Here is a 230,686-nt window from a genome sequence, read left to right on the forward strand (position 1 = left end):
TGCAATAGAAAATATGGATTTTCATTATATAAGCTTACACATAGTGCCATTTTGCAGGTCAATTACAAAATGTATTATCCTCATTCACAAGCTGATTGAGTCTGGAATAAGTCTATTGAATAATGGTTCAGCATTTTGTCGTTTGCAAGATTGCCTATATAAACACCCCTGAATTCTTTCCACACACAGTATGGAAAACACAAAAAAGCCGCCCCAAATACGCATGTAGCGAAAAAATGTAAGATTGAGAATCTTTAAACTTCTAATGTTGCGTAAACGGTAAGTGCTTCCAGTCAACGCCAGCCGGACCTTTGGGGGTACTTGTCTCTATACTGGGCAGCCCGTTATGGCCGGGATTAGATTCGGGCATTTCGGCCAAAGTTTTCTTCGAGAAGGCTAACAGATTTACACTAGCCCACGAGTGGTCTAAAACATTGCTATCTAAGACTCCGCTAAACTGTAGCTTTCGGTCAGCATTCGTCTGTCGCACTAGGTGTTTATCCAGGGTTTGTTGCCAGGGACGAGCCATAGTAGCCGATACAACATCCCCTGCACCCATGATACTGCTATGCTCTTCATACGTGGTTCCATAAGCCCACTCCTCCCCGCCAGGGCCACGAGGATGGTTTAACATGAGCACATGCCCAATTTCGTGCACCGCCGTGATCTGCTGAAAACGAACCATATGAAAGTGGTCTTTGAAGCTAATGCTTCGCCAGGAAGGCTGTTGATTCAAATCTACCTGACTAAGCATGCCACTGCGCCATTCCGGGCTTGCATAAGAGCGAAACGAGTCTGACGTCTTGACGCAGCCGAATCGAAAATGAACCGGGTTTCCAGCGGGCGTGTCAACCACTTGAATGGACAAGCTGCAACCAATGCGGGATGGGTCGATGCGGTTTACTGACCAAGGATCGCTGTAGGCATACCAGGGCTGAGTAGGCATAAGCACTAATTTGTGATTCCAGAATCGCTCAATCGTCGAAGCGAAGCGTTGCCGAAAACTAGTCCATTCCCCATCACTCCACGTTTGTAGGTTGACCGTACCGAACTGGTTACGCAGAATCCCGTTGTGGATATAGCTGAAGGCATCAAACGAATGGCTATCTGGTTCTATTCTAACCAGTTCCAGGCGTATCTGCAAGGTGAGTCGTAATAGGGAGCCATAGGGCATAACGGGCTCTAAAATTGAATCCCAACGCTTTCCTTTCGCCGACGTAATAATGTCCATATACGTGATTCCTAGCCGATAGATCGATTGAGGTACTATCTGGTGAGGAAGGAATATAGAAAGCATCTTTCCTCATACAGTTGTAAAGAAGCAGAAAATCAGTCCGTATCGATGGTTGGATTTATTGATCGGCAACAAAAAAGTAATATGAGTTATCTACCCCAAGGTCCAGCAATAAATTGTTTGTTTTGTTAGAGGTTAGCACGAAGTTTATCTGTATTTTAAAGGTGCTTATCCTACCCACACGCCATAAGCAGCCGGTGCTTTTTTTATCCTGCCCGGTTCGTATGTCGACGTAACCGCTTCACAGATGCTCATCCGGATCTCCCTGATGAGAGCCATGTCTTTGGCGACGTGGGCTTACGGATTACAACCGGGGCGCCAGAGCGACAAGAGAACCTCTGTGCTGATTGTGAGCAGATGTACCTGCAAATTCAGCGAAAAAGCATAGTCAATGCCCAGACAAGGCATGAGATACCACTTATAAGAAAATGTTTTGCCAACGGATTGAGCGAGCATTTTCGGGGCCGCCCGGCGGTCATATTACGATGCGGTTTCCTAAGCAAATTCATGTCCTTACCGAAGCGGGTTTTCTTATTAAAATTGTATTGTTTTTACTGGCTTATACTCTCTAAACAGACTTGTCTCATACAATTCAGATTATATAACAAATTCAGAACAGATCAAATTGCTTTCCCTTTATCCCATAACTACCTTACCAAAAACTTATTATTTATGACAATAAATTTACATCACCAGCCAAATGGCCGCTTTTTCCTGTTACATCCCTTCCGCTGGCTCATCTATAGACTTCTTTCATTTATTGTTGTCAGTTTACTACTATCTACCTTAACTACCGCTCAGATTAATGGACCGATCTGCGATACCTATACGAACAAGACTACGGCTAATGGCTTAGGGGATGATCTGGTTCGTTGCGTGTTTGTCGTAGGCAACACGGTATATGCGGGTACAAACGGCGGGTTGGGTATTTCCATTGACGGTGGTAACACCTTCACAAATAGAACGACTACCAATGGGCTAGGCAGTAATGGCGTGATTAATGTGTATGTAACTGGCAACACAATCTATGCGGCTACATTTGAGGGATTGAGCATTTCCACTGACGGAGGTAATACGTTCATCAACAAAACTATCGCCAACGGCTTAGGAGATAATCCAGTACTTGGTGTCTATGCGCTAGGTAACACCGTTTATGCCGCGGCATACGGTGGATTGAGCATTTCCACTGATGGGGGTAACACGTTTATTAACTACACTACCGCTAACGGTTTAGGAGACGATTATGTGACTAATGTGTATGCAACTAGTAGTACGGTCTACGCTGCTACAGCTAAAGGGTTATCATTCTGCACAGTAAACCCTCTGCCTGTCACGCTTACCTATTTCACTGGTCATATGACCGGTGCAGGTGCATTACTGAAATGGGAAACTAGCCACGAAGCGAATAGTGCTTTTTTTCGTATTGAACGAAGCCGTAACGCCATCAATTTTGACACTATCGGTAAGGTGCCTTCCCAAGCAGCCGATGGGAGTTCCTTTAGTCCTCACAGCTATTCGTTCATCGACGCTACTCCTTTATCTGGCACTAATTACTATCGTTTAGTACAAATTGATCAGGACAGTACCCAAAACCCTAGCCGAATTATTGCTTTGTCGGAGGGAGAGGTTATACCAACGCTGTATCCAAACCCGGTTCCCATATCAGGCGAAGTTTTATTCAACCCAGCTGTTGCCTGCGAGCAATATCAACTTACAGATGTTCAAGGTAGAGTCGTCAAGCAAGACCTCAAACCAAGTATATTGAGTAGCTTATCAATGATTGGTTTACCCGCGGGGGTTTATAGATTGACATCTAAGTCAACGGTTAAGCTCTTCAATTACCAAATCGTAGTTCAACCATAAAAAAATTCAACTAATTAAACGTACGAACGATCGCCACATCCTAAATTAGGCCGCGTTGCCTACTACGTAAATCCTCACAGCAGCATAGAACGACCCATTCTCCGAACTCTATGAGGATTTGTTGAGTATTTTGGTCTAGACTGGTTCAGCGTCAAAGGTGATACGATTCGCGAATTCAGATAACGGCGGCTTTTTTAGCCATTAAGCGGGCAAAACTTGACCGGCTCGTTTTAGCCATTGGTTGTTCATTAAGCCAACCATCGAGTCGACACAAATTGATCGTCGTTGCCGTCTAAACGTGCTGAAGGTGGGTTTTAGATAAACCAATATAGTGGGAGTGACGTAAACCAAATACACGAATGCCCTGCGATATAACCCGCCCGTCGCTGATACGCTAACTGGTAGGCTGACGATCCCGGCTGCGGGCGGCTACCAAAGTCTGATGCTGATGAGAAGTCCGAAGATTGACGACTCGTAGCTTACCGCGCGTACACTTAGCCTAAAGGGTACAGGCTAAACAAGTTTTCCGGGAAAATTTGATAACGACCCGTTGGTGCCCTTTCTCAATGGTCTTTGACCAAGATTTACTAGGTAGACCTTATGGACAGATGGCTTCGTTAGTCGGCCAGTTCAACTTGAAATCAGTAGCGGCAAAACCCTCACCAGTTTGAGCCTGCCGCTTGCCACTGGATATCAAGCCGCGCCGGACCCAGAAAATCAATCTTGTATTGCTCTTGGCTATCCAGCAGGGTGGTTGCATCTATGTAGCCTATATCGACCAAGTGAGTAGTCGGCAAAAGTGCTTTATTGCGCAGGCCTTGATGGATAGTTGGCAAAGCTAATAAATTAGAACAGGTTCCGCTGATGGTCACTACTTGTGTAATCAACCGGGTCGCCGGAGCGTTGAGGCTGATCGTCTTCGCAGGTTTCAGTCAGGTGTACTTTATAGCCTACCTAGGAGTTCGTATTTTTACGACTATAATGGGCTTTTAAATCATAAGGTGAACTAATGAAGCGAGCAGATGGGGGTAATTCACCTTCTTTTTCGGTTTGCCAGTGTACCCGATCCTTAGTAATTCCGTTGCTTCTTGTTCCTCACTTGTATCCCAATCGAAGCAAATACTTGCCTCATTAATCTAACAACCTGATTGTCAATATACAAAAAAGCCGTCCCTCAATACGGGGACGGCTTTCGCGTTTTCTTAACCTAAACTAAAGTCCATTTTTATCTATGATGCATGTTACGGGCTTGATTACATACACCCTATATTACTTTTAATTGCCTCCTTTCACCCTATTTTGCTCGGCTGATGTAGCTGAATTACGCTGGCGTTCATTCTTAACATTTTGGTTACCAAAGCGATAGGTAAAGGTTAACGCAACCCGGCGGCTCTCCCAACGTGACCCTACGCGGAAGTCAATATCCTGAACCACAGCCCGGCCATTGAAATGATTCAGCCAGAAGGGGTCATTTACATTCAGTTTCAGGCTACCCTTCCCATCCATAACTTTCTTCTGCACCCCTATACTGAAGGCACCCATTGGCTTAGCGCGGTAGAAACCATATTGCGAGGCCGAATTATACCAGGCCGATACCTCGGCAGACATGGTTTTGCTCAGGGTGAAATTGTTGGACGAATACAGATTGTAAGCCACTAATTTTACTTGGTAGGGAGTTCCAGAGTAAAACGTTTGGTAATTTTGGTAATAGGTGCTTATGTTATTCTGCATCCGCCACCACTTTGTAATAGGTACTGGGAAGCTAAGATTCAGGCTTATGTTATCTAAATGTCCCTGGTTTTCGGGCGTTATATACGTGATGTTTTCAGCAGCAATCTGGCGGGGCGTTTCCTGATTAATAAAATCCGTTGTGCGGCTATAACCGAGTGTTGTTGTAAAGGCATTCTTATAAACGTGCGTCAGTTCAACTGAATTGGTGTATTGAGGCCGTAGAAATGGGTTCCCTTTTTGATAGGTATAAGGGTCTAAGTAGAATACGAACGGATTAAGATTCTGGTAATCAGGGCGATCTATCCGGCGACTATACGACAGGTTCAATACATTGTTTGTATCTAGCTGACGCGACAGGAACAAGGTCGGGAACAGGTTCAGGTAATTGCGGTCAACTGTTTGATTGAGCGTGACCGATGTACCCGTCGAATGCGTGTGCTCGGCTCGTAACCCTGCCTGTATTTTTAGATTCTTGCCCAGTTTGCCTGCGTAGTTAATGTAAGCCGCGTTGATATTTTCGTTGTATTTGAACTGGTTGGAGCGACTAGCGTCGGGCAGCCACAACCGGGTCTCTTGTAGGAGGGTATCATAAATGGTGTTGTTGTCGGCGTTCACGAAACTGCTTTTTAGTCCTGTTTCCAGCTTGCTACCATTTTTCAGTGGGTGTACATAATCGGTCTTGAAAGCCAGAATATTAATGACAGATGGCATGTTATTACGCACATCCTGGTTCGGGCGATTCAGGGTGTTATTGGGGTTGTAGTAGGTAGTGCTCAGGTTATTGTTATTATGCCCACCGTAGTGAACATAGTCAGCATCAACGGTCCACTCGTGGCCTTTTCCATCAAAATCATACTTGTAATTGACATTACCTGTCACGTTCGACATGAACTCACGAGCGTCGGTTTTAGTCGTTGGCCTGCTGGTAAGCTGGTGGTTTTCATCGCTAATGAACGTATTATTCTGACCTGCTGACTGCCAGTTGTTAGAGAAACCATTGAACAGGACACCAATTGTACTTTTTTGATTGATAAAATAATCCAGACCGGCTTTGTACGAGTGATTTTCAGCCTGATTCGGACGAAACGAGTATTGGTCAAAGTAAGTCGTGTGTCCGTTATAAGGGATGGCCCGGTTAATTTCGTTGCTTTGTGCACTCTGCCGGTTCACATAGCTATAGTTACCAAACAAGTTGAGTTTGCCTTCGCGGTGGTTCAGATTCAGCGATGTATTGAACTTCGGCAAGTCCTTGCGGGACCCGGCTAAGTTGTTCACCCAGCCGTAGCCAGAACCGATAATGAAGGTTCCGTTGGTACCGAAATTCTTGTTTTTCTTCATCTTGATGTTGATAATCCCCGAATTACCAGCCGCATCGTATTTAGAGCCGGGATTGGTGATAATCTCGATTGACGCAATGTTGTCACTGGGGGTATTTTTAAGCAAATTCGATACTTCCTGTTGCGAGAGGTAGGTTTGTTTGCCGTCGATGTAAACGATTACGCCCGATTTTCCCTTCAACTGAATCTGATCGTTTTGGCGGTCGATGGTCACACCAGGCGCTTTCTCCAGCACTTCGAGGGCAGTACTACCACTGGCTACAATGCTGTTTTCAACGTTCATAACTGTCCGATCTACCTGTTGCTCGATGAATGGCTTCTGCGCAACTACTTTCACTTCGGTCAGATTTTTGGTTTCATCGCTCATCGTTAGTGCAGGTAATTCAACCGCAGGATGGGCTTCATCTACCGCGAACGGTGCACTATACGTTTTGCGATATCCTATCTGTTGAGCCGCTATTAGGTAGTTGCCTGCACCAACATTTTCGAAAGCATATTTTCCATCAGTATCGCTGATAGCGCCCTTCACCAGAGTAGAGTCTTTTGCTTTCAGGAGCATCATCGTCGTGAACTCGAGCGGTTTTCCTGTTACAGATCCCACTTGCCCGTGTACGGTACCTCGTGTCAGGACCTGCCCAAACGCCGTTGATAGCGTAAGCAGAGTAAAAATGGATAAGGGTAAAATCGTTTTCATACTATTGGACTTTTCAGGAGGTTGCTCTTTGTTATTCTAAAGTACATGGCAAAGGTAGGTAGTGGGCATCACAAAGTACCTGTTCTTACACAAGCGGTCTGAATGGCAGGATAAGCGGATTTTAACGTGGGAGGATTATATTGAAGAATAATTTTGTAGAAAGACACAGGCGAAAAACAGAACGTTGCATGGAGTTGCTGTTTTTAATCGTATTTTTCAGCCCCTCTCAGTAAACTTATTTATGGCTGTACTACATGTGCTTTGGGCATTACTGAACATAAGCTTAGGGGGCGTCTTATGTGTTGTCTTTTTTCAAAACTTCCGACAGTTTGCCAAGCGGTTCGGCTTTTTGCCCAGTGCGCTACTATTTTTAGTCATGCTGTCTATGTGTCAGTAACCTTCTAAAAAAGGCCAGCAGAAAACAGACTTGGGTGTTTATAAAAGTATAATTTGTTTACCTATTTCTAAACTCGACGGGTTCCATACCCAGACTATTCAACTATTGGATCTGCCCACCTTTCACCTTACCCAGTATATATCGATTAGTTCAGAAAGCACTACTGACTCTGCCCAACTTACCAGCTTTGTCGATATGAGTGGCTTCACTGGTGGTGTTAGCTGGTCACCCCGGCGTACATCGGTTGATATTCTTTCTGACCAGCGTATTCATTATTCGGCGGTTGACTTAGTGGAGTGGCGACTACTCAATTTTCTTATTTACAGCCAGCTGCAGAATTTTAAGGGTGATTCGTCACTAGATAGCCTGAAGAATTCCTGACAGTTTTCCAGCGATAGTATTACCCTGGTCTGACTTATAATTTTACCCCCACGGCCCATACGCTGGCATCGGGTCCCTTCCCTGTCCGGAATGGGCTGTTAGGTTCGTAGCGGAAAAACAGTTTAGATGTGCCCCGGAAGCCCAGTTCGGTCGTTAGTCCCCAGCGCACCTGATTCAGATTGTAGGAACCGTGCGTGCGGACAGCCGAGCCACTTTCGGGTTTAACTTTGGTATAACTATCCAATCGAATCCCGGCATAAGCTCCCACACTCAGCGTCAGGCCCGACCGAAAGGCCATGTTCAGCATAACGGGCAGGTTGAGCTGCGCAGTTACGAGTTTAGATTTACGCAAATCAGCGTCAGCCTGTTCAATCTCAAGTTGGCCGTTGTGGTTAACCAATGTATTCCGATCCGTAAACATAAAATTGTTCCAGGCGACTTCGGGGCCAGTTACCAACCGAAATTTAGTAGGCCCGTTCACCGAAAGTGGAATGCGTTTTTGCCAGCCTAAAGCTATAAAGCGCGATCCAATAGGTCGAAAATCGTAGCCCGTCGGCAGTGAGCCACTGAGATTATTGACACCCACGTAGATACTGAAATCGGAGGTGATGTGTTCGATGGTTTTGGTTGGCCGGGTCATCGAATCGGTAGTGATGGTAACGGTGGTTGTTTGTGCGAACGAAGCAATCGAAGCAGCAAGTAGGGTTGACGTTAGGAGGTGTTTGACCGTTTTCATGGCTGTAATCAAAAGTAGGGTTTAGGAAAATTCACGTTGTCTTTTCTTACGATTGTATTCCTTGTGTTAGTTGATAGGAAGATGTAAGAGTAGTGGGGTCAGGTTGCATGATGATAAAAAGAAAATGCTGCTCATCCTCTTTTTATTGGATGAACAGCATTTAATGTATTGAAAATCAATGATTTATACTTATCATTAATTTTATGGTTTACACTCGTTTAGCGTATAAACCATTACGCTGGACGTAGCTTTCAATAAGTTCACCATCAATTCGCAATGTGAAGCACCTACGCCAACAACAATACGCTTCGATATTGTACCTACCAGTTTATTTTCATAAGGCAATAAAAATGCCCGACCGTTGGGCCGAGCACTTTTTGGTTGGATAAAGCGAATTTTCTTTTAGGGCATTAGCACTGTGTCAATTACATGAATCACCCCATTTGACTGATTTACGTCGGGAATCGTAACCATGGCGGTACCGCCTTTGGCATCAGTCAATTGAATTTTATTGCCTTTCTGCATGGCCGTCAGCGTACCACCCGATGCGGTTTTTAGCATGGCTTTACCACCACCATCTGAAATAGCTTTCATCAGGTCGGCAGCACTCATTTTACCCGGCACAACGTGGTAGGTCAAAATACCCGTCAGCGTTTCTTTATTTTCTGGTTTTACCAGCGTTTCAACAGTGCCTTTAGGCAGTTTGTCGAAAGCTTTGTTTGTAGGAGCAAACACCGTAAATGGGCCAGGGCTCGAAAGTGTTTCAACCAATCCAGCCGCTTTAACAGCAGCGACAAGTGTAGTATGATCTTTAGAATTCACCGCGTTCTCAACGATATTTTTCGACGGATACATTGGTGCACCACCTACCATTACAGTTTTTTCCTGAGCGAACGAAACTTGGCTAAGAGCCGATAAAGCAATTAGTGAAAAAATAAATTTTAACGTCTTCATGTTGTTCTTTCTTATTAGTTGAATTTTGTACTGAACGAGTTAACTACCTGTGTCGATCAACGTGAAGACTTACGGCAGGTCTGTAGCGTTTGGATTTAATTAATTTAAAAATATTTATAGATATTTATAAATATCTGGTAACCAGATATTTATAAATATCTATAAGCGTCTCACAAAAGTGTTTATAAAAAGACAGACCGCTGGGTAGCTACCCAGCGGTCTGTCTTTCAGGAAGGTGATATGGAGGAAGATGTAGATAGAATCAACTCAACAAAGTTGATCAATACGTCAGTAAGATAACAGGGGAGAACAACCCCATATAAAGCGGGGAAAATACGGTACCAAATACGGTATTTTCCCCGTATTTAATGATAAAAACACTATTATCTATAGGATAATCACCTAAAAATCAACACATTGACTGCGATAGATTTCAAAAAAAGGTAGTAGTATTTTTAATTTATATAGTTACCAATTACTTTACCAAAAACTAAACTTTCACTCTTTAAGACCTACCAGAATGTTAGACTATGTATTTAAAAAAGCGGATTTGAAAAAAATAATTGATGAGTCAAGCGACTCGCAAGACGAGGTTCTCGTACGATTGCAATTTGGACCGGGTAAAGACGGTATCTTTCCGGCACGAGTTATAGCTCGCTGCCAAGATGCAAAAGAAACGTCCGAACTGCTTGGGCAGGAAATCAGCGGTTGCCCTCGTCCTCCAGGCTGTGGTTGACCGGCATATTCTGCCAACTTACTCATTATCTGACTTATCACCCAATGTGGCCAGTTATAAACAAAGCCATTGATTATTTCGACACAGTCCCTCCTTTGTTGCTGCTCATTATGGCGTTGGCCACAATGCGTCGGCCAGGGAGGGACTATATTGTTCTTTATTTAAGCGGCCAGTTTCTTTTTAACGGATACGCCAACTTGTTAAACGAATTAGTACGAGACAATTTGTTCGCTTATTCACTAAACTTCTCCTGGGCTTATTTTATCCTGTCACTGTATTTTGCTGAACTATACTCGTCGCGGTTATTAAAGCGAATAATTCTGAGTATTGTCATACTCTACCAAATAAATTCAGTTATTACCCTACAATTGTCCAACACAGTAGCTACTTTTAATAGCTTGTCGTTTGGATCAATAAGTTTATTGATTACTATTGCCTGCTTATTTTATTATACCCAACAGCTATCAATACAGCCAAAGGAAAATATTTTGAAGGTCAGGGATTTCTGGTATGTAAATGGTATTTTCACCTATTATACCAGTAATTTCTTTATTTTCCTGACTTACAATACGTTGGTCAGCCGTAACTACGCCAATATTGGTATACTCTGGAAAATTCATAATGCAGTTTTCCTGTTGATGTGCATTTATTTCTTTATCGGTATGCGATGCAAAATTTTACCGACGAAATAGAGATTGTTAGTATTGGTACGGTATTTTTATTGCTCATAACGGTGACGCCTATTCTCTTCGTTTTGATGCATCAACGCCAGTATATCCGTTATTTACGAGATAAGGAAGATATTAAAACGCTATACCAGCAAGAACTGCTTCAGTCCCAACTCGAAATACAGAACCAGACACTTCAACAAATCGCCAACGACCTGCACGATAACATCGGTCAACTACTTACGGTAGTTATTATGCGTCTGAACGCTCTCGAAGAAGAGGTGATCAATCTTGACCACCAGCAGTCCGTTCAGGAAACCCGAGACCTGGTCCGAACTATTATTACCGACGTTCGTACGCTATCCAAAACCCTCGACCATGATACAGTCAGTCGGTTTGGGCTGCTGTCCAGCCTTACACTCGAATTGGAGCGAATTCAGCGAACAGGCCACATAAACACCCAATTGACTACGTTGGGCGAGCAATATATATTGGGCGAACAAATAGAAATAGTACTTCTGCGGATGACGCAGGAATCACTCAATAATGCCCTCAAACACGCTAAGGCAACTAATTTACACGTCATGGCCGATTTTAAAGCCGATAGTTTTACGCTGACTATCGCCGATAATGGTCGGGGCTTCAGTGTACACGAAGCCACAAACCGGCAACTCGACGAATCAGGAGCGGGCCTGAGTAATCTTCACCGGCGGGCGGGTCTACTCGGTGGCACCTGCACCATTATCAGCCAACCTGATGCCGGTGGTACACGTGTTGAGATTCGGATGCCCCGTAGTCAACTTGTTTAATGTTGTGCCAAGCCGTTTTACGCTTAGCGGGATTGTTCATAGTGAACTAGTACGGCTACTGATAGCCGTAATCATGATATCAATAAACCCTACTAACTACTCTATTTTTATCATAAGTACATATTTTTATCAATAAGGAACATTTAGTATACTAAACATTACGAATTACTACTCATAAAATCAAAAATAACTGCATTTGGGTATTGCATAGGTTAGTTCAGATTTCTACTTTTCAGGTAGTAATAATACCTACGTCAACAAACCCATGTCTGCATTCATCGCCATCGTCGACGATCATCACTTAGTAGCCATCGCTTTGTCTGATATGGTCCGCAAGTTTGACAACTACGACGTGCTGCTCGTAGCCGAAAATGGCCGCGATTTGCTTGATCAACTGGCTCGCAGTACCCAATTGCCCGAAATCGTGTTGCTAGATATAAACATGCCGGAAATGGATGGCTTTGAAACAGCCACGCAGCTTCGACAATTACACCCCTCGATTCGGGTACTTGCTCTGTCGATGAATGACCGCGAAGATCAAATTGTCAGGATGGTACGTAATGGAGCGCGGGGGTACTTACTTAAAGGTTGCCGTCCGGCTGAGTTTCTTCAGGCGTTAGATGATATCAGAACCAAGGGTTTTTATTACTCCGAATTCCTGACGACGCAGCTTATCCGTAACCTAAATACGCCTACCGAGAACGGACACACATCTTCTTTCAACCTGAATAATCGCGAATTTGATTTTTTAAAATATGCCTGTAGTGAGCTGACATATACCGAGATCGCGGATAAAATGTGCGTTAGTCCGCGTACCGTGGATGGGTACCGTGAGGTTGTCTTCCAGAAGATGAGCGTGAAGACTCGGGTAGGCATGGTTATTGAAGCGGTGCGGCATGGTTTGGTAGAATTATAGCCCTTCAAGGCTTGTTACAGAAGCCTGAAGTCTCATTATCGCAGAACCGAAATCCCGAACGCATAGAACGACTGCTATCTTTGTCGAAATTTTAGACAGATGCAGTTGCTCTTTCACCGGATAGATCTCCGCCTGAACCATACGTTTACCATCGCCCATGATAGCCGCGATGTGCAGCCGACGCTGATTGTTGAACTACGCGATGGCGAGTATAGTGGGTTTGGTGAGGCTACCGCCACCCGTTATTACGGCATTACCATTGATGGGATGGTGGCCGCTCTCGACGCCCTGCGCAATTCTATCGAAGCTCATTCTCTGACTGATCCTGAAGTTTTCTGGGCAGATATGCAGCCACATCTCGCAAAAGATCCGTTCGCCTTATGTGCTCTCGATCAGGCAGCCTGGGATTTGTGGGCCAAACGCCGGAAACAGCCCCTTTATAAACTCTGGAACCTGAACCCGGCCAATAGTCCGCTAACCGACTATACGATTGGGCTCGATACGCCCGAACGGATGGTCGAGAAAATGCAGGAACGTCCCTGGCCGCTTTACAAAATCAAATTAGGTCGCCCAGAAATGGATTTAATTCTTGTCGATGCTTTGCGCCAACATACCGATGCGGTGTTTCGGGTAGATGCTAACTGTGGCTGGTCGGCAGTTGATACCGTTGCGAAATCGGAAAAATTGCAAGCATTAGGTGTTGAATTTATTGAGCAGCCACTACCCGCCGATGACTGGGCTGGTGCCAAACTTGTGTATGAGCAGAGCGTGTTGCCCATTATTGCCGACGAAAGCTGCATTGTTGAGAGCGATGTTGACCAATGCGCGGGTTATTTTCACGGCGTTAACATTAAACTTACCAAGTGCGGTGGACTAACACCCGCCCGGCGCATGATTGCCCGCGCCCGCGAATTGGGTTTACACGTCATGGTTGGCTGCATGACCGAATCCAGTGTCGGCATCTCCGCTATAGCTCAATTACTTCCCCTACTCGACTATGCCGATTTAGATGGAGCGATGCTAATTGCCAATGACCCGGCTACGGGGGTCACATTCGAGTATGGCAAAGTCGTGTATGCCACTGAAAACGGGACAGGTGTGAATTTATTAACAAGCGAATGAGCGAAATTTTTCACATAAACAAACTACCTAATCGAACCATAACACACAACGGTCAGGAGTATCTTTTCTTTAGTGGAACAGCGTATCTGGGATTGCCCCAACATCCCAATTTTCAGCAATTGATGGTGGAAAGTATACATCAATACGGCACCGTTTTTGGGAGTTCACGTAACGGTAATGTGCGGATTGAGGTGTATGAAGAGGCCGAAGCGAAACTAGCCGGTAGGACTGGTGCCGAAACTGCCCTAACGCTCTCGTCGGGAATGATGGCCGGTCAGGTTGTTATAAACTGGCTGCGGGGTCAACATACCGCGTTTGTTTATGCACCCAGTGCCCACCCGGCCCTCTGGAACGAGCCAACGGTTGCCCTACCCCAACTGTCATTTGCCGAATGGACCGCGCAATTGCCCGAACAACTACGAACAGTAGCTCCCGGCCCGGTCGCTATTTTGACTAACGCACTCGATGCAGTTTGCTCAGACTATTACGATTTTGATTGGCTGAACGACTTGCCCGACCACCGACCCATTACGCTTATTGTGGATGATTCGCATGGGTTAGGCGTACTCAATGACGGGCGGGGCATTTGGCCGCAGATTCCGCGTAAGCCAAACCGCCTTAGCGAGATACGGCTGGTGGTTACGGCTTCGTTGGCAAAAGCGATGGGATTGCCGGGAGGGGTGGTTTTCGGCGACATTAATACAATAGCAACCCTGCGCCAAACGGCATTTTTTGGGGCTTGCTCACCTATGCCTCCTGCGTACCTGGATGCCTATTTACGGGCTGATGCGTTGTATGCCGAAGGATATGAGCGACTTCAAAAGAATCTGCTGTTAGCCGAAGAGTTGTTACTCCCCACAGGTTTGTTTCGCCATGCGAAAGGTTACCCTGTTTTCTTCACAGAAGACGATGAGCTGTACGCGTACCTGCTCAAAAACAACATATTAATTTACTCATTCGCCTACCCAACAATTGCCGACCGCGCCAATACCCGTATCGTGATAAGTGCATTTCATACGCTGGACGATATTCAGACATTGGCCAGGGCTGTTAATGACTATATCTCGACTAAGGCTGTCGGCTGAACCACGATTGAGAGAAGGGCCATTACCTCAGTATTTATAATTTGTTGCCACAAAAGCTACTTAGGCGACGTACTAGTGATGAAAAACTCTTCTTTTTATGAAAAAACAGTATGCACTTTTTATCGTAGCGTCGTTGGCTTTTGCAGCATGTAGTAAAAGCAATGACCCTGCTCCCGATGCGTCGACAGTGGTGGCGGGAACCTATCAGCTTACCTATCTCCGTGAGGACTCAGCCAGTGTTGTCGACTCAATTAACCTGCCTTACAAAATAAACGGAACGACGGTGGCTTCTGGTACCATTATAGCAACGCGTATAGCGAGCGCAACACTAACGGATAGCATTTCTTTTACTTTTTTGGTTAATGGAACACCTTCAGATTACCCTTTAGGCCGGGTTACTGTCCAGACGAATGGGACTAGCTACGACTTATATGATGGTGCAGATAAGATTGGCACTGCCGATGGCACGAACATAAGCATTGACACAGACCCGCAGGATACGCAAACGTATAGGATAGTCCTCAAGGGTAAAAAATAAGCTTTTTACTAAACGCAAAGGCCAGTGTTACCTCAATACATAATTATGAGGTAACGCTGGCCTTACAATTTGGACTGAGTACTACTTTAACCCTTCCAGGAAAACCAGACTTTTGGGCATTTGCTCCACTGAACGCGACGATTCATCCTCAATGAAATAATGCTTCACACCCGATTTTTTCGCTTGCTTCATAATGGCGGCAACACCAACGTCGCCCTGCCCAAGTACCACATTCGACTCGACATCCGAGTGGCCATTATTGCTGTCGGGCGTGCCGGGTTTACGGTCTTTGAGGTGCATTAGCAGAAACCGCTTATGGTACTTCTGTAAGAGCGCGACGGGGTCGTAGCCAGGTGATTTTACCCAAAATACGTCCATCTCAAAATTAACCGATTTAGGATCGAGGTTTTCGACTAAGTAGTCGAAAAAAGTGCCGTCTTTATAAGTTTGAAATTCGTAGCCGTGATTGTGGTAGCAGAATGTAATGTCGTTTTCGGCCAGCAGTTTTCCAGCGGTGTTGAACACATCGATAGCTCGATCGGCGTCGTAAATCGTAAATTTATCCCCTCCATGAGGAATCCAGGTGCAGACAACATATTTAGCCCCTAATGCTTTAGCCTCGGCTAAAACCTTAGGTACATTGTTGTCCAAATCCTCGAAACTCGCTCCAGTACTAATGGCTTTAATACCATTCTGATCCAGCAATTTGCGAAAATCGGGTAGACTTAGTCCGTAGGTTCCGGCAATTTCAGCTTCCCGAAATCCCAGTTCTTTTATTTTAGCCATCGTTCCCGGAACATCTTTGGCAAACTCATTTCGAAAACTATAGAGTTGCAGACCCACGGGGGCGGGTTTCTGGGCCAGTGAAACGAAGCCACATACCAGTAGCCCAGCGAGTAGGAAAGAGAATTTAATGTTCATAATTACGTATTCAGCGGTCCATCACTACGGTTTACGGTGCGTTGGCTACCAGACTAGTATAAACTGTAAACTACGAACTATTTACCCGTTTGGGTAGTAAACGTACTTTCAAAAATCTTGTCAGCGTTACCCGTTTCGAATCCTTCGCGCCTGTGCTGCCGGGTAATCTGATCAGCGGGTAGGTCGTGGAATTGGGGAAGTATGCGCCGTTCGGCAAATTCGACGTACGAACCCGCAATACGGAAAATATCGCCACCGGCAAATTCGGCATCAATCATCTGGGCAATGGTGGATGCCTGTCTCAAACCACCGTCTGGACTTACCTTGATGGTACCTCCCGCCGAATTAAATCGCAGACCACGGTTTTCCAGAAAAGCCACAAACTCATCGATGGTGTTGTACCCCGGCTTGAGATTGTGAACGCTGATAGTAAAGTGATTTAAATAATAACGGTTATAAATCACCCAAGCCGCATATTCACTCTCTTTCAACAACGTTTTATAGTCGGCCAGAGTGGGTGTGGTCCAAAGTGGTTGATGCAAAAAATGATCAACGGCTTCGGCATCAGCCAAATCCAGTGAATCAACAGGGTCACTCGCCATGTTCGTGTAACGATGTATAATGCGCTGCGCTTCTTCCGACAACTCATTTACGCGTAGTTCACTGGCAAAAATACGGGGCAACTTTGGTGTAGGCGGACTGTACCAATAGGCGGATAATTTTTTCTCGATGAAGTTGTATTCATCACGTCGTTCGTATCCATAGTGCATGAAAATTTTCTCGAACGAAGCCAGTCCCAGGTTTGGAACACCCATCGTTCGAAAGGCAATATGGTCATTCTCAATCTCATCCGGCGACTGAATAACGCCCGCGTCGAGCATGGCATCGAATACCTTCTGCACATCAGGAACGCGCTCACTGTATCGGCGCATCAAGCCACCCAGCACAGCATTGAGGGTTTGTGCCGGATTAACAAGTTGAATAGTAGGTGAAGAAATCATCGTTGGTGTTCGATTTATACTAGTCAGGATACCTTATTGATTAATTCGCCACCGGCTTCGCGCCAGCAGCATATCTTTCCCCGATTCGCGATGAATGATCCGATGCAGTATTGACTCCCGGGTTTCGGTCATTGATTGAACCTGTAGCCAGTCCTGCCAATGGCTTTCGGTTCGGTAAACTAAATCAATTTCAGCTAATTCCCACGTTTGCAACCGCTCCGTATCGATAGATTCGAGTAACCACTGTACATAGGCTACATTATTGACATGCTGATTCTGGTCGATACTTAACCAACCTACCTCTACACTTTTGGTATCAGTTGGCTCAATAATAGTCGTCTGAAAGTCTGGTTTGAGCGGTAATTTAGGCAACGGGTCAACATTGACTGGCGGGCTTAAACTGCGGATAAAACCGGGTAGTGGCACCATAGAGCGTTTTTCCATGTCGAAAACAAGCCACGTACTAGTAGCGTCGGCTAAGAGAGTCCCATCTTCGGCCAGTACCCGAAAATCGCGGTAAATGAAATATTTCTCAACAATGGTGGGATAAGTCGTCAACTGAATAGTCTGACCGTAACGCGGGTACTGGTGGATCCGCAGGCAAAAACGCATCAGCATCCACCCATACCCCTGCCGGGCCAAATCAGCAATACCGATGCCATAATGGATGGCGTTTCTATTGGCCGACTCCTGCATTAGATTCATTAGAGCCGGAATACTCATCCGACCAAAGGCATCACACTCGTAGCCCCGTAGGGTGAATGTATCTGTCTGGATAAAAGCCATGTTGTAAAGGTAAGCGGATAGCACAAAAAACTCCCCCGCTACGGTAGTCGTAACAGGGGAGTTTTAATTTGTTTGAAAAGAGAAACGTCGGAAAAACTACGACTGTGAGGTCGTGGTTGACGTTGGCGTTGCGTTCTCTTTTGTGCCGTAGCGTTTGCGGAACTTGTCCACACGACCAGCCGTATCGAGCAGTACATTTTTACCTGTGTAGAACGGGTGCGACTGCGAGCTAACTTCAATCTTAACGAGCGGATAGGTCTGGCCTTCAAACTCGATCGTGTCTTTAGTCTGAACTGTTGAGCGGGTTAGAAATTTGTAGTCGCTCGACAGGTCGTGGAATACCACTTCGCGGTAATCCGGGTGAATGCCCTTTTTCATGATTAATCTCAGTTTCTTGTCATCTTCTCGGTTTCCGACCGAAAAGGATTGCAAAGGTACAGCGTTTGGCTGGTATAGCCAAGCCTTTTTAGGCTTCTTTTATTGGTTGATTATGAATGAACCAAATTAGTACCATTGCCTAATAATGCCGTAATAACGATTGCCACTGGCCTATTTTTCTTTTTATATTTAGGGGTAGCTCACGTCCGCTCCAGTTCGCCAGGATGATGTATAAACGGTGAGCCGATCAATAAATTCGCTTTTTTTTATTTTTAGAATAGCTCTCTGGTGGAATAATTGGTAAGTCGCTAAGTGTTACGGCTTAACAATTTCTTAACCTACCTGGTAGAGTTGCACCTTTCAATGATTCACTAAAACGCCCGAACCTTCCGGGTTGCTTTTCCGTCTATTTCAAAAGAACTTTATAACGCCATCCTGTTCCAACAGCAGCTCAAGGTTGTCGTTGGGTCCGTCCGGTTAGTTATCTGATAGCTATCGTCGGAAGATGAAAAGTCTACCATCGTTTTCTGTTAAACCGGGTTCATTATCGCCCTAATTTTATCGTATTCATCATTTTTTCATATATTAAAACTAACCCAAACGCTCATGTTTGTAATCAAACGCGATGGACGCCGGGAGTCGGTTAAGTTCGACAAAATCACGGCTCGAATCGAGAAACTGTGCTATGGTCTCGACCCCGCTTACGTGCATCCGGTAGAGGTGGCTGTGAAAGTCGTTAGTGGTCTCTACGACGGTGTTAAAACCACCGAACTCGACAATTTAGCGGCTGAAACGGCTGCGTCGATGACCACCAAACACCCAGACTACGCTATTCTGGCCGCCCGCATCGCTATCTCAAACCTGCATAAAGAGACGAACAAATCGTTCTCTGGCACCATCAAGAAACTGTATCAGTACGAAGACCCGAAAACTGGAGAAAACGCGTCGCTGATTGCTAAAGAAGTGTATGAGGTGGTGCGTCAACATGCGGCACTTTTGGATTCCACAATTATCTATGACCGGGATTACGGCTATGATTATTTCGGTTACAAAACACTCGAAAAATCATATCTGCTGAAACTTGATGGCCGTATTGCCGAGCGCCCTCAGCATATGCTGATGCGCGTAGCCGTTGGTATCCATCAGGAAGATATCGACGCGGCCATCGAGACCTATAATCTGCTCTCGGAGAAGTGGTTCACGCATGCCACACCAACGCTGTTCAACGCTGGAACACCAAAACCACAGATGTCGAGCTGTTTCCTGCTGACGATGAAAGACGACTCCATCGACGGTATTTACGACACGCTGAAACAAACCGCCAAGATTTCGCAATCGGCGGGGGGTATCGGGTTGAGCATCCATAATGTTCGGGCCACGGGCACATACATTAAAGGCACAAACGGTACATCCAACGGGATTGTACCCATGCTGCGCGTGTTCAACGATACGGCTCGCTACGTCGATCAGGGCGGTGGCAAGCGTAAAGGTTCCTTTGCTATTTATCTAGAACCCTGGCACGCCGACGTTTTTGATTTTCTGGACCTCAAAAAGAACTCCGGTAAAGAGGAAGGCCGCGCCCGCGACTTGTTCTACGCGCTCTGGACACCCGATCTTTTCATGAAGCGTGTAGAGGATGACGATGTTTGGTCGTTGTTCTGCCCACATGAGTGCCCCGGTCTGGCTGATTGCTACGGTGATGAGTTTGAGGCTTTGTATACACGTTATGAACGCGAAGGTCGCGCCCGCCGAACCATCAAAGCGCAGGAATTATGGTTTAAAATTCTGGAGTCGCAGACCGAAACAGGTACACCTTACATGCTTTATAAGGATGCGGCCAACAAAAAGTCGAACCAGAAGAACCTCGGTACTATTAAATCGTCGAACCTCTGTACTGAAATTATTGAGTACACGGCTCCCGACGAAATAGCGGTTTGTAACCTCGCATCCCTTGCCCTGCCGAAATTTATTACACGCGGCATCGACGGCATCATGCGGTTCGATCACCAGAAGTTGTATGAAGTGACAAAAACGGCCACCCGCAACCTCAACAAGATTATCGACGTTAACTACTACCCAGTTGAGGAAGCTCGTCGGAGCAACATGCGCCACCGGCCAATTGGCATAGGTGTGCAGGGGTTAGCCGATGCGTTTATTATGTTGCGGATGCCGTTTGAATCGGATGAAGCGCGTCGCCTGAACGAAGACATTTTCGAGACAATTTACTTCGGCGCCATGACTTCTTCGATGGAGCAGGCCAAAGAATCCGGACCCTACGAAACCTGGAAAGGCTCACCGATTTCGGAAGGTATTTTCCAATTCGATATGTGGGAACGCGACGGCGTACCGGTAAAACCAAAATCGGGCCGTTGGGATTGGGAAAGTCTGCGAAAGGATGTTATTGAACATGGCGTTCGGAACTCGTTGCTGCTGGCTCCTATGCCAACCGCTTCGACCTCACAGATTCTGGGTAACAACGAATGTTTTGAACCGTACACGAGCAACATCTATACCCGTCGCGTATTGTCGGGCGAGTTTGTAGTGGTGAACAAACACCTGCTCAAAGACCTCGTGAAACTGGGCCTCTGGAACGACGCGATGAAGAACAATCTGATTCTGGCGAATGGCTCGGTTCAGGCAATTCCGAACATTCCGCAGAATATCAAAGACCTATACAAGACGGTTTGGGAGATTAAGCAGAAGCACATCATAGACATGGCTGCCGACCGGGGCGCTTTCATTTGCCAGTCGCAGTCGTTAAATATCCACATTCAGGACTCCAATTTCGGCAAACTGACCTCTATGCACTTCTACGCGTGGAAAGCAGGCTTGAAAACGGGCATGTACTATCTCCGCACGAAAGCCGCTTCCGACGCGGTGAAGTTCACGGTGGTACAACCACAAGCCGAGCCACAACTGGAGCCGGTAATGGCCGAAACGGTAGCTGTCGAGAGACCACTCGACTACGTACAGTATGCCAAAGACCACGCGCAGAACGTTGCCCCTGCACCTGTGCCCATGGTAACAGACCTCGAACAACAGTATGCCGCCATGACATGCTCGCTCGACGACCCGGAAGGTTGCGAAATGTGCGGATCGTAGTAAATTGATAAATTGAAATTTTTACGCTCCCGGCTGTGCTTGACATGGCCGGGAGTTTTGTTTTAGGCTTTACTTTCCAAATTGGTACAACCGGGGAGCCGGAGCGATGTAGTTAAAGGGCGTACTCAATAGATACTCCATGTATTCATGTTTTGCAATCTGTGCCTAAAGCCTCAAATTCGAACCACAAGTGCAAATCCCGGATAATTCAACGGAGAAAATTTGTAAATAAGCTCACGAACATCTCCCGCTACTACATCTTTTTCAAGGGTTATTCCGGGTACTTATAAATCATGCAAACAATTCCTTCTTTCATTTACAAAACCGCAAAAATACTTTCCATACTAGGTCACCCCCTTCTAACAATTCCCTTGTTTTCACTTTACGTAGCTTTCCAGCAGTTACCACTCAAAAATGCCGCTATAGTTTCCGGACTATTATTTGGTGGTGTGGTCGTACCCATTGCATGGCATAATTATCAACAAGTTAAGAAGGGTCAGTATACCAATTTCGATGTATCGAATCAGAAACAACGAGCGCAATTTTATCCCATCTTGATTGGATTAGTCTCTTTAATGACCGGGCTTTTGTTGGCGACCGATCAACCCAGACCTTTCTGCTACGGAACGGGTTGTGTGCTCCTGCTTCTTGTCAGTTCGTATGGAGTGAATCGATATATTAAAGCCTCTTTACACACGGCTCTCGCCTTTTTTCTGACTTGGGCTATCGCTATTAGCAATCAACCGTTGGGCTTAGCAATGGGCATTTTCTCTATTCTGATTGCAGCCTCCCGACTTGTGCTAGCAAGACACACCTTAACGGAGATTTTGGTGGGAGCACTAATTGGCTTACTCACTGGGGCTGGTTTGTATGCGTTTATCGCCTAACTTATACAATTGTGCTTACCGTAGCCTAAATAGCTTGGCGACCGTGCTGTAAATTTTAGTTTTTTCGCACTCGTTGACCCAATATTGATTGTTAAGCCATAACTCTATATGAAAAGAAAGATTTTTCTGAAAGCCTGTTTGACCACCGGCGCTTTTCTAGCTTCGCCTTTTGTACTGGTCGCAAAAACAGTAAAGAGTTACCGAGTTGATAAGGGCTTCAAAGTCAATGCAGGTTAGGACCGCTTCAATCGAGCCATTTCTCTTTTTGATGGCGACACCTTTTCGACAAAAGTATGTACTAAAGACACCGATGGGGATATGTACGTCTACGAATCAAGTCGTGTCAAAGAAGGTGGTCCGGCTCATCATTATCACTTTGATCAAGATGAGTGGTGGTACGTGCTGGAAGGAGAATTTTTGATTAAAGTCGGTGAGGTAATCCACCAAGTTAAGGTGGGTGACAGTGTTTTTGGCCCTCGAAAAGTACCACATAGTTTTGCTAAGGTAGGCTCAGGTGCAGGTAGGCTATTAATGACCTTCCAACCAGCAGGTAAGATGGAAGAGTGCTTCCAAAAAATCAGTGAAGGAGTGATGAAAACGATGACTGAAGCCAAACAGGATAAGTTTAGGGAAGACCATGGCTTCAAACGGGTAGGACCGCCCATCAACCAGTTAAAAAAGTAGGAAAGACCAGCAGGTGATTATGGAATACGGAAAACGCGATGTAGCCGTAAAGAGACAAATGCTATTTCTACACTTTCCCTGTAAAAGTTCTTGTTGGCTATTTGAACCTACAAATAAAACCGCGTCTTATTTGTAGGTAATAAGACCTGCCACGCTTCTGCTTTGCACACGCACCCCGGCAGGTTTTCCTTGTTTATACCCGGTATGCAATTTTCAGTCCCTTCAGAGACAATTGATAACAGAGCGGCTATATCCAGCTTTGTATTTGAATAACGTTGCGGTTTATTCCGATAGTGACACAGTTTACTCATCGGTAGGCTTTCCCGCAGTTCTCGCATCTTTTGTGAAAACATAACTTCCTGGGCAAACACTGCGGCCTCCTAACTCACTGGTAAGTAAATAACAAATATATCCCCTCTCCTAGTTGACGGATGGCTGTGATAGCTCCGCCATGATTGGCCACTACTTTCTCACAGATAGCCAGACCAATTCCCGTACCAGCATACTCATTGCGACCGTGTAGCCATTGGAACACCTGAAAAATGCGGTCAGTATACTTCTCATCAAAGCCGATTCCATTATCGACCACGCTAATGCAGTGGTAAGCCGCAGGAGGTAAACGGTAGTAACGGTTCCATCGGCGCGACGGAACTGTTACTCATCTGACCAATTTGTGCCACCCTGATTAATTATATTGTGAATACCGCTCAAGATTCGGTCTTTATCGTCGTATGAACATCGTCATACGACGACTCTGGCCCGCTCTCATTTGCTTGTCGTTCTTGGCCAAACAGAGTAGTAAAGCCATCATTCCACCAAACGGTATTATAGCGCCCAGATCCCAACACCAAACGGCATCATGAGTGGCTTTGGCAAGAAGTCCGAATAACTCGCCGGTCGTTACTAAATCTACATTGAATGGTTTATCTATGTAAGATTAATGAAACACTTTACAAGCATAAAGTCAGGAAAAGCAAATAACGTAAACAGCCAATTATCGGGACGTTGGATAAGTTATAGTTTACTCCAACTGCTCTCTAATTGGCGCAAATCATAAATCACTCGCTAAAAACCATATTACTTACTCAAGAATCACTTGTACAATCACTCTTTTCACTGAAAAATCAGAGGCACTTTTTGCACTATACCAGTATTAACAAACTATTTGGCTACTACATTTAGTTATGTAGATGAAAAAGCGAAGCCTACCTCTTTTCTTCTTCTATATTGACTATAAATAGATTAGCTAACTCATGAAATTCACATATATAGTAAAATACGCAAATAAGGCTAAGAGAACATCGATAAGCATTTGCACTTTTACGCGTTTATTTATCTCCGGCTTTATTCACCGAAATGCCCTTATTTTTGAGAGCCTAACACGAGTTGCTATGCCGTTTGGTGGCAATTGGCTAGTCAGAAATAGCTAAATCATCACGCCTTCAGTTGGGCTAAATGTACCCAATTCCTATTTTTCCTGTCATAAGTAAATCAGATAGTGCTGATATAGATATATCGGCCTACTCATACCTAATTGCCCTATTTCTGTAGTTCTTCTGGTTCGATAACCAGCCTCACTAGGGATATAGGTTGCATTCTTACTTCATCTTACACGCTAAGATCATGAATCGTTTTTCAGTCATATATCTGCTCAAGCAGCAGTATCAGCATATTTATTGTGCTACTCATGCAGAAGCAGAATCTATTATGGAACGCATGCTTACCCAAAAAGGACACACGCCTATTGGCATCTACGATGCAAAAACAGAGCTTTTCTATTGGGAACCAAAGCGACAGGACCAGTACAATCACGCCCGTATTGAAGAGCAGGGACAGCTGGGCGACCAGATTACTACAATTGCTCAGACCTTACGGAATCAGGATGAGGCTTGGCAGCATCCAGCAAACTCCATATCACAATTGTTAAGTATAAACCCATAAAATGGAAGCTGGCCATTTGGGCCAGCTTATTAATGAGCAGATTTTAATTATCAGAATGAACTGTTTTAAAAGGTAGTGATGTCGCCTTTTAAAACAGTTCGTTGTTAAAAATCAAATCAGTAATGACACGTTCGCTGAGCGAGATAGCTATGCGTATAAGTATCTTTTGCAGCGCTAACGATATGCATTAATTCGAGGTAAGGTAAATACAGGGGCAACTTGATCTCCCGAATCGCTTAAATCACTTCGGCCCGTAAGACCTTACTTACAATTGTTTCTTCTGTGAATGCCGGTGTAGCGCCCCGTTGAGTAGCTACATAAGCACCCGTGGCGCAGGCAAACTCCAGCGTCTTTCGTGCCGACTCACCCTGCAACGTTTTGTAGAGAAAAGCCGCCAGAAACGCATCTCCACTGCCGATGGTATCCTCTACCTCAACGGAAAAAGCCGCCTGCTGCACAAAACCCGTTTCGTCCAGAAACGCGGCTCCTTTCTCCCCCAGGGTTACGCACAGTTGTTCCAGTTGGTATCGGTCGCGCAATTGCTGCATAGCTCGATATAAGTCGGTTTCTTCGCCGTACCAACCAGACAGTTCAATTAATTCGTGCTCGTTCAGTTTGGCAATATCGGCTTGGTGCAGAAGTTCTTCGACCGTAGTTCGTTCATAATGTGGAGCCCGAAGATTCACATCGAACACTTTTCGGGAAGCAACGGCCAGCAGTGCCAGCAACGTTTCGTGGGTTTGGGGACTGCGGGCGGCCAAACTGCCATAGACGAACAAATCGCTTTGCCGTACAGCTTCGAGCAGATTCGGTTCCAGCTGAATGTAATCCCAGGCCACAGGCTGGACAATTTTATACGTCACCTCGTTCGAATCGGAAATGTTGGCTTTTGCTACGCCCGTCAGGTGAGTTTGCCCCGTCTGGATCAGATCGAGAGGGAGGTCCTTCTGGTCAAGGAAATCCAGGAGTTCACGGCCCAAATCGTCGCTTCCGACGCGGCTAATCAGTTGAGCATTTAGGCCGAAATTGCGCAGATCGGCGGCTACGTTCATTGGGGCTCCGCCGGGTTGTTTGCTGGTGGGCAGGACGTCCCAGAGAATTTCACCGAAACAAGTTATTGTTGGGTTCATGGTTAGAAAGAGTTAACGGGTTACAACTGTTTTTTCAATCTACTAATGCCTTTGGTTGCGGGCGTGGCCACATCGCAAACAGCCATTAAAAAATAAAACCTATTCTGTAATACGTTGGTTTTATCAGCAATGACGCCATGCCAAATGACATATGATGCCGATGTACTTATTGTTGGTGGCGGACTGGCAGGATTAACAGCAAGCATTCATCTTGCCAAAGCTAGTTTACGTGTAATACTCCTCGAGAAACACGCCTATCCCCAGCACAAAGTATGTGGTGAGTATGTATCTAATGAAGTGTTGCCCTACCTGTCTTATCTTGGGGTTACCATCGATGAATTGAAGCCTGCCCGAATTCATCGTTTTTTGCTAAGTACGGCTTCTGGAAAAACGATTGAAAGCGAATTGCCTTTAGGTGGATTTGGTGTAAGTCGGTATACATTCGACCATTTTCTAGCAAATAATGCCCGCTCAGCAGGCGTAGAGCTTAGGCAAGCCGACGTAACGAATATTCATTTTGAGCATGATGCTTTTACCGTTACGACGTCGGACGAAAAAAAGTACACCTCGAAAATAGTGATCGGGGCTTACGGTAAGCGCTCTCAACTGGATAAGCATTTACACCGAAAGTTTGTCCTACAGGAGTCACCCTGGTTGGGCGTAAAGGCTCATTATCGAGCAGACTTTCCTGCCGATTTAGTTGCACTACATAATTTTGAGGGTGGTTATTGTGGGTTATCTCAGGTAGAGAATGGTACTGTCAATGCCTGTTATCTGACTAATTACCGTAGCTTCAGGCCATTTAAACGTATAGATACTTTTCAAAAACAGGTTTTAGGAAAAAACCCCTTGTTAAGCAAGTTTTTTTCTGAGGCTACTCCAATGTTCGATAAGCCATTAACCATTAGCCAGGTTTCCTTTTCCAGAAAAGAGTCGGTCGAAAATCACATATTGATGTGTGGTGATACAGCCGGGCTTATTCATCCGCTTTGCGGAAATGGCATGGCAATGGCTATCCACAGCGCTAAACTGGTCTCAGAATTGCTCATTCAATACTTTACGGGCACAATAGCAACCCGTCTGACCTTAGAAAAGCAATATGCCGCTGCATGGTCTACCGAATTTAAAAATCGATTACTGACCGGACGAGTTGTTCAATCGTTGTTGTTGTCTCCTGGCATAACCTCCGCATTACTTAAAGGTCTACACTTAACGCCCGGTATATTACCACTAATTATTAGGCAAACTCATGGTAAACCGTTGGCAGTCAGCATCTGAATTTTCATCTAGATAATAGCTTGCTCAGTTAAAAACTTTACAACGTGACAACCGAATGTTTTTAAGCACGACACAGCGTACTTCCAAGGAAGAATTCCTGGATGATTTTTCGTTAGAGGGCGAAGAGTTACGCGATGCGTTGGACAAAATCGCGACAATAAATCAGTGGTTAGGCGGCAATCGGGTTACGCTCGACGGGATAAAGAATTTGCTTAAAGATTATCCCAAAGAACATGTTATTTCTATTATCGATATTGGGTGTGGTAATGGCGATATGTGTCGGGCGGTGGCCGACTTTGCCAAAAAGAAAGGGATTAATGTTAAAATTTTAGGCATTGATGCCAATGCCTATACTGTCAATCATGCGCAAGCCAGTTCTATCAACTATCCCGACATAACGTATGCAACGGTAAACATCTTTGACCACGGGTTTTCTGCAATTGACTATGACATTGCACTATGCACGTTGACACTACACCATTTCACCGATCAAGAAATTCAGTATTTGATGGGGTTACTTGGTAAAAAAGCCAAACTTGGTGTCGTTATTAATGACTTACAACGCTCGGCTTTGGCCTACCGACTATTCCAACTCATTTGTTTCGTCTTTCAACTCAACAAGCTGTCCAGAGAAGATGGCTTAACGTCTATTTTACGTGGGTTTAAAAAGCAGGATTTAGTTTATTTTTCTAAACAACTACGGTTAAAAGACTATCGTATCAGCTGGCGATGGGCGTTCCGTTATCAATGGATTATCAAAAACGTATGAGTGTAAAAATAGCGGCCGTTGCAAAATCGTTACCACAGAATTGGCGGGATACGAGCGACATTTTACCTTTTCTTGATGCTTGGCTGGAGGGTCAGGAAAGCCGATTTCAACGAAAAGTAAAGAAAATATTTGAAAATGCGGCAGTCGATAGGCGGTATTCCATTATGGGGCCGACGGAGGTATTTGCCAATACATCGTTCGAAGAAAAAAATGCTATTTATAGCCGCGAATGCATCAAATTAGGCGAAGATGTTTTAACGAAGGCATTAGCCAAAGTAAGCTGGAAGCCAACCGATATTGACTACCTGATTACAGTTAGCTGCACAGGGATTATGATTCCCTCCCTGGATGCTTATTTGATCAACAGTTTGCAAATGAAGCAGGATATAGTTCGGTTGCCAGTTACAGAAATGGGTTGTGTAGCTGGCGTTTCTGGCATTATTTACGCGAAGAATTTTCTAAAAGCAAATCCAGGAAAACGAGCTGCTCTACTCGCCGTAGAATCGCCGACAGCTACCTTTCAATTAGATGATTTTTCGATGGCTAATATCGTTAGCGCGGCCATTTTTGGTGATGGAGCCGCTTGCGTTTTACTATCTTCACACGAAGACGATACCGGTCCAGAAGTGCTTGCAGAAGAAATGTATCATTTTTACGACGCTACTCACATGATGGGCTTTAACCTGACAAACAGCGGTTTACAAATGATTTTAGATAAGGAAGTCACAGAAAATATTGCCACTCATTTTCCGGCCATAGTTCACCCTTTTCTAGAAAAAAACGGGCTGGTTATCAATGATATTGACCATTTAATTTTTCATCCCGGCGGGCGAAAAATAGTAGAAGTGGTGCAGGAATTATTCGGGAAACTGGGCAAGAATATTGATGATACGAAAGAAGTACTACGGCTGTATGGAAATATGTCGAGTGCTACGGTACTTTATGTATTAGAGCGATTTATGGACAAAGAACCTCAAAAGGGAGACTATGGTCTCATGCTAAGTTTCGGTCCTGGTTTTTCAGCGCAACGCGTTTTATTACGGTGGTAAACGAATTTAGCCATACTAATTATTGGGCAATTATTCTGGGCGGCAGTACAGGATTAGGCTTGGCAACGGCGAAAAAATTAGCGAAACAGGGCATGAATCTGTGCATTGTTCACCGCACTCGAAAAGCTGATATTGCCGACGTTGAGCAAGCCTTTAGGACTATCGAAAATGAAGGTGTATCACTAAAACAATTCAATATAGATGCGACAAATTCAGAAAAACGAACCGTTGTTATTTCGGCTCTGAAAGAAACATTTAAGGAGGGCGAAAAAGTTAGAGCGTTGATTCATAGTATTGCTAAAGGAAATTTAAAACCGATGGTAGCTAACGGAAATCAGCGGCAACTTCGGCATGACGATTTTCAGCTAACCATCGACGCGATGGCAATTAGTTTATATGACTGGACAAACGATTTGCTTTCAGCAGGGTTGTTTGCCGCCGATGCCCGCGTTATCAGTTTTACCAGTGAAGGCAGTCTGAAAGCCTGGAAGAACTACGCGGCTGTTTCGGCGGCTAAAGCAGCGTTGGAGGCTATTTCCAGAAGTATTGCCTTAGAAATGGCCCCGTTCGGCATTCGGTCTAATTGCATTATGGCCGGCGTTACCGACACGGCTTCTTTACGGCTGATTCCTGATGCTGATAGTTTAATGAGCCATAGTAAACAGCGGAATCCATTTTCGAGGTTAACAACACCCGAAAACGTGGCCGATGTTGCCTATTTATTATGCAAAGACGAAGCCGCCTGGATTAACGGTGCTGTCATTCCGGTCAATGGCGGAGAACATCTTCAATAAACGTATACGCTTGCAGAACTTTACTCACATTTACGAAAAGCTACCGTACAGCAAACCCTTTTTGTTTGTCGATGCCCTGCATCACATCGACGAAAATGGTGTTGAAGGCAGTTATACGTTTCCCGAAGACTCGTTTTTTTACGCAGGTCATTTCAAACAAAGACCTGTCACACCCGGCGTCATTTTAACTGAAGTGATGGCCCAGATTGGTGTGGTTTGCCTAGGTATTTTTTTGCTGGATGCGACTCTTACAAATGATATTGGCATAGCCATGACCGCTACGCAGATTGACTTTTTTAAACCCGTTTTCCCCACCGAAACCGTTACAGTTCGCTCAACAAAAGAGTACTTTCGATTTTATAAGCTAAAATGCAAAATTGACATGTTGAACAGTCGTGGAGAATTGGTGTGCCGGGGCACCATTTCGGGGATGATGAAACCGAACAATCATGCGTAATCGAGTGGTAATCACTGGTCTTGGCGTGGCAGCTCCCAACGCAGTGGGGGTGCCTTCCTTTTCAGACGCGATTCAGGCTGGACGAAGCGGCATTTCCTTTCAGCCGGAACTAGCCGAATTGAAATTTTCGTGCCAGATTGGTGGAATCCCACCTGTTACCGAAACAATTAAACAACAGTATTTTACCGAATTACAACTTCGCCAGCTTACCAGCAGTGGGGTAATTTATGGCGTCATTGCGGGTTTGGAAGCCTGGCAAAACGCTGGTCTTTCCATAGCTACCGATGAGCCCGATTGGGAAAGCGGTATTGTGTTTGGAACAGGTCTTTTGGGCATCGACAAAATCCGGGAATCAATTTATAAAGTCGATGCGGGACAGGTAAGGCGATTAGGCAGTACTGCTGTTGTTCAAACAATGGCCAGTGGTGTAAGTGCTTATTTGGGTGGCATAATAGGCTGCGGCAATCAGTTAACGGCTAATTCATCCGCTTGCGCAACGGGCACCGAGGCCTTGTTGCTGGCCTATGAACGTATTGCTAACGGCTACGCAAAACGCATGCTGGCAGGTAGTTGCAGCGACCACGGCCCTTACATGTGGGGCGGCTTCGATGCTATGCGCGTGATGCCCTACCAATTTAATAATTCACCAGAAAAAGCATCAAGGCCACTGAGTGCCACAGCAAGCGGCTTTGTACCCGGCAGCGGTGCCGGTGCGCTAGTAGTGGAATCGTTAGAAACGGCATTGGAACGTAACGCACCCATTTATGCAGAAGTGTTGGGAGGTCATCTAAATTCGGGTGGACAACGGAGAGGTGGCTCTATGACCGCACCCAATGCCTTCGCCGTAAAACGCTGCATCCAAAAAGCAATGGAAGAAGCCGCTATTCAACCCAGCGACATTGATGTTATTGATGGTCATTTGACGGCTACCATAAAGGACTCAGCCGAAGTGACTGCCTGGTGCGAAGCCTTAGGCCGTCGTGGCGCTGATTTTCCGTATATTAATTCGTTGAAATCAATGGTGGGACATTGCCTAAGCGCGGCTGGCAGCATCGAATGTGTGGCTGCCGTACTTGAATTACACGATGGGTTTATTTATCCATCCGTCAACTGCGAAGATCTTCATCCGGAGATTTCAGCGATGATAGCCCCGGATAGAATTCCACAACAGCTTATCAGAAAAAATATTAACGTAATTGCAAAAGCTAATTTCGGTTTCGGCGATGTGAATGCGTGTGTTATTTTTAAAAAGTTTCAATCGTAGATTAGGGGTATGCAAACGAAAGACGAGTTGACGGCAGCGCTTAAAAAAATTGTAAAACCTTATGTGCAGGATGAACAGGCATTTGAAAATGTCACGGAGAATACAGATTTCATAAATGACTTAAAAGTAAACTCAGCTAATCTGGTTGATATTGCGTTAGATGTCGAAGAAGAATTTGAGATTGAAATTGACAATGAGTCTATGGAACGCATGCTTACCGTTGGATCCGCGATAGACATTATTACGAAAAAACTGGCCGAAAAATGATTGGCAATGACATTGTCGATTTAGCTCAGGCAAAGCAGGAAAGTAATTGGCGTCGGAGGGGGTTTTTAGATAAAATCTTTACACAACATGAGCAGCAGCTCATTCTCGAAGCGAACGATTCTGACCGCATGGTCTGGCTATTATGGAGCATGAAAGAAAGTGCGTATAAACTGTCCGTGCGAAGCACCGGATTACGTCTTTTTGCTCCAAAAAAAATAGCTTGCTTTGTCAACGGACCAACTACAGATACTACAGAAGGTACTGTTTTTTATACCAGAGAATACCATACTAAGTCGTCAATTACAGCCCAATACATTGCTACCGTTGCGTATGAGGCCACTATCATTCCGGCCTATACACACGTAATTGTTCCGTTCGATAATACAATCTACCAGACCCATCAGCGCGTTATTCGGGAACAAATAAAGCATCGATGCGCGGCCAGGCTAGCCATTCCAGAGCAGGCAATTCACATTCATAAAGACAGCGCTGGCACTCCCCTCTTAACCGTTGATAATGTAGTAAAGATACCCCTCACCATCAGCCATCATGGCTATTATGGCGCCTACGCTCTTGGCTTGATATAGTAAGTCAAGACATAAGATTTCCGTAAGAATCGCTTGTACAATTTGACTTTTCGATGAAAAATCAGAAGCACTTTTTGTACTAAACTAATAAAACTAAACTATTTAGGTGTGTATTTCTGTTAAGTAATAGAGAAGAAGAATCAACAGATTTCGTTCCTCTACGTTGATTATAAATAAATTACATAAAACATGACACTATCACACGCGCTAAAACATAAAAATGAAGCTAAGGAAACATGGGTCAGTATTTGTACTTTTTCGCGTTTATTCATTACTGGCTTTATCCAGCAAAATATCTTGGTATTCGAGGGCTTAAACCGAATTTCGACACCATTTGGCGGTAACGTACTAGCCAAAAATCAATAATCTACGCAGCTATTGCTGTAGAAAATACATTTTAGCCATTTCTCAACACGATGAATAGTAACAACATGACTGCCTTAGAAAAGCACATTTTCTCTCTACAACAGAAAGTAGAACAACTTAATAATGAAGTTCTAACACTAATTGCTCTTGCTTCGCCAGAGAAGCATGAAACCCATAGAACTGCTGTTTTCAAAGCCAGTAGCCAACTGACAGATAACACGTCTGCTTTAACTAAAAAGTCGCAGGTAGGAATCAATCGGTATCGGCAATTACGGGCAAGTGAATAAAACCAAAAACTGATGAGTCAACTCATCGATATAGACATTTCTTTCGGCAATGTCGGTCTATCTCCTGAAAAGTAGATTGATAGAAATATTAGTACCACAGACTCTCTCTTGGCAATCTATCGGATGGAGGAGTAACTAATCAAGTTTACAAGTTGCTGCGGGGAGCCACCGGACTGCGTTCGGTGACTCCCCGCAGTAGGTAGTACTCTACTCGGTATGAATGAGCCAGTTATGTTGTAAACTGGCTCATTCATACAATGAAATTGTAGACTAGTTGCTGGTTCTATAATTGAAACGTAGAGGTAAACTAAGCCTTTCTTTTCAGACTTGGTTACTTAAAATTATGCCTATCTTCACTCGTAGAATTCCTCTGAGAATAACCTACTTCATGAAGCAGTCCAGTTCGAAACCCTCCGCAAAAAAAACTATTCTCATCATAGTCTGGGATGGTTTTGTGGCTGGCACACTGGATGCCATTGCGGCTATTGGCCTATTTTTGAGCGCAGGTGGTAAGCACCCTGTTCGCGTTTTTCAGTATATCGCCAGTGGCATTTTTGGGAAAGATGCCTTTTTGGATGGGTCGGCGATGATCATTTGGGGCATAGTTTTTCACTTTTCCATTGCCTTACTATTTGCAGCATTTTTCTTCCTGATACATCCACAAATACGGCAGGTTATTGGCAATCTAATGGCCATTGGGTTGTTATATGGGTTATTGATTTGGCTAGTAATGAATCGAATTGTTCTTCCACTTAGCAATGTGTCTGCTCAACCAGTCGATCCAGCTCAATCCCTCATAGGAATGGTTATTTTGATGGTTTTGGTTAGTTTGCCTATCGCCCTTATTGTGCATAAGCATTATTCAAAAACCTGATCGGCTAACCGTGGGCTTATCTTCTCATTAAGGCTGTCCGGCGAGAATCGAGTTTGAGGAAAATGAATAGCAGGATAGAAAAAGACCAGAGCGAGGAACCGCCATAACTGAAAAATGGCAACGGAATGCCAATAACAGGCATCAGCCCTATAGTCATGCCAATATTAATCATGACGTGAAAAAAGATAATTCCGGCCACGCAGTAGCCATATACACGGGCAAACTTCGTGCGCTGCTTTTCAGCAAGGATCACGATACGCGAAATTAACCCGATAAAGAGGGCCACAACAACGAATGCACCGACAAATCCGTGCTCTTCGCCGATAGTGCAAAAAATAAAGTCGGTGCTTTGCTCAGGTACAAAATCAAACTTAGTCTGTGTTCCCTCTAAGAAACCTTTACCCTGAAGCCGTCCAGAGCCGATAGCTATTTTGGCCTGCGTTACATTCCAGCCCACACCCAGCGGATCAATTTTGGGGTCAACTAGTACTTTAATCCGGTTACGCTGGTGTTTTTGAAGAACATTATTGACAAAAAAATCGACGCCTGTTACGTATCCCATCATCAGAATACCAATCAAGCCCATTGCCATCAGGGTGCTTACTATGCGGTTGTATCGTGGCATAATTAGAATAATCAGTCCTAACAGAGCAACGATACCGATGAAGATATAGAGCTTTGGAAAGATTAAAGCCAGTACAAACAAAGCGGCTGCCGTAATGCCAAGCGCCGGAATCCAGCCCGGCAACCCTTCACGGTAAAGCATAATAACGAACGATGCGAACACGAGTGTTGAACCGGTTTCATTAGATGCCAAAATAAGAATACAGGGCAGTATAATAATGCCACCAATGTACATTAGATCTTTTTGCTTGGACAGGTTAATACCCGGCACATCCAGATACTTAGCCAGCGCCAGCGCTGTTGCCACCTTTGCAAACTCTGCGGGCTGAATAGATAATGCCGACCCAAATTTGAACCACGACCTCGACCCGTTAATATTCGTTCCGGCAAAGAGAACCAAGATCAACATCAGAATCATGACGCCGTAGAAAACAAAGGCAAACGTGTCGAAAAACGTATGGTTAACCACTAGAATACAGATGATCAGGATCACCGTCGTACCGATCCACATCATTTGTTTTCCGGCATTGGTTGTCATATCAAAAAGACTGGTATGGTCTTCGGGGCTATAAACTGCGGCATAGACATTCAGCCAGCCCATCGTTACACAGCCGAAATACAGCAGGAGCGTGAGCCAGTCAATGTTTTGTGAAAATGGGTCGTTATTACGGGCCATTGAACTCAGTTTTCCTTTTCTCCTGCGTTCGATCCGGGGAGCCCGCTTCGTCAGCATGATAAATAAGATTAGTTAATTTCCGCTTATAGTGACTTCCGCGCTCCACTTTGGCTTAGTAGCGGTCATCATGGGTTTGGGAACGGTTCCTTTTTGAGAGGTGTCTTTTTTCGGAGCAATAGGTTTCTTCACTATAGGAAGTCCCCCAACGGGCGGCAGATAGTTTGCTGCTTTTACCTGCTCATCCAGCTTTTTCGCTTCTGTTTTACGTTTCAGGTAGCGTTCGGCCACCAATGCAGCTACTGAAGCGGCTGCTTTACCGCCCCACCCCGCATTTTCAACAAATACAGCTACCGCAATTTTGGGGTTGTTCATCGGCGCAAAACCGACAAAAATGGAGTGGTCGAATTTGTGGCCAAATTTATTGTTTTGCGACGTGCCGGTTTTACCGCACAGATCAATACCGGCAATATTAGCTAAAGGTGTCACCGTACCATGTGCTACTGCCCCGCGCATTCCATCGATCACCGGCAAGTAATATTTATAATCAATGCCCGTCTCATGTCGCTCGTTATATTCAGCCGGAAGGCCAACGCCTACTTTGCCAAAGCCTTTGATATAGTGGGGAGTAATATACCAACCCCGGTTAGCAATAGTTGCCGCCAGATTAACCAGTTTAAGGGGGCTAATGAGTAATTCCCCTTCGCCAATACTAAGCGAATAGACGTTCGAAAATTTCCAGCGTAACGCACCCCGATAGGCTTTGTCATAATACTCAGGCGTGGGCAGATTTCCCTTTAATTCGCTTGGCAAATCGACGCCAAGCCGATCACCAATCCCGAATTTTTCAGCCATATCGTGCCACTGCTTTAGTCCTATTGCTGATGCTTTGAATGTATTATGTTCTCCGTTGAAATAGAGAAATTTACGGAACACATAATAAAAATAGGGATTGCACGAATTTTGAACGGCTCCACGCAGGTCATTGCCCCCATGGCAGTGACAGCGCATAGGAGAGCCAGCGTGGCCATAAACTGTGTTTGGGAAAAGGGATCCCTGTTGTTGTGCCACCAGCGCCTGAATCAATTTGAAGGTTGAGCCGGGCCGATAACTAGCCATGATGGGCCTATTGATAAGTGGCTTGTAGGGGTTCTTGATTAATGCCCGATAGTTTTTAGAGAAGAATCGACTCGATAGCAAATTAGGGTCATAGGTTGGCGCCGAGACTGAAACCAGAATTTCGCCCGTTGCTGGTTCTATGGCCAGCACGGCTCCTACTTTGTTCTGCATCAGACTATCGGCGTACTTCTGAACTTCGACATCAATGCCCGTTATAAGGTTTTGCCCAGCAATGGCTAACGTATCAAAGGCACCATTTTTCCAGGAGCCTTTATTAACACCCCGAACATTCTGCATCATGAACTTAACGCCCCGCTTACCACGCAGCTGCTCTTCATACTGCTCCTCAAGCCCGTTATGACCAATATAATCACCCTGCCGATAATAGAGAATATCCTGATTTTCCAGCTGCTTTCTGCTAATTTCACTAACGTAGCCAAGGGCATTCGACAGCGTATGGGCCGGGTAAGTCCGCATAGAACTAATTACCGGCTCAAAGCCCCGATAATCGACCAGTGCATCCTGAATTCGGGCAAAATCTTCTTTGGAAAGCTGACGCAGAAATAGCGACGGTTTTACGGGGGAATAGTTTTTAGCCAGCCCCATAATACTATCGAATTCGGGGAGACTTAATTCCATCATCCGGCAAAAAGCCGCCGTGTCGGGAATCCTGACCTGCTTGGGTGTGACGTATAGATCGTATACAGGAGTATTGTAAACGATAAGTTGATTATTCCGGTCGTAAACCTGCCCCCGATAAGGTACTTCTACAACTCGCTTTATAGAATTCTTCGATGCGCCCAGCGAGTAGGTATCATCCAGCACTTGCAGATAAAATAATCGAATCAGATACGTCAATCCAACCAGGCAGAAGACGCCAATAATAACCCACTTACGATTCTCTAACATGAGAATAAATTCCTTTCAATCAAGCTACGTACTCTCTACAAAGTTAGTCCATTAACGACGAATTAAGTTCTTAATGATGGATTATGACTAATAAATGATGAAGGAAAATTGACCCTGATAGTTGAGGTCTTTTTCCATCATTACTAATTCATAATCCATCCTCAAATATTACCATCCTTTTGCCATTGTTCGTATCCGGCAGAGATACATATCGGACGTGATATAGAGAGTTGAGCCATCATCACCCCAGGCACAGTTTGCCGTAGCAACACCAACTTTAATATGTCCCAAAAAGTCACCCGCTGCCGATAGGACCAGCACACCATTACCACCCGTTACCCATAAATTACCAGCTCGGTCCACTTTCATCCCGTCAAAACCACCCTCAAGACCCTGTTTTTTCATCCCCTCGGCACCGAAAATAGTGCGTCCCTTACCAACTGAACCATCTGCTTGTAGCGGGTAGGCCATAACGACTGGGTTAAGTGGGTCTGACTGAGCCACGTAAAGAGTTTTCTCGTCGGGGGACAGAGCAATCCCATTCGGGCGGGTTAGATCACTTACGACAATAGACACTGTACCGGGTACACCAGCCCGTTCGGGTGCAATGCGATAAACGCCCCAGCCAGCCGTTTCCCGACCAGGATCTTTTTCTTTCTTCGGCATTCCGTAGGGTGGGTCGGTGAAATAATAACTGCCGCTGGAGTGGGCTACGACATCGTTTGGACTACTGAACCGTTTTCCGTTAAAATTGTCGGCCAAGGTGCGTTTGCCTCCGCTTCCGTTCATGGGCATGGCCGTTATGCGCCGATCACCATGTTCGCAGGCAATGAGCCTTCCCTGCGGGTCAATAGTGAGGCCGTTGGAACCGGGCTCTTCACTGTACGGACCCAAACCTGTGTAACCGGATGGCTTCAAAAAAGGTGTAACGCCTTCTTTTTCAGTCCATTTGAAAATGGTGTTCTGCGGTACGTCGGAAAAAAGCAGAAAAGCCTGGTCTTTCACCCAAATTGGCCCTTCTGTCCAGACGAAGCCGCTAGCCAGCACCTCGACCTTAGCTTCTGCTGAAATAAGTTTGTCCAGCCGAGGGTCGAGCCTAACAATCTGACCAATGGTTGGGAAAGGGGTCGTTTGGGCGAAAGCGAGATTTACGGCGGCTACCAGCCAGCCAGCCAATACAATAGAGTTTAGTTTCATGGATACCTGTTAGGAATAAGTATAATGCTACGCCGAATTTAGACGGGTCACAAGATGAGAAAGTGATTTAAGCACACTTTTTAATTATACTGACAACTTTGCTTATTTTTAAGCGGGTTTTCTACTCCCCAATCTGATTTTGCTATGAACGATAAAAAACGAGCGGCTACGTCGGCTAACCAGGAAAGCAAATCCCGACGGTCGTTTCTAAAGACCCTTGGGTTGGCTGGCACAGCTGCCGCTACCGCCCCAGCCGCGCTGGCTAACACGCCCTCAATGGGCATTCCGCAATACCTGAATCTGATTAAAAGCCATAGCAGCACGTCGGCTAATGATAAGGTTCGCATCGCTCTTATCGGTACGGGTGGTATGGGTATCGGCGATACGCAAACGGCTCTGATGGTCGATGGTATTGAAATGGTTGCGGCCTGCGACCTGTATGATGGCCGTTTGCGCCGGGCTAAAGAACTGTGGGGCGATCAGCTTCCGGTTACGAAAGATTATCGTGAACTACTGGAGCGGAAGGATATCGATGCTGTCATTAATGCGACAACCGATCACTGGCACGAAAAAATATCATCTGATGCCATGCATAAAGGCAAGCACGTGTACTGCGAAAAGCCTATGGTTCAGAAGGTTGATGACGGGCATACACTTATTAAAGTAGCGAAAGAGACGGGCAAAGTTTTTCAGGTTGGCAGTCAGTTTGCCAGTTCGTTGCTTATTGCAAAAGCGCGGGATATACTGAAAGCTGGTGATATTGGTGAGCTTGTCTTTGCCGAAGCTATCTACGACCGGCATAGTGCAATGGGAGCCTGGCAGTATTCAATTCCACCCGATGCGTCTCCACAAACCGTTGATTGGGATACATACCTGGGTAGCGCCCCGAAACGCCCTTGGGATCCGCTCCGTTTTTTCCGGTGGCGCAACTATCAGGATTATGGAACGGGTATTGCCGGTGATTTGTATGTCCACTTGCTAACCTCACTGCACTGCATTACGGGGTCAAAAGGCCCAACCAGAGTATATTCGAGCGGAGGAACGCGCTATTGGAAAGATGGTCGCGACGTGCCAGATATTCAACTCAGCATTTACGACTACCCAAAAACGGCTGAGCACCCAGAATTTAACCTAACAACCCGGTCCAATTTTGTCGATGGTGGTGGCGGTAATTATTTGGTACGGATTGTGGGCACAGAGGGTGATTTATCGCTCGGTTTCGACTCGCTAACGGTTCACCGGAATAAGTTTCCGAAGGCTCCGGGTATGTCAATTGACAATTTCCCAAAAGACCAAAAGGAACTGTACGTGCAGGAATATAATAAACTGTATCCACCACATCCCGAACTGGATGGCCCTAAAGAGTTTAAATACGCATTCCCAAAAGACTACAAAGGCGATCGGTACGAGCACTTCGTAAACTTCTTCAAGTCGGTCCGAACAAATTCGCCGAACATAGAGGATGCTACATTTGGGCTTCGCGCTTGTGGACCAACGCAGTGTGGCAATATGAGTTTCGCCCAAAAAAGAGCTGTTAGCTGGGACCCGATAAATATGAAAATTTTAGGAGCCGTTTAAGGACTGAGTACAGCAAGTCGGGTAATTAGTAAGGCATTTGATTCTTTCTCTGAAAACAGGAGAGAGAGTCAAATGTCTTTTCTTTTTCTGGCAAATTAAGTCAGATCACAAAAGCAAGGGCAAATAGTTTTTTCATCATAAATAACACATTTATTGCGAATATGATCATTATTACCATACATTTATAGTGAATACTCCCATTCATCAAAATAAAATTTCAATCCCCTATGAAGGAGTTCACGAAAGTACTCGCAGCTCTCTGGCTTATCCCAACGCTATTATTAGCGCAGGGTAAAGACCCAAAGGCGTCTAACAAGCGGGTAGATGCACAAATTGAGCAATTAAAAAAGGAAGCAATTACGGCAATTGATCAACGTAAAGATCAGGCTCAGCAAATCAACGATATGCTGTTCAGCTTTGCAGAGCTGGGTTTCCAGGAAGAAGAGTCCTTCAAATACCTGACCACGCTGCTCGAAAAAGAAGGATTCACGATTCAGAGAGGTATTGCCGGTATGCCCACTGCCTGGATTGCCACCTGGGGTTCGGGCAAACCTGTAATTGCTATTGGCTCTGATGTAGACTGCATTCCCAAAGCCAGCCAGAAACCGGGTGTGGCCTATAAAGATCCTATCGTAGAAGGTGCACCAGGTCACGGCGAAGGTCATAACTCCGGGCAGGCGCTCAATATCGTGGCAGCACTGACAGTAAAACAGCTTATGGAAAAGAATAAGCTGTCGGGTACGTTGATGCTTTGGCCGGGTGTGGCCGAGGAATTACTCGGTTCCAAGGCTTTTTACGTCCGTGATGGTTATTTCAAAGATGTTGATGCGTGTATCTTTACCCACGTTGCCGATAATCTGAGCGTTTCCTACGGCGATGCGGGCTACAATGGTATGATCTCGGTCAAGTTCTCGTTTGAGGGTCAGGCCGCTCATGCTGCGGCTGCCCCCTGGCGCGGACGTTCTGCACTCGATGCGGTCGAATTAATGAATATCGGGTGGAATTTTCGTCGCGAACACCTCGAACTAACACAACGCTCTCACTATGTGATCTCGGATGGTGGTGACCAACCGAACGTCGTTCCATCAAAGGCCTCCGTTTGGTATTATTTCCGGGAACGATCGTATCCTAAAATAGTAAAACTCTTCGAAACAGGCGTAAAAGTAGCCGAAGGGGCCGCGCTAATGACCGATACGAAATTCACCTACGAAATTCTGGGGTCAGCCTGGCCGGGACATTTTAACAAGCCCATAGCCTCCGTGATGTATGACAATATCAAACGAATTGGCTTACCCACCTGGTCTACCGACGACCAAATGCTTGCCAAGGCTACTCAAAAAGAATTGCAGTCGCCTAAACGAGAGGGGCTAGCTGTAAAATTAGATACAATTGGGACACCCGTTGGGTCTGGTCCAACGGTTATGATGGGCGGGCAATCAATGGTACCACTTAGTGGAGGTTCTGACGATATATCAGATATATCGTGGGTCGTTCCAACCGTGGTTCTTCTTTATCCGTCAAATATTCCCGGCTTGCCGGGTCACCATTGGTCCGACGCTATTTCGATGGCGACACCCATTGCCCATAAAGGAGTTGTAGCTGGCGCAAAAGTTGAGGCCATGACCTTGCTGGACATGTTGCTGAAACCCGAAATTATTGAGCAGGCCAAAGCTTATTTTACAGATGAGCAAACCAAAGAAACGAAATACAAAGCGTTGATTTCGTCGAAAGAGATTCCGGCAGTTTATCTGAACAAAAAAATAATGGCCGAATTCAAGCCTAAGCTGGAGAAATTCTACTACGACCCAACAAAATATAAAACCTATCTGGAACAGCTCGGTATTAAATACCCAACACTGCGCGACGATCAGCGGGCAGATCTAGAGAAGAAACCAGTATCTAACGGGAAGTAAGACTTAAAAATCCAACATGGACAACGGCTAACCAAGTCAATTGGTTAGCCGTTGTCCATGTTGGATTTTTCAAATTCTAGTCAACCTGAATGAAACCCCGCCCCACCCCCAGTATGCCCATTATAGTTGCTCCCTCGGCCCTAATACGCAAGTCTGTTTTTGCGTCAGATGTGAAGAAAGAAACGGTTGCTCTTCCTTCAGTATCGGTTTGAATCATGGGTGCCCAGAATAATGTGGTACGATAATCTGGTCTTCGGCCTGGATTGGCCCGGTCTGGACTAACATCATAACGGGGTGCATAAAACTCGCGCACTGGCGCATAGCCTGGTAATTTAGCGATCAATGTACCGGGTGCTACATCCTTAGAGAAATCATAGGTAGGCCCGCCCCGTTTGGTCAGAATTGAAATCACACCACCCGATGCCCGAGAGCCGTAGATAGCAGCCGATGCGCCCTTCAACACATCAACCCGATCAACGTCCTGTACCGAAATAGTGGTTGCTGTTTGCAGGTCAACCGGCATACCATCCAACACAAATAACGGCTCAACGGGGCCGCTAAAATTAACAGCCCCCCGAATCTGTACCCGCGCCGTCAAACCCGAACCCGTGACTTGTACACCCGCTACCCGCCCCTGAATTACGTCTAGTATTGTCAGCCGACCAGCCGTATTTGTCTGATCAAATTTGACACTCGCATCGGGGGAGCCATAGATAGTTCGTGAATCTCGTTCCTGATATTTTTTGGCTTTAACGGTCACAGATTGCAGTAACACTTCGCCATTACGTCGGATTTGGCGTTCAATTTCCTGATATTCTTTTGTTCGTTTTACAAAGTCATCCAACTCGTCGCGCCGGAATTCCAATGGATTATAAGGCACTTGCGTAATCGTTACGGTTGGTGTCAGAAGCTGGTCGAGCGAGATAGCCAGGTTCCGATTAGCATTCCCTTTCAGCCCCTGAATCATTACGGTCGTAGTGTCGGTAAAATCAAGATCATACGCGCCATAATAACCTGACTCATTGGTTTCTCCAATCAGAATGTCACGTTGGTTACCACCAGCCGTACTATCCTTCTTTGCCAGCATGAAAGTTAGCTTAACTTTACCACCAGTGTCTTTCTGATTTGGGCGCACCACCCGGCCCGTTAGTGACAAGCCTCTTTCCACAGGATACTTGGTCGGCGGCACGGTACCCGCCAGCACCTCACTCCAGGAGAAACGTCGCCAGCCCTGAGTCATCAGTAGCAAATCCAGCTGCAACCACCGCTCTTTATTAGTTGGTTTAAAGTAATAGTCAGGTTGTTCGATAGTGCCAGCCAAATCAGATGACAGCAGCAAATGCGACCGAATAGTGGCGCTGTTAGAATCAGCTTCGGGCGCGAGTCGGTTATCAACAACTGCTACCGACAGATTAGCCGAGACAGGTTTTCCATCTGCATTGGCTGTGTTAATCGTTAGGTCAACCTTCTCACGATTTTTATATCTGGCTTTGTTGGCAACCAGCAAAATATTGAGTTGCTCGCTCTTATTGATAAAAACAAGCCGCTCACAAACCGGTTTGTGAGTTTCGTCGAAGAGGGTCAGTTGAGCAATGCCTTCGGGGAAATTGGCACGAGGTAGCCGCACCACCGCCATTTTTTTAGTCAATGGTATTTTTGCGGCCTGAATAACTTGTCCTCTTGTCTGAGCGCTTAAGGTTAGCCTAGCCGTGGTATCTGTGCGCGTTTTATTGTGCATCAAATACACCAATACATTGTCTTTATTAGTCAGGTTTTCAACTTGCATAACCACTCCTTGCTCTTGCACGGTCGGCATTGGATAGGCTACCAATGTGCCATCAGCAAGCGGTACAAAAGCGGTGTATGTGTGTGCCAGCTCAGGCTTAAACATAAAATAACCCATTCCTAAATGCGTGCTGGCAAAACCGCTGACAGTGTCCTTCTTCGCATCGAGCACAAACCCTTTCACAGATATACCTTGCCCCGATGGATTAACGGCTTTAAACGCGACACGACTACTTAACCCGGCAACTAACTGGCCGCCTTCGGGCAAAAACTGTATATCTGGCCGAGCGGCCAATTTCGCGATTTCTGTGTTCGTACTGACATCATCCGCGTGCAAAATAGTTACTGTCTTGGTGAAGAAATACGCGTCGGGGTAATTCCGCATAAAGTTGGTATACGCGCGGAGTTGGTAAGTACCAGACGGCAGCGAATCAGCTACTAGAAGTTGGCCTGGGGCATAGCTGTTTGTGGCTCGAAATTGCGCCCGCAACCGAACACGTCTGGCAAGTGGGTCCACTAAATCAACATATAATACCCGACTGAGCGTGTCAGCCTCATGTGTAGTTCCGTTAAAAATATAGCCCTTCAACCAAATAGTTTCGCCACTGAGGTAAGCGTCGCGGTCAGTATGAATATATACTTTCTCGGTAGGTCGCTGTTGGTTATAAACACGAAACAGTTCGAGTAATCGTTTAATGAATTCGTCGTCGGTAGAGCGAAAGGAAAAAAATAAAGTCACTGTGAGAACGGAGAACAGGCTAACTAAGCGAAAAACGACTGGACGCATAGAATAGATTTTAGGATTTAGTTCCTTCCTATAGTATTGAAGTGACTAATTTAGCAAAAATACCCTCTTTTAACCATGACTATACCTACTCACAAAACGGCGTTAGTCCTCGGTGCCACGGGCCTCATCGGCAATTTACTGACCCACCGGCTCGTTGATTCGCCAGTTTACTCCAATGTAAAAGTGTTAGTCCGTAAATCTTTAAGTTGGCAACATCCTCGTTTACAAGAAGTTCAATTTGATTTTGATCATCCAAATGGCTTATTAACGCAAGTCGACGATATTTTTTGCTGCCTTGGTACGACAATGAAAAAGGCAAGGTCGAAGGAGGCTTTCCAAAAAGTGGATTATAAATACCCACTTGATATTGCCCGATTAGGATTGGCCAATGGTGCCCAGCAATTTGCTATCGTTACAGCGATGGGCGCTGATACAGAATCATCTTTTTTTTATAACCGCGTCAAAGGCGAAATTGAGCGTGACTTAACTGCCTTAAACTATCCAAGTTTACTTATTTTCCAACCTTCCCTCCTACTCGGTGATCGAGCCAGTTCGGGCCGAGGTGAATCCCGTTTTGGCGAACGTATAGCCGAAGGTGCTATGCGGTTGTTTAGCTCACTGATCCCGGCAAAATACAAAGGTATTGAGGCTGCCAAAGTGGCAAACGCTATGCTGACAACGGCGCAACAGGGTTTAACGGGCAAACACGTTTTCAAATCTGATGCGTTGCAGGCATATTAGTGAGTCTATTGTCTTTGCAACACGCCCACATCACCGGTCTGAAATTCAATTGTTAATTCATTCACTGAACTCAGTGTATAGTGCCATACAGACTGATCACAATTAGGGACAATACAATCAACGCAGATATTAGAAATCAACAGTTCGTTTGCCTTACCAAAGTGAAATGAATAACAACTCGACCAGTTGGAATCAATACTGCCGGATGACAAAAAAGTAAAATAAATGGGTTGGTTTTTGACGACTGCTTGCTTTCTTAGTAAAGCAGATCCGCCGGTCAATACCCATTTGCCATATAATTGATCAGTACGGTCTATTACTTTCTGACAACCAAAACTGACCCAAAAAATAAATAATAGTAGAAGAGGACGCATAGCTTTTCAGTTGCCTGCAAGACCCAATTCATACCTTATTAGTTGTAAACCCGTTGAATCAATTTCTAAAAACGCGGCTGATTTAGATACATATATATAGTTACAAGTGCGATAAGTCAGTGAATAATAATTGTCGGGAAACCTGATTCAGTTGTTGTTCTGAACCCTGCAAATGAAAGGTTGTATGCCGATGTTTTTGTTTCGCACCGGGTACTAAACTAGCGGCTGGTGATGAGGATTCTAATTCATAGAATTTACCCATCTGCGTCTGACCGGATTTCATTGGACCATCATTATAGGCATTAATAACATCGCCCGAATAAGGGTTTTTTTGATGCTCCCAGGCTGAATTGACGTATTGTCGGTCTTTCTGGTCGAAGTCGTAAGTAATAAGCGTTAAGGTTTGGGTTTTGGAGTCGTAGCTGCCAAGCCAGTTAGTGGCTCGTGCAGGCGAAACCCCAATCTTGCTTCGATAATGAGCATCAGCCGTAAATAGGGCGGCTGTTTTTCCAATACGCAATCGTTCGGCTGGCACTTTGCCGAAATACGAATCACTTATTGGTTGGCCTACCCCCTGCCGATAGGGAACAATAATAGTTGTTTTAGGCGACGCATTCATCATACCTAAAATCCAGATTGACGGCGTTCCTGTTTGCAAATTCCAGGCTTTTTTTCCTTTATTCGTGATTACATTTTCCGATTCAATACCAACAATTTTAAGTGAATCGGCATGGATAGACAACTTTTCTTTTATTTCAGCTTTGGTTAACAACCGGACTGTTCGCTCAATACCGAGGTCAAACCGAGTTCCGGTATAGTTAGTTAGCGATACGTTACGGGTGAAGGTGGCGGACGTTTGCGTACTATCCGTAAGTGTAAACGACTCTGAGTCAATAGCTGCTGGCGTTTGCCAATGATCAGCATTAAAGGGGTCACCTTTTTTGAAAAACAGTGCGTACTGCCCACCTTCCGGACCAAGCCAGAATCGGTCTTCGCCCCCAAAAGCATTCATATGCGGAAGAAGTTTCTTCGAGCGAATCAAGTCGTAATTTATCCAGCCGTAACTAGATTTCCCGTCGGCACTGCTAGTCATCACGCGGCCCTGATAGGCTGGACAAATCAAGGCGTGGGCATCTCCGCTTTGTAATTCGATCAAATTGGGCTGGTACTTCCGTAAGAAATCCCGGTCTTTGTCGTACGAATTTGAGTTAGACGATTGAATTTCAGCAGTTGAGCTACTGGCTTGCGAATCGCCGGTTTCTGATTTCCGACCCGAACAGGCTGCTACTAAACTCACAAAAATGAAGGCGACGATTTTTACCATGGCAATGTATATAGCGAGACGAAAATGACGAACTTGAAGCGTCAATAGTCTGTCAGTGTATACTCCTACAAATCACCGTGCCTACCCAATCTACTTTCCCGAGTGACATACATATCCGGACCGCCACTAAAAATGACGCCCCAATTATTTATGACTTTTTATGCACGCTAGAAGGAACTACGCTAGATCAAGCTGCCTTTAATACTGTTTTCGATCATAATTTAGCCAACCGGCTTATCTATTATTTGGTGGCTGAACGGTTTAGCGAAATCGTTGGATTTGTAAGTTGTCACGTTCAATATATACTACACCACTGTGGCAAAGTGGGGGAAATACAGGAGTTATTTGTTCGGCCTGATGTTCGAAATCAGCACATTGGGAAGCAACTTATGACGGCACTTGACGTATTGGCAGGACAGGAAAATTTCATAAATCTGGAGGTTACGACTAATCAAAAACGCACTGACACCATCCGGTTTTATGAACGGGAATCATTCAGCCTAACTCATTTTAAATTAGTTAAACCTATCCATCCTTGATTCGCTACTCTTTCTGATCGCTCTTTATCACCTACAACAAAAAACGTTAGTAAGGGAAAACAGAAGAGCCGGTTTCTCGAATGAGAAACCGGCTCTTCTAGTAAAACCTATAGAAATTTTAATTCAAAAACTTCAGTCGCAAGTCGTTTAATTGGCTACGAATAGAGTCGTCAACCTGCCGGTCGCCAAGACGCAATACATAACCACCAATAAGGTTTGAATCAAGTTTTTCTTCTAACTCGACCAACTTACATCCTGTAGTTTTCATAACCATTGCCTCGAACTTCTCACGCTGTGTAGCCGTTAGCGGCACAGTCGTAATAACGGTTGCTCGTTCAATACTTTTCAGTTTATTATATTGACTAATAAACTGATCAGCGATGGCATCCATGATACCTTCCCGGTTCTTTCTGGCAATAATTTGAAAAAAAGCCATCGTTACCGGATCGACCCGATTCGTAAAAGCCGCAGTCAGAACAGCACTTTTCTTTTCAGCACGAATAATGGGATTCTTCAGCATAAGCATCAGCGCCCGGCTTTGTTCCACTGTGTTCTTAAAGAACTGCATGTCCTTATACATCGTCTCGGTCATGCCTTGTTCCTGCGCCAGATTTAACAGCGATTTGGCATAGCGGGCGGCAACTGTTGCAACGGCCATAATCGATTAGTTTAAGCGTGAATTAGAGACAAGATCCGTTACCAATTTTTCCTGCGTTGACTTATCACTAAGTTCTTTACGAAGAACTTTTTCTGCAATGTCGAGCGACAGGATAACGACTTCTTTTTTCATTTGTGCTACTAAAGCCTGCCGTTCATTTTGCATCGACTCGCGCGCTTGCTCAAGAATGCGTTGTCCTTCGGCAGCAGCTTTGTCACGCGAATCAGCCACCATTTTGTCGGCGGCTTCTTTTGCACCACGCAAAATAGCTTCACGCTCTATACGCGCCTGCACCAGCAATTTTTCGTTATCAGCTTTGAGCGCGGTCATATCCAGCCGTGTTTTTTCGGCCAGATCAAGGGCACTCTGAATATTATTTTCGCGTTCACTAAGGCTTTCTGTAATGGGTTTCCAGGCAAATGCGCGAAGAATCAAAAAGAGGCCGAGGAACACTACTACCTGCCAAAATAACAGACCGAGATCGGGAGTCAGTAAGTCCATGAGTGTGAATTATGGATAAATCAGTAAATAAAATGTGAAGTCAATCTTTTGGTAGAGAACGCTCGCCCGTCGGCAACCCCAAACGGGCGAACGTTTTCTAAAAATGGGCGAGTAGTGATGCCAGTGCCTAGTGCAACCAGCCTACTCAAACTTGAGTGCCTGCTTAAGCCGTAGCGACCAGCAGACAAATAACAGCGGCAAACAAAGCCACGGCTTCAATCAGAGCCGCAATAATCAGCATGGCAGTTTGGATACGACCAGCCGCTTCTGGCTGACGGGCAATACCTTCCATAGCACTACCACCAATTTTACCAATACCCAGACCAGCACCAATAGCGGCCAAACCAGCACCGATAGCGGCACCCATAATCGCCACACTACCAGTAGCTTCTAACAGCAAGGAAAACAACATTGCAAACATAAAATTCAAACGTATTTATTAGTGAAACAAAAGATTGCTTTTCAATTCTATCAACTGGCAATAGCCACCTGATAGTTAATCATTAACCTAACTCTGAGGTTGTTCCCTCATAACCGATGCCGTGGTCAGCTTCGTGATGGTCTTCCACCGCGCTACCGATATACATAGCCGTCAATAGCGTAAAAATAAACGCTTGCAGAAACGCCACCAGTAATTCGATCAAATTTAGAAACAACGTAAAAAACAGCACGACCGGGCTTATTGCAATACTCGTACCCATGCCGCCCATATGATTAGCCATGAAAATAAGGCCCAACAGACTCAGGATAATAATGTGTCCTGCAGTGATATTGGCGAATAACCGTATCATGAGCGATAAAGGCTTCATGAATACGCCTACAATTTCGACCGGAATCATAATTGGCAGTAACGCAATGGGAACACCCGTTGGCTTAAGGATGTGAAGCCAGTAGTGTTTATTTCCGCTAAACGTAACGATTAGAAACGTAATGACAGCCAGCACCAGCGTAACAGTAATATTACCCGTCAGGTTAGCCGCACCCGGTAACAAACCCAGCAGGTTATTAACCAGAATAAAGAAGAACAACGTCAGCAGATAGGGCAGAAATTTCGTGTATTTAGGCCCAATACTCGGCTTGGCAATTTCGTCGCGAACGAATAAAATAATCGGTTCCAGCAATGACTGAATACCTGTAGGAGCTTTGCCTTTATTTTTGGTATACCCCCGACTGACAGCCGGAAACAACAAGAGCATTATCACGGCGCTTAATAACAGCGACGCAACATTTTTAGTAATAGAGAAATTGTAAAGCTTAGCTTCGTGATCCACAGTTCCGGCTTCTGTAAAACGGTGAATTTTACCATGTTCGTTTTTATAACCGTTATAAACCTGCTCATGAGCGAGTCGCGATGAGGAGAATACTTCCAGTCCCCGATCCTTCGAATATAAGATCACGGGAAGTGGAATGGTGAAACCATGTGCTAACTCCCAGCCGTGATCATCTTTAATATGGTGCATAATCATAGCACCCACATTAAATTTTCCTTTTTCGGCGTGTGCTTCGCCTTCTTGTTTGGCAGGCGTTTCACCTTCGTGGCCATGCTCTTGTGCCTGTGCACCCACTAACGAACTCAGAATGAGAGCCGTTGCTAAAAAAAGTTTATAAATAACCGAACGCATAAGATGATGTGACAGATCGTTTTTACGAATCGCGTCGCAAGTTACGAGTAAGAGCCCAAATCTCAAAGCCCGTGTAACATATATATAGTACAAGAAAGTCCATAACGAAGGCCCGGCGTTGCTCGATATGGCGGAATAGAAAAAAACTAATAAAGGCCAGCCCCAGCACAAGACGGGCAACGGTAGCAGCTAGGTACAGTGGTATAAATCGTTCCTGATTGTCCTGTAAACCAGTCTCTACCAATCGATGTGTCAAAAATGAAACACTTAAAAAAAAGAGTAACAGAATCTTCCAACTGGGGTGCAGCCAGGGCGAAACAGAATATCGTTCGGCTATGAAAAATGCAATTGCCAATAAAAGTGTAAATAGGACTGTACGGAGCATAATGGGCATTGATTCCGAGGTCTGAAGTGTCGACACTTCAGACCTCGGAATTCTATTTTTTTGTTAGTTGACGGATAAATAGATAGAGCGATGCTCCAATAGCCGTCAGAGATAGTACAATTGTCCAGATAGGCCGATGATTATTCTGCCAGACATCCAGCTTCATACCTGCCCATACGCCCAGCCCGATGGTACCCAGCATTTGAAAGGCAATACCACTAAATTGTACAAACGATGTTGTCTTTTCAGTTACCTTCTTGATTGGCTCCTCTCCCTGTCCCGGCTTATCTGGATAAGTCTGATTGGGTTGGTCGGGGTTGTTTTCCATAGAATTAGGGGCTGTCATGTTATATGCCGTGCAAAATTCGTTAATTTGGGCTAACGTTCCATATTACAAAACCGCCCAGAGACGTTTTAATAAGAGTGACCACGTGTTATTTCCGAATGTCCCGCTATTTAGGTAAATCTCTCTTTTTGTTACTAACGGTCCTTGCTTCACTGACCGGCGGGCTATTATCGTGTTCGCAGTACAGCACTAAGCCAGTCAGCAAGGGGTATCATAATCTAACGGCTCATTATAATGCTTATGTAATTGCTCGCGACCAGATTAATCAGGCCGAACAGATATTATTTCAGGCTAGACAGGAAAACTACAACCAGTTGCTTCCCATTCTGTTGCCGGTCGATTCAATGCTCATTCAGTCGGTGAAACCTCAGTTAGATGACGCTATCAAAAAAGCATCGCTTATTCCCGAACGCCATCAGAATAGCCAATGGCTCGATGATGCATATATTCTTATCGGGCGAGCGCGACTGATTAAACAGGATTTACCCAATGCTATTGAGGTATTTAAATATGTAAATACGAAGGGAACAAACGATGATGACAAACATACGGCCTTAGTTGGTCTGATGCGGGCTTATATTGAAGCAACCGATTATACCAATGCACTGAACGTAGCGGAATACCTTCGCAATCAACCGCTTAATAAGGTCAATACCCGTGATTTTTACTTGACAAAAGCTTATTTGCACGAACGGCAGGGTGAATATGCCACTGCTGCGGGAATTTTGGATGCTACATTCCCGGCGCTAAAGAAGGGGGAATCAACTGCCCGGCTTCATCTCATTGCAGGGCAATTGTACGACTTAATTGGTCAACCAGCTAAAGCCGTTGACCATTATCGTCAGGTGCTAAAGTCGCGCCCATCGTATGACCAGTCTTTCTACGCGAATCTCTATGCCATTCAGAGCAGTGGGTTGACAGGCGATAAAAAGCGGATGGCGCAGTCGGAGGAGATGTTTGATAAGTTGCTCAACGACCGAAAAAATGTCGATTTGAAAGATAAAGTATATTTCACAATGGGCCTGCTCGAAGCACGTAGTGGTCGAATTGACAAGGCTATTAAATTTTATAGCCAGTCAATTCAGGCAGCAGGTGCTAATACGAATCAGGTACCCTATACCTATCTGGAAATTGGGAAGCTGTATTTCGAAAAGAAAGCTGACTATGACCACGCCAAGGTGTATTATGATAGTGCGTTGGCTCTCCTTCCTAAACAATCGCCCGACTATGCAGCCTTAGTGACCCGGAAAAAGACACTTGACGAGTTTGTTCAGTATAAAACTACTATCCGTACCGACGATAGTTTGTTGACGCTATCAAAAATGGATCCACCGGCACTTGACAAACTGCTCGACAAGGCCATTGCCCAACGCGAACGAGACGATAAAGCCCAGGTTGCACTGGCACAACAAATTGTAGATCGGGCAACTGGGGGTACCAGTAATTCAGTACCTGGTGCTACTAACTCAAATTTGCAACCTGCTGAACGTTGGGCACTTTATAACCCTATTGCGCTGAGTCAGGGGAAACAAGAGTTTTTAGTGCGCTGGGGTAACCGGCTGCTTGAAGACAATTGGCGACGAAGTAATAAAGAAGCATCTGTTGCTATAGCCGCCGTAAATAGTCCTGTAAGTGGCGCATCACCCGCTAATTCGGTGAACCCAAATAGTCCATTGCAACAGTTAGATGTAAGCGGAGCACCGGCACCTTCTAATGCCCCTGTCGACAGTCGGAAAACGCAAAGAGATGCCATGATGGCTAAGATTCCGTTTACGAAAGAAGCCCAAGCCGGGGCTAACCAACGCATTGAAAACGCATTATATAAGCTAGGTAAGCTCTACAAATTTGACCTTAATCAGCCTGCCGACGCCATTCCAACGTTTGAGCAGTTGTTAACACGATATCCTAATACTCTTCAGAAACCAGAGATATATTATTTACTCTATCTCTCGAATGAGCAAGTAGGCAAATCATCTTCGTGGAAGGATAAATTGATAGCTGAATATCCAAACACGTCATACGCTCGTTTAACCGGGCAGACGGTGACACATACAAGTAATTCGGAAGTACAGGCCAATAAGACGTATACAGACATTTATGAACTTTACAAAGCGAATAATACCACTGAGGCTCTCACTCGTGCCGACAATGCGTTAAGTAGTCTCGCCGGTACCCAGTTGGAAGACAAATTAGCCCTGTTGCGTGTTATGCTGGTTGGTAAAGTGAAAGGTGTAGATGCATACCGTCAGGCATTAACTGAGTTTGTGCGCGATTACCCAGCCAGTCAGTTACTACCTCATGTAAAGGAAATGCAGGCTGCTGCCGACCAAACAACGGCGAAGAGGAAATGAATACTTGTCCGTTATTGTGTTTAATAAGTAGTTTGTGTTAGTAGGCTACCAACGATCGACACCACCATTAAAATATTAATAACTAATACATGTTTGACTTTGCTCCTGGTCCCTACCGGAAGATAATCCGAAACCTCTGGCGATACTCGCTCATTGGTATAGCCCTTTTGATCTTGTATGTCGTTGCTGTCAGCTACAATTTTCTGTGGCTCTTCGGAGGTATGCCGAGTTTAAAAGCACTCGAAAATCCAAAAAGCGAGGAAGCCTCCGAAGTTTATACGGCAGACAATCAGCTACTGGGCAAATATTACGTTGAAAACCGTACACCTATCGAAATTTCGCAGGTTTCGCCCAACGTGACGTCAGCTTTACTGGCAACGGAAGATGCTCGTTTTATTAAGCACTCCGGTATCGACCCCCGTTCGCTTTTTCGGGCAGTTGGGGGCTTTCTCACATTCAAGGATGCATCGAGTTCAGGGGGGGGCAGTACGCTCACGCAGCAAACAGCCAAGAATTTGTTCGATACCCGGCAGGAAGAACTACGCGGGGTACTGGGTCACATTCCAATCATTAGTTTGGTTATTGCCAAAACCAAAGAATGGATTCTGGCTGTGCGTTTAGAGCGAAATTATACCAAACAGGAGGTCATGATGATGTACCTCAACACGGTTTCGTTTGGCAACAACACCTACGGCATTAAAACTGCCGCCAAAACTTACTTTAGCAAAGAACCGTGGAATTTGAATGTTGAAGAAGCTGCCTTACTGGTAGGTATGCTCAAAAACCCGACATTTTATAATCCGCGTTTATTCGAAGATCGAACAAGAGATCGGCGGAATGTGGTATTGGGTCAGATGAGAAAGTACAAATTCTTGACTCAGGAACAGTTCTTCACGTATAAGAACAAACCCCTGAAACTTGATTTCAGCATCGAGAATCAGAATACGGGAATGGCTTCTTACTTCAGATCCGTCATTCGCGATGACATCAAACGCTGGATTAAACAGTATAATGATGAAAATCCTGGTGCTGATCTTGATCTCTACACCAGTGGTCTAAAAATTTATACCACTATCGACTCGCGTATGCAGGCTTACGCTGAAGAGGCTGTTATGACCAATATGCGTGATCAACAAAAGAAGTTTTACGAGCATTGGCGTGGCCGAAACCCCTGGGTAAAAAAGGACCCCAGAACCAAGAAGTATATCGAAATTCCGGGCTTTATTGAATCGGTGGCACGCCGGACTACCCGTTTCAAGCAATTGAAAGCCGCTTACGGGGTCGATGAAAAGGCTATCTGGCAGGAAATGCGTAAGCCTATTAAAATGAAGGTGTTTGTATATGGCGGTCGACGAAATGATAAAGATACGACCATGAGTCCATTAGATTCGATTAAGTACTACAAACGACTGCTTAATACAGGTTTCATGTCGATGGACCCGCGTTATGGGTATGTAAAGGCGTGGGTTGGTGGTATAAATTTCAAATACATGAAGTTCGACCACGTTCGCCAGAGCCGACGCCAGCCGGGTTCTACCTTTAAGCCCTTCGTGTACTTAACCGCTATGGATCAAGGGTTTGTGACCCCATGCAGCCATATCACTGACCGGCCAACCGTATTTGCTCATGGTGAGGATAACAACAATGGTCCGCCCTGGATGCCTAAAAATTCAACGGGGCGGTATAGTGGTCAAAGCCTATCGTTGCGCGAAGCGTTAGGGCAGTCGATCAATACAGTTAGTGCTCAATTGATAAAGAAAACTCGTGCAGCGGCTGTTATTAAATACGCCCACGATATGGGTATAGAAAGTAAAGATCTACCCGATAATCCTACTTTGTGCCTGGGAACTGGCGATGTATCCGTTTATGAGATGGTATCTGCTTACTGTGCCTTTGCCAATGGTGGTACGCGCGTCCGTCCAATGATGCTTATCCGCATCACCGATAAGAATGGAAACGTTCTGAAAAACTTTACCCCTGATGCTAAACAGGTTATAAGCGCAACGCGGGCTTACGAAATGCTCCATCTTATGCGTGGGGCTGTGGAAGACCCCAATGGAACGGCTCAACGGTTACGGACACAATATAAACTGCTCGACGGTGGCAACGAGATTGCGGCTAAAACAGGAACAACGTCCAACTATTCGGACGCGTGGTTTATGGGTATGACTCAGCACCTTGTGTCAGGGCTTTGGGTTGGGGGCGACGACCGGCCCATTCACTTTCGTACAATCGAACTTGGGCAGGGTGGCCGACAGGCTATGCCCGCCTGGGCGATGTACATGCAGAAAATTTATAAAGACCCTACGCTTACACAGTACCGCCCCGAACCCTTCCGGAAGCCCAATAATTTTAAGATTGACTGTGGCGGTTATCACATTGACTCTTCCCAACGGTATATTCCACCGAAAGTAGTACCAGAAGATGAAGATGAAATATTACAGTAAAGAGTTTAGGCCAGCAATATGCTGGCCTTTTTAGCATACAAATAATAAGCAACCTTTACCTCATATAGGTTGTTTTATAAGACCAACCATCGGTTAAGATCGCATAACAACCAGCCTATAGTATGTCCGAATTCGACTATAAAAAGGAGTTAACTAAAGTGCCGCACGAACCCGGTGTCTATCGGTATTTCGACGCCACAGGCGAAGTGATTTACGTTGGTAAGGCTAAAGACTTAAAAAACCGTGTCAGCAGCTACTTTACCAACTCAAAAGGGCATGACCGTAAAACAGTGCGCCTGGTAAGTCAGATCAGGAAAATTGAGTTTACCATCGTCCACACCGAATTTGATGCATTGCTGCTTGAGAATCAGCTTATCAAACGCTACCAGCCAAAATTTAATATTTTACTCCGCGACGATAAAACGTATCCTTTCGTATGTGTTACAGATGAGCACTTTCCACGCGTTATAACGACCCGTCGTATCGACCGCAAACAGGGTACGTTTTATGGGCCTTTTGCCAATCTGAAACCTATGTATACGGTGCTGGATATGTTTAGCCAACTGTTCACCATCCGTACCTGTAATTATAATCTTGCCCCCGAAAATATTGCAGCGGGTAAATATAAAGTCTGTTTGGAGTATCATATCGGCAACTGCAAAGGTCCCTGCGAAGGCAAACAGGCGGAGAGCGATTATGACAATGATGTGGAACAGATTCATCATATTTTGAAAGGCCATCTTAAACCCGCTCAGGAATATTTCAAAACCCAAATGGTCGAAGCTGCTGGCGAACTGGCATTTGAACAGGCCCAGAAGTACAAGGAAAAACTAGATGTATTACAGCGATTTCAGAGTAAATCGACCGTTGTTAATCCGAAAATTGCCGACGCCGATGTCTTTTCAATTGCCTCTGATGAAACAGCCGCTTACATAAACTTTATGAAAGTGGTCAATGGAACCATCGTTCAGGCGCATACTGTAGAGATTAAGAAGAAACTTGATGAAGCGGACCCGGATTTATTAGCTATGATGATCGTTGAATTCCGGGATCAGTATGGTAGTCAGGCGAAAGAAATCATCTCCAACATACCCCTTGATGTAGATTTAAAGGCCGAGGTAACCGTTCCGCAGATTGGCGATAAGAAGAAGCTGCTGGACATGTCGCTCAAAAATGTGCTTTATTTCCGGCGCGAGCGGCAAGAGCGTGCAACCGCCGAAGCAACGGCTAATGCTAGCAAAAAAGATCGCGTACTTATCCGACTAAAGCAGGATTTGCAGTTAAAAGCAATTCCCAACCGTATCGAATGTTTCGATAACTCTAATATTCAGGGTACAAACCCCGTCTCGGCAATGGTGTGTTTTGTGGGTGGAAAACCAGCAAACAAAGAATATCGGCATTTCTCAATTCAAACCGTTATCGGGCCTAATGACTTTGCCAGTATGTATGAGGTTGTTACCCGTCGATATACCCGAGTCTTGACCGAAGATACCGGCCTTCCTGATCTGATTGTGATTGATGGTGGCAAAGGACAACTTAGCGCGGCTTGCGATGCCCTGAAGGCCCTTGATTTGTATGGCAAAGTACCTATAATTGGTATTGCAAAACGGCTGGAAGAGATCTATTTCCCTGAGGACAGTTTACCACTTTATATTGACAAGAAGTCAGAGTCATTAAAACTCATTCAGCGTATTCGTGATGAAGCTCACCGCTTTGCCATTACCTACCACCGAGACAAGCGTAGTCGCAATAGCCTGATAAGTGAGTTAGAAAACGTGGAAGGTGTTGGCAAAAAGACAGCGGCTAAGCTTCTGAAACACTTTAAAGGCGTCACAAAAATTCGCGAAGCCACCTTTGATGAAGTCGCAGAAGTCGTTGGTAAAGATCGTGCGATCAAGCTGAAACATTATTTTGACACTATTGAGCAGTAATACCAAGTCTGTAACTTTGAATACGAAGATTAAATAGTAAAAGGGCACTCGATTCTATCGAGTGCCCTTTTACTATTTAATTACTAAGGTCAGAAACCCGGCAGGGCTAGTATTCCCAGAGGCTATGCTCCGTTTCCATCAGTTCGTATTCTGTTTGATACGACTTCAGTAAACCTTCCCGATCACCGTACATACCCACTAAGTCGGTATCACTTGGGTTAGCTACTTTCGTTATCCGACCGTAAAACAAACGCAGATCAAATGCATCAGCCAGATTTTTATGCTGAGCCTGATTTTGCGGGTTATACCAAATAAATTTTTTCGGATCGCTGCGAAATAACTTATCTAAATCTTTGTATTTGAACGTAGCCAAAGCAGTTTCTACACCCGCAGAGTTTTTATCTGAAGGTAAATAAATAGTTACCGTTTGAATATCGTAATACAGACGTGACCGTTTTTTATCGAATATCCAATCTTCTTTGATTTCCATTATGTTGAAATCCTTGGCAAAATATTCATCACCAATCGGAGCTGCCGCAACCTTAGCAACCGTATCAACTACTGGGGCGGCAACGATGGGTTGAGCCAACTTACCTTTTTTACCCTTTGTGTTCTTAGCTACAGCTTTCTTTTTAGGCGTTCCCCAACCGTCGTCAGCGGGCTGAACGGCAGCTTTCTTGGGCGTTCCCCAACCGTCGTCAGCTGGTTTTGTTGCCCCTTTTTTGGGATCTGTTTTTTTGGCATCATCCCAGCCATCTCCTTTACCTGTTGCTTCGGTACCAAAGCCAGCCGCAATCTCTTCTGCCGATAGACCACCACCTGTATTTGGCATGATCATACGCTGCTGAAATTTAGCCGGTGTCAGTTTGGTAGCTACCGAATCATTTTCATAGCCATCAATTAAGCCAGCTTTCATGGCATCAATCAGGTATTTGGATATTTCGTTGTTCTTCGAGAATAGCGACTGATTCTGTTTTTCCCTCAGGTCAATTCGACGCCAAAGGGTCTTCTTCATCATGATGTCATTCTCGTTGATTGATCGAACCGACAGCGCGTTGGTGCCGGTGTTTGCTTTCTCCTGCGCTATAGCTCCTCCACCAGCTACCGCCAGTAATGCAGCGGCTACGGCTATCGTTCTAACTTGTTTCATTGTCAAGCGTTGTTTGTGTCCTCTGTTCCTTTTTATAACGAAGGACTGCTTTGTTTAGTACGATTAATAAAGCGGTACTGTTTGCTGCGGACTTCCCATGGAGACATCACTTATTTCGCCACGGAAGTTTCGACGTTGAACACCGTCAACCTGAATGGATAAACGATCTCCTGGCTGGGCATCAGCGGCTAAATTACCAATTGAACCACCGCCAGGTCCTAAATTGACCTGACCAACTTTGCGCGTACCACGTGCCAGAATAACCGTAATTCCCGTAACTCGGAAGTTGGCATCGTCTGGTGAGTAATTTCGGAAACTTTCATCAGCCACGGCAACAACACGAACACTCCGCGCTGAACCAACCGGCACACCACGAGGATCGCCAGATTTGGTACCACCAACATAATACTCGATGCTTGGCTTTGGAACACGATTTACGCGGAAGTCGTTTTTGCCGAGTAAACTACCAGCATTGCTGACGTTCAACGTTACATGGGCCGCACTAGGTACAATTGTAATCTTTCCTTTCTCACCCGAGGCAATAACAGAACCACCATCAGCAGAAAAACTTGGATTCCAAAGCGCACCTAGTTGTGGACTTTGTACGCTCAGTTTGTTAGCGCACCCTAAGTATAAGGGTGGGAACGAACCCGACTCAATCTCATAAGAAGGCTTCGCTACGAAATACTCAGCAGACAAGGGAACCGTTTTTAAACCGGCTGGTGTCTGATAAGCAATAGAACCTGTGAGCGTCCGTTTCGACAAGCCGTTTTTGTCATAGGCACCACCCTGAGCGGTAAAATCAATGAGACCTTGTCCATCCTGCACGCGTACCGGACCACCGTTTAGACTCATTCGTGGCTGAATACCAGTAGACGATGCTGCCAAAAACATCTGACCCTTAAACTTGGTACCCGCTACAACTACTTTTGATTCCATGCTCAACATGGCAATAATCTTATCAAACTTAACATCCTGTGCACCAACTTTGCTAGCTAATACATCGAGCACTTCGCCTTCAAGGCGACGCACATCAGCTTGCTTCTGACTTAAAACGGCTAAGGCAGCTGGTACAGGCGTTTGAGCAAAATTCAACTCAGCAAAATCTTTCTTCTTCTGATCTGGCGAGTGACTGGCAATTGGGTCATCTTTACCATCAAGGGCCATCGGAGCATACTTATTACCCGAATACTTCGAAAGGCTTTCAACATACCCGTTAAGTTGACTTTTCAACTTAACGGCGGCCCCATTGCGCTCGGTCCCAATCATAAGCTGTGCGACTTTCTCTTCTTCGCTCAGGTTCTTGATATTACCCGCTTCGTCACGACCACCACCTGCTTCTACAAGTTGCTCTTTAAGTTTATCAATTTCACCACTAACATCAGCTGTTAATTTCCGAACTTCATCGGCTTGCTTAACGATGGCTAAATCAGTAGCCCGATTACCCGATTTTTCAACTGTTGCCCTAATATTATCAAACGTGGACTGGTTAACTTTACTAACGGCTCCAGTAGACTGCTCTAAACTGTTGTTAATTAAAACGAATTTCTCCAGAATGGCCGACGTGACTTGCAGAGCCAGTAATGCGGTCAAAACCAGATACATCATCCCGATCATTTTCTGACGGGGTGTCTCTTTTGTGCCTGCCATAAACTATGGTAGTGAGAATAAAAATTTGTGGAACGGACCGCCGTAGCGGTTATATTATTATGTAGTAGTATTAGTAGTATAGTAAAACCGCAGGCCACAAAACGGATATTCTGAAGCCTGACAGTTACACAACTACGTCTACTGTTGGTTACCGCGCATGGCTGTTAGCATACTACCATACACCCCATTAAGAGAGGCTAAATTACCTGTCAACTTAGCTAATTCGTTTTTGAACTGTTGCGTATCACGGCTAGCATCGCTCATATTTTCCATCGCAGATGTTAGGCTGCCATAAAAAGCATTCATAGCTTTCAGGTGCTTGTTTGTATCCTGCAATTCCAGTTCATAAACAGCGTTCAGTGCACCCATGTTTTTGGTCACTTTCTGAAACTGATCGCGGTAATCTTTTGCTTCGGTAGTAGCATCAGCCATTGAATTCATGGCTGTAATTGCCGTACCGTACGATTTATTCATTTCACTGATTGAACTTGACGCCGATTTTACATTACGCGCATAATCATTAGTTGCAACGGTTGCGTCAGTTAAATCAGTAAGCTTAGAAACGGTGTCGTTCAAATTGCGAAAACCAGACCCTAAACGTTCAAATACATCAGGCGTTACTTTTGCCTGCGCCAGCATCTGATCCATATTACCGGTTAGACCATTAGCTTGTGGAGCTGGTTTCCGGGCTTCGCCTTTGAAATCGTCAGCCAGTTCAGGATAAACTTTTTCCCAGGCATATCCATCACCTGATGCAATTGGCAATGTGAAACTCTGAACGGCATACAAAGCAAAAATAACGACCTCGGTTAGAAGACCAGCCGTCAACAGCCAGCCAAATTGCTCATTGTGTGTAATTTTGGCCCATGCTCCGGCAATAACGACGGCGGCACCGGCACTATAAATGGTTGGTACTAAACGATCCCAAAAGAAATTAGTGGACTTTTCTGCTGCCATGGTAAGCGATTGTTGGTTGGACTAAGTAATTTGCTTTGTGTAATCTTTATCATAACGTCGTAGCCCTCAGGTGTAGACGTTGAAGATAAGGTCTTTATGCTTTTTTAGCAGATACTTTCTTAGGGCTTTTGCTTTTGCTGCTACCGCCAACACGACCTGATGCAGTGCGCCCTTCGAGGTTATCCATTATACAACGGAAACCGATGTAAGATCGCTTCTGATCTTCATACTCATAGGAGCGAGTACCTGTTTCGAGATAGTAAGCAATGTCTTTCCACGAGCCACCCCGAACCACTTTACGAGGTTCGTCGGCGTTCTGGTTATCCGGGTTCATGTCCCATACAATGGCATTCGTATTATCAGCATAGGCATCACGGCACCATTCAGCTACATTACCAGCCATGTTGTACAATCCATAATCGTTTGGATTGTAGGCAGTTGCCGGAGCCGTATACGGGTATCCATCGGCATCGAAGTTACCACGCTGTGGTTTAAAATTAGCCAGGTAACAACCTTTCCCATTGGCTACATAAGGATTACCCCATGGGTATTTTGCCCCACTTCTGCCGCCCCGTGCCGCCCACTCCCACTCAGCCTCCGATGGTAACCGGAAACCAAAGGATTTGTAGCCACCGTCTTTTGTACGAAAATCATCGAGTGTATTTGTGCGCCACTTACAGAAATGATTGGCTGCTATCCAACTTACGCCCACTACAGGATAGGTATCAAAAGCGGGATGACCGTAATAATGCTCAAGCATAGGGTCACCGTTATGATAGGTAAAATCATTTTTCCAAACTGTTGTATCAGGATAATATTTGGACATGATTTCCTCTTCGCCTAATGTCGAAACAGAGTCAGCCATTAGCGCATTTACATACTGACGATACTCATGATTAGAAATCTCGGCATCGTCCATATAAAATGAACTTATAGTCACCTGCCGGTTCATATTGATCTGAGTAGCAGCCACATCTTCATCGGCCTGACCCATAATAAATGAACCTGACGGAACAAGCACCATACCAAAAGGCGTAGGTTGTTTCCAGCCTTTACGCCCGGTAGCCGTAATTTCTCCGTTTGTAACGCCTACTTCGCCACCACCCTTACCGCTTTTACCGCCAAATTTTGACTTCAGAAAGCCACAACCTTGCAATAGCAGTAATACTGCCGCGCCCATCACCACCCGGGTTGCGTTGACTGTTAACCAGTTATAATTCATCATTGTCGAACTTTTACCTTCTTCTTGTGCGAGACCAGACTAAAAACGAAAATCTGTTTGGTTATTGTATGTTAAATTCGGCACCAACGTATTTTCTCTGCGACTCATTTACAGAATTACTCAATTTACGTCAATGCAACTGCTTCAAACTAAGCCTATCCTCTCAAAAATAAGACACCCTTTGCAAACTGCCTAACAAAAATATTGCCAAAAAATATTTTCATCTAGATAAGATCAAGAATACAAATACCCTCTGAACCTGTCAATACCTAAATCGTGGAGTTCTGACAATTGGTTTTTTGCGCACATCGGGTGTAGGCAAAGCATAGCCAAGTATAATCTCGTACGATGCCGGGCTTTTTATTTGTGTACCTCCCACAGTAATATCCACTGCACCGCCAAGTCTCAACGCATTGTTTCGCATCAAATTAATACCAGCCGTTGCCATAATGGCATCTTTAAGTCGATATCCAACCCCGCCCCATATACGGTTATCATAGGTAGCCACCAGATTTAACGTGGCTACTGAACCGCGAATACCCTCTGCTGTACTATACTGTACGAGCAGCGACGGCTGTATATCAATATTATAACCAATGCCAAGCCGATAACCAGCAGTTAAATAAGCTTTACTATTAGCCGGATCTGTTGAACGATCAGTGATATAACTGTATGTAGCCCGGTTCAGGTGTGTCATACTCACACCCAGCCAGTAATCGGTTGTATTATAGTATACCCCAACACCAACATCAGGTTTAAACTGGTTGATACGCCCACTTGGAAGTAAAGGGTCACCGGGGTCACTCGGACGAAACTGGCCAAAATCGAACCCTCGGTTAAACATACCTCCCTGTACGCCTAAAGCCAGTGTGCCATTCTTCAACGCCAATCGATAGGCGTACGATATCTGCACTGCCTGATTGATTGACGGTCCATATTTGTCATTAAGCGCATAAACACCAATGCCACTTTTGATTTTAGCCAACGGCATATTAAATGACACAATCTGGGTACTCTGCGCTGCACTTTCGTCGCCGGTACCGCTGGTCTGATAACCCACATACTGCGTCCTCTGCGTGATTTGCAGACGCGTTACTCCCTCCGACCCAGCGGCTGCCGGATTGTAGTAGAGTGGATTATACATATACAAGCTCAATTGCGGATCCTGCTGAGCAAAAGCGGTTGGAGCAACAATCGTCAGCAGCAGTAGTAAAGCAAAAACGTAGAGTGTGCGAATCATACGACTTAACCGAAATTCAAAACAGCTGTTGACGAATTAAAACAACGTTCCTGTAAACAATATCACAGTTTACAACTAAACGCCTATAGAGTCAAATTATTGGCCCGAAAAGAAAGGCTAAATGCCGGAAGTGAGGGTATAAACTCGGTTCCGGCATTTAGTTTTTGTCTAACAGCGCTCGTTTATAAACTGTTAGCCTTTTTTAGGTATAAATCCAAGGCTCCCGTCATTGATGGTGCATTCGGTAATGGAGCTTCAATATCGAGCGTCAAGCCAGCTTCAATGATGGCTTTGGCTGTCGTAGGGCCAAAGGCGGCCATACGGGTGCCGTTTTGATTAAACTCCGGAAAGTTGCTCATCAGCGAACCTACCCCCGATGGACTAAAAAAAGCGATGATATCATAACTTTGAATATCCAGGTCCGACAAGTCGGTAGGAACAGTGTCATACATGACAGCTTCCGTAAAGTGAAGACTGCTCGTATCCATAAATTCAGGAATATCATTGCGCCGGATATTCGAGCATGGAAACAAGAACTTCTCGTTTTTATGCTTCTTAATCAGATCAAACAGTTCGGTAGCGGTTTTGGTCCCGTTAAAGATTTTACGCTTTCTGATGACGATGTATTTCTGTAAGTAATTAGCGGTCTGCTCTGAAATACAGAAGTATTTCATATCGGCAGGTACCTCAAGACGGCCTTCCTGGCAAATCCGAAAAAAATGATCTATGGCATTCCGGCTGGTGAAAATAATAGCCGTATGTGCCAAGATATTGATTTTCTGACGCCGAAAGTCCTTAAATGACTCACCCTGAATCTGAATGAAGGGGCGGAAGTCGACTTGAAGATTGTACTTGCTACCTAAATCAAAATAGGGAGATTTTTCGTCAACGGGTCGGGATTGGGTCACTAACAGCCGGTTTACTTTCGTAAGCCGGTTTTCCGTGGATTGCATGCTAGTCTCGTTCATTGAATCTCTACTCGGTTCAACAGCTAATGTTCAATTTTTGGTGCCCATACCGAGACCTGTCGATTGAGAAGGGCCAACTTATTATTGCCCATTCATCATCTACAGTGCAAAACGCAATCCAATGATGAGTGGAATCAATTCAACGATGCAAAGGTACGAAAATAAATAAAGATTCTTGATAGGCTCCAAACTACGTATGACAAGATACAACAGCATTAATCGTGCTATATAAAAACCAATTAACGGTAACAAAAGTAAATTTGGCGCCCACGTTATTGTAGGCGCATTGTAAGCGATAATAGCCAGAAAGAGAGCCAAAACAGTAAAAAACAGCAATGAAGACTGTACTATTTTGAAATAGTGAACATGAATAATATCCTGTAATTTGTAAAGTCCTCCCATAACTTCCAGTAGAGCATACTTACCTATCAGACTCAGGAAGGCAACACCACTTACCAGGAAGAACTCCCCTATTAACCAGCCAAAGTGCTGTTCACCAAGTAGTAGTGTCCGCGAAGCAAATACGTCGAGGTTACGGCTTTGTACGAATATGATCAGGTAGGCAATGACAAAGCTTAGATTCAGCACAAATAGATTATTGGTACTACTCAACGGTCTATTTATAAGAAATGACTCTTCCTGGGCCCGCAATGACACTAAATCGCGCAGGTTATAGAATCGCTGAAAAGCCCGGTGATAGAAAGTAAACAGGTAAGCATGAGTTGCCAGCAGAAACAAAAGACCCAAGCTTAGGAAGTTATCATAGATCGTTCGCGGGCGGGGCCGCACGCTCAGATTATCGTCACCCAAAATAACTTGCTTCTGAGTTGCTGACTTAGGATAACCAATGAATAGTCGTTTATCGTCGAGGCCAGGCGCACCATAAATGGTAAGAAAGATTTCTGGCTGGCGATAAACGCGAAACAAACTATCAATGCTCAATACCTGCCAGTGATCGGCGCGTAGTTTTCGTTTGAGGGCAGCATTGATAAACAAGTAACCATCCCGCCGGGTCGAAACCAATAAACTATAATGCCGATTACTCTCAAGGTCAATGTAGGCACTTAGAGCTGTTTGGTTGCCGTGCTGTTCAATAATGTACGGAATGTAGGCTTTGGCACCTTCGTCGTACACCTGAAAATCATCACGAAAATCGTGAATGGCATAGTAGCGGCCTTCGGGGCCGATGCCGGTGGTACGTGACTGAGCAGTAGAGATACCTGTACCAAGAAACAAAAAAAGCGATGCACTGAATGCTGAATAAGTGAATGAGCGAATAAGTGACTGGTAAAGCACACAATACAGTTTCATGCGACTACCAATATTCATTCGTTCATTCACTAAATCGCTCATTCACTCATCGAAATTTACTTTTTCGGTAAATTTATTTACCCAGCGCTTTAAGCATGGTGTCGCCAATTAGCGCAGGGGATTCAACTACGTAGATACCACATTCACGCATAATTGCCATTTTAGCAGCAGCCGTGTCGTCAGCTCCACCAACAATAGCGCCAGCATGACCCATTCGACGTCCTTTTGGGGCAGTCTGACCCGCAATGAAGCCCACAACAGGCTTACGATTACCGTCGGCTTTAATCCAATAGGCAGCTTCGGCTTCCATACCACCGCCAATTTCGCCAATCATAACAATTGCTTCTGTCTCGGGGTCATTCATCAGCAACTCAACGGCTTCCTTGGTTGTCGTGCCAATAATGGGGTCGCCCCCGATGCCTATAGCAGTTGATTGGCCCAAACCTGCTTTGGTCAATTGGTCAACGGCTTCGTAGGTCAGCGTTCCTGATTTGGACACGATACCAACGGTTCCTTTTTTGAAAATAAACCCAGGCATGATACCTACTTTACACACCTCGGCAGTCATAACGCCGGGACAGTTAGGACCGATCAGTCGTACATCTTTATCAGAAATGTAGTTTTTTACAGCTACCATGTCTTCCGTCGGAATACCTTCGGTGATACAAATGATAACCTTAATTCCAGCTTCAGCCGCTTCCATAATAGCATCAGCGGCAAACGCCGGTGGCACAAAAATAATGGAAACATTGGCCCCGGCCTGGTCAACAGCCTGCTGTACGGTGTTGAATACGGGCCGGTCGAGGTGACTCTGACCACCTTTTCCTGGCGTTACGCCCCCAACGACGTTGGTGCCGTACTCGATCATCTGTTGGGCATGAAAACTGCCTTCCGTGCCAGTAAAGCCCTGGACGATAACTTTGGAGTCTTTGTTAACTAAAACACTCATGACGGTTTGTAAATCGTTGGCGATACGGTTAGTAATAGACAAAACTACCTGACAACAGAAGAAAGTTTCTCTAAACAGTCACCTTCTTTTTCTGTTTCCTTATTAGTCTTGCATCTTTTAAAAAGTTGGGCAAAAGTAGCCGAAACTTCGTAAATTACGTGATGATTTTTTCGCACATCCTTTCCGGCTCTATTCTGGCCGGGGCGGGCGTCGGAGTGTTCTGGCACTTTTTTGGGCGCATTTCCGTCTTCAACCGGCTTTTGTGGGGGTTCTTTCTTCTAACCACCTCGGTGGCCGCTCTCATTGGCGTTATTCATTTTGCAGGAAATGAATCGCTCGAACCGTTGCACCGCTCCATGATTGTGCTGGCTGATACTCTGGGTGTTGTGTGTGTTGTTACGGCGGTCTATGCGCTTCTGAATCAGAAAACACTCTCGCTAATTTCCTTTATCTCAACAATACTTTTTGGTCTTTTTCTGTTTATTGCCCTGTTACTGCCTACTGTGCGCGTTTTTACGCCTGTAGTCCCATCTTTGGGTATTTTGGTTCTGATGTTGCTGGCCGTTTTTTCGCTTCTTCAGCGCAATAAACGAGGCCTGTGGGTAGTAATGGCAGCTATGATGATGGGGCTGGCTACTAAAGCCGAAGCGTTTAACAGCCTAATTCACCCTACTGATTTCTATCATTACGCCACCACACTGTCCTTGTGGTTTTTTGGTAAAGCCTCAGATTGGCGCGTCGGGGTTCGGTAAATTGAAAATAAGTAAACTGTCTGAGTAAGTATAAAAAAGAAAATTGGTACGCTTCTTAACCAATGCCTTAATCAACCAGTTACTCTGTCACTTATTTTTTTACTTACCAACAGTCAACAAACGTGAATTTACTGGAATTAACCCATGATCCAGTCGAAGCGGCCCGGGCAGCCCGCCTAGTCTACGTGAGCGATACCATGCCGGGCATTAGCCGTCATCGTACCCATAGTCAATTTAAATACTTCGATCAGCAAGGCAATGAAGTAGACGACCCCCAAACGCTAACTCGCATTCGCAGTATGATTCTGCCGCCCGCTTGGGAGAACGTCTGGATCAGCCCCAAAATGAACAGCCACTTGCAGGCAACGGGCATCGACACAAAAAACAGGAAACAATATCGCTATCATCCTAAGTGGAATGCAATTCGGAGCCAGACGAAATTCTTTCGGATGGTTGCTTTCGGGGAAGCCTTACCTCTGCTTCGGACGCGGTTGGACAAAGATCTTAAAGCCCGTGAACTATCCCGTGAAAAAGTGATAGCCATTGCGCTGAGTGTGATGGAACAAACGCTGATTCGGGTTGGTAATGCGGCTTATGAGAAAGAATATGGTTCCTACGGCCTGACGACCTTAAAAGACCGACACGTAAAACTGGAAGGCCCCGAGGTTCGATTCAGCTTTAAAGGTAAAAAGGGTATTTATCACGATATTACCCTTCACGATCGTCGGTTATCCCGCTTGGTGAAGGCCTGTCGCGATATTCCCGGTAAAGAATTATTCCAGTATATTAACGCAAACGACGACCGACACCCTATAGATTCCGGCATGGTTAATACCTATTTGCGCGAAACAATGGGTGAGGATTTCTCAGCGAAGGACTTTCGCACGTGGGCCGGGACCGTAAACGCCCTTAGACTTCTGGCCGAACTAGCCCCCTGTGATGCTGAAAAGGAGTTGAAAAAGAATGTGAATACAGTTTTAGACGAGGTATCTCATCAGTTAGGTAATACCCGGACAGTTTGCCGAAAGCACTACGTGCATCCGCAGATTCTGGAAGCCTACGAGTGTCAGGACTTGAACCCATACATTAAGCAAAAAGTCCGCTTTCAGCAAACAAGTCCGCATGGACTCGATGGTATCGAGAAACTATTGCTGAAATTTCTGAAAGATCAGGTGAAGAAGACGGTTAAGTCAGCGAAGTGAGTTGCTTTTCTTGGTCTCCTGTGAATTATCCTTACGAATTTTAATACCTCGCTTTGAGGCCCATTCTTCGGCTTTGGCCGTTGCAATAGCAATGGCTCGTTGCTCCTCTGTTCCGTCGGCGAGTAGGGCGTTGGCAATATCGATAGCTTTATTCCGAACCGGAGCCATGAAATTCTTCAACGAGGCTGGGTAATCCTTCTTATTCCAAGGCATATGAGTTGAGCAGTAAACAGTTATCAACAAATTATCAGCTAAATAACCTTGTTTGTTGATAACTGTTTATTACCAATTACTTACGGGCCAAGTTCACGGGTAATTGTACTACTTAACCGTAACAGTTCAATTTCGGCAGCCTTAGCATTGTATTCAGCTTCAATCAGGCGATTTTGCGCATCGATAGCATTACTCTGCACATCCCGAAACTCAACGAAGGTAGAGTTCCCAATCCGGTAGCGGTCATAGGCAATATCGACGTTCTGATTAGCTAGCTGATTATTCAGAACTTCGAGATTTAGCAAATTAAGATTGTTCAGGTACTGCGAATACGTTTGTTCCAAAGCGGTCTGTAACACAATACGTTGATTAGCTTCCTGATATTCGGCAATCACGGAGTTGGCTCGAGCGACTTGGTTAAGACGTCTTTGATTAAACCCATTAAAGATTGGAACCGCAGCCTGAAGGTTATATAAAAGGGTTGTATTCTTAGCCGATCTAACACCAAACCCATTCTGATTATCAATGGATGTATAGTTGTAACCACTCTGAAAACTTACGGTTGGCAACTGCTGCGATTTGGCTAGTTTAATATTCAAATCAGCTATATGCCGGTTCAGAACAGCCGATATTAGCAAGGGGTTGTTACTAGATAATGATTGCCTGAGTTGATCAAGGACTAGATCAGTACGGGCAACCATCGTATCACGCACCGCGAATTCGGTATTTGAGTCCCGTACCAGTAATTGATTCAGGCCAATTTTAGCAGCTTGTAAACTTTGGGTCTGGCTCAGCAAAGCCGAACTGTCCGTGTTATAGTCTACTTGGGCACTTAAGAAATCGACTTTCGAGCGTGTGCCTACTTCATAAGAATCCCGGGCCAGTTCTAGTCTGTCGCGCGAAATATCTAATGCCTGGCGTAACGTTAGCAAATGCTGTACCTGCCGAACTACATTATAATAAGCGGTGGCTACGTTAGCTAATGTCTGCTCGACATTGGCACGGGTAGTAACCTCGGCAATACGGGTTTGTTCGTTAAGCTGGTCGTACAGGATGAACATACCAAGCCCGTTGAAGAGTGTCCAGTTAAAATTGACACCAGCTACGGTATTAATGTTCAGTACGCCAGATGCATTGGTTGGCGCCTGTGTCGAAAAATAATCCTGCTGTAAATTTTGTCTACTATTATTTTTACTAAGATTGCCTGTCACTACAGGTAAGAAACCGGCATTGCCATAGGTGGCATTATAGTGAGAAATCTGTTCCTGAGTGCGGGCAATCCGAATCTGGTAGTTTTTCTCTAGCGCCATGGCAACGACCTGTGGTAGGGTTACTATTTCGCCTTGTTGCACGACATATGCATTTCGTTGGGCACGTTGTAATGGGTTTTTATAGGCTTGGGCAAAGACCGTAAAAGGAAAAAGAATAAAGAGAATCCAACTGCTGAGCTTCATTGAATTAAGGTTAACAAGGACGATTAGGACAAAAATACGAGAATCTGCGATTAGCTGGTTGGCTTATTAACTTTCTTCTAAATTGCAGCTTTTCCAATAATCCATTATGAAACGTCTTTTACTGCTATTTCCGGCTTTACTGACTCTACTATCAGGCTGTTCATCCAAAAAGAAAGCCGATTTATTTGTCAAAAATGCCCATGTCTATACCGCCGATTCCAGCTTCTCTGTCGCCGATGCGTTTGTTATTAAAGATGGAAAATTTCTGGCCGTCGGGTCGGCAAAAACACTGGCTAATGAATACGAAGCCGATAGTACAGTCGATTTAGGCGGTCAACCCGTTTATCCTGGCTTTTATGATCCTCATTCCCACTTTCTGGGTTTAGGGCAAGTGCTTAGTCAAGCCGATCTGGTGGGAGCAACCTCGTATAATGAAGTTATCGAACGCCTAAAAGCCTTTTATCAGAAACACCCGGACGTATTGTGGCTCACTGGCCGGGGATGGGATCAAAACGACTGGGACGAAAAGACATTTCCAACAAAAGAGAAACTCGACGCGGCTTTTCCAAATATTCCTGTCGCCCTAATGCGGGTTGATGGCCATGCGCTGTTTGTTAATTCTAAGGCTCTACGGCTGGCCCAGGTTACGGCTGGCTCAAAATTGCCGGGTGGCGAAGTGATCTTAAAAAATGGTCAGCCGACTGGGGTCTTGGTGGATAATGCCATGCAACTAATCAAGCGAGTATTGCCCCAACCCGACCTGAACGACAAAGCCAACATGTTGCTGGCCGCTCAGAAAGTTTGCCTATCGCTGGGCCTAACGACTATATCAGACGCGGGGATTAGCCCCGATGAGATTAACCTGATCGACAGTCTACAAAAGGCGAACAAATTAAAAATTCGCGATTATGCCATGATCAGTCTTGGTGAGCCAAACCTGAATTATTTCCTAAAACGCGGCCCTTTCCAAACCGACCGGCTTACGGTGAAAGCCTTTAAACTCTATGCTGATGGTGCGTTGGGCTCTCGCGGAGCTTGCCTAAGACGGCCCTACAGCGACCGCCCCGAAACCGGTGGATTCCTGCTACTCGGTCCAGCCGAACTGGAACGGGTAACGAAGTTGCTGTATGCATCAAACTTTCAGGCCAATACACACTGCATCGGCGATTCAGCGAATCATCTCATGCTCGACCTCTACGGAAAATTATTGAAGGGTCACAACGACCGGCGCTGGCGCATCGAACATGCGCAAGTTGTATCGCCAGATGATTTCTGGAAGTTTGGCAAATATTCAATTATTCCGTCGGTTCAGCCAACGCATGCCACGTCAGATATGTACTGGGCCACCGACCGACTGGGACCAATTCGGGTTAAAGGCGCGTATGCGTTTAAGGATCTAATGAAGCAAAATGGACTGATCGCGTTTGGCAGCGATTTTCCGGTCGAAGCGGTTAATCCACTTTTCGGTTTCCACTCAGCCGTAGCCCGTCAAGACGCAAAAAATTTCCCATCGGGTGGTTATCAGATGGAAAACGCCGTTGATCGAAAGTCAGCTCTGCTAGCTATGACTCGTTGGGCAGCCTATGCCTGTTTTGAGGATCATCTTCGCGGCAGTATTGCTCCTGGCAAACAAGCCGATTTCGTCATATTAGACCGCGATATTATGACGGTACCCAACCCAAAAATACGCCAGACAAAGGTGAACCAGACCTGGATTGGTGGAGAGCGTGTATACTAGTTAAGCCACTTCCAACACCTGATACGTTACTTTATTAAACGTAACAGAATTGCCTGCTCTATGGCCTCCTAACAACGTTCCTATAGGCGAAGCAGCTGAAATTGCGAAATAATCGCTACCATCGAGTGCAAGTTTACCAGCACTGATGCTGATAAAAAAAGAACCTCGGTTTGTAGTGACTAAACTTCCCGGCTGAATGATTTCGTACGTCTTGTCGATGTTCAGCCGGGTTAATTCCTGCTCCAGTTTCTTGGCTTCTGCCAATAGTTGAGCGTGTCGATCACGTTCAAGTTGGGCCATTGCCCGACCAGTTTCGTATTTATCACCCGCGCTACTTTTTGACTCTTCATTAGCTGACTCCTGTGCGGCTTCCATAGCCTGTCGGGCAGTAGTGATTCGCTGCTGGACATACGTCTCGCAGAGGGTAAAAAGCGCTGATTTAATTTCCTTGTGTAGATTTATCACGTTATAAATTTCTTTTCCTATCTCTCCTGCCGCAATCTTTACTTAGTACCCCAGGGGTTGTAGACGACTTTTTTGTTCCAATCAACGTCATTGACTCCTTACCGCGAACACACTGTTTAGGGTTATATAAACCATTATTAGTGTCCATAAATTCTTTTCCGAACTACTATAGTACAGATTCCCTCTGTCTGTACAAAATCCACCATTTCAATAGATTTCTCTAAACAACCGCCGTTGCTTTTGGCTTATCCAAAAAGTACAAACTAAAGCGACGTTATGGAAGCAAAAATCCCTCCTCAGCATCAGGATGTCCAGCCGGGCATTGAGGCTGAATTGGACCCACAGCCGAAGGTAATCCGGTATCTTTACAAAGGAGCAAATAAATTAAAAGACAAAGTCGCCCTGATTACGGGTGGAGACAGTGGTATAGGTCGAGCCGTAGCCGTTCATTTTGCACGAGAAGGGGCCGATGTCGCCATTTCCTACACGCCCCGCGAGGAAGTCGATGCGCAGAAAACAAAATCACTTGTTGAAGCGGAAGGCCGTCTGTGTATACTTTTACCGGGTGACCTTCGTCAGGAAGCGTACTGCAGGTACATTGTAGAAACCACAGTTCAGCAACTCGGCAAACTCAATATTCTGGTCAATAACGCGGGTTTACAATTACAACATAAAACCCTTGAAGAGGCCAGTGATGATGATCTGCTGGCAACATACGAAACCAATATCTATTCGTTTTTCCGAGTAACGAAAGCAGCAACTCCGCATTTGCAAAAAGGCGACTGCATTATCAATACTACGTCGATTACGGCGTATCAGGGGCGGGCTGACCTGCTCGAATACTCATCCACGAAAGGAGCGATTATGAGCTTTACGCGGGCATTGTCCAGCAATTTAATTAGCAAAGGAATTCGTGTAAACGCGGTAGCCCCCGGCCCCATCTGGACACCCCTCAACCCTGCTTCAGTTAGTGCAAAAGAAGTGGCAGAGTTTGGCAAAGACGTACCCATGAAACGCCCCGGTCAGCCCAGCGAAGTGGCACCCGCCTACGTGTTTCTGGCCTCCGAAGACGCGTCATACATTACTGGACAAGTACTACATCCCAACGGTGGCACAATAGTAAATGCGTAAAAAATTAGTTCTAAGCGTGGTATCGGGTTTGAGTACCCGATGCTGACATACATGAACCTAGTTAATGTCGGGTTTGAGCACCCAACACCACATTACCACAAACGTTATGGAACAGATGGAAATTGAAACCAAGCCCCAGCATCAAAATGCACAGCCGGGTTTGGAATATGAAATGGATCCTCAACCGATTTATATTCGGGACAACTATCAGGGGGCCGATAAATTAAAAGATAAAGTTGCTGTCATTACGGGTGGTGACAGTGGGATTGGCCGCGCAGTAGCGATTCATTTCGCTCGTGAAGGCGCTGACTTGGCCATTTTGTATCACCCCCGCGAAGAAGAAGATGCGCAGAAAACAAAATCACTTATTGAAGCGGAAGGCCGTCTGTGCCTGCTTATTCCGGGTGATTTAAAGCAGGTTCCCTTTATTCAGGAAGCTGTTGATAAAATCATCAGTACATATAAACGGGTGAATATCCTGGTTAACAACGCGGCCAATCATGTTGAGCAAAAGGAGTTTACCGACATTTCGGATCAGCAAATGCGCGAAACGTTTGAACTGAATATCCTGGCTATATTTCGATTGACCAAGAAAATATTACCCTACATGAATGCGTATGACTGCATCATCAATACAACTTCGGTTGTGTCGTACCGAGGTAGCGAATCGCTGATTGACTATGCATCAACCAAAGGGGCTATCACAGCCTTCACGCGTTCACTATCGCAAAATTTGGTAGAACGCAATATTCGGGTTAACGGTGTTGCACCAGGTCCTATTTGGACACCGCTGATTGTAGCGACTAAATCACTGGAGGAGGTTGAAAAGTTTGGTAAAGACACACCTATGGAACGCCCCGGTCAACCCGCCGAATTAGCACCTGCCTACGTATTTTTGGCCTCCGAAGATGCGTCGTACTTCACGGGTCAGGTTATTCACGTTAACGGTGGAGAGGTAGTGAATTCGTAATGCTTTTGTTTACTCATTAAGTATATTTATAGCCGCTCCGATTTATTGCCGGAGCGGCTTTTTGAATGGAAACAACTGACGCACCTATCCACCAGGCCCCGCTTCATCCAGGCTTGCCTTTCTTTGGCAATACGCTTGCCTTTCTTCGCGACCCGCTGGGCACATTATGTACGCTGCAACGCAATCACGACCGTATTGTGCACCTTCGTATTGGCGGACGACATCAGTATTTGGTCTTTCGTCCTGAAGATACCAAGCATATTTTGCAGGAAAACCACCGTAATTATGGTCGTTCACCCGCCTTTGACGTGCTCAAGATTTTTTTGGGAAATGGCTTACTCACCAGCGATGGCGATTTCTGGCGTCGGCAACGGCGGCTGGCTCAACCCGCCTTTCATCGGCAAAAACTTGCCGCACTGGCACAGACAATGGTGTCTGAAACAGCCGACTGGCTAGACGAACTGAATAGGCAAGACTTAAAAAAGTCAGTCAACGTATCGCAGGCGTTTATGGATGTAACGATGCGTATCGTCTGCAAAACCTTATTCGGATCCGACACAATTGGAAAACTTGATGGTCTTTCAGGTGCCCTGGATAGCCTTAATTATTTGGCGAACAAGCGGATGCTGTCACCGATCCGATTTCCTTATACGTGGCCAACGCCTAATAATTTGCGGTCGAAACGAGCCCGCATGCAGGTCGATTCATTTATTTACGGGCTTATTGACCAACGGCGACAACATCACGAAGCTAAAGATGACTTATTGGGAATGCTGCTGAGTGCCGAAGATGAAGAAACGGGGGAACGGATGTCGAACCAGCAACTACGTGATGAATGTGTAACAATTTTTTCGGCAGGTCACGAAACTACGGCGGTCTCAATGGCCTGGACAATCCATCTGCTCACTAAGCACCCCGACGTACTTGCCCGGTTACAGGCCGAAAGCCAATCTGTATTAGGCGATGCCAGGATTCCAGCACCCGACGCGTTCCGCTCTCTAACTTACACGCTGCAAGTTGTACAGGAATCCTTACGGCTGTACCCGCCCGCCTGGATTCTGAGCCGACGGGCGCACAACGACGACCACATTGGCTCTTATACGATTCCCACTGGAGATACGGCCTTACTTTGTCCCTATCTCCTTCATCGTGACCCGCTAAACTGGCCTGATCCTGAACGCTTCGATCCCGACAGGTTTGCTCCGGGAGGCCCAAAAGAGAATTTGCACTCGTATGCCTACCTCCCTTTTGGCGGGGGGCCACGTTTATGTATCGGCAATCAGTTTGCCCTAATGGAATTGCAGATTTTATTGTCAATGTTCGTACGCAGTTTCAACTTTAAAGCCTTAGCTAATCAGCGTATTATTCCCAAACCACTAATCACATTACGACCCAATCAGCCTATCCGGGTGATTCTATCCTGATCGTGTAATTATACTTTTCGAAGAACTTTTGCATTAGTCCGTTCCACAGTTTTTCGTAAAGTACACCCCATACAGGCGGTTAACCTTTATGAGTTGTAGTCTACGTGAAACATGCTTGCATCTTTCGTAGATGGTATTGACTTTCTGGTCTATATAACCAAACTTAGTCTAACCATTGATGTTCTGATCAATTCACCTTAAAAGCGACACAATGAGACTACAAATGCATGCCGTTAAGTTCACGGCCGATCAAAGCCTGTTAGATTTCATCCAGGCGAAACTTGATAAGTTAGACACCTTCCATGACCGGATTATTAGTGGGGAAGTGTTTTTAAGATTAGAGGGAGCAGACTCTAACAAGGTTAAGGAGAAGATAGTCGAAGTACGACTGATGCTGCCCGGTAAGGAATTATTCGTAAAAGAACATGACAAGAGTTTCGAGAGCGCAACCGATCGTGTGCTGGATGTACTGAAAGATAAGCTTGTTCGGTTCAAGCAAAAACGTAATGACATTTCGAGTCCAGCTATTATGGAAGCGCAATCGCAGGTAGAAGCAGAAGATGAGGTCTATGAGACCGATGAGTTATAACTAATGTGACGCTGTAAAAGCATTGAAGGCCACTCCATCAGGAGTGGCCTTCAATGCTTTTATATCTCTGAAAATGAATTACAGCCCAAATGCAGCTTTTACTTTATCAACAAAATCCAGTTTTTCCCACGTAAACAATTCTACTTCAAGCTCGATAGTATTTCCGTTCGAGCCAAAGGTCTTCTTTACAATCTCGTTCTTGCGGCCCATGTGTCCATAAGCGGCTGTTTCGGAATAGATTGGATTACGTAGTTTGAGCCGTTGCTCAATTGCATAGGGGCGCATATCGAAAAGTTCAGCAACTTTTTCTGCGATGACTCCATCATGCATGTCTACTTTAGATGTACCGTACGTATTTACATACAAGCCACAAGGCTTAGCAACACCAATGGCATAGGAAACCTGCACCAGCACCTGGTCGCAGAGACCGGCAGCTACTAAATTTTTAGCAATATGGCGAGTGGCATACGCGCCAGACCGATCCACTTTCGACGGGTCTTTACCCGAGAAAGCACCACCACCGTGAGCACCCTTGCCACCGTAGGTATCAACAATAATTTTGCGTCCTGTCAAACCGGTATCGCCATGAGGACCACCAATTACGAACTTACCCGTTGGGTTGATATAGTACGTGATATTGTCGGTGAATAAACCACGAAGCTCAGCTTTCTGTCCGGCTTTTACGCGGGGAAGCACGATGTTGATAATGTCTTCTTTGATTTTTTTCAACATCGTTTCGTCATCGGCGAAATCATCGTGCTGAGTCGAAACCACAATGGTATCAATACGAATAGGCTGATCATCGTCAGAATATTCAATCGTCACCTGCGATTTGGCATCAGGCCGTAGATACGGCATCAGCTCGATTTCGTTATTACGAATTTGCGACATCTCGCGGAGAATGGCATGGGCCAAATCCAGCGGCAACGGCATATAATTGTCCGTTTCGTTGGTAGCATACCCAAACATCATGCCCTGATCGCCCGCACCCTGAGCATTCGCTCTTGTTTCAAAATCCTGGTTTTCAACCTTGCGGTCAACACCTTGATTAATATCTGCTGATTGATCATGAAGAGCCGAGAAAATGCCACACGAATTGGCCTCAAACATGTACTCGCTCTTCGTGTAACCGATTCTACGGATCACCTCGCGCGTAATTTTCTGAACGTCAAGATAGGTATCGGTCTTGATTTCACCAGCCAACACTACCTGACCTGTCGTAACGAGTGTTTCGCAGGCGACTTTACTTTCTGGGTCAAATGCCAGAAAATTATCAATTAAAGCATCGGAAATTTGGTCGGCAACTTTATCGGGGTGTCCCTCGGAAACAGACTCGGAAGTGAAGAGATAAGGCATTACTCTATCTATATAACATAGTTTGAAACCGCAAAGCTACAAGTTTCTGAACAGGGGGCAAGTTATAAGCAGAATCAGGCGCGTATCAACCAGCTATCTTTTTGCGTAGGACATCCAAAAAAGCCCGTAGAAAGGGCGCAAATGGCATAGTGGCAAACAACCGTAATTCATCGACAAAGCGCGTGTCTTCGTCCAAAAATTTAAAGACGCGCCGGGGGTTTTTGGTATAAACTCTCGTGAAAATATCGTCTGCCGGATGACGATGCTTTTCCAGAACGTTCAGAAAGATGCTATCGTAAAGCTTGAATCGCTTTTTGAACCACGGCGTAGAGCGTAAAGGTTTGCCCGTTTGAATCAGATTTTGGACAATACTCTGTAAATATCGCTGCGTCCGTTGAAAAGTGTAACCCGTTGAGGCTTTGGTATAGCCGCCTGATGTGCCAATTCTGACGATGTGTTCAGACGGATTCTCCTGAGTCGATTCATCGGACATCGGGATAACTCCATATTCAGTTTCGCTGACTTTGTAGCCGCCTGTTTCTAAAAAACAACTGATGTATTGATGAAGTTCAGAGTCGTATTCGGCGTCGGACAGGAGTTTTCCGTTAAAAAGGGTAAATTCAACTAAAGCCGTTTTTTCATCAAACGGCAGTACATACACAAATCGGCAATCGCCACATTGATTTACCCGGAAATCCATGATTTCGGGCTGTTCGGGGTTAAAACAGGCCTTCTCAGTCGTAATAACCCAACCCTTGAAATGTTGAAGTAAATTATGGTTTTCGGGCTGATCCAGTTTAAGTAAAAATGTACTATCAAACACATAATCAGCGATGTACGGTTCATCGTCGGCAATTACGAATCCCCCTTGTGGTGTATCTTTAATTCGGTTAATAGTTGCCTGCTTTCGTTCTATAGTTGGGTGTTTCGCCAGTTCACAATGCACGAAATCATAAAAATCAATTCCCCGCAACATCTTGTACTGATAATGCCCCATATCGAGCGAATCAGCATACGTAGTTCCGTGGAAACTGACTCTGCTCCAGGAACGAAAAAGGATAGACTCAAATGGTTTTGCATCATTCAGCCCACGGCCGGATGATTCTTTGTTCCGTTCCCAGAAACACCACGTTCGATCATTAGTAGTTTTGGGATCACGGTCTAAAATTAGAATGCTTCGGTCGCGCAGTGGAGATTGGGTAAAGTAATACGCCAGACTCAACCCTGCCATGCCTCCTCCAGCAATGATGAAGTCATATTTTTTCATGCGGCAAAGAAAAAGTCCGAACCCTCGGCCCGGACTCTCTCCTTTAAGTATCGAATACGCTTAATTGTTTACAAAAGCGTAGTAAAATTAAACATTCACGTGTTTCTCAGCATGATAACTTGACCGGACTAGCGGACCGGACTCGACATACTTCAGCCCTCGTTTCAGACCTTCTTCACGGTATTTGGCAAACGTTTCGGGATGAATCCACTCAATCACTTCGTGGTGCATTTTGGTCGGTTGGAGGTACTGACCCAGCGTTAATATGTCTAGTCCATTTACCACTAAATCATCCATTGCTTTAACGATTTCATCGTAGGTTTCGCCCAAGCCGAGCATAATACCTGACTTCGTCCGCTGACCATAATCCTTCGTCCGACGAATCTGTTCCAGACTTCGGGCATAACGAGCCTGTGGCCGAACGCGCCGGTAGAGACGTTCGACAGTTTCCACATTATGCGAAACAACCTCCTGACCAGCCGAAATCATGCGCTCAAGGGCTTCCCAGTTTCCTTTCGTATCAGGAATCAGCGTTTCAATGGTTGTTGTAGGAGAAGCTTCTTTAATAAGCCGCACAGTTTGGTACCATATTTCGGCTCCCCGGTCTTTCAATTCATCGCGATTTACAGATGTAAGGACCGCGTGTTTAACCTTCATTAGCACAATAGCTTCGGCTACACGCCGGGGCTCGTCGGTGTCATATTCATTAGGGCGGCCCGTTGCAACCGCACAAAACGAGCAACTTCGTGTACAGATATTTCCCAGAATCATAAACGTAGCCGTACCCGCTCCCCAGCACTCACCCATATTTGGGCAGTTTCCACTCTCGCAAATAGTGTGGAGCTTATGCTCATCCACCAACTTACGAACTTTGGCATACTCGGGACCGATGGGTAATTTCACACGCAGCCAATCGGGACGTTTCGGGACGCCTGCCCGGTTACGTTGTTGTTCGGAGGGTATTACAGGTAGTTCAATCATATCACCTCAATCCTTTCCAGCAAAATTCGTTTTTCGGCTGTAAAGTTCACGGTACGGGCATACTGCATGGCAAAGCGTTACGAGTAGCCTATGCTATAGGTTTTTACACTTTACTTAATGCTGGCTGATTTTTATTTCTTGCTCCCAAAAAACAGGGTGATGTAGCCTGATGTGAAGAAACTACGATTACCATCTTCGCGTTTGCCAGCAGGATCTGTATTGGGGATAATAACGATTTTGTTGGGGAAGGCTTCGGCCAGAAAACCAATTTCAACGCCTGTTGTATTGTTTCTGAAAGCACTTAGTTCAAAACTCAGCGCAGCTTTTACGTTCAACCCCACTGTCAGCTTCGACTCACCAATACCCTGAAAAAACCCACCAGCCCCGGTAACTGTCTCTCCAGACGATGTAGCGAACCCATTTACCTGCGAGGCCGGTACGGTACGGGTTTGGTTTCCATAAGCAACTTCAAGATAATAAGGCTTAATAATCCCCAGCGACGGGCCAGCCGCCAGAATAGCACTGATGGCAATACCTTCATCGGCGCTACGCTGAAACAACTTCACCTCACGGCCATATTGGGGGCGCAAAACAAACAAATAGTTTTCTTTACCATCAAGGTAGCCTGAGCCAACATTATTGATGGATGACCGAAGTTCTTTAGGGTGTTTTACATTGACTACCTCAATACTCAGATAGCGGTATTGAGGTAAGCCAAAGAATGAAGTAGACAATTGTTTAGACTGTCGAAATGAGAAACCGCCAACGATACCAGAATTTGTGTTTGTCGTAAGGCCAAACGTAGTTATGGTCGAATAGTTATTATCGTCTTCGGCATCAGATTTTTGAGCCGTAGCGATCTGACTCGATAAAAGCCAGGTGCTTAGCACAAGCCCAAGTAATCCGTATATTGTTCTCATTGTCGTAGAATCCTGAAATAAAAATACTATTTTTTGCTCGTGTTCACAAAATAAGACTTAACTATTAGCGTAACTACTCCATTATTTATATGTTTAACCTCAACAGCAAGAAGTAAACAAGAAGCAATATCTAACGTTTCCCGGTAGTATATCGTATACGAACCGGAAGACTTATTGACTACCAACTAACTTTCAATTTCCCTATGGCAACGATTCACATTGACTACCTTGGCGAGTTACGTACCGATTGCGCCCATTTGCAGTCTGGCACCCATATCAATACAGATGCCCCTACCGATAACCAGGGCCGGGGTGAGGCATTTTCACCAACTGATCTGGTTGCCAATGCTCTTGGTACATGCATTATTACAACAATTGCTATTTTTGCTAAGCGTGATGGTATCGAACTGAAAGGCAGCAAGTTAGATGTTACAAAGATCATGACAACTCAACCACCCCGGCGCATCGCCCGTATTGACATTGATCTAACACTCCACGCAGAAAATATGCCTGATGATGAAACTCGTGCCCGACTGGAAAAAATTGCCCACACCTGTCCGGTAGCCATTAGCCTGCATCCCGATATTGAGCAGGTTGTAAGCATTCGGTGGGAAGAAAGCGTCCTTATTCCCTAATAATCTAGGTGTTGAGCAGTGGTAAATAGTGTAGTCAGACACGCTATTGTCGCTTCTTTTTCCGCTTTTGGCGCCAATACTTTATATCAGCGGTCAGGTTTTCCAGGAAAAATGATGGCCCAACCGACAGGTATAAACCGGTATAGTTGATTCCACTTTCGGCAATATCTTTTTTAAGAATAAATCGGTAGCCTGTCAGTATGTTTAGACCGAACCAGTGTAACGGTCTAAACCAGCGTAAAGTTGGAAACTGATAGGCTGCCGATACACCCACACCCAAGGGCAGAAAAACCCCTCGGGCTACCTCATGGCTGCCAACCTGATCATTATTAATTTCGTAGCGAGAATGACCATAGCCAAACTCAATTGGCATACTCACTTCAAACGATTTTCGACGCAGTAAAAAACGCTCATAATAGACGGTAGCCATACGCAAACGGCGAGTAACAGACTCCGACGTGTTGGGTAATATCCCAGGACGATCGAGATGTTGATTCAAGAAATAAAATCCCGCTCCTGCTTTAAAACTGGCTGATCGCCCACCTTGAAGAGCCGGTCTATCATGACGGGCGGGGAATAAAAAGCCAGCTCTTAAACCATACACACTCACCGCGTACCGACGATTATCAGGGGTGCGAGTGTCATTAAAAAAGAAAAATCGCTGATCGGTTGACGCCGTAAATGTTAATGATTTAGGTTGGGTTTCTTGAGTCTGCGTTGTGTCGACTAGTTTAAACGACGTCTGCTGTGTTGTTTTTGCAAACCCTGACCAACACAATTGTGTCAGTAGAAGTACTATTCCTATTAGCCGTAAGAAGCACGGTTGATACATTCGCCGAATTTGATTTATGTTTTTTTTTATCATACAGATGATAATATAACCGGTAAAGGCAACAATAGTTAAAGCAGGCACCTCAGACACCGGTTTGTGAAACACACAACTCAGTACAAACTGGAAACTTGTTCGGCAGAAATGCCCTTTGAACCATCAGTTATCAGTAAAAAAGCAACCCATCCTCACGTTGACATATAACCTAAAAATGATCATCTATGAGTTGCGTTAATATAAGTTAAATACAAATTCAGTTAATTAATTTTTTTAATTACTACTACTTTTACTACTATATACTGTATTAACTTGACTATATTTTTTTACAAAAAAATCTTCTAGTACTTCTATTAAAGAATAGATTTAAGTAATTTTTTTTCACAAAAAAGGTTGCACCCCCTCATCTACCTAATATTTTCTAAAATCGGCTATTGATTTTCTGGCATTATCAGCCATGTATAAATTTGTTCCATCATTAAATAGTCCATAATTATACCTTATTAGACTACGAAGTTTATCTCTCGATAGCAATCACTACTTAAGAATAAGTAGAAACCCCTATTCCTGACGCTTTGGATTAAACGAAACAGTCATATACCGTGTCTCAAAAGTCATATTCTGTCTACAGCGCTGAGGAGCTTGCCCTTGACGACCTGTTTGTGCGTTGGGTGAAATACCCCAATGACGAAGAGGTAGCATCGTATTGGCAGATATGGCTAGTTAACCACCCGCATCAGGAAGAAACTGTTGAGATAGCCTGTGAGCTTGTCCGTACCGGGAGTCACCCTGCTCTACCCAACTTATCATCCGATGAGATTTCGACTGTATGGGGGCGTATTCGTGAATCCCTCCAGACTATGGAAGACGTGCGGCCTCTTCAAGCTGATGTTCGGGCGGTTGTTGGCTGGTGGTATTTTATCAGGACTGTATTGGCAACCCTTGGCGTGGTTCTACTAATTGGCTGGGCGCTGTGGATGCAATATGGACCAAATCAATCGGTTTGGAGTATCAGTACCTACGCCGACCAAACCCGCCAGATTCGGTTACCCGACAACTCAAGTATGACGCTTTATCCCAACAGCACGGTTCGGTATGCACGTCGGTGGAACGACGAAACTCCGCGGGCGGTGTGGTTAAAAGGAGGAGCCGATTTTTCTATTACCCACCGGAATGATACCTCGTCAGCGCGTCTGTTCAGGGTACATACGGCTGGTCTCACCATCGAAGCAGTGGGCACCACGTTTCAGGTGCGGCAGCGGCTTAAAGGTACGTGTGTGGCCTTAACGTCCGGGCAGGTGAATTTACTCTTGAAACATCAAAATCCTATACACCTTAAGCCTGGTGACTCCATTGAGGTGGCAACCGGTTCGGCGAAGTCTTTACCTTAATTATTGCCCCAATCTAATCTAATTTATTATGCAGAAGACAATTACCCAACCACCACGATACTCGTGGTTGCCTCTGCTTGGCCTAACAGCACTCGTGCTAGTTGGTCAACCAGCATTCAGTGCGCCACTACTACACCCCGCAACGGCCAGCGTAAAGCTAAATCAGGATCGCACCATTACGGGTCGTGTACTCTCATCCGATGATAATAGTGCTTTGCCCGGTGTAAACGTAGCAGTTAAAGGGTCTACGCGAGGCACAACTACCGATGCTTCGGGGCGGTATCAGATCGCCATTCCAGATGGTCAGGCTATTCTGGTATTTTCATCAGTTGGATTCATCTCGCAGGAGATTACCGCAGGAAACCGCTCTTCGATCGACGTAACGATTTTAGCTGATACCCGCGCCCTGAATGAAGTCGTCGTTGTCGGATACGGAACGCAGAGAAAGAGCCAGTTAACAGGGGCTATTTCATCAGTTACACCAAGGCAGATTACTGAGCAACCTATTGCTAATATTGGTCAGGCGATGCAGGGCAGGGTAGCTGGGGTCGACGTAGCTCAATCGGGCAGCAAGCCCGGCTCTACACCAACCATAAGGATCCGGGGTCGGCGCTCCTTCAATGCGGGCAATAATCCATTATACGTTGTGGATGGAATTCCACTCACCGGCGATCGGAACGAACTGAGCAATAACCGGCCATTCGATTTTGTAACGGGGGGATATGAAGATCTCAACCCTAATGATGTAGCCTCACTGGAAATTCTAAAAGACGCTACAGCAACGGCAATTTATGGTGCCAGAGGTGCAAATGGCGTGGTACTGGTAACAACCAAACGGGGCAACAACAACGGAAAAACGACTGTTAGCTATGATGCCTACGCGGGCGTAACGAATCCGCTGGATAAAGTTCACCTGTTTAGTGGTCCAGAATTTGCTGAATATGTACGGGAAGCCTACCGGTCTACCAATGAATATAAGGACGCAAATGGAAACCCTGTTCCTACAGGTGTAGCGGATGCTTACGCAGACGCCCACGTTTCGCCTTTAGGGGGAGACCCTGCTGTAGCCGCCGGTATTGCCGCCAATAGAAACACCGATTATCAATCATTAATCCTTAGACAGGGGTTTCAGCAAAATCACTCACTTGGTATTCAGGGCGGTAATGAAAAAACGCAGTTCTACATTTCCGTAGGCTATTTTCAGGACAAAGGCATTAATCCTGGCCTGGATTACTCGCGTTATTCAGTCCGGGCCAACATTGACCATCAAATCAATAAGGTAATTAAGGTAGGCATTTCTTCCTATATGATGCATAGCGTCCGGAACGGAGCTGGTCTTAATCCATACGGCTTCACGCTTCAGCAAAACCCGCTTGGCAGGCCCTACGACGATAATGGTAACATCATCTTCTCTCCTACCAACGACGCCCTGCTGACGAATCCATTGGCAGAAATTGTACCCGGTGCTCAGGTAGACAATATTAAAAAGTACCGCATCTTCAACAGTATTTACGCAGAAGCCAACATTTTAGACGGCTTAAAATACCGCGCTGTTTTTGGTCCGGATTTCTCTATATCACAGTCGGGACGCTTTACTGGCTCCCAAACGAACGACCGCAAGGGGGGTGACCCAACAGCGTCTAACAATAATCAAGTTGGATTCAATTACACCCTGGAAAACATCCTGACATATAATAAGACGTTCGGCAACCACAATTTGGGCGTAACGGCTTTACAATCCATTCAGCGGGATAATTTTCAATACAGTAATCTTTCTGTACAAGGTGTTCCCGCCGAAACACAACAGTATAATAATGTGGGCAATGCCAGCTTGGTGTTGGGCGTAGGTAGTAATCTGATTCAATGGACGATTAATTCGTTTATGGGTCGGATCAATTATGATTACAAGGATAAATACCTGATAACCGCAACACTTCGACGAGATGGATCAAGCCGTTTCGGTGAAAATTTCAAGTATGGTAACTTCCCAGGTATTGCTCTGGCCTGGAACATAAACAATGAAGAATTCTTGAAAAGCGTTTCCTGGCTTGATCAGTTGAAACTGCGCGTAAGCCGGGGTTCTGTGGGTAATCAGGGGGTTGTTCCTTATCAAACGCAAGGGCTGCTAAGCCGGACTGTTTATGCCTGGAATAATACGGCAGCTTATGGGTATCGCCCTGGTACCATTGGCAATCCTGATTTGAAATGGGAAACGTCAACGTCATCAAATATCGGGGTAGATTTTAGTCTGTGGCGAGGTCGGGTAGCCGGTTCGATCGAACTCTATCAAACAAACACAACTAACCTGCTGCTGTCCGACCAATTGCCAACATCTATTGGCTTTAACGCCGTAACCAAGAACGTTGGTGAAACCCGTAACCGGGGTATTGAAATAAGCTTATCGACCGTTAACATAAATTCAAAAGGTGGCTTTAAATGGACAACTGATTTTGCCTTTACCAAAAACAATGAAGCCATTGTTTCGCTGTATAATGGTGCCGTTGATGACCTCGGCAACAAGTGGTTTATCGGAAAACCGTTGACCGCTTATTTTGATTATAAGAAAGCAGGTATCTGGCAGACAAGTGAAGCCGATGCAGCTAAATCATACCAAAGTGGTGTCGGGCAAATTAAAATTCAGGATACGGATAATGACGGCAAAATTACGGCTAATGACCGGGTCTTCTTGGGCTCGGATATCCCAACGTTCAGCGCTGGCATTACAAACCGATTCTCCTACAAAGGGTTCGATCTATCGTTCTTCGTATATGGTCGCTTTGGTCAAACAATTCTGAGCGGCTTTCACCGGGACAATAACCAATTGGCAGGTCGGTATCAGCAAATCAAAGTGGATTACTGGACACCCAATAATCCAACCAACGAATTCCCACGGCCCAACCACAATCAGGAATTCCCTGTCAATAACTCAGCCTTGTTTTACTTCGATGGTACGTTCGTGAAAGTTCGTAATATCAATTTTGGGTACACATTCTCATCCAAAATAACCCAGAAGATAGGCATGCAATCGTTGCGTTTGTTCACCAGTATTCAGCAGCCGTTCATCTTCTCGACGTACCGGTCGAAGTATAACGGGGTCGATCCGGAAACAGCCGATGGCACGATCAATAATAATGTTACACCCGCTACCCGGATAACGACCTTTGGTTTAAATGTTAAATTCTAGGCACATAAATAATTGGCGTTTTGTGCGGAAAAGCAAATCAAAACCGCGACTCACCATTACGTCCCGTGTTTATACAAACCCTTAGATTCCAAAAACATGAAATTTATAGTTACAGCAAAATCATTCCGTGTTCTGGGCCTTATAACGCTTTTGCTTAGCGGCCAGGCTTGCAAAAATATACTGGAGGAAAAAGTAATCTCCGCCATTGGAAACGATTACATCAATACGCCAAAGGGCTTCGAAGATGCTACAAGAGCATCTTATGCTCCTTTGCGAAGCTTCTACGCAACGCAACAGGGACTGACTATGACGGAGTTCGGTACAGATTTGTACGCAACCGGGTCTGACGGCAGTTACAAGGGCTTCCATTTCTACGATACCCAACTAAATAGTTTCGTAGATATCCTACAAGGTGTGTGGGAAGAACTTTACCGAGGCATCAATACATGCAACGCAGTTATCGGACGAGCCCCGGCAGCAACCGGCATTACTGACGTTCTTAAAAAACAGCGGGTAGCTGAAGTTAAGTTTCTGCGCGCGCACTACTACTTTATCCTGGTACAGCAGTGGGGTGGTGTAGATTTACGATTGACAGAAACGCTGGGACCTACAAAGAAAACCAGCCGGGCAACTGAAGCCGATATTTATAAAGCTATTCTGGCTGATCTCGAATCGGCATTGCCCGATCTAGAGAACAAAGCCAGATCGTCGGACTATGGCCGTGCTACTAAAGCGGCTGCGGAACATCTTCTGGCTCGTGTATACCTGACAAAAGCAACGTCATCGGCGAAAGCAGCCGACGATTATGCCAAAGCAGCTACTTATGCTCAGAATGTGATTGCCAACTACGGGTTTAAATTGCTGCCTGATTTTGCGAGTGTGTTTTCGCAGGGAGCAGGCGAAATTAATGATGAAGTAGTTTTCTCGGTTCAGTATACATCTGATCCACTGACCAATGCCGCATCAGCTCCATTGGCCAGTTCTGGGGGTAATACCGGGGGTAACAACCTTCACCTGCTCTTCGGTATGCAGTATGATACGCAAGCTGGTATGGTTCGGGATATTGCCTATGACCGGCCTTTCAGACGTTTACGCCCGACAACCTTTGCTTTGGAAACTGTTTTTAAGGATCGTGTGAATGATTCGCGGTATAAAAAGTCGTTTCGGGATACTTGGTTAAGCAACAATCCAGGTACATTTAATACGGCCTTTGATAAATCAAAATTAACCGTTACGTTCAAAGCTGGCGACACCGCCATTTTTATTCCTGGCTACGAAATGACGCTAGCTGAACGGGCAAAAAAACCGTATCAGGTTCTGGTACCGAGTGCCTACTCGGAAACTTTATTCCTGCCACTTCTAAAATTCTTCGACCCTCTCCGGCCAGACAAAACGTATGAGCCTGGTAGCCGAGATTTTCTGGCCTTCCGATTAGCCGAGACCTATCTGATCCTGGCCGAGGCACAATTGAAGCTTGGAAAAACGACAGAAGCGACTGCGGCCATCAACACAGTACGTCGTCGGGCCGCTTGGCCTGGCAAAGAGACAGCCATGGAAATAACACCAGCAGCAATGGATATGGAAATGATTTATCAGGAACGAGGCCGTGAACTGATGGGGGAACAAATCCGGTGGATGGATTTAAAACGGTGGGGTAATCTGGTGGAGCGTACTAAACTATATAATCCTCAGGCGGCTGTGAACGTAAAAGAGACACACAACCTTCGACCCATTCCGCAAACACAAATTGACCGTACCGAAAAAGCTGCCGATGGTAGTCCAGGCTTCGCACAGAATCCGGGTTATTAAGGTTAAAGAGCGAAAGAGTAGGCTACTCTTTCGCTCTTTGTTTTCAGTAGAATAAGACCAATCTCTCCTTATCCGATCAGTTCTCTACCTGTAACCAATTCATTTCATCATCAGTAACTGTACTCATATCGTCAGTTCGCACTGATCATTTTCTCCACTACGCTTATGAACGAGACTGTAAACAGACGACAGTTTCTCACTACGGCTGGTTTGTCAGCTTTGGCCCTTACCGCTGGTATCGACCAACTATCGGCCCGTCCTACTATGCCTAAAAAATCAGGGCTTAACATCGCGTACTCGTCAATCACTTGGGGGGGTAACGATGTTCAGGCAATTGCCGATCTGGCAAATCTGGGTTATCATGGCATTCAAATTCGGGCCAACACCTTTGGACCATACCGGGCAAAACCATCAGAATTGAAAGCATTACTTGAAAAGCATCACCTGACACTGGCTATGTTTTCGAGTGGTAATGTGGAGATTGACCCGGCTAAAGAGCAGAGTACCATTGATATGCACGTAGCGCATGCCAGTTTTGTGAAGGCCCTTGGAGGTTCGGCAATTCAATTGACCAACTCTGCCCGACCCAAAGATCGACTTCCCACCACCGACGAGTTGAAGCGTTTAGCAACGGTGATGAACGAAATTGGCAAGCAAACTGCCGATATGGGCATTCAGGCCACTTACCATAACCACATGAGTCAACTCGGCGAAACACCCGAAGAAGTGGATGTGATTGTGCAGGCCATGAATCCTAAATACGTGAAGCTACTGCTCGATATTGCTCACTACAAGCAAGGTGGAGGTCAGCCCGAGAAAGCGGTAAAACAATACAAAGACATTTTGTATGCGCTACACCTGAAAGATACGATGTCTCCCCTACCCGATAAGCCAGATGATCCTAAAGCCTATAAGTTCGTCGAACTGGGCCGGGGAAATGTAGACGTTCCAGCAGTGATCAAAGCGCTGGACGATATCAAGTTCCAGGGCTGGGGCATTGTTGAATTAGACGGCGTACCTGAGAAAGATAAAACCGCTGCTCAGTGCGCTCAAATCAATAAAGAGTACATTACAAAAACTCTTCACATTAACTTATAAAAGAGTTCCGGCTGTTAGCGCAGTGCCTGGCCGACGCGTGTTTTACCCGATTATTAGGATATGAAGCAACTACTTATTTCTGGATTATTATTGGTAAGCCTGATGGCTGCCGAAAAACAATCAACGCCAAATACGCTTACAGCACAGGAAAAAAAAGACGGATGGAAATTACTGTTCGATGGCAAAACGACCAACGGCTGGCGGGGCGCTTACAAAGACAAGTTTCCAGACAAAGGCTGGACTGTTGCGGATGGGCTACTGACAATCCAAAAATCTGACGGTTCGGAATCGCAAAGTTTTGGTGATATTGTTACGGACAAAGAATATAGTGATTTCGATTTGATGTTCGATTTCCGGCTAACTGATGGAGCAAATAGTGGCGTGAAATATTTTGTCGCTGAGCAGAGTCCTAAGCCAAAAGGGTCGGCCTTTGGGCTTGAGTTTCAAGTACTGGACGATGACAAACATCCCGATGCCAAACTAGGTCGCGATGGCAACCGTACCGTTGGGTCATTATATGATTTGATTCCGGCAAGCAGTAAGAAAGCTAACCCCATAGGCGAGTGGAATACGGGTCGTGTCGTTTCAAAAGGTAAGCATGTTGAGCACTGGTTGAACGGCAAAAAAGTAGTTGAGTACGAACGGGGCAGCGAGAAATTCAGGGAGCTGGTCGCCATGAGCAAGTACAAAGCCGCCGACTATAATGCCAATGGTCGTTTTGGTGAAGCGCCAAAAGGCCATATTCTACTTCAGGACCATGGCGAACGCGTATCGTACCGAAACATTAAAATCAAAACTCTTTAAAACAAGCTGACTACCAGTCAGTAAACTTTCAAGTCAAGCGTCTTTATCTCTTGTCTATCATCTCCTATTTAACGACTTGTCGTACATGGAAAATCGTCGTGAGTTTATAAAAAAATCTACCCTTGCTGGTCTCGGCCTGAGTATCTCGGCGGGTAGTTACGCCCGTATTCTCGGCTCAAACGACCGCGTTCGGGTGGGTATCATTGGTTTCTCCGATCGGTTTCGGGCGTCATTGGCCCCTGCGTTCATGGAACACGCCAAAACGCAAAACTTTGCCTTCGTAGGCGTATCTGACATCTGGAGCCGTCGTCGCGATGAAGCCGAACAATTTTTGAAAGGAAAAGGCTGGAACGACGATTCGTTCTTCAAAGCCCGCAACAACGACGAACTCCTCGACCGGAAGGATGTAGATGCCGTAATCATCAGCACCGCCGATTTCCAGCATGCGCTCCACTGCGTAGCCGCTGTTGAGTCGGGCCGCGATGCCTACTGCGAAAAGCCTTTCGCCGAATCGCTGGAAGACGCCCGCAAGGCGGTTAAAGCGGTTGAAAGCACCAAAAAAATTGTGCAGGTCGGATCACAACGCCGGTCAGCCCCTAACTATCACTCCGCCAACGACTTCATCAAGTCGGGTAAGTTCGGTGATATTACCATGGTCGAAATGACCTGGAATGTCAACCAGCCCGGTCGCTGGCGTCGGCCTAAATTAGTATCTGAAATCCGTAAGGAAGATACCGACTGGGATCGTTATCAACTGAACCGGCCGAAAACGGCCTGGGATCCGCGAAAATACCTTGAGTTCCGGTTATTCTACCCCTACTCGTCAGGCATTCCCGGCCAATGGATGTCGCACCAGATTGATACGGTACACTGGTTCAGCGGTTTAGATCACCCCCGTTCGGTAGTTGCCAACGGTGGTGTGTATAGCTGGAAAGATGGTCGCGTTAATGCAGATACTTTTACAGCGGTATTTGATTACGGCCCGGATAATGATAAAACGAAAGGCTTCCAGGTGCTGTATTCCTCCCGGATGAACAACGAAGCGGGTGGTGTAAAAGAATATTATTATTCGAATGGCGGCATGATTAACCTCGACACGAACAAAATTTCGCCCGATGGTGGTCTGGAAGCTAAATACGCTAAAGAGATGAACATGCAGGCGAATCTCCTGCCCGCAATGTCACTTGGCGAAGTTGCCAAAATGGAAACCTCTGCCAATACGGGTGGTGATCCCATGACATCGCTGCACATGCTGAACTGGATGGGCTGTGTTCGTAGCCGCAAAGAGCCAAATGCACCGGCTAGGGTTGGTTTCAACCACTCCGTTGCCAACATTATGGCCACAACGGCCTTACATACTGGCAAGCGTGTGACATGGGATTCCACGAAACAGGATATGGTGATAAGCTGATACTATTTCAATAGTGCTGCGCCAATTTGGCAACTAAGACATTTTTTAACGGAGCAGAACTCATTGTAGAGTTCAATAGCCGCCTGCGAATCGAAGGCTGTGCGGATACCCAGTCCAAGGGTATCCCAGCCATCGGTCAGGCGGTTTTTTTCGGGGGGTAGTTGTTCTAGCAAAGCAATCGCCCGATCAATATAAGCGGGTTGCCCGCTATGATGCGCGTAAGCCGCCAGTAAGGGTACTACCGTATTGATCACAATGTTTTCGGCCGAGTTCTGGCCCAACGTTGGCACTGATTTTTCTGTCTGTTTGTCAAACCGGTAGTGCGACTGCCAATAGTCTGAGGGGGATAGTTGCAACGACTTCAATAGTCTTTCAACATCTGTCGTACCCACGAAAAGAGAAAACAAGCTGGCATGGTGCGTTAATAAACGAGCCAGTTGAGCCAACCGAAGCGTTGGAAAATTAGCCGGACGCAAACGTCCCCATTTCCAGGCATGAGCCATCACCTGTTTTTCGGCGAGTATGTATTTAGCTGACAAGAACCGGTACTCACGCTGGAGAGCCATTACATACTCATCGGGCTCATCGATGGCCAATAAGCCAGCTGTCCCGAACAGCATGGCTTCAGCTTGCAGTAACCTATCGCGGTGTTTCAAAATCGCTTTTAGCGGTACAGCCCGACTAAGTTGAGCCATTGGATCGGCATTGATTTTAAATCCCATATTTACCGCCAATACCCGATAAGCAGTCTCCTCCCAATCGCCACCCGTTTGCCTAAACATTTCCTGAACGCCCGCAGCCTTGCGCTCTAACCGTTGCAGCATTGCTCTGTCGAGCATTGACGTTATTCGTAGGGGTGACACAGACCTAAATTGCCCCGCACACGGAATGCTATCCGGCGATTCAGCAAGGACTCGATACCGATCCAGTAAGGCAAAATCGGTAAGTGGACTTAGTTCGAGCGTGGGCAACGGTGTCCCATTGGCCCGATCCACACGCCGGCCATTTTCAGCGCGATCGTCTTCCCAAACAACGTGTAAGATAACATTGTCGTAAGCACGATCATGCTGATGGCGGTGAGCCAGCCAATGCGATGTACGGGTATGCATCTCAACCGTACCTACCCACTCTACATCATTAATGACTAAGCGGGCATTCGAAAAATCTGGCCCGGCATCATGATTTTGAAAGCCAGGATGCAGCACCCGAATGGCCTCACCATCAGTAGTTTTTACGCTATTCTTCGAGAAATACTGATACTGCCAGATGAAATACAGGAAGGCTTCAGACACAGGAGACAGATTGCAGCAATGAGTAACACTCTATGTGATCATTTAGTAGGAAAACAATCAATTAAAATGAGACTTGTTTACCGCTTACTGGTAACAATTATCCGATAATTACTAGCTAATAGTTGCCAAGTGATGCGCCATTTCTAGCTGCAAAGCCTTCGCTTCGGCCCGTGCCCGGTCAGCAAAATCTGTTCCATCGGATGCATATAAAATACTCCTTGATGCATTGACTAATAAGCCACCCGTTTTTGTTAACCCCAAACGGGATACATCGGCTAGGCTACCTCCCTGCGTTCCAACACCCGGCACGAGCAGAAAGTTATCAGGTGCCAGTTCCCGAATTCGTTTCAACTCATTCGCCTGTGTCGCACCTACAACAAACATCAATTGATCGGGGCCGGCCCACGTTTTAGCGGTTTCGATAACCATTTCGAATAACTCCTGATCACCAATAATCTGACGTTGAAAATCGGCACTGCCTACGTTTGATGTCAATGCCAGCAGGATAACCCATTTGCCTTTGTAGGCCAGAAAAGGCATCACCGAATCATGGCCCATGTAGGGTGCCACCGTAACAGAATCGAAGGCTAATCCGGCAGCCGTGGGGTCGAAAAACGTGCGGGCGTATAGATCCGAAGTATTACCAATATCGCCCCGTTTAGCATCCGCAATCGTGAAGCAATCTTTGGGGATATAGTCCAGTGTTTTTTGCAAACTTTCCCAACCACGTGGTCCCTGAGCTTCATAAAAAGCAATATTGGGTTTATACGCGACGGCAAAATCTATAGTTGCATCAATTATTGCTTTATTGAACGTAAAAACTGGATCAGCTTCAGTTAATAAATGCGGGGGAAGTTTACGAGAGTCTGTATCTAATCCAACACACAAATATGATTGTTTCTGAAAAATCTGTTCGCTTAATTCTGAGTATGTCATGCTAAAACATAGAATCACAGGCTAAAAATGATTCTGCCCAAAAGTACGACTTACGGTGTCAGTTTCATAAATTTGCCCGTAAGAGCAATTTTGTTTACGTAACAACCACCATTATGCAAGTTAGGAAAACAGCCATTGAGGGCCTGATCGAATTAATTCCACGCGTATTTGAAGATGAGCGAGGCCACTTCTTCGAGTCCTATAACAAGCCGCTTTTCGTATCGTTAGGCTTGCCGATGGAGTTCGTTCAGGACAATCAGTCGTTTTCGGTAAAGGGTGTTCTACGAGGATTGCATATGCAACATGAACCGTTTGCACAAGGTAAACTGGTGCGTGTTATGAGTGGTCAGGTACTGGACGTTGCGGTTGATTTACGGCCCGACTCTCCCACGTTCGGACAGTATGAAACATTTTTGCTGGACGCTAAGCTAGCCAACATGGCTTATATACCAGAAGGATTTGCTCATGGATTTGTAGCCTTGGAAGACAGTGTGTTTAGCTATAAATGTACCAATATCTACCATAAAGCGTCAGAATCAGGCATTATCTGGAACGACCCCGACCTGAATATTAATTGGGGTATCGCTAACCCTATTGTTTCCGAGAAAGATCAGGAATTGAAACCCCTGCGTGAAGTATTTCCGCAGGCAGTGGTTTAGTAAAGTAGTGAACAAGTGTAGTTTAAGGACAATACTCGTTCATTACTTCTCATACATTTCTTCTAACACCTTTCGGCCAACCTTCCTGGCCGAAAGTGGGTTTTGGCCCGTTACTAGCCGTTCATCGACTTCGATATAGGGCAGAAAGGGAATTAAACTCTTGCTATAGAGTGCGTTTTTTTGCCGCAACGCATCTTCGAGTAGAAACGGTACTTCCTCATCAAGGCGAACAAGTTTTTCTTCCATATTTGAAAAACCAGTTACCTGACGGTTGTCAATAAGCAGAGAGCCATCGGATAAGGTTACGTTGAGTAGAGCACTGACACCGTGGCAAACAGCGGCTACCATCCCTCCTTTTTCATAAATCTGCCGCGTTAACATCTGCAGTACCAGATTATTCGGGAAGTCCCACATCGTACCATGCCCACCGGTAAAATAAATAATCTGGTAATTGGCCGGGTTTACATCATCTACCAGTAGCGAATTTTCGAGCTTAGTACGAAATGTAGGATCATGGTACCATTTTTCGTTAATGGTATCACGCCGATCAATACTTTTTTCATCAATAGGCACCGTCCCGCCGGTTGGACTGGCAATATCGTAAGGTAAATTCCGACCCGACAACTCATCGTAGAAGTGCGTGGCTTCACTCAACCACAATCCCGTTTTATGGGACTTTGTCGGATAATCAGTGTGGTTGGTGCAAACGATGAGCGCGCGGTATATGGGGTCCATAAGCAGGAGTGACGTTCGGGGTTTGAAGTTCGAGGTTTAACGCCAAACTTCAAACTCCGAACGTCAAACTATATAGCCCAACCTGTTAGTGAGTTGATGAATATCTACATTTTCCCTTTTTTATTCGTTAAAGTAATCTACACTATACTTATAAAATAATTGGTAAACCTAGGAATATTCAGAAAAAAATTTGCTAAAATAAGTTTTTTAGTAGTTGAATAAGTTGCCATATTAGTATATTTGTTTATAAACCGTATTTGTACTGATAGCTATGAGAAATGTAACATATAATTTTCTCCAGGCTGAACATGCCTGGATGATTGTATCCGATCAACTTCAGCAACGCAACAACATGTTGGCGAAAAGTATCTCGCACATGGAACGTAGTCAAAGTGAACTGCCAATGGCTAGCCGGCTGATAATACTTCGCTACCATCTCAAAATGAGTCTACGTCAGCTAGCACTGGAAGCTCGTCAGCAACGACAAAATCTTCAGAATGATAGCCAGCTGGCAGATCAGTGGATGCATGTCCACCAACTGTTTTTCTTACTTCGGCAGATTGATAACGAGCTTGGCCGGGCTACCACTGAAAACAATATTCTACGTTTATGGGTGGAATCGCTCGAAGGGCGCGTCTATCGGTCAGCACTGGTGCATTTAAATTAGCCTGTAAACGCACAAATACCGACTAAAAAACAAAAGCTGGTGACGATATCTATCGTCACCAGCTTTTGTTTTTTAACTGGGAGTAGCTCACCGTTTTCGATTCGAGCGAACGTAATATAGTTTCTTCACGATAACAGGCGCACAACCGGGTTCGCAGGGAGCTGCGACAGGAGCCTGTACGGCGACCGGCAAATTGACAATCGGTGTACTAATACTAGGCAAAGCAGCAACAGGTGCAGTAACTGTCTGCTCAACGGGTCCGTTTTCTGAAGAGGAAATCCATTCTACCTTAGCCCAGCCATTAATCGTTGGCCCCTCTGGAACCGTGCCGAACTGAATCTGCCCAATGTTGTGATTCAACCAGTTATCGTTGTGGCTCAGGTCTATTTCGTAGGTATGAAACTTTCCATCGTTGATAATTGGAAAATCCACATATCGATCATCCATATCATACAATGTCTGGTCTTCGCTCCGGCGCCACTTTAGTCGAAATTTATCATGTTGGGTTTGAAAGGCTGCACGCAAATAAATTTTCGGGTTACTGCTCCCTTTCCAAAAGACGTAAGGTGAAGTGATTCGGTTGTTGTTACTTGATTCATTCAGGCTAACATGAAGTTTCCCCAGAATAGGCCAGCCGGTGTCAGTCGCTTTTTGATAATACCATCCCTTACGTGATGTATCAAACCGATAATTAGGCCCAGCCGATGAGCGGGGCTTAGAATACATGTAGGAACGAATTTTATTTAAATTACCCAAAACCAATTCGTAGTCCCATTCATAAACCAGATTATAGTCTAATATAACACGGTTTGTAGCCGCAATATAGGACGCTACGGTGCTGAACTCACCCCCACTCAAATCACTGCCAAAATAACCTCTTTTCCATTCGTAATTATCCTGAACGAATAAACCCACCCCATAGCCTTTTTCATTGGTAGTGGCCATCCAGGATTCCGTTGGAAAAACATCCCCAAACATCATTGTGCTGGGAGGTTGTATGCGCGCAAGTTCCAGTGAGCCATTTGTGTAGGGTGAACCACCTTTATAATACCACATATTGTGATAATCACCGTTCAGATATACGCAAGGAAACTCCTGTTGTCGGGCTTCATACTGCGTTTTATCCGAACGAGCCATAACCACTTTAGCATGTACTTTTACTACATTGCCCTCTAAGCGAATCCAGTGTTCAATAGTGGCCTCGCCCGGTTCATTATTAATACCAAACTGTTTTGGGATCGTCTTCGCATATAACAGGTTTTGCTGCTTTTCTACAGCAATTACCTGCGATGGATTTAAGTAAGCATCGCCAGCCTGAATTGGATTCCAGCCGAGGCCGGGGTAGCCTGGATAACTAATTGGGCCACTATAGAGGGCAATCTGTATCTGACGGCCGAGGTCTGGGTTATTAACCATATTCGTGGTGCCAACACTGTCACCGTGGCTGTCCAGGAAGGCGAGGTAAGTTATGGCACCGCCATAATTCGTATTGATTCCCACCTTAATTTGCCCATTTTCAATAGTTTCCAGCCCATCTGCTCCTTGACGGAGTGATGAATGCGCTTGTGAAATCCGGGGTTGAGCACATAGAAAGCCTGAAGCCAGAATGAAAGCAACAAAGCAGATACCTGTCAACTGTAAATAGTTACAATAGGTAGTATTTAGCATAAATCCAGTACAGTTTAGTGTACTGGATTACCATGTTACAAATAATATGCCAACTATTCAGATAGTTTACGTTGCACCCAATTGGCTGATAAAGTTATTTGATTAACTGTTTAAGAGCCACATCCGTCAAGTTCCCCGATTGAATCAGCAACCGATAACGAAACGTAACCGATTGGCCAACAGGCAAAGTGTAGTTCAGGGCGGGAGACTTCCCGTTACTGAATATAGACGGAGCCAGCGGATTTGCGGCAAACAAACCATATCCTCTTGCATGCCAGTAAGTTGGATAACCAATGTTTTTGGGGTGATCGGTTAAAACCACCGACACCGCTTCATTACCAAGAGTTCCGGTGAGTTTTACCCACTGGGCACGAGTACCCCAAACAGCATCGCCTTCTACGCCTTCACTGGTATGATAGAGACCCGTTACACCAGCATTGTCCAACACCGGCACCTTTGTAGCTACCCCCTGCGCATCAGTGAACATCTCTGGCTTGGTTGACGGCTGTTCGAGTTGGCGGGCAACACGTAGGGCAATCAACCCTTCTTTGTTATCAGTGAACACGACCTCTTTACCAACTGCTTTAAGGGTTGTAATGCGGTCAATGATCCGATTGTCTGCCCCCGCCCGAAACTGGTATGTCGTTGTTTCCTGAAGCATAGCTTTACCATCCTTACCAAGCCAATCGGCGGTAACAACTAGATCAGCCTGATCTTTGCCACTTTTCATGGATTTTACACCCGTGTGGACTATAGTACCGAATGGTCCTTTATGTTCCGGGCCGATTTCGATAGAGTTATTCCAGAAATCATGACCATTCACATCGCCATAATTGAACCACATTCCAACGTGGTGCGGGTGGTCAATTCGCTCGCCCGGACGTGGGTCAAGCGGCCATCCACGCGTTATGAAATTGCCGCCCGCCGAGAGGATGGGATACAAGACAGGCTTCTTCAGAACCGTTGGACCGGGATAGATATAAGCTGTGAAGGGTTTTCCATCTACTGTAACTGTGACACGTTTTTGATCTTCATTATGGGTAAGCTGAATTCGGTTCGACTGAGCCTGAATCGCCAGAGTTGAGCCTAAAAAAAGACAGGAAAAGAGGAAATAGCGCATTGGATAGTTAGTTAACGTATAAACTGCTTCTTCAAAATAAATAGCCCCAGCCTAAAAAGCCGGGGCTAACAGAATGCTACTGAATAAAGACGTATAAATGCTAAAGCGTCTTAGTTACCTAACAAAATTTTATTCGTCACGTCCTGATCAATAGTGATATAACCAGGATAGTTAACTTGTTTACCCAGCAAATCAAGCATCGGTTTAATTTTAATAGTCAGTTTAGAAGGCTGGGTGCCAGCCGCACCAGAAAGGTTCTGCACCAACTGAGTAAATGCATCGCGGGTTTTACTATCTGTAAGCAGTTGGTAGGCATTGGTATTCAAACGAATCGGAACGCGCGTTTTCCCGCCACCGGGCTGCACCTCAATACGCTGGTTCAGGAAACCATTAAACAACTCCTGTCCAGCCAGCAAAATCCGGTATTCCAACTGGTTGATGCCAGCCAGTTTGTTGGTTGGATTGCTAATGTCAATATTTATACGGGCATCCAGCGGCACATTACGCATTAGCAAACCAGCCGCCAGTCGGGGGTATCGGGCTGGGTTAATATCTTCCATTTTGCGCATCTGTCGAACATCCACTCCCGCCAGATAAATACTATCGGCTGAAGCAATTGTATACCGGCAATCGCCAAGAGTTTTTGCCTGAGAAATCTGCTTATTGACGCTACACTGGCTAAATAGCAACGGCAGAGCTATCAATAATAGAATAAGTCTTTTTTTCATATTTGCTTATAAATCGTTTCAGTTTAAACGTTTGACAAAGGGCAAAGAGTTTAGTTTAGTTATTCTTAATAAACACCATCTGTGTTCGATCAGCTTTAGCAATTTTTTTACGAAAATCTACCCATTGGGTGTAAACTGCTGCCGGGAACCGTCCTCCATGCATTGTTATATGACGAATATACGTAATCTGGTCACCGTCAATAGCCAATTGTGCCGTATATCGACCAAATTTCGATTCTATCATTAATGGGTCTATCCGATACTCTGGTGTATATCCTTTCGGAAGTTGATACATAATTGTATCACTGTCTTCAAAATCATAGTTTGTCGTTAGGTCAACATCTGCCCTGCGCGGTTGTGTCAGTGGTGTTATTGATGACAGCGCCGACATCAGATTGAGTGGTAAAAATAGTCGTGTACCACTAGCCGTAGCCCACTGACGAACAGCTAAGGTAAGGGTTTCCGTAATAGCAGGAATGGACCCTGATAGCTCATTGTAAACAAATGTATTCAGTTCAAAAGCAGGAATGTGGATACGTTTGAGCAACCAGCTACGTTGTTCATCGTGGTTCATACTATGAATTACATTCGCATAATCATCTTGTTGAAGTCCAGTATAACGCGTTTGAACCTCAACCGTAGCGTCGCCTTTCTCGGTAACGTTGACGGCAATACGTCGCCATTGGCGATTGTCCGATGGCTGATAGGCGGGTGTTTTTATTAATCGACTTCCATCAGGTAAAATAAGAAGTGCATGCCGGTTTCCCGTAAAATCACCAACATAGCCAGCCGGACCATGCCCATTTGTACATTCTAAAAAGAGTGTATCTCGCCCATCGGGTACACCCAGAATGATGTGATTAAACTGAAAACTGGGGAAGTCAGCCAAAATATCGGCCTCATTATCACCAGCCCGCACCAACGCCGGGTATGCGTTCACACCAGCCGCTCTCAGCAATGCCTTCATATAGTTAGTCAGGGCTTTACAATCACCATACTTACTGGCAGCCACCTTTTCGGCTTCTATTGTCTGCCAACCCCCAATACCTAGCTGGACACTCACATAACGGGTATGGTCCTGTAAAAAACGGTAGAGTTTCCGAACCTTCCCGGCGGTAGTCGTTTCATCTTTTATCAAGTTGATTACCCGCTGACGCAGATCGTCGGGAATATGATCACGATTGTTGTTCAGGCTATCATAAAACCGGCCTACATCATTCCAGCTCGTAAGCTTTCCTTTATATTCCTGCACTTCAAAATCTGTCGGGGCTGTATATACGACGGGTAGCTGCTCCCGTGCCGGGGGCGACATAGGTTCAAATTCTATAGCCGAACAGTTGGCGAGTTTCCAGACGTATGTTTTCGTCCCATTAGTAGCCGTTTTCTCTACTCCGGGGGTCGGAATGTTCATTTCCTTGTACCGTAAGGCAAGACTTAGGGGCATGATTACCGTAAATGCTGCCTGTTCAACAGACAGATGCTCCTCATTCTGAGGCATCCATGTTGGATAAAACATCAGGTTACGCTCGGTCGTCTCAATAAGAAATTCAACTGTGTATGGATAGGTAGGCTGTTTCGGGAACGAAGCAGATTTATACCGATTGTCATCGAAGAGATTATAGTCGCTGTAGGTGCTATAGTCTTCAATGTCTGCCTTCTTCAGTTTTTTAATCAGTTTACCGGAGGCATCATACAACGCTCCTTCTAGATTGGTCACTTTCGACAGCTTATCATACCCTACAACCATTTTGGCATGATCGTCGCCCTGCTCATCCAACACAGTTATCACACTGCGTACACGCTGAGTGGCCTCCCCTACCGACTTTACAGTAAATGTAGTTTCGTGCCGACGAACGACAGCATGCGCATTTTCTTTTAGAATAGGCGATAGTACTTCGGACTGGTATTCAACCTGAGCCAGCACTGTTTGACTCATTAACAGGGCCATAAAGAGAAGTTTTTCCATATTATATTTATTTCTTCTCTGACACTTCTCGTTTTAAAACAACCTGCTCGGCATGTTTGGCCACAATTCGGCTGAACAATTCACGTAAAGGCCCGTACTCGCTAGCAAAATACATGGGTCGGCGCAGCAAAATCCGACTGACAACGCGAAGCTGATTCGTAGCATTGACAGACACATCATACAAAAATCGACCACCATTTTCGGGTAGCTGTATGGATGTAGGTTTGGGCATTTCCTCTACCCGAAATCCAGTGGGCAAGGTATAGGTAGCCGTGAAGGTTTCATCAATCAGCACACCAAAATCCACGGGATAGAGTCGTTCTGATTCTTTGAACGGATTGTCCGTGTGTGCTTCAGTCAACATGGGCTTGAAATAAAGTCGGTCTCCCGCTTTAGAACAGGCTTCAGGAATAGCAATAGTGTAGTTTATGTTGAATGAGGTGGCCTTCAGATCAGTTCCTAAAAAATCTGCTTTTTCAATCTGCCAGACCGGATGTTTCTGCTGTAGACTCTCAAGGTATTTTACCTTTCCATCAATGGTAAATTGTTTTCGGGTACTCCACGCACTATAGCCCCCATGTGAATGAACGAGTGTACCAGCTACTTCGCCATCGTCGGCAAGCGTAAATGTACCGGTATGTACCTCAACATCACGCTCTGCCGGAAGTAGTGATATAAACCGAGGGGTGGTTGGATGCACCAGTCGACCCGTTCCATTTAGGCAATGAACAGGCAACATGCCAGGTGCTAAATACGGATCGGTGGCATCCAGAAGTAAATCTTTGCCGCCAACGGAAACCTGTGCGATAACGTAGTTGAATTTTCTCAGTAAGGCGTAGTCTTCGTTGATACGTCCATGCGCACGAGTGCTAAGAATTACAGGATTCGCATCGATGGCCATTTCACGCAACAGCGCAATCAGCATCAGGTTGATATCAGCCGCATTCCCTTTTTTGTTGTCGAATACTTTTTTAATTCCATCCAATGACCACAGCCCATCCTCATCGTTCCATTTAATAGTTCGACGAATAAAGTCATACGCAGCAGTAACCCGACCAAGTGTGTCTGTTTGTTGAGTCAACAATGATTTCGCCGTTTCGCGTAGGAAACCTGCTCGTTTAATTTGTCCACCAAAATCGATATCATCAAGTAAGGTTTTATCCATAGCCTCCCAACCGACCGAAAAGTTTTTGCTTATCAAACCCGTCGCACCAGGCACCTGATAACTAGCCAGTTCAAAGTCAATCTTGGCGAGATAGTCGTCGGCAGTGGTCATATAAGCCTCTTCACGAAAAGCCGGAACACCTTTCATCGCAAACCGATACCCTGTTGCATGCACAGATGCCTGACCGGGCAGTAGATCTACTGTAGTCGATGTACGATCATTTACAGTCATCGTTAAATAACCGCTTAACATCATTTTATAAAAGAAATAATCGGGAATCGTAATGCGGTATTCACTCCAGTTAACCGGTATATTCTGCTGAAATCGCCACGTTCGGGGATTAGAGCTAACACCGAAAGGAGTCCGAACCGTGTACTGATAATCAATGATAGAACCTTCTCGGACGTTGGGCAATGTGTATTTTTCAAACCAAGCTTCATCCGATGCTTTTTCGGTAAAATGGCCTGTCTTAGCCAGCCGATTAATAGCAATATTTCCATTGACCAGATTGTACGTGTAGCCGTCAAAATCAGTAACATACTCGTGCTGCCCCATCTTACCGCGACGAGTCATTAGTTGAATAGTTGCCCGGTCGTAGGCTGATTTTTTACGAATCTGTATCCTGACACGGTACTGACACACCAACCATAAGTCGTTGGGATCATTATCGAACGTAACCTCGCCATAGTCGTAGAGTACTACAGCCTCGGCAGTCGAATCAGTCGTAGAATTCGTAAACTGGTCGGGCGTTATTTTACCAAACTTGATAACTGGTGCTAGATCAACTAGTTTCTGTGCGAATGAGGTTGGTACTCTGATTAAAAAACAAACAATAATCAGCGCGGCTACGCGCTGACAAAACTGAACAAGATGCATAAACGGTGGGTATTAATATACTCTTTTTGACCTAGCAATATACTAGTTTTACTACATATATCTTTCAGATATGTTACCTAATAAATATATTTATAAACTAAATTTTTACTATTAATTAATAAAAATGAATCCGCTATCATCCTTAATGATACAAACAGACTCATAAATAGACAACAAATCGTATCTTACTTTCTTCAGCCCAAAGTTTTTGGAATCAATGGTTACATTTCCATAAACCAACAGCGTATTATTTTGTGCCTGTACGCCAATTATACCTGTCAGCGAAAATAACAGACTACTAATCACTTTTTTTGTAAGTTGTACTGATTGATAACACCTACGGCAGACATCGTACCTAGTCGATTTACCGTTGGTTAGTGTCAACAGATCAGGTGTCATAAGTCACGATTATGAACAAACAATTACGTTAATTATGCTGGATTTTGGCTAAATATGCCCTGTCTACCCTTTAGATTCCTGTAAAGTTGTCGTCTGTTTTTTATCTTTGTCTTTCTACGCGTTCACCCTTTTCATGGACAAGCTAACCGCCGACGACTTAATTTACGGCTACATCAATGGTATTTTCCCAATGGCCGATGCCGATGGTATGCTCTACTGGTACGCGCCTGACCCCCGTGCTGTTATACCGCTTGCTACTTACAAACCAGCTAAATCGCTTCGTCCGGTTATCAATCGCCACCAATTTGAAATTCGCATTAATACAGCCTTTAATGAGGTAATGCACTGTTGCTCAATACCTCGCTCGGAGGATGACAGCATCTGGATTTCGGAAGAAATAATAAACGCCTATACCGAACTACACCTCATGGGGCTCGCTCATAGCGTGGAAACGTATATAGACAATCGGTTAGTAGGGGGTCTATATGGTGTAGCCTTGGGAGCTGCTTTTTTTGGAGAATCCATGTTCAACCGGGTCAGTAATGCGTCAAAAGTGGCGTTTCATCACTTAATCCTGATTCTCCGCCAACAAAACTACACATTGCTCGACACGCAGTTCATTAATGACAATGTTCGCCGATATGGGGCAATTGAGATTCCTAAAGCTGACTACCTGAAACAACTCAAATCTGCCCTTCGCCAAAAAGCCCGCTTTGTCGAATCCGGGGCTTTAATTAAGAACCAGTCAGACCAGTGAATAGTATAGTGATGCGGCATTGGTGCGTATCTTTGCCCGTATGACAAAGCCCGTTCTTGTACTTAAATTCGGCACGGCTTCCATCACGAAACCCAATGGCGAGCCGAACGAGCCAGTTATGGTTGACATTGCCCGACAGGTAGCCGCCTTGCATCCGCACTATCGAATTGTACTGGTATCATCGGGAGCCGTGGGGGCAGGCAAATCCCTGATTCGGGAATATAGGGGTGATATCACCCAGCGAAAAGCCGCTGCCGCTGTCGGTAACCTACTGTTACTCAACCAATATTCCCGCTTTTTTTCAATCTACGGTATTTCAATTGCGCAAAGTCTATGCGAACGCCATCACTTTGCCAATCGTGACCAGTTTCTGCAACTAAAGCAGACCTACGAGGAATTATGGGCTAATGACTTAATCCCGATTGCCAACGAAAACGATGTTGTCAGCAACCGCGAACTTAAGTTTTCGGACAACGATGAACTTGCCACCCTCATTGCTGTTGGTTTCGGGGCCGCAGCGCTGATGCTTTGCACATCTGTGGGTGGATTGCTAGACGCCAACGGACAGATAATCAGACAGGTGACAGATTTTGACGAGCGCGTTTTCGGGGTGGTTCGAACTGATAAATCATCGTTGGGCTTAGGCGGCATGGCCTCCAAACTAACGTTTGCCAAACTAGCCACGCGGCTGGGAATTCGAGTCGTTATTTTTGGGCTCAGCGAACCGGATAGTCTTAGCCGGGCGTTACGCAGTGAAATCGGGACCGAATTCATTCCGCAGGCAACCGCCCTCTCCGCCCGAAATCGGTGGCTTGGTAGCGGTAGTCTGGCCGTTGGACGGATACAAATCGATGCGGGTGCTGTCCGGGCATTACAGCAACGACGAAGTTTGCTGGCGGTGGGCGTCAAGGCCATCATAGGCGAGTTTGCTACTGGCGAAATGATCGAAATTTTAGCTGAAGATCAAACAACGGTGGCCGTAGCCCGCGCACGTATTTCGTCCGAAATTTTATCGCAACAGCTTAATCAGCAAAACGTTGAGGTGGCGAACGCAAACGATATTGTACTTTTGTAATCATGACACCCATTACGCCCCTCCTCCAGGCTACACAACAGGCATCCGCAACCGTTCGGCGGCTTAGCCCTGCTAAGAAAACCGATCTACTAAACAGGCTAGCTGATGTGTTGGCTACTCATACCGCCGAAATTGTGGCTGAAAACCAAAAAGATCTCGCCCGAATGCCGGATACTGACCCGAAATACGACCGACTAAAGCTTACTGAAGCTCGCGTGGCCGATCTCTCTAAAAGTTTACGTGAGGTGGCGGTACTACCCGATCCGGCGGGCGAAGTTATTCTGGAACGCACCATTGAGCAGGGGCTGAAACTCAAAAAAATTGCGGTGCCATTGGGTGTAGTAGGCGTTATTTATGAAGCTCGGCCAAACGTGACGGTCGATGTAGCGTCGCTCTGTTTGCGGTCGGGGAATGCCTGCGTACTGAAAGGAGGTAAAGAAGCTGATTTCTCAAATCGCTATCTGGTTGGGCTAATTCAACAGGTATTAACCGAATTTGACGTACCCAAAGCCGCTGTAACGCTACTCCCAACCGATGGGCCGACTTCCCGAGGGGCTGTGGTGAATGAATTGCTGACAGCAACCCGCTACGTGGACATTATTATCCCGCGCGGTTCGGAATCGTTGATTCAGTTTGTCCGTAAAAACTCGTTGGTGCCAACCATCGAAACGGGTGCGGGTGTTTGCCACACGTACGTTGAAGAAAGTGCTGATTTAGAAAAAGCCGTTGCCATTGTCGTCAATGCCCGCGTCTCCCGCCCGTCGGTTTGCAACTCACTCGATTGTGTGCTGGTTGATGAAAGTATCGCCGATCAATTCCTGCCTATGCTAACCACCGACTTCAACAAATGGAATGTCGAAGTCTTTGCTGATGAAACCGCTTACGCTGTTTTTGAAAAAGCTGGTTACACAAACTTGCAACACGCCCAGCCAGAAGATTTCGGGCGTGAATTTCTGGATTACAAATGTGCAGTAAAAGTTGTAGCGGATCTGGACGAAACATTATCACATCTTCAGACTTACTCATCACGACATTCGGAAGCGATTTTATCGCAGAATCAGGCACTCATTGACCGTTTTCTATTTGAGGTCGATGCGGCTGCCGTGTATGCCAATGCTTCCACGCGCTTTACAGATGGAGGTGTGTTTGGTTTAGGTGCCGAAATTGGTATTTCGACCCAAAAACTTCACGCCCGCGGACCATTCGCACTCGAGAAACTGGTCACAGAAAAATGGATTGTCGTGGGCGACGGCCAGGTTCGGTGGTGATTTCTACCAGATAAGAAGTAGTTTTGTCTGGCAAAACGATATACTTCATATACAGGTAATTAGATAAAAAGGTTAATCAGCTACTGGTAGGCGGCAACCACCGATTTTGATTAATTATCTGTAAATCTCATTTCTAGCTGATCCTAACAGGCGCTTCCTGCGTACTGCACTCTTATGCAAACTCAACCACTACTTCCACTACAGATTTTAGTCGGTGAGGGAGAAATGGGTGATCTAACTCGCGCCTTCGATTGGGCAAATTCACCTGTTGGCCCTATCGAAAGTTGGCCCCAGAGTCTACGCACAATTGTCTCAATGATACTTTCGTCTAAGTTTCCCATGTTTTTATGGTGGGGAGACGATCTAATCCAATTCTACAACGATGCTTACCGGCCCAGTTTGGGTAATCATGGCAAGCATCCGAACGCTTTAGGACAACGGGGTGAAGAGTGCTGGCCCGAAATATGGCCTACTATTAAACCACTCATCGATCAGGTGTTGGCTGGTGGGGAAGCTACCTGGAGCGAAAATCAATTGATCCCCATTTACCGCAATGGTCGCTTGGAAGATGTCTACTGGACTTTCAGCTATACACCTGTTCTGAACGAATTGAATCAAGTGAGTGGGGTACTGGTCGTCTGTCAGGAAACAACAGGCATGGTAACCAGAGAAGAGAGCCGGCAACAATTGCTGGCTTCTTTCGAACAATCGCCGGTTGCCATCGCCATTATTAGTGAAGCCAACTTAACTATCCGCATGGCCAATCCTTTCTACGGTCAGTTGGTTGGTCGGCCATTCAACGACTTGATCGGCAAACCCTTACTGGATGTATTACCTGAACTTCGAGGACAGGGTTTCGACCAGTTACTGAAGGAAGTTATTGCTACTGGCGTCCCTTACATCGCTCCTGAGGTGGCGGTACAAATACTCCGTGAGAACAAATTAGAGACCATTTATATTGACCTAACCTATCAGCCTCAACGTGAAGCAGATGGGAGCATTTCGGGAGTATTGGTCGTGGCCACCGACGTAACTAAACAGGTAACAGCCAGACAAAAAGTAGAAGAAAGTGAAGCCCGATACAGAGCTCTATCGGCTGATTTGGATGAAAAAGTTCAGGAACGTACTCAACAACTGCAAGCCTCAATTCAGGATTTACAGCGTTCCAACCAGAACTTACAACAGTTTGCTTACATCGCCAGTCACGACTTGCAAGAGCCTTTACGCAAGATTCAACAATTTGGGGATTTACTAAAAGATCGCTTTATTACAGAGTTAGGTGAAGGAATTGATTATCTGGATCGGATGCAATTGGCGGCTGTTCGGATGTCCACACTTATTCGTGACCTCTTAGCTTTCTCACGTGTTTCTATTAGCCAGAATAAAGCGGTATCTGTCTCACTGACTGGGGTAGTTAATGTGGTACTTTCTGATTTAGATATACGTATTGAAGAAACCGGAGCCCTGCTAACAGTTGACCCCTTACCAACAATAATAGGCGATCCCTCGCAATTAGAACAACTATTTCAAAATCTGCTGAGTAATGCACTTAAGTTTCGCCAGATGAATCAGGCTGGCGCTTTGGCAAATCCAGTAATTCTGGTAAGTAACCAACGCGTAGCCGCTGTCGATCTCCCTACTTCGATCATACCTAGCCGTATCGTTAAAGCCTATCACCGCATTGATGTGACTGACAACGGCATAGGCTTCGATGATAAGTATGTAGATCGCATTTTTCAAGTCTTTCAACGCCTACATGGTAAAAACGAATTTGCTGGGACAGGCATCGGCTTGGCCATTTGTGAGAAAATAGTGGCTAATCATGGTGGAGCTATTACGGCAAGGAGTCAACCGAATAAAGGTGCTACATTCAGTATATACTTTCCCGCTACTAATAGATAAGGAACAATAAGAAGTTTGGGTCAGGTGAGGTATAAATGTAGACAGGCCATCTGCTAATAATCGCTCAATACCCGTACCAGTCTCCCCACCACTTCTGTAAACTCCGCCTAATTTCGGCCTCACGGGCATTATGACCGGGTTCATAGAGTTTCTGTCCTTTCAAATCGTCGGGCAGAAAATTTTGCTGGGCGAAGTTGCCTTCGTGAGCATGGGCATACTGGTACTCTTTTCCATAACCAATCTGCTTCATTAGTTTTGTAGGGGCATTGCGTAAGTGTAACGGTACTGGCAGGTGAGCCGTTTGTTCGGCCAACGCAATGGCAGCGTCAATGGCAACGTAACTCGCATTGCTTTTGGGCGAGGTTGCCAGGTATACCGCCACCTGCGACAGAATAATCCGGCCTTCGGGCATGCCAATAGCCCGTATTGCCTGAACGGCTTCCGACGCCATAATCATAGCCGTGGGGTTGGCGTTCCCAATGTCTTCTGAGGCCATAATCAGCATCCGACGGGCAATGAAAATTGGGTCTTCGCCCGCCACAATCATACGGGCCATCCAGTATAAAGCCGCGTTGGGATCAGAGCCACGCAGGGACTTAATAAACGCCGAAATTATATCGTAATGCTGCTCGCCGGACTTATCATAACGGGCAATATTTTGCTGGGCTACCGTCGTTACGCCCTCATCTGTAATAACCAGCGGGTCAGCAGAAATATGAGCCGAAGCAACCAGTTCTAAGAGATTAAGCAATTTGCGTCCATCGCCACCAGATAGACGCAGGAGCGCGTCATACGATTCGACCGTGATTTTTTTTGATTGCAAAAAGGCATCCTGGGCGATGGCCCGGTCAACGAGCTGAATCAATTCATCCCGGCTGAGAACTTCGAGAATATAAACCTGACAGCGCGATAGTAAGGCACTATTTACTTCAAATGACGGGTTCTCGGTCGTAGCACCAATAAGTGTAATCTGACCTTTTTCCACAGCACCAAGCAATGCGTCCTGCTGGCCTTTGTTGAAGCGATGAATTTCATCAATAAATACAACCGGAGGAAACATTCCACTTGGACGACTTAGCACATCCCGAATTTCTTTTACGCCCGAGTTAATGGCACTTAGCGCGACGAATGGCCGTTTGACAGCTTCGGCCAACAACAATGCCAGTGTTGTTTTACCAACACCCGGCGGTCCCCATAAAATCATAGACGGCAAACGCCCGGCGTCTACAGCCCGGCGCAGGGCACCCGGAGCGCCGGATTGAGAAGAACCAATAAGTTTACGCTGCCCAATTACATCATCGAGGACGCGGGGGCGAACCCGTTCAGGCAGGGGCGTTGAGTCTGTATTCATTCAGCGAAGTTACCCGAACGATGGAGTCTTCGCAACCCTCAGATTCAAAAACAAAACCCCGGTAACTATAGTCAAGTTACCGGGGTTTAAAGTAAGATTTAGGAATAGTCAGCGTCAGAGTGACACATTTTCGAGCGTGACATAACGTTTGAGGTTGCTCATGGCCCCAAATATCAGGTTATAAACAGATTGAATGTTAATTTCCATGAGGGCAGAAATTTCTTCATTGCTCATGTTCTGAAAGTACCGCAGGTGAACGGCTTCGCGCTGCCGACGGGGAAGCTTGTCAAGAGCCTGATGCAGGCAGTCATTCATGAACGTATCCTCTTCATGCGCAATCAGCAAGTTTTCGTGCGAAGGATCAGCACCGGGGAGCGTATCACCCACACGACGCCCGTTGATCATGTCGTCCTGACTAACTAGCTTTTGCTCAGCCGTTAAATGACGCACCAACTTGCGTTTGATAGATGCCATCAAATAAAATCGCACAGAAGTTGTTGTGCCGATGGTGGTGCGGTGCCGCCATAGTTCGACAAACAGGTCGTGAATGCAATCTTTAATCAGTGCACGATCCGTTGCAAAATGGGCGCAGTAATGGTAGAGAGTTTGAACATAGTTTTGATACAATCGGGCAAACGCATTTTCATCGCCACCGCGAAACTGATTCCAAAGTGTTTCGTCGTCGGGGCCGGTTTGTGAGCGTGAGCGAGCCATGATAAAAAAGGAAGTTAAGGTTAGGAATAGCCTTGGGAAGTGTAAACGTACCCATAAAAAATAGAATTTAAAACAGTTCCTAAATAAAATTTTTTTTGGTTGCTATTTCACTATTTGAAGAGGGGTAAATATGAACGTTTTCCCGTCGAATAGACCTTTGTCGCTCAACTTCAGAGCAGGAATAACCAGCAGTGCCATAAAGGACAGCGTCATAAAGGGAGCCGTCAGTGTGCTGCCCAAGTCTTGTTTGGCAAACTGATCGAGGGCCGCATATTGAGCAGCGATGACGTAGCCATCGTCATCGCTCATCAGGCCCGCCACCGGCAGTGGAAGCAGTTGCGTATCGCTTGTTGTAGTCAGATGGAGAAATTCACGTCGGCTCATCACCTCGCTATCCTGTTCTCTGGGGTTGGTTCCGGCTACTGCTGATAAACCTCCTCTTGCGTTAATAACTAGGTTAACTGCCCGGCAAATACTCTCATCATCACAACCAACTGCCGTAATATTGTGCGAATCATGACCAACAGACGACGCAATAGCCCCATGTTTCAGCCCAAAGTTTTTAATAAAGGCTACAGCTGGGGGCGTATCCTGATACCGGTTAACGACCACTAATTTTAGTATGTCGCGCTCAACATCTGGCACAAGCTGATTATTTGTAATCTTGGGTTCAAGATGCAGTTCATTCGTGATGAGTTGACCGTCGAGGGCTTCGATCACCCGAATCTGGCTTGTTCCTGAATCGGCTACTACTACAAAATCGGCTACCTTTTTTGGCGAACAGCTAAACTGATTGACATGTTCGCTGCGCATATCGGGTATAATCGATTGGCCATTTTGGGCCACAACAGCCCCATTTATAACAGTTTGCTGCACACGAAACTCCGTCAAATCATTAACCACGATATAATCGGCAGGGTCACCCTCGCGTAGTAACCCAACCGGTAAGCGGTAGTGAAGCACGGGATTCAGGCAGGCCGCCCGTAACACATTCCAAAGCGAATGACCCTTGCCCAATGCCCTCACCACTAACTGATTAATATGTCCTTCTGCCAGTGTATCAGGATGCTTGTCATCGGAGCAGAACATAATCTGTGTCGGAAATTCCGCTAATAGTGGAATCAGCGACTCGAAGTTGCGGGCCGCACTGCCCTCCCGAATTAAGATACGCATACCACGCCGGGCTTTGTCCAGTCCCTCCTCATAGGTAAAACATTCGTGGTCGGTACTGATACCCGCATCAATATAACGTTGCGCATCATCACCGATTAAGCCGGGGGCATGACCATCTACGGGTTTATTGAACGCCTTAGCCAGACTGATTTTAGCCATCATGTCGGGATCATGATTCAGCACACCCGGGAAGTTCATCACTTCGGCTAAGTAGCCAATCTCTTTCATGGACAATAATTCCTGGACATCCTGCACGCTGATCGTGGCTCCGGCGGTCTCGAACGTGGTAGCCGGAACGCAGGAGGGCGCGCCGAACAAGAATTTAAATGGTACCCGACGAGCTTCCTCAATCATGTAATTGACACCAGAAATGCCCAAAACATTTCCAATTTCGTGCGGGTCCGATACGGTTGCGACAGTGCCGTGAACCACCGCCAGACGCGCAAACTGCGGGGGTGTCAATAGCGAACTTTCAATATGGACGTGGGCATCCACAAAACCCGGCAACGCATAAGGCTCACCCAGACGCTCAGAATCGAGTCGGTTAATTTGAATAATACGTCCGTCTTCGACGACGATGGTACCGTAAAAAATTGTTTGGTCGAACAGGTTCAGGATATTGGCCGTGAGCATAAAATTCAGATACGTATAAAGAGTTTTCGGTAGTACATCCACCGAAGAATAAGGTAAAAAATGCCTAATGTAGCACTACCAATCAGCAAGGATTCGTAGGCGGCCCCAAATAGTTGAAAAAGGCCGTGTTCCAGATGGGTATAGAGTGATGTAACAATGAAACGATCAATTAGATGCACCAGACAGTAAATGGCGATGGAATTCATTCCAACAACGATCAACGGAAATGCCCAGTTACGACGGCCAGTTACATCAATGATGTAGTAAAAAAACGCTAATAGCCAAAAGCACCAACCGCCACTGAACAGTACCCAGGCTGGGGTCCAGATGCGTTTTACGACGGGGCAAATGCCCGTAATATGCAAGAAAACGCCAGCCGCTAACCCAATTATTCCTGCCAGCAGAAAGCGTTTCAAAATTTCTCGCTGTGTCAGTTCTGAACGCAACCACCGGCCAGCCTGTAAGCCCAGCAACATGGTGCCAAGAGTTGGAATGAAACTAAGCGTAGCGTAGCCGCCACCATTGAACAAAAACGGATTTTCGCGCGGAAACAGATTCAAAAACCACGTATCAAATGCCCAGGCGAGATTACTATTTTTATCGAAATGAGCCATCAGGCCGCTGTAATGCTCTGGCCAATCTGCGGGAACGCCAACGGCACTATACGGAAAGCTTGCGTTTGGGGCCGGGTAAAGTACAAAGGCCAGCCAGTATCCAACCAGGACTACAGCTAGCGCAATCCAGACGGTTCGGGCATTTTTGTTACCTAGTAAAAATAAAAAAGGGTACCCAAGGCCAATCTGCGTTAGTGTATCCTCAAAGGTGAAATTCGTTTGGGTGGCATGGATTGACCGCAGAAAAATACCAAGTAGGATAAGAATTAATGACCGGCGTAGCGCACGACCAAATTGTGTTCCGAACGAATGCCCCAGTCCTGCCCGGCTAGCCATCGAATAGGGTAGCGCGACACCCACCAGAAACGAAAACGACGGCTGAATCAGATCGTGTAGTGAGCAACCCGCCCAGGCAACGTGGCTCTGATGATGAGCCAGAAATGCCCAGAAAGCACTAGTTGGGAAGGCTTCGTGCAGGTGGTCAAATTGCAGAATTTCAGCCGCCATTAAGAACATAACAAATCCCCGATAGACATCCATGGACATCAGGCGACCGGGCCACGAATGGCCTGTTTGGGTAGTAGATACTGGTTGAGGCATGATTTGGGGAGGGGTTCAGTTGTCAAAACTTAGCATTGGCGGTCACATTCGCAATAGAGTTGGCTAAAGTTTTTGCCAGAGGTGGTATATTTCGGGTTGACGAGTCTCTTTACTATAAAATAATCCGTTTTCTCAGATGCCTGCCCGTGTATTAAAAGTTCATCCCGCCGATAACGTTATCGTTGCGTTGCGCAACCTGTCGGCTGGTGAGCGAATCGAGTTTGATACGATCATTTACGATTTACCGTATGCCGTTGAGGCTAAGCATAAATTTGTGACCGAAGACCGGCAACCCGGCGACCCAATTATAATGTATGGTGTATTGGTTGGTAAAGCAACCAGACCGATTCGGCGGGGGGAACCTATCACGACGTTTAACCTCAAACACGATGCCGACCGCTACGGTCTCGATAGAAAACAACCTTATTTGTGGCAGCCACCCGACGTTTCGGCTTGGCAAGAACGTACATTCATGGGCTATCACCGGGCCGACGGCAGCGTTGGAACGCGTAACTATTGGCTTGTGGTGCCGTTGGTATTTTGCGAAAATCGCAATATTCTGGTCTTGAAACATGCTTTTGAACGCGAACTTGGCTATGCACAACCCGAAACCTACCGCGATCAGGTTCATGAGTTAGTGAGTTTATTTAAGGCTGGTGATATGAACCATATCAAAAAGATGCAGCCGTTCGTAGACGAATCGCAGAACCAAACCCTTGACCACACAAATCACCAGTCGAACCGGCCATTTAAGCACATCGACGGAATCAAATTTCTAACTCACGAAATGGGTTGTGGGGGTACTCGGCAAGATTCGCAGTATTTAGGTTCGTTGCTGGCCGGGTTCATCAACAATCCTAATGTGGCCGGGGCAACGGTGCTGAGTTTAGGTTGCCAGCACTTACAAGCCGATATGATTGGAAAGGAAATCAAGCGGCAGAACCCAAAATTCAATAAACCGTTGTTGTTGTTCGAGCAGCAGGCCGGAACAGAATATGCACTGATGTCGCAGGCGGTTAAAGAGACATTTTTAGGTTTGGTCGAAGTAAATAAGCTAGAACGGCAACCAGCGCCACTCAGTGCCCTGACTATTGGTTTAAAATGTGGTGGTTCCGACGGTTTTTCGGGCATTTCGGCAAATCCAACCTTAGGCCATCTGTCAGATATTATTGTGACATTGGGCGGAAAAACGGTACTGGCGGAGTTTCCCGAATTAAATGGCGTAGAACAGGAATTGATTAACCGCACCGACGATACGGCCAAAGCGCAGAAATTCATCGACTTGATGGGTGGGTACTCCGCATCGGCAGAAGCGGTTGGTTCAGGTTTCGACATGAATCCATCGCCCGGCAACATTAAAGATGGGCTGATTACCGATGCAATCAAGTCGGCGGGGGCAGCAAAAAAAGGTGGAACGGCTCCCGTGGCAGACGTTTTAGATTATGCTGAACCAGCCATAACGCCCGGCCTTAGTCTACTTTGCACCCCTGGCAACGACGTTGAAGCAACAACCGGAATGGCTGGTTCGGGTACCAATGTCATTTTGTTCACGACCGGCCTTGGCACACCTACCGGCAATCCAGTTTGTCCCGTCGTCAAGATTTCGACCAACACAACGCTTAAAAACCGGATGCCCGATGTCATCGACTTCGACAGCGGCCCCATCATTGACGGTGAACAAAGTATTGCACAAAACGCCGATGCATTGCTGGAATACATTATCCGGCTAGCGTCGGGCAACGAAATTACCCAGGCTGAACGGCTCGGTCAAGATGATTTCATTCCCTGGAAGCGGGGTGTTTCCCTATAGAAACCAATCCTCCGATGGTCAGCTACGCTTTGGGGTATATCCTGCGACTATACATATAATACATAAACTGGTTATGTTCTCACTTAAAAACAAAACCGCTCTTGTTACTGGCGGGGCCAGCGGCATCGGACTGGCTATTTCTCAGGCGTTTGCTCAGGCAGGGGCCACCGTTCATATTCTGGAAATCAACGCTGAACTGGCTCAGCAAGTAGCCGACGATATTAACGCTACAGGTGGACAGGCCGAAGCGCATCCTATTGACGTGTCGGATCAGGCGCAGGTTGTTGCTCTCATTGGTCAGATTGCGGCACAGTCGCCGATTCACATTCTGGTCAACAACGCTGGTGTGGCACACGTTGGCAAAGCTGATACAACCGAAGAAGCTGACTTTGACCGGATATTCCGCATTAACATCAAAGGCGTTTACAATTGTCTATATGCCACCATTCCGCACTTTAAAGCTAACGGCGGAGGTGTCATTCTGAACATGGCATCGGTGGCAGCATCAGTGGGTATTCCTGATCGGTTTGCATATTCGATGAGCAAAGGTGCAGTACTAACCATGACGCTATCGGTAGCCAAAGATTACTTAAAAGAAAATATTCGGTGCAATTGTATTTCGCCAGCGCGGGTACATACGCCTTTCGTAGATGGATTTCTGGCGAAAAGTTATCCGGGTCAGGAAGCCGAAATGTTTGAGAAATTGTCGAAAACGCAACCCATTGGTCGTATGGCTGAACCGAAGGAAGTTGGGGCCTTAGCACTGTATCTCTGCTCCGACGAAGCAGGCTTCACTACCGGCTGCGACTACCCGTTAGATGGCGGCTTTATTCGGCTGAATAACTGAGAAATCGATAGTGTCTTAATTGCGTTGAAATGGTATCTTTGTAAATGGTATTAGAAGCGGTTTCCTGTAAACATTGTGGGCGAACTCAACAAGTTAAACTGCACTAACGGACTAGCTATAGTATCAAGCATGCGGGCAGCCAGCACTACCGGTGCCACGAATAGTACCATAATAGGCCTGTTCATCGACCAATTTTTCTTTGCTAAAAAATGTAATTAAGCCATGACCCCTTTGTTCAGCATTACACTGATATTTAGTACTGTACGTTTGTGAATCAGGCGTTTATGATTGGCATGATTGATTTTTAATTAATGTTTTTTTTATATATTTTAGTAACAAGTTTTATGACTAGTATCAAAAACTCCATACACGCCTTTAAAATCTTTTTTTGGGGACTTGCAGGAATATTCATTACAAGTATTTCGCTAGCACAAACGACAGGCACGGCCATTACGCTAGGTGGTAAAACAATTCATACCGTTGGTAAACTACCAGCGGTGGGAACACCGGTCAAAGATTTCACGTTGACCGGTGTTGATCTCAAGGATAACACATTAGCCGATTATAAGGGCAAATATGTGATCATGAATATTTTTCCCAGTGTAAACACGGGTGTTTGTTCCAAATCGGTACGGAAATTTAATGAGGATGCGGCTGGACTAAAAAACACAACCGTGCTCTGTATTTCCAAAGATCTGCCTTTTGCACAGAAAGCTTTTTGTGGCGCGGAAGGCATTAAAAATGTGGTGATGCTTTCTGATTTCAGAACTGATTTTGGACATTCTTACGGCGTGCAAATTGCCGACGGACCCATGAAAGGTCTGTTAAGTCGTGCTGTAATCGTAGTGAATCCCGAAGGAAAAATCGTCTACGAACAGCAAGTGCCGGAAATAGGGCAAGAGCCTGATTACGCTGCCGCTATTGCTGTCATCAAGTAGGGCCCGGACTGAATTAACTTTTCAGTAAAAAAGGATCATGGCTCAAGAATGTTTGGGCTCTCTCCTACTTTGGTCGATCATTGAAAAATTCCACTTTGATAACAATTCCGTCAGCATCGCTGGCTGATGCTGTCAGTGCAACTGTGGCCTGAGCCGTGAATGTAGCAGTGTTCGTTGGCGAGGTCAGGCTCACTGTGGGAGCCTGATTAGTTGATGTTGGTGGTGGCGCACCCGGACAGACAGTTATACTTTTGCAGTACTGCGTATACCAGGGCGCAGCTGAGTAGTTGATGCCTACACAAACCTGACCACCAGTGAAGCCAGGTCCAAAATCTATACTTGCCTTGCCGGGTTGCATTGCCGTGATGTTTTTGGTCGACCCAGTACACCACCACGAGAAAGCAGTTGTATTGGCTAACTTATTCGAATCAACTTCGAGAATCTGTACGGCATTCTGGTAAACACAAAGTGGCCCAATAATGTCAGCCATTGGGTCTGAACTACCCTGATTATAAACAATTATAGTGATTGCTCCAGAAGTAGTTGTGGCACCTTGATTATCATCAGCTTTGGCTGTAAGCACATACGTTCCAACCGCCATACCTGTCCAGCAAAACGCATATGGTGCCGAAATATCTTCACCCAATTTTGGGCTTCCACTATAGAATTCCACTTTCGAGATACTACCATCATTATCAGCTGCATTGGCGGTTATGGCTATTGTTGCTGGCATCAGGAAGGACGCATTGTTAGCTGGCGCTGTCAGGCTCACCGTTGGAACCTGATTTAGAACAGGTGCCGCAGTAACCTGAACGATTGACGATGTTAGATTGTCGCTACTCACTAACGCCTTTGCGACGAGAGAATACGTGCCCTGCTGAATACCGTAAATCGTCCAGGAATACGGCGCCGTGGCATCCACACCTAATTTGATAGCACCGTTGTAGAACTCAACCGTTGTTGCCGCTGGCATTAATAACCAGATTACTACCAATGTTGACGGTTGTATTATTCGCCGGACTTGTAATCGTAATGGATGGGGTTGGCGGTCCAAAATCGTCGGTGGGGTTTAGAATATGGTCTTTTACCCACGTGCCTGATGTACTGGTATTGTTCCATTGCTGGTTATCGCAGGCACCCGTATTGAGTGCCGCTGAACTTTCAGAGGCTTGACTAAACGTCCAGTTACACCAGCTTATTTTCTGACCGGATGGATTCTGACCCGCCATCAGATCGAGTCAGGACTGACCATTGCTAAAATCCAGTCCGCCACCGCCCGAATACGTTGAAGTTCCCCATTCATTGCAAAATAGCGGCAATGAATTCACCACTGATTTAATATCATTCTGAAAAAAGTGAGACGCGGCATAGAAGTGAAACGTGTACATAATGTTGTACGCATTGGCTCCGCTGAGAGGATCGCTCAATACATCTTGCGGGCGTTGGCCCCATCGCGGAGTACCCACCAAAATAATAGCCTCGGGGTCATGTTGACGGATAACGGGAGTTATTTGTTCGGCATAATTTTTTATTTGAGCCCAGCTAACGCCGTTTGGTTCATTACAGATTTCATATATGACGTTTTTCTTCCCTGCATTGCGTTGCGCCATGATCTGAAAAACTCTTTAGCATCGGCCGTGTGAACGTTTGGATCGCCGGGGTTCAGAATATGCCAGTCGACAACGCAATACATACCAGCTTGCTCTTAATGGCTTTACCCGCTTCACTATTCACGACCTTAAGCCGCTAAAGACGTCTTCGATTGTGCGACGGCAAACATACTTGACAGCAGAAGGCAGAAAGTCAGTAATGTAAAATATTTCATAGCTGGGAATAGTTACATACATAGAAGAGAGAAGCAATATAACATTATCGCGGGTGCTCCAAGTAACTTAATATTAGTTTTATTAACCTAATTCGTTTTGTAACAACGGGGGTGTTTACACCATAATGGTTAAACTTGTGCCCTAGTCTGCTTTTCGTTTAAAGATCTCTGTTCTGCATGAAATTATTCCGCTTCGGCTCGCCCGACCACGAACATCCCGGTGTTGTTTTATCCACCGGCCAACATATTGACGTAACTCACTTCGGTGAAGATTACGACGAATCATTTTTTGCCAGTAACGGCCCCGAACGGCTAACCCACTGGCTCTCGGCCCATGCGCCCAACTGTCCGCAAGTTTCGGCTGATGAGCGTTTCGGACCTTGCATTAAACGCCCATCGAAAATCGTTTGTGTCGGGTTAAACTATGCCAAGCACGCAGCTGAAACCGGAGCTGCATCACCTGCCGAGCCGATTCTGTTTTTCAAGTCCACGACGGCGATCTGCGGACCCAACGATAATGTAGTCATTCCAAAACGTTCCGAGAAAACAGATTGGGAAGTTGAACTCGCTATCATCATTGGTAAGCGCGCCAGCTACGTCGAGTTAGACGATGCGATGGACTATGTTGCGGGCTATGCGTTGCACAATGATTACAGCGAACGGGTTTGGCAATTGGAACGTGGCGGCCAGTGGGTGAAAGGTAAAAGTGCCGACACCTTCGCTCCATTGGGACCTTATTTGGTCACTAAAGACGAGGTGCCAGAACCAAATAGTCTTCATTTGTGGCTCAGTATCAATGGCAAGCGGCTACAAGACTCCAATACCGACGACATGATTTTTAACGTCCCAACATTGGTTAGCTACATCAGCCAGTTTATGACGCTGTTGCCTGGTGACGTTATCTCAACCGGAACACCCGCCGGTGTCGGCTTAGGCATGAATCCGCCGTGGTATCTCAAACCCGGCGATGTCGTTGAATTAGGTATCGAAGGTCTCGGTAAGCAAAAACAAACAGCAGTAGCATTCACGTAGTTTTTTTTTGCAAGCTGACAAGAAGCTTATGACTATCGACGCTCATCAACATTTTTGGCACTTCGATCCTGTCCGGGATAGTTGGATTACAGACGATATGGCCACCATTCAGCGTGATTTTCTGCCCGCTGATCTGGAACCTATTCTATCAGCAAACGGTATCGACGGATGTGTAGCTGTTCAAGCATCGCAGTCGGAAGATGAGACGCTATTTTTGGTAAACATGGCCCAAACGTACGACATCGTCAAGGGTGTGGTTGGCTGGGTCGATTTGCAATCAGAGCGATTGCCAGAACGCCTACAGGCTCTGTCTCAACATAAAGAAATCAAGGGGTATCGACACGTCGCACAGGCCGAACCAGACGGTTTTTTGGCGCGACCAACGGTTGTAGAAGGCATTCGCCAGCTGGCTGAGTTCAACCTGACGTACGACATTTTAATCTACCCAACTCAGCTAAAGGCTGCGTTGCAACTGGTACGCGCTGCACCTGAAGTGAACTTCGTTATCGATCATCTGGCAAAGCCTTATATCCAGAAAAAGGAGATTAGCCGCTGGTCTAATTTTATGGCGGAGATTGCTAAAAGTAAGCATGTTTCTTGTAAACTCTCGGGTATGGTCACCGAAGCTAATTGGCATAACTGGAGCAAAAAAGATTTCTTTCCTTATCTGGACGTAGTCTTTGAACATTTTGGCCCTGACCGGCTTATGTTCGGGTCTGACTGGCCAGTGTGTCTGGTAGCCGCCGATTATACGCAAGTAAAAACGTTAGTTGATGACTATGTTAATGCCTGGGGAGACGACGTTCGGGCGAAAATATTCGGCGCTAATGCTACCGGGTTTTACGGCTTAACAGTCTGATACATCCTATTTTCACCGGGTTAAATCCCGACGCAAGGTATCAATTTGGCTTGCATCTGGTTTTAGCCTGGTGAGAAAACTTTACAGAGCAATGCTAAATTTGTGTTGCTTTGGCGGATAAATTATACCCTTACCTATGAATTGTTTCGTTGGCGTTGACGTCGGCACTACGAATATAAAAGCACTGGCCATGCCATCGGATTTGAGTCAGATTGTGGCTCATGCATCAGCCCCTGTTACCACACTCCACCCCGAATCTGGTTATGCGGAACAAGATCCAACCGAAATCTGGACGGCATTTGTACAGGTCATTAATGAAGTGAGTCGCGAGGTTACCGATGCGGGGCACGTGATCACACACGTAGCCTTTTGCACTGCTATGCACAGCCTTCTGCCGATGGCTGCCGATGGTTCCTCTCTCGGGAATGCTATCCTCTGGTCCGACAATCGCGCCGAAGAGCAGGCAGATGCGTTACGCACGACGAAAGCTGACTTGGGAAAGGCTATTTATGCACAAACCGGAACGCCCCTTCACCCCATGATTCCGCTTTGTAAGTTAGCCTGGTTTCGTGAGCACGACCCGCGTTTACTACGCCGAACGGCTCATTTTGGCTCTATCAAAGAGTTTTTGTGGCATAAATTGACTGGCGAATTCGAGATTGATTACTCTATTGCCACTGCGACAGGGCTATTCAACGAAAGTAAGCGCGTATGGAGCGAACTGGCAATGGACTATGCCGGTGTTCGAGTCAATCAATTATCGACGCCTGTTCCGACGACATATCAGCGGCCTTACCAACCCCGACCGGAAACCGCCGGAGTTGGTTTACCGTCAGGCATCTCACTGGTGATTGGCGCGTCAGACGGGTGTTTAGCGAATCTTGGTGCGGGGGCAATCAAACCAGGCACGGCTACGCTTACGATTGGTACTAGCGGAGCCATTCGTCAGACGGTCCAAAAACCTCTCCGCGACGCGCAGGTGCGTTTGTTCTGCTACTTTCTGGATGAGGGATACTACGTTGTTGGGGGCCCAACCAACAATGGCGGCAACGTGCTGGAGTGGGTATCCGAAAAGCTAACTCAACAAGATACCGCAACTGTACTGACCGAAGCAGCAACCGTCTCCCCCGGCTCCGATGGATTATTGTTCCTCCCCTACCTTCAGGGCGAACGGGCACCGTTGTGGGATGCCTCTGTCCGGGGCGCTTACCTGCACGTAGACTGGCAACATACGCGCGCTCATTTTGTACGGGCGGCATTGGAAGGTGTGTTATTTAATCTGCTTAGCATTAATGAATTGCTGACGCATCATACGGGTCCGGCCCGCGTTATTCATGCAAACGGCGGCTTCGCACAGTCAACATTTTGGGTACAAATGTTAGCCGATATAGCCGGAATTCCAGTGCGACTCAACGCCAGCAATGAGAGTGGATCAATGGGGGCTATTCTGCTAACGATGAAAGCGGTCGGGGTTGTAAAAACACTGGATGAAGCCGCCGAACGAGTTGCTTTTGGCAATACGTTTCAGCCGGATTTAGAGCGGCATACAATATACCGGGCCGCCTTTAAAAAGTGGCAGGAAGCGCAGAAAAAGCTATAATTCTTTCAATGTTTAATTTGCACCTCTTCCAGAAATGCTGAATAACAAACTTTATTTACACGACTAGTGTAACTCAAAAGCATTACGGTCATGGTATACAAACCCTTTTACATAAGGTTTGTATAGACCTCATGTAACCTTAAGGAGCCCAACTATATAGGCGGTGGGCTCCTCAAGGTTACACTAGGCTTTGAGTATCTCTTTCGGCAACTGCCTCTCTTTTATCTCACCGGCCTCTTCAGATACATAATAGGCGTTGCTCGTTTCATCCAGAGCTACTACCTCTTTCACTTCGTTATCTTCAAAATAGATACCGGCCCGGTCGTCACAGGCATAACCCGGCTTATATTCTTTGCTCTTAACTTTAGCCCAGTACAGCGGCTTTCGTTGAGGCTCGGCGTGATAATGGGGACAATGACTACCTTTTAAAAAGCCAAGCCCTTCTACTTTTGTCAATTCTGTCGGACGTGAATCAGTTGTACCATGTTCAAACCAGCACAGCGAGCCCGCACTACCACCGGCCAATACGATGCCTTTCTCCCAGGCGTTTTTTAGTATCTGATCGATACCCTGGACTTTCCAGATGGCCATCATGTTCAGGGTATTTCCTCCACCAACAATAATAGCATCCATATTCGTAAGCACATTCTCGAAAGACTCTTTCTGATTATAAGATGAGATAAAAGAGCGCTGCACATAGGGCCTGAGAGGTAAGTTGGCACAAGCCTCAAACCAACTCACAATCGTACTCAGAGAGTCACCTGAGGCCGTTGGCATAAAACATACTTTAGGATTTTCTTTTCCGGTAAGCAAGGCTACATACCGATTAAAGCGGGGCGTAAAATTTCCTCCATAAATGAATATTTTCCGCTTACTATCTTGGCTGGACAGTGGCGGGCGAACAAGTGAAGCGCTGGTTAACAAAGCAGAAGATCCTGCAGATTGAACAAATTCGCGTCTATTCATACTATACGGTTTAGTAGTAGTAGTGTAGCTTGATAAAATATATAATGACGAGTGAACAGGGTGAAAATCTATGATTTATCCAGTGTTACGCCATACAGAAAACTCTCCTCCCCATCAGTTCTGAGAATAATTTTCTTCTCAAAGCGTAAGCCTAACTTTTCGAGAAGACGGATGGAATTTTGGTTGGTTGGACTGGTAATCCCAACAATACGTGTCGCTCCCAGAACATCACGCGCGTAGGTCATTACTGCCGTTGCCGATTCATACCCGTATCCCTTCCCGATATAATCGGGCAGAAAGGCAAAGCCGATATCAATGTCATCCAGCGTATCGCGCTTCAATAAACCACACAGGCCTATGGATACTCCACTGCTTTTTAGTTTTACCAGATAAGAGCCAAAACCCAGCTGCTCGTAACTTCTTAGTGGGCCGTCCAGAATGTATTGACGCGCATCACTGAGGGTTTTTACGCCCCGGTCGCCAATAAATTCCAGCCACGAAGGTGTATTCAGAAGATCAAGAATAAAGCCTGCATCCCCAACAGAAAGTTCATCGATTAGCAAACGGTCGGTTTCGAGCATGGTGCATGAATCTGGCTAAAACGCCACTGACTTTAGGCGCAAGCCAGTATCTTCCGGTAAACCAAACACCAGGTTCAAATTCTGAACGGCTTGACCTGATGCCCCTTTGGTTAGGTTATCAATGACACTTGTTATTAACAATTGGCCGTCGTGAACTTCCAGATGTAACAGGCATTTGTTTGTATTCACCACCTGCTTCACATCCACGGGTGCATCGCTGATGTGCGTGAAGGGGTGAACTTCGTAATAAGTCCGGTACATCTCCTTCGCTTCGTCCAGCGTTCCGGCAAATGGCGTGTAAACGTTAGCCATAATACCACGCGTGAAATCTCCCCGGTACGGTACGAAGTTAATGGCGTACTTAAAATCGGGATCGAGTTGGGTTAAGCTCTGACGAATTTCGGCTAAGTGCTGATGCCCAAAGGCTTTGTAAATCGAAACGTTATTATTCCGCCAGGTAAATCCTGTTGTTGGCACAAGCGCCTGGCCCGCTCCCGTACTGCCCGTAATGGCGCTCACTTGTACGTCGTCGGTTAGTAAACCAGCTTTTGCCAAGGGTAACAACGCTAATTGAATACTGCTGGCAAAACAACCAGGATTGGCAATGCGCATTGCTTCCTGAATACGTTCTCGATTAAGTTCGGGGAGCCCATACACAAAGTCGTTGTGCTCATCACGAAAATCGGCGCTAAGATCAATAACGGCAATATCGTCGGAGACTTCGTGCTCGGCCATAAACGTTACCGATGCTCCATGACCTGAGCAGAGAAAAATAGCGTCTAACCCTTCCTGAGCTAGCAATTCTGTGGTCTCTTCGCCTGAAAATGTTAGATCTGTATCGCCCAGCAAATCAGTATGTATAGACCAGACGGGTTTCCCGGCCTGACTTTTACTGTGTATAAACGCCACATTCACAAACGGGTGATTAATCAGAATACGCAGCAGTTCGCCACCCGTGTAGCCTGCTCCGCCAATAATGCCAACGTTTATTTTTTCCATGCTTACCTAACGACCGTGTTGTTTTATTGATTCAATGTGTCGGGGAATGTGGCGTCGGACAGTCGGCCATGTCCGTTCTTACCCCGACGCCACTTACTCGAATAAGACCTTATTAAACAGATGTCCGACTGTATTCATTAATTGTCCGAAACCACTGCATAGCCCGGTCCAACACAGTTTCGTCGAACGCTGGCACGTATTCGCTTTCAAAACCCGGACGGTCAATCGTCAGCGAGCGACTGAGCAAATGATTGTGCAGCACCATTGTTGGTTTGCTGGCAATCGGAAAAAATTGAATACCCAGGCCGTTCTTTTGAAACGACAATGTTGGGCAACCCAAACAGCATAAGTGCATGGGTAACGAATCCAGCGTAAACGCCATCTGAGCTTGTTCGCTCAAACTGGCAATATCCTGGAGAGTCGACTTACCAACAGCCGGTATAAGCCGGTCGGCAGCGGTTGGATTAGCCGCCAGTACACGCTCATATAATTCGGTCGTAAACGCTGTCTGCCCGCTAAATAGCAATGGATACGAACTTTCCTGTAGTAGTTGGGTGGCCAATTGACACCAATAGTCAACCGACATCATCCGAATGGGTGCACCCGATTCGGGGCAAATTAAAATGGCTTTTTCAGTTGGAACAGGCCGATCTAATTTAGCCCACAGTTGAGCCGATGATTCCGATGGATGAAAAAAGTAAGGGGCAACCGTTCGCAAGTCGGCCTCGATTCCCATTGGGTTTAGCAGCGTAAGAATCAGGTCGAAGTTATGAATCTCCCCAGCGGGTAGAAAAAATTCGTCATCAAGTAACCCACCGAAGCCGCGTGTTCCGTAGCCAATTTTACGTTTGACTTTCAGATACGGCAACACAAAATGCATGGGCGAATCCGAGAATCGAATATCGACAGAATAATCGTACACCGTATCGCGGAGCGCCTTTATGGCTGATTTAGTTGTCCGCCAAAACTCCTGCCATTTCTGTACGGTAGAAAGCGGGCGACGGTTTGTTCCAACGTGGTTGAGGTGAATAACGCGTCGGATATACGGATTGTCCTTCCAAATTGGGTCGCACCAGCTACCGGCCAGTATGTCAATTTGAGAATCAGGATACTGATGTCGGATTAGGGGAAACGTGTAGGATAAAATCAACGCATCGCCCAAATGACCCGACGTCATCATCAATATTGACGGCTTATCCTTATCAAGTACTCCATAATTCTTTTGCGCATACTGTCCCTGTGCGTACCGATCAACAACTACATCAAGCAGTTGTAATGGATACGCAATACGCCGGGGTGCGCAGTATTTTCTCGGCTTACCGATCACTGATTATTAATTTTCTCGTAGATCATTACCTGATTAGAGGCTATCTTCGAGAAGCCTCGCACATCGTCACCAGTCCAAGCGTTATTCATTTCGCCATACGAACCAAACACCGCCGACATTAGATCATGCTCCGATTCAATACCCAATACCTGGAATCGATAAGGAGCCAGCAGCACATGTACTTTACCCGAAACATGGGCTTGCGTATCCGCCAAAAACGTTTCGATGTTTCGCATCACGGGATCCATGAATTGCCCTTCATGAAGCATGGTGCCATACCAGTTGGCTAATTGCTCTTTCCAATACAGCTGCCATTTACCCAGCACATGTTTTTCCAGCGTGTGGTGTGCTTTAATCAGAATTAGCGGAGCGGGCGCTTCAAACCCAACCCGACCCTTAATACCGATAATTGTGTCGCCAACGTGAATATCGCGACCTATACCGAATGGACCGGCTAGCTCGGTGATTTTCCGGATAGCATCTACCGAATTCGCAAATGTCTCCCCGGCAACCCCCTTAATTTCGCCGTGTTGAAACGTGAGCGTAATGGTTTCGGGTTCTGTTTTCGTTACTTGAGTTGGCCAGGCTGATTCGGGTAAAAATTGGTCAGATGTCAGCGTTTCTTTACCACCAACCGACGTTCCCCACAGCCCTTTATTGATCGAATAGGCCGATTTGTGCCATTCCTGTTCTACGCCTTTTGATTTCAGATATTCGATTTCGGCCTCGCGTGATAGCCGCAGGTCACGGATGGGCGTGATAACTTCGGCATCGGGAGCAATAATCCGGAACGCCATATCGAAACGTACCTGATCGTTACCAGCTCCGGTGCTACCGTGTGCAATGGCCGATGCACCAATCTCGCGGGCATATTCAGCTGCGGCAATAGCCTGAAAAATCCGTTCGGCACTCACACTAAGCGGATACGTGTTGTTTTTCAACACATTACCGAACACCAGAAATTTCAGGCATTGCTGATAGTAATCGTCCGTCTTTGAAATCGTCACGTGGGATTTAACTCCTAAGGAGTACGCACGTTCCTCTATTGCTTTGAGATCGGCATCCGAAAAGCCGCCCGTATCGACCAGCACCGAGTACACATCCATGCCCCGGTCTTCGGACAAATATTTAACACAGAAGGAGGTATCAAGACCTCCGCTAAAGGCAAGAACTACTTTTTGAGACATCAGAGAGAAGAGACGCCGGACGATTACTCGCCTGTTGTCAAAATGGTTTTGGCAGGACAAATATCGGGCTTATGGCGTTATGTTGTGCAGATGAATTTAGTAGAGTTGCTATGGATAGTAGCAGATACCCGGTCAAAACTCAGTGCAGTACCTCTATTTTCGATCATTTGTGCTGAGTTTTTGTCCGGTGTAGTAGTACGTAAACTACAATATTACCAGCAAACTCCCCGGCAGCACCCGTACCTCGGCCCGGCCCGTAGGTATCGTTATGGGTTCGCCATCGGCATGAATCAGCAAAGGGCCCTTAACTTCCGCAACAGCTTTCGTAATGGAATGACCCCGCCAGTAGGTTGAGTGATCAAGCGTTTTGTTGAACAGACGCCATGTCAGCATTCCCGCTGCCTGCATTGGGAAAGGACTAATTTCACACTGTTCCAGCCGTCCATCGGCAATGTTGGCGGTTGGAGCCATCCAGGCATTATTACCAAACTGCCCCGCGTTGGCAAACGTCAATGAAAATAATTTCCGCTCCTGATCATCGAGTACAAATGGTTGTGCTTTGTACTCCCAGAAGGATCGAAATGCAGTGCGTATGTAGGTCGGCAAACCACGTACGGGCTGCTGCGCAAACGCATGAGCGACATATGCTTCAAACCCCAACCCAGCTGTGCAAAAGAATGGGTGTTCATTAATTTCACCACTATCAATCACCACAGGCCGACCAGTCAACGCTCGTTCGATGGCTTTCATAGGATTTAGCGGAACACCCAAATGCCGCGCCAAGCCATTACCGGAGCCAATTGGTACAATACCTAAGGCTGTAGCCGACCGCCGGAGTGCCTGAGCAGTTTCGTTAATAGTACCGTCGCCACCGATAGCCAGTACACGATTGACACCCCGACCAACAGCCTCCGCAGCTAGTTCGGTAGCATGACCGGGATGGGTCGTTAACACAACTTCGGGAGCGTAGTCAAGCGCATCAGCCCGGCGCATCAATGCGTCCTGAAGTAAGGCTTTCTGCTCAACAGATGTTGTACCAGACAGCGGGTTTATAATGGCCAGAACGGCCGAACGATTAGCCACTCAGGAAAAGAAAATAAATAAGATTAAAATAAAGACAACGATAAAAATATAGTACCAGCCATCGGAAAAGATATAGGGCTTGTACTCGTTGTAGAATTCTCGGATTTTTTTCATGAACGGCTGCTTCCTGTAAATGCGTTTGTAAATATAGCCGGTTTGAGGTTTGGAGTGGTGGTGTCAGGTTTGAGAACCTGACACCACCACTCCAAACCTCAAACTGTAAACTTGGTTTACAACGCCTGCCCACCATTTACGGCTAACACATGACCATTTACGAATGACGCTTCATCGGAGGCCAAAAATAAATACGCGTTTGCAATATCTTCGGGTTTGCCGATACGTCGCGCTGGAATGGTAGCCACTGCCTGGTTACGAACCTCTTCTGGCATGGCATCCGTCATGGCAGTTTGAATAAATCCCGGCGCAACGGCATTTGCCGTAATACCTTTAGGGCCTAATTCCTTCGACCACGACCGCACCATACCAATGATACCCGCTTTGGCTGCGGCATAATTTGTCTGCCCGAACGATCCGTGGACTCCATTTATCGATGAGGTGCAGATAATGCGCCCGTATTTCTGTTCTACCATATACGGAGCAACAATTTTAGTGCAGTTAAATACGCCCGTCAGGTTTACATCAATGACTTGTTGCCAATCGGCAAACGACATTTTCAGAAGGGTTTTATCGCGCGTAATACCGGCATTGTTGATAAGAATATCAATTCGGCCATAGCTATCATACACCTCGCGGGCTGCCGCTTCAATACCAGGTACATCTGTAGTGCTGACATGTTTAAATTCGCACCGATACCCCTGATCACGAAGCAGTTGAGCCGTCTTCTCTCCTTCGTCCAGCAAATCCCAAATAATAACGGTGGCTCCTTCCCGACAAAATACCCGAGCAGCTGCCTGGCCAATACCCCGAGCAGCCCCAGTAATAATGGCGACTTTATTCTGTAACCTCATAACTCAACAAGTAAGAATATTCATTCGTATTGACGAATGAATAACGCAAAAATCCAGCCGAATCGCCAACTTTGTTTGGCCCCTCGACTGTGTACCTTAGCTTTGCCCGAAACTCGTTAATCATGAAACAACTTTTAGTTGTCGTATCGCTCAGTTTATTCGCTTTGCCTGCCCTAAGCCAGCAAGTGGCCCAAAAGATAGCCGCTAACCATGATCGCCGAACTATTTTAGAAATACTAAAGCGCCAAACCGACGACTGGAATGCCGGACGCGTTGATAAGTTTATGGTTGGTTACTGGAATTCCGATTCGCTGACGTTTGTGGGTAAAGTGGGTATTACCTATGGGTATCAGGCTACGCTTGCAAATTACCAAAAGCGCTATCCCGACCGTGCATCAATGGGAACGCTCAAATTCGATATTCTGCAACTAGATTTACTTACACCAAATATTGCTTATGTAATTGGGCGATTTCATCTTACCCGCCCTGAAATCGGTAATGCAGAAGGTCATTTCACGTTGCTCTGGCGCAAGATTAAAAACCGATGGGTTATCGTTAGCGACCATTCGAGTTAGTTTACCTGGTGAAGGCTGAAAAGAATTCACCGACTTACCGATTTACTAATTCACTAATTGAGTCGGTTCTTTGGCTGACAGCTGTTCGCGGAGTTGAGTAACAGGCCTTTCGAAGAATTTGAACAGTAATGTTGATAATACGAGAACCAACCCCCAGAACAAGCCAACTTTAAACCAACCGACAGACAGGGATGTGGTTGGTATGCGCTCAACAAATGTCATCATGATAGGCGTTAGGTTGAGCAGATACATCGAATAGGAGATCAGGCTAATGTGGGTAATGAAACGGGAAATGCCAAACTTCGCCCAAGCGCCCGTAGCTGTCCGCCAGCCATCCATGTACGGCATCAGAAGAGCCATACTTATTCCAATAACCGGAAAATAAAGTGTACGCTTATAAAAAGTGTAGGCCGGAAAAAGGCCCGCATCTCCGTAAAACTTTAAGATAACGATAGACGAGGTAAAAGCGGCTAGCAACGTCAGTGATAAACCCACAACCAACAGCCGGCGACGTAGCGAATCATTTTTCCAGGTAGCTGGAAAATAATGTTTTATATAAGCTGCCAGTACGCCATACGAAATGGCATCCAGGCGCGTCACAACGATGCCCCGATAGCCCAACTCACCTTCCGAAATTGGGATCTGAAACGCCATCAGGAACCGGTATATATTCGTACCAACGATCACAAATAGAATAGTCGCTAACACAATACGCTGACGGGGCCAACGAGCCGAAAATAAACTATGGATGACCCAAAGCACCAGGGGCAACGTAATATATGACCACTCTTCAATAGCTAAACTCCAGGTTTCGGGAAAGAAATCGGGGACATAGCTGGCAAAATTCTGAACGAAAAGGTAATACTTCAGCAATGTTCCCTGATCAGGCAATGTGTGTTGCAAACCACTTCTCCAGGCCCGCAACAGAGCAAATACAATCAAACCCGTTAATACAAGATAGTAGTTGGGCAATGTGCGAAACCACCGACGTGTCCAGAAATTCAGTAGTAAGCTCCGGTCAAATTTTTCATTTTTTTCATACGATCTAATCAGGATACCGCCAATCAGAAAACCACTAAGTACGAAAAATAACTCAACCCCGTCGGGCAGAAGATGATGCCAGAATGCGCCACTGTAGTATTCTTTCAGGGCAATGGTGGCGTGGGCATCCACCACAATCAAGATAGCAGCCGCCCGCATAATGTCTAATCCAAATACGCGCTTCGCTGTCTCCGTATGGAGCGAAAATAGTTTTCTCAGCATAATTTATGACGAAGGTACGGGGCAATGTGTGATGAATAAATAATGTAAAATGTAAAATGATGAGAATGGTGCGTCTGTGACGAACTTTGTCCGGACTGTTGGTATTCATTATCCACCATTATTTATTCATTTACATACTATGGAATTTGGCCTAAACGCCGTTCATCGCTACCCGTTTCGGTTCTCGCAAGCCGATGTAGCTGACTTTGCCCGCGTCACGGGCGATAATAACCCACTTCACCTCGACGCCGATTTTGCGGCTCAAACGCTATTCAAGCGCCCCATTCTTCACGGCATGTTGGGGGCCAGTGTATTTACGAAAGTGTTGGGTACAGAGTTTCCGGGTTACGGCTCGGTCTATCTGGCCCAAACACTGGAGTTTCTAAGACCGATGTTTGTCGATACTGACTACGAAGCCACATTTACCGTGCAGTCGATTGATTCAGCGAAGCACACCGCTCAGATTCTGGGAGAAATTCGGGATGTCCAGACGGGCAAGGTGACAACTAAAGGCATGGCTACGCTGATGCATCGGGAAAAGATTTTGTAAAATCCATACCGATAGACTGGTAAGTATGCCTCTCTAAAAACAAAATTCCCTCGCTGGTACATTTGCCAGACGAGGGAATTTTTGTTTGTGGCCAAAGAGACCGATTACTTACGCGGCACCATCACTGTTCTTAGCATTCTGAACTTCCGAGCGAATTTCTTGTGCCAGCGTCTTCAAGTCCTGCATCCCTTTACGAACGCGAGTTCCGGCAGCCTGGTTATTTTTTTCGTAGAATTTCTCAAAATCACCTTCCAGCGACATAACCAAATTCTTTACTTCATCGAAGCGTGCCATAGCAGTATGTATGGGTTAAATTGTGTGAAAAATGCCCAAATTCCGCTAAAAACGCGGTTTTCTGCTGAAATTTAGTCATTCTCTCATACAGCGCAATAGGGAAGACAAAAAAATAGGCAAAAAATGCAACTTTTTAGCAAAAACCCTACTCAGCGGCTGCTTCAGCCGATACTTCAATCGTTTCCGAGCTAATTTCGGTCGTATTTTGGCGATATAAGCCTTTTTTCAAATTTTCGGCTACTGTCGAAAAAGCTTCGAGTGTAACTTGTACATCTTCGAGTGTATGGGCAGCCGTTGGAATGATACGAAGCATAACAATTTCCTTTGGAACAACCGGATAGACAACAATCGAGCAAAAGATTCCTAAGTTTTCGCGCAGATCACGAATCAGTCCTGTTATTTCTGGAATACCACCCTGCATATTCTGCAATAACACTGGTGTTACAGGCGATTGCGTATCGCCAATGTTGAAGCCCCGTTCGCGCAGACCGTTCTGGAGTGCATGGACGTTTTCCCAAAGTTTATCGCGGAACTCCGACGAATTTCGAATCATATCTAGCCGCTTCATCCCACCGACTACATAAGGCATCGGTAAGGCTTTAGCGTAAGTCTGCGACCGCATGTTGTACTTGAGGTACATAATAATGTCATGGTCGCCGGCAATAAATGCACCAATAGCCGCCATCGACTTGGCAAAGGTCGAGAAGTAAAGGTCTATTCCATCCTGACAGTCGAGCAGTTCGCCAACACCCGCACCCGTGGCACCCATTGTGCCGAAACCGTGTGCGTCATCGACTAATAACCGGAATTCATATTTTTCTTTGAAAGCAACGATCTTATCTAAACTCCCCACTTTGCCCGACATACCAAATACGCCTTCGGTAATAACCAGGATACTTCCACCCTTTTCGGCGGCTTTTTTGGTTGCCCGCTGGAGGTTTTTCTCCAAGCTGGCCATATCGTTGTGGTTGAATTTATAGTATTCGCCCATTTTGGCTTTGTGCAGTCGGATACCGTCGATCAAACAGGCATGGCACTCAGCATCATAAACGATTACGTCACGGTGATCGACGACGGCTTCAATGGCCGACATAACCCCCTGATACCCGTAATTAAGCAGGAATGAGTCTTCTTTACTAACAAACTCAGCCAGTTCTTTTTCAAACTGCTCATGGAGTTCGGTGTTGCCCGACATCATCCGGGCACCCATTGGATAAGCCAGTCCCCACTGGGCCGACGCTTCGGCATCTACCTTCCGAACCTCAGGATGGTTAGCTAGACCAAGATAATTATTCAGGCTCCAATTCAGGACATTTTGGCCCCGAAAACGCATGTGTGGGCCAAGTTCGCCTTCAAGTTTAGGAAACGCGAAATAATGGTGGCCATTGAACTCCCGTGCTGGCGAACCAATGGGACCTAGGTTGTTACGTAGTTTCTCAAATAAATCCACTTATTGCTATTGTTTATCAGGGCAAACCCTTCCATTTTACAGAGTAAGTGCAAAAATACGGTTAACTTTCGGTAGCACAAATTCGAGCCCGGAAAATTCAATTCGATAATTGTTTTGTAACAAATGCCTTACTTTAGCTACTAGTAAGATAAAATGGCGTCCTACTGAGCTGTAAAGCTGATTTAGACACATTTATACTTAGCTGTAACAGTGATTCATCGGACTCCGGTCCGGCATATAATAACATGCCAACAATCAACAAAATCCTCATTGCCAACCGGGGCGAAATCGCTTTGCGGATTATGCGGACCGCCCGAGAAATGGGTATCCAGACCGTAGCCATTTACTCCGAAGCCGATCGTAATGCCCTGCATGTTCGCTATGCCGACGAGGCCGTGTGCGTTGGCCCGGCTCCAGCAGCTGAATCATATTTACGAGCCGATGCAATCATTGATGTCTGCAAACGGCTCAATGCCGATGCTATCCACCCTGGCTACGGCTTCCTGTCTGAGAATGCCAATTTTGCCCGTCTAGTGCGCGAAGCAGGATTAATTTTCATCGGGCCTTCGCCCGAAAGTATCGAGGTCATGGGTAGCAAACTAGCCGCGAAAGCCGCCGTTGCCAACTATGCTATTCCAATGGTGCCGGGCACTCCCTCCGCTATTAATGACCGGAGCGAAGCCAAAATCGTTTCCGCTCAGATCGGCTACCCGATTCTGATTAAAGCCAGCGCGGGCGGGGGCGGTAAAGGGATGCGCGTGGTGGAGAGCGAAGCCGATTTTGATGAGCAGATGGACCGCGCCGTGAGCGAAGCCCAGTCGGCGTTTGGCGATGGATCGGTGTTTATTGAGAAATATGTTACCTCGCCCCGGCACGTTGAAATTCAAGTGTTGGGCGACCAGCACGGCAACATTATTCATTTGTTTGAGCGTGAATGTTCGGTGCAGCGAAGACACCAGAAAGTAGTCGAAGAAGCTCCTTCGGCTATTCTGACGCCCGGACTTCGCGACGCAATGGGTCGCGCAGCCGTTGATGTGGCTCGTGCCTGTGGTTACTACGGTGCAGGTACGGTTGAATTCATCGTGAACGACGCGCTCGATTTCTATTTTCTGGAAATGAATACACGGCTTCAGGTCGAACATCCTGTTACAGAGTTAATTACGGGAATAGACCTGGTGAAGCAGATGATCTACATTGCCGAAGGTAAACCGTTAACCATTCGGCAGGAAGATTTGCAAATTAACGGGCACGCGGTAGAAGTGCGGGTGTATGCCGAAGATCCGGCCAATAATTTTCTTCCCGACGTAGGCACACTGGACACCTACATTCGGCCGCAGGGCAATGGCGTTCGGGTGGATGACGGTTTCGAGCAGGGCATGACCATCCCGATTTATTATGATCCGATGATTGCCAAACTCATTACGTACGGCGACTCACGAGAAGAAGCCATTCAGAAAATGATTCGTGCCATCGACGAATACCAGATTTCAGGTGTGCAAACAACACTGCCTTTCTGCCGCTTTGTGATGGAACACGATGCTTTTCGATCAGGCCAGTTCGACACAGGTTTTGTAAGCAAGTACTTTTCGCCGGATAAATTAACGCCCCCAACCGATGCAATAGAAACTGAGTTAGCTGCCGTTCTGGCTGCTTATTTGCTGGAGTTTAACAAGCCAAAAAGCAATGGAGTGACTGTTGCAACAGGGTCAAAAAGTAAGTGGAAAACGAATCGGATTAGATAATAGTCTGCCAGCAAAAACCTAGTTTACCACCACTTTTCTGCTAGCAGTAACACCACCTTTCGTCATTGTTTGTAGTACATATATGCCAGCAGGAAGCCCCGATAAGGGCAAGTCAATTCGACTAGTATCAAGCTTCGACTGGGAGATTACCGTTTCCCCCGACGAGCTAATCAACCAAAACGATGCGATGGATTCGGCACTCGTAAAGGTTAAAGTTGACTGGGCAGGATTCGGGAATAGTCTCATGTTTCCTTCCAGACTCTGCCGGTCAGATACAACTTTCGAATACGCATAACTACCATCCAGATCAACCATTTTCAGTCGATAATAATAATAGAGGTTGGGCTGTATAGCCGCATCCTGATAGGTATATTCGCTTCCTGTTGCATCAGCTTTAGGTAGTATTGTTGACAAATAGTCAAAATGGTCTCTGGGGTCAAGCGTGCGTTCCAATTCGAAGTAATTAAAATTAGTCTCTACAGTAGTCTTCCAAGTCAGAATGATAGCCTGTTCGTTTCCTTTGGCAGTAAAATCTGACAGTGTAACCGGTAGAGCGCATAGAATTACCGATATGGTCGCCTGTCCAGACACTCCCCCTTGTGAATCTTTAATTGTATAGTTAATGGATGATCTTGTAAATCCAGATACCGGACTAAACGTAACTACGCCCGTTGTCGTGTTTACCGTATAAGTACCCTGCCCTGCAATAGTTACCGACGTTACTGCTGAAGCACTTACTGGATCAATGAGACGTACCGAGGCTGGATTTAGGGGAAGACTACCCGCACCATCATTAGCCGCTACAGACAAAGAAAGTGGGGTCGTTGCCGACAAACCACACGCCTGATCATTGTTGGCCGATGGTAGAATTATCTGATTAGGACAACGTGCCCCATCACCAGGACTTTTGCCAGCCAGACTAGTTGAAAATAAAGTAGCAACGATTGGTGAAGAAGGTGAATTAGGCGTAGCAATTTTGTAAATATTACCACTGGCGTTATTACCCATGTACATATTTCCAAAGCTATCCATAAACGCTGTTCCAAATGCTCCCGTCTGGCCTGTTAATCCTGTTACTGCCCCTATTGATGAAGCGGTGTTAGTAACTGGATCATACTTAACCAGATTGCCTGCGGTAGTAACTCCATATATTTTCCCATCTACCGGACTAAATGTCCAGTCATTTAACCCATTTAAAACAGTGGCAGCCGTACTGGTAAGGCGCGTTTGGGCGACTAAATAAGTAGCAGATGCAGGATTGAGATCAACGGCCACGACACTCCCCGAACCATATAAATATAAAATTCCGCTTGGACTTACATCGCCGGTAGCATAACTACCAGATGTACTTAGACCAGAAACAGTAAGTAGCTCCACTACCCCGTTGCTGCCCAACCGTGCTATCTGATTGGTATTGTAGCGGTAACCATACATGAAGTTATCAACTACATTGTAGCCGAAGCCATTGAGAAAGCGATTGGGATCAGGTAAAACCCCGGCCTTAATTAAAGTAGACGTGCCATCAGACAAATTAAACGAGTAGAAACTGGTTACATTACCGGCTGCATTTGTTGTCGGGTTGGTCAAGATATAACCGAGCCCATTTGAACAGTCGAAGGCAGTAGGCGCTTGGGAAAACGAAACACTGTATGACAACGTTAACAGAAACGTTATACAAATACGAAGTGAAATAGAGGTAGGCATACGATAAAAGTAACAATTTATTTCTATAAGGTTACTTTTATATAATCAAAGCTATCATTACGGTTTATTAACTTTCGTCAACAAATCGTAATGATAGCTTTAACTTGTTTAATCAGTTAAAGGTAGTGTCAGCAGTCTTCCAGCGACAGCACATTTTCTAGAGTGGATGGAATCTATTAAGATCGGTTAGTGCTGGTCAAAACCCTACTCTAACTTCGTGACGTTCACCCGAAACCGTTTGATCATCCATATTAAAAATATCGGCGAGGGTCATCGGTTGATCCGTGCGGTAGTCTATACCAATATGAGCGAGCAGATTATTTGCTTTGGTGGGTGTCAGTTTTCCAAAGGCATAGTCAACCATCAGGCGCCCTTTTCGCAGCAATGCCTTATCTAGCAGATGTTTACTGGCATTGAATGTGGCAATGACCTGAATGTGCATACAATCGGCCAGGAGGCCATCTGTAAGGTTCAGAATATTCGAGACGCTGTTAGTATCGCCCCCAGCCTCGCGGGATTGCAGAATTCGTTCGGCATCTTCGATGATAAGAACCGATTCTTTATTGTCCAGCAAAAACGGAACGATTTCGGGCGAGGTCAAATAATTAGTCATGTAGGGCGGCAGAATGAGCATGTCCTTTTTGACCAGCGAACTCAGGTGTTTGATGTAGGTTGTTTTTCCCGTTCCAGGTTCGCCATGCAGCAGTATCAGCCCTTTACTCTTGGGCTGTGCCAGTAGGCCAACTAACCGTTCATGAACAGGAAGAAAATCGTTGTTGTAGTGAAGGTCAAGGTCAATATCGGGCGGCAGAATCTCAACACGCTCCGTATGTAATCCGCCTAAACTACTCTGAATCAAATAAATATGCGTCTGGTTTTCTTCATGAACGTATTTGTGCTCTTGAAAACCATCCATCAATACTTTAGCTGATGCCTCGTCGCGGTAATATCCGTAGAGCCGAAAAAATCGTTCGCCCACAAATTCGGCTTTCAGAATCATCCCATCATCGTGCTGATAAATTCGCTCGATGGTGTGCCAACCCTCATCATTTACGCGGGTCGAATGATTAACGAGCACAAAGCCTCGACTGTCCAGCAGTTGCTGAGCAGAAGGCTTAAAATCATCATTAAAATGAAGGTAATTCGGATAGCTACCGAATGTTTGGACAAAATACGGTGCCAGCGGAAACTCGCGGTCGAGGTCGCTGGGAATGTACAAATTCTGAATAATAGCTTGGGCTGGGCTGGGCATACGACTGTTGGCCGACATATAGCGCAACATATCAGCTTCGGAAACCTCGTCGTAAGATTTCAAATGGGCATTGAGTTACGTTTCTATGGGACTAAGTTACCTAAAAAATTTATTGTAAATTCAGGAAGTACTCGCTATCGGGTTAATATGTAAACTTTAGCCCGTTTGGTGCAAAACGAAGCATGATTTCATGAACACTTTTTTGATCATATTGTATAGCATTTGGGCTTTCCGGCGTCTGCGAATTGAAGATGTATCCCAAGCGGATTGCTTTCGTTAGCTGATATTCGGCAAATACCTGCAAATAGTTAGTCTGAATGAATCCAGGGCTGTTTTGCCGATAAGACAAGCCCAATCCCACCTCTTCGTTGAACCAAGCCCGCAGGTTTACGTCAACACCAAGTGAACGGTCAGCGATTTTCGAGACAAGTATAGATGGAATCAATACGGTGTTTTCGCCAACCTCAACTGGCACACCAACCTGAAACATTAATGGACGAACACTTTTATATACGTATCGGCCCGTTAAATCTGTAACCTGCCCGCCTAGTTCAGGCGCAGAAACGCCAGCGAAAAAACGATCTGATTGATAATAAACGCCTACACCAAAGCTGCCGATTGCCCGATTTATGCTTGCCGCCGTCGTGACATCATAAATTGGCAGAACGTTGACACCCCCCTGAACACCGATGGATAACTTGGCTAAAGCAGGCAAATTGAACCGGTAGGCCACGCTACCATAAACACCCGTAGTAGCAAACAGGCCCATTCGGTCATTTAAGGCCTGAAATCCTAACCCAATACGACCATTGGCAATAGCTCCATCAGCTGAGACACTCTGTGTTATTGGTGCATACCGAACGCTGATCCATTTGCGCCGAAGAAAAGCCGATAAATGAAATGACTCCCGGCTACCTGCATAAGCTGGATTGATGCTCAACGGATTCTGCAAGTACTGCGAATAAAGCACTTCTTTTTGAGCCTGAGCACGTCGGCCCGTTAGTACGATTAAACTGCCAATGAGCAGGAAAATAAATGAGTTGTAGGAAACAAAACGCATATGAACGTTGAAATGATAAACCAAGTTGCAAGGGTTTTGGCAAAAAACCTAGAACGTCAAACATACCGAATTTAGTGATAAGATAGTTACCCTTTTTAGCTCGCAGGTTCCATCATGTGAAATACAACGTCTCCCAAACCAGCAGCATATCACCAACCCAAAGGTGAAGTCTTCGGCCAGCCGAAATACAGCCTGTATTTTTAACCAATTTAGTGGTTTATCCTCTTGACAAATTAGTAAAACGGTTCGGAATAGTACCTGTTTCTCTAAAAATCCCACTGTCAATCGGGGACGGATAGAAACAATAATGCTAATTCAATTTCAGAATTTTGATTTCCGTCCGGCGGTTTTGCTGATGTTCTTCTTCAGGGCAATTCACGCCATCTTTACACTTGTTTAACAACGCACTTTCTCCATAGCCTGTAGCGACCATTCGTTTCGAGGCAATTCCTTTTGATTTCAGGTAAGCTATCGCCGATTTAGCTCGGTTACTCGACAAGATTTTGTTATACTTGTCTGTTGCCCGACTGTCGGTATGCGACCGCATTTCAATTGTCATGGTTGGATACTTGGTTAGTAGCGTCACCACTTTGTTCAACTCAATAGCCGCATCAGAACGAATAGTGGCCTTGTTGAGATCGTAATAGATATTGTCAATTTTAATCACGTCACCTTTTTTAAACATGGTTAGGTCGCCAGAACCAGAGCCGTCTTTTGTAATGTGACTGCCCATAGTGCCCATGTTGTTTTTTATGGCTTCGAGCAAATAATCACAATCAGGGTTAATGGCAAATGTATAACTACCATCGGGTCCAGTTGTAGTTTCCTGTGAAATTCCATCGCACTCGTTCACTATCACCACTTTCACCCCTGCAATTGGCAGTTTATTTGTCTGGTTCGTTACATATCCGTCGAGCGTAGTTCTAGCAGATTTCCCATCCGACTTATCCAGTAAAATCTCTAAACGTGATGGTTGATCGTCAGAAAGGTCTTTGGTCGAGAATCCGATTTATTATCAATGTAGCCTTCCCGACTAGCTAAGAGCTTAAAATCACTGTCGACATTCAGGCAAATCCGCACCATACCCTCATCATCGGTTTTCAGGTCCTTCTGCTTATCCTTGGCGGAGTTATCCATAGCTATGGATGTATTGGCTAAGGGTTCTTTTGAGTTGGCATCGATAACAATCACTGTCAGCTCCCGGCACGGATAGAGAGAGCCTTCGCGGGTAAATCGATAAACATCGTCATCAGCGCCACCGCGTTTACGGTTACTGCTGAAATAACCACTGTTACGATCTCCATCCGTTACAATACCGAAATCGTCTTTGGCCGAATTGATTGGCTCGCCCAAATTACGCACGACTCTCCCTTGTTGGCCATCGGGTGTAAGCTGCGCGTAAAAAATATCCAGATCACCTAATCCGGCACGTCCATCCGACGAAAAATACATGTTCCCTTTTTCATCTACGAACGGAAAGAGCTCGTTTCCCTTTGAGTTTACTTCCTTGCCGAGATTCGTGGGCGCACCCCATTTACCGTTTATCCACCTGGACACATAAATATCTGTGCCACCCAAGCCGCCCGGTCGGTCAGACGAGAAATAAAGTAGCTGATCATCTTTAGATAAAGCCGGATGACCGGTCGAAAACTCGTCGCTGTTCAACGGCAATTCTTCTGCTTTACTCCAAATCCCGTTTATTTGCGTAGCTGTGTAAAGTTTAAGTTTGTTCACCCCATCGGCGCTTTCGCGATACCGACCCTCATTAAAATTATTACGTGTGAAAATTGCCCGAGATCCATCTTTGCTGAATGTAGCAGGCCCTTCATGGTATTTTGTGTTTAATGTTCGGCTGAACCGGTCCGACTCGCTAATGGGTTGGTCTTCATAGCCCATGCTGATGTTAGTTCCTCCGTAGAAACCAACCGTACGCGTATCGTTGGCCGTTGGAGCGGTATAATCATCACTTCCAAGCGGACGCATCAACTGTGTCCGCACTCGTTTGGCTGATGATGGACTACCCCCAATACTTGAGGTCTTAGAGGTACGTATTGTTTTTAAATCCGGCAGATAATATAAGTCCAGAAATGGCGTATTATTCCATTTAAATATCCGTTTGATTCCATTACCACCGTTGCTCGCCGATACAAATACCAGCCCGCCTTTATAAAATATAGGACTAAATTCGGCCCGGCGGGTATTCATGCTTAAAAACTCAACCTTATAACTACCAGCATTACTGGTGAGTGCACTGACATCGTGATAGAGTTTCGAGAATGCAGGGCTACGCTTATCGCTCGTCTGTACACTACCATATTTATCATAAGCCTCCTGAGCCTCACGGTATTTACCATTACTAGCCAGGGTTTGGGCATAAAATAAGTAGCATTTGGTATAATCGACGGAGAGATTCCCACTACTAATTAAGTCATGGTAAACACGCTCAGCATTTGGCATATCGCGCGTCTGCTGATAGCTGTAGCCTAACTTAGCTCGTGCATCACGACGCTCAACGTCCGACAGGGCGGCTGGATTGGCAAGCGCCTGCTCATACAACTCAATAGCCCTAGCATAAGCTAACTGGTCAAATTGATGATCGGCCTTTTTAGTAGGTGACTGCGCCAGCAATGGACCTACCAGTAGCCAGGTGAGTACGAGAATGGGTAAAATACGTGTCATACACTATAGGAATGGGTAAGAGGCAGAACAAGAAAAGGTATATCCTCGCAAATGGAGCAGAAGAATATACCTTATCAATAAGCAAATAGTGAGCCGAAAATCAGAAGTAGCGGGGCGTCAGGATCCGATTCTTGCCAAAGCCAAACTCGTATCGAATCATCACCTCGTGCGAACTCGGCGCCACACTCTGCAACTGACTCAGCGTCCGATCATACGAATAACCGAACCGGAACTGATCCGTCAACTGAATCTCCAACAACCCCACCACCGCATCCGTACTATATTTAGTCCACGAGGAAAACTGGTTCCGACGGATCGACGCCCCCAACGCCAGCCGGTCGGCAAACCAGATGTTCAGGTTGGCATCAAAGCCCAACGGGGCCCCCTCCGCGTACTTCACCAGCACCGACGGCTTCAGCTTCACCACCCCACTCAGACCCACCACAAACCCAGCCGCCACATACGCCTGGCGAGCCTGCACCGACCGCAGATCCCCTACGTTGTACTCGCTCAGCTTGTTCTTGATTAGCCGAGGGGCCGACACACTCAGGTACGCCCGGTCATTGCTCAGGTAAATACCCGTGCCGAAGTTGGGCAACAGCTTGGAGATGTTGCTGGCGAAGGCCGGGTCGAGCTGCCCGTCGGGCGAGGTGGTGACCTGGGTCAGGTTGGCCTGGTAGCTCGACGCCCCCCCCTGCAAGCCCAGGGCCAGCGTCGTTTTAGGCCCCACCTTGATGCGGAAGGCATAACTCAGGAACCCGCCCGCTTCGGCCATCACCCCCGCCTTGTCGCTGTAGAGCTGGATGCCCAGGCCCACCCGCTCACTGTTGAGGGGCATGTCGGCGGTGAAGGTGGCCGTTTGGGGCGCCCCCGGCAAGCCCGCCCACTGGTTGCGGTAGAGGGCCGACATGCTCAGCACATCCCGGCTGCCGGCGTAGGCGGGGTTGAGGGCCAGCATGTTGAACATGTACTGGGAGAACATCTTGTCCTGCTGAGCCTGCAGGGGGCGGCTGCCCAGCCATAGGAGCAGCAGCAGCCCGAGGGCCCAGGGGGTGGGAAGTGAGAAGGGCTTTGACATGGGGGTTAGCGGTTAATGGTCAGGTAGCGAACAAACTGACGCCCGTCGCTGGTATGAATCACGTAATAATAGGTACCATCGGGCACGCCCGCTCCATCTGAGCTCAGGGACAAGCCCGTGTTGGGCCGACTGTCCCAATCATTGTGGTAATCGTCATTTTTATAAACCAGGCTCCCCCACCGGTTGTAGATCTCCACGCTGATGGTTAGGCCGGCGGTTCCCCGAATGACGAACTGATCGTTGACCCCGTCGCCGTTGGGCGAGAAGCCTTCGGGAATGAACAGCGTCTGATAGATGGCGGGCAGATTCAGCACCGTCGCTTCCCCCTCGTTCGAATCGGTGGGGTTGCCGTTGCCATTCAGGTCGGGATTCAGCCCGCTGGTGGACACATCGCTGACGGGGCCTGACGGGGCCAGGGCCTGGCCGTAGGCCGAGTTGAGGAAGGTGGTCGTGTGCCCATCGGTGGCCACATTGATCACCAGCCGCAGCGTATCGGTCTTACCCGCAGCCAGGGAGCTACTCGTCTCGCCCAGAACCAGCACGGGATCCGTTCCCCCGTTGAAGGCGGGGTTGAGTTTCAGGGCACTGCCACTGGAGCTGGTAAAGGGGGCTCGCACGATGGAGTAGGTGGCGCCCGTCTGGCGGCTAAAGACTCGGGCCAGGGTGTCGCTCAGGCTGACTCGGGTGAGGGCCTGAGGTCCGTAGTTAGTCAGCACGATCTGGTAAGTGACGTTAAAGCTGCCATCGGTCTGGCGGGCCGTATCGGCCACGCTCATGGCCAGTCCCAGGAAGGAGGAGGTGGCCAGTCCATTGAGGGCGACGGGGGTAGGCTGGCTGTTGTTACGAGGATCCAAGTCATTGTCCGGATCATTATTGATCCCCGCCATTGATATATCTTCCACAATTTCACCTTTAGGCGACAGGGCCGTGGCCTGGGCGGTGTTGAAGAACGTCAGCGAGTCGGCATGGCTTACATCCACCCGAACCGTGAAGTGAAGCTGACTGGTGGCCCCTACCGCCAGACTGCTCAAGGAGTCCACCAGCAGATGAGTCAATAGTCCCTGACCCGTATAAAGCGAATCGACGCGCACACTGCCCGTGCTGGTCACCCGAATGCGGTTACTCACAATGAGCGCCCCGTGGCCAAAGGTCTCGGCCAGGTTATCCACCACCTGCACCCGCTTGAGGGGTAGTATCCCCATGTTGCGCAGGGTGATGGTGTAGGGGATGTCATAGACACCCAGGCTCACCAGCGTCGGCGTGCCCACCGATTTGGCCACTCCCATCAAGCCGCTGGGCAGATCGAAGCGAACTGTCGTAGCTACCGATCCAGCTGGTGCTGGGTCAAATCCGTTATTCGAGATATCTTCAACAGTCTGACTTAAATCGGGGGTAAAGCCGACCACGGTGGCGCTTGAGTAGAAGGGTCCGGGGTTGCCGTTGGGCTTGATGTTAATCGTGATCAGCACCGTATCCTGCGCCCCAACGGCCAGTTGGCTGGCGTTGGTCAACAGATTCGGTTGGGTAGCCCCATCAAAACCGGCGTTGACCACTAAACTGCTCCCAATACCCACCACAGGTTTACCTACTACACTATAGGAAGCAGGTGAACTGAAAACCTGAAGTAAGTTATTAGTCAGGACTACACCTTTCAAAGCAACATCTCCAAAGTTTCCAATCGTCGCTTTGTAAGTAACATTATACGAACTGTCCGGCTGTTGTTTGACCTTGACTACCGCCAGAGCCAGCCCCAGGCTGGGACCCGTTGGCGAACCGACGCCCAGGGTAAAGCGGGTGAAGCCCATATTGTTAGTCGGATTTCCATCATTGTCCGGATCGGGATCTCCCCCGCTGGTAGATAGATCAGAGACTGTTGTCAGACTGGTCTGGGCCGAGGCAGTAGCGATGTTGTTAAACGATTTGGTCGTATCTCCCACTGTCCGGTTGACCGTCACGGCCAAAGTAAATGTCTGGGACACCCCCGGCAGCAGATAACTCGTCGTATCCAGTAACTGAGTAGAGCCATTTATACCCGTGAACGCTGGGTTAATTTTCAGCGAACTATTATTGGCAGTGACAACGGCAGATTGTACACGGTTTGGTACGAACGCATAAGCCAGATCATCCCCCACCTGCACATGGCGCAGCGTGTCGTCGCCGAAATTAGTCACCACAAAGCGGTACGAAACCTTGATCAGGGAATCGCTCACCGCCTGCGGCTGCCCCAGCACCGATTTAGCCAGACCAATCCGGCTGGCATGCCGCGTCGTTGTGTCGGCACACACCGTCACTTTTGCTCCTGTGGTATCAAGATCAGCGCATTTGGTACCGATCAGTAGCTGTATGTCAGTAGCCGTTGTACTATTCAGTTTCACCGCTGCCAGATTCAGGTAGTTCTTATCAGACGGGTTAGCCGCGTAGACCAGCGTATGAATGGTGTAATCCCCTCCCTTAGATGATACGTTGAATTGGGGCTTTGTGTTGGTTTGCTGAACAACCTTTTCAACACCTTTTGTTAACACATACAAGATAGAATAGCCAGTTGGTTGTACCAATCCACCATTCAGCGTAGCCGCGACCGTCACTGTAGTGCTTGAGCTACCGCACACCGTGCCGTTGATGGCCGCCAATGTGCCCGCTTTGGCCGAGCAATCGCCGGGGTTAATGGTGATCGTCAGGGAAGGATCGCTTAGACATTCCCGGAAACGGCACTGGGCGTAGTAAGTCTGGGTGCCCACGGGCCGCATAACCAGGGAAGCGCCCTGGTTATTGCCGTTGATATCATTGGCCGACCAGCTCACTGTGCCGTTGCAGCCCGAAGCCGTCAGCGTCACCGTGCCGCCGGGGGCCACGCTAGTGGCTGATGCAATCAGAGTAGGTATGCCTACCGGAATCACTGTGATGGTGTATGGCTCAGTGCTTACGCTCTTGCAGACACCATTTTGGCAGTAGACACTGTAGCCTGTTGTTACGGTGGGCGATACGATAATACTGGTGGTACTCTCGCCGGTACTCCAGTAGGGCGTACCTGAGCAGTCCTTGACCGTAAACCTGACTGGCTCACCGGGGCAAACCGTATCGGCACTACACAGGCAGCGTACAATAGTTGGTGTTGGTGTTTTTGTTACATCGATAGTGATAACATTTGACTGAGCCGTACCGCATTGGGTACTGCCAGCTGATTGACACAATGCATAGAATGAGTGGTTGGTGGGTGTCGGGCTGACCGAAACCAAGGCTCCTGACTGGCCATCCGACCATTTGACCGTTCCGCCCTCACAGCCCGTAGCTGTCAACGAGACCAAGCCACTATTACAGATAGCTAGTGAAGATGCAATAACGACTGGAGCCTTACCGGTAGACGTACTCACCACTACACGAATCTTGTTCGAAGGCTCACTTTGACAGGAGCCCTGCTGGCAGGTGGCGTAGAATTCAGTGGTGGCGGTCGGGTAGATGTCTATACTGGCCCCTACTCGATCAATACCATGCCATTGAACCGTACCCGCACAGCCACTGGCCGTCAGGGTAACTTTCTGACCGCTACAGATACTAGTACTGCTGACGGAGATAATCGGAGCCGCCGAACTGACGACTGTAATAACGACCGTATTCGATGGCGCACTCAGACAGGTTCGGTATTTACACTGAGCGAAGTAGCTGATGCTTGCCGTCGGATATACGGTGATACTCGGCCCGGTTTGTCCGGCTACGTTCCAGACAACAGTTCCGTTACAGTCCGCTGCGGTTAAGACAACACTACCTTTCACGCAAACCGTATCGGCACTGACCGTTATAGTCGGAATAACCGGTGCCACAATGTTGATGGTATAGACAGTCGATGACTTGCTTACACAGGCATCACTCTTACAGTAGACCGTGTAGCTATTGTTGCCCAAGGTTGGCGTGACAATTATACTGGTGGTCGTGGCCGTGGTGCTATTCCAGACCGGCGTACCTACACAGCCTACTACCGTCAGCTTCACGGTTTCCCCTGGACAAACCGTAGTCGTGCTACATACAATCGTTGGTGCGGGAATGTCCGTTGTGATGTTGATCGTTTTCTGGGCCGGGCTGCTTAGACAGTTACCCATTCGGCACTGAGCCGTGTAAGTAGTTTTATCGTAAGGGGTCACTACAATCGACGTGCCCGTCTGGGCCTTTTCCGACCATTCAATTACGCCACCTGAACAGCCCGAGGCTGTTAGGGTAAGGGGCGTACCGGGACACACGTTGTCTGCACTGGCTGTAATGGTTGGCGCTTTCGGATCAAGGACAGTAACGGTGATCGAGTTGGATGAGCCACTGGTACATTGCCCAACTACGCAACTTGCAGTATACGTTGTGGTTATACTTGGCGTGGCAAAAATTATTAGCCCGGATTTACCATTCGACCAGATCACCGTACCACTTTCACAACCCGTCGCACTTAAGGTAGTTGTTCCGCCTTTGCATATCTCGGTGATGGTACAGAGAATTGTTGGTGGTTGACTACCGCAGCCATTAATTGGGATGATAACCGAGGAGGTATCGTTTTGTGAATAAGTCGGGTCGTTATCTGGGCTATTTACAATCGCGGTATTCTTAATTGAACCAGCAACCTTGATAACGGTTTCAACCAGCAAGTTGCGGGACGAGCCAACATTCAGCAGTCCGATTGCCCAGACACTTGTTGTTGGGCTATACTGATCTGCCGGTGTCGAACTTACATACGTCAGTGTTGCTGGCAGTACCTCGCTTACGTTCACATTAGAGGCCGTTACCGGACCCTTGTTCGTTACCGTGATGGCATAGGTAATTGTCTGCCCTACACTATAGGGTCCTGGTGTTAATAGTTGCTTCACCACAGCTAGATCAGCCAGATTATTCAGGCACTTACCAACGGTAAGGGTTAGTGACGAGCGAGTACTTACGCAACCGGCATCGGTAAAGGATTCAGCCGTGTAAATAATGGCACCTACCTTCGAAGGCGTTACAACTAATTTATCTCCGCTTAGAGTCGTACCAACCAAGTTGCCATCCTGATCATACCAGTTAATTTTGGTATCTGCTGTGGGTGAAAAGCCAACCAGCTTTGTACTGCGACCCTGGCAAACCAGCGTATCGTCACCGGCTAAATTTGTCGGTGCATCCGGCTGTTTGTTAATTTTAGCAAGTAGCGCGTAGGTTGCGGCCGGGCAGAGTCCATCCGGATCGTTCGTTGTTACAGTAAGCAGCACGCTACCAGCAGCAATATCGGCGGTTGATGGTGTATAGGTCGTTGTTAGACTACCGGGTGCACTAAATATACCATCTGTCCCGGTCGACCAGTGTACGCTCGTTGCTGAGCCGGAGATTACCGCTTCCAGGGGAATTGCATCACCAACGCAAATAGTCAAACCGGGGTTAGCCGTTACGCTAGCCGGATTCTGACAGTTGCAATCAACAATTTCAGAGGTCAGTACTGCCGGGCTACTATAACAATTTCCCGATCTAGCGAACAAATAGAATTTACCGGCACCCACCGCCGTCAGATTGGTTACCCGCGTCACATCTGAACGATCTATACTTGTGTACCATTCGTAAGTCAAACCAGTAACGGCATTCTCAATCTCAAGCTTGGTCAGATCGACTGTTGTTGCAGGACAGGCATTTTTCGTACTAGCTATAATAACGGGTGCCGACACGGTCACAACCGTTATAACAACAGGCTTGCGAACACTCTTACAGCCATCCGTTGTTGTAACTTCAACATAATAAGTTGTCGTCGTAGCTGGCTTAACAACAACCTTTGCATCGCTATCAAGTGTAGCAAAGGGAGTCCCCTCATATTGAGTCAGATACCAGCGAACCTTAGCCCCCGCAATAGGTGTCGAAGCTGTTAGCTTAATTGAGTCATTGGTACAAATCGTTTGATCACTCGACACGACCAAACTAAAATCGGTTGGACATGTGAGGTAGAAGCCCGCGTCAACAGTAAGATTCGTACGAGCGGTACTCGTTTCGAGCTGGCTCGTATCAATTGTATACGCACTGGTAAATCCTTTCACCCCAGCATCGCTATCTGCATTGTCTGCTACACCTGCTGCATTCGCGGTGGTAGATTGATAACCCGTCGGCGAAATAAACTGGACAACATAGCTACCATCTGTAAGGCTATCAAAGAGGTATTTGCCGCCACCTGCGGTAACGGCTGAGTCCAATTTTGTGGCACCAGTCTGATTATATAAATATACGTTTACACCATCTATTCCTGCTTCTCCCGTGTCCTGAGCGCCATTTTTGTTAATATCAATAAATACGTAGTCGCCTAAACTACCATAAGGACCCTGCTTGACCTCGATATTACAGCAGTTTGTGGCTGGACATCCAGTGCGGTAACTTACAAATCGATACACGCCTGGACTTTTGATGGTTAACGAGAAATCACTGTTGACTTCGGCTAGTGAGGTCGATACAGCCGATGAACTGATTGGCGTATCTCCCCGATACCAAACGACCTGATCATAGCCTGATGGAATTGTTACGGTATACTCGTCGCCAACGTACCAAAGAATAGGAACGGAAAAACAGACGGTCGTATAATCGTCCTCGACCAGACTCTGATTATTTGGTATCGAATTAGAATCTGTCTGGTCAGCCGATACAACCTCAGCCGTATTAAACCAAACACCTCGTTGATTTACGGTTGCACTTAACACTAATACAGCCGAGTCGCCGGGAGCAATAGAGGTTATGTTCCATACACCTGTAATAGCAGAAGTCGAAATAGCGGATGTGTACGTACCGTTTCCCCGCACTATACTGGCAGATCCAGGTATGTAAATCACGCCCCCAGCCGGCAGTTCGTCTTTTATGGATATAGTAGTAGCTGTAGTAGAGCCAGGAGAATTTGCTACGACAATCGTGTACGAGACAACATCGCCAATAGCTGGTACCTGACTGCTGATTGCCTCATGAAGACTTAAATTTATGGTTGATGGTGTCTGAGCCTGAACGGGAGAACTGACCAACCATAGCAGCAACAAGGTCAACGCGACCCAAACTTGCTTTCGAATAGGCGTAGTCAGTCTACCCGTATCTGATACTGTTTGGCAGGAATATTCGTGAAGAGACTTTTCTAGTATAAGTTGTTCATTCATTAGATGTTGTGCAAAACAATTAGAAGCTTTTTATGAACTATGGGTTCAAAACTGACTAAACTCGAATCCTTTATACTGGTGGTTTTCTGAGGAAATTCTTAGCAGTCCTTCAGGTGTCTACAGAGCAACCTGTTAAAGAGATCAACGACGAACAGCTTTTCTGCAGAAAGAGCGTATTCTGATTTGGCAGAACCTTCTTGTGAAGCGGTTTTGATATGTATCTTACTAATCGTCCAGTGAAGCTAGTTATCTGTTTTCGTTGACCGGCTAATGCGTGGTGTTCTGCAATAGGTGTGCAGCTAGCCACAAGTTCAGTACGATAGGTAAAGAGTGTAGATACTGCTTCCATCCGCAACGTAATTTGGAACGATTCACTATTTGCAAAATGAGCGCTATAAGTTATTCAGACCAGCCAATTAATGATAAGTCACCTTTTGCCAGTCTAAAATCGAATTAATCTAGCTGCCTTTTTAAAAACTAACTAAAACTATGCCAAACTATACTGTTAGTTACAACCTTTCTTGTTATCAGTTCTAATATCCTGTTTTCAAGTCGCCGTGAGCACACCACCGTTTTATTACACATTGGCATTTATTCTATTTTTAATGTTACTCGAATACAGCTAACATCTAATCAAGGCAGCAATAAGTGATTAGCTAAAACTATGCCAACTATTTTGCATTCATATGCCTGATAGTTACTTATAGTTAATATAATTTTAAATTTAGCAATAATTAATTTATTACTGTTGTGAAGAAATAATCAGTATTCTATCCACAGGGTGTTTTTATAAAATATGGGCAAGGCAGGGTATAAAGGGCTATTATTTCGTTAGTGTATGGGCAAAAAAATAGCCACCCCTTTCAGAGTGGCTAGTAGAAAATTTGCTTCAGTTTAAAAATCGTAGCCAAGCGTCAGGTAGGGAATTGGCTTGCTGACAGTGCGATCTTCAATACCCCATCCGTAGTCGAACTTAACAAAGTAGCCAAAAATCATCGTTCTTATACCAGCTCCATAACCAATCAGGAATGGGTTTTTAAAGTTGGTCACTGTAGCCCGGAAGGGTATACTCCCTCCACCAACGATTTCCGTATTCAAGCTATTTTGCTTGCTAAATGGTCCGCTCCCCGTCCAGGCGGTTCCAATATCCGTGAAAGCAACTAATTGTAAGTTACGCAAAAAGTTAGAGGTTATGTTACCTCGATATAAATACCGAACCAGGGGCAAACGGAGTTCGGCGTTGAACAGCATATAGCTGTTGCCCGTTAATTTTCCCTGATTGAAGCCCCGTAGAGGAGAGGCAAAATCAAGGAAGAAGACATTGCGGTAATCATACGGGACTTCATTTCGCGTAGTATTCGGAACCAGCAATGGATTAGATGGGATAGGCTCTTTCTGACCGCCAATCCAGTTTTCCATACCACCTAACGTACTTTGCTTGGGTGAAGCACCACCAGATTGACTGAACGAAAAGCGGGTAGCCAGAATTAAATCGCGATGGATACGCTGATAGTGACGTAAATCGAGCGACAAGCGCCGGAACCCATCCGATGAACTCCGCAAGCCAGCGTATTCCTCAAACCGAAGTTTTAGTTTTGTGCCGACTATCATATTCATCCCGTTCACTTTTGTGTTATCGAATACAAATTCACCCCGTAACCCGGCATAGTCAGAAACATGATCTGGTTCAGCAAACGAAGACAAATCAATCAGCCGGGTAATAGCATAAAAGGGTGACACTGTAAAGCGGCTATTGACCGAAATTGGGTATGACGCCGATACAGCAACCCGGTTGTACCGATACTTTTGAAGTATGCCCGCCCCATCAACGAAAAGAGTTTGCCGATCAACACGGGCACCGTAATCAATCCGATGGGTGAGGTTTGTGTATTCTGCAAACAAATCACTGTTTCTCAACGTATTCGTCAGACTTACGAATCCACCAGCACGAAGCACATGATTCTCCAGTAAATCGGTTAGTGTAACTTCCTGAGCATACCCAAATCCCTTAATCGGGTCAACGCGAAAGCTAGACGGTGCTTCATTAATCCCAAATGTACCTTTATAATCAAATGGGCCACGAATCGTGATATTTTCCCGGCGTCGATTGCGTGGCAGAGGGGTTGTCAGACCAGGCGAAACACCCGCTATCGAACGACGCTGACGATTTTCAGCAGCCTTTATTGCTTCCGGGTCGAACTGGTAATTATCGGTATCAACTTCACCCGGCTCTAAAGCCAACTTGTTTGTCAGCGGAGGTTGTGCACCAGCGGTGCGGGCCGCCGTGCTTGAGTCGGCAGTAGCTCGACTTGGCTGTACGGTCGTATCATTTTTAGCCTGTCCAACACGAGTCGTACTCGACACGTTTGACCGATTCACCGCACTGCTTCGCTGAGTGGGTGGTGCCTGAACCGTTTGGTTTAGAGGTAGTTGCGAACGGAAACCAATATATTCATCACCATTTTTCAGGCTGCTGTAAACGAACCCGCCATTTGCAGGTTTGAGGTCATACAGCCGAATACTTTCAGGGAAAGCAGTCACTTGACTGACTGCCTTCGTTTCGGTTTCAAGTCGATATAAGTTACGAATACCACCTGCATCATTCAGAAAATAAACGGTTGCTTCGCTGGCAGGAATAGGCTGCGTTGCCTGAGAAAGTGAATCGGTCAGGCGAACGAGCGATAAATCGCGGGCACTGCCCTCATGCGAAAACAGACTTAAGCGATCGTTAATTGTTCTGTACGAACCTTTGTCAACACCCAGTGTATCATCTTTCCGGTTGGAGCTAAACACTATTTGCTGAGCCGTACGGCCAACAAACGCCGGGTATAAGTCATCGTACAGGTCGTTGGTCAATTGCTGATAAGAACCCCGGTTGATACTATACAAAAACAAATCGTTCTGCCCTTTACGGTCGGCACTCATGATCAGGCTTCCGCCATCCTCGGAAGCATCCATCCAGACAACCTGCGATAATCCGTTTACCTGCCGCTTAAATTGTCGTTTAGGTCGTTTGTCAAAGTTGCCGAATTGGTACAGATTTGTTTTACCCAGTTCGTCGGTAATAACAAGCAGATTATTGTCACGCTGCCAGGCCAGCAAGGGAGTACTCGTCTGCGTTGTTTGCCCGTCAAGTCGATACCCCCCGGACAGAATAGTGTTCTTTTTTCGATTTGTGGTGTTTACTACTTCAACGCTAAATTTACCATCGCGCTGAATTGAATAGGCAATAAATTGTTTATCAGGGCTTAATTTCAAGTTAATCAGTAGAGTCTTGTCGTCGGCTGAGCCTACTTTAATTTTAAAATCGTCCGTACTAGCACGGTACGACTGCACCACGCTGTTTGCCATACCGGCGTAATACTCCCGCCATTCGCGCAAGAACCGATTATAGGGCACTCCCAATGTACTGGAAATGCTGCTCTGCTCATTACGAATAATGCGCGTCAGGTTTAGAATATTTGACACGTTATCGCGTCCATACCGTTGAACGATGTAGTTCCAGATTGAATGTCCAACCCGCTCGGCATCGGCACCAACTAACAAAGAAGGTTTTTTGACGGGACGATTTAGCGAAATATCACGCATATAATCGTCCAGTTCCAAGCTGTTTCCCTGAGCAATATAGGCTGCAATACCGGGCATAAACCAATCGGGCAGGGTCAATAAAAGGGAGCTTTGAAGTGCATCTTTAAGACTCCCTCCATACAGCATATCGTACACGAACAGCATAGCTATGTCGCGGACAATCTGCTGCCGAAAGCTAATTTGATCGCCCGTAAAAGCCAGTTCGACGCGGGATTTGGATAGGTTTTGTTCCCGACTGGTCAAGCCGCCCTGAGCCGTAAGTCCAATGTTGCTCTGAGCCAGTTCTTCCGGTGAGTTAAACAGGAAAATTTTGACACGATTGTAGGGTGTATATCCCAGCAGTTCCGTAATTCGGTCAAACTCCGATTCGGCATACTGCGCTGTCAGGTTAGCGATCTGGCTGCCATCCTGATAATAATATATCTCAAAATTAGATGTTCGGATAATTTTCCACTCAAAGCTGCGGTACTGAATGCGATTTTTTCCAAATCGCTCCAACGACGGATAGTTTTGTGCTGTAGCCACGCTCAATCCGCTCAGCCACAAGCCCAACATCAGTATGTATTGATTTCGCATAACGGGTATAAGAAGCGCTGACTGAGGATTTTTCAGGTCAACGTTTACGGTAAAAGACATTCATGTAGGCTGGCCTTGCTGATCTAACAAAGAACCACTATCGGAAAACTAATCAACTGCCATGATATAACGAAGCGCACCGGCTAATATTCGCTTCTGACTCCAAATCTTCACCGTCCAAAAGATGGCGGGCAAACTGTTCTGCAAGATATGGCGCCAGCGATACGCCCTTGGTCCCCATTCCACCAAAGATGCCCATCATTGGTTGAGTAGGATGCAACCCGATAAACGGTCGTCGGTCTTTGGTTGATGGCCGAATTCCTGCCTGTTGTGCAACAACCTCATAGGGAACTTTCAGAATACCAGCCAATTTAGTTTCCAGATACGCTCGGCCATCGTCGGTCGTTTGCCAATCTAAATCATGCCAGCTATAGGTTGCACCAATTCGGATCAAGCCTTTTCGAACGGGCAAAATGAAAAGTCCCTGATTAACAATCGTTGAGACAGGATAATTCTCGACAGTGGCGGTCAGAATCTGTCCTTTTACAGGGTTGTAAGGAAGCCAGTTGAATAGTGGATTTTCACGCGCCAGAACGCCATCACAAAATATAACTTTATGAATTTTAATGTCTTTCCACTCGACAGTATAATCAGTAACTTTCAGATCATTTAATTCTACCCGCCCTTCAAAATATTGATTTTTCCTGACAAAATAGCCTTTGATAATCCGAACAAACTCAGTTAGATCCACCCACCCAGATTGGGTTACCTCTAAGCCACCGAATGCATTATTTATATAGGGACTATACGCCTGATTGTCAACAGAGTTTGATACATATTGTTGAACATCAGGATCAGTTGTCAGCGCCAGATAGTCTGCTTGCTCGCCGGTAGACCTGAATGGGCGGTAGATATTTTTAGGATGGAAAAACTGAACTCTCAGTTGTTGCTCAATGTCGCTATAAAATTGGTGCAGGAATGGGAATAATTCATCGGCTTTCCAGGTGCGAACAAGTTTACGACCTGTTAAGGGATTAACGATGCCAGCCGCCACTGCTGAGGCCGAAGGGAGCGCAGGATCGTCGGCCAATAGCACTGAGCAGCCCCGCTGGTCGAGTGTCCAGGCCAGCACTGACCCCGCTATACCTTGGCCTATAATCAGAAAATCAACGGTCATACGATTTGGTGAAGTCGATGAAACAAGGCAAGTGAGTGCTGTCTTTTGCTAACATCAGTACACGTCTGCAACTCATTACTTCATCAATTATTTCTTACCATGAGAACGATTCTCACGGTGCAACTCCGACAGTCGACGGTCTGACTGCTCGATTACCCAATCCACCTGCTCCTCAATAGTCATGTGCGATGTATCCAGCAGGGTAGCGTCGGGTGCCCGCACAAGTGGGCTTTCGGCGCGGGTGGTATCGATAAAGTCGCGCTTTTCGAGGTTCTTAATAATGTCCTCCAGATTAACCAATTCACCCTTTGCAAGCAACTCCTGCTGTCGGCGACGGGCACGGGTATAGGTATCAGCCGTCATAAATACCTTTACTTCAGCGTCGGGAAATACTTTCGTGCCTATATCGCGGCCATCCATTACAACACCCCGTCGGCGACCCATTTTCTGCTGCTGTGCTACCAGTGACCAGCGTACTTCAGGAATAGCACTTACTTCGCTGACGATATTAGAAATGTACATTTTACGAATCTCTTCCTCCACGTTTAGACCGTTTAGGTAAGTTTCGTTCCTGTCTGTGCGGTTATTGTGGTTGAATGTAATATGGATTTCGTCGAGCGCAGCGGTAATTTCTTTATTGTTGAAAAGTGAAACCCGTTCCCGAACAAAAAAAAGGCTGACAGCTCGGTACATCGCGCCCGTATCAATATATCCATAGCCCATCCGGGCAGCTACAGCCTTGGCAGTTGTGCTTTTTCCGCAACTGGAATACCCGTCAATGGCGATAACTATCTTCGGCATGAAAAATTGGTCCGCCGAAGCGGTGATGATTTGAACAAAATAAACACAAAAATTATGTATAGTCACGTACTTTTCCTGCCGACAAGCCTCAGTCGGTTAACGATATCGCCAAATCTGGCAACTAATAGCCATTGACTGACTGCTTTAGCTCTTGGTGCTCTGACCGGAGTATGGCAAAAATATGCTCGTCTAAATACTGGTTATTTTTAACCGCAGCTTTTCGGTGAATAGCCTCATGTTGGTATCCGGCTGATTTAAGCACCTGCATCGAACCAATGTTACCTTCAAGAACGCAGGCAAAAATGCGATTAACCTGAAAATTACGAAAAACGTAGTTCGTCATAATTGGTAAGGACTCGGTCATGATGCCACGTCCCCAATAACCTTCACTAAGCCAGTAGCCAATTTCGGCATTATACCGGTAAATATCGTCTTTAATCGTGAAGCCAATGTTACCCACGGCTTGTCCATCTATCTCAACAGCGAGGTTGTTAGGCTGCTGATACGATTTATTGGAGCGCACCCACGAATGGGCATCACGTGGCGTGTAGGGATATGGAAAAAAGTCGCGGACGTTGTTCCAGATATGCCGGTTGCTGGCATGGCGAACCAACGACTCCTCATCGCCCTCACGCCAGGGACGCAGTTGGCCGACAGAAAGCGGAAACGTAATCAACGTAGTAGTCAAAACGTGATAGTCAAAGTCAAAGGAAGCATAAGGGCAATTACATCACTAACAACGTATGAATCCAAATGTTACCCCAAATTTATCCCTCTCCTTCTCTATTTCATACCATACTTACCGGTATTCGTCGGAAAAAATAGGCAGTTGGTCATTGAGCGCAGTAGTTTTGGCTAATCCCATCAGAGCAGTTTGATAACGGGCCAGCACACCTTGCTCAGCATTGAAGCAGGCCGTTGAAAAATTTGCTACTTTTAAAGCAGTCAGCGACTATGGCTTATTTGGGGTCAGAAGCAACTTGAACCACTAGTAGCGAAATCGCCGAGATGAGTTTTTGTCATACTGACAAAGTAATGCACTATTTCTTATGACCCGCGAACAACTCATCGGAACGATTGGCAAAAATGGCCGACGTCTCAATATGATGGCCTCAGACCTGGCTAATTTTGATTTCAGTGGCCTTGATCTGACGCAGGCTGATTTCCGATTTTCGAATCTTGAGAAGGCTAATTTTCACGGAGCTATTCTCCGCGGGGCTGATCTGAGTTTTTCAAACCTTGAAGGAGCCACTTTTTCCGACGCCGATTTGTATGAAGCTAACCTGAGCTTCTGCGCCTTGGAAGATGTCGATCTGAGCGGAGCCAATGTGGAAGGCGCTAGATTCAATTTTGCCGGACGCAGCAAATATCGGCCCCCTACAGAAGCCCGGCCAGAAACCATAACTCTAACAACTATCCTGCAAAAATCGGGCTGGGGTACCCTCATTGGTGCTTTACTCGGTGCGCTGTTGACATACGGCTGTAATGCCATTATCTATTTTACGCACCTGATTTGGATAGCTACAGACCCGCTTATGGCTGGTTTATACCGATTCCTGATTGTGCAAAATGTGACTGATGGAGCCGTTGTCTTTTTATTGACATGGGCTTTATCGGGGTGGCTTTCCCGCCAGTTTCAACTTATCTGGCAACGGCATGTAGTTGTCAGTCTGGCGGTTATGGGTAGTTTTTTTATTGTCAATGCTGGCCTTTATACGCTGTTAGGAAAACCTTTCATTGATGAATTGATGAAACGACCGGGTGGAATTGAGAAAACGGCAGACTGGTATATATTCCTGTTGGGCGATCTCTTAATTGCCAATTTTTTTCTATACGTCCTTCAACAAGGGCGGCAGTTAACTCAAAAGCTTTCCGAGCAGGAATTCCAATTGCTCAACATGGAGAAGTTGAAAACTCGCGCCGAGTTAGATGCTTTACAAGCTAAAATCAACCCGCATTTTCTCTATAACGCCCTTAACAGCATTGCCAGTTTAGTGCATGAAAACCCTGACAAAGCCGAAGAAATGACGCTTTTGCTCTCAAAACTCTTCCGCTATTCGACTGGGCGAGATGGCGAATTATTTGCCACACTAGCCGACGAACTGGAAATGGTTCGAACCTATCTGCAAGTGGAGCAAGTACGCTTCAGCAACCGCCTTACATTTACGGTTGAAGTTTCTGACCCAATCCTGAATGAGCTACGTTTACCCCAGTTTCTGTTGCAGCCCATCGTTGAAAATGCCATTAAACACGGTATTGCCAAACGCGCTGATTTGGGTCGCATCGACGTTCGCATCTATGACAAAAATGGGGAGTTACACCTTTGTGTTCACGACAATGGTCCGGCTTTTCCCGACGATATGGGCGCTGGTTATGGGCTACGGAGTATTCAGGACAAACTGAAATTACTTTACGGCGATGATGCGCGCGTCGAACTCCAGAACTGGCCTCTCAAACAGGTATTAATCTCTATTCTGATGACTAAAATTCGGAGTATCCACGACGTTGTAATACGCGATTCTTAATCAAAACGAGCGATGACACTTCCGCTAAGAACTATATTGATTGATGATGAATCACTGGCAGTCAGTCGGTTGCGTCGTTTGTTAGATAAACATCGTGATAATATCGAGATCATAGGTGATGCGGCCAATGGAGCGCAGGGACTAACGCTCATCGAAAGCCTACAGCCTGACTTGATTTTTTTAGATATTGAAATGCCCTTGTTAAACGGTTTCGAGATGCTGGCTCGCCTGACAACTATGCCGATGGTTGTGTTTGCAACCGCTTTCGATCAATATGCCATTCGCGCCTTTGAAGAGAACTCTATTGATTACTTACTGAAACCTATTGAAGCCGACCGTCTGACCCGAACGGTACAAAAAATCAGGACACTGGTGGAACGGGCAGATGTGAATCAGCCAGTAATGAACCCTATGTCGGAGAGTGTTATGAGGTTGCTGACGCAGATGCAGCCGAAGAAAGAAATCTATTCTATTTCGGTAAAAACAGGCGAAAAGATCAAGTTGGTCCCCCTCTCCGACATTGCGTATTTTGAAGCTGAAGACAAATATGTGTTCGTGGCTACGATGGACGGGCAGAAATTTCTGACAACCTATACGTTAACAACACTTAACGAAAAACTGCCCGATACATTCGTACGTATCAGCCGATCGGTCATGATTAACCGACATAAAATTTCCGAAATTCATCGCCACTTCGACGGAAAATTCATGCTGGCAATGAGCGACAAAAAAGGAACGAAACTTACCTCCGGCGGCACGTATGGCGATGCCGTCCGACAATTATTAGAGTTGTGAGCAATGCAGCGTTTTCGGTATTTTTGCCCTATGAGCAAGAAAAACCGAAACGTCACCGGCATTCTATATTCTACTGATCCGGATTTCCAATACGAGTCCAACGAGCAGCCCGAAGCTGAAACGTTGCCCCCAGCCCAACAGAATCTCAAAATCTGGCTAGTCAAGATGGGAGGCAATAAAGTAGTGACGACCGTGCGTGACTTTGTTGGTACCGATGCCGACTTAGCTGATCTGGGCAAACAGCTAAAAGCCGCCTGTGGGGCAGGCGGCTCAAGTAAAGACAACGAAATTCTGGTTCAGGGCGACCACCGCGACAAAGTGATGGTGTGGCTTACCGGCAAGGGCTACAAAGCAAAAAAAGCAGGCGGGTAAATAAACGCATAAAAAACTGTTATGTAGAGGGTAAAATAACTCGCTTCGCTTACACAGGTCAAGCCTATTTAATTCCTCCCATCCATTTCTGCAATGGCTTAGCGAAGAATAGCAGTATGAAGCCAGATACCAGAGCAAAAATGGCAACGCCCTGAAACATGGTAGGCATTTGCCGAACGTTTTTCTCATCGAAACCTCCCGCAAACAAGCCAGCAATGAGATTCCCCAGCGACGTGCCAACGAACCAGATACCCATCAACTGACTGGTATAACGCTTGGGTGCCAGTTTGGAGAACGCACTCAATCCCACCGGGCTCAGAAACAACTCGCCGAGGGTAAAAAACAAGTATGCAGACGACAGATATATAGGCGATGTGCGCGTGCCCGTTAAAGCCAATTTGGAAGCAAATACCATGATGACATAAGCCAGACCGAGCAAAATCAGGCTCGTTGCGAATTTAGCGGGCACCGAAAAATTAATCTTTCGGTTCGCCAGAAAAATCCAGAGCATGGCCAGAACAGGCGAAAGACTGAGAACAAAGGCGGGATTAAGGTTTTGAAACCAGCTCGATGGCATCTGCCAGCCAAACACATTGAGATCGGTGAAGCGATCGGCGAAAATTTGTAGCGATGAACCTTGTTGCTCATTTCCGGCCCAAAACAATGCTGATGCCAGGAAGAATACGAATAACACGACCACCCGCTTTTTCTCGACAGCATCCAGACCACCCGCTACCAGGAGGTACGCGAAGTAACCCAAAGCGATCAACGAAATAATGGTTCCCATCGCCTGGGCCAGCCCCAACGCGGTGGTCATGTCTAAAATACCAGTCAATTGGAGAGTCGTCAGCACCACGACTAAAATGGCTAAAAATGCCAACAGTGAGCGATTGCCATTTGAGGATTTCCCCTCTTCTATTTTCGGCTGGGCAATATAGTTACCATGCTCACCGAGGAATCGCTGCCCGAACATTTGAAATGTGACTATGCCCAAGGCCATCGCTATGGCAGCCGCACCAAAACCGTAGTGCCAGCCAACTCGCTGTCCCAGATACCCGACAATCGAAATACCGAGCAGTGAACCGAGGTTGATACCCATGTAAAAGATTGAGAAAGCGGCATCTTTACGCGCACCGCCTTCGGGATACAGCTCACCAACAACGCTGCTGATATTTGGTTTGAGCATCCCCGTGCCCATAGCTACTGTGCAGAGACCTGCATAAAATAACCCCGGACCAGATGGAATAGCTAGGATGATGTGGCCGAGCATGATAACCAACCCACCGTATAAAATGGACTTACGTTGCCCAAGGATGTTATCAGCTATCCAGCCGCCGGGCAGTGAAAGCAGGTAAACAGATGCAGTATATATTCCATAAATGGCAGCTCCTTCAGCTTCATTTAGTCCCATACCACCCCGAACATTATCGATCAGAAACAGCAGCAGAATAGCCCGCATTCCGTAATAGCTGAACCGCTCCCACATCTCCGTGAAAAACAGAACGAAAAGGCCCATCGGGTGACCAAAAAGGGTAGCCGTGCTGACGGGCTTATCAATAGTAACTTCCATGTAGTTGGGTTAAAAAATCAGTTTGCCGAAGAATATAGAGCTTTTGTAACGAAAAATAGTTGTAAATATACCCTTAATGGCTGAATCCGGCAAGACTTACCGGTTAGAGGTTTGGCTCAAATTCCCACAAGTCATCTAGCGATTTTGTACCATTCATACCCGTAGTAACATAGCCTTTCGCCCCAACAGAAAACCCAATAGCCCTCGTCCGAGCTACTCCTCCAAAAGATGGTTTTCTCGTCCAGGAGTCGCTACCAGGGTCATATGCCCAAAGTGCATTGTCAGCCGAACCCGTTACCAAATAGCCTGTATTAATGATGGCAAAACCTACCCCGTATGCTCTTTGGATAGATGTATTGGCAACATTTTGGCGTTGTATCCATAAGTCTTTTGCCGAATCATATTGCCAGAAATCGTTTTGATTGACAGCCTGTGTGCTTCCTGTTCCAACATAAGCAAGATTATTAATAACGAACGTAGCCGCTCCAATCCGTGCACTTCCACCAAAATCGGCTTTGCGTGTCCAAGTATCCGTGGCCGGGTCATATTGCCACAAATCACGCTGTTCATTTCCGTCAAAACCTGTACTAACGAAGCTCTTTGCACCAATGGCAAACGCCACCGCCGACCGCCGGGCCGAACCACCAAAATCGGCGATGCGCTTCCAGGTATTTGTGATCGGGTCATATGCATAGAAGTCTCGAAGCAGGTTGCCGGAAGAACCATCCTTACCCGTGCCAATGTACCCTTTTGTGCCAACCGAAAACGCAACCGCTTCACTACGGGCTTTAGCCGGAAAATTTGCCCTTTGACTCCAAGAATTAGTAGAAGGGTCGTATTTCCAGAAATCGATGAGAGATTGACCGGAATTATCCACTCCCGTGCCCATATAGGCTACATTGCCAGTTGTAAAGGAAATGGCAGAATTGCGGGACACACCTTCAAATTCGGACTTGACAGTCCAAAACCCTGTCTGAACAACGGTTACAGTTCGGGTATTACAGGTTTGTAGCAGCAGACTCACGCTAATACATAGACCGAAAAGAGTAATAGTACGTTTCATGGGCTTAACATATCAGTTTACGTAGAAACGGTGTTATACCTTCCAACCCACTCAATCTAATCAAGTCTTAACATATTTTAAGGCAAAGTTTCTTATGTTTAGCTTGGGTCCCAAAAACGCCTACTTATAGATTGTATTTACCCATGCTACTCCCCTTCGATTTCCAGCAAGACCCATATCTCATCCTTGACTTCTCGGCTACTAACCCTGACCTCACCACACTTGACCTGACCAATACGGCTACTTTTTCAGCGTATGTATTTGGAAAAATGCAGGCAGCGGGCGCAAAGGTTGGCGTAGGCGGCTATAACGAACATCGGGTTATTTACCGTCGAAGCGAACATTTTACCAATACGCACAAGGGAGGATCAGAAGAACCACGCGAAATTCACCTCGGCATTGATTTCTGGGCCGAAGTCGGAACGCCTGTTTTCGCCCCCTTAGATGGCATCGTGCACAGCTTTCAGGATAACGCTCACTTCGGTGATTATGGACCAACGATTATTTTGGAACACGCAACTACCAATCAGCCACTCTACTCATTATATGGCCACCTCACGCGTTCATCGCTGGATGGGTTGTTTGTAGACAAAGCATTTAAAGCGGGCGAGAAACTTGCGGAGATCGGCCCTTACCCCGAAAATGGCGACTGGCCTCCGCATCTGCATTTTCAGCTCATGACCGATATGCTCGGCTTGAGAGGTGACTTCCCCGGCGTTTGCTCACTAACCGACCGGGCTAGGTTTCTTGCCATTTGCCCCAATCCCAACGACTTGTTAGGCATCGAAGACTTGTAATTTAATTGGCTATTTTGTCACTTCGTTAAAAACGATACCACTGCTTTTGCAAATTCCGGTGTGCGCATGGCCCCGCCATGGTCGCCCGGCACGATGACTAAATGAGAACCGGGAATGGCATCGACCAAGGTTTGTGGATCGCCGTTATCCTTGTCTTTATCACCATTGACGACGAGTACCGGAATCTTAATTTTCCCTAATTCAGCACGACTCGTTACCGGCTGAAACTCCTGCAAACGAGCCAATACGACCGTATCTGCACCCGATTTTTTGGCATAGTCAATGGCGCTCTGCAACTCAGGATGGCTGCCGGGTTTGGTCAAGGCTTCATGGAAATTCTTACGCCGAAACCAGTTGGGATCCGAAAAATCAACGCTGATGCCGCCCATAACCGCTCGATGCACCTGCTTATCCATTGTCAGCAGTTTAGCCGTTAGGATAGCCCCACGCGAATAACCGACCACGTCGTAATTCGTCAGGCCGAGGTGTTTCATCAAAGCCATCACATCTTTAAGTTCGGCATTATCGCGGTAGGCTTCGGCGGTGTGAGGCTTGTCAGACTGGCCGTTACCCCGCAAATCGAGCATTACAACTTTAAAACCGGCATCGGCTAATGCCTGCCGGACAGGTGTTCGTTTCCAACTTTCGCTATTTGAAATAAATCCGTGTAATAAGACAACGGGTTTACCCTCGCCCAAAACATCGTAATGAATTTTCGTACCATCGAAGGACGTAAAAAGTGTCTCAGGGGTTGTTTGGGCACGAACGAGACAGGAAAGCAATAAGCTGGCAAGTAAAAAAAAAGGTTTCATGGAGTATTCCAATCAATAGTGAAGCTTTAGTCAACCAAATAAGTCTAACCTTTATCTATTCTACCGCGTTATCTTAATCACAACTTAATACTCAGTTCACAAATTGGCCGTATTGACCCCAATAACATCCTAAATCAGAGTGGACCATTTACGACGAAAGATGAGGATGACGAAGAGGTTAATAAGGGCGATTTGGACGATGAATATAGTGTCCCAACTGGTGAACACGATCATAATCAGGACAATAACTACGCCTGAGATGGCCACGTAACCCGATCTGATAGCGTTTAGGTCTGTGAGGTTTATTTATTAACTTTCATTTATTAGCAGTATGAACCCCAACGAGACTACAAATTACAATCCAGCCGACGATGATAATCAGGGCGTTGTTCAATTAATGGCGCAAGGTGAAGCCGCTGGAGGTGGCGTCGCACAGGCCGAGTACATGAATCCAATCGTTAACCAGGGGCCTGAACCCGAAAAAGCCGAAGTCAATGATTCCGATACGGATGCTAATGGCGTTAGTGAGGATTTGCTGACGGAGGAAGATGTGGAAGATGGCGATGTAAAAGAAAACAATGACTAACACCCAGTTAGCTCAGCTCGTCATACGAATCGGCTTGGGCATTAACATGCTTATGCATGGCCTTGTCCGCCTTCCTAAACTCACCGCATTCGTTGATAAAACGGAAGCGGGATTTGCCAGTACTATCCTGCCAACTTTATTAACGAAAGGGTTTTTATACACACTTCCTTTTGCTGAATTAGCCATTGGTATCTTGATTCTTTTGGGGGGACAATTAATTAAATGGGGCTACTTCGCTGGGGGAATTACCATTGGTGCTTTATTATTTGGCACAACTCTTAAAGAAGATTGGTCGGGTGCCGGTTCGCAAATGATCTATGTTATAGCCTTTTATCTGGCTTTACGCGGTCTGGATTCATCGGGACGGAGCCGTTCGAGATAATGTTTGATGTAGCCTTACAACGGTTAGCAACGCGTGGGAGTCTGTAAAGCAAACAAACCGAGTTACTAATGAAATCAACGTTGTTTCTAGTTTCTGCTCTAACGGGTAGCTTACTCACATTTACCGCTTGCCATCAGGACAATAATGTACTGCCGTCAGGTTTCCCCTATCAATCTTCTTTTCAACGCGACAATGATGGGTGGGTAGCGGAGATTACCGATTATAGTGTTGATCAAAAAGACATTATGGAGTTTAAATCGGCTTATAAGGGCTTACCGACTCCATTAGATACAACCCGTAAGTCATTAATGCTTGAGAGTATGAACCGCAGCGACGATGCGTTCATGTTTCTTAAAAAGAAAGTGACAGGTCTTCAGCCTAACAAAGACTATTCGCTGCTTTTTGAGATCGAATTAGCCTCCAAGTATGCAACTAATTCGATTGGTATCGGTGGCTCACCGGGAGGCAGCGTTTTTCTAAAAGCAGGTGCATCATCTATTGAGCCTGTCAAAGAATTGAAAGACGACTTTTATTCGCTCAATGTTGACAAGGGTGCACAGAACAACGAAGGTACGGCGGCCATTTTGCTGGGAAACATTGGCGTGGGTGACGACGCCACAGCATACAAACTTATTACGCGTTCCAACGCTGATAAACCCTTCACGGCTAAGACCAATGCACAGGGTGAACTCTGGCTTATTGTCGGTACAGATTCGGGCTTTGAAGGCTTAACAACCCTATATTACAGCAGCATTAAGGTGACGACGAAGACTATACTATAACTGATTTTTTACATGTAAAGCAGGCCATTACTTTCTGAGTAGTGGCCTGCTTTCTTTGTTAATCTGAGCATTTACCCAACGACCTTGTCTTACCTCGGTCAAGTTGCCAGCAGTTGCCATATACATCTGCGTAACGAACCCGAAAATGGAATGAACTGTCATTTACAACATTTTTCAGTTTATAACTAAGCGGCTCATCATCCCGACTTAATTTAAATAAATCAAGTTCATCACCTGCTTTTAGCACTGTTTCCGGTTCAGGATCACTATAAACATACCCACCATTCAAATGGCCAGCTTGCTGAAATAGTACTAAAGAAAGGGTCTCGTACTTTTTCCCCCGGTAAAATATACTAATAGACTTTATTATGGCTGGCCCTATGCCCTGATTACCTATCGAAAAAGAAAAGTTTAAATCGAGAACGTTATCACTAGTTGCAATTCTTGGCCACACTGAAGCCTCCTGTTGTTCGCGGGCAATCTTCGTCTGGAAGATAGATACCACTAGCGCGGCCAAGCTTAAGAAGGTGGCCGAAATACCAAGAAGCAGTTCAATATTGATGCGTCGCCGGGGTGTAGCCATAAGCAGATAGACTATAGGTGCTGAATGCCCGAAATAACGTAAAGTTTCCGATATTTGTCCAGCCTGCCCGGAACGTACCCACCTGGCAGATTGTTAAAAATATGTTGCAGCGGTGCAAAAACCAGGCAATTAACCGAGACTATGAGCAAGGACGCGGATATTTTAGAAAGTATAACTAACGCTGAATATAAATATGGTTTCGAGACGTTAATCGAAGCCGATGAGGCTCCTGTGGGCCTTGATGAAAGCACGATTCGTTTCATTTCTGCCAAGAAAAATGAACCCGACTGGATGCTTGAAAACCGTCTGAAGGCGTTTCGGATGTGGCAGGAAATGACTGAACCTAAATGGCCGAATGTTAGCTATCCCAAAATAGACTATCAAGCTATTAAGTATTACTCAGCCCCAAAACAAAAGAAAACCGTTAACTCACTCGACGAAATCGACCCCGAACTGATTGACACATTTAATCGGCTTGGTATCTCGTTGAACGAACAAAAACGACTGACGGGCGTAGTCGATGCGACCGGACGGAGCGACGGATCGCTGGATTCCCCACAGGGAGAACGCCCACGGGTAGCCGTCGATGCTGTAATGGATTCTGTTTCGGTAGCGACTACCTTCAAAAAAGATCTTGCTGAACGCGGCATTATTTTCTGTTCTATTTCGGAAGCCGTCCATGAGCACCCGGAATTGGTGAAGAAATATATGGGTTCGGTTGTGCCAGCAAAAGACAACTATTTTTCGGCTCTGAACGCGGCTGTATTTACCGACGGTTCGTTCTGCTATATTCCAAAAGGCGTTCGCTGTCCAATGGAGCTATCGACCTATTTCCGCATCAACGCAGCCGGAACAGGTCAATTTGAGCGGACGCTTATTATTGCCGACGAAGGGTCGTACGTAAGTTACTTGGAAGGTTGTACGGCTCCCATGCGTGATGAAAATCAACTTCATGCGGCTGTGGTTGAACTGATTGCCATGGGTAACGCTGAGATCAAGTATTCGACGGTGCAAAACTGGTACCCCGGCGACAAAGAGGGCAAAGGCGGAATTTACAATTTTGTCACTAAACGCGGCATCTGCGACGGGCCGAACGCCAAAATATCGTGGACGCAGGTTGAAACAGGTTCAGCTATTACATGGAAGTATCCGTCAGTTATCCTGAAAGGAGATAACTCGGTTGGTGAATTTTACTCGGTAGCTGTCACCAATAATATGCAGCAGGCCGATACAGGCACCAAGATGATTCATATCGGCAAAAATACCAAGAGCCGGATTGTCTCGAAAGGTATTTCGGCGGGCAAGAGCCAGAACTCTTACCGGGGTTTGGTTCAGATAATGAAACGCGCCGAAAATGCCCGTAATCACTCGCAGTGTGACTCGCTCTTGCTGGGCGATAAATGTGGCGCACACACCTTCCCGTATCTGGAAGTGAGTAATCCTTCGGCTACGGTTGAACACGAGGCCACCACCTCAAAAATCGGTGAAGATCAGTTGTTTTACTGCAATCAGCGCGGCATCCCAACCGAGCAGGCTATAGCCCTTATTATCAACGGCTATGCCAAAGAGGTACTAAATCAATTGCCTATGGAATTTGCTGTGGAAGCACAAAAACTGCTGGCTATTAGTTTAGAAGGAAGCGTTGGTTGATTTGGTTGATTGACAATTTTATGTATATATTGAAGCCTTTACGGAAACGTAGAGGCTTTTTTGATAATCACGTACACCCTCTTTCTCTCAACCTGATGACTAAAGATGAACGTAAAGACTTGCTGAAGTTGAAGGCATTCTTCAAAAAAACGCTGATCTCTGTTGAGATTGACGTGGTTCCTACTGACCCGGAGACTTTAGAAAAAGATACGGAGTTCAGAGAGTTGATTATGAACAAGTTGCCCAGAAGTTCTGCCGTAGCATTACTCTTTAATTAGAGGACATTGCCGGAAGTCAGCAGGTTCTAATCAACATGAATACCCCAATTAAGTAGGTAAGTACAGTACGGAGGTTAGATCTGAGTTGCGTTCCTTTGCAACTTCTGACGGTGTCCTTTATGAAATACTCCTTTTTAATTGGTTTGTCGCTGATTCTGTGGTTGAGTCTTTTTCTATCTTCCTATGCACAGACCCAGCAAGCTGAAGGCAATTCAACCCGACCCTGGACCTACTGGTGGTGGATGGGGAGTGCAGTAACCGAACCGGATATTACTTACCAACTCGAACAGTTTGCACGGGCAGGGATAGGTGGCGTTCACATTATCCCGATTTATGGCGTCAAGGGCTACGAAAAACAGTTTATTCCATTCCTGACCGATCGCTGGCTGGCCGTATTCGCCCATACTGTCCGCGAAGGAAAACGGTTGGGCCTGGGTGTTGACCTCACGACCGGCACAGGCTGGCCTTTTGGTGGACCACACGTATCTCCCGATATGGCGGCTAAAGAATGGAAAATAAATAACGACAAGCTTACCTCCATACCCACTAAACAGCAGGTAAAACGGCCCGCACCGGGTGGGCAGGGACTGGTTATTGATTATTTTAGTAAACAGGCGGTTGAGCAGTATCTACAACAGTTCGATTCGACACTTATTCGCCTACCGGAGAAACCACGCGCCGTTTATAATGACTCCTATGAAGTATACGGCGCTAACTGGACGGACAATTTCCTGACCGAATTTCAAGTACGGCGGGGTTACGATCTCAATAACCAACTAGCCGCTTTTTTAGATACAACCCGAACAGAAACCAGCCTGCTCGTTCATCAGGATTACCACCAGACATTAGCTGAACTTCTTCGCGATGGATTCGCTAAAACCTGGTCGGATTGGGCGCATAAGGCAGGTTATCGAACGCGTAATCAGGCGCATGGATCGCCGGGCAACTTACTTGACCTCTACGCTCTGGCCGACATTCCCGAAACCGAATCCTTCGGCTCCAGCCGTTTTGCGATTCCGGGCCTGCGTGTTGACGCCAACTATGAAGTAGACCGCTTCGGTACGCCCAACCCACTGGCTATGAAATTTGCTTCATCGACGGCTCACTTAATGGGTAAACCGCTAGTCAGTTCCGAAACGGGCACCTGGTTGGCGAACCACTTTCAGGTATCGCTGTCGCAGATAAAGCCACAGGTCGATGAGCTATTTGCGTCGGGTATCAACCATATCTTTTATCACGGTATCCCCTATTCGCCACAGGCAGAAACCTGGCCTGGGTGGTTGTTTTATGCCTCGACCAACTACGGTCCAACCTCGCATTTCTGGCCGCATTTGCCCCTGCTTAATCACTATATCGAACGTTGCCAAGCACGTTTGCAAACTAGTAAACCTGATAACGATGTACTGGTTTATTTCCCAATTCATGATTTGTGGACTACACAGGCTAAATCAGCGGGCGGCATTCACCAGTTAGAAGTTCACCATGTAGAGCGATGGTTATTGCCTCAACCATTTGGGCAACTGTGTGAGCAGTTAAGTACACGCGGTTATTCTATCGATTATATCTCCGATGGATTGCTTAGCAGCCTAACTGCCAGTAAACAAGGGATACGAAGTATCAGCGGAGCAATCTACCAGGTGATTCTGGTACCGCGCACTACATACATACCTGAAACCTCGCTACGAGAGTTGGCGAAACTTGCTCGACAGGGCGCTAAGATTGTGTTTGACGGTCAGTTGCCACAACAGGCCGCGGGATTTTATAATCATAAAGCACGATCGGAGGAGGTACAACGTCTGGGGAAATCGCTTCAACAACTGCCCACCGTAACAGTCAGTAAGGGTGTTTTCGAGACAATGAATCGCTTAGGCATTCGGGTAGAACTCTGGGCTGCAGAAGGACTTTCATTTATCCGCAAAAGCCGGGGATACGGCCATCCGGGGTACGGCCATCCACAGCGCACCCTTTCGACAGACACTACGCAATACTTTATCACGAATCTCAGTAATCACTTTCACCAAAACTGGATTGCGCTTTCCGCGACGGGTCAGGTTAATCGGTATGACCCGCTAACAAATCAAAGCCAACCGCTGCCTATTCGAAAAGGTAGTAACGGGCAGAATGAGGTGTTTTTACAGATAGAGCCCGGTCAATCCTATTTTGTAAATGTGAGTCCGGGTAACCCCGTCTACGCAAACTCGGCTAGTCAAAAACGAATAGTCGATAACAGTACAGCAAAGTCTGTTACATTACGAAATCCCTGGCAAATTCAGTTTGTTACAGGTCGTCCGGCAATGACCCTATCCACAACGATTCCGGTACTTACCTCTTGGACAACTCTATCGGATTCGGCTGGTTATTTCTCTGGCAAAGCCCGTTACACTACTACGTTTGACTTGCCCACAGGCGCAAACGCGTCAGCCTACACGATTGACCTCGGAGACGTTCGGGAAGTAGCTGAAGTACGACTCAACGGTCAACCACTCGGTACCGCCTGGTGCATTCCCTTCCGGTTATCGATTCCGCCTAATCGCCTGAAACCAAGTGGAAATCAACTGGACATTGCCGTAAAGAATCTATCAGCCAATTACATGCGGCTTTACGACCGGCAGAATCCAGGGTGGAAGAAATTTTATGATATTAACATCGTAGACATTCGGTATAAACCTTTTGATGCCACTCATTGGGAAGCAATGCCCTCTGGTTTACTCGGCCCCGTAACGTTGACGCCGGTAGGCCAATAAGCAATTTTAGTATAAATCAGCCTTTACAGCGAATAAGTATAATATGCCTTCACCCCTACATTTTAGCTTTAATTATCTATTCTGGCTTGGCTGATTGTGCCAGTCCATTAGAGGAGATTGAGATCAGCATTTCAGACTGTAAGAAGTAAGTAACTGATTATCCTTTCATAAACCGCACAAGTCCTACTTCTAACAGCATAAACGCTAGAGCAGCTAACAAGAAATATTTCCACAAACTTTTGCCCAAATTTTCCTGCTCCAAAACCTGTACAAAATCACCGTCTTGAATACTGTCGAATACTTCTACATTCGGCTGATTCGAGAAAGCCTTGCGCAGCTCGTCGGCAGAATAAAAATTCATAGCCGATTCCTGATTGCCATGATTGAAGGCCAATAAACGTTCAGTTCGATCATTGAGCCGAAGTTCATAATAGCCCGCTTCAACTTCTTGACCGGCAGCTAGTTCGTTACTCTTGGGCATTTCTAGCAAAAGCTGATTTCCGACGATGCGCTGCACCGGAATAATTTCCAACTTGTCATGCTTTAGTTTATAAATCGCCCGCTCCGAGGGGTTACTCACAGGAATTGTTACCAAGTCATCATCGAAGGAGTAAGCTGTTCGCTGGGCCCGAACACTTTGGGCAGCTATTTTGTACATAACCGGAACAAACAAAGCATGTTCTGCCAAATTTCCGTATGCCGAAGCAAGCGGACTGGCTAGTAAATAAACGTTGCCTTGTGCCGTACCACCAATAACTTTTGACTGGGTTAGCAGTGGACTACCGTCGCGAAGGCTTAGCAAGCGCTCACCCGCACTCCATCGCCAAACAGGGGCAGCTGTGGGCATATTCAGCGGCTCTGATTGATAACTCTGCTGAAATACATCTCGAAAAAACGGATTACGCCGGTCAGGATCAGCAACGGGCAATTGCGTTGGCACACTCCCCGACGATGCAGTAACCTGCAAATTACCAATACCCAACGTCCGTAAGAAAGGACCATATGAATTACTATTCGGATTAGCTGGCGGAATAATAGCTAAACTCCCCCCCTGCTGAACAAATCGCTCCAGTTCAGTACGTAGTGTACCACTTATATCGGCTACGCCTTCCAGTACAACCAAATCCGTTTCTTTCAACTGACCAACATCAAAATTTTGGCTGCTGAAACTTCGCCGAACAAACAGACTATCATTTGCATAAACGGTGTTTATGTAGTCGGCTGTACGAGCTGTTGGAGCCGACTTTTGGTCGTATAAATGCAACACCCGAACCGCTGGTGACGCTTCAATAACGAAAAAATACTGATTGTCGAACGTAATAGGATAATCTTCAAAAACGATGCGCCCCCGATGGTATCCTTTGGAGGTTACATTGAAATTAAGCGAAACGGTTACCGAACCGTCTGGCCCTAGTGTAGCTGAGGCTGTTGATGTTTGTGTATCGTCTAGATATAACCGTACTGGAAGATTCTTTACGTTTTCCCGACCGGCATTATTTAACTTAACGTTCAGACTGTTATTCTGCATCTCTCGAATAAATGGCGTAGTGAGCCAAACAGAATCAACATATACATTTTTGGTTGCCTGGGCATCTAATGGCACAATAAATAGCCGGTTGGTTGTATCAATTTTTAGCCGAGATAAGTCACCAGCCGTACTTTTCTGAAAATCAGAAAACCAGAAAAGTTGATTATGTCCACCTGGATTGAGCGAACTGAGTAAATTTCGCTGCCGACGGTAAACCGTTTCGAGTGTACGGGGCGTATGGGCAAACCGGATTGATGTCACGCGGTCACGAACTGATTCGGCTGTTCCGGCCTGCTGTTCAGCCGCCGAAAAATCGTTAGTTAGTAGTTGAAGCGAAGTCGCATTGCGAAATAGTGTCAACAATTCATCCAACTTGCTGGTAGCAATGTCGAGGTAGCGTTTTGTGTTTCGTTCGTTCTGCATACTGAACGAATTATCGACATAGAGGCTCGTAACACCCTGCCTCGATAAACCCAGTTTATTTTTACTTGGGATAAACGGCTGGGCAAATGCCAGCACCAGAAACGCCAAAAACAAACAACGACAGGCCAGAATGAGCCAGTGCTTTAACCGTCGAAACGATTTAGTTTCGGTCTGAACCGTGCGTAATAAGGCTACATTGGTGAAAAATACTCGCCGTGTTCGTCGAAAATTAAACAGGTGAATAGCAATCGGAACCGATACGGCCAGCAGACCAAACAGAAAAGAAGGATAGAGAAAATTCATTCAGGGTATTTTCGGCAAGCAAGCTTTTTTTATTAACGACCAGGTATGGGCCTTTCGTTTCCTCAGTGCCTAAGTTAGTCAGGGATTATGACTTCATAAAATGCCGTTTTAGTTTGTAACACATCCGTATAAGTAATTGACCCGTTTTTGTCACCAACTGTTGTAAAGTCGTTAATAGGCGAATGCCCAACAACCTGTTGAAAACCAGACAGAAAATCGGTTCTGGTTTCTGAACGGTCAGCCCATACCGGCCCGCTAAACGCGTCATAGCCACCTCGTTTAGGACCGACGTCAAAAAGCAAATTCCGAAAGTGCACTACTTGATGAATCTCATTCAACAATCCAGCCAGATTGTAGTCCGGCGTGAAGTTAGGCGAGCTATTACCAATTTTTGCCTGAAAGTAGGCCAGCCATTTATTTGTCACTCCGGCATGTATGAACAGATAGTTTCCCTGCTGATACGCTATCTGGAAAAGATTATGGTGGTCGGTAAACAATAAACTTAAGTCAGGCTGCGCTGACGCACGGAATTTTGAACAGCGATAGTGAGGAAAATGTAGATATTGAGCATCATGATTACCAATGAGCAATACAAATTTAGTTGGCTGTTGCTGCTTGAGTTTAATGATATCGTATAGATTGTTATAAATTGTCGCATCATCAACAACGTTACTGTCGGTATAATCGCCGAGAAAAATGACAAGATCATAGTCATCAAAATTAGTTTCTTTCCAGACAGTTCGCCCGTGCAGATCGCTGATAGTGAGAATTCTCATAAGACTCTGTTCTAATTGATTAGACAGAAAAAGCCCCAACTGAATCGTTCAGTTGGGGCCAATTGTATATCGTAACTTAAAACGACTTATAATGTCCGCTTCACTTCTTTAAGTTCGAAGCTTTCGATTACATCACCCACTTCGATGTCATTGAAGTTTTTGATGCTCAAGCCACATTCGTAGCCAAACTTCACTTCACTGACATCTTCTTTGAAGCGTTTCAGCGCACTAATTTCGCCCGTGTGTACCACGATGAAATCCCGGATGATACGTATTTTGTTACTCCTCTTGATGTTGCCTTCTGTTACGTAGCAACCTGCTACAGTACCGATCTTACTGATTTTGAAGACATCACGTACTTCAATATTACCAACGATAACTTCCTCAACAGTCGGAGCTAACAGCCCTTCCATAGCATCTTTTACTTCGTTGATAGCATCGTAAATAATCGAGTAGAGACGTATTTCAATCTGTTCCTGTTCAGCTAGTTTCCGAGCACTTGCCGATGGCCGCACCTGGAATCCAACAATAACAGCATCTGAAGCTGACGCAAGTAGAACATCCGATTCGGAAATCTGTCCGACGGCTTTGTGAATTATATTCACCTGAACCTCTCCTGTCGAAAGTTGAAGGAGCGAATCCGACAACGCTTCTACCGAACCGTCTACGTCACCTTTCACAATCACATTTAATTCTTTGAACGTACCGATAGCTTTCCGGCGACCGATTTCTTCAAGCGTAATGTGTTTGCGGGTACGCAACGTTTGTTCACGTAATAGCTGCTCACGTTTGTTGGCAATTTCGCGGGCTTCGCGATCTGTCTCCATCACGTTAAACTTGTCGCCCGCTTGTGGAGCACCTGGCAAACCAAGAATCTGCACAGGTTGCGATGGTCCAGCTTCTTTAATGCGTTCGCCCCGGTCGTTAGTCATTGCCCGGATCCGGCCATAGTGCGCGCCAACCAGCATGATGTCACCCTGACGAAGCGTACCATTTTCAACCAGAACGGTTGAGATATAACCACGACCCTTATCAAGCGATGCTTCAATAACCGTACCTAATGCCCGACGAGTCGGGTTAGCTTTCAGTTCAAGCAGCTCAGCTTCTAATAGAACCTTTTCGAGTAGGTCATCAACGCCCAAACCAGATTTCGACGAAATTTCCTGTGCCTGATATTTACCACCCCATTCTTCAACGAGCATGTTCATAGCAGCCAGTTCAGCCCGAATTTTTTCGGTATCGGCACCTGGTTTGTCCACTTTCGAGAAAGCAAACACAATAGGTACACCAGCAACTTGTGCGTGGTTGATAGCCTCGCGGGTTTGCGGCATGATACTATCGTCAGCGGCAATCACGATAATAACCACGTCAGTTACTTTAGCACCCCGCGCCCGCATGGCCGTAAAGGCTTCGTGACCCGGTGTATCTAAGAACGTGATCATTCGATCATCGCTGGTTTTCACGCTATATGCACCAATGTGCTGCGTAATTCCCCCAGCTTCACCAGCCGCAACTTTCGCCCGGCGGATATAGTCAAGTAACGATGTTTTACCATGGTCAACGTGACCCATGATGGTCACAATTGGCGCACGTGGCTGTAAGTCGTCTGGTTCATCGGCTTCAACATCAATACTGGCTTCGGTTTCATCTTCAGCCGATATAAATTGTACGTCGTAACCAAATTCATCGGCAATAACCGTAATTGCTTCAGCGTCTAACCGTTGGTTGATCGACACGAACATACCCAGGTTCAAACAAACTGAGATAACTTCATTGATCGATACATCCATCAGCGAAGCCAAATCGTTGGCTGACACAAACTCTGTAACTTTCAGGATTTTCGCTTCTAGCTCCTCCTGTTCGTTCATCAAGCGACGATCATCCTCGCGCTGGCTACGGCGATCACGACGGCGATCAGCACCCCGATTGGGTGTGTTACCACGCATCCGGGCATTGGTCTGCTGAATAGATTTCTGAACATCGGCCTGCGTTGGTGCCTCACGGCGTCCAGTACCACCCCGATTTGCATTATTACCGGTACCACTTCGGTTAGGTGTATTGCCCGTACCACCTCGGTTAGCCGTGTTACCGGTACCACTTCGGTTGGGTGTATTTGCGTTTGTGTTTGTACCTGTATTAGCCTGACCACCTCGGTTAGCATTATTGCCACCCTGGTTCTGCCCGGTACCGGTACCACCAGTGCGATTAGCAGGTGTTGCTGTGCGGTCCCCTTGTCCCTGTGGACGGTTGCCATCGCGTGGTGTAGCGTCACGTTGACCAGCCACTTGAGGACGGTCACTCGGTGGACGATCGCCCTGAGTACGATTAGCTGGGCCACGGTCGCCTTCACGAGGAGCACGGTTACCAGCCGCCTGTCCTTGTCCCTGAGGTTGACCACCGGTTTGATTTGGCTGACCAGGATTGCTACCGCCTTCGCGGCCACCGCGAATTCGCTTGCGTTTCCCTTTCTTATCGGCATTGTTACCTCCACCTCCCTGACGCGGGTTATTTACAGGTAACTCAATTTTACCAAGAATCTTCAAACCACCCAGTTGGTGACTACCAGCTGCCCGAATAGTTTCGGTTACTACTGGTAGTATTGGCTCACTAGCTGGTTCAGAAGATACTGGTTTGACAGACTGAGGTTCTGGTTTAGCTGATTGGGGCTCCAGTTTTGGTTGGTTATCCGACCGTTGAGCTGGACGATTTACCTTTGGTCTCTCTTGGGCCATCGGCTTCGGAGCCTCGGCAGGGACCACCGGAGGAGCAGGCTGTTCAGCAACTATTTTCGGCGGAGCCTGAACAGGTTGTGAATCGGCTACAATCGGCTTTGGCGACTCCTTAGGCGTTGTATCCGCCTTAGCGACGTTCGCCTGTACGTCAGCATTAGAAACACTTGGCGTAGAAACGGGCGTTGTTGGAGCAGGTTTTGCTTCAACAGGCGGAGTTTGTACAGCTTTTGGTGTTTCTACAACAGGTTGTACTGCTACCGATACTGGAGCAGGTTGTACTATTGGTGGTTGTGGAGCAACGGGCTTTGGTATCTCTACCGCAGCCAATGGCATACGTTCTTCAGGTTGAGTTGGCGGTACCACAATCGGTTTCACCTCCTGCGGCACAGGTGCTTTCGCTTGCGGAGCTGGTTGTGACGGTGTGGGCCTTGCGTTCAGATCGATTTTACCCAATACTGTCAAGCCTGGCAAACCGGTCTGTGCGGTTTGTGGAGCTAATTTCGGCTCTATTGGAGCCGTTATGGGTAGATCAACCGGAGCTGACTCTGGTTTGTTTTCGACAGTTGGACGTCTCGCATCATCACGACGGTACAAAACGACATCCTCCTCCTGACGATGCGGTGGCTCGGCGGTTATAACCGGCGGTTCAGCCCGGCGAGTTCCGTTCAGGAGTTCCGTAGATTTATACTCCTTCGCTAACACCTCCAACTGTTCTGTGTTGATCTTGGTGTTAGGATTAATTTCAACCTTAAACCCTTTGGCAGACAGACTACTCGCAACAGAGGAAAGACCTTTGTTGAGAATTTTTGCCACTTGGCTCAGGCGCATTGACTTTTCTTCTGCCATACTTCCGTTTATATTCGGCAAATTTAATAGTTGTTGTATGGTATGAACACCAGTTCCAACAATAAAAATCCCTCAGCTTCAATAATGAAGCGTTTTACGTGTAAAATGACGAACATTTATTCGTCATTTTACACGCATTAACTTTATTCAAATTCCTGCTTCAGGATATTCAAAATCTCTTCAACTGTGTCTTCTTCCAAATCAGTCCGCCGAACAAGTTCTTCTTTGTTCAGAGCCAGCACACTTTTGGCGGTGTCCAGACCCACTTTACGAAGTTCCTCGATCATCCAATGGTCAATTTCGTCAGAAAACTCCATCAGATCAACGTCTTCATCATCTTCCTGACCTTCATTGTCGCGGAACACGTCTATTTCCATATCTACCAGCCGACCAGCCAGTTTAATATTCTGACCGCCTTTGCCAATGGCCAGTGACACTTGGTCTGGTTTCAGAAAAACCGATACGCGTTTTGTCTCGCGGTCGATTTGCATGGTACTGATTTTAGCCGGACTCAGCGCTCGGCTGATAAGCAATTCGAGGTTTTCGGTATAGTTGATAACGTCGATGTTCTCGTTACCAAGTTCACGTACGATACCATGAATCCGCGAGCCTTTCATACCTACGCAGGCACCAACCGGATCAATACGGTCATCATATGACTCAACAGCCACTTTCGCCCGCTCGCCCGGCTCCCGAACAATTTTGCGGATTGAAATCAGACCATCATAAATCTCCGGCACTTCAATTTCAAATAATCGCTCCAAGAACACGGGTGAGGTTCGAGACAGCACGATTTTGGGTGTGCCATTCAACATATCAACCCGGCTTATGACAGCTTTCACAGATTCGCCTTTTCGGTAACGATCTTTCGGAATCTGCTCTGTACGGGGCAGACTCAATTCATTGTTCTCGGTATCAACTAAAATGATTTCATGCTTCAGCAATTGATACACTTCGGCAGTAACCAAATCGCCAACCTGGTCTTTGTACTTCTGATAAAGGAGTTCTTTCTCCATGTCCTTTATCTTCTGGATGAGTGTCTGGCGAGCTGTTTGCACAACCCGACGACCAAAATCATCCAGCTTCACTTCTTCGGCAACCTGTTCGCCTACCTCAAAGTCGTCCTGAATTTTATGGGCTTCGGCAAGGGGAATTTTATCATAATCCCAAATATCTTCCGAATTATCGTCTACAATCTCGCGCGTCCGCCACATTTCCAGATCACCACTTTCGGCGTTGATAATTACGTCGAAATTTTCGTCGGTACCGTATTTTTTACGAATCATCGTCCGGAAGACTTCTTCCAGAATAGCGATCATGGTAGGCCGGTCTATGTTTTTCGACCGGGCAAAATCAGCAAACGATTCTATTAATAGTCCACTGGTCATTTTAGTGTCTAAGTCTGCAAGGCATAATCATAAGGCGTAAAAGGTAAAATTTACTTACTCTTTTTTACGTCGTACACAATATGCCTTTAATTAAATGATACTTCTACTTGCGCCTTTTTTATCTGTTCGAACAAAATTGGCGTGGGGCCAACTGGTGGAACATTAATAGACAAATCAGCTTCCTTTTTCTTTTTACTCTTCGATTGCTTTTCGGCTTCCACATCCAGCACGATATGATCGTCGGCTACAGAGTCCAGTTGGCCTTTTCGAGTGTTGCCGTCAGTGAGTGTAACAATCAACTGCCGACCCACATTTCGAACAAACTGACGCGGAAACGTCAACGGATAATCGACACCGGGTGATGAAATTTCGAGTGTAAATGGCGAATCGCCAAAAAAATTCATTTCATCCATCTGTCCTCCCAGCCTACGGCTGATATCGGCGCAATCGTCAATCCTAATACCGGTATCGCTATCCAATAAAATCGTGACCTTCAGGCGGCCTCCTTGCCTACCAGCTACCTGAATATCAACGATATAGAACTTATCGTCAATCAGGTACGGCTGTAGTAATTCGGTAATTTTCGCTTTGTCGTCCATAAGGTAAGGCTAACAAAAAAGGGAGTGCGACTCCCTTTTTTGATCAACGCCATATGGTTTTTATGCCACAAAGGTAACATGTTTCTGGTTGCATCGCAAATCTCCGAATCGGCTCAATTGCAGGCTTTCCGGTCATTATACCTTATTTTTGGCTTCCGAAGAGTATTGGTCTCGCTCAACAACGACGATATGACGCTAAGAATGCGAGTTGGGCAACTCATCGCCTTTTTTTTTCGGTCATTATTATGGTCGATTAACCTGCTGCTGGTTCTATATACCTGCATTGCATACTGGCTACTGTATAGTTTGCAAATTGAGCACTGGTCGGCCAGTATGATTATGATTACGTTGCCGGTAGCCTGGCTACTGAACTTAATTGTAGTTTGCCTGTGGCTTATGGCAAGACCTTGGCGAAGTTGGCTTTCGGGTGCAGTTGTACTAATTGGGATGCTCTTATTTGGGTCGCGAACGTTTGTGTGGCACAGCCCCCTCGAAATAAAAGGTAGAGGCACTCCGGTAAAGGTATTTAGTTACAATGTTCAATCTTTTGACCTGAATGAGTCCTGGGAATTCTACCAAAGTTCCCCCCGTATTCGCCGAACAGACAACTACGTATTGCGCTACGATGCGCCAATTAAATGCTTTCAGGAATTCTACAACTCAACGTCTATACCCGACTATGATATTGTTAAACGGTTTCGCAAAGCGGGTTATCGATACTCGGTTCTCTTATATCCTGAAAGGGCGCTAGTAGCCGATGGCGATATCGGCGTAGCCATTTTTTCTATTTACCCCATTGTTCAGTTCGGTCGTGAACAATTCGGTGGGTCAAACGGGATAGTATGGGCACATGTAAAAATAGGAAATGATACTATTCGTATTATAAATGTCCATCTACATTCTATGGGTATTCGAGTAGGCAAAGTACTGGATCAGAAGGGAATGAAAGGCGTTCAGCGCGAAACGCGCGGTGTGTTGAGCGCGTTGCATAGCGGATTTACCGAACGCAAAAATGAAGTTGACAAGATTGAACAATACATTCGCAAAAGCCCGTATCCGGTCATTGTGACCGGCGACCATAACGATACACCTTATAGTGTGGTTTATGAACGAATGCGTCGGATACTACCTAATAGTTTTGAAGATGCGGGCCGGGGCTTCGGCTTTACGTACAACCGTTTACCAGGTTATATTCGGATCGACCACCAATTTCATGATCCAAAACTACCCGTGTTAAACTTCGAAACTATTAATTATATCAGGTATTCTGACCACTATCCAATTGTGGGAACGTACTTAATTAAATGATAAAGTTAACACACCGTATGTGTAGGGCAATCAGTTTAATCCTGTCGAAAAAAGGAGACATAATATGTGCTGATGATCAGCAAAATTAGACTTATCCTACACTTCCATCCACTACATCATACATTCTCAAGGGTGTGCATTTACCCACTCTTCACCATCTGTAAATACTTCCTTTTTCCAGATCGGTACAGTTTGCTTTATGGTGTCTATAATATATCGGCAGGCTTCGAAGGCAGCAGCACGGTGGGCAGTAGAAACGCCAATAAGCACCGCTATTTCACCGATCTGTAAGATGCCTTTGCGATGGATAATCGTATAGCGAAGAATAGGCCATCGTTGCTGGGCATCATCCGCAATTTTTTGCATTTCGCTAAGAGCCATGCGGTCATAGGCTTCGTATTCAAGTCGGTCAACGGAGCGATCCTGGGTATTGTCGCGAACGACTCCCAGAAAAAAATCAATAGCACCCGCCTGCTCTGACTGAAGAAATGTCAGGGCAGCAGCAACGTCAATAGGTTCAGAAGTAAGGGCAACCATAGAAAATAATCAAGAATCAACCTCCGCTGACAGGTGGAATAAGAGCGATTTCGTCGTGGTGAACGAGTATTTGTTCAGATTCAGCGTATTCGCCATTAACAGCAACCAACAGCGAACGGATACCAGCTAACGCAGGATAGTTCTGGTGCAACTGATTAATCAAGTCGCCGACGTTATCTCCCTCAGTTAATGGCACTGAGACTGCTGACTGACCAGTTAGATCGCGTGTGATACCAAATAAAAGCACCGAAACAGATGAATCCATAAGCAAGCGTAATGCAGTATAAAAAGTAACTATCTGCCTAAAGAACGCAGCAGAGATTGATTGAAGTTCGCCAGCTATCAACAAAAAACGGTGCCATTGCTTTGCTGTAATGGCACCGTCTCTACAAAAAACAGGAAATCTACTTTGAGTTATCCAGCTTCCGCTCAGCCTTCTTCATCTTGCGATCAGCTTTGTTGAGGGTTTTATTCGTACCGTCTTTAACGTCCTCTTTGGTATTTTTAGCTGCGGTCGATACTTTATCTCCGGCTTTATCGGCTTCACGACCAATTTTCTTACCAGCAGCTTTTGTAGTTTCTTTGGCCTGATGAGCAGTTTCTTTAGCGTTTTGTTTTGTATCCTGGGCGGACACAATGGCGACTGAGACGAACAGCGCAGCGGCCAGCATCATGATCTTTTTCATGTTTGTCGAGTTGATTTCTGCACGGAATAACACGTCAGTACACCAATTGTTCAACCCTTATTTAGTTGCCAGGCTTATTTTAATCTTTGTGTTTAAACACTTTCACCTGATACACGTAATCCTGCATTCGCTTGATCTGCTGTTTACGAGGCATATTCGCCAACGTATTCTTTTTATTCAGTCGAAGCGGCAGACCTTTGAGCGAGTCAGTTGGGATGTTATTAAGGGCTTCGAGCAGGTAATTTGTTTTCACCGCAAAACTGACACCTTCAGCCGTTGTCTGTTTCCCGCTAATGATACCAATTATATTACCTTTTTCGTCTAAAAGCGGCCCACCAGAATTACCGGGGTTTACGCCAATAGCCACTTGATAGGCGGTTGAATCACCCCGATAACCTGTACCAGAACTAAGATACCCTTCGCCATAAACAATTTCTTCGCGCGGGTAACCAAGTGTATAGACGCGCTCTCCGAGATCAGATGGGCGAGCATCGAAACTGTAAGGAACCGGCGGCATAGACCGGAATGCGCTGTCGTCGCAAAGTTGCAGGAAAGCTAAATCGTGCGATTGATCGGTATAAACGACCCGAGCCTTGTAGACTTCGCCCTTGGTACTTTGCACATAAACTGAATCGGCATCACGTACGATGTGGTTATTTGTAACAAGATAGCCATCACCAGTGAGTAAAAAGCCTGATCCTGACACTTGCGCCGGTTTGGTGGCCATACCTTGTCCCCGGCCATTGTAATCATTCAGCAGTTTACGCTGTGATGATTTAACAGCCTGTATTTCTTTACTCAACAGACTATATTGCTGTTCTTGCTGATGGCTTTTCTGGTATGAGCGATAAAGGAAAATAGAGCCGAAAGTTGTGATGATAGCAGCTGATGCAGCCACAGCCAGTGTGGTGCGGTACATTTGCCAAAGCGACCGAATCTGAGCGGCTGGTTCAGACCGATAGGCGTCAGCATCCTCGCGCATCGCCTTCATGTCGATATGCGTCTGAGCCGCTTTTAGCTTCTGTGTGAACTGAACTCGTTCGCCGTACGCCCGCAGTGCGTTTTCGATGTCTTTTTCTTCGTTCGTTTCCATTTTAGTAATACCGACTCTCCAGGGTCGGCAGAAAACCTTAGTCTACGCCAACTCTGGAGAGTTGGTTTAGGATTTATACTCCGAAAAGAACAGTCGCTTCAAACGCATAAGACACTTATATTTCTGCGTTTTGGCATTGTCGGCATTGGTATAGCCAAACTTTTCGGTAATGTCCTGCATACTCAGATGCTGGATATAAAAATCGGTCAGCAAGGTTCGGCAGGGCTCACCAAGCTGAGAGAGCGACTCAGCCATCAGATCAAACTGCCGATCACGTTCCTCGTGGTACGTTAAATCGTCGTCAATTTGCCCAACGGCTAGTTCATCCGAAGCAGCTATTTCCACATCGCGCACCATGAAACGGCTACGTTGGGCTAACTGCTTCAGCCATAATCGTCGGCCAACCGAGTAGAGGTACGTTTTCAACTGGCAATGCAATTCCAGCGAACCACTCTTTACCTTCTCGTACAACACAATTAATGCTTCCTGATAAATATCCTTGGCGTCGTCTTCATTACCACTATTGCTGGTTACGAAGTGCAGTACCATCGGAAAATACCGTCTATATAATTGCGTCAAAGCCTCGTCGGATCCATTGGCCAAACCCATCAGCAACTCGTCGTCAGTCAATATGGGCGACCTACTTTCCTTCATTGAGTTGAGTCATTACTTAATACGGAAACGTTTGAGACGTAACCCAAAAAAAAATAAAAAAAAGGTGGGTTACCTTTTCCCCTATGGGGTATTAACGTTGACATTAATTTATTAATCACTAAACAAAAACACCCCCAAAAATATGAAAGCAATCACGAAATCCGCCTTCTTTTTCATGGCTATGATCGCCCTGGCTACGTCTTGCAGCTCGAAGAAGACCGAAACCACCGAAACGACCACCACGTCAGCGGATTCTGCTTCGACGATGGCTACCGATTCGACGATGGCTACGGATTCTGCTTCGACGATGTCTGCTGATAGCGCGAAGTAATTTTTATTAAGGCACAACTGCCGGTAAATCTTGCCGACACCGCTATAAACGTTTGAAGACCCCTTGATTAGTCAGGGGGTCTTTATTTTTTCAGACAATGTCAAAGCAAGTACGTCGAACCGGCGGTTTGACCAGTCTCTACGTTAACACCTCTTTCAACAAATTCATCTCCCCGGTTGGTGCGGCTCGTTCGTATAAAATCGCGTAAACGGCATTCGTTATAGGCATATTAACCCCAAACCGTCGATTGATTTCATAGATGCTCTTAACGGCGTAATAACCCTCGGCAATCATATTCATCTCTGCCTGTGCCGACTGAATTGTGTAGCCCCGGCCAATGAGCGTACCGAATGTCCGATTGCGACTAAAGGGCGAGTAGGCTGTTACAAGCAAATCGCCCAAGTATGCAGACCCGCTCAAGTCACGATGTTTAGGATAGATAGCATCGACAAATCGCTTAATTTCCTGCATGGCATTAGAAACCAGTACAGCCTGAAAATTATCACCATAGCCCAGTCCCCTCGTAATACCACAGGCCAGCGCAATGATGTTTTTCATCACGGCGCTATACTCAATTCCGTAAATGTCGTCTACGGCTGTGGTCTGTACGAAGCGACATCGCAACAAAGCGGCTACGTCTTGAGCGCAGATTGGATTCTGGGAAGCGATAGTAAGGTATGACTGTTTTTCGAGAGCAACTTCTTCTGCATGACACGGCCCGGCAATGACCGCCATTCTCCCCACGGGAACACCATACTGTTCGCTGACCCAATCCGTTACTAACTGATTTGCTCCAGGAATCATGCCTTTAATGGCTGATACAACCGACTTTCCGTTGAAATGCTCCGGTGTTAATCCTGTTAGCGCGTCGCCTACGAAAGCCGCTGGAACGGCTAGAATAATGTAATCACTATCGCGAAATGAATCCCGGATTTTTGTACAAACTTTTACCTTGCGGGTATTAATCTGCACATCACTCAGATAACTTGGGTTATGGCCGAATTTTTTGATGTGCTCCGCATCAGACTTTTTACGAAGCCACCATTTAACATTGACATTATTTTCGGAGAGGATTTTGACGAGCGCGGTTGCCCAACTCCCTCCCCCTACCATCGTTAGCCGAGTGGGTTGCATTACTTTCATGGGGTAAAGAAAGGAAGAAAGCGGGAAAGGTGAAAAACAAGTGGAGTCGGGTTCTCAAACCCGACTCCACAATAAGAACTGATAAAGGTTAAAAAGCTTGTCTGTTTGGTTACAGATTACTCTTCCTTCTCATCTTTCTTTTTATTCTTGTTCGGGTCTCGCTTGGTGACGAGTTCGCCATTCTTGAGTTTTTTCGAGACGGCAATAAAGGGTCCCGACACAATCTGCTCGTTCAATTTCAGACCCGATATGATTTCAATGTTTTCGAAGTCGCTGATACCGGTTTTCACTTCTCGCTGTGTAGCCTTGCCGCCTACGTTTACAAAGACAATTTCTTTGGGTTTATCTTTCTTTTCAGATTGGTCAACCGGTTTCTCATCAACGGTGCCGCTAGGTCTGTCTTTGATCTCCTCTGTGTCGATGGCGGTTGAGTCTGCTCCGCGCGTAGTTACGGCCGCAATCGGAACAGTCATAACACCCGATTTCCGGTCAGTAATAACCTCGACCGAGGCTGTCATACCGGGCTTAAAAGGATAGCCTTTTTTACCTTTCTGAGCCAGAAGATCACCATATGAACTATTCAGAATTTTTACTTTCACTTCAAATTCCGTTACGGCATCGGACGATAGTGCTGCAGCAGCCCCTGATGTACTCGTCAGGCCATTCGCCGTATTCGCAATTTCATATACAATGCCTTTAAATTTACGTCCGGCAGTAGTATAAGAATCTACCTCAATATCAGCCGTATCGCCAAGGTTCACTCGCACAATATCATTCTCGTTGACGTTCACGCGAACCTCCATATTTTGTAGATTGGCAATCCGCATAATTTCTGTACCAGCCATTTGCGATGTACCAACAACACGTTCGCCTAATTCGATATTCAGTTTCGATACAGTTCCACCTACGGGACAATAGATTGTCGTTTTGCGCAAGTTATCGTTGGCATCGCGTAAGCTGGCTTCGGCACTCTGAATATTAAATTGAGAAGCCCGAACATTAGCATTGGCCGCTTCAACTTCCTGCTTGGCGACGTTGTAGTTAGCCTCGCTGGTTTCCAAATCTGCCGACGAGATCACTTTATCAGCAAATAATTTACGGTTCCGGTCATAGTCAGCTTTAGCCCGAATCAGTCGCGCACTCGACTGTGCTACCGATGCTTTCGACTGCTCTAACTGTGCCCGGCTTTGGTTCACCGTGGCCCGCGCCCGCGCCAGGAGAGACTCGTAGTTATCAGGCCGAATACGGCAGAGAAGCTGACCTGCCTTAACGGGATCTCCTTCATTCACATACAGGCCGATGATTTCGCCGGATACATCGGGACTAATTTTCACTTCAACCTGAGGCTGAACGCGCCCCGATGCACTAACACGTTCGGTAATATCGAGACGCTTGACCGAGGCAAAATCGACTTCCGTTGATTTTGGCTTACCGATCATGCCTGTTTGTTTTGCAGCTACTAATCCTCCTACCAGCAGGACAACCAGTCCACCCAATATCCACCAAATGCGACTTGACTTCTTTTTCATAATGTGAAATGTATACTGAATAATGTAGAATGTAAAATGGGCAGGCAACTTTTTCGATTTGGTTTCCCTCCACTATGCAGAATACATTTCACATTATTCATTAAAAAGCGAGCGGTTTATTCTGATAATAATCTAAAATTTTGGTTCGGAATACGTAGTCGTATTTAGCCTGCACTAAGCTGTTTCGGGCACGGTCGAGATTCGTTTTGGCAATGCTGTAATCCGTTGCATTGATGGCTCCGGCATTCAGGCGGCTTTCGGCCATCTGAAACGCCCGCTCCAATGAGGCCACCTGCGCCTGTGTAGCCTTGTACCTATTGGCCCCTGCCTTCATCAGGGTATATGCCGTTTCTATTTGCTGACGTAACGTCAGGCGGGTATTTAGGGCGGTCAGTTCGGCATTCTGTTGCTGAATTTTAGCGGTTGTGATCCGGTTACGCGACAAATTACCCTGAAAAATAGGTACTCGCAAAAACAGCGAAGCAGAACGGTTAAAGTTATTATGGATTTGATCGAAATAAGTAACGTTTGTAACGTCATAGCCAGGCACACTAGAATAAACAGGTTGCTGACCCCCATTGGCATCCGTAAAAAACCCGGTAATCTGCGGGCGTGTCGTACCATTCGCTACTTGTTGCTGATTGGCCGCACTGGAATAAAGACTACTAAGATTGCCGTTTAGTGTTAATACCGGATACAGAGCACCTTTAGCTACTTGCACCCCTAATGCAGCACTTTTAACGCGCAGATCGGCCCCTTTCACTTCTGGTAGATTTCCGGCAGCCACATCAAAAAGTTGTTGCACAGATGATTCATAGGGTGTTAAGCCTGGGTCAGGTACATTGATTGACTCAACCTCGAAATCTTGACTAATGGGCACATTCATGGCCTGAAGCAGCGAAACCTTAGCTAGATCAAGCGTATTTTGAGCCGTTACGATATCAACTTCATTGCTGGCCAATGTCGCCCGCAGTTCATAGAGATTCGCTTCGGGAGCCGACCCGGCACTAACTAGTCGCTGTGTTCGGTCAAGTTGCGCCTGTGTCACATCGGCCTGCCGCTGAGCAACAGCTAGTTGTTCCGTACCCGTCAGCACGTTTAAATAATTTTGAGCAACCGTCAGCGATACATTATTTTTAGTTGCGTTTAGTTCCTGATGGCTAGCCTGAAGAATTAGGTCATTTTGTTTAATCGTATTCCGTAATGTTAGGCCATTATATATCGTTGCTGCCCCGTTAAGCTGGTAGCTACCCGACACAATCGATTGTTGAATAAAGCCGTTGGATTGTGGGTTAATGCTCCGTCCTCCATTAAGGCCCTGATTGACCTGAAAGTTGGTTGTAGGCAGCAGATTCAACCGCGACTGATGTAATTGCAAATCGCTATTGGCGACCGTCAATTGTCCCTGCCGAATCTGAATATTATTCTGCTGCGCAATGTCAATACATTGCTGTAAATTCAATCGAGTTGCTGCGCTCGCTCCTTTGCCGGGCGATACCACGCCGGGCGATAGAACTGAAGTGCCGGCCTGACCCGATGTACTTTGTGCGTATGTTGCCGACAAATTTGTCGTTACTAATAGGGCCACTACAACCCGCATCTGTTTCCACGCCACTTGCATACACATACTATTTGATGGTTCAATGTTACAAACTTACCTTCGGCGCGGCTATCGTTTTGGGATAAACGGCGCAAACTAAGCATGTTTCTGGTTTATAATTCGGATATACTTCCCGAAAGCGATTTTCGCTTATCGGTAAACGACCGCGCTTTTCAATATGGCGACGGCCTTTTCGAGACCATTCGGTACGAAACTAACCGGGTCTGGTTCTGGCCTGATCACTTCGCCCGACTCTCGGCTGGCCTATTGGCGTTGCAGCTTACTCCACCTAATGGTTTCACAGCTGAAGCTATTTATAAGACCCTTTTACAGCTACTTGCAGCCAACGGGCTTACTAATCAACCCGCCCGTATCAAGCTTCAGATTTGGCGGCAACCGGGCGGGTTATACACCCCAGCAACGAACACGGCCAATGTACTTATCACGGCCCAACCGGGTAATCCGTTTTCCATTACAGAAAAAGGCCAGATAGGAATCTATGACGCTTTTCGACTCTCACCCTCCCCTATTTCGACCTTCAAAACGCTGAATGCACTCCCTTATGTGCTGGCAGGTATATACAAGGAGCAACACAAACTCGACGATGTTATTTTGCTCGATACCAAAGGTAACGTTGCCGAATGCCTTGCCTCCACCCTGTTCTGGTACGCTGACGAAAAACTGCAAACCCCCTCACTCCAGACCGGATGCATCAATGGCATTGTCCGACAGCAATTTTTACGAATAGCCCCAACTTTAGGTATTACCTTTTGTGAAGGTTTTTATAAACCGGAGGTATTTAGCCAGATTGACGCTGTATTCTGCGCTAACGTCATGGGCATTCAGTGGTTAAATCACGTAAATGATTATCCTATAATTCCGTCGGTTAAGGCAAAAAAAACTCTCGACTTATTGCTGGGTCAACTTCAAGTCTGAGGCTTCCAGCCAGCCGTCTTTCAGCCGTACCACCCGTGACCCGAACTCAGCATTGATTTCTGAGTGCGTTACCTGCACAATGGTTACGCCGTCTTTCTGATTCAGTTCGCGAAATAATTCCATAATATCGCGGGCCTGATCGGAGTGAAGATTGCCCGTTGGCTCATCGGCGAAGATAACAGATGGCTGAGTCGATAACGCCCTAGCTATGCCCACCAACTGTTGCTGCCCACCGGATAACTGCGCCGGAAACAGATCTTTCTTAGCAACCATGTTGAACCGGTCGAGCAGTTCGGCCACGCGGCTTTTGCGCTCCGACCCGCTTAGTCCCTTATAAAGCAAGGGAGTTTCGATGTTTTCATATACCGTTAGTTCGTCAATCAGGTGGTAAGCCTGAAACACGAAGCCAATCTGCGTCCGGTGGAGTTCAGTGCGTCTTTTTTCGGATAGCTTCTGAACCGGTTGGTCATCAAATAGGTATTCGCCTTCAGACGGTTCTTCCAATAGTCCTAAAATATGCAGCAGGGTGGACTTCCCCGACCCAGACGGTCCCATGATAGACACGAACTCACCTTGAGCAATTTCGAGGCTGATGTTGCGCAACACATAGGCCCGACCAAAGCCAGCCGGATAGAACTTAGAGACGTTGTTAAGCTGAATCATAATCGATTATCTTTGAATTAATAAACCAAGTAGTAAAGTAGCTAAGTTGGGGGCTTCGCACATTGATGATAACTCAGATAGTTACCCGCCGTTTAAATAGCCGTGTAGCTTTACTATATGTGTGAGCAACAGTTTAGGCTAGGCTAATTGATAGGAATCTGATTTTTATCTAATGGCTCAAGCGTCGTGCCAAATTCATATCTTGCTAACTAACAATAATTTACGAACTAAACAATTATTCACAACGTCCGTAAGCGGACAAAGATACCGTTGAAATCGGACACCTTTTTAGGTCCATCATGCAACGTAACTGGCTTTTTCATCATCTATTAGTAAATCTAAAACCATCTTCACTATGAAAGCAATTGTTCTAGTAGTTTTTGCGCTGACTTCGGGCCTGCATTCCGCCAGCAGCGATTGGAAAAAAGACCGCGCCGTTTCTGGCTTCACAGGCGTAAGCGTAAGTAGTGGCATTGATCTTTATCTCACTCAGGGCAGTTCAGAAAAACTAACCTTGGATGTAAAAGGCGTTGACGAAGACAAAGTTAAATCAGAGATTAAAAATGGTACACTGGAACTATATATCGACCGAAAGAGTGGTCTAAACTGGAATCTAGGTCGGAATAATTCTGTAAAAGCGTACCTAACGTTCAAGCAGTTGACCAATTTACAGGCAGGTGGTGGCTCCGATGTATTCGGGCAGGGAACGCTGTCATTTAACGATTTAAATTTAGAAGCATCGGGCGGCTCCGACGTAAAATTAGACCTCAAAGCCGACGAACTGAACATCTCTGCTTCGGGTGGGGCCGATGCTATTTTGCAGGGTTCGGCTCGGACACTCAATGCTAACGGGTCTGGCGGGTCTGATCTTGACGCTCGAAAACTGACCGTTCAGGTATGCAATGCTAATTCATCGGGCGGGTCCAACGTGTACGTCAATGCAAGCAAAGAGCTGAGTATGAAAGCGTCGGGCGGGTCGGATATTTACTATTATGGCTCGGCTAAAGTGTTGGCCAGTAGCAAATCTGGCGGATCGGATATTAGTCGGAAGGATTAGGATTTGTAGTTTGACGTTTGAAATCCGTAGTTTGTAGTTTGAACGGTAGCACTGTGCTGTATGCAGTTGCAGGGCTATCGTTAAACTATCAAACGACAAACTCTTTGACACCCACTATCGGTATTCTCGGCGGGGGCCAGCTTGGTCTGATGCTTCTGCAAGCCGCCATTGACTGGAACCTCCGCGTTCATATTCTCGATCCAGACGCCGAGGCTCCCTGCCGTCATCTCTGCACACAATTTACGGAAGGTTCACTAACTGATTATGATACTGTCTACCAGTTTGGGCAGGCCGTTGACGTGCTGACAATTGAAATTGAGCGAGTCAACGTAGAAGCTCTCGAAACGCTTGAGCGCGAAGGGAAACGCGTGTTTCCACAACCGTCGGTTATTCGCCTTATTCAGGACAAACGGCTACAGAAACAGTTTTATCTCGACCATAATCTGCCCACTGCCGATTTTATTCTAACCGAAAATCGAGCCGATGTAGCCCTGTTGGAAATCCATCAGCCTGACTTTTTCCCCGCTTTTCATAAACTTGGTCGCGATGGGTACGATGGCCGGGGGGTTCAGCGAATTGCGTCCGTTGCCGATGTTGGAAAAGCGTTCGATGCTCCGGGTGTACTCGAAAAAGCCGTTGATTTCGAGAAAGAACTGGCTGTAATCGTTGCCCGCAATGAGCGAGGTGATGTTCAGACATTTCCGACAGTTGAGATGGTGTTCCACCCTGAACTGAACCTGGTCGAATATCTATTCGCACCGGCTGAAGTCCCGGAAGAAATTAATCAGCAAGCGCAGGACATCGCCCGACGAACCGCCGACGCCTTCGGGATTGTGGGCTTGCTGGCGGTAGAGTTATTTCTTACCAAGTCGGGCGAAATCCTGATTAACGAAGTTGCTCCACGTCCCCACAATAGCGGCCACCACACCATGCGGGCTAATGTCACCTCGCAGTTTGAACAGCATTGGCGGGCTATCCTGAACTACCCCCTCGGCGACACCACCGCTTATCAACCAGCCGCGATGGTAAACCTCCTTGGCGAAGATGGTCACACCGGGCCAGCCGTCTACGAAGGATTGGAAACATTACTGGCTATACCTGGTGTGTTCCCGTTTTTATACGGAAAAGCTATCACGAAGCCTTTCCGCAAAATGGGCCATATAACAGTCATGGATAATTCTCTGGCTGCTTTGCGGGAAAAAGTAACCGAAGTGAGAGCAGGCATTCGGGTTATCACGTAGAGACCGGTCTGAATAGCGGATCTGCCTCGATTCAGCCATACGCAGTGCTTTATAACCGGATGGTTTTTGCCACATCCGATCATAAAGCACTGACTCGAAAGAAATATGGATTCGCGTGTCTACGCAACTACATTCTCCAGAGTTCCTATCCCATCAATCGTAATTCTGACTACATCGCCAGGGCTTAGCGTGAAATCGTCGGGTGGAACAATACCGGTGCCGGTCATCAGGAAGCAACCATACGAGAACGAACATTCGCGGTAAAGGAATGAGACAAGTTCGGCGTGTTGTCGTTTCATCTGGTTGATGGCAATGCTATTTGTGAATGCCGCCTGATCGTCACGGATAATTTCCAGACGGATTTGGGTTTCGGGGGCAATGGGCCTTTCGGGAACATATAGGCATGGACCGAGAGCCGCGCTGCCATCGTAGGTTTTGGCCTGTGGTAAATACAGCGGATTTTCCCCTTCAATGCTCCGCGAACTCATGTCATTGCCGCAGGTATAGCCCACAATTTTGCCCGACGACGTAATAAATAACGTCAACTCGGGTTCCGGCACGTTCCAGGTCGAGTCGGCCCGGATACGGACGTTAGCACCCGGTCCTACAACGCGCTCTGGTGTCGATTTAAAGAACAGTTCGGGCCGGTCGGCGTCATAAACCCGATCGTAAAAATTATCTCCACCCGATTTTTTAGACTCTTCCATCCGAGCGTTACGACTACGCAGATACGTGACACCCGATGCCCAAACCTCCTGCCGACCAATTGGCGCTAACAATCCAGTCTGGGTCCAGGTTTGGTACTCGTCTGATGCCGTTGCCGAGGTCGTTAGCTGCCGCAAAACAGCATACAAATTGTCTTGGTTAACGAAAGAATCCCAATCATCGGCGGGAGTGGAATAGAACTGATTTTCAAATTCAAGAACAATGCCGGAGCGGGTTTTATAGAGTTTCATAAGTAACGAACTAAGCGGAAATTGACGAACAAACAGACGATTTTCCCAGTAAAAGGTGTTATCTTGGATAGTTTACTGTGAACCCAAGATGCTGCAAAAAACACGGGGTATTGCCCTCAGCTATATTCGTTACCGCGAAACCTCAATTATTGCCCGCGTATACACCGAAGAATACGGTCTGCAAAGCTATATCGTCAATAGTGTCCGTACCGCTCGAAGCAAGAACAATAAAATTGCGCTATTTCAACCACTGACGCTGCTGGACATGGTCGTTTATTACAAGAATGACCGCGACCTACACCGGATTTCGGAAGTCAAAACCAGTTATCCGTTTCAGAGTCTGCCCTTTGAAGTAGGCAAATCAACGATTGCGATGTTTGTGACGGAGATGTTAAATAAAGTCCTGAAAGAAGAAGCCAGTAGCCCGGTATTATTTCGATTTCTAATAGATTCAGTTCTATTTCTGGAAGAAGCGAAAATAAACTACGAGAACTTCCATCTCATCTTCCTGCTGAAACTGTCGTTTTTCCTGGGTTTTGGTCCCGAATCGTCTCGTGAGTTCGAAAGCCAGCTTCGCGAAAACTCCTATCCTTTCCTACCCGACGACGAAATGGAAACAGCTCTGAACATCATGCTGCGCCAGCCGCTCGGCACGGCTATCAAACTCAGCCGCTCGGCCCGTAACGAACTGGCCGATGCATTGGTAACGTACTACCACATTCACATTGACTCCCTCGGCGAAGTGAAATCATTACCCGTGTTACGGGAAGTGCTGGGATGAAATTTCTGTTTGGTTATGGAAGCACCTACGTTTGAACAACTCGCCGATTTTGTCCGACAAGCTACTGGATGTTCTCGCAACAAGATCATTTCCCCTTTGACTCAATTCGAGAACGATTTGGGTGTTACGGGCGACGATGGTGTTGAGCTATTGGAAGCCGTCGAAAAACACTTCGGCATTCCTTTAACTAATGCCGAAGGCCAGTTATGCGCATCCTTCGGGCTGAAGTCAGGCGAATACTTGTTTCACAGTGAAGGCTGGAGTTTACCACTTTGGTGGTTTGGCTGGGGACAAAAGCCTATTATTCACAACTTTACCGTTGGTGAATTACATGCTGTTTTGCAGGCACAGAGTAAGGTTTAAACCTTGCGTTTCAGCTCAAAGTGCTGGCCCAGATACACACGTCGCACCTGTTCATCATTAGCTAGTTCCTCAGCGGTTCCCTGCTTTAAAATTTTTCCTTCGAACAATAAATACGCCCGGTCGGTAATGGAGAGCGTTTCGTTCACGTTGTGGTCGGTGATGAGGATACCGATGTTTTTGTGCTTGAGTTTAGACACAATGCTCTGGATGTCTTCTACAGCAATCGGGTCAACACCCGCAAAAGGCTCGTCCAAAAGAATAAACTTCGGGTCAACTGCTAGCGCACGGGCAATTTCAGTACGTCGGCGTTCGCCCCCGGAGAGCACTTTACCTTTGCTTTTCCGAACGTGCGTCAGGCTAAATTCCTCAAGCAGTTCTTCTACTTTATCTTTTCTATCTTTTTTCGGTAAACTGCTCATTTCTAACACGGCCAGTACATTTTCCTCAACGGTTAAATCGCGAAAAACCGAGGCTTCCTGCGCTAGATAGCCCAGACCAAGACGCGCCCGTTTGTACATCGGCAGGTCGGTTACGTCCACATCGTCAATGAAAACTTTGCCACTATTTGGCTTCACCAAGCCAACGGCCATGTAAAACGACGTTGTTTTGCCAGCACCATTCGGCCCCAGAAGTCCAACAATTTCACCCGTCTCAACCTGATATGATACGTTGTCATTGACTAACCGCGACCCATATTTTTTTACTAGATTTTCTGTTCTAAGAATCATTCTGATGCGTTATACTAAAACGGTCAGTACCAGACCGACTGAGCCGCCAACGACGGCCACAAAGTTCGCGGTATTACAACCTACTGCCAACTATTTTTAGTTATAGCAAAGCCCAATACTCATTTATTAACAAAATTTATGGTTAATCCATCCATTCCCGAGCTTATTCAACTGTTTAACGCCGACCGAGACCCGATCTTGCTAGAAGGAAAATATTCAGCCATGCGGGTAAGTTCCTTTCGATTCTTCCGGGGAACCAGTCATCTCTTTAATCATGATATTCCAACTAATTCATTTGTCTGGAATGGCCCGACAACATGGAACGTTGGCGACCTGCACATCGAAAATTTCGGTTCATTCAAAGCAGACAACCGTGTTGCTTACTTTGATCTAAATGACTTTGATGAGTGTATTCTCGCGCCTAATTTGGCCGATTTAGCCCGCCTGACGTGCAGTCTGTTTGTGGCAGCAGATTTTCTAAAACTGAACGACGCCGAGGTTAATCATTTGGTTAAAACTCTGACCGATACCTATGCTATTACCCTAGCTCATGGGTACATTCGGCCTTTGGAACAGGAAACAGCAACGGGCATTATTCGGCAGTTTCTACAGTCGGTCGAGTATCGAAAACGGCGGTTATTTCTAGAAAGTCGGGTTGTGTATAAAAAGCATAAGGTTCGGTTCAGCAAACGGAATTTACACATCCGTAAAGCTGATAAGGACACCAAGGTGCGGATTAGCGACGCTATTAATTCGTGGGCCGAAACGCAGCCTGATCCCCGTTTTTTTAACGTACTGGATGTGGCTCATCGCGTAGCCGGAACAGGCAGTTTGGGCATTGAACGCTTCATGATTTTGGTTGGTGGACCGGGCAAATTGGGTAAAGAATACCTGCTGGATTTAAAGAAATCCTTGCCTTCCACGCTACAAGCCCGTTTAGCCGCGAACCAACCCGTATGGACTAGCGAAGCCGAGCGTATTGTGGAGGTGCAGAAGCGTATTCAGGCGGCCTCTCCAGCTCTGCTTCATCCACTAGTATTGCCCGATGGCTCCTATGTTTTACGCGAACTTCAGCCTATCGAAGATAAAATTGTCCTGATCAACCTAGTTGGTAAAGTAAAGAAACTAGAGAACTTAGTTGGCAATATGGGCCAATTGTGCGCCTGGGGTCACCTTCGCAGTAGTGGCCGACAAGGGTCAGCAATTACAGACGAACTGATTGAGTTTGGATTAGATTACGATACCTGGCGTCAGCCACTCACAGACTATGCCCGCCAGTACGCGCAACAGGTTAGAACTGATTATGCAGCTTATTGTAGTGCTTACGACGATGGCTTTTTCACGTTGTAACTTACTCTAACTTACTCTAACACACTACACCTTCACATCTTTAAGCATCAACTGCAAGGTAGTATTTCCGTTGTAGTGATTCTGCTCAACCTGATAACAAATTGAGAACGGCTGGCCGGGGCGAAGTTGGTCGGCGAGATGAGCGAATCCAAAACCAATAGCCGTTAATGTTTGACCTGATTTCCGGAAGGCTGTATCGCCTTGCCGCACGTTTATTTTCAGATGTTTTTCCTTCATGATTATTGGTTCGCTCACCAAATACACCTCCTCGGTCATAAACGTCGGTTGTAGATTGTACGGTCCAAACGGGCCCATCTGCTTCACAATTCGGAAAAGCTTGTCGCTGATTTCGCTAAAATCCAGCGGTAAATCAATATCAATCAGGGGCATCAGATGTTCTTCTTTAATTGTACGTGCCACAACTTCCTCAAACTTTTGCCGAAAGGCATCGATATTAGTTACTGACATTGTCATACCTGCCGCGAACGTGTGTCCGCCAAATTGCTCCAGCAAATCGGCGCACTCTTCAATAGCTTCGTATACATCAAAACCCGGCACCGACCGTGCCGAACCGGCAACTTTATCGTTCGACTGCGTCAGAATAATTGTTGGGCGATGGAAATGCTCGATGCACCGAGAAGCCACAATACCAATAACGCCCTTGTGCCAGGTGGCATCATACAGCACTGTACTTTTTGCATGAGTTAGTGCGTCGCTGTCCCGAATCATAGCCAGGGCTTGCTCTGTCATGCTGCTATCAAATTCGCGTCGGCTGTTGTTGTGCTTGTTGATAGCCATCGCGAACTCGTCAGCTTCTTCTTCTGATGCAGCCAGCAAAAGTTGAACAGCGGCTTTGGCATGCTGAATCCGTCCGGCAGCATTGATACGCGGACCAAGTCCAAATACCAGGTTTGTAATATCTAACTCCCGCGAAAAGCCGGCTATTTTAATCAAGGCTTTCAGTCCGGTACGCGGTGTTGCGTTAAGGTGTTTTAGCCCATAATAAGCCATTACGCGATTCTCGCCCGTGAGCGGCACAATATCCGATGCGATACTTACCGCTACCAGGTCGAGGTATGGATATAGCTGCTCCAGGGGAATTTCTTTTTGCAGGCAGAATGCCTGAAGCAATTTAAACCCAACACCACAGCCACTTAATTCTTTGTACGGATACTGGCAATCGTCGCGCTTGGGGTCCAACACGGCGGCAGCATCGGGTAGCTCAGAGCCAGGACGATGGTGATCACAAATAATAAAATCAACACCGAGTTCCTTCGCTTCGGCTACCCGCTCAACGGATTTTATACCGCAGTCGAGCGCAATAATCAATGAAAACCCATTGTCTGCCGCCCAGCGTATGCCCTGCTGCGAAATGCCGTAACCTTCCTTATAGCGGTCAGGAATATAATAATCTATCGCCGAATGATAGTTTTTCAGAAATCCATAGACGAGTGCTACCGAGGTGGTACCATCCACATCATAGTCGCCATAAATAAGAATTTTCTCCTGCCTTTCGGGAAGCATGGCCATTTGCAGCCGCATGATAGCCCGCTCCATGTCCTTCATTTCGAAAGGATTGTGCAGATGTTCAATTTCAGGTCGAAAGAACGTCCGGGCTTCTTCGTAAGTTTGTATGCCCCGTTGTACCAGTAGGGCAGCCAAAAAAGGACTAACGCCAAGCGAATTCGTTAATGTCTCAATAGCGCCCTGCTGTTCCACCGAATTAGGGAAGGGTTTGGCAATCCAGCGTTTGGAAGAAATGGTTGGTTGGGCTATCATAATTGCAAGATAAATCCGTTTTTAGAAAAACTCTCACTTTATGCTCTATTTGCTTTCGATTCTATCTCTATTTTCATCTAATCCTACACCCACTGTTTCCCCAAACAAGAGTAGCTTAACGATTGAAGTACAGAACGTTCGGGCCATGAAAGGAACGGTATACGTTGCTCTATTTGGCCCCGGAAAGGATTTTCCAGAAGGAAAACCGGTAGACGGAAAAAAGGTAGATGCCGATAATGCTCAAGTACGTGTCACATTTTCTGTTGAACCGGGCGAGTATGCCATAGCTATTTATCATGACGAAAATAGTAATGGCAAAATGGACATGCGGTTGTTTGGAATTCCGAAAGAACCTTACGGGTTTAGTAATAATTTTCGGCCTAAACTATCAGCCCCGAAGTTCAGTGACTGCCAGTTCAGCGTTGATAACGGCGGCAAAACAATACATATTAAACTAAATTGACCCTTTCGGCTAATCGAGCTGACAATCAGAACCGACATAATTCTCACTTGCTGACTTATAAGAATATATCGATCATAAAATAAATCAGCATCAATCCTATAATCCCTACTGTACAGTTCAGAAATTTTCCGTAATTTTGTCCGGCAAATAACATCACCAGTCTATTTGCCATGAGCTTAGATACCAGTAAGTTTCTTTACGAGGCTCTCACCTACGACGACGTACTGCTCCTACCTGCCTATTCGGAGGTACTTCCACGCGATACGCAAACCACTACCCAACTCACTCGCAACATCCAGCTAAACATTCCTCTTATTTCGGCGGCTATGGACACCGTCACGGAATCGGAATTGGCTATTGCGATGGCCCAAGAAGGTGGTATCGGTATTATCCACAAAAACATGAGCATAGAGGCTCAGGCCGATCAGGTTCGGAAAGTCAAACGTTCGGAAAGTGGGATGATTATCGACCCCATTACACTGCTCGAAACCGCTACCCTCGTCGACGCGCTCAAGATTATGCGCGAGTTTAAAATTGGCGGAATCCCGGTCGTGGATGAGAACAACAAATTGGTTGGTATTATTACTAACCGCGACTTACGCTTTCAGAGTGATCTTTCGCAACCTGTTACGGGTATAATGACCCGCAACAACCTCATTACGGCGCGGGAAGGGCTGACGCTCGAAGAAGCCGAGAGTATTCTGCAACAATACCGCATTGAAAAACTACCGATCGTCAATGACGATTACCGCTTAGTCGGGTTGATTACGTATAAAGATATCCTGAAGAAAAAGAGCCACCCTAACGCCTGTAAAGATGAATTGGGTCGGTTGCGCGTGGGTGCTGCCGTTGGCGTCACACCCGATTTGAACCGGCGCATTGAAGCCCTTGTAAAAGCGGGCGTTGACGTAATTAGTGTCGATACAGCACATGGCCATTCGAAAGGTGTGATTGACGCAGTGCGAGGCATTAAGCAGCAGTTTCCAAAATTACAGGTCATTGCCGGGAACGTAGCAACGGGCGAAGGCGCAAAAGCACTGGCTGATGCAGGGGCTGATGCCGTGAAAGTTGGCGTAGGACCGGGCAGTATTTGTACAACACGCATTATTGCCGGTATTGGCATGCCGCAATTGACAGCCGTTTACGAATCGGCCAAAGCGTTGCTGGGTACGGGCGTTCCAGTCATTGCCGATGGTGGTATTCGCTTCTCGGGCGACATCACCAAAGCCCTGGCGGGTGGTGCCAGCACGGTTATGATTGGCTCTCTATTGGCCGGTACTGAAGAAGCGCCCGGCGAAGTCGTTCTGTACGAAAGTCGACGGTTTAAAACCTACCGGGGCATGGGTTCGGTGGAAGCAATGGAAGATGGTTCGAAAGACCGTTATTTTCAGGATGCCGAAGACGATATCAAGAAACTTGTACCGGAAGGCATCGTTGGACGGGTTCCTATCAAAGGTAAAGTCTCGGAAATTGTCTATCAGATGGTTGGCGGGTTGAAAGCCGGTATGGGCTACTGCGGTGCCATTGACATTCCTACCTTACAACAAGCTAAATTCGTAAAGATCACGTCGGCTGGTGTGCGCGAAAGCCACCCGCACGATATTCAGATTCAGAAAGAAGCCCCGAACTATTCGGCTCGGTAATGTTTCGTCAAAATAGGGTTCCTTGTTCGTAGTTGACTAAGCAAGATGTTTTGCTTGCGAGTCAACTACGAACAAGGAACTTTTCTATTTGGTCTCACTTACCAAATTCGTAGTCTACACTCTCTCCGTTGTTGTGTTTTTTTGGAACAGTTCAATGAATCGAGCCGTTACCAAACTATCATAACCTCACTCTGTGTGATGGTACTAGTATTATCAACATTATGGAAAAACGTACAATTGGCAATTCTGATCTTTCGGTAGCTCCATTAGCTTTCGGCGGCAATGTGTTTGGCTGGACGGCTGACGAGTCAACCTCATTCCGATTATTAGATGCTTTCGTAGAAGCTGGTTTTAATTTAATCGATACAGCCGATGTGTATTCGCACTGGGTGCCCGGCAATAAAGGGGGCGAATCTGAGACCATTATTGGAAAATGGCTGAAACAGAGCGGCAAACGTGACCAAGTCATTATCGCAACGAAACTTGGATCAGAAATGACTCCCGAAAAGAAAGGGTTGTCGAAAGCTTACATCCAAACTGCTGTAGAAGAATCGCTTCAACGATTACAAATCGACTACATTGACCTCTATCAATCGCATTACGATGACTCGAACACACCTATCGAAGAAACGCTCGAAGGGTTTAGTCAACTGATTAAGGAAGGAAAAGTACGGTTCATCGGAGCCTCTAATTTTACACCCGAACGGCTAACCCAATCGTTGGAGATCAGCGCAAAACAGGGGTATCCAGCGTATCAGAGTTTACAGCCAGAATATAATTTATACGAACGGGAGACATACGAAACGCAATACGAGCCAATCGTCAGTAAATATGGCTTGGGCGTAATCAACTATTATGCGTTGGCAAGTGGCTTCTTAACAGGAAAATATCGGTCGGAAGCCGATTTATCAAAAAGCAAGCGTGGTCAGGGTGTCAAAAAATACCTGAATGACCGGGGATTCCGTATTCTAAACGCACTCGACGAAGTGGCTGAAGATTATAAGGCAACACCAGCGCAGGTTTCGTTGGCCTGGCTTATTGCACAACCCACTATTACAGCCCCTATTGCCAGTGCTACCAGTATTGACCAACTGCATGACATTGCCAAAGCTGCCGATCTGAATCTTGATGAATCGGCAATAAACAAACTCACTACTGCCAGTTCGTTCTAATCAAACCCTGACCATATACTAGTCTAAACCTCAATTGTAGTATCTGCTACGGGTTCAAGGTTTAGGCTAATTCCAATTGCTGATTACCTGCTTTAAGTTGCTCTCTCCAATGAGCCTCCAGCTAAATAGAATCCAACTAAGCCAATGTTTGTAAGTGGCTCAATTGAATTCTAAATAAATCACTGTACTATTTGTTCCATGTGTCGTTAGATTGATTTCGCGGATGCCGATTTGGTAATTATCAATCGCAAATTCGGGGCTATCCTGCTTCATTTGATAGAAGGTTGACGGGGAAAGTAGCACCGTTAGGTTACCTCGCTGGACTACCTTTTCAACATGATAATGTCCGCAGATTACCATTATATGGCACGGCAAATCGCGCACTGCTTTAACAAACTCATCGCTCTGCCGAAAGGGATATTTCTGGTCCATAAACAGCACATCGGCGAGCAGGGGCGGGTGGTGCATAAACACCACGACATTCGTGTCACGGAGAGCCGACAGATAATCACGAAACCAGGTCCACTGTTCGGGCGAAAATTCACCTTTAGACGAATCTAAAAACAGGGCCGGACGACCATCAAGCGGAAGTGCATAATACAATTCGCCATTATACAGATCATGGCTTTTGTTGAACACATCAGCTACTATGGCCGATTCATCGTGATTACCCGCAATAACGTAACAGGGAAATGGAAGTTTATCAGTCTGTTTTTTCACCCACTCATAGACAGCTTGTGTACCACCGGCGTTGGTTATATCTCCACCTAAAACCAGGCAATTCGGCTTCATTTCGGTCAAGAAGTCCAGCGCCTTCAGAAAATTCTGCCGGACATCTACGCCAAGAAATTGTTCATCCTCAGCACCTATGTGCAGATCAGTCAGGAAAGCAATACGCATAGTTTATGTGTAAAATAGCCGGTATCATATCTAGCAAATAAGTGAGCAACTTATATCATACATCTTTCTTTGCTTCATTCCAGTACACATCCATTTCTGCCAATGTCATATCAATCAAGGCTTTGCCATTAGCCCGAGCTTGTTCTTCAATATATTGAAAGCGTTTAATGAATTTCTTATTCGTGCGTTCGAGTGCTGTTTCGGGATTAATATCGATAAATCGGGCATAATTAACGAGCGAGAAAAGTAAGTCGCCAAACTCACCCTCGGCCCGTTGGTGGTCAATGACTGTGTTGGACTCTGCATTAAATTCAGCTTTGAACTCCTCCATCTCCTCCTCTACCTTTTGCCAAACCTGCTGTTTTTCGTCCCAGTCGAAACCCGCACCGCGCGCTTTTTCCTGAATCCGCATCGCCTTCACCAAGGCGGGTAATGAACCCGGCACCCCACCCAGCACCGACTTGTTACCTTCCTTAAGTTTAAGTTGTTCCCAGTTAGCCTTCACCTGATCTTCGGTTTCAGCAATTACAAGGCGGCCTTCTGAATCACCATAAATATGTGGATGTCGGCTAATGAGTTTTTCGCAGACGCCATTAAGGACATCAGCCATATCAAAACGATTCGTCGCACTAGGGTCTGACGAATCAGCTGCTATCTCGGATGCGATTTTTGCGTAGAAAACCAAGTGTAACTGAATATCACCTAATTCCTTACGAATCTCCGACAAATCATTTTCCATGATGGCGTCGGAGAGTTCGTATGTTTCTTCAATAGTGAGGTGGCGCAGGCTGTCCATTGTCTGTTTGCGGTCCCAGGGGCACCGCTCACGCAACTCATCCATTATAGTCAAAAGTCGGTCAAAAGCCATCAGTTGATCCTGACGGCGGGGGGTCATTTCGTTGAACGTCATAACGTAAAGCTACACACAAAAACAGTATAGCCGCTTCCTAACGGCCCATACGCTTCTGCTTAACCGTTTGCTTCACGTAAGCCTGTCGGTTTACAGAAGCATTCACACCTACATGAAGGTTTGCGTAAGTCTTACCAGTTGATCTAGACTAACCCATTGGTGTATTTTTTACTCAATGCTTTTCAACGCAGTATGACCCCATCGGCAATAAGTTACTATAGAATTCATTTTTGGCAGTAATCAGCATTCATTTTTCGACAGTAATCCGCGAAATTTGTACTCTTAAGTCTTATCGAATAGTAGCTTATCTATCCCACATGAATTACCGACTTTCCACCCTTGCGTTAATAATTCTCCTAGTTGTTCATGGTTGTAAAACAGCTAAACTTCACACTAAAGCAGACACTCTTACAGCCACAAGCACAAAAGAAGGTTTCCTAAACTGTTTTACGGCAGGCACATCACTCAATGGACAGACGGTTTGGTGCGAAGCATCTGCCGTATTGTACGATGGCAAGAACCTCTTCGTTGCCAATGATAAAGATATGCCATCGGGTTTGAGTCCGGTGTTCACAAAAACACCCGAAACGCTGGACGATTCGACAAAAGGCCCGGTCTATCTACTGCCATTAACTTTTTCGGCGGGGCGGAAATACGAAGATTTTGCCCAAACTCCAGACCGACGTTTTGTTTTGCTAAGCACTGCCTTCGACCGCGTAAAGCCCGGAAGCCATGACTGGGATGGCTACAACACCATTCTTTACTGGCGTACTGGCGACGAGCAACACCCACACGTTCTGGCCCCTGACGACACTAGCCGCACTTCTGTTGGGTATCGACAACGAATTGCGCAGTTGCTGGCTAGTGCTGAATTTCCGGGGGCTATTCCTTATTTTAAAGTTGAAGGACTAGCTGCTACTGATAAGCAATTATTATTTGGTATTCGGGAAGAAGGGAAATCGTATGAGAGTTTTAAGTACCGGGCAAAAATTGTCAGCGTTTCGTACCGAGTTGAAAAGGCTGGCAATACCGAACGCATTCGCCTGGCCGACGATTGGAAAATCATTAACGATTTCGATATAACTAAATCCGACACCACCCTTCCCAAGTCCCTGGCTTTATCCAGCCTGGAATATGATCCGTATCGCGGGCGGTTCTGGATGTTAACGTCTCTAGAGGCTAATGGCCAGTTAGATGCTTACGTCTGGACGATTACACCTGCCGATTTATACGCGAACAAACCGTTCACCCTCCTACGTAATATGCAGGGACAACCAGTACACACGCCCGGCCATAAAGCCGAAGACGTGACATTTTTGGATGCAAATAGGCTTTTACTTATTCACGATGACGACCGTGCCCGCACAACGGTTGGCACACTAACCAGACAACCGAATCAGGCAGCCTATACCATCATCACTGTATCGACCCAAAGAAATCATACGTCCCCGTAATAAACGTGAGAATTCCCGTTGCATGGGTTGCTCCCTTTATGCGTATCAATTCCACATTCGTTGCTCCACGTTTTTGCATTGCATCGTAGGCATTCTGCGAGTTCAAAAAGGCCACAATCTCATCAGCATCACCATGATAAAGTCGGGTTGGCGTACGGGGTTTCCAATCGTGGACATCATTATCTAGTACAGCCGCTAGAAAAGTCTTGTCGGTACCATCATTAATAGCCTGCTTAAACGTATCTGTAAAAACCTGATTAAGACTAACATCAATGGTCACATCTTTACCCTGAGCCGTAATCTGCGAAGCATAGGGTTCCTTAAAGTAATACGACATAGGATGATTTAGGCCATAAATTCGGTCATACGTCAGCAAGACCCAGATATAAAGTCGGTTGATGTAGTCAACGCCACTCGTTTTGGCATTGATAATTTGCTTCATGAAGGCTGGTTTATCGTAAGCCCCAGACCCACAACTCGACGCAACTAAGTTGAACTCCGTCCCCGTTTCTTCCTCAATTTTCTTCTGCAAAGACATAGTTGCATAACCACCTTCAGAATACCCGGCGATAAATAGTCGTTTGTCCCAATTAACTTTTTGATCAGTCAAAAAATCACGGGTGGCCCGCAGCATATCGAGCGATGCCGTGGCTAGGCCATTACGTTGTTCATAGGTGTGCGGCAGCGCTTTCGAAGCTCCATAACCAATGTAATCCGGTGCGGAAATAATATACCCCTGCGAGGCAAAAACCGATCCGAAACTGTAAGCTTCGCTGTTCGTGCCAAAATTCGATGGCGCATCATTCTCGCTCGTTATAGTTCCATGCTGCATACTGATTAGCGGCAAGGCCGTTGTTACAATAGGGATAATAATCGCTCCGGAGGCTGTAATAGTTTTGCCGTCGGTATTTGTCGTTGTGTATACGAGTCGATAGACCTTAATACCGTAGCGGATAAAGAACTGAAGTGGAGCGTTAATCCCGCTATAACGACTGCGTAATTGATCTGTTGAGTACTCTCCAATTAGCGAACTGCTAACTAAAGTACGAGGTAGAATCGGCGTTACAGATTCGATGCCATTAGATTGCTTACAACTGGTTGGCATTACCAGCAACATAGTCCCAATAAGAACCAGTGCAATGGTCGATTTGAGCATTAACATGAAGAATAAGGCAAATGGTATAACTGGTCTGTTTTTAACGTTTACAACTCAATTTTCGTTTGATTTAATATAATACTATAGACAAATTCATAAGGATTAACTATTTGTTAATCAACAAATTAACTTGATAAATTAATAATTCATCAGAACAAAACCACCTATACGCGCTAATTAATAGTTGAATTTACTTAAGTAATCTGATTTACTCGATTTATGTGGAATCGGCTCTACAACAATAGGCATCTTACTTCCCGCTTACTCTATAAAATAACTTCCTCGCTATGTTATAACTAGCCTTCAAAAATCTTTCTTCTTACTCAATAATAACCTGTATATCAAACAATTATATAGATATATTCTTTTAGTTAATAAGCCCTGAGTTAAACTGGTACAGCGTTTGGTCATCCTGAAGTAATACCAAATTTTCACAACACTATGAATAATCAGTTGAAATCAGCCGGAACAAGATCTATGGCGATGCTTATGGCAGCGGGCATCTTATCAGGCAACATTTTAACAAGTTACAAGTCGTCTGCACAGACGTTAAATAAAACACAAAAAGGTGGTATCGTTGGCGCTAGTGGTGGTGCTGTAATTGGCGGCATGATTGGCAAGACAAAAGGTAATACGGTTTTAGGAGCGATTCTTGGAGCCACCGTAGGTGGTGCTGCTGGAGCCGTGATTGGTCGTCGGATGGACAAACAGGCAGAAGAAATAAAACGTCGAATGCCGAATGCTCAAGTTGAGCGGGTTGGCGAAGGGATAAAAGTTACCCTTGGTTCAGACATTTTATTTGATGTGGATTCATACGCGCTGAAATCAGGGACGAAACAGCAATTGATTGACTTCTCGAAATCACTCAATAAATACGACGACACTGAAATTAGAGTTGAGGGCCACGCTGATGCTACTGGATCAGATGATCATAACCTGAAACTATCTAAACAGCGGGCAGATGCCGTTAGCAGTTTTCTGGAAACTCAAGGCGTAAAAACGTCTAGAGTTGAGGAAAAAGGTTATGGAGAAGCCCAACCGATTGCTGATAACTCGACAGAGGCTGGGCGCCGAAAAAATCGCCGAGTTGATATTGCCGTATTTGCCAACAAGCAATTACAACGCGATGCTAAAAGTGGAAAATTAAGTGAGTAACAGGTGCGGAATTAGCTAAAACAAATTAGTTATAGTTACTTCTAACATTACACTTTAAGCAATAAATTAAAAATCCACTTCGACAATGGCAGCAGTTAAAAAAGGTGACGACGTAACGTGGAATTACGGAAAAGGCAAAGCTGAAGGCGTTGTTGACGAGGTCCACGAAAATGACATCGAAAAGACCGTACAGGGTACTAAAGTGAAGCGAAAAGGTTCAGCTGAAGAGCCTGCTGTCGTTATCAAACAGGGTGACAAAAAAATTGTTAAGTCGGCAAGCGAAATTACAAAACAAAAGAGTTAATCATAGGCTTAAACCTATGTGATCCTTAGTTGCCGAAGAGACAGTTTAGTAAAAGGTTGGGTCACGATATCAAATAAACATGAGGTGATTTAGTGAAAAAGCACTTGTTTATTCAATCACGGTGACCGTTTTGATTACGCTTTCTGATTTACTCAACTATAAGATTTTTCCCTTAAAATTAACAACTAATTAAACTGATCAACGTCATGGATGTGAAAGAAACAAGAGGAGAAATCCTCGATCAACTAAGTAAGCTCCTAACTCTTAGTCACGATGCGGAAAAGGGTTATCAGGAAGCTTCCGAAAACGTAAAAGACAATGAACTGAAGAGCTTATTCCTGACGCAATCCCGACAACGGGCGGAATTTGCTACTTCTTTAGATCGTGAAATCAGAACTTTGGGGGGCGAACCAGATAACGGCACTAGCCTTGCCGCTGATTTGCATCGCGCATGGATCAATATAAAATCGACATTTGCCTCTGACGACGATAAAGCAACCGTCCAGGAGTGCCATCGGGGTGATCAGGAAGCCCTTAACACATACAATGAAGTGCTGCAGGAAACTGATTTAGTTGCCAGCACACGTGAGTTATTGCTTCAACAGAAACAGAGCATCGATTCGGCCAATTCGACGATGGCTCGTTTAGCTTTAGTAGTGTAGTGAATGGTGGGATTGGAAAGCCTACCTCCGTTGGGGGTAGGCTTTTTCGTGTTTAGTGAGGTAGAACAATCGCTGTTAACAGTATGTTGTATCAGTACCAGGCACGAAGAACACACAAATCATTCATACATTATTACGTTATGAGTAGACAATCAAAATCAAATCTATTTTCTGAACCTATCCAGTCAAAACCAGGTAAACCTTACCCATTGGGTGCTACTTATGATGGCGATGGCGTTAATTTCACGCTGTTCAGCGAAAATGCTACTGCCGTTCATTTATGTCTATACGATTCAGCCGATGCCAGCAATGAAACAGCGCGTATTCCATTAACGGAGCGTACAGAATTTATATGGCATATATACATTGACGGCTTGCAATCCGGACAACTCTATGGATTTCGCGTTGATGGGCCATATGAGCCGCAGGCTGGTCATTTTTTCAATCCTAACAAGCTCTTGCTTGACCCATACGCCCGCGCTATTAATGCGCCGGTCAATCATAACGACTCTTGGCTGGGATACGATTACAAAAAAAAGGCTTCCAACGAAGAATCTGATGAAGCCTTGGCAATGAGTCGGGAAGATAGCGGTCCTACAATGCCGAAAAGTGTTGTTGTAGATACTACGTTTGATTGGGAAGACGACACTGCCCCCGAAACGCCTTTACACCGTTCGATAATTTATGAATTGCATGTAAAAGGGTTTTCCCATTTACACCCAACAATTGATGAAGCTATTCGAGGCACATACGCCGGGCTTGGTGCGGCAGAAAGTACCGATTACCTGAAAAAATTAGGTATCACCGCCGTTGAATTACTTCCTACACATCAGTTTACGGATGAGAGCTATTGGGGTTATAACAGCATAGGTTTCTTTGCTCCCCAGAACACCTATTCATCATCCGGGATGGCGGGGCAGCAGGTAAATGAGTTCAAACAAATGGTCAAAAACCTGCACAAGGCAGGTATTGAAGTAATTCTCGATGTGGTATACAACCATACCGCTGAAGGGAATCAGCTTGGGCCCATGCTTTCGTTTAAAGGAATCGACAACCGGGTTTATTATCATCAGGTCGGCGATAATCCAGAATATTACATGGATTATACGGGCACAGGTAACACATTTAATCTAAGCCATCCGCGTGTTTTGCAGTTGGTTATGGACAGTCTTCGGTACTGGGTGACAGATATGCACGTCGATGGTTTTCGTTTCGATTTGGCCTCTGCTCTGATTCGAACCGACGAGGAATTTGGAAGCGTTTCTTCATTTTTAGACACTGTTGCACAAGATCCAATTCTGACTAAAGTGAAACTGATTGCCGAGCCGTGGGATATTCAATCGTATCACGTTGGCGGTTTCCCGGTAAGTTGGTCAGAGTGGAACGGCAAGTTCCGGGATACACTCCGGGGATTCTGGAAAGGTGACGATGGTAAAGCGGCTGAAACAGCTACTCGCCTATTGGGTAGTCCTGATTTATACGCTAATGACGGACGTTCACCCGCCAACAGCGTCAACCTGATTACCGCCCACGACGGTTTCACACTCAACGATCTAGTCAGTTATAATGATAAGCATAACGAGGCTAACGGAGAAAACAATAACGATGGCTCTAACGATAATTTAAGCTGGAATTGTGGAGCCGAAGGCCCCACTGATGATCAGGCCATTAATGATTTGCGTGAGCGGCAAAAACGAAATTTTCTAACAACGATGCTGCTTAGCCAGGGTACACCTATGCTTGTGATGGGCGACGAGTGTGGCCGTACGCAACATGGCAACAATAATGGCTACAATCAGGACAGTGAAATTAGCTGGATGGATTGGCATTGGACTGAAAAACAGCAGGCTCTGTTTGAGTTTACAAGCAAGCTTACAGCACTGCGCCATGAACTTCCACTGTTGAGCCGACGCCGGTTTTTCGGTAATGAACAAGTGGCCTATCTCAGCCCTGACGGAGGTGAGATGACTAGCGACGATCTCAACAACTCAAATACGCACTGTTTGGCTATTTTTATTGATGGGCTCCGCGTTACAGAACAAACTGAAGATGGCCAGGATATTGGTGACGAGCAGTTGATTTGGATCTTGAATGCCTATTGGGAAGACATACAGTTTATGCTTCCTAAAATTGGTCGTAAGAGTTCGTTGTGGGAAGTTATTGTAGACACAACGGATGGACAGATTAATTCAGACGTTGCAGCTGTTAAAGGTGGCCATCCTATTCATGTGTCCTCTCGTTCGTCAATTTTGCTACGGCTTAAATAAGTTAAAATCGACTAAAGATAAACGCACATGCCACAGTTTTCAACTGTGGCATGTGCGTTTAAACAAGTATAAACATTAGTCCTGCTCCCTAAATATCCACTCTTTTATGACTATGGGTGCACTCTGCAATACATTGTAGAGTTCTTTATCATTTTTGAAGACTAATTGCGATAACTGAAACGTCTCAACATGTACTTCAATTGTCGGTACAGCAAATGGCCACGGCTCCATAACTAATGATCCATCAGTTCGTTGACGAGTGTAATAAGAAACTTTATCCGGCCCTAGGCTTACCTCCAGACGCCGTCCTTCAGGGGGAACTTGATCCATACATAACACGAGTGATAGTGCATCACACCATTGAAGAAAGGCATACGCATAATCAATAGCGGCTTTTGTCGATTTATATTCCTTTCGCCATTTAGTTTGATTGGTAACCTGCTGATCTAAAAATTCATCAAGTGCTTTATCAGTGCCTCGCTTTGGCTCGTACAGAAACGACGTATGCCTGGACATGAGCAGGGCATTCCAACGACTTTTTTGTAATCCAATCTGAATCATGTTCCGACACTGCTCCATTGAGTAATTTAGAAGCTGAAAATGAAGCGGAGCACCAGCAGTTGTAAGATGATTACGGCCTTCCCACGGATCTTGTCCGTCGTCGTGTTCAGTCAAAGCAATAAGGGTTTCGACCCAATGCGTTGGTCGTTTGTCAACCTGCCAGTTTAGGGCAATCTGTACAGCTAACAAGCCATGTGCCTGTTGATTAATAAGTTGCCAACCGGCATCTGTTTGTGTAATGATCATAACGTTAATAAGCAAAACAGTGACTTACCAAGCCAATAGCCTGATTAGTCACTGTTTTGCTTATCTATCAAATGGCTTAATTATAAACCTTCTCGTTCTCACCCATTTTCGGCGGTTTGCCAGTAATGGCTGCGGCAGCTTGTTGAACTAATCGAACCATCATGCTGTCATTCGAATCCCAATATTCGGCCATATTGATATGCACTTTCAATAATATCAATTCGGGATCATCTTTTCCTTTTGGGAACCAGACTTTTGCCTGTGGGTTCCAAAGTTCTTCTACTTTTGCCCGGTCATCTAACTCCTGTGCAGTACCAGACACCGACACATAATTGGCGTCACCTACATCGGCAAAAGCCAAATTGACCCGGCTTGTATTACTTTCAACCTGGTCAACTTTAGGCGAAGTGCGTTTGGTAAAAAACCATATCGTGCCTTCTTCGTCAACCTGAAGAGCGGCCATCGGCCTACTTACCAAATTACCCTGTTCATCAACAGTCGTTAACATGGCGATACGAATGTCTTCAATCATATCGCGAATTTTTTCCAACTGTTTATTATTCTGCGGTTTCGTTTCCATAACGTTATAGTGGTTGAGAAACTAATTGATGGTTAATCACTAGCACTTAGTTTTTGCACTAGTTACTACCAGCTAATCATCAACTAGTCATTTAATTATATAGTGTTTCGCGCAAGTCAGTGCTATAAACTAGTGACATTGAAGTAGTAAATGAATTGTTTGCTTCAGCATCAGTTTTGTATTTCATTTTAATAATATCTACGCAGCTACAAATTGTCTTCTGGCACACGGCATATGCCTTACGACTACGGTCAGAATTGAATTGACTCACTTCATGGGCACATTTTTCGCATACCTCAATACACGCTTTTGCCAACGAACGCGCATTTTCAGAGTCGCATGCGTATAGATCAGCTAGATTGCAACACAATCAGCACAATCGAGGCTCAAAAAAATACTGCGATGACAATCCTCAATATTATCTAAGTTGGAACCTTCTGTAGTGAATTTGCTACAGAATGTAGCGCAGCCTATTAACGAATCGTAGATGATCTTCTTCCAAATGATGACGAACACCCCTTAAAAATAAGTGATCAGGCAAAGGTTCGTGCACCCAAAATAGCCCACTCCCGTTCAGAGCTCCCCAATCGTGCCCATCGACGAGCTTCGTCAACGCTGATGGCAACTATCCTACCGTTATCAAGCTGCCCTTGTTTCAGCATATGATTTGCGATCTCAATTGCTTTTGCTCTTGTAGTCGGATTCAGCGACCGCATAGCCGCTGGAAAGTGAGTAATAGTCCACATAGGGCTATATTGTTCTTAGTGTATGTACTAGTATACTAGCTTATATTGTGCCACTTCCTAACTTATTCACATGCCTTACATATATAGCCCTTTAATCACCTTGCTGTCAAGCTATTATTACATCTGCATTTCTCCTTTTCTTAGCGTATGTTCCATTCGATAGTATCAGTATGTAGAAAATAGGTATGATAGTGGGTATATTTTTACCCAATCTACTCCACAAAAAAAGCCAGCTCTTACCTAAAAGCTGGCTTCTAATTTTCAGGGTAATAAGTAACTAAGTTGATAGGGTAAAGAACCCTGTGATCTTCTACTTTGGAAAGTACAATCGAAATGTTGTTCCCTGATCTACTTTACTTTCTACTTCGATAGACCCCTTATGGCTATTAATAATATTTTGTGTAGCTGTGAGACCCAATCCCATACCACCGGATTTACCCGTGAAAAATGGATCGAACAGCCGTTGTCTGTCATTTTCGCTGATTCCACCACCATTATCGGCAACTTCTACATATACAAGCTTGTCATCTGTACAATTTGTTCTTACATATAATATGCCTTTCCCTTCCTGCATAGCTTCAACAGCATTGACCAGAATATTGAGCAGAGCTGTCTTGACCTGATCCCGGTCAATCATTGCATAACAATCGTCGGTAAAGAAATCCGTTTCGAGCCGCATCCGTTTCAATTTAATACGATCACTAACGAGTCGCAACGTCTCTTTGACAACCAAGTTAAAATCCTGCTTTTTGCGGTCGAGGTCACGTGGTTTAGACGAGTTAAGCATCTCCGTAATAAGCTGCCCAATACGGTCCACATTACGACCAATAATATCCGTAAACATCGTAATGTACTCGTTGTCAGTATCCAGTTCATCTTTCAACTGCTCTAAAGCCAAGCTGAGATTAGTGAGAGGATTACGAACTTCATGTGCAATACTACGGGCAATTTTACCAGTCATCGTTAGTTTTTCGGCCAGAATCAGATCTTGTTGTGCCTTTTTCTGCTCGGTAATGTCACGTACAATACCCTGATACCATTCGGGCTGGCCAACAAAGTCTTCGACTGCCCAAACTGAAATTAAACAAATTCGCTTACGCCCATTTCGGTGAATCAGCGTGGTTTCAAAATCTTTAATCTGCCCATGTTCACGAACGTTGAAGCGCAGGTTGCGTAAATGGTTCAGGTTGGCAAACAGACGAGCCGGATTCAGGCTTAATAGTTCATCGCGACTGTAGCCCAACAGTTGTTCGACAGATGAGTTGGCATCCTGAAAACGCAGTTGGTTGCTTGCCACAAAAATGGCATCAATCGAGCGTTCAAACAGGGACCTGTACTTGTTTTCTTTCTGAGCAACTTCGGCTAAAACACTAGCTTGCCGGAGGGCATATCGAATACTACGGCCAAGAAGTTGAGCATCAATCCGCCCTTTAACCAAATAATCGGCGGCACCAAGTTCCAGTGCCGACTGGTCTACTGTCAGGTCATCCTGACCCGTAAGCAAAATCATAGGTGCCCGACAACCCCGCCGAAATGCTTCCTGGATAAGATCGATGCCAGTATGGTGCCCCAATCGGTAATCCACCAGATAAACATCGTGTTCATGGGTGTCAATAGCCGCTAACGCAAGGTCATAACTGTCTACCCAATCAAGCTTGATAGTGGCGTTTTCTTTCGCCGACACCAACGCTTTCGTTAGCAAGTAATCATCTTCGTCGTCTTCAATAAGTAGAACACGAATAGTTTCCTTTTCGTCAGCAACATCAGATATAGCCGCAATAGGAGTCATAAATAGAGCGCAGTTAATAAGTCTCAGCCAGCGGTAAGCAGCATATAAATAGCTATGTTACTAGCCATCTTATGGCCAACAAATGTACTATCTAAGGTAATTTAACAGTGTCCATCCAATAGGTTTTTAACGCACCAACCATTTCAACCAACCGATTGAAATTAAATGGCTTCGTCACAAATGAATTAACACCAAGCGTATACGTCTTAAGTATATCTTCATCGGCTGAAGACGTAGTCATAACAACTACTGGTAACCGACGAAGTTTAGAATCGTCTTTAATTTCACTAAGCGCCTGAAAACCATTTTTACGGGGCATATTCAGGTCTAGAATTAGTAGATCAGGCCAAGGGGCATTTTCCTCTGTGTAACGACCTTTACGATGTAGATACTCCATTAGTTCTTCGCCATCTTCAACAAATTGTATCGTCTGGGTGTATCCACTCTCTCGAAGAGCACGTTCCATAAACAATCGGTCATCAGAATCGTCATCAGCAACTAAAATGGTCATTAGGGTTGGTTTACGGTGCATACTGTTGATATTGGATAAAGAAGTTACAGTTACGGTATTGCAATCTATTTCTCGCGTCTTATTACGTATTAACAATAAGTCCTACTTGTTACCAAATGCCAACACTGAAAGTACTATTCAATTACCTTGAAAGCAATTCTTCCTTTTCAAAGATACTTAAAAACATTAGTTTACAGGTGCATTTAGTCTATCAAACCCTAATATCCTTTCCCCTCTTTTTCGTATTTAATCCAATTCACAGAGTTGGCTTCCCAAATCGTGAAAAGTGAAAGAAACGACACCTACGAGTTAGTTTTCGAATATAGTTCCCTACTAATGAGATATGGACCGGGATACAAATACATCCCTGCTTTCATACACACTTAACTCTCAAAAAATTGACTGGTCTATTCTACAAATTGGGGAATTAATTCCGCAGTTTGCCAATGATTGTCATAGACCAATATTTATTTCAAAAATCTATAACTGGGTATAATACAACATTGTATGCCCATTGGGCGATGGCTGAGCAGGTCTGGCACGATTTTAACCTATCAGTGTAGCATAACAGACGAAATTTTATCCTGTCGCTAATTCACTAATAGTTATGAAAAAATCAGTAAATACTTTATTTGCAACAGCCGCTCTTTTGACTGGAGCGCTCTTTCTCAACTCATCTGATGCTCTTGCCCAGGGACGTACGCGGATTGGACTGAAAGGGGGTTTAAATGCCAGTTCCCTATTTTATGACAGCCAGGGTGCTACCAACAAAAATGAGCGGATCGGCTTTCATGTTGGGGTGTTTGCCCAAGCACCTGTTGGCGAGTTTTTTGCCATTCAGCCAGAGCTACTCTATATGACCAAAGGTGCATCAGCCGATTACAACGTACTCGGGTTCAATGGCAAAAATACATTTAAACTCAACTACGCCGAATTACCTGTGCTAGCCACATTTAAATTGGGTCAAGCTGTTGAATTACAAGCTGGTCCGTACGTTTCGTACTTACTTAATTCAAATGTTAATTCTAACGGCGATTTTGGCACCGGCACAAGTGCAATAAGTCGGGACAATTTCAATAAAGTCGATTACGGCATTGCGGGTGGCCTGAATATTTACTTCGGTAAGGCTTTCATTGGTGCACGGTATGAGCAGGGACTTCAACAAATTGCCAACAGTGGCGCGGCCAAAACGGTATTAGGTAACGCTAAGAATGGAGTTGGTTTACTCTCAATCGGCTTTAGTCTGAACTAACTGTAAAAGCTAAAGCAAGGCTTAAAAGGAAAAGAGAAGACCAACATGGTCTTCTCTTTTCCTTTTAAGCCTTGCTTGTTACTACAAATGAATATCGTATGCCTTCAGCTTGTTATAAAGCGTTTTGCGGTCAATGTTAAGGACTTCGGCTGCTTTTGTTTTATTATACCCCGTTTTCTCCAGTACTTTTAAAATGGCCGCACGTTCAGCATTTTCAGAAACTGACTTCAAATTGGCTGCCGACTGACTAAACACGGGTACACCTGGTCGGGCAGGATCATAACTAATCTGAACGCTAGCCGCCCCCGTATCTTCGGGAGTTAAATATTGGGGAGAAATAATTTCCTGTGGTAATACGTCCGCTTCAATATAATCGCCTTGAGTAAGCAACACAGCTCGCTTCACTACGTTTTGCAGTTCACGCAGATTACCGTGCCAGTAATAATCCTTTAGTTTTTCCTTTGCGTCTTCCTCAAAACCCAAAATCTCTTTCTCCAGTTGCAGATTGGCAGACTCCAAAAAATGGTCGGCAAAGATCATGATATCGGCCTTGCGCTCACGAAGGGGCGACAAATGAATCTCAAATTCAGCAATTCGGTGATAAATATCTTCCCGGAACTTGCCTTGCCGAACCGATTCACGCAGGTCTTCATTGGTAGCAACAATAATCCGTACATCAACCGGAATATCCTGATTGCTACCAATACGCCGGATTTTACGCTCCTGTAATACCCGCAGCAATTTAATCTGGTTATCATAAGATAAATTGCCGATCTCGTCCAGAAAAATCGTACCGCCATTAGCGAACTCAAAACTACCCGTCTTGTCGGACATAGCGCCCGTAAATGATCCTTTTATATGACCAAATAATTCGCTGCCTGCCAGTTCTTTACCTAAAGCTCCGCAGTCGATTGCCACAAAAGGTTTATCGGCACGCTTACTTTTCAGATGAATAGCGTTGGCTACAAACTCTTTACCCGTCCCCGTTTCGCCAGTAATAATAACCGACATGTCCGTGGGTGCAATCAGATCAATATGTTTTTGAAGTTGTTCGGCTGCGCGGCTTCTTCCAAATATAAACCGCTTGCCATCAGGCGCTAAAGAAATTTTAGCAGAAGATGTTTTGGTAGTGCTTTTAGTAGTAGTTGCCGAACCTGATGAGGTCGAGCTTTTTGGTTGACTCAGCGATTGGCTGCGTCGTTCGAGAGCACCTTTAATAGTATACAGAATTTCGTCGGGATAAAGTGGCTTAGTTACATAATCATATGCGCCGTGTTTAACGGTTTGCACAGCTATACGAACATCAGAGTAACCTGTGATGATAATGACGGCAGTTGTCGGATGCATAACCTTAATTCGGCGAAGCATCTCCAGCCCATCAATGTCGGGGAGTTTAAAGTCGCAGATAACCAACTCAAACGACTCTTTCCGTAGCAGAACGATGCCATCATCACCACGCTGTACAGATGCCGTCTTATATCCCTGTTTGGTCAGATACCTTTCCAAGAGCAAGCATATATCGTTGTTATCGTCAATAATCAGAATTTTTTCCATGAAGTGGAAGTAGCTTATTCAGATAGACCACGTCAGGCCAGACACAAATATGAATAGCATTTATTGGCTACATGAACAAAGTTACTCAAACCTGAATAGTTTGCAAAGCCATCTCCACAGAACGTCTAGTGAATGGTTTCCCAATGAAATAATCTGCTCCCTGCTCAGTAGCTCGCCGACGTTCAGCTTGGCCATCGAACGCGCTGATCATGATTATTTTAGCTTCTTTTTGTCCTTCTTTAATGAAGGGAAGCAAGTCAAATCCTAGTCCGTCAGGCAGGTTTAGATCCAGAAAAATGGCATCAAACTGCTGTGAATCCAGACACTGACGACCTTCTTCAAGAAAATGAGCGCAAGTAGGCTGATAGCCTAAACGTCGTAGCAGACCCGAGAGTAGCAAACATATATCCGCTTCATCATCCACGATCAATACTCGTTTGGCAAGAGATATTGTGTTTATCACGGTCGATCTAAAATGTGGGGCCGTATCAACTCCTACTATTGTTCTTACCACGGTCAATTTTGTTTTCTATCATTTTCAGCCTGTACATTACTCATATAAAATATGATGCCGAATTTCTTTTATTACGCTAAAAATGATTTCTAAAGCTAACTAAACCCCAATAGCTTAACTCTTTGCGATTTTATCAGTTTTAATTTTATTGTAATCGATTCACACACATCACAAACGATAGACAATCCTAGTGCGCTGTTTCTCTACGGTTATTCTACAAATGTAGAGAAAAGTCTACATCTCTTTCGTGTATTAATAATGCGGTTTACACAGCCCATTGGAACTTCATTTATTCGCTACAAGCTCATTTACAAGCGTATAGAGCTATCAAATCCATAAAGGTTATCATGAGTGTGCATTTTCGCGATAGTTGGCACAAAATTTTCTCTACTACTTCCCGATTGCGAGATAATTTATTCTGATTTACTCACGAAATACCATGGGAAACCTTCTTTACACAATAGCTGTAGTGCTTATCATCATTTGGTTGCTCGGATTTCTGGGCATTCTGGGAGCAGGAATTGCAAGCAGTGGCCTAATCCATATTCTTCTAGTAATTGCAGTGATTGCCGTTATTCTACGCCTGATACAGGGTCGGGGAGTGTGATTTTTGTGATAAGTGCCAGATTAAGTGTTAGTTGTAAAGTGGCGTTCAATTTCCAACAAAAATATTCCTACATAGTTTAGGTAATTTATTTTAGGTTAAGTACAAGTTACGGTGGGTACGGAATCCCTGCGCCAAGTTGAGCGCGGGGATTTTATTTTTGCTATGTCAAACAAAAGGGACAGGTTTATTAAGAAACATCTATACTTGCATCATTAACCAATTAATGGACTTATAAAACGTTAAAATCTTTAGTGCGGGGTATATATGCGTAAAACGTGGACGTCCTTGTAGAGAAAAATCCTCAATGGCTTATTACACTCTGTTTGTATCACAGTAACATAAGAAACTCTCTAACAATGGGTTATCATATAGTTATCATTACTGGTACAAAATTTTCTATGCGGTTGACATCAATAGTAAGGTAGATCATTCACAAAAGCTTTAGAAACTATGAAATCATTGCCAGGAATATTAGTAGGACTAGCCGTTGGCGCTGTTGTTGGTATTTTACTTGCTCCTGAGAGCGGCCAGAAGACTCGTAAGCGTATTTCGTCGGAGTCTGACTCGTTTTTTAAAGACCTTCAGGATCAACTTCAGTCAGGTCTGGAGAGCATAAAAAGTCAGTATAATGACTATGTTGACTCAGCCACCGAGAAAACTCAGGATCTGGTTAGTCAGGCAAAAAAGAAGGCAAAACAGTAGGCTGATTAAGTTTCAGCATAAACTCACCTAAAACGAACAAAAATAATGAGAAGCACACGAGATTTTCTAACCGGTATTATCACAGGCGTTGTTATTGGAATTCTAACGGCTCCTCGTAGCGGTAAGGAAACACGCGATAAACTTACAGAAGAAGCGAACAAACGAACTGGTGATTTGAAAGATCAATGGGAAAAAGGTGTATCGCAGGTGAAAGATGGCCTCGAACAAGCGAAAACCCAGGTGAACCAGTATACTGACAAAGCTAAAGAGCAATACAATCAGTATAAAGATCAGGCTCAGTCAGCTTTTGACAAAGACAAAGTTAAAGACCAGTATAATGATAAAGTTGATGAGTTAGCTGACGATGCAAAAGATGGCATCACAAACGCACAATCATCAATTAAGGCCAACTAAGTAAAAATACCCAATTTGCTCAACGTTATTGAAAAGTAGCCCCTACCGGTTTCCGGTGGGGGCTATATCTGTTTATGGGTTTAATTATCTTTTAATTTAGGTTTAAGAAGCCTTTAATTAACAATGTGGACCTTTGTGTCGGAAAATACACTCATGAAAAAATACTCTCTTTTTTCCCTCTGTCCTCAATCCCAGTATGGCTTGAGGCTCAAGTCAACCGAGCGAATGATTCATCACCAAAATCATTCATTAGGACTGGTGCTGCCTGCATCTGCTAATTCAACGCGCAATTTATTAGTACGGGTAGTAATGGGACTTTTATTGCTGTCTGGTTTAAGCAATTGTGGTAGTTCAGCCAAAACAGAGGAGGTTTCAACTGTTAAAGTACATCGTGGAAATAACCTGCTGGCCACCGCTACATTCGACACGGCAAAGTTAGAAAATGCGCAGAACGAACTTAACCTGACGGGTAAGATCACGTTTAACCAAGACCAAGTTGTGAAAGTGTTTCCGCTAGTGGGTGGTCACATTGAAACGCTGAAAGCTGATTTGGGAGATTACGTAAAAAAAGGACAGATACTAGCCGTAATCCGGTCTGGTGATCTAGCCGACCTTGAGCAAGAGGCAGTTGCGGCACGGGGCCAGTTAGCCGTAGCTCAGAAAAACCAACAGGTAACTGAAGACATGACAAAAGCCGGGCTAAGTTCGCAACGCGAGTTAGTGGCTAGTCAGGAGCAGTTATTGGCGGCCAAAGGAGAAGTAAATCGGGTAGGTGAGCGACGCCGGATTGTGGGAGGCACCGGATCAGTTTATCTCGTTAAAGCCCCTATGAGCGGATTTATCGTTGAAAAAACAGCCTCACAAGGTATGGAACTTCGCTCCGATGATCCTGAAAACCTGTTTACCATCTCCAACCTAGACCACGTTTGGGTGCTGGCCAATGTGTATGAATCTGATTTAGCCAACGTACATGAAGGCAATTCGACAACAATTACAACGATCTCCTACCCCGATAAAATCTTTCGTGGTAAGATTGACAAAATTTTCAATGTACTTGATGCCGACAGTAAAACGCTGAAAGTACGCGTTACACTTAACAACGCTGATTATCGGCTTAAACCCGAAATGTTTGCTAATGTAAGCGTTACCTATGCTGGCCGCGATAAGCGCGTAGCCATTCCGGCAGGTGCGGTCGTGTTCGACAAAAACCGCAATTTTGTGGTGATGGTTAATAAAGAGAACCAACCTATTGTACGTGAAGTAGATATATATAAAACGATTGGTCAGAAGACGTATTTATCGGGTGGAATTGCTCCCGGAGATCGCGTCGTTACAACTAACCAGTTGTTAATTTACAATGCACTAGGAAGTTAGGTTTCCAAAACAAAACGGGTAAGCCGTACGAAGAAATGTGCCATTGCTGGCTATCTTTCTTCGTACGGCTTACTCCATTTATAAAATTCAGTTTTCACCTTTTTCGTCAACTAAATCAAAATCCGGTGATTTTGCGAATGGTTTTTCTCTATATTATTCAAGAAAACGGGGTATTCCTGACTAAAGGAGCACTAAGTCTACTTTATTAGCTTTTCCTTTATTGCAAAACTATTCTGCCGTCGTCGGATCTATAATTACAGAAACTTCGCTGACAACGTTAGCTGGAAATCCGCCCTGCTTTGCATGTTCACGAACCATTTCTTCATTTGGCGCAATGTAAACACAATAGATTTTGTCGCCTGCTACATAGCTCTGTAACCACTGAATTTGCGGTCCCATATTAGTTAATACACCACAAGAGGTTTGCGAAATACCTTTTAATTCCTCCCCCGTTAGTTTACCTGCACCGGGTATTTCCCTTTCAATTACATACTTGGGCATGGTTACTTCGTTTTCTTTAGTGCTTACTCTATTCGGTTTTCAGCTTTCCCCACTTCTGTTAGGATTGATAATCAGTCCTATATAATAAAACTAGACAAAAAAAAGCCAGCCTTTTTAGGAGACTGACTTTCTGGTAACAGGTTTTATTAACCGGTAGAATGGAGCTATTTTTTCGTCACCCGAATCGAAATCCGGCGGTTTTGCGCACGGCCTTCTTCCGTATCATTGGAGGCAACGGGGTGTTCCTGACCGTAGCCTTCTGCATCCAGACGATCTTTGTCGATACCCATTTTCTCTAACTCAACCCGCACCGAATTGGCTCGATCCTGCGATAGTTTGAGATTACTGGCAGCATTACCGGTATTATCGGTGTAGCCACCAAGTTTGACCTTCACCGCCGGATACGCTTTCAAAATCTCGGCAACATTTTTCAACTGCTCCTGCGATTCAGATTCTAGTGTGGCCTTACCTGTCTCAAACAACAACCGGTCGAAATCAAACCAGGTTTCTTTATCAATAGCTTTATCGCCCTTGATAAAAGCCAGCAGTTTATTTTCGATACCAAATTCAGGAATGTTTAACTCAATACCACTCGTCAGTTTCTGAATACTGAATTTACCCAGCTTCGCATTTGGCGTACTAACTTTATCATTGTCAGCCGCTGTTGATTCTTCTAAAGGCAACTCCGTACCAGCCGCTTCCTTGCCTTCGCGGTTATAGCCCGGCGTTTCAGACGACTGCACAGCGATGTAAGGCGCAATGACGAGCGAAACGATAGACATCAGCTTAATCAGGATGTTCATCGATGGTCCAGAAGTATCCTTAAACGGATCACCGACGGTGTCGCCCGTTACAGATGCCTTGTGCGGTTCCGATTTTTTATAGTACATCTCACCATTAATCATAACGCCCTTTTCAAACGACTTTTTGGCATTGTCCCAGGCGCCACCGGCATTATTCATAAAAATTCCCATCAACACACCCGAAACCGTTACACCCGCCAGCAAACCGCCAAGTACTTCGGGGCCGAAAATAAACCCAACGATAACGGGTACTGTCAAGGCAATAGCGCCTGGCAGTACCATCTCACGGATAGACGCCTGCGTTGAAATTGCCACACACTTTTCATATTCGGGCTTACCCGTTCCTTCCATTATACCCGGAATCTCCCGGAATTGACGACGAACTTCCTCCACCATCGCCATAGCCGCGCGACCCACGGCAGCAATAGCCAATGACGAGAAAATAAAGGGAATCATGGCTCCGACAAACAAGCCAGATAGTACATCGGCCTTATAAATATCAATAGCCGAGATACCTGAGATACCAACGAAGGCGGCAAATAAAGCTAGTGCCGTTAACGCAGCCGACGCAATGGCAAAGCCTTTTCCTGTGGCAGCTGTCGTATTTCCAACCGCATCCAGAATATCGGTTCGGCCTCGAACTTCTTCGGGTAAATAGCTCATTTCGGCAATACCACCGGCATTATCGGCAATTGGACCAAACGCATCAATAGCCAACTGCATAGCCGTAGTAGCCATCATACCAGCCGCCGAAATAGCAACTCCATATAACCCCGCAAAGTGATACGATGTATAGATACCAGCCGCCAGCACCAGAATTGGCAGTACGGTCGATTCCATACCAACTGCTAAACCACCGATAATATTGGTCGCTGCGCCCGTTGCCGACTGCCGAATGATGGACATCACGGGCCGACGGCCCATTGCGGTATAGTATTCCGTAATCGTTGACATCAATGCACCAACAATTAAACCCGTTACAATAGCGTAGAATACGTCCATGCGCGTAAATTCAACACCCCGAATCTCCATTGTGATGTCGGGCAGGTAGTTAATAACCAGGAAATACGATACGACTAAGGTTAAGAGGATAGATATCCAGTTACCGAGGTTTAGAGCACCCTGAACACTGCCATTGTCATTTTTGATTCGAACAAAATAGGTGGCGACAATGGAAAGAATCAGGCCCAGTCCGGCAATCATTATGGGTAACACAATGGGTGCATGACCGAAAATATTGAGATTGGCTGGAATGCGGATTTCACGGCCCAGTACCATCGTTGCCAGAATAGTAGCCACATACGAACCAAATAAGTCGGCACCCATACCAGCAACGTCGCCCACATTATCGCCCACGTTGTCAGCAATAGTAGCGGGGTTACGCGGGTCATCTTCGGGAATACCGGCCTCAACTTTACCAACAAGATCGGCACCAACGTCGGCAGCTTTGGTATAAATACCACCGGCTACACGGGCAAACAAGGCAATGGATTCGGCCCCGAGCGAGAAACCCGCCAGTACTTCGAGGGCTTTCTCCATTGGCAGACCGTTCACATCACCATTGGCAACGCCATCAGCACCAACATATAAGTTGTATAAGAAGATAAATAGGCTGCCCATGCCAAGTACGGCAATACTTGCCACGCCAATACCCATAACAGAACCACCTGTAAATGACACGTCCAGTGCCTTAGTCAAGCTTGTTCGGGCGGCATGAGCTGTGCGAACGTTGGCTTTGGTGGCAATGTTCATGCCGATGTAACCTGCTAAAGCAGACAAAAAGGCACCCAGTACAAATGATAAACCAATAATGGGGCTTGAGTTCGCGGTTTGTGTACCAGCGAAGGCCAGTAGAACAGCCACAATAATACCAAAATAGGTGAGAACACGCCATTCAGCTTTCAAAAAGGCAATGGCACCCGCAGCAATGTAACCCGCGATCTCCTGCATTCTGGCATCGCCAGCGTCCTGTTTAGAAACCCACAGGAATTTGGTGTACATAATCACCAACCCGACAATGCCCAATACGGGAACTATATAAAGACTCAAATTCATGTGATTGATTAATAGGTTAGAAATGGATTGCTCGCAAAGATAGAATTTGGTGATGCATAACTCAATGCCGAAAAATACGTTTTTTGACTTTTTTTAAGGATAATTTCAGTTATTCAAGGATAATCTTATTTGCACCTCAGCAAATAGACCTCATGTTAGGAAGTCTCCTATTGGGTGTGTAGGTTAAGAAGGAAAAATCCGAGAAGTGGCCATACAGGTCATATTCAGGCTGTTGTCCTTCCTCTTTTATGAAAATATCACACACGTTAATTGGCCTCCTGACAGCCGTATCAGGTTGGCTGGTTCTTCTTTCACCAGCCCTGGCACGGGCAAATGGAGTTGATTCAATCCGGGTAACGGTCACAGAAGGGACCAACATGGCCGCCGATCTATCGCCTGACAAAAGCCAGATTGCCATTGACTTACAGGGGACTATCTGGGTCTTACCCGTTGCTGGGGGCGTAGCGCGGCCAGTAACTGATGTATTGGGTGATTGCCGCCAGCCGAATTGGTCACCCGATGGGAAACAGATTGTCTTCCATTCTTTTTGGGATGGTCGGTATCACATCTGGACAGTATCAGCAGTTGGCGGCAAACCCAAACAACTAACGTCCGGTGTCTACGACGACCGGGAACCACACTGGTCGCCCGATGGAAAGCAAGTAGTCTTTTCGTCGGATCGAAGCGGTAATTATGACATCTGGCAACTCAATCTGGCCGATGGCAAATTAACTCAATTGACCAAAGACCCAGCCAACGATTTTAGTCCGGCTTTCTCGCCCGACGGCAAACAAGTCGCTTTCATTTCCGACCGGACTAATGCTCCGGGCATCTACATAGTGACTCCGGGAAATACGGAAAAACTCGTTTCTCCGTCGAATGCTAAACTAGCTGGAGCAGCCTGGCAGCCCGACGGTTCACATCTGTTTTATAATACGCTGAATAATTCGCAGAGTGGACTGGAAACGGTATCTATTGCCGATAGTAAAACACAAATGCTGACTGAAGCCACCGACGATGTATTTCCTTTTCGGACAAGCTGGTTTTCAGCCGGGGAGTATTTATACACCGCTAGCGGACTATTGAAACGGCGAAAAATTGGTAGTACAACGGCCCAAACAATTCCATTTCAAGCCATTATTACATTGCCCCGAAACACGTATAAACGGAAGACCTACGACTTCGACAGCCGGACACCACAACCAGTTCGGGGTATCAAAGGAACGGCTATTTCTCCTGATGGAAAGCAAATTGCGTTTGCGGCTCTTGGTGACTTATGGCTGTTGGCCAAAGGCACTAAAATACCTGAGCGATTGACGCAGGGGCCGACGATGGAAGTTGAACCGACCTGGTCGCCGGATGGAACAAAGCTAGCCTACGTCTCAGACCGTAACGGGAATATGGATGTCTGGATTCGAGACTTAAAAACGGGTCAAGATCGAAATTTGGTCGATATGGCCGACGATCTTCACTATCCGAGTTGGGCACCCGATGGCAGCAAAATTGCCTTTTACCAGAGCGACCCACGTAATGCCTGGGGCAGAAGCACTCTCTATATCGCCGACGTAACCTACACGGCGGATGTAACAGCCCCGAAAACGCGAAAAGTACACGAGTCGCTGTTTGTGCCTAGTCAGGCAACCTGGGCCGCCGATGGCAAGACAATGGCCGTATCCGCCCTTCACCCCTACTCATCGCGCTACCGCGAAGGCGTTAGTGAAGTATTGCTTATTTCATTCGATGGCAAAAACGACCGCTATGTATCACCCGCGCCAGCGCATAGCCTCGCCACCAGGGGTCAAAATGGTCCCGTCTGGTCACCCGATGGCACCAAAATGGCGTATGTTCTCGACGGTTTACTGTGGGTAACGGATGTTAAAGCCGACGGCACTATCACCGGAACACCCCGCCAACTTACTACTGAGCAAGCCGAGACACCTACCTGGACGGGTGACTCTAAAAGCCTGTTGTTTCTGGCGACGGATGTGTTCAAACAGATTTATATTGCCGATGGGCACCTAGAAACGCACCCAATGGACCTCTCATGGCAACTCAGTCAGCCTACCGGAACCGTTGTGGTTCATGCCGGGCGGCTATTCGACGGAAAATCCAATACCTATCAAACCAATGTCGATATTGTACTTGATGGACATCGAATCAAAGCCATTTTGCCCCATCAGGCCGGTCGCCCTGGTAAGCTTATTGATGCGTCGACTAAGACTGTCATACCAGGTCTGTTTGAGATGCACACACATCAACACTCGATGGCAGGTGAAAAAATCGGTCGTTTATGGTTATCCTTTGGCATAACATCTGTGCGCGAACCCGGTGCTGACCCTTACGATGCCCTCGAACGGAAAGAATCGTGGGCGGGTGGATTGCGACCTGGTCCACGCCAATTTTTTACAGGTGGCTTGACCGACGGAACCCGAATTTACTACGGAGCCGCCACCAGCATCAACTCCGACGAACAACTTGATCGTGAACTTAATCGCGCTGTTCGGCTGGGCTACGATCTGATCAAAACCTACGTTCGAATGCCAGATGCCATGCAACAACGGATTACTGCCTTTGCTCATGCGCACGGGCTACCCGTGTCATCGCACGAGATTTTCCCAGCCATGCGCTATGATGTGGATGCCGTTGAGCATATAGGTGGCACGAGCCGACGAGGTTATTCACCCAAAATTACGGCCATGAACAGGAGCTATCAAGATGTGATTCAGTTGTTGGCTAAGTCGGGAATGAACATTACACCAACGGCTTCTTTGCAAGGTGGCTTGGCCGTACTGGGCACTAAAGACCCTAGTATTTACGAAAACCGGCAGTATCGGGCGTTTTATTCTGAAGACTATAGCAATGCTCTTCAAGCAGGATCGGCTCAGTATGCCAAAATAAGTCCCGGTTACCTAAGCAATTTTGGTAATCTTCAGAAAGGAGTCAAAGCGTTAGTTGATGCCGGTGCGCACGTTACAGCCGGTACAGACAGTCCTTTTGTACCCTATGGATTGAGCCTGCATACCGAACTACAAGTATTTGTCGATGCGGGGCTAACTCCCTACCAGGCGCTGCGGTCAGCTACACTCTGGGCGGCAGAAACAGTGGGCGTAAGCAAAGACTTAGGCTCGATAGAGCCGGGTAAACTGGCTGATCTGGTCATTGTTAATGGCGATCCACTAACCAACATCCGTGATGTATCGAATGTTGACCAGGTTATTCGCAATGGGGAAGTATTTTCCCTTGAGCAATTGTTGACACGCCCATAATTATAGTACTGTCCAAGTATAGGATAACCATGTTGATTGAATAGACAATTTCCCAACCATTATAAGTATTATTGTCACTGATATCCGTTCAGCCAAGTGCTGGACGGATATCAGTGTTTTTCGCCTAACCTACTGATATTAATCACTTTTTAATAATTTTCTCGTCGTTGTTTGTCCGCTTACTTCCAGTATTCAGGTTGCGAAAATACACGAGATACTACTCTACCCTTTGGTAGTAAATATACTTAAATATAATTTATTCTGTATTATTTTGTATATACGAAATAATATTTCAATAAATTATATTTTTACAGGCTAAATATTGGCTATACGAAATTTTTATACGCTATTTGTATTGAAAATCGTACCGTTTTTTAACCAAACAAAGCCTGATGAAGAAGTATTTACTGTTGAGTCTGCTAATAGGCTTAAGTTGCTCATATGTTTGGGCACAAGGCCGAAAGATAACCGGCACCGTGGCCGCTGATGAAGGTAGTGGCGGGTTTGCCGGAGCTACGGTTGTCGTAAAAGGAACCACTATTGGTACAGTAACAGATGTGAATGGCGCATATACCTTAAACGTTCCATCTTCGGGCACGACACTGGTTTTTTCGGCCGTTGGGATGCAAACCGTCGAAGAAGTAATTGGGGTAAGAACGGCGATTAACCTGC

General features: G+C 46.0%; 198 protein-coding genes and 2 pseudogenes (1 of these 200 running past the window's edge). 92 read left to right on the top strand and 108 right to left on the bottom strand.

Annotated elements, in window-relative coordinates; genetic code table 11:
• Nucleotides 1–262: 262 nt before the first annotated feature.
• A complete protein-coding gene (locus ACFS25_RS23585) occupies nt 263–1,297 on the bottom strand; it encodes a hypothetical protein (RefSeq protein ID WP_381505909.1) in 1,035 nt (344 codons plus the stop codon).
• Nucleotides 1,298–1,591: 294 nt separating this feature from the next.
• Entirely contained in the window at nt 1,592–1,750 is a 159-nt protein-coding gene (locus ACFS25_RS23590) for a hypothetical protein (RefSeq protein WP_381505911.1), read from the bottom strand.
• A 216-nt stretch (nt 1,751–1,966) separates the two neighbouring features.
• Between ACFS25_RS23590 and ACFS25_RS23595 the strand changes: the two genes are divergently transcribed.
• Nucleotides 1,967–3,157, top strand: a complete 1,191-nt coding sequence (locus ACFS25_RS23595; RefSeq protein WP_381505913.1) for a hypothetical protein — start codon at nt 1,967–1,969, stop codon at nt 3,155–3,157.
• Between the two features lie 659 nt (nt 3,158–3,816).
• On the opposite strand, the gene ACFS25_RS23600 is transcribed toward ACFS25_RS23595, so the two are convergent.
• Both ACFS25_RS23600 and ACFS25_RS23605 read right to left on the bottom strand, forming a co-directional pair.
• Nucleotides 3,817–3,993 carry a hypothetical protein gene (locus ACFS25_RS23600; RefSeq protein ID WP_381505915.1) on the bottom strand — a complete coding sequence of 59 codons (177 nt, stop codon included), beginning with the start codon at nt 3,991–3,993 and terminating at the stop codon, nt 3,817–3,819.
• 439 nt (nt 3,994–4,432) lie between these two features.
• Nucleotides 4,433–6,919 (bottom strand): TonB-dependent receptor domain-containing protein, encoded by a 2,487-nt coding sequence (locus ACFS25_RS23605; protein WP_381505917.1) that lies wholly within the window; start codon nt 6,917–6,919, stop codon nt 4,433–4,435.
• Nucleotides 6,920–7,421: 502 nt separating this feature from the next.
• Here ACFS25_RS23605 and ACFS25_RS23610 point away from each other — a divergent pair.
• The gene (locus tag ACFS25_RS23610; RefSeq protein ID WP_381505919.1) at nt 7,422–7,697 is read left to right on the top strand and encodes a hypothetical protein; all 276 of its coding nucleotides are present in this window, start codon (nt 7,422–7,424) and stop codon (nt 7,695–7,697) included.
• A gap of 34 nt (nt 7,698–7,731) precedes the next feature.
• Here the strand turns inward: ACFS25_RS23610 and ACFS25_RS23615 are convergent, their stop codons facing one another.
• Together ACFS25_RS23615 and ACFS25_RS23620 are read right to left on the bottom strand one after the other, a co-directional pair.
• Entirely contained in the window at nt 7,732–8,433 is a 702-nt protein-coding gene (locus tag ACFS25_RS23615) for an outer membrane beta-barrel protein (protein WP_381505922.1), read from the bottom strand.
• A 402-nt stretch (nt 8,434–8,835) separates the two neighbouring features.
• Nucleotides 8,836–9,387 (bottom strand): fasciclin domain-containing protein, encoded by a 552-nt coding sequence (locus tag ACFS25_RS23620; RefSeq protein ID WP_381505924.1) that lies wholly within the window; start codon nt 9,385–9,387, stop codon nt 8,836–8,838.
• A gap of 550 nt (nt 9,388–9,937) precedes the next feature.
• Here ACFS25_RS23620 and ACFS25_RS23625 point away from each other — a divergent pair.
• From ACFS25_RS23625 to ACFS25_RS23655, 7 genes are all read left to right on the top strand, one after another.
• On the top strand, nt 9,938–10,123 hold the full coding sequence (locus tag ACFS25_RS23625; protein ID WP_381505926.1) for a hypothetical protein: 186 nt from the start codon (nt 9,938–9,940) through the stop codon (nt 10,121–10,123).
• A 44-nt stretch (nt 10,124–10,167) separates the two neighbouring features.
• Entirely contained in the window at nt 10,168–10,815 is a 648-nt protein-coding gene (locus tag ACFS25_RS23630; RefSeq protein ID WP_381505927.1) for a hypothetical protein, read from the top strand.
• A complete protein-coding gene (locus ACFS25_RS23635; protein WP_381505929.1) occupies nt 10,791–11,600 on the top strand; it encodes a sensor histidine kinase in 810 nt (269 codons plus the stop codon). Before ACFS25_RS23630 ends, ACFS25_RS23635 begins: the two co-directional genes overlap by 25 nt.
• Before the next feature lie 265 nt (nt 11,601–11,865).
• Nucleotides 11,866–12,516 carry a response regulator gene (locus ACFS25_RS23640; protein WP_381505931.1) on the top strand — a complete coding sequence of 217 codons (651 nt, stop codon included), beginning with the start codon at nt 11,866–11,868 and terminating at the stop codon, nt 12,514–12,516.
• A gap of 99 nt (nt 12,517–12,615) precedes the next feature.
• The gene (locus ACFS25_RS23645) at nt 12,616–13,638 is read left to right on the top strand and encodes a dipeptide epimerase (RefSeq protein WP_381505934.1); all 1,023 of its coding nucleotides are present in this window, start codon (nt 12,616–12,618) and stop codon (nt 13,636–13,638) included.
• A complete protein-coding gene (locus tag ACFS25_RS23650; RefSeq protein WP_381505936.1) occupies nt 13,635–14,723 on the top strand; it encodes an aminotransferase class I/II-fold pyridoxal phosphate-dependent enzyme in 1,089 nt (362 codons plus the stop codon). The genes ACFS25_RS23645 and ACFS25_RS23650 overlap by 4 nt, the downstream gene beginning before the upstream one ends.
• Before the next feature lie 97 nt (nt 14,724–14,820).
• Nucleotides 14,821–15,261 carry a hypothetical protein gene (locus tag ACFS25_RS23655; protein ID WP_381505938.1) on the top strand — a complete coding sequence of 147 codons (441 nt, stop codon included), beginning with the start codon at nt 14,821–14,823 and terminating at the stop codon, nt 15,259–15,261.
• A gap of 81 nt (nt 15,262–15,342) precedes the next feature.
• On the opposite strand, the gene ACFS25_RS23660 is transcribed toward ACFS25_RS23655, so the two are convergent.
• The 4 genes from ACFS25_RS23660 to ACFS25_RS23675 all read right to left on the bottom strand — a co-directional run bounded on the left by ACFS25_RS23660 (nt 15,343) and on the right by ACFS25_RS23675 (nt 18,347).
• The gene (locus ACFS25_RS23660) at nt 15,343–16,182 is read right to left on the bottom strand and encodes a sugar phosphate isomerase/epimerase family protein (RefSeq protein ID WP_381505940.1); all 840 of its coding nucleotides are present in this window, start codon (nt 16,180–16,182) and stop codon (nt 15,343–15,345) included.
• 77 nt (nt 16,183–16,259) lie between these two features.
• On the bottom strand, nt 16,260–17,183 hold the full coding sequence (locus ACFS25_RS23665; RefSeq protein ID WP_381505942.1) for a DUF1338 domain-containing protein: 924 nt from the start codon (nt 17,181–17,183) through the stop codon (nt 16,260–16,262).
• Between the two features lie 33 nt (nt 17,184–17,216).
• Nucleotides 17,217–17,969, bottom strand: a complete 753-nt coding sequence (locus ACFS25_RS23670; protein ID WP_381505944.1) for an acyl-[acyl-carrier-protein] thioesterase — start codon at nt 17,967–17,969, stop codon at nt 17,217–17,219.
• Between the two features lie 96 nt (nt 17,970–18,065).
• Nucleotides 18,066–18,347 (bottom strand): type B 50S ribosomal protein L31, encoded by a 282-nt coding sequence (locus ACFS25_RS23675; protein ID WP_381505946.1) that lies wholly within the window; start codon nt 18,345–18,347, stop codon nt 18,066–18,068.
• A 606-nt stretch (nt 18,348–18,953) separates the two neighbouring features.
• Here ACFS25_RS23675 and ACFS25_RS23680 point away from each other — a divergent pair.
• The 3 genes from ACFS25_RS23680 (at nt 18,954) to ACFS25_RS23690 (ending at nt 23,020) form a co-directional block, all read left to right on the top strand.
• Nucleotides 18,954–21,449, top strand: coding sequence for a ribonucleoside-diphosphate reductase subunit alpha (locus ACFS25_RS23680; protein WP_381505949.1), 2,496 nt, complete (start codon nt 18,954–18,956; stop codon nt 21,447–21,449).
• A gap of 293 nt (nt 21,450–21,742) precedes the next feature.
• Nucleotides 21,743–22,336, top strand: coding sequence for a phosphatase PAP2 family protein (locus ACFS25_RS23685; RefSeq protein WP_381505951.1), 594 nt, complete (start codon nt 21,743–21,745; stop codon nt 22,334–22,336).
• Between the two features lie 318 nt (nt 22,337–22,654).
• A complete protein-coding gene (locus ACFS25_RS23690; protein WP_381505954.1) occupies nt 22,655–23,020 on the top strand; it encodes a cupin domain-containing protein in 366 nt (121 codons plus the stop codon).
• 380 nt (nt 23,021–23,400) lie between these two features.
• Here ACFS25_RS23690 and ACFS25_RS23695 read toward each other — a convergent pair.
• Nucleotides 23,401–23,627: pseudogene (locus ACFS25_RS23695) on the bottom strand (sensor histidine kinase); the annotation flags it as partial.
• Nucleotides 23,628–24,643: 1,016 nt separating this feature from the next.
• Between ACFS25_RS23695 and ACFS25_RS23700 the strand changes: the two are divergent.
• Complete coding sequence (locus tag ACFS25_RS23700; RefSeq protein ID WP_381505956.1) at nt 24,644–24,961, top strand: hypothetical protein; 318 nt, start codon at nt 24,644–24,646, stop codon at nt 24,959–24,961.
• Between the two features lie 236 nt (nt 24,962–25,197).
• Here the strand turns inward: ACFS25_RS23700 and ACFS25_RS23705 are convergent, their stop codons facing one another.
• Nucleotides 25,198–26,091: a carbohydrate kinase family protein gene (locus tag ACFS25_RS23705; RefSeq protein WP_381505958.1), complete on the bottom strand. Its 894-nt coding sequence runs from the start codon at nt 26,089–26,091 to the stop codon at nt 25,198–25,200.
• Between the two features lie 114 nt (nt 26,092–26,205).
• Here ACFS25_RS23705 and ACFS25_RS23710 point away from each other — a divergent pair, with 114 nt between their 5' ends.
• The 10 genes from ACFS25_RS23710 to ACFS25_RS23755 all read left to right on the top strand — a co-directional run bounded on the left by ACFS25_RS23710 (nt 26,206) and on the right by ACFS25_RS23755 (nt 34,083).
• Complete coding sequence (locus ACFS25_RS23710; protein ID WP_381505959.1) at nt 26,206–27,369, top strand: NAD(P)/FAD-dependent oxidoreductase; 1,164 nt, start codon at nt 26,206–26,208, stop codon at nt 27,367–27,369.
• 55 nt (nt 27,370–27,424) lie between these two features.
• Nucleotides 27,425–28,138 carry a methyltransferase domain-containing protein gene (locus tag ACFS25_RS23715; protein ID WP_381505960.1) on the top strand — a complete coding sequence of 238 codons (714 nt, stop codon included), beginning with the start codon at nt 27,425–27,427 and terminating at the stop codon, nt 28,136–28,138.
• On the top strand, nt 28,117–29,187 hold the full coding sequence (locus tag ACFS25_RS23720; protein WP_381505963.1) for a type III polyketide synthase: 1,071 nt from the start codon (nt 28,117–28,119) through the stop codon (nt 29,185–29,187). Before ACFS25_RS23715 ends, ACFS25_RS23720 begins: the two co-directional genes overlap by 22 nt.
• On the top strand, nt 29,181–29,981 hold the full coding sequence (locus tag ACFS25_RS23725; RefSeq protein WP_381505965.1) for an SDR family oxidoreductase: 801 nt from the start codon (nt 29,181–29,183) through the stop codon (nt 29,979–29,981). The genes ACFS25_RS23720 and ACFS25_RS23725 overlap by 7 nt, the downstream gene beginning before the upstream one ends.
• A 10-nt stretch (nt 29,982–29,991) precedes the next feature.
• Nucleotides 29,992–30,438, top strand: coding sequence for a 3-hydroxyacyl-ACP dehydratase FabZ family protein (locus ACFS25_RS23730; protein WP_381505967.1), 447 nt, complete (start codon nt 29,992–29,994; stop codon nt 30,436–30,438).
• Nucleotides 30,431–31,702, top strand: coding sequence for a beta-ketoacyl-[acyl-carrier-protein] synthase family protein (locus tag ACFS25_RS23735; protein WP_381505969.1), 1,272 nt, complete (start codon nt 30,431–30,433; stop codon nt 31,700–31,702). Before ACFS25_RS23730 ends, ACFS25_RS23735 begins: the two co-directional genes overlap by 8 nt.
• Before the next feature lie 9 nt (nt 31,703–31,711).
• On the top strand, nt 31,712–31,969 hold the full coding sequence (locus tag ACFS25_RS23740; RefSeq protein WP_381505971.1) for an acyl carrier protein: 258 nt from the start codon (nt 31,712–31,714) through the stop codon (nt 31,967–31,969).
• On the top strand, nt 31,966–32,556 hold the full coding sequence (locus ACFS25_RS23745; protein WP_381505973.1) for a 4'-phosphopantetheinyl transferase family protein: 591 nt from the start codon (nt 31,966–31,968) through the stop codon (nt 32,554–32,556). The genes ACFS25_RS23740 and ACFS25_RS23745 overlap by 4 nt, the downstream gene beginning before the upstream one ends.
• A 416-nt stretch (nt 32,557–32,972) precedes the next feature.
• Complete coding sequence (locus ACFS25_RS23750) at nt 32,973–33,209, top strand: hypothetical protein (RefSeq protein ID WP_381505974.1); 237 nt, start codon at nt 32,973–32,975, stop codon at nt 33,207–33,209.
• Between the two features lie 388 nt (nt 33,210–33,597).
• Nucleotides 33,598–34,083 carry a DUF1440 domain-containing protein gene (locus ACFS25_RS23755; protein WP_381505976.1) on the top strand — a complete coding sequence of 162 codons (486 nt, stop codon included), beginning with the start codon at nt 33,598–33,600 and terminating at the stop codon, nt 34,081–34,083.
• A gap of 16 nt (nt 34,084–34,099) precedes the next feature.
• Here ACFS25_RS23755 and rodA read toward each other — a convergent pair whose 3' ends face one another.
• The 3 genes from rodA to ACFS25_RS23770 form a co-directional block, all read right to left on the bottom strand.
• A complete protein-coding gene (gene rodA / locus ACFS25_RS23760) occupies nt 34,100–35,383 on the bottom strand; it encodes a rod shape-determining protein RodA (protein ID WP_381507067.1) in 1,284 nt (427 codons plus the stop codon).
• Nucleotides 35,384–35,455: 72 nt separating this feature from the next.
• Entirely contained in the window at nt 35,456–37,408 is a 1,953-nt protein-coding gene (locus tag ACFS25_RS23765; protein ID WP_381505978.1) for a penicillin-binding transpeptidase domain-containing protein, read from the bottom strand.
• 168 nt (nt 37,409–37,576) lie between these two features.
• A complete protein-coding gene (locus tag ACFS25_RS23770) occupies nt 37,577–38,605 on the bottom strand; it encodes an SMP-30/gluconolactonase/LRE family protein (protein ID WP_381505980.1) in 1,029 nt (342 codons plus the stop codon).
• A gap of 144 nt (nt 38,606–38,749) precedes the next feature.
• On the opposite strand from ACFS25_RS23770, the gene ACFS25_RS23775 reads away from it, so the two are divergent.
• Both ACFS25_RS23775 and ACFS25_RS23780 read left to right on the top strand, forming a co-directional pair.
• A complete protein-coding gene (locus ACFS25_RS23775) occupies nt 38,750–40,183 on the top strand; it encodes a Gfo/Idh/MocA family protein (RefSeq protein WP_381505982.1) in 1,434 nt (477 codons plus the stop codon).
• 227 nt (nt 40,184–40,410) lie between these two features.
• Complete coding sequence (locus ACFS25_RS23780; protein WP_381505983.1) at nt 40,411–42,096, top strand: amidohydrolase; 1,686 nt, start codon at nt 40,411–40,413, stop codon at nt 42,094–42,096.
• A gap of 76 nt (nt 42,097–42,172) precedes the next feature.
• On the opposite strand, the gene ACFS25_RS23785 is transcribed toward ACFS25_RS23780, so the two are convergent.
• Nucleotides 42,173–44,668, bottom strand: coding sequence for a TonB-dependent receptor plug domain-containing protein (locus tag ACFS25_RS23785; protein ID WP_381505984.1), 2,496 nt, complete (start codon nt 44,666–44,668; stop codon nt 42,173–42,175).
• A 75-nt stretch (nt 44,669–44,743) separates the two neighbouring features.
• On the opposite strand from ACFS25_RS23785, the gene ACFS25_RS23790 reads away from it, so the two are divergent.
• Complete coding sequence (locus ACFS25_RS23790) at nt 44,744–45,409, top strand: Rossmann-fold NAD(P)-binding domain-containing protein (protein ID WP_381505986.1); 666 nt, start codon at nt 44,744–44,746, stop codon at nt 45,407–45,409.
• A gap of 474 nt (nt 45,410–45,883) precedes the next feature.
• Here ACFS25_RS23790 and ACFS25_RS23795 read toward each other — a convergent pair whose 3' ends face one another.
• Nucleotides 45,884–47,107, bottom strand: a complete 1,224-nt coding sequence (locus ACFS25_RS23795) for a DUF6786 family protein (RefSeq protein ID WP_381505989.1) — start codon at nt 47,105–47,107, stop codon at nt 45,884–45,886.
• A 77-nt stretch (nt 47,108–47,184) separates the two neighbouring features.
• Here ACFS25_RS23795 and ACFS25_RS23800 point away from each other — a divergent pair, with 77 nt between their 5' ends.
• Nucleotides 47,185–47,646, top strand: a complete 462-nt coding sequence (locus tag ACFS25_RS23800; protein WP_381505991.1) for a GNAT family N-acetyltransferase — start codon at nt 47,185–47,187, stop codon at nt 47,644–47,646.
• 118 nt (nt 47,647–47,764) lie between these two features.
• Here ACFS25_RS23800 and atpH read toward each other — a convergent pair whose 3' ends face one another.
• The 6 genes from atpH to ACFS25_RS23830 form a co-directional block, all read right to left on the bottom strand.
• Nucleotides 47,765–48,304: an ATP synthase F1 subunit delta gene (gene atpH, locus ACFS25_RS23805; protein ID WP_381505993.1), complete on the bottom strand. Its 540-nt coding sequence runs from the start codon at nt 48,302–48,304 to the stop codon at nt 47,765–47,767.
• A 6-nt stretch (nt 48,305–48,310) separates the two neighbouring features.
• On the bottom strand, nt 48,311–48,805 hold the full coding sequence (gene atpF, locus ACFS25_RS23810) for a F0F1 ATP synthase subunit B (RefSeq protein ID WP_381505995.1): 495 nt from the start codon (nt 48,803–48,805) through the stop codon (nt 48,311–48,313).
• A gap of 163 nt (nt 48,806–48,968) precedes the next feature.
• Nucleotides 48,969–49,217, bottom strand: coding sequence for an ATP synthase F0 subunit C (atpE, locus tag ACFS25_RS23815; protein WP_381507070.1), 249 nt, complete (start codon nt 49,215–49,217; stop codon nt 48,969–48,971).
• Between the two features lie 91 nt (nt 49,218–49,308).
• A complete protein-coding gene (gene atpB / locus ACFS25_RS23820) occupies nt 49,309–50,427 on the bottom strand; it encodes a F0F1 ATP synthase subunit A (RefSeq protein WP_381505997.1) in 1,119 nt (372 codons plus the stop codon).
• Between the two features lie 22 nt (nt 50,428–50,449).
• Nucleotides 50,450–50,812 carry a hypothetical protein gene (locus tag ACFS25_RS23825; RefSeq protein ID WP_381505998.1) on the bottom strand — a complete coding sequence of 121 codons (363 nt, stop codon included), beginning with the start codon at nt 50,810–50,812 and terminating at the stop codon, nt 50,450–50,452.
• Between the two features lie 52 nt (nt 50,813–50,864).
• Entirely contained in the window at nt 50,865–51,140 is a 276-nt protein-coding gene (locus tag ACFS25_RS23830; RefSeq protein WP_381506000.1) for an AtpZ/AtpI family protein, read from the bottom strand.
• Nucleotides 51,141–51,256: 116 nt separating this feature from the next.
• On the opposite strand from ACFS25_RS23830, the gene porW reads away from it, so the two are divergent.
• The 3 genes from porW (at nt 51,257) to uvrC (ending at nt 57,887) form a co-directional block, all read left to right on the top strand.
• Nucleotides 51,257–53,509: a type IX secretion system periplasmic lipoprotein PorW/SprE gene (gene porW, locus ACFS25_RS23835; protein ID WP_381506001.1), complete on the top strand. Its 2,253-nt coding sequence runs from the start codon at nt 51,257–51,259 to the stop codon at nt 53,507–53,509.
• 89 nt (nt 53,510–53,598) lie between these two features.
• Nucleotides 53,599–55,956, top strand: a complete 2,358-nt coding sequence (locus ACFS25_RS23840; RefSeq protein ID WP_381506003.1) for a penicillin-binding protein 1A — start codon at nt 53,599–53,601, stop codon at nt 55,954–55,956.
• A gap of 122 nt (nt 55,957–56,078) precedes the next feature.
• Nucleotides 56,079–57,887, top strand: coding sequence for an excinuclease ABC subunit UvrC (uvrC, locus tag ACFS25_RS23845; protein ID WP_381506005.1), 1,809 nt, complete (start codon nt 56,079–56,081; stop codon nt 57,885–57,887).
• A 106-nt stretch (nt 57,888–57,993) separates the two neighbouring features.
• Here uvrC and porN read toward each other — a convergent pair whose 3' ends face one another.
• The 8 genes from porN to sucD form a co-directional block, all read right to left on the bottom strand.
• Nucleotides 57,994–59,037: a type IX secretion system ring subunit PorN/GldN gene (gene porN / locus ACFS25_RS23850; RefSeq protein ID WP_381506007.1), complete on the bottom strand. Its 1,044-nt coding sequence runs from the start codon at nt 59,035–59,037 to the stop codon at nt 57,994–57,996.
• Nucleotides 59,038–59,100: 63 nt separating this feature from the next.
• On the bottom strand, nt 59,101–60,687 hold the full coding sequence (gene porM, locus ACFS25_RS23855) for a type IX secretion system motor protein PorM/GldM (RefSeq protein ID WP_381506009.1): 1,587 nt from the start codon (nt 60,685–60,687) through the stop codon (nt 59,101–59,103).
• 138 nt (nt 60,688–60,825) lie between these two features.
• The gene (porL, locus tag ACFS25_RS23860) at nt 60,826–61,644 is read right to left on the bottom strand and encodes a type IX secretion system motor protein PorL/GldL (RefSeq protein ID WP_381506011.1); all 819 of its coding nucleotides are present in this window, start codon (nt 61,642–61,644) and stop codon (nt 60,826–60,828) included.
• Nucleotides 61,645–61,738: 94 nt separating this feature from the next.
• Nucleotides 61,739–62,869, bottom strand: coding sequence for a T9SS ring complex lipoprotein PorK/GldK (porK, locus tag ACFS25_RS23865; RefSeq protein WP_381506013.1), 1,131 nt, complete (start codon nt 62,867–62,869; stop codon nt 61,739–61,741).
• 259 nt (nt 62,870–63,128) lie between these two features.
• Entirely contained in the window at nt 63,129–64,106 is a 978-nt protein-coding gene (locus ACFS25_RS23870; protein WP_381506015.1) for a PorP/SprF family type IX secretion system membrane protein, read from the bottom strand.
• Between the two features lie 182 nt (nt 64,107–64,288).
• Nucleotides 64,289–65,074 (bottom strand): uroporphyrinogen-III synthase, encoded by a 786-nt coding sequence (locus ACFS25_RS23875; RefSeq protein WP_381506016.1) that lies wholly within the window; start codon nt 65,072–65,074, stop codon nt 64,289–64,291.
• Between the two features lie 99 nt (nt 65,075–65,173).
• Nucleotides 65,174–66,427, bottom strand: coding sequence for a DUF4271 domain-containing protein (locus tag ACFS25_RS23880; protein WP_381506019.1), 1,254 nt, complete (start codon nt 66,425–66,427; stop codon nt 65,174–65,176).
• Nucleotides 66,428–66,458: 31 nt separating this feature from the next.
• Nucleotides 66,459–67,334 carry a succinate--CoA ligase subunit alpha gene (gene sucD / locus ACFS25_RS23885; RefSeq protein ID WP_381506021.1) on the bottom strand — a complete coding sequence of 292 codons (876 nt, stop codon included), beginning with the start codon at nt 67,332–67,334 and terminating at the stop codon, nt 66,459–66,461.
• A gap of 161 nt (nt 67,335–67,495) precedes the next feature.
• Between sucD and ACFS25_RS23890 the strand changes: the two genes are divergently transcribed.
• Nucleotides 67,496–68,086 carry a DUF6962 family protein gene (locus tag ACFS25_RS23890; protein ID WP_381506023.1) on the top strand — a complete coding sequence of 197 codons (591 nt, stop codon included), beginning with the start codon at nt 67,496–67,498 and terminating at the stop codon, nt 68,084–68,086.
• A 122-nt stretch (nt 68,087–68,208) separates the two neighbouring features.
• The gene (locus ACFS25_RS23895; protein ID WP_381506026.1) at nt 68,209–69,288 is read left to right on the top strand and encodes a DNA topoisomerase IB; all 1,080 of its coding nucleotides are present in this window, start codon (nt 68,209–68,211) and stop codon (nt 69,286–69,288) included.
• Here the strand turns inward: ACFS25_RS23895 and ACFS25_RS23900 are convergent.
• A complete protein-coding gene (locus ACFS25_RS23900) occupies nt 69,277–69,501 on the bottom strand; it encodes a DUF2188 domain-containing protein (protein ID WP_381506028.1) in 225 nt (74 codons plus the stop codon). The genes ACFS25_RS23895 and ACFS25_RS23900 overlap by 12 nt on opposite strands.
• 80 nt (nt 69,502–69,581) lie before the next feature.
• Nucleotides 69,582–70,955, bottom strand: coding sequence for a TolC family protein (locus ACFS25_RS23905; protein ID WP_381506030.1), 1,374 nt, complete (start codon nt 70,953–70,955; stop codon nt 69,582–69,584).
• 106 nt (nt 70,956–71,061) lie between these two features.
• Between ACFS25_RS23905 and ACFS25_RS23910 the strand changes: the two genes are divergently transcribed.
• Nucleotides 71,062–72,693 (top strand): amidohydrolase, encoded by a 1,632-nt coding sequence (locus ACFS25_RS23910; RefSeq protein ID WP_381506033.1) that lies wholly within the window; start codon nt 71,062–71,064, stop codon nt 72,691–72,693.
• On the opposite strand, the gene ACFS25_RS23915 is transcribed toward ACFS25_RS23910, so the two are convergent.
• Nucleotides 72,694–73,158 (bottom strand): 3-oxoacyl-ACP synthase, encoded by a 465-nt coding sequence (locus ACFS25_RS23915; RefSeq protein ID WP_381506036.1) that lies wholly within the window; start codon nt 73,156–73,158, stop codon nt 72,694–72,696. It lies immediately after the preceding gene.
• A gap of 276 nt (nt 73,159–73,434) precedes the next feature.
• On the opposite strand from ACFS25_RS23915, the gene ACFS25_RS23920 reads away from it, so the two are divergent.
• From ACFS25_RS23920 to ACFS25_RS23935, 4 genes are all read left to right on the top strand, one after another.
• The gene (locus ACFS25_RS23920) at nt 73,435–74,289 is read left to right on the top strand and encodes an SDR family oxidoreductase (protein ID WP_381506039.1); all 855 of its coding nucleotides are present in this window, start codon (nt 73,435–73,437) and stop codon (nt 74,287–74,289) included.
• Nucleotides 74,290–74,395: 106 nt separating this feature from the next.
• Nucleotides 74,396–75,259: an SDR family oxidoreductase gene (locus tag ACFS25_RS23925; RefSeq protein ID WP_381506041.1), complete on the top strand. Its 864-nt coding sequence runs from the start codon at nt 74,396–74,398 to the stop codon at nt 75,257–75,259.
• A gap of 65 nt (nt 75,260–75,324) precedes the next feature.
• Nucleotides 75,325–76,683 carry a cytochrome P450 gene (locus ACFS25_RS23930; protein WP_381506043.1) on the top strand — a complete coding sequence of 453 codons (1,359 nt, stop codon included), beginning with the start codon at nt 75,325–75,327 and terminating at the stop codon, nt 76,681–76,683.
• A 211-nt stretch (nt 76,684–76,894) separates the two neighbouring features.
• Nucleotides 76,895–77,272: an HPF/RaiA family ribosome-associated protein gene (locus ACFS25_RS23935; RefSeq protein ID WP_381506045.1), complete on the top strand. Its 378-nt coding sequence runs from the start codon at nt 76,895–76,897 to the stop codon at nt 77,270–77,272.
• Between the two features lie 78 nt (nt 77,273–77,350).
• Here the strand turns inward: ACFS25_RS23935 and metK are convergent, their stop codons facing one another.
• The 4 genes from metK to ACFS25_RS23955 form a co-directional block, all read right to left on the bottom strand.
• Entirely contained in the window at nt 77,351–78,628 is a 1,278-nt protein-coding gene (gene metK / locus ACFS25_RS23940) for a methionine adenosyltransferase (RefSeq protein WP_381506048.1), read from the bottom strand.
• An 85-nt stretch (nt 78,629–78,713) separates the two neighbouring features.
• Nucleotides 78,714–79,895: a lycopene cyclase family protein gene (locus ACFS25_RS23945; protein WP_381506050.1), complete on the bottom strand. Its 1,182-nt coding sequence runs from the start codon at nt 79,893–79,895 to the stop codon at nt 78,714–78,716.
• A gap of 87 nt (nt 79,896–79,982) precedes the next feature.
• Nucleotides 79,983–80,876, bottom strand: a complete 894-nt coding sequence (gene lipA, locus ACFS25_RS23950; protein ID WP_381506052.1) for a lipoyl synthase — start codon at nt 80,874–80,876, stop codon at nt 79,983–79,985.
• A gap of 131 nt (nt 80,877–81,007) precedes the next feature.
• On the bottom strand, nt 81,008–81,796 hold the full coding sequence (locus ACFS25_RS23955) for a hypothetical protein (RefSeq protein WP_381506054.1): 789 nt from the start codon (nt 81,794–81,796) through the stop codon (nt 81,008–81,010).
• 203 nt (nt 81,797–81,999) lie between these two features.
• On the opposite strand from ACFS25_RS23955, the gene ACFS25_RS23960 reads away from it, so the two are divergent.
• A complete protein-coding gene (locus ACFS25_RS23960; protein WP_381506056.1) occupies nt 82,000–82,431 on the top strand; it encodes an OsmC family protein in 432 nt (143 codons plus the stop codon).
• A 43-nt stretch (nt 82,432–82,474) separates the two neighbouring features.
• Here ACFS25_RS23960 and ACFS25_RS23965 read toward each other — a convergent pair whose 3' ends face one another.
• The gene (locus tag ACFS25_RS23965) at nt 82,475–83,209 is read right to left on the bottom strand and encodes a hypothetical protein (RefSeq protein ID WP_381506058.1); all 735 of its coding nucleotides are present in this window, start codon (nt 83,207–83,209) and stop codon (nt 82,475–82,477) included.
• Between the two features lie 650 nt (nt 83,210–83,859).
• Between ACFS25_RS23965 and ACFS25_RS23970 the strand changes: the two genes are divergently transcribed.
• From ACFS25_RS23970 to ACFS25_RS23995, 6 genes are all read left to right on the top strand, one after another.
• A complete protein-coding gene (locus tag ACFS25_RS23970) occupies nt 83,860–84,648 on the top strand; it encodes a FecR family protein (protein ID WP_381506061.1) in 789 nt (262 codons plus the stop codon).
• Nucleotides 84,649–84,676: 28 nt separating this feature from the next.
• Nucleotides 84,677–87,832, top strand: coding sequence for a SusC/RagA family TonB-linked outer membrane protein (locus ACFS25_RS23975; RefSeq protein WP_381506063.1), 3,156 nt, complete (start codon nt 84,677–84,679; stop codon nt 87,830–87,832).
• A 96-nt stretch (nt 87,833–87,928) separates the two neighbouring features.
• Nucleotides 87,929–89,641, top strand: coding sequence for a RagB/SusD family nutrient uptake outer membrane protein (locus tag ACFS25_RS23980; protein ID WP_381506065.1), 1,713 nt, complete (start codon nt 87,929–87,931; stop codon nt 89,639–89,641).
• A 165-nt stretch (nt 89,642–89,806) separates the two neighbouring features.
• Nucleotides 89,807–90,739: a sugar phosphate isomerase/epimerase family protein gene (locus ACFS25_RS23985; protein WP_381506067.1), complete on the top strand. Its 933-nt coding sequence runs from the start codon at nt 89,807–89,809 to the stop codon at nt 90,737–90,739.
• Between the two features lie 60 nt (nt 90,740–90,799).
• Entirely contained in the window at nt 90,800–91,543 is a 744-nt protein-coding gene (locus ACFS25_RS23990; protein ID WP_381506069.1) for a 3-keto-disaccharide hydrolase, read from the top strand.
• 85 nt (nt 91,544–91,628) lie between these two features.
• Nucleotides 91,629–92,954 (top strand): Gfo/Idh/MocA family protein, encoded by a 1,326-nt coding sequence (locus ACFS25_RS23995; protein WP_381506071.1) that lies wholly within the window; start codon nt 91,629–91,631, stop codon nt 92,952–92,954.
• Between the two features lie 2 nt (nt 92,955–92,956).
• Here the strand turns inward: ACFS25_RS23995 and ACFS25_RS24000 are convergent, their stop codons facing one another.
• On the bottom strand, nt 92,957–94,246 hold the full coding sequence (locus ACFS25_RS24000) for a DUF2851 family protein (RefSeq protein WP_381506073.1): 1,290 nt from the start codon (nt 94,244–94,246) through the stop codon (nt 92,957–92,959).
• A gap of 111 nt (nt 94,247–94,357) precedes the next feature.
• Nucleotides 94,358–95,182 (bottom strand): orotidine-5'-phosphate decarboxylase, encoded by an 825-nt coding sequence (gene pyrF / locus ACFS25_RS24005; protein ID WP_381506075.1) that lies wholly within the window; start codon nt 95,180–95,182, stop codon nt 94,358–94,360.
• A 113-nt stretch (nt 95,183–95,295) separates the two neighbouring features.
• On the opposite strand from pyrF, the gene rfbC reads away from it, so the two are divergent.
• Complete coding sequence (gene rfbC / locus ACFS25_RS24010; protein WP_381506078.1) at nt 95,296–95,841, top strand: dTDP-4-dehydrorhamnose 3,5-epimerase; 546 nt, start codon at nt 95,296–95,298, stop codon at nt 95,839–95,841.
• A gap of 42 nt (nt 95,842–95,883) precedes the next feature.
• Here the strand turns inward: rfbC and ACFS25_RS24015 are convergent, their stop codons facing one another.
• A complete protein-coding gene (locus ACFS25_RS24015) occupies nt 95,884–96,576 on the bottom strand; it encodes a type 1 glutamine amidotransferase domain-containing protein (RefSeq protein ID WP_381506080.1) in 693 nt (230 codons plus the stop codon).
• Nucleotides 96,577–96,847: 271 nt separating this feature from the next.
• On the opposite strand from ACFS25_RS24015, the gene ACFS25_RS24020 reads away from it, so the two are divergent.
• Nucleotides 96,848–97,243 (top strand): hypothetical protein, encoded by a 396-nt coding sequence (locus ACFS25_RS24020; RefSeq protein WP_381506082.1) that lies wholly within the window; start codon nt 96,848–96,850, stop codon nt 97,241–97,243.
• Nucleotides 97,244–97,330: 87 nt separating this feature from the next.
• On the opposite strand, the gene ACFS25_RS24025 is transcribed toward ACFS25_RS24020, so the two are convergent.
• The 5 genes from ACFS25_RS24025 to ACFS25_RS24045 all read right to left on the bottom strand — a co-directional run bounded on the left by ACFS25_RS24025 (nt 97,331) and on the right by ACFS25_RS24045 (nt 104,766).
• Nucleotides 97,331–98,911, bottom strand: a complete 1,581-nt coding sequence (locus ACFS25_RS24025; protein WP_381506084.1) for a hypothetical protein — start codon at nt 98,909–98,911, stop codon at nt 97,331–97,333.
• 94 nt (nt 98,912–99,005) lie between these two features.
• Nucleotides 99,006–100,031 (bottom strand): DUF6807 domain-containing protein, encoded by a 1,026-nt coding sequence (locus ACFS25_RS24030; RefSeq protein WP_381506086.1) that lies wholly within the window; start codon nt 100,029–100,031, stop codon nt 99,006–99,008.
• 110 nt (nt 100,032–100,141) lie between these two features.
• Entirely contained in the window at nt 100,142–100,759 is a 618-nt protein-coding gene (locus ACFS25_RS24035; protein ID WP_381506088.1) for a hypothetical protein, read from the bottom strand.
• Nucleotides 100,760–100,814: 55 nt separating this feature from the next.
• On the bottom strand, nt 100,815–102,725 hold the full coding sequence (locus ACFS25_RS24040) for a DUF3857 domain-containing transglutaminase family protein (protein ID WP_381506090.1): 1,911 nt from the start codon (nt 102,723–102,725) through the stop codon (nt 100,815–100,817).
• A 7-nt stretch (nt 102,726–102,732) separates the two neighbouring features.
• Nucleotides 102,733–104,766, bottom strand: a complete 2,034-nt coding sequence (locus tag ACFS25_RS24045) for a transglutaminase domain-containing protein (RefSeq protein WP_381506092.1) — start codon at nt 104,764–104,766, stop codon at nt 102,733–102,735.
• A gap of 532 nt (nt 104,767–105,298) precedes the next feature.
• Between ACFS25_RS24045 and aat the strand changes: the two genes are divergently transcribed.
• From aat to ACFS25_RS24065, 4 genes are all read left to right on the top strand, one after another.
• Complete coding sequence (aat, locus tag ACFS25_RS24050) at nt 105,299–105,922, top strand: leucyl/phenylalanyl-tRNA--protein transferase (RefSeq protein ID WP_381506094.1); 624 nt, start codon at nt 105,299–105,301, stop codon at nt 105,920–105,922.
• A 40-nt stretch (nt 105,923–105,962) separates the two neighbouring features.
• A complete protein-coding gene (proB, locus tag ACFS25_RS24055) occupies nt 105,963–106,997 on the top strand; it encodes a glutamate 5-kinase (RefSeq protein WP_381506096.1) in 1,035 nt (344 codons plus the stop codon).
• Nucleotides 106,998–106,999: 2 nt separating this feature from the next.
• A complete protein-coding gene (locus ACFS25_RS24060; RefSeq protein WP_381506098.1) occupies nt 107,000–108,265 on the top strand; it encodes a glutamate-5-semialdehyde dehydrogenase in 1,266 nt (421 codons plus the stop codon).
• 174 nt (nt 108,266–108,439) lie between these two features.
• Nucleotides 108,440–110,167 (top strand): sensor histidine kinase, encoded by a 1,728-nt coding sequence (locus ACFS25_RS24065; protein WP_381506101.1) that lies wholly within the window; start codon nt 108,440–108,442, stop codon nt 110,165–110,167.
• A gap of 64 nt (nt 110,168–110,231) precedes the next feature.
• On the opposite strand, the gene ACFS25_RS24070 is transcribed toward ACFS25_RS24065, so the two are convergent.
• From ACFS25_RS24070 to ACFS25_RS24085, 4 genes are all read right to left on the bottom strand, one after another.
• Nucleotides 110,232–111,518: a replication-associated recombination protein A gene (locus ACFS25_RS24070; protein ID WP_381506103.1), complete on the bottom strand. Its 1,287-nt coding sequence runs from the start codon at nt 111,516–111,518 to the stop codon at nt 110,232–110,234.
• Nucleotides 111,519–111,632: 114 nt separating this feature from the next.
• Nucleotides 111,633–112,232, bottom strand: a complete 600-nt coding sequence (locus tag ACFS25_RS24075) for an RNA polymerase sigma factor (RefSeq protein ID WP_381506105.1) — start codon at nt 112,230–112,232, stop codon at nt 111,633–111,635.
• Between the two features lie 102 nt (nt 112,233–112,334).
• Complete coding sequence (ade, locus tag ACFS25_RS24080; RefSeq protein WP_381506106.1) at nt 112,335–114,038, bottom strand: adenine deaminase; 1,704 nt, start codon at nt 114,036–114,038, stop codon at nt 112,335–112,337.
• 5 nt (nt 114,039–114,043) lie between these two features.
• Nucleotides 114,044–115,252: an acyltransferase family protein gene (locus tag ACFS25_RS24085; RefSeq protein WP_381506107.1), complete on the bottom strand. Its 1,209-nt coding sequence runs from the start codon at nt 115,250–115,252 to the stop codon at nt 114,044–114,046.
• Between the two features lie 136 nt (nt 115,253–115,388).
• Here ACFS25_RS24085 and ACFS25_RS24090 point away from each other — a divergent pair, with 136 nt between their 5' ends.
• The 3 genes from ACFS25_RS24090 (at nt 115,389) to tpx (ending at nt 118,847) form a co-directional block, all read left to right on the top strand.
• Nucleotides 115,389–117,062: a UxaA family hydrolase gene (locus tag ACFS25_RS24090; RefSeq protein ID WP_381506108.1), complete on the top strand. Its 1,674-nt coding sequence runs from the start codon at nt 115,389–115,391 to the stop codon at nt 117,060–117,062.
• 73 nt (nt 117,063–117,135) lie between these two features.
• On the top strand, nt 117,136–117,909 hold the full coding sequence (locus ACFS25_RS24095; protein WP_381506110.1) for an SDR family NAD(P)-dependent oxidoreductase: 774 nt from the start codon (nt 117,136–117,138) through the stop codon (nt 117,907–117,909).
• Between the two features lie 344 nt (nt 117,910–118,253).
• On the top strand, nt 118,254–118,847 hold the full coding sequence (gene tpx / locus ACFS25_RS24100; RefSeq protein WP_381506111.1) for a thiol peroxidase: 594 nt from the start codon (nt 118,254–118,256) through the stop codon (nt 118,845–118,847).
• A gap of 64 nt (nt 118,848–118,911) precedes the next feature.
• Here tpx and ACFS25_RS24105 read toward each other — a convergent pair whose 3' ends face one another.
• From ACFS25_RS24105 to ACFS25_RS24115, 3 genes and pseudogenes are all read right to left on the bottom strand, one after another.
• Complete coding sequence (locus tag ACFS25_RS24105) at nt 118,912–119,820, bottom strand: Ig-like domain-containing protein (RefSeq protein ID WP_381506114.1); 909 nt, start codon at nt 119,818–119,820, stop codon at nt 118,912–118,914.
• Nucleotides 119,798–120,076 (bottom strand): hypothetical protein, encoded by a 279-nt coding sequence (locus ACFS25_RS24110; protein ID WP_381506116.1) that lies wholly within the window; start codon nt 120,074–120,076, stop codon nt 119,798–119,800. Before ACFS25_RS24110 ends, ACFS25_RS24105 begins: the two co-directional genes overlap by 23 nt.
• A 9-nt stretch (nt 120,077–120,085) precedes the next feature.
• Nucleotides 120,086–120,540 (bottom strand): annotated as a pseudogene (locus ACFS25_RS24115) (cellulase family glycosylhydrolase).
• A gap of 309 nt (nt 120,541–120,849) precedes the next feature.
• Here ACFS25_RS24115 and ACFS25_RS24120 point away from each other — a divergent pair.
• The 3 genes from ACFS25_RS24120 (at nt 120,850) to ACFS25_RS24130 (ending at nt 124,163) form a co-directional block, all read left to right on the top strand.
• Nucleotides 120,850–121,704 (top strand): fumarylacetoacetate hydrolase family protein, encoded by an 855-nt coding sequence (locus tag ACFS25_RS24120; protein ID WP_381506118.1) that lies wholly within the window; start codon nt 120,850–120,852, stop codon nt 121,702–121,704.
• A 28-nt stretch (nt 121,705–121,732) separates the two neighbouring features.
• Nucleotides 121,733–122,563 (top strand): amidohydrolase family protein, encoded by an 831-nt coding sequence (locus ACFS25_RS24125; protein WP_381506120.1) that lies wholly within the window; start codon nt 121,733–121,735, stop codon nt 122,561–122,563.
• 136 nt (nt 122,564–122,699) lie between these two features.
• Nucleotides 122,700–124,163: a gluconokinase gene (locus ACFS25_RS24130; protein ID WP_381506122.1), complete on the top strand. Its 1,464-nt coding sequence runs from the start codon at nt 122,700–122,702 to the stop codon at nt 124,161–124,163.
• Nucleotides 124,164–124,346: 183 nt separating this feature from the next.
• Here the strand turns inward: ACFS25_RS24130 and ACFS25_RS24135 are convergent, their stop codons facing one another.
• From ACFS25_RS24135 to fabG, 7 genes are all read right to left on the bottom strand, one after another.
• Entirely contained in the window at nt 124,347–125,129 is a 783-nt protein-coding gene (locus ACFS25_RS24135; RefSeq protein WP_381506124.1) for a Type 1 glutamine amidotransferase-like domain-containing protein, read from the bottom strand.
• Nucleotides 125,130–125,197: 68 nt separating this feature from the next.
• Nucleotides 125,198–125,710, bottom strand: a complete 513-nt coding sequence (locus tag ACFS25_RS24140; protein WP_381506126.1) for a GNAT family N-acetyltransferase — start codon at nt 125,708–125,710, stop codon at nt 125,198–125,200.
• A 15-nt stretch (nt 125,711–125,725) separates the two neighbouring features.
• Nucleotides 125,726–126,709 carry an N-acetyl-gamma-glutamyl-phosphate reductase gene (gene argC, locus ACFS25_RS24145; RefSeq protein ID WP_381506128.1) on the bottom strand — a complete coding sequence of 328 codons (984 nt, stop codon included), beginning with the start codon at nt 126,707–126,709 and terminating at the stop codon, nt 125,726–125,728.
• Between the two features lie 112 nt (nt 126,710–126,821).
• The gene (locus tag ACFS25_RS24150; RefSeq protein ID WP_381506130.1) at nt 126,822–128,036 is read right to left on the bottom strand and encodes a glycosyltransferase family 9 protein; all 1,215 of its coding nucleotides are present in this window, start codon (nt 128,034–128,036) and stop codon (nt 126,822–126,824) included.
• Entirely contained in the window at nt 128,033–129,223 is a 1,191-nt protein-coding gene (locus tag ACFS25_RS24155; RefSeq protein ID WP_381506133.1) for an argininosuccinate synthase, read from the bottom strand. Before ACFS25_RS24155 ends, ACFS25_RS24150 begins: the two co-directional genes overlap by 4 nt.
• A 204-nt stretch (nt 129,224–129,427) precedes the next feature.
• The gene (locus ACFS25_RS24160; RefSeq protein ID WP_381506135.1) at nt 129,428–130,306 is read right to left on the bottom strand and encodes a diacylglycerol/lipid kinase family protein; all 879 of its coding nucleotides are present in this window, start codon (nt 130,304–130,306) and stop codon (nt 129,428–129,430) included.
• Between the two features lie 230 nt (nt 130,307–130,536).
• On the bottom strand, nt 130,537–131,274 hold the full coding sequence (fabG, locus tag ACFS25_RS24165) for a 3-oxoacyl-ACP reductase FabG (protein WP_381506138.1): 738 nt from the start codon (nt 131,272–131,274) through the stop codon (nt 130,537–130,539).
• A gap of 122 nt (nt 131,275–131,396) precedes the next feature.
• On the opposite strand from fabG, the gene ACFS25_RS24170 reads away from it, so the two are divergent.
• Complete coding sequence (locus ACFS25_RS24170) at nt 131,397–131,849, top strand: YybH family protein (protein WP_381506139.1); 453 nt, start codon at nt 131,397–131,399, stop codon at nt 131,847–131,849.
• Nucleotides 131,850–131,894: 45 nt separating this feature from the next.
• Here the strand turns inward: ACFS25_RS24170 and ACFS25_RS24175 are convergent, their stop codons facing one another.
• Nucleotides 131,895–133,112: an acyltransferase family protein gene (locus tag ACFS25_RS24175; protein WP_381506141.1), complete on the bottom strand. Its 1,218-nt coding sequence runs from the start codon at nt 133,110–133,112 to the stop codon at nt 131,895–131,897.
• A 139-nt stretch (nt 133,113–133,251) separates the two neighbouring features.
• On the opposite strand from ACFS25_RS24175, the gene ACFS25_RS24180 reads away from it, so the two are divergent.
• Entirely contained in the window at nt 133,252–133,662 is a 411-nt protein-coding gene (locus ACFS25_RS24180; protein WP_381506143.1) for a MaoC family dehydratase, read from the top strand.
• A 108-nt stretch (nt 133,663–133,770) separates the two neighbouring features.
• Here the strand turns inward: ACFS25_RS24180 and ACFS25_RS24185 are convergent, their stop codons facing one another.
• Nucleotides 133,771–133,956 carry a histone H1 gene (locus ACFS25_RS24185; protein ID WP_381506144.1) on the bottom strand — a complete coding sequence of 62 codons (186 nt, stop codon included), beginning with the start codon at nt 133,954–133,956 and terminating at the stop codon, nt 133,771–133,773.
• 145 nt (nt 133,957–134,101) lie between these two features.
• Complete coding sequence (locus ACFS25_RS24190; protein WP_381506146.1) at nt 134,102–135,406, bottom strand: aminotransferase class I/II-fold pyridoxal phosphate-dependent enzyme; 1,305 nt, start codon at nt 135,404–135,406, stop codon at nt 134,102–134,104.
• A 245-nt stretch (nt 135,407–135,651) separates the two neighbouring features.
• Between ACFS25_RS24190 and accC the strand changes: the two genes are divergently transcribed.
• Nucleotides 135,652–137,148, top strand: coding sequence for an acetyl-CoA carboxylase biotin carboxylase subunit (gene accC / locus ACFS25_RS24195; protein ID WP_381506147.1), 1,497 nt, complete (start codon nt 135,652–135,654; stop codon nt 137,146–137,148).
• Between the two features lie 18 nt (nt 137,149–137,166).
• On the opposite strand, the gene ACFS25_RS24200 is transcribed toward accC, so the two are convergent.
• The 11 genes from ACFS25_RS24200 to ACFS25_RS24250 all read right to left on the bottom strand — a co-directional run bounded on the left by ACFS25_RS24200 (nt 137,167) and on the right by ACFS25_RS24250 (nt 158,872).
• Nucleotides 137,167–138,852 (bottom strand): DUF6923 family protein, encoded by a 1,686-nt coding sequence (locus tag ACFS25_RS24200; RefSeq protein ID WP_381506149.1) that lies wholly within the window; start codon nt 138,850–138,852, stop codon nt 137,167–137,169.
• 196 nt (nt 138,853–139,048) lie between these two features.
• On the bottom strand, nt 139,049–140,134 hold the full coding sequence (locus tag ACFS25_RS24205) for an AAA family ATPase (protein WP_381507073.1): 1,086 nt from the start codon (nt 140,132–140,134) through the stop codon (nt 139,049–139,051).
• Between the two features lie 112 nt (nt 140,135–140,246).
• Entirely contained in the window at nt 140,247–141,164 is a 918-nt protein-coding gene (locus ACFS25_RS24210) for a PorP/SprF family type IX secretion system membrane protein (protein WP_381506151.1), read from the bottom strand.
• Nucleotides 141,165–141,474: 310 nt separating this feature from the next.
• A complete protein-coding gene (locus tag ACFS25_RS24215) occupies nt 141,475–142,032 on the bottom strand; it encodes an OmpA family protein (protein ID WP_381506154.1) in 558 nt (185 codons plus the stop codon).
• A gap of 92 nt (nt 142,033–142,124) precedes the next feature.
• A complete protein-coding gene (locus ACFS25_RS24220; protein ID WP_381506156.1) occupies nt 142,125–143,843 on the bottom strand; it encodes a flagellar motor protein MotB in 1,719 nt (572 codons plus the stop codon).
• A gap of 100 nt (nt 143,844–143,943) precedes the next feature.
• On the bottom strand, nt 143,944–144,921 hold the full coding sequence (locus ACFS25_RS24225) for a PorP/SprF family type IX secretion system membrane protein (RefSeq protein WP_381506159.1): 978 nt from the start codon (nt 144,919–144,921) through the stop codon (nt 143,944–143,946).
• Between the two features lie 5 nt (nt 144,922–144,926).
• The gene (locus ACFS25_RS24230) at nt 144,927–152,042 is read right to left on the bottom strand and encodes an Ig-like domain-containing protein (protein WP_381506162.1); all 7,116 of its coding nucleotides are present in this window, start codon (nt 152,040–152,042) and stop codon (nt 144,927–144,929) included.
• A gap of 894 nt (nt 152,043–152,936) precedes the next feature.
• Nucleotides 152,937–156,206 (bottom strand): hypothetical protein, encoded by a 3,270-nt coding sequence (locus tag ACFS25_RS24235; protein WP_381507075.1) that lies wholly within the window; start codon nt 156,204–156,206, stop codon nt 152,937–152,939.
• Between the two features lie 112 nt (nt 156,207–156,318).
• Nucleotides 156,319–157,383, bottom strand: a complete 1,065-nt coding sequence (locus tag ACFS25_RS24240) for an NAD(P)/FAD-dependent oxidoreductase (protein ID WP_381506165.1) — start codon at nt 157,381–157,383, stop codon at nt 156,319–156,321.
• 87 nt (nt 157,384–157,470) lie between these two features.
• Nucleotides 157,471–158,184, bottom strand: a complete 714-nt coding sequence (cmk, locus tag ACFS25_RS24245) for a (d)CMP kinase (protein WP_381506168.1) — start codon at nt 158,182–158,184, stop codon at nt 157,471–157,473.
• 121 nt (nt 158,185–158,305) lie between these two features.
• Nucleotides 158,306–158,872 carry a GNAT family N-acetyltransferase gene (locus ACFS25_RS24250; protein WP_381506171.1) on the bottom strand — a complete coding sequence of 189 codons (567 nt, stop codon included), beginning with the start codon at nt 158,870–158,872 and terminating at the stop codon, nt 158,306–158,308.
• A gap of 361 nt (nt 158,873–159,233) precedes the next feature.
• Here ACFS25_RS24250 and ACFS25_RS24255 point away from each other — a divergent pair, with 361 nt between their 5' ends.
• From ACFS25_RS24255 to ACFS25_RS24265, 3 genes are read left to right on the top strand one after another with little or no spacing between them, the layout of a single operon-like run.
• On the top strand, nt 159,234–160,709 hold the full coding sequence (locus ACFS25_RS24255; protein ID WP_381506174.1) for a histidine kinase: 1,476 nt from the start codon (nt 159,234–159,236) through the stop codon (nt 160,707–160,709).
• Between the two features lie 12 nt (nt 160,710–160,721).
• Nucleotides 160,722–161,504 carry a LytR/AlgR family response regulator transcription factor gene (locus ACFS25_RS24260; RefSeq protein WP_381506177.1) on the top strand — a complete coding sequence of 261 codons (783 nt, stop codon included), beginning with the start codon at nt 160,722–160,724 and terminating at the stop codon, nt 161,502–161,504.
• A 30-nt stretch (nt 161,505–161,534) separates the two neighbouring features.
• Nucleotides 161,535–161,876 (top strand): translation initiation factor, encoded by a 342-nt coding sequence (locus ACFS25_RS24265; RefSeq protein ID WP_381506180.1) that lies wholly within the window; start codon nt 161,535–161,537, stop codon nt 161,874–161,876.
• 64 nt (nt 161,877–161,940) lie between these two features.
• On the opposite strand, the gene ACFS25_RS24270 is transcribed toward ACFS25_RS24265, so the two are convergent.
• Both ACFS25_RS24270 and ACFS25_RS24275 read right to left on the bottom strand, forming a co-directional pair.
• Nucleotides 161,941–163,446, bottom strand: coding sequence for a peptide MFS transporter (locus tag ACFS25_RS24270; RefSeq protein ID WP_381506183.1), 1,506 nt, complete (start codon nt 163,444–163,446; stop codon nt 161,941–161,943).
• A 103-nt stretch (nt 163,447–163,549) separates the two neighbouring features.
• A complete protein-coding gene (locus ACFS25_RS24275; protein WP_381506186.1) occupies nt 163,550–164,509 on the bottom strand; it encodes a Kelch repeat-containing protein in 960 nt (319 codons plus the stop codon).
• 143 nt (nt 164,510–164,652) lie between these two features.
• Between ACFS25_RS24275 and ACFS25_RS24280 the strand changes: the two genes are divergently transcribed.
• Complete coding sequence (locus tag ACFS25_RS24280; RefSeq protein WP_381506189.1) at nt 164,653–165,306, top strand: peptidoglycan DD-metalloendopeptidase family protein; 654 nt, start codon at nt 164,653–164,655, stop codon at nt 165,304–165,306.
• 17 nt (nt 165,307–165,323) lie between these two features.
• Here ACFS25_RS24280 and ACFS25_RS24285 read toward each other — a convergent pair whose 3' ends face one another.
• Nucleotides 165,324–166,118, bottom strand: a complete 795-nt coding sequence (locus ACFS25_RS24285; RefSeq protein ID WP_381506192.1) for an alpha/beta fold hydrolase — start codon at nt 166,116–166,118, stop codon at nt 165,324–165,326.
• A gap of 331 nt (nt 166,119–166,449) precedes the next feature.
• On the opposite strand from ACFS25_RS24285, the gene ACFS25_RS24290 reads away from it, so the two are divergent.
• From ACFS25_RS24290 to ACFS25_RS24300, 3 genes are all read left to right on the top strand, one after another.
• Complete coding sequence (locus tag ACFS25_RS24290) at nt 166,450–166,704, top strand: hypothetical protein (RefSeq protein ID WP_381506195.1); 255 nt, start codon at nt 166,450–166,452, stop codon at nt 166,702–166,704.
• Nucleotides 166,697–167,086, top strand: coding sequence for a DoxX family protein (locus ACFS25_RS24295; RefSeq protein ID WP_381506198.1), 390 nt, complete (start codon nt 166,697–166,699; stop codon nt 167,084–167,086). Before ACFS25_RS24290 ends, ACFS25_RS24295 begins: the two co-directional genes overlap by 8 nt.
• Nucleotides 167,087–167,154: 68 nt before the next feature.
• Complete coding sequence (locus ACFS25_RS24300; RefSeq protein WP_381506200.1) at nt 167,155–167,868, top strand: hypothetical protein; 714 nt, start codon at nt 167,155–167,157, stop codon at nt 167,866–167,868.
• 58 nt (nt 167,869–167,926) lie between these two features.
• Here the strand turns inward: ACFS25_RS24300 and ACFS25_RS24305 are convergent, their stop codons facing one another.
• A complete protein-coding gene (locus ACFS25_RS24305; protein ID WP_381506202.1) occupies nt 167,927–168,451 on the bottom strand; it encodes a hypothetical protein in 525 nt (174 codons plus the stop codon).
• A 141-nt stretch (nt 168,452–168,592) separates the two neighbouring features.
• On the opposite strand from ACFS25_RS24305, the gene sufB reads away from it, so the two are divergent.
• The 3 genes from sufB (at nt 168,593) to ACFS25_RS24320 (ending at nt 173,123) form a co-directional block, all read left to right on the top strand.
• Nucleotides 168,593–170,101, top strand: coding sequence for a Fe-S cluster assembly protein SufB (gene sufB, locus ACFS25_RS24310; protein ID WP_381506205.1), 1,509 nt, complete (start codon nt 168,593–168,595; stop codon nt 170,099–170,101).
• 95 nt (nt 170,102–170,196) lie between these two features.
• Nucleotides 170,197–170,379 (top strand): hypothetical protein, encoded by a 183-nt coding sequence (locus tag ACFS25_RS24315; RefSeq protein WP_381506208.1) that lies wholly within the window; start codon nt 170,197–170,199, stop codon nt 170,377–170,379.
• Between the two features lie 119 nt (nt 170,380–170,498).
• Nucleotides 170,499–173,123, top strand: coding sequence for a glycosyl hydrolase (locus tag ACFS25_RS24320; RefSeq protein ID WP_381506210.1), 2,625 nt, complete (start codon nt 170,499–170,501; stop codon nt 173,121–173,123).
• A 157-nt stretch (nt 173,124–173,280) separates the two neighbouring features.
• Here ACFS25_RS24320 and ACFS25_RS24325 read toward each other — a convergent pair whose 3' ends face one another.
• From ACFS25_RS24325 to ACFS25_RS24345, 5 genes are all read right to left on the bottom strand, one after another.
• Nucleotides 173,281–175,377: a BatA domain-containing protein gene (locus tag ACFS25_RS24325; RefSeq protein ID WP_381506212.1), complete on the bottom strand. Its 2,097-nt coding sequence runs from the start codon at nt 175,375–175,377 to the stop codon at nt 173,281–173,283.
• 74 nt (nt 175,378–175,451) lie between these two features.
• Nucleotides 175,452–176,153 (bottom strand): metallophosphoesterase, encoded by a 702-nt coding sequence (locus ACFS25_RS24330; protein ID WP_381506214.1) that lies wholly within the window; start codon nt 176,151–176,153, stop codon nt 175,452–175,454.
• 86 nt (nt 176,154–176,239) lie between these two features.
• A complete protein-coding gene (gene infB / locus ACFS25_RS24335) occupies nt 176,240–179,731 on the bottom strand; it encodes a translation initiation factor IF-2 (RefSeq protein WP_381506217.1) in 3,492 nt (1,163 codons plus the stop codon).
• Between the two features lie 143 nt (nt 179,732–179,874).
• On the bottom strand, nt 179,875–181,119 hold the full coding sequence (nusA, locus tag ACFS25_RS24340) for a transcription termination factor NusA (protein ID WP_381506220.1): 1,245 nt from the start codon (nt 181,117–181,119) through the stop codon (nt 179,875–179,877).
• Nucleotides 181,120–181,205: 86 nt separating this feature from the next.
• On the bottom strand, nt 181,206–181,718 hold the full coding sequence (locus ACFS25_RS24345) for a ribosome maturation factor RimP (RefSeq protein WP_381506223.1): 513 nt from the start codon (nt 181,716–181,718) through the stop codon (nt 181,206–181,208).
• 78 nt (nt 181,719–181,796) lie between these two features.
• On the opposite strand from ACFS25_RS24345, the gene ACFS25_RS24350 reads away from it, so the two are divergent.
• Nucleotides 181,797–183,026, top strand: a complete 1,230-nt coding sequence (locus ACFS25_RS24350) for an endonuclease/exonuclease/phosphatase family protein (protein ID WP_381506226.1) — start codon at nt 181,797–181,799, stop codon at nt 183,024–183,026.
• A 126-nt stretch (nt 183,027–183,152) separates the two neighbouring features.
• Here the strand turns inward: ACFS25_RS24350 and ACFS25_RS24355 are convergent, their stop codons facing one another.
• The 5 genes from ACFS25_RS24355 to ACFS25_RS24375 form a co-directional block, all read right to left on the bottom strand.
• Nucleotides 183,153–183,563 (bottom strand): molybdenum cofactor biosynthesis protein MoaE, encoded by a 411-nt coding sequence (locus ACFS25_RS24355; RefSeq protein ID WP_381506229.1) that lies wholly within the window; start codon nt 183,561–183,563, stop codon nt 183,153–183,155.
• A 16-nt stretch (nt 183,564–183,579) separates the two neighbouring features.
• Nucleotides 183,580–183,828: a MoaD/ThiS family protein gene (locus ACFS25_RS24360; protein WP_381506231.1), complete on the bottom strand. Its 249-nt coding sequence runs from the start codon at nt 183,826–183,828 to the stop codon at nt 183,580–183,582.
• 139 nt (nt 183,829–183,967) lie between these two features.
• Complete coding sequence (locus ACFS25_RS24365; RefSeq protein ID WP_381506234.1) at nt 183,968–184,249, bottom strand: hypothetical protein; 282 nt, start codon at nt 184,247–184,249, stop codon at nt 183,968–183,970.
• Between the two features lie 79 nt (nt 184,250–184,328).
• The gene (locus ACFS25_RS24370; RefSeq protein WP_381506237.1) at nt 184,329–185,342 is read right to left on the bottom strand and encodes a S1C family serine protease; all 1,014 of its coding nucleotides are present in this window, start codon (nt 185,340–185,342) and stop codon (nt 184,329–184,331) included.
• Between the two features lie 66 nt (nt 185,343–185,408).
• Complete coding sequence (locus ACFS25_RS24375; protein ID WP_381506240.1) at nt 185,409–185,996, bottom strand: RNA polymerase sigma factor; 588 nt, start codon at nt 185,994–185,996, stop codon at nt 185,409–185,411.
• Between the two features lie 142 nt (nt 185,997–186,138).
• Between ACFS25_RS24375 and ACFS25_RS24380 the strand changes: the two genes are divergently transcribed.
• Nucleotides 186,139–186,327, top strand: coding sequence for a hypothetical protein (locus ACFS25_RS24380; RefSeq protein ID WP_381506243.1), 189 nt, complete (start codon nt 186,139–186,141; stop codon nt 186,325–186,327).
• Nucleotides 186,328–186,465: 138 nt separating this feature from the next.
• Here the strand turns inward: ACFS25_RS24380 and ACFS25_RS24385 are convergent, their stop codons facing one another.
• The 3 genes from ACFS25_RS24385 to ACFS25_RS24395 form a co-directional block, all read right to left on the bottom strand.
• Nucleotides 186,466–187,470 carry an NAD(P)H-dependent glycerol-3-phosphate dehydrogenase gene (locus ACFS25_RS24385; RefSeq protein ID WP_381506246.1) on the bottom strand — a complete coding sequence of 335 codons (1,005 nt, stop codon included), beginning with the start codon at nt 187,468–187,470 and terminating at the stop codon, nt 186,466–186,468.
• A 116-nt stretch (nt 187,471–187,586) separates the two neighbouring features.
• Nucleotides 187,587–188,999 (bottom strand): efflux RND transporter periplasmic adaptor subunit, encoded by a 1,413-nt coding sequence (locus tag ACFS25_RS24390; RefSeq protein ID WP_381506249.1) that lies wholly within the window; start codon nt 188,997–188,999, stop codon nt 187,587–187,589.
• Between the two features lie 100 nt (nt 189,000–189,099).
• The gene (locus tag ACFS25_RS24395; protein ID WP_381506252.1) at nt 189,100–190,626 is read right to left on the bottom strand and encodes a TolC family protein; all 1,527 of its coding nucleotides are present in this window, start codon (nt 190,624–190,626) and stop codon (nt 189,100–189,102) included.
• A gap of 75 nt (nt 190,627–190,701) precedes the next feature.
• Between ACFS25_RS24395 and ACFS25_RS24400 the strand changes: the two genes are divergently transcribed.
• Entirely contained in the window at nt 190,702–191,535 is an 834-nt protein-coding gene (locus ACFS25_RS24400) for an aminotransferase class IV (RefSeq protein ID WP_381506254.1), read from the top strand.
• Here the strand turns inward: ACFS25_RS24400 and ACFS25_RS24405 are convergent.
• Complete coding sequence (locus tag ACFS25_RS24405; protein ID WP_381506257.1) at nt 191,509–192,198, bottom strand: ABC transporter ATP-binding protein; 690 nt, start codon at nt 192,196–192,198, stop codon at nt 191,509–191,511. The genes ACFS25_RS24400 and ACFS25_RS24405 overlap by 27 nt on opposite strands.
• Before the next feature lie 355 nt (nt 192,199–192,553).
• Here ACFS25_RS24405 and ACFS25_RS24410 point away from each other — a divergent pair, with 355 nt between their 5' ends.
• Complete coding sequence (locus ACFS25_RS24410; protein ID WP_381506259.1) at nt 192,554–193,255, top strand: head GIN domain-containing protein; 702 nt, start codon at nt 192,554–192,556, stop codon at nt 193,253–193,255.
• Nucleotides 193,256–193,359: 104 nt separating this feature from the next.
• Nucleotides 193,360–194,496, top strand: coding sequence for a 5-(carboxyamino)imidazole ribonucleotide synthase (locus ACFS25_RS24415; RefSeq protein ID WP_381506262.1), 1,137 nt, complete (start codon nt 193,360–193,362; stop codon nt 194,494–194,496).
• Nucleotides 194,497–194,615: 119 nt separating this feature from the next.
• Here ACFS25_RS24415 and ACFS25_RS24420 read toward each other — a convergent pair whose 3' ends face one another.
• On the bottom strand, nt 194,616–195,452 hold the full coding sequence (locus ACFS25_RS24420; protein WP_381506264.1) for a fumarylacetoacetate hydrolase family protein: 837 nt from the start codon (nt 195,450–195,452) through the stop codon (nt 194,616–194,618).
• An 88-nt stretch (nt 195,453–195,540) separates the two neighbouring features.
• Here ACFS25_RS24420 and recO point away from each other — a divergent pair, with 88 nt between their 5' ends.
• Both recO and ACFS25_RS24430 read left to right on the top strand, forming a co-directional pair.
• A complete protein-coding gene (recO, locus tag ACFS25_RS24425; protein WP_381506266.1) occupies nt 195,541–196,233 on the top strand; it encodes a DNA repair protein RecO in 693 nt (230 codons plus the stop codon).
• A gap of 15 nt (nt 196,234–196,248) precedes the next feature.
• The gene (locus ACFS25_RS24430; protein ID WP_381506268.1) at nt 196,249–196,596 is read left to right on the top strand and encodes an acyl carrier protein; all 348 of its coding nucleotides are present in this window, start codon (nt 196,249–196,251) and stop codon (nt 196,594–196,596) included.
• On the opposite strand, the gene lptB is transcribed toward ACFS25_RS24430, so the two are convergent.
• Nucleotides 196,593–197,324 (bottom strand): LPS export ABC transporter ATP-binding protein, encoded by a 732-nt coding sequence (gene lptB, locus ACFS25_RS24435; RefSeq protein WP_381506271.1) that lies wholly within the window; start codon nt 197,322–197,324, stop codon nt 196,593–196,595. The two genes, ACFS25_RS24430 and lptB, sit on opposite strands and share 4 nt — an antisense overlap.
• Nucleotides 197,325–197,462: 138 nt before the next feature.
• Between lptB and ACFS25_RS24440 the strand changes: the two genes are divergently transcribed.
• Complete coding sequence (locus ACFS25_RS24440; RefSeq protein ID WP_381506274.1) at nt 197,463–198,674, top strand: DUF2252 domain-containing protein; 1,212 nt, start codon at nt 197,463–197,465, stop codon at nt 198,672–198,674.
• A 24-nt stretch (nt 198,675–198,698) separates the two neighbouring features.
• On the opposite strand, the gene recJ is transcribed toward ACFS25_RS24440, so the two are convergent.
• Nucleotides 198,699–200,453 carry a single-stranded-DNA-specific exonuclease RecJ gene (gene recJ / locus ACFS25_RS24445; RefSeq protein ID WP_381506276.1) on the bottom strand — a complete coding sequence of 585 codons (1,755 nt, stop codon included), beginning with the start codon at nt 200,451–200,453 and terminating at the stop codon, nt 198,699–198,701.
• Nucleotides 200,454–200,493: 40 nt separating this feature from the next.
• Here recJ and ACFS25_RS24450 point away from each other — a divergent pair, with 40 nt between their 5' ends.
• The 3 genes from ACFS25_RS24450 (at nt 200,494) to ACFS25_RS24460 (ending at nt 203,731) form a co-directional block, all read left to right on the top strand.
• Nucleotides 200,494–200,916: a DUF2141 domain-containing protein gene (locus ACFS25_RS24450; protein WP_381506277.1), complete on the top strand. Its 423-nt coding sequence runs from the start codon at nt 200,494–200,496 to the stop codon at nt 200,914–200,916.
• A gap of 170 nt (nt 200,917–201,086) precedes the next feature.
• Complete coding sequence (gene guaB, locus ACFS25_RS24455; protein WP_381506279.1) at nt 201,087–202,559, top strand: IMP dehydrogenase; 1,473 nt, start codon at nt 201,087–201,089, stop codon at nt 202,557–202,559.
• Nucleotides 202,560–202,780: 221 nt separating this feature from the next.
• Nucleotides 202,781–203,731: an aldo/keto reductase gene (locus tag ACFS25_RS24460; RefSeq protein ID WP_381506280.1), complete on the top strand. Its 951-nt coding sequence runs from the start codon at nt 202,781–202,783 to the stop codon at nt 203,729–203,731.
• 159 nt (nt 203,732–203,890) lie between these two features.
• On the opposite strand, the gene ACFS25_RS24465 is transcribed toward ACFS25_RS24460, so the two are convergent.
• Both ACFS25_RS24465 and mazG read right to left on the bottom strand, forming a co-directional pair.
• Nucleotides 203,891–204,631: a metallophosphoesterase family protein gene (locus ACFS25_RS24465; protein WP_381506283.1), complete on the bottom strand. Its 741-nt coding sequence runs from the start codon at nt 204,629–204,631 to the stop codon at nt 203,891–203,893.
• 55 nt (nt 204,632–204,686) lie between these two features.
• Nucleotides 204,687–205,541 carry a nucleoside triphosphate pyrophosphohydrolase gene (mazG, locus tag ACFS25_RS24470; RefSeq protein ID WP_381506285.1) on the bottom strand — a complete coding sequence of 285 codons (855 nt, stop codon included), beginning with the start codon at nt 205,539–205,541 and terminating at the stop codon, nt 204,687–204,689.
• 317 nt (nt 205,542–205,858) lie between these two features.
• On the opposite strand from mazG, the gene ACFS25_RS24475 reads away from it, so the two are divergent.
• Nucleotides 205,859–206,995: a hypothetical protein gene (locus ACFS25_RS24475; protein ID WP_381506287.1), complete on the top strand. Its 1,137-nt coding sequence runs from the start codon at nt 205,859–205,861 to the stop codon at nt 206,993–206,995.
• Here ACFS25_RS24475 and ACFS25_RS24480 read toward each other — a convergent pair.
• Complete coding sequence (locus tag ACFS25_RS24480; protein ID WP_381506288.1) at nt 206,958–208,157, bottom strand: alpha/beta hydrolase family protein; 1,200 nt, start codon at nt 208,155–208,157, stop codon at nt 206,958–206,960. The genes ACFS25_RS24475 and ACFS25_RS24480 overlap by 38 nt on opposite strands.
• Before the next feature lie 435 nt (nt 208,158–208,592).
• Here ACFS25_RS24480 and ACFS25_RS24485 point away from each other — a divergent pair, with 435 nt between their 5' ends.
• From ACFS25_RS24485 to glgX, 4 genes are all read left to right on the top strand, one after another.
• Nucleotides 208,593–209,306: an OmpA family protein gene (locus ACFS25_RS24485; protein ID WP_381506291.1), complete on the top strand. Its 714-nt coding sequence runs from the start codon at nt 208,593–208,595 to the stop codon at nt 209,304–209,306.
• An 85-nt stretch (nt 209,307–209,391) separates the two neighbouring features.
• On the top strand, nt 209,392–209,610 hold the full coding sequence (locus ACFS25_RS24490; RefSeq protein WP_381506294.1) for a hypervirulence associated TUDOR domain-containing protein: 219 nt from the start codon (nt 209,392–209,394) through the stop codon (nt 209,608–209,610).
• Nucleotides 209,611–209,816: 206 nt separating this feature from the next.
• Nucleotides 209,817–210,272: a ferritin-like domain-containing protein gene (locus ACFS25_RS24495; protein ID WP_381506296.1), complete on the top strand. Its 456-nt coding sequence runs from the start codon at nt 209,817–209,819 to the stop codon at nt 210,270–210,272.
• A 140-nt stretch (nt 210,273–210,412) separates the two neighbouring features.
• A complete protein-coding gene (glgX, locus tag ACFS25_RS24500) occupies nt 210,413–212,539 on the top strand; it encodes a glycogen debranching protein GlgX (protein ID WP_381506298.1) in 2,127 nt (708 codons plus the stop codon).
• Nucleotides 212,540–212,614: 75 nt separating this feature from the next.
• Here the strand turns inward: glgX and ACFS25_RS24505 are convergent, their stop codons facing one another.
• From ACFS25_RS24505 to ACFS25_RS24525, 5 genes are all read right to left on the bottom strand, one after another.
• Nucleotides 212,615–213,346: a DUF3891 family protein gene (locus ACFS25_RS24505; RefSeq protein WP_381506300.1), complete on the bottom strand. Its 732-nt coding sequence runs from the start codon at nt 213,344–213,346 to the stop codon at nt 212,615–212,617.
• A gap of 76 nt (nt 213,347–213,422) precedes the next feature.
• A complete protein-coding gene (locus tag ACFS25_RS24510; RefSeq protein WP_381506302.1) occupies nt 213,423–213,926 on the bottom strand; it encodes a pyridoxamine 5'-phosphate oxidase family protein in 504 nt (167 codons plus the stop codon).
• 533 nt (nt 213,927–214,459) lie between these two features.
• Entirely contained in the window at nt 214,460–214,672 is a 213-nt protein-coding gene (locus ACFS25_RS24515; RefSeq protein WP_381506303.1) for a DUF2188 domain-containing protein, read from the bottom strand.
• A 310-nt stretch (nt 214,673–214,982) separates the two neighbouring features.
• Nucleotides 214,983–216,461 (bottom strand): hybrid sensor histidine kinase/response regulator, encoded by a 1,479-nt coding sequence (locus tag ACFS25_RS24520; protein WP_381506305.1) that lies wholly within the window; start codon nt 216,459–216,461, stop codon nt 214,983–214,985.
• Nucleotides 216,462–216,552: 91 nt separating this feature from the next.
• The gene (locus tag ACFS25_RS24525; RefSeq protein ID WP_381506306.1) at nt 216,553–216,993 is read right to left on the bottom strand and encodes a response regulator; all 441 of its coding nucleotides are present in this window, start codon (nt 216,991–216,993) and stop codon (nt 216,553–216,555) included.
• 586 nt (nt 216,994–217,579) lie between these two features.
• Here ACFS25_RS24525 and ACFS25_RS24530 point away from each other — a divergent pair.
• Entirely contained in the window at nt 217,580–218,224 is a 645-nt protein-coding gene (locus ACFS25_RS24530) for a porin family protein (protein WP_381506308.1), read from the top strand.
• Between the two features lie 81 nt (nt 218,225–218,305).
• Here ACFS25_RS24530 and ACFS25_RS24535 read toward each other — a convergent pair whose 3' ends face one another.
• Nucleotides 218,306–219,778: a sigma-54-dependent transcriptional regulator gene (locus tag ACFS25_RS24535; RefSeq protein WP_381506311.1), complete on the bottom strand. Its 1,473-nt coding sequence runs from the start codon at nt 219,776–219,778 to the stop codon at nt 218,306–218,308.
• 85 nt (nt 219,779–219,863) lie between these two features.
• A complete protein-coding gene (locus ACFS25_RS24540) occupies nt 219,864–220,238 on the bottom strand; it encodes a response regulator (RefSeq protein WP_408020221.1) in 375 nt (124 codons plus the stop codon).
• Nucleotides 220,239–220,731: 493 nt separating this feature from the next.
• On the opposite strand from ACFS25_RS24540, the gene ACFS25_RS24545 reads away from it, so the two are divergent.
• The 4 genes from ACFS25_RS24545 (at nt 220,732) to ACFS25_RS24560 (ending at nt 223,389) form a co-directional block, all read left to right on the top strand.
• Nucleotides 220,732–220,899 (top strand): lmo0937 family membrane protein, encoded by a 168-nt coding sequence (locus ACFS25_RS24545; protein WP_381506315.1) that lies wholly within the window; start codon nt 220,732–220,734, stop codon nt 220,897–220,899.
• 450 nt (nt 220,900–221,349) lie between these two features.
• Nucleotides 221,350–221,601, top strand: a complete 252-nt coding sequence (locus ACFS25_RS24550; RefSeq protein WP_381506317.1) for a YtxH domain-containing protein — start codon at nt 221,350–221,352, stop codon at nt 221,599–221,601.
• 45 nt (nt 221,602–221,646) lie between these two features.
• Nucleotides 221,647–222,015 carry a YtxH domain-containing protein gene (locus ACFS25_RS24555; RefSeq protein WP_381506319.1) on the top strand — a complete coding sequence of 123 codons (369 nt, stop codon included), beginning with the start codon at nt 221,647–221,649 and terminating at the stop codon, nt 222,013–222,015.
• Between the two features lie 153 nt (nt 222,016–222,168).
• A complete protein-coding gene (locus tag ACFS25_RS24560; protein WP_381506322.1) occupies nt 222,169–223,389 on the top strand; it encodes an efflux RND transporter periplasmic adaptor subunit in 1,221 nt (406 codons plus the stop codon).
• Nucleotides 223,390–223,617: 228 nt separating this feature from the next.
• Here the strand turns inward: ACFS25_RS24560 and ACFS25_RS24565 are convergent, their stop codons facing one another.
• Complete coding sequence (locus ACFS25_RS24565) at nt 223,618–223,890, bottom strand: DUF4242 domain-containing protein (RefSeq protein ID WP_381506324.1); 273 nt, start codon at nt 223,888–223,890, stop codon at nt 223,618–223,620.
• A 164-nt stretch (nt 223,891–224,054) separates the two neighbouring features.
• Complete coding sequence (locus tag ACFS25_RS24570; RefSeq protein ID WP_381506326.1) at nt 224,055–226,748, bottom strand: sodium-translocating pyrophosphatase; 2,694 nt, start codon at nt 226,746–226,748, stop codon at nt 224,055–224,057.
• Nucleotides 226,749–226,996: 248 nt separating this feature from the next.
• On the opposite strand from ACFS25_RS24570, the gene ACFS25_RS24575 reads away from it, so the two are divergent.
• The gene (locus tag ACFS25_RS24575) at nt 226,997–230,014 is read left to right on the top strand and encodes a DPP IV N-terminal domain-containing protein (RefSeq protein WP_381506328.1); all 3,018 of its coding nucleotides are present in this window, start codon (nt 226,997–226,999) and stop codon (nt 230,012–230,014) included.
• A 392-nt stretch (nt 230,015–230,406) separates the two neighbouring features.
• Nucleotides 230,407–230,686 carry the start of a SusC/RagA family TonB-linked outer membrane protein gene (locus ACFS25_RS24580; protein ID WP_381506330.1) on the top strand. The gene runs 3,005 nt beyond the window's last position, so only the first 280 of its 3,285 coding nucleotides appear in the window; it begins with the start codon at nt 230,407–230,409; the stop codon falls past the right edge of the window.

The organism is Spirosoma flavum (assembly GCF_042686045.1).
Lineage (GTDB): Bacteria > Bacteroidota > Bacteroidia > Cytophagales > Spirosomataceae > Spirosoma > Spirosoma flavum.

Bases quoted from the DNA above. Each gene is read 5' to 3' on its own strand.
- ACFS25_RS23680 (WP_381505949.1), top strand. From the start codon at position 18,954: ATGTTTGTAATCAAACGCGATGGACGCCGGGAGTCGGTTAAGTTCGAC.
- ACFS25_RS24530 (WP_381506308.1), top strand. From the start codon at position 217,580: ATGAAAAAATCAGTAAATACTTTATTTGCAACAGCCGCTCTTTTGACT.
- ACFS25_RS24575 (WP_381506328.1), top strand. From the start codon at position 226,997: ATGAAAATATCACACACGTTAATTGGCCTCCTGACAGCCGTATCAGGT.
- ACFS25_RS23720 (WP_381505963.1), top strand. From the start codon at position 28,117: ATGGATTATCAAAAACGTATGAGTGTAAAAATAGCGGCCGTTGCAAAA.
- ACFS25_RS24555 (WP_381506319.1), top strand. From the start codon at position 221,647: ATGAGAAGCACACGAGATTTTCTAACCGGTATTATCACAGGCGTTGTT.
- ACFS25_RS23715 (WP_381505960.1), top strand. From the start codon at position 27,425: ATGTTTTTAAGCACGACACAGCGTACTTCCAAGGAAGAATTCCTGGAT.
- ACFS25_RS23670 (WP_381505944.1), bottom strand. From the start codon at position 17,969: ATGGCTTTTATCCAGACAGATACATTCACCCTACGGGGCTACGAGTGT.
- guaB (WP_381506279.1), top strand. From the start codon at position 201,087: ATGAGCTTAGATACCAGTAAGTTTCTTTACGAGGCTCTCACCTACGAC.
- ACFS25_RS24315 (WP_381506208.1), top strand. From the start codon at position 170,197: ATGACTAAAGATGAACGTAAAGACTTGCTGAAGTTGAAGGCATTCTTC.
- ACFS25_RS23795 (WP_381505989.1), bottom strand. From the start codon at position 47,107: ATGGTAAAAATCGTCGCCTTCATTTTTGTGAGTTTAGTAGCAGCCTGT.
- porK (WP_381506013.1), bottom strand. From the start codon at position 62,869: ATGATGAATTATAACTGGTTAACAGTCAACGCAACCCGGGTGGTGATG.
- atpE (WP_381507070.1), bottom strand. From the start codon at position 49,217: ATGTTGTTTTCCTTGCTGTTAGAAGCTACTGGTAGTGTGGCGATTATG.
- ACFS25_RS23790 (WP_381505986.1), top strand. From the start codon at position 44,744: ATGACTATACCTACTCACAAAACGGCGTTAGTCCTCGGTGCCACGGGC.
- ACFS25_RS24360 (WP_381506231.1), bottom strand. From the start codon at position 183,828: ATGGATTCATCTGTTTCGGTGCTTTTATTTGGTATCACACGCGATCTA.
- ACFS25_RS24385 (WP_381506246.1), bottom strand. From the start codon at position 187,470: ATGAAAGTAATGCAACCCACTCGGCTAACGATGGTAGGGGGAGGGAGT.
- ACFS25_RS23945 (WP_381506050.1), bottom strand. From the start codon at position 79,895: ATGAAAAAATATGACTTCATCATTGCTGGAGGAGGCATGGCAGGGTTG.
- ACFS25_RS23660 (WP_381505940.1), bottom strand. From the start codon at position 16,182: ATGAACATTAAATTCTCTTTCCTACTCGCTGGGCTACTGGTATGTGGC.
- ACFS25_RS24200 (WP_381506149.1), bottom strand. From the start codon at position 138,852: ATGCCTACCTCTATTTCACTTCGTATTTGTATAACGTTTCTGTTAACG.
- ACFS25_RS23640 (WP_381505931.1), top strand. From the start codon at position 11,866: ATGTCTGCATTCATCGCCATCGTCGACGATCATCACTTAGTAGCCATC.
- ACFS25_RS23955 (WP_381506054.1), bottom strand. From the start codon at position 81,796: ATGAGAACAATATACGGATTACTTGGGCTTGTGCTAAGCACCTGGCTT.
- atpH (WP_381505993.1), bottom strand. From the start codon at position 48,304: ATGGCCGTTGCAACAGTTGCCGCCCGCTATGCCAAATCGCTGTTAAAT.
- ACFS25_RS23775 (WP_381505982.1), top strand. From the start codon at position 38,750: ATGAACGATAAAAAACGAGCGGCTACGTCGGCTAACCAGGAAAGCAAA.
- proB (WP_381506096.1), top strand. From the start codon at position 105,963: ATGACAAAGCCCGTTCTTGTACTTAAATTCGGCACGGCTTCCATCACG.
- ACFS25_RS24510 (WP_381506302.1), bottom strand. From the start codon at position 213,926: ATGGAAACGAAACCGCAGAATAATAAACAGTTGGAAAAAATTCGCGAT.
- ACFS25_RS24420 (WP_381506264.1), bottom strand. From the start codon at position 195,452: ATGAAACTCTATAAAACCCGCTCCGGCATTGTTCTTGAATTTGAAAAT.
- ACFS25_RS24170 (WP_381506139.1), top strand. From the start codon at position 131,397: ATGAAACAACTTTTAGTTGTCGTATCGCTCAGTTTATTCGCTTTGCCT.
- ACFS25_RS24060 (WP_381506098.1), top strand. From the start codon at position 107,000: ATGACACCCATTACGCCCCTCCTCCAGGCTACACAACAGGCATCCGCA.
- ACFS25_RS24220 (WP_381506156.1), bottom strand. From the start codon at position 143,843: ATGACACGTATTTTACCCATTCTCGTACTCACCTGGCTACTGGTAGGT.
- ACFS25_RS23770 (WP_381505980.1), bottom strand. From the start codon at position 38,605: ATGAAACTAAACTCTATTGTATTGGCTGGCTGGCTGGTAGCCGCCGTA.
- ACFS25_RS23650 (WP_381505936.1), top strand. From the start codon at position 13,635: ATGAGCGAAATTTTTCACATAAACAAACTACCTAATCGAACCATAACA.
- ACFS25_RS23700 (WP_381505956.1), top strand. From the start codon at position 24,644: ATGAATCGTTTTTCAGTCATATATCTGCTCAAGCAGCAGTATCAGCAT.
- ACFS25_RS23740 (WP_381505971.1), top strand. From the start codon at position 31,712: ATGCAAACGAAAGACGAGTTGACGGCAGCGCTTAAAAAAATTGTAAAA.
- ACFS25_RS24565 (WP_381506324.1), bottom strand. From the start codon at position 223,890: ATGCCCAAGTATGTAATTGAAAGGGAAATACCCGGTGCAGGTAAACTA.
- ACFS25_RS23905 (WP_381506030.1), bottom strand. From the start codon at position 70,955: ATGAAGCTCAGCAGTTGGATTCTCTTTATTCTTTTTCCTTTTACGGTC.
- ACFS25_RS24525 (WP_381506306.1), bottom strand. From the start codon at position 216,993: ATGCACCGTAAACCAACCCTAATGACCATTTTAGTTGCTGATGACGAT.
- ACFS25_RS24110 (WP_381506116.1), bottom strand. From the start codon at position 120,076: ATGGCGGGTCAGAATCCATCCGGTCAGAAAATAAGCTGGTGTAACTGG.
- ACFS25_RS23840 (WP_381506003.1), top strand. From the start codon at position 53,599: ATGTTTGACTTTGCTCCTGGTCCCTACCGGAAGATAATCCGAAACCTC.
- ACFS25_RS23585 (WP_381505909.1), bottom strand. From the start codon at position 1,297: ATGCTTTCTATATTCCTTCCTCACCAGATAGTACCTCAATCGATCTAT.
- ACFS25_RS23645 (WP_381505934.1), top strand. From the start codon at position 12,616: ATGCAGTTGCTCTTTCACCGGATAGATCTCCGCCTGAACCATACGTTT.
- ACFS25_RS24480 (WP_381506288.1), bottom strand. From the start codon at position 208,157: ATGTTAATGCTCAAATCGACCATTGCACTGGTTCTTATTGGGACTATG.
- ACFS25_RS23980 (WP_381506065.1), top strand. From the start codon at position 87,929: ATGAAATTTATAGTTACAGCAAAATCATTCCGTGTTCTGGGCCTTATA.
- pyrF (WP_381506075.1), bottom strand. From the start codon at position 95,182: ATGACATACTCAGAATTAAGCGAACAGATTTTTCAGAAACAATCATAT.
- ACFS25_RS24535 (WP_381506311.1), bottom strand. From the start codon at position 219,778: ATGGAAAAAATTCTGATTATTGACGATAACAACGATATATGCTTGCTC.
- ACFS25_RS23900 (WP_381506028.1), bottom strand. From the start codon at position 69,501: ATGCCTTGGAATAAGAAGGATTACCCAGCCTCGTTGAAGAATTTCATG.
- ACFS25_RS23935 (WP_381506045.1), top strand. From the start codon at position 76,895: ATGAGACTACAAATGCATGCCGTTAAGTTCACGGCCGATCAAAGCCTG.
- ACFS25_RS24465 (WP_381506283.1), bottom strand. From the start codon at position 204,631: ATGCGTATTGCTTTCCTGACTGATCTGCACATAGGTGCTGAGGATGAA.
- ACFS25_RS23750 (WP_381505974.1), top strand. From the start codon at position 32,973: ATGAATAGTAACAACATGACTGCCTTAGAAAAGCACATTTTCTCTCTA.
- ACFS25_RS24475 (WP_381506287.1), top strand. From the start codon at position 205,859: ATGAATTACCGACTTTCCACCCTTGCGTTAATAATTCTCCTAGTTGTT.
- ACFS25_RS23960 (WP_381506056.1), top strand. From the start codon at position 82,000: ATGGCAACGATTCACATTGACTACCTTGGCGAGTTACGTACCGATTGC.
- ACFS25_RS24180 (WP_381506143.1), top strand. From the start codon at position 133,252: ATGGAATTTGGCCTAAACGCCGTTCATCGCTACCCGTTTCGGTTCTCG.
- sucD (WP_381506021.1), bottom strand. From the start codon at position 67,334: ATGAGTGTTTTAGTTAACAAAGACTCCAAAGTTATCGTCCAGGGCTTT.
- ACFS25_RS24280 (WP_381506189.1), top strand. From the start codon at position 164,653: ATGCTACTCCCCTTCGATTTCCAGCAAGACCCATATCTCATCCTTGAC.
- ACFS25_RS23990 (WP_381506069.1), top strand. From the start codon at position 90,800: ATGAAGCAACTACTTATTTCTGGATTATTATTGGTAAGCCTGATGGCT.
- ACFS25_RS24560 (WP_381506322.1), top strand. From the start codon at position 222,169: ATGAAAAAATACTCTCTTTTTTCCCTCTGTCCTCAATCCCAGTATGGC.
- ACFS25_RS24505 (WP_381506300.1), bottom strand. From the start codon at position 213,346: ATGATCATTACACAAACAGATGCCGGTTGGCAACTTATTAATCAACAG.
- ade (WP_381506106.1), bottom strand. From the start codon at position 114,038: ATGCTCACGGCCAATATCCTGAACCTGTTCGACCAAACAATTTTTTAC.
- ACFS25_RS24095 (WP_381506110.1), top strand. From the start codon at position 117,136: ATGTTCTCACTTAAAAACAAAACCGCTCTTGTTACTGGCGGGGCCAGC.
- ACFS25_RS23925 (WP_381506041.1), top strand. From the start codon at position 74,396: ATGGAACAGATGGAAATTGAAACCAAGCCCCAGCATCAAAATGCACAG.
- ACFS25_RS23705 (WP_381505958.1), bottom strand. From the start codon at position 26,091: ATGAACCCAACAATAACTTGTTTCGGTGAAATTCTCTGGGACGTCCTG.
- atpF (WP_381505995.1), bottom strand. From the start codon at position 48,805: ATGGACTTACTGACTCCCGATCTCGGTCTGTTATTTTGGCAGGTAGTA.
- ACFS25_RS23785 (WP_381505984.1), bottom strand. From the start codon at position 44,668: ATGCGTCCAGTCGTTTTTCGCTTAGTTAGCCTGTTCTCCGTTCTCACA.
- ACFS25_RS23745 (WP_381505973.1), top strand. From the start codon at position 31,966: ATGATTGGCAATGACATTGTCGATTTAGCTCAGGCAAAGCAGGAAAGT.
- ACFS25_RS23890 (WP_381506023.1), top strand. From the start codon at position 67,496: ATGATTTTTTCGCACATCCTTTCCGGCTCTATTCTGGCCGGGGCGGGC.
- ACFS25_RS24345 (WP_381506223.1), bottom strand. From the start codon at position 181,718: ATGGACGACAAAGCGAAAATTACCGAATTACTACAGCCGTACCTGATT.
- ACFS25_RS24410 (WP_381506259.1), top strand. From the start codon at position 192,554: ATGAAAGCAATTGTTCTAGTAGTTTTTGCGCTGACTTCGGGCCTGCAT.
- nusA (WP_381506220.1), bottom strand. From the start codon at position 181,119: ATGACCAGTGGACTATTAATAGAATCGTTTGCTGATTTTGCCCGGTCG.
- ACFS25_RS24320 (WP_381506210.1), top strand. From the start codon at position 170,499: ATGAAATACTCCTTTTTAATTGGTTTGTCGCTGATTCTGTGGTTGAGT.
- ACFS25_RS23825 (WP_381505998.1), bottom strand. From the start codon at position 50,812: ATGCTCCGTACAGTCCTATTTACACTTTTATTGGCAATTGCATTTTTC.
- ACFS25_RS23635 (WP_381505929.1), top strand. From the start codon at position 10,791: ATGCAAAATTTTACCGACGAAATAGAGATTGTTAGTATTGGTACGGTA.
- ACFS25_RS24350 (WP_381506226.1), top strand. From the start codon at position 181,797: ATGTTTCTGGTTGCATCGCAAATCTCCGAATCGGCTCAATTGCAGGCT.
- ACFS25_RS24105 (WP_381506114.1), bottom strand. From the start codon at position 119,820: ATGCCAGCGGCAACAACGGTTGAGTTCTACAACGGTGCTATCAAATTA.
- ACFS25_RS23735 (WP_381505969.1), top strand. From the start codon at position 30,431: ATGCGTAATCGAGTGGTAATCACTGGTCTTGGCGTGGCAGCTCCCAAC.
- ACFS25_RS24260 (WP_381506177.1), top strand. From the start codon at position 160,722: ATGACACTTCCGCTAAGAACTATATTGATTGATGATGAATCACTGGCA.
- recJ (WP_381506276.1), bottom strand. From the start codon at position 200,453: ATGATAGCCCAACCAACCATTTCTTCCAAACGCTGGATTGCCAAACCC.
- ACFS25_RS23605 (WP_381505917.1), bottom strand. From the start codon at position 6,919: ATGAAAACGATTTTACCCTTATCCATTTTTACTCTGCTTACGCTATCA.
- ACFS25_RS24330 (WP_381506214.1), bottom strand. From the start codon at position 176,153: ATGAGAATTCTCACTATCAGCGATCTGCACGGGCGAACTGTCTGGAAA.
- ACFS25_RS24485 (WP_381506291.1), top strand. From the start codon at position 208,593: ATGAATAATCAGTTGAAATCAGCCGGAACAAGATCTATGGCGATGCTT.
- infB (WP_381506217.1), bottom strand. From the start codon at position 179,731: ATGGCAGAAGAAAAGTCAATGCGCCTGAGCCAAGTGGCAAAAATTCTC.
- ACFS25_RS24570 (WP_381506326.1), bottom strand. From the start codon at position 226,748: ATGAATTTGAGTCTTTATATAGTTCCCGTATTGGGCATTGTCGGGTTG.
- rodA (WP_381507067.1), bottom strand. From the start codon at position 35,383: ATGGCCCGTAATAACGACCCATTTTCACAAAACATTGACTGGCTCACG.
- ACFS25_RS24275 (WP_381506186.1), bottom strand. From the start codon at position 164,509: ATGAAACGTACTATTACTCTTTTCGGTCTATGTATTAGCGTGAGTCTG.
- rfbC (WP_381506078.1), top strand. From the start codon at position 95,296: ATGCAAGTTAGGAAAACAGCCATTGAGGGCCTGATCGAATTAATTCCA.
- ACFS25_RS24075 (WP_381506105.1), bottom strand. From the start codon at position 112,232: ATGGCTCGCTCACGCTCACAAACCGGCCCCGACGACGAAACACTTTGG.
- atpB (WP_381505997.1), bottom strand. From the start codon at position 50,427: ATGCGTTCGGTTATTTATAAACTTTTTTTAGCAACGGCTCTCATTCTG.
- ACFS25_RS24400 (WP_381506254.1), top strand. From the start codon at position 190,702: ATGTTTCTGGTTTATAATTCGGATATACTTCCCGAAAGCGATTTTCGC.
- ACFS25_RS24355 (WP_381506229.1), bottom strand. From the start codon at position 183,563: ATGGTTGCCCTTACTTCTGAACCTATTGACGTTGCTGCTGCCCTGACA.
- lipA (WP_381506052.1), bottom strand. From the start codon at position 80,876: ATGATTGAACTACCTGTAATACCCTCCGAACAACAACGTAACCGGGCA.
- ACFS25_RS24440 (WP_381506274.1), top strand. From the start codon at position 197,463: ATGGTTAATCCATCCATTCCCGAGCTTATTCAACTGTTTAACGCCGAC.
- ACFS25_RS24430 (WP_381506268.1), top strand. From the start codon at position 196,249: ATGGAAGCACCTACGTTTGAACAACTCGCCGATTTTGTCCGACAAGCT.
- ACFS25_RS24380 (WP_381506243.1), top strand. From the start codon at position 186,139: ATGAAAGCAATCACGAAATCCGCCTTCTTTTTCATGGCTATGATCGCC.
- ACFS25_RS24230 (WP_381506162.1), bottom strand. From the start codon at position 152,042: ATGAATGAACAACTTATACTAGAAAAGTCTCTTCACGAATATTCCTGC.
- ACFS25_RS24120 (WP_381506118.1), top strand. From the start codon at position 120,850: ATGAAATTATTCCGCTTCGGCTCGCCCGACCACGAACATCCCGGTGTT.
- ACFS25_RS23765 (WP_381505978.1), bottom strand. From the start codon at position 37,408: ATGTTAGAGAATCGTAAGTGGGTTATTATTGGCGTCTTCTGCCTGGTT.
- ACFS25_RS24025 (WP_381506084.1), bottom strand. From the start codon at position 98,911: ATGCTAAATACTACCTATTGTAACTATTTACAGTTGACAGGTATCTGC.
- ACFS25_RS24490 (WP_381506294.1), top strand. From the start codon at position 209,392: ATGGCAGCAGTTAAAAAAGGTGACGACGTAACGTGGAATTACGGAAAA.
- fabG (WP_381506138.1), bottom strand. From the start codon at position 131,274: ATGAGGTTACAGAATAAAGTCGCCATTATTACTGGGGCTGCTCGGGGT.
- ACFS25_RS23630 (WP_381505927.1), top strand. From the start codon at position 10,168: ATGTGGCCAGTTATAAACAAAGCCATTGATTATTTCGACACAGTCCCT.
- ACFS25_RS23880 (WP_381506019.1), bottom strand. From the start codon at position 66,427: ATGAGCGATTTAGTGAATGAACGAATGAATATTGGTAGTCGCATGAAA.
- ACFS25_RS23655 (WP_381505938.1), top strand. From the start codon at position 14,821: ATGAAAAAACAGTATGCACTTTTTATCGTAGCGTCGTTGGCTTTTGCA.
- ACFS25_RS23755 (WP_381505976.1), top strand. From the start codon at position 33,598: ATGAAGCAGTCCAGTTCGAAACCCTCCGCAAAAAAAACTATTCTCATC.
- ACFS25_RS24225 (WP_381506159.1), bottom strand. From the start codon at position 144,921: ATGTCAAAGCCCTTCTCACTTCCCACCCCCTGGGCCCTCGGGCTGCTG.
- ACFS25_RS24140 (WP_381506126.1), bottom strand. From the start codon at position 125,710: ATGCTCGAAACCGACCGTTTGCTAATCGATGAACTTTCTGTTGGGGAT.
- ACFS25_RS24125 (WP_381506120.1), top strand. From the start codon at position 121,733: ATGACTATCGACGCTCATCAACATTTTTGGCACTTCGATCCTGTCCGG.
- porN (WP_381506007.1), bottom strand. From the start codon at position 59,037: ATGAAACAAGTTAGAACGATAGCCGTAGCCGCTGCATTACTGGCGGTA.
- ACFS25_RS24295 (WP_381506198.1), top strand. From the start codon at position 166,697: ATGACTAACACCCAGTTAGCTCAGCTCGTCATACGAATCGGCTTGGGC.
- ACFS25_RS23830 (WP_381506000.1), bottom strand. From the start codon at position 51,140: ATGGAAAACAACCCCGACCAACCCAATCAGACTTATCCAGATAAGCCG.
- ACFS25_RS24065 (WP_381506101.1), top strand. From the start codon at position 108,440: ATGCAAACTCAACCACTACTTCCACTACAGATTTTAGTCGGTGAGGGA.
- ACFS25_RS24520 (WP_381506305.1), bottom strand. From the start codon at position 216,461: ATGACTCCTATTGCGGCTATATCTGATGTTGCTGACGAAAAGGAAACT.
- ACFS25_RS23920 (WP_381506039.1), top strand. From the start codon at position 73,435: ATGGAAGCAAAAATCCCTCCTCAGCATCAGGATGTCCAGCCGGGCATT.
- ACFS25_RS24450 (WP_381506277.1), top strand. From the start codon at position 200,494: ATGCTCTATTTGCTTTCGATTCTATCTCTATTTTCATCTAATCCTACA.
- ACFS25_RS24020 (WP_381506082.1), top strand. From the start codon at position 96,848: ATGAGAAATGTAACATATAATTTTCTCCAGGCTGAACATGCCTGGATG.
- ACFS25_RS23685 (WP_381505951.1), top strand. From the start codon at position 21,743: ATGCAAACAATTCCTTCTTTCATTTACAAAACCGCAAAAATACTTTCC.
- porM (WP_381506009.1), bottom strand. From the start codon at position 60,687: ATGGCAGGCACAAAAGAGACACCCCGTCAGAAAATGATCGGGATGATG.
- ACFS25_RS23995 (WP_381506071.1), top strand. From the start codon at position 91,629: ATGGAAAATCGTCGTGAGTTTATAAAAAAATCTACCCTTGCTGGTCTC.
- ACFS25_RS23615 (WP_381505922.1), bottom strand. From the start codon at position 8,433: ATGAAAACGGTCAAACACCTCCTAACGTCAACCCTACTTGCTGCTTCG.
- ACFS25_RS24175 (WP_381506141.1), bottom strand. From the start codon at position 133,112: ATGCTGAGAAAACTATTTTCGCTCCATACGGAGACAGCGAAGCGCGTA.
- ACFS25_RS23930 (WP_381506043.1), top strand. From the start codon at position 75,325: ATGGAAACAACTGACGCACCTATCCACCAGGCCCCGCTTCATCCAGGC.
- metK (WP_381506048.1), bottom strand. From the start codon at position 78,628: ATGCCTTATCTCTTCACTTCCGAGTCTGTTTCCGAGGGACACCCCGAT.
- mazG (WP_381506285.1), bottom strand. From the start codon at position 205,541: ATGACGTTCAACGAAATGACCCCCCGCCGTCAGGATCAACTGATGGCT.
- ACFS25_RS24395 (WP_381506252.1), bottom strand. From the start codon at position 190,626: ATGTGTATGCAAGTGGCGTGGAAACAGATGCGGGTTGTAGTGGCCCTA.
- ACFS25_RS23985 (WP_381506067.1), top strand. From the start codon at position 89,807: ATGAACGAGACTGTAAACAGACGACAGTTTCTCACTACGGCTGGTTTG.
- ACFS25_RS24040 (WP_381506090.1), bottom strand. From the start codon at position 102,725: ATGGAAAAACTTCTCTTTATGGCCCTGTTAATGAGTCAAACAGTGCTG.
- ACFS25_RS24460 (WP_381506280.1), top strand. From the start codon at position 202,781: ATGGAAAAACGTACAATTGGCAATTCTGATCTTTCGGTAGCTCCATTA.
- ACFS25_RS24235 (WP_381507075.1), bottom strand. From the start codon at position 156,206: ATGCGAAATCAATACATACTGATGTTGGGCTTGTGGCTGAGCGGATTG.
- ACFS25_RS24270 (WP_381506183.1), bottom strand. From the start codon at position 163,446: ATGGAAGTTACTATTGATAAGCCCGTCAGCACGGCTACCCTTTTTGGT.
- ACFS25_RS24045 (WP_381506092.1), bottom strand. From the start codon at position 104,766: ATGCATCTTGTTCAGTTTTGTCAGCGCGTAGCCGCGCTGATTATTGTT.
- ACFS25_RS23875 (WP_381506016.1), bottom strand. From the start codon at position 65,074: ATGAACGAGACTAGCATGCAATCCACGGAAAACCGGCTTACGAAAGTA.
- ACFS25_RS24135 (WP_381506124.1), bottom strand. From the start codon at position 125,129: ATGAATAGACGCGAATTTGTTCAATCTGCAGGATCTTCTGCTTTGTTA.
- accC (WP_381506147.1), top strand. From the start codon at position 135,652: ATGCCAACAATCAACAAAATCCTCATTGCCAACCGGGGCGAAATCGCT.
- ACFS25_RS23620 (WP_381505924.1), bottom strand. From the start codon at position 9,387: ATGAAGACGTTAAAATTTATTTTTTCACTAATTGCTTTATCGGCTCTT.
- ACFS25_RS24265 (WP_381506180.1), top strand. From the start codon at position 161,535: ATGAGCAAGAAAAACCGAAACGTCACCGGCATTCTATATTCTACTGAT.
- tpx (WP_381506111.1), top strand. From the start codon at position 118,254: ATGACTAGTATCAAAAACTCCATACACGCCTTTAAAATCTTTTTTTGG.
- ACFS25_RS24375 (WP_381506240.1), bottom strand. From the start codon at position 185,996: ATGAAGGAAAGTAGGTCGCCCATATTGACTGACGACGAGTTGCTGATG.
- porW (WP_381506001.1), top strand. From the start codon at position 51,257: ATGTCCCGCTATTTAGGTAAATCTCTCTTTTTGTTACTAACGGTCCTT.
- sufB (WP_381506205.1), top strand. From the start codon at position 168,593: ATGAGCAAGGACGCGGATATTTTAGAAAGTATAACTAACGCTGAATAT.
- aat (WP_381506094.1), top strand. From the start codon at position 105,299: ATGGACAAGCTAACCGCCGACGACTTAATTTACGGCTACATCAATGGT.
- ACFS25_RS24255 (WP_381506174.1), top strand. From the start codon at position 159,234: ATGACCCGCGAACAACTCATCGGAACGATTGGCAAAAATGGCCGACGT.
- ACFS25_RS24495 (WP_381506296.1), top strand. From the start codon at position 209,817: ATGGATGTGAAAGAAACAAGAGGAGAAATCCTCGATCAACTAAGTAAG.
- cmk (WP_381506168.1), bottom strand. From the start codon at position 158,184: ATGCCGAAGATAGTTATCGCCATTGACGGGTATTCCAGTTGCGGAAAA.
- glgX (WP_381506298.1), top strand. From the start codon at position 210,413: ATGAGTAGACAATCAAAATCAAATCTATTTTCTGAACCTATCCAGTCA.
- ACFS25_RS24035 (WP_381506088.1), bottom strand. From the start codon at position 100,759: ATGAAAAAAAGACTTATTCTATTATTGATAGCTCTGCCGTTGCTATTT.
- ACFS25_RS24300 (WP_381506200.1), top strand. From the start codon at position 167,155: ATGAAATCAACGTTGTTTCTAGTTTCTGCTCTAACGGGTAGCTTACTC.
- ACFS25_RS24515 (WP_381506303.1), bottom strand. From the start codon at position 214,672: ATGTGGACTATTACTCACTTTCCAGCGGCTATGCGGTCGCTGAATCCG.
- ACFS25_RS24240 (WP_381506165.1), bottom strand. From the start codon at position 157,383: ATGACCGTTGATTTTCTGATTATAGGCCAAGGTATAGCGGGGTCAGTG.
- ACFS25_RS24070 (WP_381506103.1), bottom strand. From the start codon at position 111,518: ATGAATACAGACTCAACGCCCCTGCCTGAACGGGTTCGCCCCCGCGTC.
- ACFS25_RS24130 (WP_381506122.1), top strand. From the start codon at position 122,700: ATGAATTGTTTCGTTGGCGTTGACGTCGGCACTACGAATATAAAAGCA.
- ACFS25_RS23690 (WP_381505954.1), top strand. From the start codon at position 22,655: ATGTACGTCTACGAATCAAGTCGTGTCAAAGAAGGTGGTCCGGCTCAT.
- ACFS25_RS24030 (WP_381506086.1), bottom strand. From the start codon at position 100,031: ATGCGCTATTTCCTCTTTTCCTGTCTTTTTTTAGGCTCAACTCTGGCG.
- porL (WP_381506011.1), bottom strand. From the start codon at position 61,644: ATGGCAGCAGAAAAGTCCACTAATTTCTTTTGGGATCGTTTAGTACCA.
- ACFS25_RS24405 (WP_381506257.1), bottom strand. From the start codon at position 192,198: ATGATTCAGCTTAACAACGTCTCTAAGTTCTATCCGGCTGGCTTTGGT.
- ACFS25_RS24305 (WP_381506202.1), bottom strand. From the start codon at position 168,451: ATGGCTACACCCCGGCGACGCATCAATATTGAACTGCTTCTTGGTATT.
- ACFS25_RS24155 (WP_381506133.1), bottom strand. From the start codon at position 129,223: ATGTCTCAAAAAGTAGTTCTTGCCTTTAGCGGAGGTCTTGATACCTCC.
- ACFS25_RS24085 (WP_381506107.1), bottom strand. From the start codon at position 115,252: ATGCCTCAACCAGTATCTACTACCCAAACAGGCCATTCGTGGCCCGGT.
- recO (WP_381506266.1), top strand. From the start codon at position 195,541: ATGCTGCAAAAAACACGGGGTATTGCCCTCAGCTATATTCGTTACCGC.
- lptB (WP_381506271.1), bottom strand. From the start codon at position 197,324: ATGATTCTTAGAACAGAAAATCTAGTAAAAAAATATGGGTCGCGGTTA.
- ACFS25_RS23910 (WP_381506033.1), top strand. From the start codon at position 71,062: ATGAAACGTCTTTTACTGCTATTTCCGGCTTTACTGACTCTACTATCA.
- ACFS25_RS23780 (WP_381505983.1), top strand. From the start codon at position 40,411: ATGAAGGAGTTCACGAAAGTACTCGCAGCTCTCTGGCTTATCCCAACG.
- ACFS25_RS24370 (WP_381506237.1), bottom strand. From the start codon at position 185,342: ATGGAAACGAACGAAGAAAAAGACATCGAAAACGCACTGCGGGCGTAC.
- ACFS25_RS24550 (WP_381506317.1), top strand. From the start codon at position 221,350: ATGAAATCATTGCCAGGAATATTAGTAGGACTAGCCGTTGGCGCTGTT.
- ACFS25_RS23595 (WP_381505913.1), top strand. From the start codon at position 1,967: ATGACAATAAATTTACATCACCAGCCAAATGGCCGCTTTTTCCTGTTA.
- uvrC (WP_381506005.1), top strand. From the start codon at position 56,079: ATGTCCGAATTCGACTATAAAAAGGAGTTAACTAAAGTGCCGCACGAA.
- ACFS25_RS24015 (WP_381506080.1), bottom strand. From the start codon at position 96,576: ATGGACCCCATATACCGCGCGCTCATCGTTTGCACCAACCACACTGAT.
- ACFS25_RS23975 (WP_381506063.1), top strand. From the start codon at position 84,677: ATGCAGAAGACAATTACCCAACCACCACGATACTCGTGGTTGCCTCTG.
- ACFS25_RS24185 (WP_381506144.1), bottom strand. From the start codon at position 133,956: ATGGCACGCTTCGATGAAGTAAAGAATTTGGTTATGTCGCTGGAAGGT.
- ACFS25_RS24390 (WP_381506249.1), bottom strand. From the start codon at position 188,999: ATGAAAAAGAAGTCAAGTCGCATTTGGTGGATATTGGGTGGACTGGTT.
- ACFS25_RS24325 (WP_381506212.1), bottom strand. From the start codon at position 175,377: ATGAATTTTCTCTATCCTTCTTTTCTGTTTGGTCTGCTGGCCGTATCG.
- argC (WP_381506128.1), bottom strand. From the start codon at position 126,709: ATGGAAAAAATAAACGTTGGCATTATTGGCGGAGCAGGCTACACGGGT.
- ACFS25_RS23665 (WP_381505942.1), bottom strand. From the start codon at position 17,183: ATGATTTCTTCACCTACTATTCAACTTGTTAATCCGGCACAAACCCTC.
- ACFS25_RS24545 (WP_381506315.1), top strand. From the start codon at position 220,732: ATGGGAAACCTTCTTTACACAATAGCTGTAGTGCTTATCATCATTTGG.
- ACFS25_RS24290 (WP_381506195.1), top strand. From the start codon at position 166,450: ATGAACCCCAACGAGACTACAAATTACAATCCAGCCGACGATGATAAT.
- ACFS25_RS24090 (WP_381506108.1), top strand. From the start codon at position 115,389: ATGCCTGCCCGTGTATTAAAAGTTCATCCCGCCGATAACGTTATCGTT.
- ACFS25_RS24285 (WP_381506192.1), bottom strand. From the start codon at position 166,118: ATGAAACCTTTTTTTTTACTTGCCAGCTTATTGCTTTCCTGTCTCGTT.
- ACFS25_RS23870 (WP_381506015.1), bottom strand. From the start codon at position 64,106: ATGATTCGCACACTCTACGTTTTTGCTTTACTACTGCTGCTGACGATT.
- ACFS25_RS24210 (WP_381506151.1), bottom strand. From the start codon at position 141,164: ATGCGTTTTGTTTCCTACAACTCATTTATTTTCCTGCTCATTGGCAGT.
- ACFS25_RS24365 (WP_381506234.1), bottom strand. From the start codon at position 184,249: ATGAAAAAGATCATGATGCTGGCCGCTGCGCTGTTCGTCTCAGTCGCC.
- ACFS25_RS23590 (WP_381505911.1), bottom strand. From the start codon at position 1,750: ATGCTCGCTCAATCCGTTGGCAAAACATTTTCTTATAAGTGGTATCTC.
- ACFS25_RS24205 (WP_381507073.1), bottom strand. From the start codon at position 140,134: ATGTTGCGCTATATGTCGGCCAACAGTCGTATGCCCAGCCCAGCCCAA.
- ACFS25_RS23675 (WP_381505946.1), bottom strand. From the start codon at position 18,347: ATGAAAAAGGGCATTCACCCGGATTACCGCGAAGTGGTATTCCACGAC.